The sequence below is a fragment of the Fructilactobacillus sp. X3R5C2 genome (assembly GCF_059901175.1).
Genome location: NZ_JBWXVC010000003.1, coordinates 1 through 192,441, shown reverse-complemented (window position 1 = coordinate 192,441; position 192,441 = coordinate 1). Strand labels below are relative to the sequence as shown.

The 192,441-nt window shown below is 40.8% G+C and carries 175 protein-coding genes and 1 tRNA gene; 117 read left to right on the top strand and 59 right to left on the bottom strand.

The genetic code is table 11. The features are described from left to right. Positions 1 to 174 precede the first annotated feature (174 nt). The 7 genes from AC6UD4_RS04790 to AC6UD4_RS04760 all read left to right on the top strand — a co-directional run bounded on the left by AC6UD4_RS04790 (position 175) and on the right by AC6UD4_RS04760 (position 9,717). Positions 175 to 1,461 (top strand): cation:dicarboxylate symporter family transporter, encoded by a 1,287-nt coding sequence (locus AC6UD4_RS04790; RefSeq protein ID WP_500694135.1) that lies wholly within the window; start codon positions 175 to 177, stop codon positions 1,459 to 1,461. A gap of 377 nt (positions 1,462 to 1,838) precedes the next feature. Then, positions 1,839 to 3,170: an aspartate aminotransferase family protein gene (locus AC6UD4_RS04785; RefSeq protein ID WP_500694134.1), complete on the top strand. Its 1,332-nt coding sequence runs from the start codon at positions 1,839 to 1,841 to the stop codon at positions 3,168 to 3,170. An 18-nt stretch (positions 3,171 to 3,188) separates the two neighbouring features. Beyond that, positions 3,189 to 4,652, top strand: a complete 1,464-nt coding sequence (locus AC6UD4_RS04780) for an APC family permease (protein WP_500694133.1) — start codon at positions 3,189 to 3,191, stop codon at positions 4,650 to 4,652. A 96-nt stretch (positions 4,653 to 4,748) separates the two neighbouring features. Beyond that, positions 4,749 to 5,975: an argininosuccinate synthase gene (locus AC6UD4_RS04775; RefSeq protein WP_500694132.1), complete on the top strand. Its 1,227-nt coding sequence runs from the start codon at positions 4,749 to 4,751 to the stop codon at positions 5,973 to 5,975. Then, on the top strand, positions 5,972 to 7,348 hold the full coding sequence (gene argH / locus AC6UD4_RS04770; protein WP_500694131.1) for an argininosuccinate lyase: 1,377 nt from the start codon (positions 5,972 to 5,974) through the stop codon (positions 7,346 to 7,348). The genes AC6UD4_RS04775 and argH overlap by 4 nt, the downstream gene beginning before the upstream one ends. A gap of 145 nt (positions 7,349 to 7,493) precedes the next feature. After that, positions 7,494 to 8,963 carry an ABC transporter substrate-binding protein/permease gene (locus tag AC6UD4_RS04765; RefSeq protein ID WP_500694130.1) on the top strand — a complete coding sequence of 490 codons (1,470 nt, stop codon included), beginning with the start codon at positions 7,494 to 7,496 and terminating at the stop codon, positions 8,961 to 8,963. Continuing rightward, entirely contained in the window at positions 8,956 to 9,717 is a 762-nt protein-coding gene (locus AC6UD4_RS04760) for an amino acid ABC transporter ATP-binding protein (RefSeq protein ID WP_500694129.1), read from the top strand. Before AC6UD4_RS04765 ends, AC6UD4_RS04760 begins: the two co-directional genes overlap by 8 nt. A 30-nt stretch (positions 9,718 to 9,747) precedes the next feature. Here the strand turns inward: AC6UD4_RS04760 and AC6UD4_RS04755 are convergent, their stop codons facing one another. The 5 genes from AC6UD4_RS04755 to zwf all read right to left on the bottom strand — a co-directional run bounded on the left by AC6UD4_RS04755 (position 9,748) and on the right by zwf (position 17,557). Then, the gene (locus AC6UD4_RS04755; RefSeq protein ID WP_500694128.1) at positions 9,748 to 11,298 is read right to left on the bottom strand and encodes a bifunctional metallophosphatase/5'-nucleotidase; all 1,551 of its coding nucleotides are present in this window, start codon (positions 11,296 to 11,298) and stop codon (positions 9,748 to 9,750) included. Positions 11,299 to 11,302: 4 nt separating this feature from the next. Next, a complete protein-coding gene (locus AC6UD4_RS04750) occupies positions 11,303 to 12,550 on the bottom strand; it encodes an MFS transporter (RefSeq protein WP_500694127.1) in 1,248 nt (415 codons plus the stop codon). Between the two features lie 310 nt (positions 12,551 to 12,860). Further along, a complete protein-coding gene (locus AC6UD4_RS04745; protein WP_500694126.1) occupies positions 12,861 to 14,408 on the bottom strand; it encodes a multicopper oxidase family protein in 1,548 nt (515 codons plus the stop codon). A gap of 136 nt (positions 14,409 to 14,544) precedes the next feature. Beyond that, complete coding sequence (gene gnd / locus AC6UD4_RS04740) at positions 14,545 to 15,975, bottom strand: NADP-dependent phosphogluconate dehydrogenase (RefSeq protein WP_500694125.1); 1,431 nt, start codon at positions 15,973 to 15,975, stop codon at positions 14,545 to 14,547. 106 nt (positions 15,976 to 16,081) lie between these two features. Continuing rightward, complete coding sequence (gene zwf, locus AC6UD4_RS04735; protein ID WP_500694124.1) at positions 16,082 to 17,557, bottom strand: glucose-6-phosphate dehydrogenase; 1,476 nt, start codon at positions 17,555 to 17,557, stop codon at positions 16,082 to 16,084. Positions 17,558 to 18,266: 709 nt separating this feature from the next. Between zwf and apf (AC6UD4_RS04730) the strand changes: the two genes are divergently transcribed. The 8 genes from apf (AC6UD4_RS04730) (at position 18,267) to AC6UD4_RS04695 (ending at position 26,633) form a co-directional block, all read left to right on the top strand. Further along, positions 18,267 to 19,097 (top strand): aggregation-promoting factor, encoded by an 831-nt coding sequence (gene apf / locus AC6UD4_RS04730; RefSeq protein WP_500694123.1) that lies wholly within the window; start codon positions 18,267 to 18,269, stop codon positions 19,095 to 19,097. A 327-nt stretch (positions 19,098 to 19,424) separates the two neighbouring features. Next, on the top strand, positions 19,425 to 20,105 hold the full coding sequence (locus AC6UD4_RS04725; RefSeq protein WP_500694122.1) for a WxL domain-containing protein: 681 nt from the start codon (positions 19,425 to 19,427) through the stop codon (positions 20,103 to 20,105). Between the two features lie 96 nt (positions 20,106 to 20,201). Continuing rightward, the gene (locus AC6UD4_RS04720) at positions 20,202 to 21,290 is read left to right on the top strand and encodes a DUF916 domain-containing protein (RefSeq protein ID WP_500709635.1); all 1,089 of its coding nucleotides are present in this window, start codon (positions 20,202 to 20,204) and stop codon (positions 21,288 to 21,290) included. Between the two features lie 20 nt (positions 21,291 to 21,310). Next, complete coding sequence (locus AC6UD4_RS04715; protein WP_500694120.1) at positions 21,311 to 21,712, top strand: hypothetical protein; 402 nt, start codon at positions 21,311 to 21,313, stop codon at positions 21,710 to 21,712. A gap of 49 nt (positions 21,713 to 21,761) precedes the next feature. Then, on the top strand, positions 21,762 to 22,688 hold the full coding sequence (locus tag AC6UD4_RS04710; protein WP_500709634.1) for a WxL protein host-binding domain-containing protein: 927 nt from the start codon (positions 21,762 to 21,764) through the stop codon (positions 22,686 to 22,688). Positions 22,689 to 22,775: 87 nt separating this feature from the next. Beyond that, positions 22,776 to 25,142: a hypothetical protein gene (locus AC6UD4_RS04705; RefSeq protein ID WP_500709633.1), complete on the top strand. Its 2,367-nt coding sequence runs from the start codon at positions 22,776 to 22,778 to the stop codon at positions 25,140 to 25,142. 191 nt (positions 25,143 to 25,333) lie between these two features. Beyond that, positions 25,334 to 26,119, top strand: a complete 786-nt coding sequence (locus tag AC6UD4_RS04700) for a TMEM175 family protein (RefSeq protein WP_500694117.1) — start codon at positions 25,334 to 25,336, stop codon at positions 26,117 to 26,119. Positions 26,120 to 26,252: 133 nt separating this feature from the next. Next, a complete protein-coding gene (locus AC6UD4_RS04695; protein WP_500694116.1) occupies positions 26,253 to 26,633 on the top strand; it encodes a hypothetical protein in 381 nt (126 codons plus the stop codon). Positions 26,634 to 26,706: 73 nt separating this feature from the next. Here the strand turns inward: AC6UD4_RS04695 and AC6UD4_RS04690 are convergent, their stop codons facing one another. From AC6UD4_RS04690 to AC6UD4_RS04680, 3 genes are all read right to left on the bottom strand, one after another. Next, positions 26,707 to 28,293 (bottom strand): L-lactate permease, encoded by a 1,587-nt coding sequence (locus AC6UD4_RS04690; protein ID WP_500694115.1) that lies wholly within the window; start codon positions 28,291 to 28,293, stop codon positions 26,707 to 26,709. A 142-nt stretch (positions 28,294 to 28,435) separates the two neighbouring features. Then, a complete protein-coding gene (gene yjeM / locus AC6UD4_RS04685) occupies positions 28,436 to 29,920 on the bottom strand; it encodes a glutamate/gamma-aminobutyrate family transporter YjeM (RefSeq protein WP_500694114.1) in 1,485 nt (494 codons plus the stop codon). Between the two features lie 92 nt (positions 29,921 to 30,012). Then, positions 30,013 to 31,758 (bottom strand): ABC transporter ATP-binding protein, encoded by a 1,746-nt coding sequence (locus tag AC6UD4_RS04680; RefSeq protein ID WP_500694113.1) that lies wholly within the window; start codon positions 31,756 to 31,758, stop codon positions 30,013 to 30,015. A gap of 111 nt (positions 31,759 to 31,869) precedes the next feature. Here AC6UD4_RS04680 and AC6UD4_RS04675 point away from each other — a divergent pair, with 111 nt between their 5' ends. Continuing rightward, positions 31,870 to 32,706 carry an aldo/keto reductase gene (locus AC6UD4_RS04675; protein ID WP_500694112.1) on the top strand — a complete coding sequence of 279 codons (837 nt, stop codon included), beginning with the start codon at positions 31,870 to 31,872 and terminating at the stop codon, positions 32,704 to 32,706. A gap of 68 nt (positions 32,707 to 32,774) precedes the next feature. On the opposite strand, the gene AC6UD4_RS04670 is transcribed toward AC6UD4_RS04675, so the two are convergent. From AC6UD4_RS04670 to AC6UD4_RS04655, 4 genes are all read right to left on the bottom strand, one after another. Next, positions 32,775 to 33,278 carry a TetR/AcrR family transcriptional regulator gene (locus AC6UD4_RS04670; protein ID WP_500694111.1) on the bottom strand — a complete coding sequence of 168 codons (504 nt, stop codon included), beginning with the start codon at positions 33,276 to 33,278 and terminating at the stop codon, positions 32,775 to 32,777. Between the two features lie 67 nt (positions 33,279 to 33,345). Then, the gene (locus AC6UD4_RS04665) at positions 33,346 to 33,699 is read right to left on the bottom strand and encodes a fluoride efflux transporter FluC (protein ID WP_500694110.1); all 354 of its coding nucleotides are present in this window, start codon (positions 33,697 to 33,699) and stop codon (positions 33,346 to 33,348) included. Continuing rightward, entirely contained in the window at positions 33,692 to 34,078 is a 387-nt protein-coding gene (locus AC6UD4_RS04660; protein ID WP_500694109.1) for a fluoride efflux transporter FluC, read from the bottom strand. Before AC6UD4_RS04660 ends, AC6UD4_RS04665 begins: the two co-directional genes overlap by 8 nt. A gap of 63 nt (positions 34,079 to 34,141) precedes the next feature. Continuing rightward, positions 34,142 to 34,978, bottom strand: coding sequence for a DegV family protein (locus AC6UD4_RS04655; protein ID WP_500694108.1), 837 nt, complete (start codon positions 34,976 to 34,978; stop codon positions 34,142 to 34,144). Between the two features lie 279 nt (positions 34,979 to 35,257). Between AC6UD4_RS04655 and AC6UD4_RS04650 the strand changes: the two genes are divergently transcribed. The 3 genes from AC6UD4_RS04650 to AC6UD4_RS04640 all read left to right on the top strand — a co-directional run bounded on the left by AC6UD4_RS04650 (position 35,258) and on the right by AC6UD4_RS04640 (position 38,979). Beyond that, positions 35,258 to 35,380, top strand: a complete 123-nt coding sequence (locus AC6UD4_RS04650) for a hypothetical protein (RefSeq protein ID WP_500694107.1) — start codon at positions 35,258 to 35,260, stop codon at positions 35,378 to 35,380. 120 nt (positions 35,381 to 35,500) lie between these two features. Further along, complete coding sequence (locus tag AC6UD4_RS04645) at positions 35,501 to 36,694, top strand: MDR family MFS transporter (protein WP_500694106.1); 1,194 nt, start codon at positions 35,501 to 35,503, stop codon at positions 36,692 to 36,694. 11 nt (positions 36,695 to 36,705) lie between these two features. Continuing rightward, positions 36,706 to 38,979, top strand: a complete 2,274-nt coding sequence (locus AC6UD4_RS04640; protein ID WP_500694105.1) for an ATP-binding cassette domain-containing protein — start codon at positions 36,706 to 36,708, stop codon at positions 38,977 to 38,979. 45 nt (positions 38,980 to 39,024) lie between these two features. Here AC6UD4_RS04640 and AC6UD4_RS04635 read toward each other — a convergent pair whose 3' ends face one another. Then, positions 39,025 to 39,786 (bottom strand): hypothetical protein, encoded by a 762-nt coding sequence (locus tag AC6UD4_RS04635; protein WP_500694104.1) that lies wholly within the window; start codon positions 39,784 to 39,786, stop codon positions 39,025 to 39,027. Between the two features lie 194 nt (positions 39,787 to 39,980). On the opposite strand from AC6UD4_RS04635, the gene AC6UD4_RS04630 reads away from it, so the two are divergent. Both AC6UD4_RS04630 and AC6UD4_RS04625 read left to right on the top strand, forming a co-directional pair. Beyond that, positions 39,981 to 40,397: a hypothetical protein gene (locus AC6UD4_RS04630; RefSeq protein WP_500694103.1), complete on the top strand. Its 417-nt coding sequence runs from the start codon at positions 39,981 to 39,983 to the stop codon at positions 40,395 to 40,397. A gap of 365 nt (positions 40,398 to 40,762) precedes the next feature. Then, positions 40,763 to 41,941: an aminotransferase class I/II-fold pyridoxal phosphate-dependent enzyme gene (locus AC6UD4_RS04625; RefSeq protein ID WP_500694102.1), complete on the top strand. Its 1,179-nt coding sequence runs from the start codon at positions 40,763 to 40,765 to the stop codon at positions 41,939 to 41,941. A 73-nt stretch (positions 41,942 to 42,014) separates the two neighbouring features. On the opposite strand, the gene AC6UD4_RS04620 is transcribed toward AC6UD4_RS04625, so the two are convergent. The 4 genes from AC6UD4_RS04620 to AC6UD4_RS04605 form a co-directional block, all read right to left on the bottom strand. Next, complete coding sequence (locus AC6UD4_RS04620) at positions 42,015 to 43,361, bottom strand: FAD-dependent oxidoreductase (RefSeq protein ID WP_500694101.1); 1,347 nt, start codon at positions 43,359 to 43,361, stop codon at positions 42,015 to 42,017. Positions 43,362 to 43,469: 108 nt separating this feature from the next. Further along, the gene (nrdI, locus tag AC6UD4_RS04615; protein WP_500694139.1) at positions 43,470 to 43,955 is read right to left on the bottom strand and encodes a class Ib ribonucleoside-diphosphate reductase assembly flavoprotein NrdI; all 486 of its coding nucleotides are present in this window, start codon (positions 43,953 to 43,955) and stop codon (positions 43,470 to 43,472) included. Positions 43,956 to 44,084: 129 nt separating this feature from the next. Next, a complete protein-coding gene (locus AC6UD4_RS04610; protein WP_500694100.1) occupies positions 44,085 to 47,120 on the bottom strand; it encodes a YfhO family protein in 3,036 nt (1,011 codons plus the stop codon). Positions 47,121 to 47,182: 62 nt separating this feature from the next. Further along, positions 47,183 to 48,562: a hemolysin family protein gene (locus AC6UD4_RS04605; protein ID WP_500694099.1), complete on the bottom strand. Its 1,380-nt coding sequence runs from the start codon at positions 48,560 to 48,562 to the stop codon at positions 47,183 to 47,185. 335 nt (positions 48,563 to 48,897) lie between these two features. On the opposite strand from AC6UD4_RS04605, the gene AC6UD4_RS04600 reads away from it, so the two are divergent. The 3 genes from AC6UD4_RS04600 (at position 48,898) to adhE (ending at position 54,678) form a co-directional block, all read left to right on the top strand. Continuing rightward, a complete protein-coding gene (locus AC6UD4_RS04600) occupies positions 48,898 to 49,320 on the top strand; it encodes an Hsp20/alpha crystallin family protein (RefSeq protein ID WP_500694098.1) in 423 nt (140 codons plus the stop codon). A gap of 160 nt (positions 49,321 to 49,480) precedes the next feature. Continuing rightward, a complete protein-coding gene (locus AC6UD4_RS04595) occupies positions 49,481 to 51,832 on the top strand; it encodes an HAD-IC family P-type ATPase (protein ID WP_500694097.1) in 2,352 nt (783 codons plus the stop codon). A 227-nt stretch (positions 51,833 to 52,059) separates the two neighbouring features. Continuing rightward, complete coding sequence (adhE, locus tag AC6UD4_RS04590; RefSeq protein ID WP_500694096.1) at positions 52,060 to 54,678, top strand: bifunctional acetaldehyde-CoA/alcohol dehydrogenase; 2,619 nt, start codon at positions 52,060 to 52,062, stop codon at positions 54,676 to 54,678. Positions 54,679 to 54,725: 47 nt separating this feature from the next. Here adhE and AC6UD4_RS04585 read toward each other — a convergent pair whose 3' ends face one another. Next, the gene (locus AC6UD4_RS04585) at positions 54,726 to 55,616 is read right to left on the bottom strand and encodes a LysR family transcriptional regulator (RefSeq protein ID WP_500694095.1); all 891 of its coding nucleotides are present in this window, start codon (positions 55,614 to 55,616) and stop codon (positions 54,726 to 54,728) included. Positions 55,617 to 55,735: 119 nt separating this feature from the next. On the opposite strand from AC6UD4_RS04585, the gene AC6UD4_RS04580 reads away from it, so the two are divergent. From AC6UD4_RS04580 to AC6UD4_RS04565, 4 genes are all read left to right on the top strand, one after another. Beyond that, positions 55,736 to 57,391, top strand: a complete 1,656-nt coding sequence (locus tag AC6UD4_RS04580) for a malolactic enzyme (RefSeq protein WP_500694094.1) — start codon at positions 55,736 to 55,738, stop codon at positions 57,389 to 57,391. A 16-nt stretch (positions 57,392 to 57,407) separates the two neighbouring features. Further along, on the top strand, positions 57,408 to 58,379 hold the full coding sequence (locus AC6UD4_RS04575) for an AEC family transporter (RefSeq protein WP_500694093.1): 972 nt from the start codon (positions 57,408 to 57,410) through the stop codon (positions 58,377 to 58,379). Positions 58,380 to 58,512: 133 nt separating this feature from the next. Further along, positions 58,513 to 59,484 (top strand): AEC family transporter, encoded by a 972-nt coding sequence (locus tag AC6UD4_RS04570; RefSeq protein WP_500694092.1) that lies wholly within the window; start codon positions 58,513 to 58,515, stop codon positions 59,482 to 59,484. A 79-nt stretch (positions 59,485 to 59,563) separates the two neighbouring features. Further along, complete coding sequence (locus AC6UD4_RS04565) at positions 59,564 to 60,205, top strand: HD domain-containing protein (RefSeq protein ID WP_500694091.1); 642 nt, start codon at positions 59,564 to 59,566, stop codon at positions 60,203 to 60,205. A 34-nt stretch (positions 60,206 to 60,239) separates the two neighbouring features. Here AC6UD4_RS04565 and AC6UD4_RS04560 read toward each other — a convergent pair whose 3' ends face one another. After that, positions 60,240 to 60,740, bottom strand: coding sequence for an aminoacyl-tRNA deacylase (locus AC6UD4_RS04560; RefSeq protein ID WP_500694090.1), 501 nt, complete (start codon positions 60,738 to 60,740; stop codon positions 60,240 to 60,242). 112 nt (positions 60,741 to 60,852) lie between these two features. Here AC6UD4_RS04560 and AC6UD4_RS04555 point away from each other — a divergent pair, with 112 nt between their 5' ends. From AC6UD4_RS04555 to AC6UD4_RS04540, 4 genes are all read left to right on the top strand, one after another. Further along, positions 60,853 to 62,457 carry an Nramp family divalent metal transporter gene (locus tag AC6UD4_RS04555; RefSeq protein ID WP_500694089.1) on the top strand — a complete coding sequence of 535 codons (1,605 nt, stop codon included), beginning with the start codon at positions 60,853 to 60,855 and terminating at the stop codon, positions 62,455 to 62,457. 113 nt (positions 62,458 to 62,570) lie between these two features. Next, positions 62,571 to 63,296, top strand: a complete 726-nt coding sequence (locus AC6UD4_RS04550; RefSeq protein WP_500694088.1) for a GntR family transcriptional regulator — start codon at positions 62,571 to 62,573, stop codon at positions 63,294 to 63,296. 150 nt (positions 63,297 to 63,446) lie between these two features. Continuing rightward, entirely contained in the window at positions 63,447 to 64,952 is a 1,506-nt protein-coding gene (gene gltX, locus AC6UD4_RS04545) for a glutamate--tRNA ligase (RefSeq protein ID WP_500694087.1), read from the top strand. A gap of 235 nt (positions 64,953 to 65,187) precedes the next feature. Beyond that, positions 65,188 to 67,596 carry a phosphoketolase family protein gene (locus AC6UD4_RS04540; RefSeq protein WP_500694086.1) on the top strand — a complete coding sequence of 803 codons (2,409 nt, stop codon included), beginning with the start codon at positions 65,188 to 65,190 and terminating at the stop codon, positions 67,594 to 67,596. A 56-nt stretch (positions 67,597 to 67,652) separates the two neighbouring features. On the opposite strand, the gene AC6UD4_RS04535 is transcribed toward AC6UD4_RS04540, so the two are convergent. Continuing rightward, on the bottom strand, positions 67,653 to 68,537 hold the full coding sequence (locus AC6UD4_RS04535) for an RluA family pseudouridine synthase (RefSeq protein ID WP_500694085.1): 885 nt from the start codon (positions 68,535 to 68,537) through the stop codon (positions 67,653 to 67,655). A gap of 52 nt (positions 68,538 to 68,589) precedes the next feature. Further along, positions 68,590 to 69,030: a universal stress protein gene (locus tag AC6UD4_RS04530; protein WP_500694084.1), complete on the bottom strand. Its 441-nt coding sequence runs from the start codon at positions 69,028 to 69,030 to the stop codon at positions 68,590 to 68,592. Positions 69,031 to 69,166: 136 nt separating this feature from the next. On the opposite strand from AC6UD4_RS04530, the gene AC6UD4_RS04525 reads away from it, so the two are divergent. After that, entirely contained in the window at positions 69,167 to 69,586 is a 420-nt protein-coding gene (locus AC6UD4_RS04525; RefSeq protein WP_500694083.1) for a hypothetical protein, read from the top strand. 15 nt (positions 69,587 to 69,601) lie between these two features. After that, positions 69,602 to 70,075, top strand: coding sequence for a hypothetical protein (locus tag AC6UD4_RS04520; protein WP_500694082.1), 474 nt, complete (start codon positions 69,602 to 69,604; stop codon positions 70,073 to 70,075). Positions 70,076 to 70,265: 190 nt separating this feature from the next. On the opposite strand, the gene AC6UD4_RS04515 is transcribed toward AC6UD4_RS04520, so the two are convergent. Together AC6UD4_RS04515 and AC6UD4_RS04510 are read right to left on the bottom strand one after the other, a co-directional pair. Next, complete coding sequence (locus AC6UD4_RS04515) at positions 70,266 to 71,111, bottom strand: SAM-dependent methyltransferase (RefSeq protein WP_500694081.1); 846 nt, start codon at positions 71,109 to 71,111, stop codon at positions 70,266 to 70,268. 9 nt (positions 71,112 to 71,120) lie between these two features. Then, positions 71,121 to 71,528 carry a helix-turn-helix domain-containing protein gene (locus tag AC6UD4_RS04510; protein ID WP_500694080.1) on the bottom strand — a complete coding sequence of 136 codons (408 nt, stop codon included), beginning with the start codon at positions 71,526 to 71,528 and terminating at the stop codon, positions 71,121 to 71,123. Positions 71,529 to 71,658: 130 nt separating this feature from the next. Here AC6UD4_RS04510 and rny point away from each other — a divergent pair, with 130 nt between their 5' ends. Then, positions 71,659 to 73,251, top strand: coding sequence for a ribonuclease Y (gene rny, locus AC6UD4_RS04505; RefSeq protein ID WP_500694079.1), 1,593 nt, complete (start codon positions 71,659 to 71,661; stop codon positions 73,249 to 73,251). Between the two features lie 43 nt (positions 73,252 to 73,294). On the opposite strand, the gene AC6UD4_RS04500 is transcribed toward rny, so the two are convergent. Continuing rightward, the gene (locus tag AC6UD4_RS04500) at positions 73,295 to 74,839 is read right to left on the bottom strand and encodes a bifunctional metallophosphatase/5'-nucleotidase (protein ID WP_500694078.1); all 1,545 of its coding nucleotides are present in this window, start codon (positions 74,837 to 74,839) and stop codon (positions 73,295 to 73,297) included. A gap of 202 nt (positions 74,840 to 75,041) precedes the next feature. On the opposite strand from AC6UD4_RS04500, the gene spx reads away from it, so the two are divergent. Both spx and AC6UD4_RS04490 read left to right on the top strand, forming a co-directional pair. Next, positions 75,042 to 75,440 (top strand): transcriptional regulator Spx, encoded by a 399-nt coding sequence (gene spx / locus AC6UD4_RS04495; RefSeq protein WP_010022968.1) that lies wholly within the window; start codon positions 75,042 to 75,044, stop codon positions 75,438 to 75,440. Positions 75,441 to 75,501: 61 nt separating this feature from the next. Further along, positions 75,502 to 76,311 carry a Cof-type HAD-IIB family hydrolase gene (locus AC6UD4_RS04490; RefSeq protein WP_500694077.1) on the top strand — a complete coding sequence of 270 codons (810 nt, stop codon included), beginning with the start codon at positions 75,502 to 75,504 and terminating at the stop codon, positions 76,309 to 76,311. A 64-nt stretch (positions 76,312 to 76,375) separates the two neighbouring features. Here AC6UD4_RS04490 and AC6UD4_RS04485 read toward each other — a convergent pair whose 3' ends face one another. Then, entirely contained in the window at positions 76,376 to 77,335 is a 960-nt protein-coding gene (locus AC6UD4_RS04485; RefSeq protein WP_500694076.1) for a nucleoside hydrolase, read from the bottom strand. A gap of 150 nt (positions 77,336 to 77,485) precedes the next feature. On the opposite strand from AC6UD4_RS04485, the gene AC6UD4_RS04480 reads away from it, so the two are divergent. Then, positions 77,486 to 78,475, top strand: a complete 990-nt coding sequence (locus AC6UD4_RS04480) for an NAD(P)/FAD-dependent oxidoreductase (protein ID WP_500694075.1) — start codon at positions 77,486 to 77,488, stop codon at positions 78,473 to 78,475. Positions 78,476 to 78,561: 86 nt separating this feature from the next. Continuing rightward, the gene (locus tag AC6UD4_RS04475; protein WP_500694074.1) at positions 78,562 to 79,530 is read left to right on the top strand and encodes a type I phosphomannose isomerase catalytic subunit; all 969 of its coding nucleotides are present in this window, start codon (positions 78,562 to 78,564) and stop codon (positions 79,528 to 79,530) included. Positions 79,531 to 79,570: 40 nt separating this feature from the next. Here AC6UD4_RS04475 and AC6UD4_RS04470 read toward each other — a convergent pair whose 3' ends face one another. Next, on the bottom strand, positions 79,571 to 80,383 hold the full coding sequence (locus AC6UD4_RS04470) for a hypothetical protein (protein ID WP_500694073.1): 813 nt from the start codon (positions 80,381 to 80,383) through the stop codon (positions 79,571 to 79,573). A 104-nt stretch (positions 80,384 to 80,487) separates the two neighbouring features. Further along, positions 80,488 to 82,626: an LTA synthase family protein gene (locus tag AC6UD4_RS04465; RefSeq protein WP_500694072.1), complete on the bottom strand. Its 2,139-nt coding sequence runs from the start codon at positions 82,624 to 82,626 to the stop codon at positions 80,488 to 80,490. Between the two features lie 134 nt (positions 82,627 to 82,760). Here AC6UD4_RS04465 and AC6UD4_RS04460 point away from each other — a divergent pair, with 134 nt between their 5' ends. From AC6UD4_RS04460 to AC6UD4_RS04450, 3 genes are all read left to right on the top strand, one after another. Next, positions 82,761 to 83,417 (top strand): histidine phosphatase family protein, encoded by a 657-nt coding sequence (locus AC6UD4_RS04460; protein WP_500694071.1) that lies wholly within the window; start codon positions 82,761 to 82,763, stop codon positions 83,415 to 83,417. Positions 83,418 to 83,434: 17 nt separating this feature from the next. Continuing rightward, positions 83,435 to 83,872, top strand: a complete 438-nt coding sequence (locus AC6UD4_RS04455; protein ID WP_500694070.1) for a MerR family transcriptional regulator — start codon at positions 83,435 to 83,437, stop codon at positions 83,870 to 83,872. A gap of 533 nt (positions 83,873 to 84,405) precedes the next feature. Next, a complete protein-coding gene (locus AC6UD4_RS04450) occupies positions 84,406 to 85,557 on the top strand; it encodes an MFS transporter (RefSeq protein WP_500694068.1) in 1,152 nt (383 codons plus the stop codon). A 40-nt stretch (positions 85,558 to 85,597) separates the two neighbouring features. Here AC6UD4_RS04450 and AC6UD4_RS04445 read toward each other — a convergent pair whose 3' ends face one another. Further along, the gene (locus AC6UD4_RS04445; protein WP_500694067.1) at positions 85,598 to 88,333 is read right to left on the bottom strand and encodes an MMPL family transporter; all 2,736 of its coding nucleotides are present in this window, start codon (positions 88,331 to 88,333) and stop codon (positions 85,598 to 85,600) included. A 57-nt stretch (positions 88,334 to 88,390) separates the two neighbouring features. Continuing rightward, the gene (locus AC6UD4_RS04440; protein ID WP_500694066.1) at positions 88,391 to 89,314 is read right to left on the bottom strand and encodes a magnesium transporter CorA family protein; all 924 of its coding nucleotides are present in this window, start codon (positions 89,312 to 89,314) and stop codon (positions 88,391 to 88,393) included. Positions 89,315 to 89,510: 196 nt separating this feature from the next. On the opposite strand from AC6UD4_RS04440, the gene AC6UD4_RS04435 reads away from it, so the two are divergent. The 4 genes from AC6UD4_RS04435 (at position 89,511) to apf (AC6UD4_RS04420) (ending at position 92,190) form a co-directional block, all read left to right on the top strand. After that, on the top strand, positions 89,511 to 90,149 hold the full coding sequence (locus tag AC6UD4_RS04435; RefSeq protein ID WP_500694065.1) for a glycoside hydrolase family 73 protein: 639 nt from the start codon (positions 89,511 to 89,513) through the stop codon (positions 90,147 to 90,149). 29 nt (positions 90,150 to 90,178) lie between these two features. Then, positions 90,179 to 90,961 (top strand): TerC family protein, encoded by a 783-nt coding sequence (locus AC6UD4_RS04430; RefSeq protein ID WP_500694064.1) that lies wholly within the window; start codon positions 90,179 to 90,181, stop codon positions 90,959 to 90,961. Further along, the gene (trxA, locus tag AC6UD4_RS04425; RefSeq protein ID WP_500694063.1) at positions 90,936 to 91,256 is read left to right on the top strand and encodes a thioredoxin; all 321 of its coding nucleotides are present in this window, start codon (positions 90,936 to 90,938) and stop codon (positions 91,254 to 91,256) included. The genes AC6UD4_RS04430 and trxA overlap by 26 nt, the downstream gene beginning before the upstream one ends. Positions 91,257 to 91,563: 307 nt before the next feature. Beyond that, positions 91,564 to 92,190, top strand: a complete 627-nt coding sequence (gene apf / locus AC6UD4_RS04420; RefSeq protein WP_500694062.1) for an aggregation-promoting factor — start codon at positions 91,564 to 91,566, stop codon at positions 92,188 to 92,190. Positions 92,191 to 92,316: 126 nt separating this feature from the next. On the opposite strand, the gene tyrS is transcribed toward apf (AC6UD4_RS04420), so the two are convergent. After that, the gene (gene tyrS / locus AC6UD4_RS04415; protein ID WP_500694061.1) at positions 92,317 to 93,570 is read right to left on the bottom strand and encodes a tyrosine--tRNA ligase; all 1,254 of its coding nucleotides are present in this window, start codon (positions 93,568 to 93,570) and stop codon (positions 92,317 to 92,319) included. A gap of 250 nt (positions 93,571 to 93,820) precedes the next feature. Continuing rightward, entirely contained in the window at positions 93,821 to 94,615 is a 795-nt protein-coding gene (locus AC6UD4_RS04410) for a tyrosine-protein phosphatase (RefSeq protein WP_500709632.1), read from the bottom strand. Positions 94,616 to 94,764: 149 nt separating this feature from the next. Here AC6UD4_RS04410 and AC6UD4_RS04405 point away from each other — a divergent pair, with 149 nt between their 5' ends. The 3 genes from AC6UD4_RS04405 to rbsU all read left to right on the top strand — a co-directional run bounded on the left by AC6UD4_RS04405 (position 94,765) and on the right by rbsU (position 97,690). Then, positions 94,765 to 95,016, top strand: coding sequence for a hypothetical protein (locus AC6UD4_RS04405; protein WP_010022943.1), 252 nt, complete (start codon positions 94,765 to 94,767; stop codon positions 95,014 to 95,016). A 114-nt stretch (positions 95,017 to 95,130) separates the two neighbouring features. After that, positions 95,131 to 96,648 (top strand): glycerol kinase GlpK, encoded by a 1,518-nt coding sequence (gene glpK, locus AC6UD4_RS04400; protein WP_500694059.1) that lies wholly within the window; start codon positions 95,131 to 95,133, stop codon positions 96,646 to 96,648. Positions 96,649 to 96,769: 121 nt separating this feature from the next. Beyond that, positions 96,770 to 97,690, top strand: a complete 921-nt coding sequence (rbsU, locus tag AC6UD4_RS04395) for a ribose/proton symporter RbsU (RefSeq protein ID WP_500694058.1) — start codon at positions 96,770 to 96,772, stop codon at positions 97,688 to 97,690. Positions 97,691 to 97,751: 61 nt separating this feature from the next. Here rbsU and AC6UD4_RS04390 read toward each other — a convergent pair whose 3' ends face one another. Next, a complete protein-coding gene (locus AC6UD4_RS04390; RefSeq protein WP_500694057.1) occupies positions 97,752 to 98,165 on the bottom strand; it encodes a hypothetical protein in 414 nt (137 codons plus the stop codon). 10 nt (positions 98,166 to 98,175) lie between these two features. Further along, on the bottom strand, positions 98,176 to 99,588 hold the full coding sequence (gene rlmD, locus AC6UD4_RS04385; protein ID WP_500694056.1) for a 23S rRNA (uracil(1939)-C(5))-methyltransferase RlmD: 1,413 nt from the start codon (positions 99,586 to 99,588) through the stop codon (positions 98,176 to 98,178). Between the two features lie 117 nt (positions 99,589 to 99,705). Between rlmD and AC6UD4_RS04380 the strand changes: the two genes are divergently transcribed. From AC6UD4_RS04380 to spxB, 3 genes are all read left to right on the top strand, one after another. Further along, entirely contained in the window at positions 99,706 to 100,362 is a 657-nt protein-coding gene (locus tag AC6UD4_RS04380) for an ABC transporter ATP-binding protein (RefSeq protein ID WP_500694055.1), read from the top strand. Further along, positions 100,355 to 101,122, top strand: coding sequence for an ABC transporter permease (locus AC6UD4_RS04375; protein ID WP_500694054.1), 768 nt, complete (start codon positions 100,355 to 100,357; stop codon positions 101,120 to 101,122). Before AC6UD4_RS04380 ends, AC6UD4_RS04375 begins: the two co-directional genes overlap by 8 nt. 117 nt (positions 101,123 to 101,239) lie before the next feature. Beyond that, a complete protein-coding gene (spxB, locus tag AC6UD4_RS04370; RefSeq protein WP_500694053.1) occupies positions 101,240 to 102,985 on the top strand; it encodes a pyruvate oxidase in 1,746 nt (581 codons plus the stop codon). A 51-nt stretch (positions 102,986 to 103,036) separates the two neighbouring features. Here spxB and AC6UD4_RS04365 read toward each other — a convergent pair whose 3' ends face one another. After that, positions 103,037 to 103,849 carry a DUF6198 family protein gene (locus AC6UD4_RS04365; protein WP_500694052.1) on the bottom strand — a complete coding sequence of 271 codons (813 nt, stop codon included), beginning with the start codon at positions 103,847 to 103,849 and terminating at the stop codon, positions 103,037 to 103,039. 31 nt (positions 103,850 to 103,880) lie between these two features. Continuing rightward, positions 103,881 to 104,894, bottom strand: coding sequence for a zinc-dependent alcohol dehydrogenase family protein (locus AC6UD4_RS04360; RefSeq protein ID WP_500694138.1), 1,014 nt, complete (start codon positions 104,892 to 104,894; stop codon positions 103,881 to 103,883). 404 nt (positions 104,895 to 105,298) lie between these two features. Between AC6UD4_RS04360 and AC6UD4_RS04355 the strand changes: the two genes are divergently transcribed. Beyond that, positions 105,299 to 107,245, top strand: a complete 1,947-nt coding sequence (locus AC6UD4_RS04355) for an ABC transporter ATP-binding protein/permease (RefSeq protein WP_500694050.1) — start codon at positions 105,299 to 105,301, stop codon at positions 107,243 to 107,245. 140 nt (positions 107,246 to 107,385) lie between these two features. Further along, positions 107,386 to 108,102, top strand: a complete 717-nt coding sequence (locus AC6UD4_RS04350; protein WP_500694049.1) for a gamma-glutamyl-gamma-aminobutyrate hydrolase family protein — start codon at positions 107,386 to 107,388, stop codon at positions 108,100 to 108,102. Between the two features lie 44 nt (positions 108,103 to 108,146). On the opposite strand, the gene phoU is transcribed toward AC6UD4_RS04350, so the two are convergent. From phoU to AC6UD4_RS04315, 7 genes are all read right to left on the bottom strand, one after another. Next, a complete protein-coding gene (gene phoU, locus AC6UD4_RS04345; protein ID WP_500694048.1) occupies positions 108,147 to 108,842 on the bottom strand; it encodes a phosphate signaling complex protein PhoU in 696 nt (231 codons plus the stop codon). An 11-nt stretch (positions 108,843 to 108,853) separates the two neighbouring features. Beyond that, positions 108,854 to 109,627 carry a phosphate ABC transporter ATP-binding protein PstB gene (gene pstB / locus AC6UD4_RS04340; RefSeq protein ID WP_500694047.1) on the bottom strand — a complete coding sequence of 258 codons (774 nt, stop codon included), beginning with the start codon at positions 109,625 to 109,627 and terminating at the stop codon, positions 108,854 to 108,856. A gap of 10 nt (positions 109,628 to 109,637) precedes the next feature. Then, positions 109,638 to 110,438, bottom strand: a complete 801-nt coding sequence (gene pstB / locus AC6UD4_RS04335) for a phosphate ABC transporter ATP-binding protein PstB (protein WP_500694046.1) — start codon at positions 110,436 to 110,438, stop codon at positions 109,638 to 109,640. A gap of 3 nt (positions 110,439 to 110,441) precedes the next feature. Beyond that, positions 110,442 to 111,344, bottom strand: a complete 903-nt coding sequence (gene pstA, locus AC6UD4_RS04330; RefSeq protein WP_500694137.1) for a phosphate ABC transporter permease PstA — start codon at positions 111,342 to 111,344, stop codon at positions 110,442 to 110,444. 2 nt (positions 111,345 to 111,346) lie between these two features. Then, a complete protein-coding gene (gene pstC, locus AC6UD4_RS04325) occupies positions 111,347 to 112,270 on the bottom strand; it encodes a phosphate ABC transporter permease subunit PstC (protein WP_500694045.1) in 924 nt (307 codons plus the stop codon). Between the two features lie 20 nt (positions 112,271 to 112,290). Continuing rightward, positions 112,291 to 113,178: a phosphate ABC transporter substrate-binding protein PstS family protein gene (locus AC6UD4_RS04320; protein WP_500694044.1), complete on the bottom strand. Its 888-nt coding sequence runs from the start codon at positions 113,176 to 113,178 to the stop codon at positions 112,291 to 112,293. 179 nt (positions 113,179 to 113,357) lie between these two features. Next, a complete protein-coding gene (locus AC6UD4_RS04315) occupies positions 113,358 to 113,987 on the bottom strand; it encodes a TetR/AcrR family transcriptional regulator (RefSeq protein WP_500694043.1) in 630 nt (209 codons plus the stop codon). A 118-nt stretch (positions 113,988 to 114,105) separates the two neighbouring features. On the opposite strand from AC6UD4_RS04315, the gene AC6UD4_RS04310 reads away from it, so the two are divergent. After that, positions 114,106 to 115,026 (top strand): metal ABC transporter solute-binding protein, Zn/Mn family, encoded by a 921-nt coding sequence (locus tag AC6UD4_RS04310; protein WP_500694042.1) that lies wholly within the window; start codon positions 114,106 to 114,108, stop codon positions 115,024 to 115,026. 39 nt (positions 115,027 to 115,065) lie between these two features. On the opposite strand, the gene AC6UD4_RS04305 is transcribed toward AC6UD4_RS04310, so the two are convergent. Together AC6UD4_RS04305 and AC6UD4_RS04300 are read right to left on the bottom strand one after the other, a co-directional pair. Next, the gene (locus tag AC6UD4_RS04305; protein ID WP_500694041.1) at positions 115,066 to 115,815 is read right to left on the bottom strand and encodes a response regulator transcription factor; all 750 of its coding nucleotides are present in this window, start codon (positions 115,813 to 115,815) and stop codon (positions 115,066 to 115,068) included. Positions 115,816 to 115,887: 72 nt separating this feature from the next. Further along, entirely contained in the window at positions 115,888 to 116,028 is a 141-nt protein-coding gene (locus tag AC6UD4_RS04300; RefSeq protein ID WP_500695801.1) for a hypothetical protein, read from the bottom strand. Positions 116,029 to 116,149: 121 nt separating this feature from the next. Between AC6UD4_RS04300 and AC6UD4_RS04295 the strand changes: the two genes are divergently transcribed. Next, entirely contained in the window at positions 116,150 to 116,689 is a 540-nt protein-coding gene (locus tag AC6UD4_RS04295) for a GtrA family protein (protein WP_500694039.1), read from the top strand. Between the two features lie 34 nt (positions 116,690 to 116,723). Here the strand turns inward: AC6UD4_RS04295 and AC6UD4_RS04290 are convergent, their stop codons facing one another. Both AC6UD4_RS04290 and AC6UD4_RS04285 read right to left on the bottom strand, forming a co-directional pair. After that, positions 116,724 to 117,389: a type 1 glutamine amidotransferase gene (locus AC6UD4_RS04290; protein ID WP_500694038.1), complete on the bottom strand. Its 666-nt coding sequence runs from the start codon at positions 117,387 to 117,389 to the stop codon at positions 116,724 to 116,726. Between the two features lie 68 nt (positions 117,390 to 117,457). Further along, positions 117,458 to 117,703 carry a hypothetical protein gene (locus AC6UD4_RS04285; RefSeq protein WP_500694037.1) on the bottom strand — a complete coding sequence of 82 codons (246 nt, stop codon included), beginning with the start codon at positions 117,701 to 117,703 and terminating at the stop codon, positions 117,458 to 117,460. Between the two features lie 204 nt (positions 117,704 to 117,907). Here AC6UD4_RS04285 and AC6UD4_RS04280 point away from each other — a divergent pair, with 204 nt between their 5' ends. Further along, positions 117,908 to 118,537, top strand: coding sequence for a YdhK family protein (locus AC6UD4_RS04280; protein WP_500694036.1), 630 nt, complete (start codon positions 117,908 to 117,910; stop codon positions 118,535 to 118,537). Positions 118,538 to 118,586: 49 nt separating this feature from the next. On the opposite strand, the gene AC6UD4_RS04275 is transcribed toward AC6UD4_RS04280, so the two are convergent. Both AC6UD4_RS04275 and AC6UD4_RS04270 read right to left on the bottom strand, forming a co-directional pair. Next, positions 118,587 to 118,814, bottom strand: a complete 228-nt coding sequence (locus AC6UD4_RS04275) for a hypothetical protein (protein ID WP_500694035.1) — start codon at positions 118,812 to 118,814, stop codon at positions 118,587 to 118,589. Between the two features lie 125 nt (positions 118,815 to 118,939). Then, positions 118,940 to 119,197, bottom strand: coding sequence for a hypothetical protein (locus AC6UD4_RS04270; RefSeq protein ID WP_500694034.1), 258 nt, complete (start codon positions 119,195 to 119,197; stop codon positions 118,940 to 118,942). Between the two features lie 253 nt (positions 119,198 to 119,450). Here AC6UD4_RS04270 and AC6UD4_RS04265 point away from each other — a divergent pair, with 253 nt between their 5' ends. The 3 genes from AC6UD4_RS04265 to AC6UD4_RS04255 all read left to right on the top strand — a co-directional run bounded on the left by AC6UD4_RS04265 (position 119,451) and on the right by AC6UD4_RS04255 (position 123,035). Next, positions 119,451 to 120,287, top strand: coding sequence for a DUF6574 domain-containing protein (locus AC6UD4_RS04265; RefSeq protein WP_500694033.1), 837 nt, complete (start codon positions 119,451 to 119,453; stop codon positions 120,285 to 120,287). 11 nt (positions 120,288 to 120,298) lie between these two features. Continuing rightward, positions 120,299 to 121,738, top strand: a complete 1,440-nt coding sequence (locus AC6UD4_RS04260) for a zinc ribbon domain-containing protein (protein ID WP_500694032.1) — start codon at positions 120,299 to 120,301, stop codon at positions 121,736 to 121,738. A gap of 97 nt (positions 121,739 to 121,835) precedes the next feature. Continuing rightward, complete coding sequence (locus AC6UD4_RS04255) at positions 121,836 to 123,035, top strand: zinc ribbon domain-containing protein (RefSeq protein ID WP_500694031.1); 1,200 nt, start codon at positions 121,836 to 121,838, stop codon at positions 123,033 to 123,035. Between the two features lie 25 nt (positions 123,036 to 123,060). Here AC6UD4_RS04255 and AC6UD4_RS04250 read toward each other — a convergent pair whose 3' ends face one another. Then, positions 123,061 to 123,684, bottom strand: coding sequence for an SGNH/GDSL hydrolase family protein (locus AC6UD4_RS04250; RefSeq protein WP_500694030.1), 624 nt, complete (start codon positions 123,682 to 123,684; stop codon positions 123,061 to 123,063). A 124-nt stretch (positions 123,685 to 123,808) separates the two neighbouring features. Between AC6UD4_RS04250 and AC6UD4_RS04245 the strand changes: the two genes are divergently transcribed. The 13 genes from AC6UD4_RS04245 to AC6UD4_RS04185 all read left to right on the top strand — a co-directional run bounded on the left by AC6UD4_RS04245 (position 123,809) and on the right by AC6UD4_RS04185 (position 134,837). Continuing rightward, positions 123,809 to 124,642, top strand: coding sequence for an alkaline phosphatase family protein (locus tag AC6UD4_RS04245; RefSeq protein ID WP_500694029.1), 834 nt, complete (start codon positions 123,809 to 123,811; stop codon positions 124,640 to 124,642). A gap of 99 nt (positions 124,643 to 124,741) precedes the next feature. Further along, entirely contained in the window at positions 124,742 to 125,659 is a 918-nt protein-coding gene (gene rihC / locus AC6UD4_RS04240) for a ribonucleoside hydrolase RihC (protein ID WP_500694028.1), read from the top strand. 176 nt (positions 125,660 to 125,835) lie between these two features. Continuing rightward, positions 125,836 to 126,558 carry a 16S rRNA (guanine(527)-N(7))-methyltransferase RsmG gene (gene rsmG, locus AC6UD4_RS04235; protein WP_500694027.1) on the top strand — a complete coding sequence of 241 codons (723 nt, stop codon included), beginning with the start codon at positions 125,836 to 125,838 and terminating at the stop codon, positions 126,556 to 126,558. A 15-nt stretch (positions 126,559 to 126,573) separates the two neighbouring features. Beyond that, positions 126,574 to 127,347, top strand: a complete 774-nt coding sequence (locus AC6UD4_RS04230; RefSeq protein WP_500694026.1) for a ParA family protein — start codon at positions 126,574 to 126,576, stop codon at positions 127,345 to 127,347. Then, positions 127,331 to 128,215: a ParB/RepB/Spo0J family partition protein gene (locus AC6UD4_RS04225; RefSeq protein WP_500694025.1), complete on the top strand. Its 885-nt coding sequence runs from the start codon at positions 127,331 to 127,333 to the stop codon at positions 128,213 to 128,215. Before AC6UD4_RS04230 ends, AC6UD4_RS04225 begins: the two co-directional genes overlap by 17 nt. 13 nt (positions 128,216 to 128,228) lie before the next feature. Then, complete coding sequence (locus AC6UD4_RS04220) at positions 128,229 to 128,420, top strand: DUF951 domain-containing protein (RefSeq protein ID WP_500694024.1); 192 nt, start codon at positions 128,229 to 128,231, stop codon at positions 128,418 to 128,420. Positions 128,421 to 128,434: 14 nt separating this feature from the next. Next, positions 128,435 to 129,532 (top strand): redox-regulated ATPase YchF, encoded by a 1,098-nt coding sequence (gene ychF, locus AC6UD4_RS04215; RefSeq protein ID WP_500694023.1) that lies wholly within the window; start codon positions 128,435 to 128,437, stop codon positions 129,530 to 129,532. A gap of 9 nt (positions 129,533 to 129,541) precedes the next feature. After that, the gene (locus AC6UD4_RS04210; protein ID WP_500694022.1) at positions 129,542 to 130,282 is read left to right on the top strand and encodes a DUF1129 family protein; all 741 of its coding nucleotides are present in this window, start codon (positions 129,542 to 129,544) and stop codon (positions 130,280 to 130,282) included. Between the two features lie 138 nt (positions 130,283 to 130,420). Then, positions 130,421 to 131,107, top strand: coding sequence for a response regulator transcription factor CroR (gene croR, locus AC6UD4_RS04205; RefSeq protein ID WP_500694021.1), 687 nt, complete (start codon positions 130,421 to 130,423; stop codon positions 131,105 to 131,107). Positions 131,108 to 131,128: 21 nt separating this feature from the next. Continuing rightward, positions 131,129 to 132,316 carry a sensor histidine kinase gene (locus tag AC6UD4_RS04200; protein WP_500694136.1) on the top strand — a complete coding sequence of 396 codons (1,188 nt, stop codon included), beginning with the start codon at positions 131,129 to 131,131 and terminating at the stop codon, positions 132,314 to 132,316. Continuing rightward, complete coding sequence (locus tag AC6UD4_RS04195; protein ID WP_500694020.1) at positions 132,297 to 133,586, top strand: D-alanyl-D-alanine carboxypeptidase family protein; 1,290 nt, start codon at positions 132,297 to 132,299, stop codon at positions 133,584 to 133,586. Before AC6UD4_RS04200 ends, AC6UD4_RS04195 begins: the two co-directional genes overlap by 20 nt. 126 nt (positions 133,587 to 133,712) lie before the next feature. Beyond that, positions 133,713 to 134,489, top strand: coding sequence for an AzlC family ABC transporter permease (locus AC6UD4_RS04190; RefSeq protein WP_500694019.1), 777 nt, complete (start codon positions 133,713 to 133,715; stop codon positions 134,487 to 134,489). 15 nt (positions 134,490 to 134,504) lie between these two features. After that, complete coding sequence (locus AC6UD4_RS04185) at positions 134,505 to 134,837, top strand: AzlD domain-containing protein (protein ID WP_500694018.1); 333 nt, start codon at positions 134,505 to 134,507, stop codon at positions 134,835 to 134,837. A gap of 71 nt (positions 134,838 to 134,908) precedes the next feature. Here the strand turns inward: AC6UD4_RS04185 and AC6UD4_RS04180 are convergent, their stop codons facing one another. Next, positions 134,909 to 136,087, bottom strand: coding sequence for a class I SAM-dependent methyltransferase (locus AC6UD4_RS04180; RefSeq protein ID WP_500694017.1), 1,179 nt, complete (start codon positions 136,085 to 136,087; stop codon positions 134,909 to 134,911). A gap of 197 nt (positions 136,088 to 136,284) precedes the next feature. On the opposite strand from AC6UD4_RS04180, the gene AC6UD4_RS04175 reads away from it, so the two are divergent. Then, on the top strand, positions 136,285 to 137,376 hold the full coding sequence (locus tag AC6UD4_RS04175) for an AI-2E family transporter (RefSeq protein WP_500694016.1): 1,092 nt from the start codon (positions 136,285 to 136,287) through the stop codon (positions 137,374 to 137,376). Between the two features lie 42 nt (positions 137,377 to 137,418). After that, entirely contained in the window at positions 137,419 to 138,117 is a 699-nt protein-coding gene (locus AC6UD4_RS04170; RefSeq protein WP_500694015.1) for a 2,3-diphosphoglycerate-dependent phosphoglycerate mutase, read from the top strand. A 29-nt stretch (positions 138,118 to 138,146) separates the two neighbouring features. Here the strand turns inward: AC6UD4_RS04170 and AC6UD4_RS04165 are convergent, their stop codons facing one another. Further along, positions 138,147 to 138,623, bottom strand: coding sequence for a MerR family transcriptional regulator (locus AC6UD4_RS04165; RefSeq protein WP_500694014.1), 477 nt, complete (start codon positions 138,621 to 138,623; stop codon positions 138,147 to 138,149). A gap of 184 nt (positions 138,624 to 138,807) precedes the next feature. Between AC6UD4_RS04165 and AC6UD4_RS04160 the strand changes: the two genes are divergently transcribed. Then, entirely contained in the window at positions 138,808 to 140,289 is a 1,482-nt protein-coding gene (locus AC6UD4_RS04160; protein ID WP_500694013.1) for an MDR family MFS transporter, read from the top strand. Further along, on the top strand, positions 140,289 to 141,059 hold the full coding sequence (locus AC6UD4_RS04155; protein ID WP_500694012.1) for a DUF4811 domain-containing protein: 771 nt from the start codon (positions 140,289 to 140,291) through the stop codon (positions 141,057 to 141,059). The genes AC6UD4_RS04160 and AC6UD4_RS04155 overlap by 1 nt, the downstream gene beginning before the upstream one ends. Positions 141,060 to 141,094: 35 nt before the next feature. Here AC6UD4_RS04155 and AC6UD4_RS04150 read toward each other — a convergent pair whose 3' ends face one another. After that, positions 141,095 to 141,988 (bottom strand): metal ABC transporter solute-binding protein, Zn/Mn family, encoded by an 894-nt coding sequence (locus tag AC6UD4_RS04150; RefSeq protein WP_500709631.1) that lies wholly within the window; start codon positions 141,986 to 141,988, stop codon positions 141,095 to 141,097. A gap of 70 nt (positions 141,989 to 142,058) precedes the next feature. Here AC6UD4_RS04150 and AC6UD4_RS04145 point away from each other — a divergent pair. Then, positions 142,059 to 142,131 (top strand) — tRNA-Thr (locus AC6UD4_RS04145). Between the two features lie 56 nt (positions 142,132 to 142,187). On the opposite strand, the gene helD is transcribed toward AC6UD4_RS04145, so the two are convergent. Beyond that, complete coding sequence (gene helD, locus AC6UD4_RS04140; RefSeq protein WP_500694010.1) at positions 142,188 to 144,500, bottom strand: RNA polymerase recycling motor HelD; 2,313 nt, start codon at positions 144,498 to 144,500, stop codon at positions 142,188 to 142,190. Positions 144,501 to 144,807: 307 nt separating this feature from the next. Here helD and trpS point away from each other — a divergent pair, with 307 nt between their 5' ends. From trpS to AC6UD4_RS04060, 16 genes are all read left to right on the top strand, one after another. After that, the gene (gene trpS, locus AC6UD4_RS04135; protein ID WP_500709630.1) at positions 144,808 to 145,827 is read left to right on the top strand and encodes a tryptophan--tRNA ligase; all 1,020 of its coding nucleotides are present in this window, start codon (positions 144,808 to 144,810) and stop codon (positions 145,825 to 145,827) included. Between the two features lie 51 nt (positions 145,828 to 145,878). Further along, positions 145,879 to 146,814, top strand: a complete 936-nt coding sequence (locus AC6UD4_RS04130) for a Ppx/GppA phosphatase family protein (protein WP_500694008.1) — start codon at positions 145,879 to 145,881, stop codon at positions 146,812 to 146,814. Positions 146,815 to 146,822: 8 nt separating this feature from the next. Beyond that, positions 146,823 to 148,082 carry a hydroxymethylglutaryl-CoA reductase, degradative gene (locus AC6UD4_RS04125; RefSeq protein WP_500694007.1) on the top strand — a complete coding sequence of 420 codons (1,260 nt, stop codon included), beginning with the start codon at positions 146,823 to 146,825 and terminating at the stop codon, positions 148,080 to 148,082. Continuing rightward, entirely contained in the window at positions 148,075 to 149,046 is a 972-nt protein-coding gene (locus AC6UD4_RS04120; protein ID WP_500694006.1) for an IpaB/EvcA family protein, read from the top strand. Before AC6UD4_RS04125 ends, AC6UD4_RS04120 begins: the two co-directional genes overlap by 8 nt. Positions 149,047 to 149,055: 9 nt before the next feature. Beyond that, positions 149,056 to 149,766, top strand: a complete 711-nt coding sequence (locus AC6UD4_RS04115; protein WP_500694005.1) for an NAD-dependent protein deacylase — start codon at positions 149,056 to 149,058, stop codon at positions 149,764 to 149,766. A gap of 8 nt (positions 149,767 to 149,774) precedes the next feature. Further along, complete coding sequence (locus AC6UD4_RS04110; RefSeq protein ID WP_500694004.1) at positions 149,775 to 150,623, top strand: DUF72 domain-containing protein; 849 nt, start codon at positions 149,775 to 149,777, stop codon at positions 150,621 to 150,623. A gap of 66 nt (positions 150,624 to 150,689) precedes the next feature. After that, positions 150,690 to 152,732 carry a methionine--tRNA ligase gene (metG, locus tag AC6UD4_RS04105; RefSeq protein ID WP_500694003.1) on the top strand — a complete coding sequence of 681 codons (2,043 nt, stop codon included), beginning with the start codon at positions 150,690 to 150,692 and terminating at the stop codon, positions 152,730 to 152,732. A 60-nt stretch (positions 152,733 to 152,792) separates the two neighbouring features. Next, on the top strand, positions 152,793 to 153,566 hold the full coding sequence (locus AC6UD4_RS04100; protein WP_500694002.1) for a TatD family hydrolase: 774 nt from the start codon (positions 152,793 to 152,795) through the stop codon (positions 153,564 to 153,566). 1 nt (position 153,567) lies between these two features. Beyond that, complete coding sequence (gene rnmV / locus AC6UD4_RS04095) at positions 153,568 to 154,137, top strand: ribonuclease M5 (protein WP_500694001.1); 570 nt, start codon at positions 153,568 to 153,570, stop codon at positions 154,135 to 154,137. Then, entirely contained in the window at positions 154,130 to 155,020 is an 891-nt protein-coding gene (gene rsmA, locus AC6UD4_RS04090; protein ID WP_500694000.1) for a 16S rRNA (adenine(1518)-N(6)/adenine(1519)-N(6))-dimethyltransferase RsmA, read from the top strand. Before rnmV ends, rsmA begins: the two co-directional genes overlap by 8 nt. 72 nt (positions 155,021 to 155,092) lie before the next feature. Next, positions 155,093 to 155,323 (top strand): Veg family protein, encoded by a 231-nt coding sequence (locus AC6UD4_RS04085; protein ID WP_500693999.1) that lies wholly within the window; start codon positions 155,093 to 155,095, stop codon positions 155,321 to 155,323. A gap of 209 nt (positions 155,324 to 155,532) precedes the next feature. Next, positions 155,533 to 156,231, top strand: coding sequence for a metal ABC transporter ATP-binding protein (locus AC6UD4_RS04080; RefSeq protein WP_500693998.1), 699 nt, complete (start codon positions 155,533 to 155,535; stop codon positions 156,229 to 156,231). Continuing rightward, a complete protein-coding gene (locus tag AC6UD4_RS04075) occupies positions 156,224 to 157,024 on the top strand; it encodes a metal ABC transporter permease (protein ID WP_500693997.1) in 801 nt (266 codons plus the stop codon). Before AC6UD4_RS04080 ends, AC6UD4_RS04075 begins: the two co-directional genes overlap by 8 nt. A gap of 105 nt (positions 157,025 to 157,129) precedes the next feature. Continuing rightward, the gene (purR, locus tag AC6UD4_RS04070) at positions 157,130 to 157,957 is read left to right on the top strand and encodes a pur operon repressor (protein WP_500693996.1); all 828 of its coding nucleotides are present in this window, start codon (positions 157,130 to 157,132) and stop codon (positions 157,955 to 157,957) included. Between the two features lie 24 nt (positions 157,958 to 157,981). Continuing rightward, positions 157,982 to 159,361: a bifunctional UDP-N-acetylglucosamine diphosphorylase/glucosamine-1-phosphate N-acetyltransferase GlmU gene (gene glmU, locus AC6UD4_RS04065; RefSeq protein WP_500693995.1), complete on the top strand. Its 1,380-nt coding sequence runs from the start codon at positions 157,982 to 157,984 to the stop codon at positions 159,359 to 159,361. A 79-nt stretch (positions 159,362 to 159,440) separates the two neighbouring features. Beyond that, positions 159,441 to 160,433, top strand: coding sequence for a ribose-phosphate diphosphokinase (locus AC6UD4_RS04060; RefSeq protein WP_500693994.1), 993 nt, complete (start codon positions 159,441 to 159,443; stop codon positions 160,431 to 160,433). Between the two features lie 56 nt (positions 160,434 to 160,489). On the opposite strand, the gene yidA is transcribed toward AC6UD4_RS04060, so the two are convergent. Both yidA and AC6UD4_RS04050 read right to left on the bottom strand, forming a co-directional pair. Next, a complete protein-coding gene (yidA, locus tag AC6UD4_RS04055; RefSeq protein WP_500693993.1) occupies positions 160,490 to 161,299 on the bottom strand; it encodes a sugar-phosphatase in 810 nt (269 codons plus the stop codon). A 1-nt stretch (position 161,300) separates the two neighbouring features. Then, the gene (locus AC6UD4_RS04050; protein ID WP_500693992.1) at positions 161,301 to 162,653 is read right to left on the bottom strand and encodes an HD domain-containing protein; all 1,353 of its coding nucleotides are present in this window, start codon (positions 162,651 to 162,653) and stop codon (positions 161,301 to 161,303) included. Between the two features lie 127 nt (positions 162,654 to 162,780). Between AC6UD4_RS04050 and AC6UD4_RS04045 the strand changes: the two genes are divergently transcribed. The 5 genes from AC6UD4_RS04045 to AC6UD4_RS04025 all read left to right on the top strand — a co-directional run bounded on the left by AC6UD4_RS04045 (position 162,781) and on the right by AC6UD4_RS04025 (position 167,347). Next, a complete protein-coding gene (locus tag AC6UD4_RS04045) occupies positions 162,781 to 163,215 on the top strand; it encodes a YwiB family protein (protein WP_500693991.1) in 435 nt (144 codons plus the stop codon). 45 nt (positions 163,216 to 163,260) lie between these two features. Further along, the gene (rpoE, locus tag AC6UD4_RS04040) at positions 163,261 to 163,833 is read left to right on the top strand and encodes a DNA-directed RNA polymerase subunit delta (RefSeq protein ID WP_500693990.1); all 573 of its coding nucleotides are present in this window, start codon (positions 163,261 to 163,263) and stop codon (positions 163,831 to 163,833) included. A gap of 145 nt (positions 163,834 to 163,978) precedes the next feature. After that, positions 163,979 to 165,598: a CTP synthase gene (pyrG, locus tag AC6UD4_RS04035; protein ID WP_500693989.1), complete on the top strand. Its 1,620-nt coding sequence runs from the start codon at positions 163,979 to 163,981 to the stop codon at positions 165,596 to 165,598. 112 nt (positions 165,599 to 165,710) lie between these two features. Next, on the top strand, positions 165,711 to 166,985 hold the full coding sequence (murA, locus tag AC6UD4_RS04030) for a UDP-N-acetylglucosamine 1-carboxyvinyltransferase (RefSeq protein WP_500693988.1): 1,275 nt from the start codon (positions 165,711 to 165,713) through the stop codon (positions 166,983 to 166,985). A 110-nt stretch (positions 166,986 to 167,095) separates the two neighbouring features. Further along, on the top strand, positions 167,096 to 167,347 hold the full coding sequence (locus AC6UD4_RS04025; protein WP_500693987.1) for a type B 50S ribosomal protein L31: 252 nt from the start codon (positions 167,096 to 167,098) through the stop codon (positions 167,345 to 167,347). A 49-nt stretch (positions 167,348 to 167,396) separates the two neighbouring features. Here AC6UD4_RS04025 and AC6UD4_RS04020 read toward each other — a convergent pair whose 3' ends face one another. Further along, positions 167,397 to 168,632, bottom strand: coding sequence for a multidrug efflux MFS transporter (locus AC6UD4_RS04020; protein ID WP_500693986.1), 1,236 nt, complete (start codon positions 168,630 to 168,632; stop codon positions 167,397 to 167,399). Further along, a complete protein-coding gene (locus AC6UD4_RS04015) occupies positions 168,619 to 169,128 on the bottom strand; it encodes a low molecular weight protein-tyrosine-phosphatase (RefSeq protein ID WP_500693985.1) in 510 nt (169 codons plus the stop codon). The genes AC6UD4_RS04020 and AC6UD4_RS04015 overlap by 14 nt, the downstream gene beginning before the upstream one ends. A gap of 172 nt (positions 169,129 to 169,300) precedes the next feature. Here AC6UD4_RS04015 and AC6UD4_RS04010 point away from each other — a divergent pair, with 172 nt between their 5' ends. The 6 genes from AC6UD4_RS04010 (at position 169,301) to AC6UD4_RS03985 (ending at position 175,146) form a co-directional block, all read left to right on the top strand. Continuing rightward, positions 169,301 to 170,089 carry a hypothetical protein gene (locus AC6UD4_RS04010; RefSeq protein WP_500693984.1) on the top strand — a complete coding sequence of 263 codons (789 nt, stop codon included), beginning with the start codon at positions 169,301 to 169,303 and terminating at the stop codon, positions 170,087 to 170,089. Positions 170,090 to 170,169: 80 nt separating this feature from the next. Further along, on the top strand, positions 170,170 to 171,546 hold the full coding sequence (locus AC6UD4_RS04005; protein ID WP_500693983.1) for a UDP-N-acetylmuramoyl-tripeptide--D-alanyl-D-alanine ligase: 1,377 nt from the start codon (positions 170,170 to 170,172) through the stop codon (positions 171,544 to 171,546). Positions 171,547 to 171,715: 169 nt separating this feature from the next. Continuing rightward, on the top strand, positions 171,716 to 173,206 hold the full coding sequence (gene cshA, locus AC6UD4_RS04000; protein WP_500693982.1) for a degradosome RNA helicase CshA: 1,491 nt from the start codon (positions 171,716 to 171,718) through the stop codon (positions 173,204 to 173,206). 112 nt (positions 173,207 to 173,318) lie between these two features. Continuing rightward, the gene (alr, locus tag AC6UD4_RS03995) at positions 173,319 to 174,461 is read left to right on the top strand and encodes an alanine racemase (RefSeq protein ID WP_500693981.1); all 1,143 of its coding nucleotides are present in this window, start codon (positions 173,319 to 173,321) and stop codon (positions 174,459 to 174,461) included. Positions 174,462 to 174,484: 23 nt separating this feature from the next. Next, the gene (locus AC6UD4_RS03990; protein WP_500693980.1) at positions 174,485 to 174,748 is read left to right on the top strand and encodes a hypothetical protein; all 264 of its coding nucleotides are present in this window, start codon (positions 174,485 to 174,487) and stop codon (positions 174,746 to 174,748) included. Positions 174,749 to 174,774: 26 nt separating this feature from the next. Continuing rightward, positions 174,775 to 175,146, top strand: coding sequence for a type II toxin-antitoxin system PemK/MazF family toxin (locus AC6UD4_RS03985; protein WP_010022835.1), 372 nt, complete (start codon positions 174,775 to 174,777; stop codon positions 175,144 to 175,146). Between the two features lie 54 nt (positions 175,147 to 175,200). On the opposite strand, the gene cbpA is transcribed toward AC6UD4_RS03985, so the two are convergent. Together cbpA and AC6UD4_RS03975 are read right to left on the bottom strand one after the other, a co-directional pair. Continuing rightward, the gene (gene cbpA / locus AC6UD4_RS03980; RefSeq protein WP_500693979.1) at positions 175,201 to 175,872 is read right to left on the bottom strand and encodes a cyclic di-AMP binding protein CbpA; all 672 of its coding nucleotides are present in this window, start codon (positions 175,870 to 175,872) and stop codon (positions 175,201 to 175,203) included. 102 nt (positions 175,873 to 175,974) lie between these two features. After that, positions 175,975 to 176,928, bottom strand: a complete 954-nt coding sequence (locus AC6UD4_RS03975; RefSeq protein ID WP_500693978.1) for an L-lactate dehydrogenase — start codon at positions 176,926 to 176,928, stop codon at positions 175,975 to 175,977. 204 nt (positions 176,929 to 177,132) lie between these two features. On the opposite strand from AC6UD4_RS03975, the gene pth reads away from it, so the two are divergent. The 12 genes from pth (at position 177,133) to lysS (ending at position 191,908) form a co-directional block, all read left to right on the top strand. After that, entirely contained in the window at positions 177,133 to 177,690 is a 558-nt protein-coding gene (gene pth / locus AC6UD4_RS03970) for an aminoacyl-tRNA hydrolase (RefSeq protein ID WP_500693977.1), read from the top strand. 32 nt (positions 177,691 to 177,722) lie between these two features. Further along, positions 177,723 to 181,262 carry a transcription-repair coupling factor gene (gene mfd, locus AC6UD4_RS03965; RefSeq protein WP_500693976.1) on the top strand — a complete coding sequence of 1,180 codons (3,540 nt, stop codon included), beginning with the start codon at positions 177,723 to 177,725 and terminating at the stop codon, positions 181,260 to 181,262. Continuing rightward, positions 181,243 to 182,814 carry a putative polysaccharide biosynthesis protein gene (locus tag AC6UD4_RS03960; RefSeq protein ID WP_500693975.1) on the top strand — a complete coding sequence of 524 codons (1,572 nt, stop codon included), beginning with the start codon at positions 181,243 to 181,245 and terminating at the stop codon, positions 182,812 to 182,814. Before mfd ends, AC6UD4_RS03960 begins: the two co-directional genes overlap by 20 nt. Continuing rightward, the gene (locus AC6UD4_RS03955; RefSeq protein ID WP_500693974.1) at positions 182,811 to 183,098 is read left to right on the top strand and encodes an RNA-binding S4 domain-containing protein; all 288 of its coding nucleotides are present in this window, start codon (positions 182,811 to 182,813) and stop codon (positions 183,096 to 183,098) included. The genes AC6UD4_RS03960 and AC6UD4_RS03955 overlap by 4 nt, the downstream gene beginning before the upstream one ends. Before the next feature lie 75 nt (positions 183,099 to 183,173). Then, positions 183,174 to 183,557, top strand: coding sequence for an FtsB family cell division protein (locus AC6UD4_RS03950; RefSeq protein WP_500693973.1), 384 nt, complete (start codon positions 183,174 to 183,176; stop codon positions 183,555 to 183,557). A gap of 89 nt (positions 183,558 to 183,646) precedes the next feature. After that, positions 183,647 to 184,129, top strand: coding sequence for a S1 domain-containing RNA-binding protein (locus tag AC6UD4_RS03945; RefSeq protein ID WP_500693972.1), 483 nt, complete (start codon positions 183,647 to 183,649; stop codon positions 184,127 to 184,129). Positions 184,130 to 184,179: 50 nt separating this feature from the next. Next, the gene (tilS, locus tag AC6UD4_RS03940; protein ID WP_500693971.1) at positions 184,180 to 185,562 is read left to right on the top strand and encodes a tRNA lysidine(34) synthetase TilS; all 1,383 of its coding nucleotides are present in this window, start codon (positions 184,180 to 184,182) and stop codon (positions 185,560 to 185,562) included. Next, positions 185,555 to 186,094 carry a hypoxanthine phosphoribosyltransferase gene (gene hpt, locus AC6UD4_RS03935; RefSeq protein WP_500693970.1) on the top strand — a complete coding sequence of 180 codons (540 nt, stop codon included), beginning with the start codon at positions 185,555 to 185,557 and terminating at the stop codon, positions 186,092 to 186,094. The genes tilS and hpt overlap by 8 nt, the downstream gene beginning before the upstream one ends. A 75-nt stretch (positions 186,095 to 186,169) precedes the next feature. Then, the gene (gene ftsH / locus AC6UD4_RS03930) at positions 186,170 to 188,278 is read left to right on the top strand and encodes an ATP-dependent zinc metalloprotease FtsH (RefSeq protein ID WP_500693969.1); all 2,109 of its coding nucleotides are present in this window, start codon (positions 186,170 to 186,172) and stop codon (positions 188,276 to 188,278) included. Positions 188,279 to 188,336: 58 nt separating this feature from the next. Next, positions 188,337 to 189,230, top strand: coding sequence for an Hsp33 family molecular chaperone HslO (hslO, locus tag AC6UD4_RS03925; RefSeq protein ID WP_500693968.1), 894 nt, complete (start codon positions 188,337 to 188,339; stop codon positions 189,228 to 189,230). 93 nt (positions 189,231 to 189,323) lie between these two features. Beyond that, positions 189,324 to 190,322: a tRNA dihydrouridine synthase DusB gene (dusB, locus tag AC6UD4_RS03920; protein ID WP_500693967.1), complete on the top strand. Its 999-nt coding sequence runs from the start codon at positions 189,324 to 189,326 to the stop codon at positions 190,320 to 190,322. 56 nt (positions 190,323 to 190,378) lie between these two features. Further along, the gene (gene lysS, locus AC6UD4_RS03915) at positions 190,379 to 191,908 is read left to right on the top strand and encodes a lysine--tRNA ligase (RefSeq protein WP_500693966.1); all 1,530 of its coding nucleotides are present in this window, start codon (positions 190,379 to 190,381) and stop codon (positions 191,906 to 191,908) included. The last annotated feature ends 533 nt before the right edge of the window (positions 191,909 to 192,441 follow it).

Below are 192,441 nucleotides of genomic sequence, written 5' to 3'. Positions count from 1 at the left end.
CGAACACAGAAGTTAAGCTTCAGCACGCCAAGAGTAGTTGGGGGATCGCCCCCTGCAAGGGTAGGACGTTGCCACGCAACCCAGAGTTTTTAACCATTTGGTTAGGAACTCTTTTTTTGTGCCGTAAATTAGGTGTATAATTACCAACAATTAAGTCATAAGGGTAGTGATTTTATGAAAAAACAACGCTGGTATCGTTTTTCACTCGGTTGGCAAATTGTATTTGGCTTGTTCTTAGGGATTATCTTAGGTGTTATTTTTTATCAGAATAAAGATGCCATTAATGTAATGCAAAACATTGGGACTATGTTTATTAGCCTAATTCAAATGATTGTTTTACCAATTGTGGTTTCTTGTTTAACGGTTGGGATTGCCGGAATGGGTGACATCAAAAAGGTCGGACGAATTGGGGTAAAGACGCTGGTTTACTTCGAATTAATGACCACGGTTGCTATTATTTTGGGTCTCTTAGTCGCTAACATCACTCATCCCGGAACTTACATTAATGTTCATCAAATGCATGGATCGACGGACATTAGTCAATACATAGCGACTGCCAAGCAATCCAAAAATACAGGAATCTGGTCCATGATCATGAACTTAATTCCTACTAACATCTTTGCGTCATTAAGCAAGGGTGATATGATGCCCATCATTGTTTTTTCGGTCTTCTTTGGTTTAGGAACCGCAGCCATCGGTGAAAAGGGACAAATCATTATTAACTTCATGAGTGCGGTCTCAGAAGTTATGTTTAAAATTACAAATTGGGTCATGCACCTAGCTCCAATTGGAGTTTGTGCCCTAATTGGGGTCACCTTGGCCGAACTAGGAATTAAGGCCCTGTTACCGTTAGGTTATTTTGTTTTCTTAGTTTACCTCACTATGCTTGTTTTCGTTCTGGTAGTAATGGGAGTCGTGGCTCGCCTCTGTCATTTCAAACTCTCGGACCTTTTGGCGGTTATCAAGAATGAAATTGTTTTAGCCTTTTCGACTGCCAGCTCTGAGGCGGTTCTACCTAAGATGATTCAAAAAATGGATCACTTTGGCGTTAGTCCATCAATCGTTTCGTTCGTTATCCCAACTGGGTACACCTTTAATCTTGACGGTTCGGCAATCTATCAGTCACTGGCGGCTCTTTTTCTTGCTCAAGCTTATAACATTCACTTATCGATTGGACAGCAGGTCACCTTACTGATTGTATTGATGATCACTTCAAAAGGAATGGCTGGAGTTCCAGGGGCCTCCTTTGTTGTTCTGCTTGCCACTATTTCAACGATTGGCGTTCCCATGTCTGGTTTGACCTTCATCGCCGGCATCGATCGGTTCATTGATATGGGTCGGACGGCAGTCAACGTGGTCGGCAATTCACTTGCGACGGTTGTAATTGGAAGTTCTGAACATGAATTTAACCGGAAGCAAGCGAATAGTTATGTCAAACAAGTTAAATCAAAAAAAGCATAATCGTTAAAGCTGAAGTTGGACATTTAAGCTGGCTTCAGTTTTTATTTTGTCGTTTGTTAAGAAATTGATAAAAAAGCATTGACAGGATTGGTCGTTTCAATTTACAATCAGTGAAACTAATGAAAGGAAGTTTTAGCGATGACGGCACCCGTAGTTTCCATGATTAGCATTTTATTATTCATTTTAGTCACAGTGATGATTAAAAATTGTGTGGATAATAAGATGCCTTTAAGTCAGAGCTAACTTCTTCTTTAAGTCCTCACAGTTTTGTTGGTAACTGCGGGGGTAAGTAGGTAATGTCCTCCAGTTATGTGAACTGGGGGACTTTTTTATTTTCAAGAAGTTAACTTTAATAAATAGTTTAAGGAGGGTTTGAAATGACAAATAAAGAAACGCTGGATCACGAACAGCGGGCTTATTCAAAGGCGGCACGAATTAAATATTTTGATATTGTAATTAAATCAGGGGCCGGAGCCATTTTAACGGACGAAGATGGACGCAGTTACATTGACCTCTTATCCAGTGCTTCATCAACTAATACTGGACATTGTCATCAGAAAGTTGTCAAAGCCATTTCAGATCAAGCTAGCCGGTTGATTCAATACACTCCAGCCTATTTTGCGACTTCTGAAGAAGCTAAGTTAGCGCCACGATTAGCTGAATTGGCTCCAATTGACGGGCAAACTAAAGTGGCCTTTGGTAATTCTGGGTCTGACGCGAATGATGCGATCATTAAATTTGCGAGAGCATTCACGGGCCGTCAATACATTGTGAGTTTTACCGGTGCTTATCATGGTTCTACGTATGGATCGATTAGTACTTCGGCAGTTAGTCTCAACATGTCACGCAAAATTGGGCCACTCTTACCTGGTGTAGTTAAGGTTCCCTATCCAAGTCCATGGAATCGTCTAAAGGGTGAAAATGATGATGAATTCAGTGATCGGATGTTTGAGGCCTTTAAGTTGCCATTTGAGACTTATTTACCAGCTGAAGAGACGGCGGTCATTGAGATCGAAGCCATTCAAGGTGATGGTGGTTTTATTAAAGCACCAGAACGTTTTTTAAATCGGGTGTATCGATTCGCCAAGGATCATGGCATCCTATTTGCCGTAGATGAGGTTAATCAAGGACTCGGACGAAGTGGGAAGATGTGGTCAATTGATTATTTTAAGGATATTCATCCAGATTTAGTTGCGATTGGAAAGTCAATTGCATCCGGATTGCCGCTCAGTGCCGTTGCGGGTCGAAAAGAAATTATGGATGCCTTGGATGCACCTGGGAATACCTTTACGACGGCTGGTAATCCAGTGTCGGCGGCCGCTGCTAACGCTACTCTAGACGTCATTGAAAACGAACACTTGGTAGAACGAAGCGCAAGATTAGGCAAACAGGCCAATCAATTCTTTAAGCAAATGCAAAACCGGTTTCCCTTTATTGGGGACGTTCGGATGTATGGATTAAACGGTGGAATTGACATTGTTGACCCTCAGACCAAGAAACCAGATGGTAATACTGCCAACAAACTAATTTATCGGATTTTTGAGTTAGGGGCCATCATGATTACCGTCCGTGGCAATGTTTTACGTTTCCAACCACCGTTGGTAATTAAAGAAACCGATTTACAAAAAGCCTTTTCAATGATTGAGCAGGCAATGCAAGAATTAAATGACGGAAAATTAACTAAATCACCCGCAAATATGGGTTGGTAATCAAAAGGAGTTTGAAGCATGAAAAATATTTGGCACAAGATGAATGAAAAAGTTGATTTTCATTTCTATATATCTAAAGATAAACACTTGGAAAAAACCATGACCGTCAAGGACTTCCTCGCCCTTGGCCTTGGAACCATCCTTTCAACGTCAATTTTCACCTTACCTGGGATTGTAGCAGCCAAGTACACCGGTCCGGCCGTTGTCATTTCGTTCATCCTAGCAGCACTAGTAGCTGGCCTCGTAGCAATGAATTACGCTGAAATGGCGTCCGTCTTGCCCTTTGCCGGCTCTGCTTATTCGTGGATCTCAGTCCTGTTTGGTAAATTTTGGGGCTGGATCGTTGGCTGGGCGCTACTAGCGGAATACCTAATCGCCGTGGCCTTTGTTGCCGCTGGACTCTCATCAAACGTCCAAGGACTAATCTCGCCGCTTGGAATTACGCTACCGAAGGCAATTTCTTCCCCACTTGGTACTAACGGAGGGGTAATTGATATTATTGCCGTTTTAGTGTTGGCACTTGTCACTTACATCTTGATGCGTGGTGACCGACAAACAACTCGAATTTCAAACGTGTTGGTAGTGTTGAAACTGCTGGCAATCGTTGCCTTTATCGTGGTTGGGGCGACCGCTATCAAAGCCCAAAACTACGTTCCGTTCTTCCCGAAAAGTCATCCGAATCCTGATGGAACGGTCTTTGGTGGCTGGCAAGGGATCTACGCTGGAATTTCAACGATTTTTCTCTCCTACATTGGGTTTGATTCCATTGCCTCTAACTCTGGTGAAGCTAAGAATCCCCAAAAAACCATGCCACGTGGCATCATCGGTTCGTTAGTAATCGCTACGATTTTCTTTATTTGTGTTTCACTAGTGTTGGTAGGGATGTTTAAGTACACCATGTATACTAACAACGCCGAACCAGTGGGGTGGGCGCTTCGACAAAGTGGTCACACCATCGTTGCCACCGTCGTTCAGGCCGTGGCGGTTGCCGGGATGTTAGTGGCTTTAATTGGAATGATGATGGCTGGTTCCCGTTTAATCTATTCCTTTGGCCGTGACAAAATGTTGCCCAAGGCCGTTGGCAAACTGAATCAAAAAAAGATTCCAAGTAATGCGCTCTGGATCATCACCATCATTGGAATCATTCTGGGGGCCATTTTTCCGTTTACCTTCCTCGCCCAATTGATTTCAGCTGGGACGTTAATTGCCTTCATGGCGGTCTCACTGTCCATGTATCCACTCAGAAGACGCGAAGGGAAAACCCTCCCCAAGGCGGCTTACCGGATTCCTTTTTATCCAATCTTACCCGCATTAGGCTTTTTGGGTTCCCTCGCTGTCTTTATGGGACTCGATATTCAGGCTAAAATTTATGCGGTCGTTTGGTTCCTGTTGGGTGTCATTATTTACTTCGTTTATGGCATGCGTCACGCCGACTCCAAGATTCCCGACAGTGATGATCAAGAGATTGACGAGAACCTTTAAGTGTTGAATATGTGACTTTTATCCCAAAGGTGGTTGAAAAATCAATATTCGCGTAGTACTCTTAGAACAATCTTAAAAGAAAAGGGTGAATTAGTAATGTCAGATAAAAGGAAGAAAGTTGTTCTAGCATATTCTGGTGGTCTTGATACTTCAGTTGCGATCGCTTGGTTGACTGATAAAGGTTATGACGTCATTGCAACCTGCATCAACGTTGGCGAAAACAAGGACCCAGAATTCATTAAAAATAAAGCGCTAAAGGTGGGTGCCGTCCGCTCATACGTCATTGACGCTCAAGATGAATTCGCTGATGAGTATGCTTCAGTCGACTTACAGGCCAACGCCATGTACGAAGGATCGTATCCGCTTGTTTCTGCTTTATCAAGACCTTTGATTGTAAAGAAATTGGTTGAGGTCGCAAAGAACGAAGGCGCCGATGCGATCGCTCATGGTTGTACTGGAAAAGGAAACGATCAGGTCCGATTTGAAGTTGCTATTCATGCCCTTGCTCCCGACATAGACGTGTTAAGTCCAGTTCGTGACTGGCACTGGTCTAGAGAAGACGAGATTGAGTACGCTAAGGATCACAATATTGATATCCCAATTGATTTAGATTCACCATATTCAATTGACAGTAATATCTGGGGTCGTGCTAACGAAGCCGGGGTCTTAGAAGATCCATGGGTTAGCGCTCCAGAAGATGCCTTTGATATGACCAAACCGGTTGAAGAAACGCCCGATGAACCAACCGAACTAGAAATTACGTTTAAAAAAGGTCTTCCAGTTGCGTTGAACGGCAAGCCCATGAAATTCGCTGATATCATCAAGGAGTTAAATACGATTGCCGGTGAAAATGGAATCGGTCGAATTGACCACATTGAGAATCGGTTAGTTGGAATCAAATCCAGAGAAGTCTATGAGACTCCTGGGGCAACGGTGCTCCTTAAAGCTCACAAGGAACTCGAAGATTTGACCTTTGAAAGAGGCTTGGCACACTTCAAGCCCATTGTTGAAAACGAAATCAGTGAGGTCATCTACGACGGACTCTGGTTCTCACCACTAATGGAGTCACTTCAGGCCTTTTTGAAGGATTCGCAGAAACACGTCAGTGGGGTGGTCAGAGTTAAGTTATTTAAGGGTAACGTCACCGTCCTTGGTAGGAAGTCAGAGAACTCGCTGTATGATAAGGATCTTGCTACCTACACCTCATCGGATTCATTCGACCAGGTGGCTTCCAAGGGCTTTATCAAATTGTGGGGTCTTCCAACGAAGGTGAACTCCCAGGTTCAGATTAAAAATCAAAAGCAAAAGGACAAAAGTAAATGAGCGATAAACTATGGGGTGGCCGCTTTACCGAGCAACCTGATGAATCGGTTGATAATTTTGGTTCGTCAATCTCTTTTGACCAGTTAATGGCTGACGAGGATATTGAGGGATCGCTGGCTCACGTAAAAATGCTAGAAAAGACTGGCATTCTTCCCGCTGACGACGTTAAACAGATTGTCAGTGGCTTAGAGGGCATTCAAACCGATTTGCACGCTGGTAAAATTAAGTTCTCCAAAGCAAATGAAGATATTCATATGAATATTGAAAAGATCCTCACCGATCGGATTGGTCCGGTAGCCGGAAAGCTTCACACGGCGCGTTCCAGAAACGATCAGGTGGCAACGGATTTTCATTTATACCTAAAAAAGCGGCTTCCCAAAATCATTGACGAGATTACGATTTTACAGAAGACGTTGGTGAAGATGGCGGATGAAAACGTGGAAACCATCATGCCGGGTTATACGCACCTTCAGCATGCCCAGCCCATCTCGTACGGCCACTACTTGATGGCGTACTACCAGATGTTGAAGCGGGACAAGGAACGTTTTGAGTTTAATGAGAAGCACACGGACATGCTGCCACTGGGAGCGGCGGCTCTTGCTGGGACCACGTTTCCCATTGACCGGCAGTTTACTGCCCAAGAACTTGGCTTTGATGAGGTCTATGCCAATTCGTTAGACGCTGTTTCTGACCGTGACTTTGCCCTGGAATTTCTGAGTAACTGTTCCATCTTGATGATGCATCTGTCCCGTTTCTGTGAAGAGATTAGTATGTGGGTTAGTTATGAGTTTCAGTACTTAGAAATCAGTGACGAGTATTCGACTGGTAGTTCAATCATGCCGCAGAAGAAAAATCCAGACATGGCCGAACTGATTCGGGGAAAGACCGGGCGCGTGTATGGTGACTTGATGGGACTTCTGTCAACCATGAAATCACTGCCATTGGCCTATAATAAAGACTTACAGGAAGACAAAGAAGGGGTCTTTGATGCGGTTAAGACCGTCTTGCCGGCACTCAAGGTGTTCAACGGGATGCTCTCCACCCTAAAGATCAATAAGGACAAGATGCGTGATAGTACCAAGCATGATTTATCAAACGCAACCGAGCTGGCCGACTACTTGGCGGCCAAGGGGGTTCCGTTTCGTGAGGCCCACGGAATTGTTGGTAAATTAGTCTTAAACTGCATTCAGACGCACCGTGACTTACAGGACATGAGTTTAAAAGAGTTACAGAAAGCCTCATCTGTAATCCAGGACGATGTCTATCATGAACTTGATCCAGAAGTGGCCGTAAAGCGCCGTAACTCCGAAGGTGGAACCGGGTTTAAGCAGGTCAGAGCGCAGATTGACAAGGCTAAAGCTGAATTAAAATAAAAAAAGCAAAAAAGACTGAAGCCGCATGGCTTCAGTCTTTTTGTGTTCTCTGGTAGCAAATTTTCTTAAATTAGATTTGCTTTTCATTTCACAGGTGGTACACTTTGAAAAATTAATTAAGAAATTGTTAAGGAGATGAAGTTCAATGAGTAAGTCGAAGTTAAAGACGGTCATGCAGTTGTTGTTAGTCGTTGTCATTGTTGGAATGGGTACCTTGTTAACACGACGACCAGCACACGCGGATGACCAATCATTGAACCGAGTCAAGCAATCAGGCACACTGACGGTTGGAACCGCTCCGGATTACCCTCCGTTTGAGTTTCAGGTTAATAGGAATGGGAAACAGGACGATGTCGGACTTGATATTGACATTGCCAAACAGATTGCGAAAAATTTACACGTTAAGTTAAAGATTAAGAATATGAGTTTTGATTCCCTGTTGGTAGCCGTTCAGTCGGGTAAGATTGACATGGCAATTGGCGGAATTAATCCGACTCCCGAACGGAAGCAGAATGCTGATTTCTCCAAGATTTACTATAGCGGTGGACAGGATTTTCTCATCAACAAAAATGATGCCGGCAAAATTAAAAACAAAAATAGTTTAAAGGGGCAAAGGGTTGGAACCCAGACCGGGACCCTGCAACAAAGTTTAGCTAAAAAGTATATTCCCAACGCGCACGTAGTTGGGATGGACAAGACACCAGATTTAGTTCTGGCACTTAAGACCCACAAGGTTGCTGCCGTCGGGGTTGAAAAGCCGGTGGCTCAAGCCTATGTCGCAAACGATCATGCCCTAAAGGCCGTTGATTCGGGGTACAAATTAAATAAAAACGACGTTGGGACTGCCATTGCGTTTAAGAAGGGTAACACGTCCCTTGTAAGCGCCGTCAATCAAAGTATTGATCAGATTCACCAAAAGAAACTGATTCCACAATACTTAAAGGATGCCGGGAAGCACATGAAGGTTAATACCCACAACACGTCAATGTGGCACTACTGGAAATACTTCGCTACTGGGGTTGAGTATACTTTAATTATTTCAGTCGTTTCCGTCTTCTTCGGCATCATTCTTGGCATCATCTTGGTACTGATGAGACTCTCGAAATACAAGTTCTTGAGCTGGCCGTCAGTCGCCTACACCGAGTTTGTCAGAGGAACACCTATGATGGTACAGGTCCTGTTCGTCTACTTCGGTTTAGGCGTCCTGGTTAACATTCCCGCGTTAACCGCCGGCATTATTGCCGTTTCCTTAAACAGTGGTGCTTATGTCAGTGAGATTATCAGAGGTGGGATTAACGCCGTTGACAAGGGGCAGTCAGAAGCATCGAGAAGTCTGGGGCTTTCTAAAAAAGACATGATGGCATCGGTTATTTTGCCCCAGGCCTTTAAGAACATTTGGCCCGCCCTTGGAAATGAATTTATCACCATTATCAAGGACAGTTCCATCGTTTCAATCATTGGAGTAACAGAAATCGTGTACGAACTAAACATCGTTCGGGCTGACACTTACAGAGGAGTGGCACCAATTGCCGTCGCAATGATTCTCTACTTTATCCTCTCGTTCTCGTTGTCAAGGGTGCTGAACTACTTTGAAAGAAGGATGAACCATGACTAAAACTGATAATGAAGCGTTGATTCAAGTCAACGATTTGAAAAAAGATTTTGGAGCAAATGAGGTCTTAAAAGGCATCGACGGAACCATTAAAACGGGCCAGGTCATCTGTGTGATCGGCCCCTCTGGTTCTGGCAAGAGTACCTTTTTACGGTGTCTGAACATGTTGGAAGAACCCACCAGCGGACAAATTATCTTTGATGGAAAGGATCTTACCAAGTTCAACCACAAAGAGGTTGCTACTTTGGGTGAACGGATTGGCATGGTTTTTCAAAGCTTTAATCTTTTTCCTAACATGACCGTCTTAGAAAATTTAAAGCTGGCTCCTAAAAAAGTGAAACACGTCAAAGATCAGGAGGCCGCTTCAATTGGACTGAGATTACTAGACCGAGTGGGATTAAAGGGGAAGGCCAATGTTTATCCGTCCAGTCTCTCTGGTGGACAGGCCCAAAGGGTTGCCATGGCCAGAGCGCTTGCCATGAATCCGCAAGTTATGTTATTTGATGAACCGACAAGTGCACTTGATCCTGAAATGGTCGGTGAAGTGCTTCATGTCATGCAAGGACTGGCCAACGAGGGCATGACGATGGTGGTTGTGACCCATGAGATGGGTTTTGCGAAAAAGGTAGCCGATGAAGTCTGGTTTATGGCGGACGGTTACATCCAGGAAAAGAATACACCGGATCAGCTCTTTGATCATCCCCAAAATCAGCGAACCAAAGAATTTATCGATAAAATTATTAATGAAGATGAGTAGACTAAAAGAGCTTCCGTTTGGAAGCTCTTTTTATTTTCTGACCGTTAAATTATTCGGGATGGTGGCGACATAGGGGTCGTGTCTTTTTAGATACTGCACAATTAAGTCGGAGGCACTGTCTGGACTTTCGTTGATTACCTTCTGGGCGTTAAACATGTCATAGTCGCCACCACCGATGGCCCGATAGTTATTTAACGCAACCTTTAATTCCTGATTATAAGCAATGGGTTGATCGTGATAGTTGAGTTTAACCACCCGTTTGCCAACCGGTTGGGAGATGTCAAATTCGTAGTCAATTCCACTGTAGATGTCGTAGTTAAATAGTTGCATTTTGGGGGTAATGAATTTGGGGTCAATGACAATCTTACCGTTTTGAATGGCGAAAAATTCGGCACATTTTTCGAGGGCCCGCTTTAAATCCGCTCCGGTAATTTTTTCGGCCATAATGGTGTTGGGGTAACTGTAACCGTTGATGATTTCACGCATTGAAATGTCATGATGAAAACCCTTAATATCATCGTTGAAGAGGGCGGTTCCGGCGATGTCAACGTTCATCGCATCCATCTCCACCCGATTGATAAAGTCGATGTAGGGATGATTGTTCATTCGGACCTTCATGGGATCGTCAATCAGCATGCTTGCTCCCGTGGTCTGGCCGACTGGTTGATCCAGCCATTCTTCCACCTCGCTTTCGATTTGATGATCGGGAATTAGGTCATAGTCTGGTTGGGTGTGAGCCGTTGAAATGAGATGACTGGAACTTCTAACAAGCTGTTTGTTAGAAGTTAAATCCAGGTCAATTTCACCGACATCACTGCCGTGAACTCCAGGCTGAGTGAAGGGAACGCCATTAATTTTTCCCGCCAACTGACGGTGCTGATGACCCGTAATGAGGGCATCAATTCCAGGGACTTCCGTCGCAATGCGGTAGCCTTCGTTTTCTGACGTGTCCTTTTCCGTCGGCTCACCGGTCTTTGGATCGGCTTCAATCCCACCATGGTAGGCGACAATGACCACGTCCGCCCTTTGACGTAATTCAGGAACATACTGCTTAGCCGTTGCTAGTGCTGAATTAAATTTTAATCCTTGAATGTTATTAGGACGCTCCCAATTGGGAATAAAGGCGGTCGTTAGTCCGAGAATGGCAAACTTGACGCCTTTTTTCTTGATAATTACGTACGGTTGATCGGCAATCTTGTTAGAAATGGCACCCTCAATGTTGGCGTTCAAAATGGGGTAATTACGTTTACTTTCAGTGTCTCTAATGTACTGTTGGCCGTAGTTAAATTCATGATTTCCAAGGGTAGCGGCATCGTATCCAACATCAGCCGTTATTTGACTGAGAAGACGACGTTTGTCTGCGCCCTGTTCTGACAAAAAGGTTGAAAATGGTGATCCCTGAATCCAGTCCCCATTTTCAATTGCTACGACAATTTCGTCGTCTTTTTCGTCCTGTTGTGCTTTTTTGATGATGGCACCTGCCTGAAGCATGCCGAGTGAAGCGTGGTTATTGCGGGTTGTATAGTTAGTGGGGTACACGTATCCATGCACGTCACTGGTTGATAAAATTCGGACTTTCAAGTTATTATGCCACCTTTTCCGTGTTTTCTGATGTAGTGATTGGCGTCTTGTTTTCGTGTTTTAATTCCTTGATTGACAGCATGATTACGAAGCTAACGAGGTAAATCCCGCTCAAAAAGAGGATCACCGCCATGAGGTTAAAGCGATCCATCAAGAATCCAATCAGGACGGTGGAAAAGCTGCCGACACTTTTAGCAATACTCATGATGGTGTTGTTGGCCGTTGCCCGAATCTCGGTTGGGTAGAGCTTGCTGACGATGGTTCCATAACCACTATACATCCCGTCGGAACAGAAACCAACGATTCCACCACCGATTAAAAATTCCAACTTATTTTGCGCGATAATCAGTAAAAAGACTGAGGCAGCGGCGGCTAGTAGCCAGATGCCATACGCCAGACGACTGCCGAGGTGATCCTGAACGATCCCAAAACACATGATCCCAAGTGACATGCCGACGATGGTCGCAATCATCCAAAGGGATGAACCGGCCACTGAGATGTGCATTCTTTCTTGAGCAATTGAGGGAAGCCAACTAATTAGACCGTTATAGCCGGCGATGTGAATCATGAACATAATCATGATTCTGACCGTTAGAAAGCATTCTTTCGGGGTGGCGAATAATTCGGTCCAGTGGCTGAAATCACGGTTGGGATCTTTTTCAATGGCGTTCCGGTTCTCGGTAAATTCTTTACTCTCGGGTAAGTGAAATCTGATAAACCAAGCTAAGATAACGGGAACGATCCCAATGAAGAAGAGGACGTGCCAACCGAAGTGGGGAAGGATAAAGGCAGATAGGAGGGAGGCAATAATTGAACCAATTTGACCGCAGACTCCAGCAGCGGCCGACAAGCGACCAAGATATTTCTTGGAGAAGGCCTCACTTAGCATGGTAATCGCAATCCCATACTCACCAGAATTACCGACACCGATGATGATGCGAAAGAGACATAGCATCCAGAACGAGTTGGTAAGTCCCATTCCGGCGGTTCCAATGGCATAGATAATGATGGTCCAGCAGAGGGTTTTGACCCTTCCATAACGGTCGGCGATTGCGCCAAAGCCAATCCCACCGAAAATTGATCCGATGGCGGTAATGGCTGGCAGTAAGCCACCCTGAGCCTTTGAGATGTTTAAGCTAATGATGATTGAAGCCAGTGCCAGTGACATAAACATGGCGTCCATTCGTTCTAGGATGAACCCAATCCCAGTTGACCACGTGATGCGCTTTTGATACTTTGTCAATTTTGGCATAAAAAAATTGTCCTCCCATTTAATTCTGCAGGGTCCAGATTCACTGCACAGAATAGCATGAGAACACAATCGTTCAATCATTATATGGATAACATGTTATGCTTGTGGCTTCTCTGAACCATTTAAAGCTCTATATTGTAATTAATATTATCATAAAGTTGATAAAATGCAACGGACCAAGTTTGTAATTATTAGATGATAATTGGATGAATTTGCATCATGACGCTTGTTTTTAACATTAATAAATTACATAAATGATTTTACCCACAAAAAAACAGCCGCATCACTGCAGCTGTTTTCCAATCTTTAATTAACACATGTGGATTCCCATCTTTTTGTATGAATTCATAGCTGGGATATCTAAGTCCTTCACTGGGATGCCCTCTTCTTTTGAAAGAGCGTTCAGTAGGGTATCCATGTTCATTAACTTGTACTTCTTGTGTGGATCATTCTTGTCATAAGCCTGGATCTGAAGCATCATGCCACCGTCTTCGTGTTCCGTAATGTGACAGTGATACATGTAAACGCCAGGGAAGTCGAACTTAACTTGCAAGCGAACGACTTCGCCGGGGTTAACCCCAATGGTGTCCTTCCAACCGTGTTCGTTTGGATAAGGGTCACCACCGTTTCTGGAAAGTACTCGGAATTGAGTTCCGTGCATGTGGTAAGGATGAACCATCCCGCCATCCATTTCGTTTGAATTAGATACTTCCCAAATTCGTTCTTTACCGACTTCTTGGCGATCATCGATTCGTTGCATATCGAACTTTTTACCGTTGATTTCAACGGATTCGTCCATTCCAGACATAGCTGCCTTATGAACGGGAGCGTCCTTGTCAATTTTGGCAAATGGTGGCATGTCAACGAGGTGATCTGGGAGCTTGGTGTTGTCTGGTGCGAACTCATGAATCTTAAACGTCATGATGGGAACGTCGTCGGAGTAGAGTTGAACTTCATCACCGGGTTTATAACCACTGAAATCAACGATGACTTCATCACGTTCGGCACAAACCATCATGAGGTGTGTAAACTCGACTGGTTCAGGAAGAATTCCGCCATCAGAACCAATCTGGGTGAACTTCAGATCGTCATCAAAGTGAAGGCGCCATTCACGACGGTTGGAGCCGTCCAGGAATCTGAGTCGTACTCGTTGGGTAGTAACATCAAAGTAGGGGTTCACGGTACCATTAATCATGGCAGTTGGACCTTGAACACCGTCTGGATCGTAGTCTTCTCTGTAGTTTAGTTGGTTACCCTTGTGGAAATGACGGTCTTGTAGGACAACGGGAATGTCATCGACTCCGTAATTTCTTGGGAAAGGTAACTTGGATTCAATGTCGTCTTGAACAACCACTGGGGTTGCAAGACCCTTGTAGACTTGTTCAGAAGTTTCTGGACATGGATGAGCGTGCAACCACAATGTGGCAGCAGGCTGATCCACCGTAAACTCAATTTCACTGCTTTCACCAGGGTAAACTGGTGCGTGACAACCACCGTCAACGTATGGACCGGAAACATTTAGTCCGTGCCAATGAAAGGTGGTTAAAACTGGTAAGTCATTTTTTAAGGTCACATGCATGTGTTTACCCTCTTTTAAAATGATGGTCTTACCTAAAATACTAGCGTTGTAACCCCAAGTCTTTGTTTTTTCACCGGGTAAAATCTGAGTTTCACCTGGTTGAGCATCCACCGTGTACCACATGTCGGTATCGGTTTCTTTATCGGGCTTTAAAATTTCGGGGATGTTTAATTTGTGTTCTGGAACATCAGGCACCTTGAGTGGAATGTATCCACCGTCATGGGTGTTAAAAGCTGGTTCATCATAGAAATAATCATTGTATACTTTTCGTTCGGACATTGTCTTGTTCCTCCCTAATTGTTTAACTATCTACTACACCATCATAATACAGCTTTTTAGACTATAATGCTTGTTTGTTAGCTAAAAACATAGAAAAAGATCGACTATTAAAGTCGATCTTTTTAAAACGTTTGTTTTATTGTTCTTTGTACCATGGGTAATGGAAGTTACCTGGACGGTCAGTACGTTCGTAAGTGTGAGCACCGAAGTAATCACGTTGTGCTTGAAGCAAGTTAGCTGGAAGTACTTGAGCTCTGTATGAGTCGAAGTATGAAACGGCAGCTGACAATGATGGAACAGGAATACCTGCTTCAGTAGCTAACGAAACGATTTCTCTAGCTGAGTCTTGGTACTTGTTAGCGATGTCTGAGAAGTATGGGTCCATTAACAAGTTAGTTAACTTAGGATCCTTATCAAAGGCATCAGTGATGTTTTGAAGGAATTGGGCACGGATAATGCATCCAGCACGCCAAATCTTAGCTAATTGGTCGTACTTCAAGTCCCAACCGTAGTGTTCTGAGGCCATTCGCATTTGTTCGAAACCTTGAGCATAACTCATGATTTTACCGAAGTATAATGCTTGGCGAGCCTTTTCAACGATTTCGTCGCTGTTAAACTTAGGTTCTTTGGCAGGACCATGAAGAACCTTTGAAGCGGCCATTCGTTCTTTTTTCATCATTGAGATGAAACGAGCGTAAACTGATTCGGTGATAACTGATTGAGGAGCACCAATGTCTAAAGCATCGATTGAACTCCACTTACCAGTACCCTTGTTAGCACCACGATCTAAGATTGCGTCAACAATTGGCTTGTTCTTGTCGTCGCCTAAGTCATCTTTTCTAGTCAAGATGTCAGCAGTGATTTCGATCAAGTATGAGTTTAATTCACCCTTGTTCCAATCTTTGAAGATTTTAGCAAGGTCATCAACTGAGTAACCAGCAGCATTTCTCAAAAGGTTGAAGGTTTCATCGATTAATTCTTCGTCACCGTATTCGATACCGTTGTGGACCATCTTTACATAGTGACCAGCACCGTTAGGGCCAATGTAAGCAACACATGGTTCGCCATCTTCGGCCTTAGCAGCAATCTTTTCAAGGATTGGAGCAACACGGTCGTAGGCTTCTTTTTGACCACCGGGCATTAGTGAAGGGCCTTTAAGGGCTCCAAGTTCACCACCAGAAACACCCATTCCGATAAAGTTAATACCTGACTTAGCAAGTTTTTCACTTCGAGCCATAGTATCGTGGAAGTTAGTGTTACCACCGTCAATAAGAGTGTCACCCTTATCAAGTAATGGTAATAGTTCAGCAATAACGGCATCAGTTGGCTTTCCAGCTTTAACCATCAATAAGATCGTACGAGGTTTTTGAATTGATTCAACGAAATCCTTAACGTTGTAACTTGGAATCAAGTGTTTGTCACCGTGATCCTTCATTACTTGTTCAGTCTTACTTGCAGTACGGTTATAAATTGCAACTGTGTAACCGCGACTTTCAATGTTGAGGGCAAGGTTCTTACCCATAACAGCCATACCAACAACACCAATGTTTGCTTTTTTATCAGCCATAATATACCTTCCTTTTCGAATATATATGTTAATTCATTACACTAGTAGTTTACCATTTCACATTAGAATTGTGAAATAGAAACTTCAAATTTTGTAAGCACTTTCTTTACTTTTCAGCAGGGAAGTACCAACTGTGACCATCTCGAGCTAATAACTCGTCTGCTGCCTTTGGTCCCATTGAGCCCGGTTCGTAGTTAGGAAAATCAGGTTTGGTTTCGTCCCAGTACTTCTGAATGGGGTCAACGTACTTCCAAGCGGCGGCAACTTCTGGCCAGCTTGCAAAGTTGGTGTGATCACCATTTAAGATGTCATGGAAAAGACGCTCGTATGGTTGAGGAACTTCTGAAGCCCGAGCATCATTTTGTAGGTAACTAAGGTCGATGGTTTCGGTATGGAAACCTTGTTTGGAATCCTTGACGTTGACTCTCAGTGTAATTCCACCACGAGGGTCAATTAAAATTGAGAGGACGTTGGTTTTAAGAGTATCTGGCAAACCGGCTTTACTGAAGATGTTGTTAATGTCTTTTTTGAAGATAATATCAACTCTAGTGGCTTTGGTTTTTAACTTCTTACCAGTTCGAACGTAGAAAGGAGTGCCCTCCCATCTAGAAAGATTGTAAGTTACTTTTCCAGCAACAAAGGTATCATTATTAGAATCGTGTGGAACGTCTGGCTCGTCACGGTAGGCGGCTGAACCACTACCAGCTCCGTATTGACCACGAACAAAGTTCTTTTTGACACCCTCAGTATCATAGAAGTTCATACTTTCAAGGGTTTTGACCTTGGTAGCACGAACGTCAGTATCAACAAATGATTCTGGCTTATCCATTGCAAGGAGGGTCATGATTTGCATGGTATGGTTTTGAATCATATCACGTAAAGCACCAGCTGTGTCGTAATATCCGGCACGGTCTTCTACGCCAAGTTTTTCGGATAGGGTGATCTGGACGTTATCGATGTAGTTGTGGTTCCAAACGGCATCGATGATGGGGTTACCGAATCGAATAACTGGGATACTTTGAACCATTTCTTTGCCTAAATAATGATCGATGCGAAAGATTTGGTCTTCCTTAAACGCAGCGGTTAATTCATCATTTAATTTTTCAGCAGATTCATAGTCTCGACCGAATGGTTTTTCAATTACCAAGCGGTTAAAGCCACCATTGTCTGAAAGAACGTGTTGTTCCTTCAGATTTTTAGCAACGATTCCAAAGAATCTTGGGGCCATTGAAACATAAAAGATCCGATTACCATTAAGTTCGTATTTCTTGTCAAGTTCGTCGGCTAATTTACTTAAGGCCTGATAATGTTCCACGTTGGTAACATCATGAGATCTGAAGTAAAAATGACTAGCAAACTCTTCAGCTTGTTCTTGATTATCTGCTTCTGACGAGATGGAATCCAAAACCATTTTTTGAAATTCCTCATCGGTGTGGGGTCGTCTAGCTAACCCAAGCAGTGCAAAATGATTGTCAATACTGCCCTTTTTGTAAAGTTCAAATAAGGCTGGATATAACTTTCGCAAAGCAAGGTCACCAGTGCCACCGAAAAGCATGAATAATGCACGGTTAGCAGTTGCCATTAATACTCACTCCTTTTAATAATTATAGTTATTCGTATACAAGACCAATTATATAACACTACTGCTACCAAAAAAAGTGGTTTATTCCTTATTGTTCCACATATGAAAGCGCTATCTAAAGTATCCCTAACTTGACGCATTTCTTCATTATAAATAGTTCAAAATAATTTTTTGATTGCCAAATTGGTACAGGTCATAAAGTGGCTGGCCGTAAAAAAGGGCTGATAATTTAAATGACATAAAAAAGTTTTCTACCATATTAATATGGTTTTAGTAATTAAAAATAAGATGGTAGTGAGAAATTCAAAACTGAGGATGAATCTGACAATCGATACATTAATATAGTAGAAACTGGTCAAAAACGGAAAAATTAGGTTGAATTAACCTAAAAATATGGTTGTCAAACTTTTTTTGGAGTAATTTTGCAGAAATTGAAGGGGGTATATGGCAAAAAAAGAGCAAAAATTACAAAATGACACAGAAAACACTCAATAATCCGGTGATTTTTAGGGTTATGTTGCAAAACATGTTACTTATGTTACAAAATAACAAAAATCGGCGATTTTTTTAAACACTGTGTTATTTGTGTGTAATGTTTTCCGTTTAGTATATACATTGTTGATTGATACAGGAGATCAACGAATTTAAAAAACAGAAAACCGGAAAACGAAAATTAGTTAAGAAATTTAGATTAGGAGTGATTATTATTATGAAGTCAAAAAGTATCAAGGCCGTAGTTTTATCAAGTGCCGCAGCATTAGGTTTATTAGCAGTAGGTGCTAACACCACCCATGCTTCAACAAACGTTACAGTTAAATCAGGTGACACTGTTTCAGAAATTGCTCAACAATACAAAGTTTCTACTAACCAAATCGCCAAAGCCAACCATTTACAAAATGTTGACCAAATCTCAGTTGGACAAAGATTAGTAATCCCAACTGGTGTTACTGTTCCAAATGCTGTATCACAACCAGCACAAACTACTGGTTACCAAGCACCAAAGACTACTCCAGCTGTTAAAGCTCCAGTTGCTAAGGTTGCACAACCTGTACAACAACCAGTTGCTGCTCAACCAGCACCAAAGGCTCAAGTACAAGCCCCAGCCCCAGCAGCACCAAAAGCTCAAGCTCCCGTACAACAAGCTCCAGCTGCACAACAACAAGCTAATACTCAACCAACCCAATCACCAAAGGCTAATGTACAAGCATCAGCTCAAAAGAGTACTCCAGCTCCAGCAGCACCACGAACTAACCAAAGAACTTACACTGTACAAACTAACACTGTTAAACCATCTAACGTTAACTACTCAAGCAACGGTGGTGATGATGCAGCCAAAGCTTGGATCACTGCACGTGAATCAGGTGGTTCATACACTGCTTCAAATGGTAACTACTACGGTAAGTACCAATTATCTAAGTCATACTTAAATGGTGACTACTCAGCTGCTAACCAAGATCGAGTTGCTAACCAATACGTAACTTCACGTTATGGTTCATGGTCAGGTGCCCAATCATTCTGGCAATCACACGGTTGGTACTAAGATAAATTTATACTAACTAATTAATAAGAATTAATTGAAGTCACGGTGATCGAAAGGTCACCGTGATTTTTTTAGCTTGAAAAGTAATCAATTTATAAGTTATACTAATAGTAGACTTTTGCATGAAGTCAGGATTCTATTAGGATATTGTGAAAAGAAGTGGGTGTTGTGAAATTTTTCCTATTTTTATTGCACAAGGATTTTATTCTATGGTATAATGTCTTTGTGAAAGATGTTATTAGATTGCGTGTCTGTGGTGCTTTATCACCATTACAAACATACAATTTATTAGCAATAAAATAATATATTTTTTGGAGGTAGTTTTTTATGGAAGCAAATATTGGTAAGAAATTAGTTTTAGGTGTGGCATCATTAGCAGCCGTTTTAGGTTTGTCAATGGCCATTGAGAACATTAATGTAAACGCTGCTCCTGTTCATCTTCCAGCAGACACTAGTGCAACTCCTAATGACACTACTGGTTCAGTACAAGGACAATCAAAAGCTCACGTTCAAGTAAGAACCGGATACTTAACTTTACAAGAAGTTCCAGATTTAAACTTCGGTGAAGCAGCCAACAACAGTAACCCACAATTTGGGATTCCGTTGCATGATAACCAAACAGGTAATGGTAAACCACAATTAGTTGTTGTTGATGGTCGTACCGTCAAAGATCAACCAAATGGTGCTGGTTGGACTGTTTCAGCTGCTTTAGGTCAATTCAATGATCAACCAGGTAATGGTTGGGGTGTTCAATTGAACCAAACCGCTGTTAAAAACAGCATTGGAAGTGCCGCTCAAGTAAATACTCCATTGTTGAATGCTGGAGCTGACAATTCTTCCCAAGTTCTTTCAGCTAATGCTGGTCAAGGTTTAGGAACGACTTCAGTTGACTACTCAAAGAGTACTGACGCTAGTTTGAACATGCCAGCTAACGTTACTCCAGCTGATTACAACGCACCAATTATTTGGACTCTTAACGCACAAGGCCCACAAAACCCAACTAACTAATAGTTCTCTTTACGGGTGTGTATTGTATAACCAAGAAGACAGACCACGTACGGTTTGTCTTCTTTTTAGTAAATTAGAAAATTAATTAAGTAGGACGTGATTGTAATTTTATCAAGGTTGAAGAAATTCTGGTTACCGTTTTTACTTGCCGTTGCAACCATTCTTTTGATGATTCCGATACTTGGAACCTTAAAAACAAATGCAGCCCAAGGTCCATCAATTGCGGTTAAACCGAATTACACTAAGAATCAAATTAAGCAAGATGGAGTGATCTTTGTTCAAACCAAGCCGGGTCAAACCCAACAAATTAGTTTGAGCATCGTTAATTTATCCAAATCACCCCAGTCCTTTAGCATTGAACCAACAACTGCTTTTACTTCCGGTGGTGGTGCCATTGCGCTCAATCCGACTAATAAGTTTCCGACTGATAAAACTTTGAAGTATAAATTCAAGGATTTAGTCCAAGGAGACAAGAAGCAGACGATTAACTTAGCTCCTAATAAGGGAACCAACGTTAACTTTAACGTAAAAGCTCCTGACAAGACCTATCAAGGTGTCATCATGGGTGGACTGTACGTTAGTCCACAATTACCACCTTCTGCAGCTAAATTAAGGGGGGTCAGCGTTAATAATAAGTTTGCTTTAGCAATGCCCGTCTATCTTCGTGACAACACTAATCAAACCATTAAACCAAAGCTTACGGCTCAAGGCATTAAACCGGGGAAGGTATCTAATGAACCGGTGATTTATACTAAGTTAGCGAACGAAAAGCCCACGACAGTTAGTCAAATGCATTTAAAAGACAAGATTTACCGAAAGAGTAATCCAAAGAAAGTCTTGAGTAAGGCCAACCAGAGTGGCTTAAGTATGGCGCCTAATTCCAACTTTAATTTTATGAATAATTTTGGCAAAAATGCGTTGTTACCCGGTAATTATCATTTGAGTTTGCAGGCTTCAGACATTAACGGAAACAAGTGGGATATTGAAAAAGATTTCCATATTTCAATTGCTCAGGCAGCAATTAATAATGCTAATAAAAACTGGTGGTGGATCATCCTATTGATTATCTTGTTAATCTTAATCTTGATCTTATGCTATGTTTTGTACCGTCAACACAAAAAACAAAAGGATTTGATTGCCGCACAGCAAGCAGAACTTGATAAAAGAAACGATCAATCTAAATAACTAGGTTGGGAGATGTACAAATGCGAATACAATGTTCTAAGTTTTTAAGGATGGTACTGTTAACTGGATTAACTATTTTAATAGCCGTTGGGTTAGAAGCGAATGCAGCTTCGTTTGCGAAGAGTGAATCTAATTCAAATACCACAATTCGAATTGGTAGAAATGTAACCCCAGCACCCAATGGACAGGGTGGTCAACCTGAAGATATGTCTAATAAAACCCCAGGTCCCTCTGAATCAGAAGGCACTAAAATTCCGCCAACCATTGCTGTTAGTGGAGAGCAACAAGGTACGTTACCTCAAACAGGACAAATGCTTAAATGGGGCACAATGGTAGCCGGAGTGATTTTTCTCTTTATCGCTTTTCTGATTATATTAAACCGTCATTTCATTAAAAAATTAGAATTGAAGAATTCGAAATAAAATTCAAATGCGAAAACTAATTAAAATTATAATTTTAGTTGGAGTTTTGTTGATTGAACTGTTTGTGCCAATGACTTCCCAGGCCAATTCGGATGATTACCCGTCATTTTCTGCCACGCCAGTTTTGGGTGGACTCCCGCTTCAAAAGGGCAAAGAGTATTTTGCGATTCAAGCTAAACCGAATCGGGAATACCAGCTTCCGCTTCTTTTGAAAAATCATGGAGACCGTCCCATTAAAATTAGGTTAACGCTGAATAATGCAACGACCACGTCGAGTGGCAGTATTTCATACGCTAATCCAAGCGTGCTTAAAAATGATCAGAATTCGGTTTCTAGACAAGTTGTTGGAAAACTTAAAAGAGAAGTGAATTTGGCTCCGGATGCAAGTAAGGTAGTCAATTACCAAATCAGGACAAATTCACGAGTTATGGGAACAGAACTTGCTGGCATCACTGCTACTGGAGTGGTTCCTTCCGTTTCAAACGAGAAGGTTAACAGTTTAGCCAGTTACGTTATTGGAGTTTCGTTAAGTGGACAGGATGGATTGAAATTAGATCGTTTAAAAATTTCAAACATTGAGAGTGGAAATTATGATGGATTAAATGCGTTTAAAGTTACGATTAAGAATAATTACCCACAGCTGATTCAACATGCGAGGGTGCGAGTCAAAGTTTTTCATAACGAAAAAGTGGATACGATAAAGGAATATTCGAATGTCAGTATTGCCCCGAATACTCCTTTGGTGTGGACAATTCCCTATCAAAAATTGCAACCTGGTAGGTATCGAATGGATGTTATGATCCATTCTGACAAGCAAACGGTTCGATTGCACAAGACGTTTACCCCACTAAAGTTATCAAACCAAGTAGAGTCATACGTACCGGTTTTAATTGCGGTATTTTTGACCATCGAAATTTGGATTATTTTTTGGATTTGTCGGATGTTCTATCACAAAAAGAAAAATAAAAAGAATTGAGAAAAAATGAGAATAAAAAGAGAAGTACTTTATAAGCTATTAATAGGAGTGGTTTGTACTGCTGTATTTATGATTTGTGGCGCAATGATGAGTGTTAGGGCGGATCCAGATAATCCGTATAACATTCCTGCACCACCGGAATCAGGTCCGTCAATGGACGAATTTATGTTTGCTGGGATTCAACCGAATGAAAGCGTTCAAAAAAGATATCCCAACGTTCAGGTGGTAACTGATAATACTGGTGATGATCATTCTGCTCAAACCATGTGGTGGAAGAACCAAGTTGATTTACAAAAACCGTTTACAATTAAGTTTTACGTTTATATGAAAAACCCGAAAAAAGTTAAAACATTAGCTGATGGACTGACCTTTACCCTGCAAAATGACAATCCAAATGCCATCGGATCATCGGGTGAATCACTCGGTTCATATGGAAACGTCCGAACCGTTTCAAAGGCAATTGACAATGATCATGTTAATCCTAAAAAAGCATATTTGAGAACCCAATTTATTCACAATGCTTTATCGTTTGAGTTTGATCCATACTACAACGGAGATTATAGTGACCATAAATTGCCGCGAAAGATTCCACATACGGCGTTCATTTACCCAAATGAATTCACTGGTCCATTTGACTGGCACGATAAAGATCATATTGGAATCAATCACCATGATTATAGTCAGACGCCATCTTTAACGGCTAATCAGGGAACATGGATCCCGGTGACTTATAAGTGGATGCCTAATGACTGGCAACCAGATAGTAACGCCAGGTCGGATCATGCCACCGCAACCGTTACGTATAATGATCCCAAGTCTGGTCACTCAATTGACGGAATTGATCAGCATACCACTACTGAAAATGTTCCTTTGAGCCAATTTCAAGGTAACTACGCATGGTGGGGATTTACTGGTGCAACTGGTGCGTTGAACATGGTCAGTGCCATTGCCAATACCGAAATTCCTCAGATTCCTGGAGTTAAAAAATTAGTTTGTGATTTAAGTGCACTTCAACGTGAGGGGAAGTATAAGGACATTAATCCCTACGATAGTGATACCGGTGCCGCAAATGACATGATTAAGGAAATTGATCCGAGCGAATTTAAGGACCTTGTCACTAACGCTAAGGTTGGAGACGTGATGCTTTATAAGGTCGATACCTATAACTACAAAGATAATGGTTTAGGAAATACCTGGGATAACGTTAAGGTCACGGATGACATGACCAATCTAGGGATGCGTGGTCTAGACGATAACGATCAAATCGTGGCAGAATACCCCAACGGAATTGAACCCATCGACGATGACGGGAAACCTGACTCGGTTGGATTTCGAACGATTATTACTGATCCAGATCCTAATACTAAGCAGAATACGGTAACCGCTAAGGGAAGTAACTTTACGGCACCGGATGACGGAGTGGTTAAGTCAAGTCAGGCGACTGTCGAAATGTCGAATAACCCGTACGACAACGTTAAGCCACGGGTTATTTTACAAAACCAGATGTCAAATGACGGTGGTAATACTTGGACCAATAATCTGACCAACGTCAAAGACGGAAGTGAGGTCCAGTACAAGATTTCCCTTCATAACATGATTGAAGGCACGCAGTTTAAAGATGGTTCGTATTCATTTGTGGTTCCAAGTATTAAAGACATCAAGAACATTGATGTTAACGGAGAACCAATTAGTAATAGTGATTATACGGTAAGTGACACCACCGATTATGAGATTAGTGGGAAAGACTCCAACTCTAACTTTAAGAACGCTAAGAAGATTACGATTAAGAATCTTCCAGACATGAATGGTCGAGAGGTAACTAATGTTACCGCTGACCTTCAGCTTGGGGACAATAATCCTGATAATATGAGTTCAATCCCTGAATTGACGGGAACCGATCGCAACCAGGATTCACTTAAGTTTCAAGGACGAAAAGAGACCTATAATTTCTACAATGGATCGGTTGTTTTGAATCAACCGCAGGATTTAGACTACGGCTTTCAAAATGACTACTTCTTTAAGGATCAGTACATGCAACCAAGAAACCTTGGCAAGAAAAAGACCCCGATTGACATCAACAAAGGGTACGAGGTTGCTAGTTTAACCGATGACCGTCGTGTTAAGAGTCCGTACAGTGTCTGGATCTCTCAGGAGAATACTCCTGAAAATCCACATGAGATTGGAAGACCCGGCTCACCATTTTCACTGGCTTACTTTGCCTTAAACAGCAAGCAACCCACCATTTTGAATCCAGGATCTGGCAACGTCCAGGTTTACAACTATCCTGGGAAAAAGGAAGATGGTAAGATTACGACTCCAATTAAATGGAATGCTAATCAAGGACTTGATTTAAGGATGAACCAGAGTGGGAGTGCCGTCGGTAGTACCGGAGGATATGACGCTACGCTTAATTGGAGCATCAAGTATGGTTCAAAAGATAGTGGAACGCCATAAAGACGGTCAATCAGTGATCGTGATTATGAGATATTTTGCCAAACGAAAGGCTATCAAGGACTTGATAGCCTTTTTTGTTGCATGTAAATTAAACATAACGTTGGTAATTGTGAAACGCTTTTCTGATGGGCTTAAAATCTCTATAATGGCGTGCTATAATTAGCGTAAATCTATCAAAGTGAGGAAACGTTATGGGTGAAATCAAGAAAAAAATGAAAGATCGACTTGATGCCTTCAGTGACGCCATTATTGCCATCATTATTACCGTGATGGTGTTGGAACTGCCGATTGAGAAAATGGGTGGAAACGTTGAGTATCTGGTTCTATTTCGTGCCATTGGAATCTATGCCGTTAGTTTCTGTTTTGTTGGGAACTTGTGGTACCAGCATGCACAAGTATTCAATGATACCGAAAAAGTTGCCAACAAGACGGTTGTCATGGACCTGGTGTTCCTCTTTTTCATGTCGTTAATTCCAACTTTTACAAAGCTTATGACCGACGATACATCGCAAATCACGGTGATGCTTTATGGCACTCTTTCACTAATTTTATTGGTGGTCTTTCGCATCATTGTGTCACAAATTGCGGAAGTCAAGTACCGAAAGCACTCCAAGCAACATGAAGTTTTCAACTATATTTTTGCCAGAAACTTTAACTATTCAATTGCGGCGTACGTCATTTTGATTATTTTGGCGTTTTTCTTTCCTAGAATTGCTTTGACTTTATTTATCATTATTCCAATTTGGTCGTTTATTGAAAACAGCCACGAGCACGGGACCTTGAACTTGGCTAATCAAGGAATGGAAGAGGGCCAGGTTAATTTAACCGAGTCGGTGAAGAATTTAACGGCTGATCAGAAAAAATCCTTAAAAGCCAAGTTAGCTTCGACGATTAAGGCGTCAAAAGGTACTGATGATGAGAAAGAAAAGCATGAGATTTGGACCCAGTTTGCCAAGTGGGCCGCTGATCAGAGGTAAAACTTAAAGCATTGCTATAAAATATTTTTAGGGATTGACGTCAATGAACAAATGATGTTAGTCCCTTTTTTTTCAACATTTTTCTTTCAAAGTTAAATATATGTTAAAATTTATCTAAAGGTAGGTGTTAAATATGAAGAAAAACGCATTTACTAGTCGTATCAGTTTACTGTGGACGGCCATGGCCATGATTTTATTTGGAACCAGCGTGGTTGAGGGGATTCAGGAGATTATCTACGGTTTTCCCATTGGTTTCATTGACTGGATTTTGATTATTTTGAGTGCCCTCTGTATCATCATTTGGGCGGTCACCTTATTTATTAAGAATCCAGCGATGGAGATTGCGGGTGAAATTACCTCCAAGCAACGTGTTTGGGGTGGGGTTGTGACCCTGCTGGTGTTTCTTTTGGTAATAATCGGGATCTCTCATCTTTCCGTTATGTGGACTGATTTAATCCTGATTCTAGGATTTATTGGCTTTTTACTTAACGAAGTATGGACGTTTAAAGATTAAAATTTTTGATAATTAAATCTGAAAAAAATCCATTCCAATGTTGAATTGGGATGGATTTTTTGTTTACCTATAATTATTTGAATATGAAGATGGAGATAATGAGAAAAAAGAGATAAGCGGCTGCTGGAATGGCAGTCTTCCGCATTACTGTCCCCTCTTGTCCCTTCAAGCCAACTACGCCACTCACGGAAACAATGTTGTAGACACAAATCATGTTTCCAACGGCGGCGCCGATGACCTGACCGGCGAGAATGAGAAATTTATCTAAACCAGCGTCCACGGCGACATCAGCCTGAATTGATGAGAAAGTCAAGGTGGAGACGGTCGTGCTCCCGGTGACAAATGATCCCACCGCGCCTAGGATTGGTGCGATTGCTAGCCAGACGCCATGCAGGTGAGTAGCCATAAACGATGCCAAGTAACCGGGCATGCTGTCTAATTTGGCGCCGTTAAAATTGGTGTTAGTAAAGACTTGGACCATGATTAAAGTCACAATTAAGGTCAGAAGCGTGGTCTTCATTGATTTCACCACGTCCCACGCTTCGTGTGAAAACGAACGAAATGATTCTTCACGAAGCAGAACCGTTAGTAGGGCAACAATCAAGAGGACGGTTCCCGGTGAAGCTAAAAGGAGCCAGCTCGAGTCAATTGCCTTAAAGCCAAGAATGTTGGTTAATGATAGGTTGACGTGGCTGTTTAACCAGTTATGGACCGGTTTGACGAGTTTAGGGATTACCAGTAAAACGACCACGAGGACGTATGGTAACCACGCTCTAATTAGTGAAATGTCGGTTCGGGGCTCTTTGATAGTTACTTTTTCGGACTGCTGCCATGGATTTTTCTTAACATCCCTTGGTAGTAAGATGTTGAATTTAATACTTAAGATGGCGAAAATCAGGGCAATGATGGGGCTGATAACGGATGTTAGTTCGTACCCCAGTAATAATTGACTGATAATGGTTGAAGTCGAGTAGATTAACCCAATGGCAAGACACCATGGAGTAACCTGTAAAACTGATTTGAAGCGGTGCTTGGTGTATTGATTGGGAAGCAAAAAGACCAGCATAACGATGAGGATCAGCGGAACCAGGGTCCCACTGATTAACTCGAGGTTAGCAATCTTTAACCCGACTTTGCCCATCTCAGCGGGACTAACGGTGTTACTTAGACCAACTGTTATTGGAGTTCCTACGGCTCCAAACGAGGCGGCAGTTGAGTCGGCTACAAGGGCTAAAACGATTGAAGAGAGCGGTTTAAAGCCCAGAGCAATTAGCAGTGGCGCGGTGACCATGGCTGGAGCACCGAAGCCCGAGACTCCCTCAATTAGGGACCCAAACAGAAAGACAATCAGGATGGCTTGCAGGCGCATGTCGGTGGTTAAATTGGTGAAGCCAGCGTTAATCCGGTCCACTGATCCGGTGTATTCCAGTGCTCTTAGTAATAACAGTGCCCCAAGGAGAATCCAGGCAATCGTCAGACTTTTGTGGACTCCCTGAATGGCTGAGGCTGCCAGAGCTTTCATTGGCATCTTCCAAACCAATAAACTAGCTAAAATAACAAGTATTGCCGTTACACTCATTCCCTTTAAAGCTGGCATGTTTAAAAAGCCCAGCAGAATTATTGGGACTAGTATCGGAAACATTGAAACTAATAATTCCATATAATGTTTTCTCCTCTTAGTGCTTTGCGGTAAAGATGTCTTATAACTATTATACATGAGTCACCGAGTTCAAGCTAAGGGAGATCGAACAGTTAAAACGTAAAATGAGACGCCCCTCACCAAAGGGACACCTCATTTTTGCTTATTTACTTAGATATTTTTTTTCGTAGTGGTGGTACAAAAGATAACCCACAATACCAAACAGTACTGGTCCTACGACCATCCAGATACTGCTTACGTAGTTGCCACTCAAAGCGGGAGCGATAATCGTAAAAATAATGGCAAAACCGACCGTTAGCATTACGACACAGACCGCTAATTTAGCGACCAGTGAATTCTTGTAGAAGACAAAGGGCTTCTTGATTTTCTGGTTGGCTTTAAAACCAATGAACGAGAAGGCAATGAACAGGTACGGAATTACCATGGCCACGTTGGTCATCTGAACCAAAATGTTGAAGAAAGCTTTGGCACTTTGTCCTCCAAACGAGATTACGAGGATGAATAAGATGACTAAGAGTCCCTGAATCACCATGGCATTGCCTGGTACGTTGTGTCGGTTGATTTTGGTAAAGAACTTCGGCCAGATTTCTTTGGGTGTTCCTTCCACGATCGTCTTGATTGGCGAAATAACGAGGGTAATGAAGGCCCCACTTAGCGCAAGAAAAATGGAAACCCCGACGTAACGGCTGACCCACATCCCGATTTGAACGGAGACGCCATGAGGAAAGTTCAGGGCGGTCCCCAGTTGATAACCAAAGTTATTCATGATAACGAAAGGGATGTTGACTAAGTTAATGTTGTGTTTTGAATCCAAGATCTGGTTCCAGTTCGTAAAAGCTCCGACCATGAAAATGCCAATCGAATAGACAACGGAAATAGTGATGGCCGAGATGGTGATTCCCTTAGGAAAAGTCTTTTCGGGAGTCTTGGTTTGATCAACGAGCCCCCCAATGGTTTCTAGTCCACCATAGGCAAAGATTGCGTATACGATAAATCCGAGGACATTAATTAATGAATCGTATTGCGGATTGGGTGATACTAAGACGGCTTTCCAGGAAAGTGGCTGAAAGGTATGTCCGTTAATTAAAAGGATGATGGCCCCACCAACAATGAGGATTACGTTGGTTAGCATTGCCGCAAACCCGCCGATGGAAGTGACCTTTTGAATTTGACCGATTCCACGGGTAGCGATGAACGTAATTACGACCATTAAAAGGACGGCTAAAAGTCCGATGGTTTCAACGCTTGAAAGTCCAAAGAGATGAGCATCTGACGTTTTATCAACGCCGAAGATTGCATTTGAAAGTGGGACCCAGATGGCGGAACTGGTGTTGACCATCCAGATGATGGCGGAAGCATACCACATTGAGATTCCCGTGAAGGCGAATTTAGGGTTAACTGATTCGCTCATCCAAGTGTAGATGCCACCGTGTTTTTCTGAAAAAGCCGCACCAAACTCCGCAATCATGAACGCGAACGGGATGAAGAAGCAGAGCGCTGCCAGGATGTACCAGATGATTGAGGCATACCCCATTAGATAGAACGCTCTGGAAATGTTCGCTGATCCGAAGACGGATGTAAAGATCATTAAGACTAACGCAAATAATGATAACTTTTTATTGTCCATCAAATGTAACCTCCAATTTCTTAAATAATTCTTAAAGTATAACAGGAAAATCCCGATTTGTGACACAAAAAAAGAATTCATTGCTGAATTCTTTATTTTTTAAATTGAATTTTAACGTATTCGCGGTACTTGGGCAGGGTCTTGATTAACTCTTCATGAGTCCCATGCCCACTGATTTCACCGTGATCAACAAAGTAAATGTCGTCTGAATCAACGATGGTACTCAATCGGTGAGCAATGATGAGAGTGGTACGACCCTTCATGAGTTGATGAAGCGCCTTTTGAACCATGGCCTCTGATTGTGAATCAAGACTGGCGGTAGCTTCGTCAAGCATCAAAATCTTTGGATCCCGCAAAAAGGCCCGGGCGATCGCCAGTCGTTGTCTTTGACCACCACTGACCTTGATTCCTCGTTCACCAACTTGAGTGGAAAGTCCCTCAGGCATCTCCCTTACAAAGCCCTCCGCGTACGCCAGGCTTAGGACGTGCCAAAGTTGTTCATCGGTGAACTGTTCGTCTAGTCCATAGGTCAAGTTATGGCGAATCGTTCCCGCCATGATGGCTGAATCCTGACTAACCAGTCCGATTTGATGTCGCCAGTTAGAGAGGTTAATGTCCTCGATGTTTTCCTTGCCAATCGTAAGGGTGCCAGACGTTGGCTGGTAGTAACGTTCAATCAAACTGAAGATGGTTGATTTACCACTTCCAGAAGGTCCGACGAAGGCCGTGGTTTGATTGGGCTTGGCGGCAACGTTGACGTTTTTTAGGACCGGTTCGTCGGGGTCGTAGGCAAAACTAACGTCATTGAGACGCAACGTTTTACCTCCAATATCATCCGAGAAGCCTGACGCAAAGTCTTCTTCGGGTTCAATGAGGAGTTCTCGGACGTGTTCGGTAGAACCATTGGCCTTCGAGAGGTCAGTGACAAAACGACCCAGCATGCTAACGGGACCAATGATTTGAAACAGGTACATTAGAAAGGCAAACATGGTTCCGATGGTCATGGCTCCAATGGCAACCCGATGAGCGCCATATGCTAAAATGCCGACGATCATGGCCATCATGACCGTGTTCAGAATTGGTCCCGCGATGGAGTCATAGACCGATTCTTTGAGACCGATTCGATACAGATTGTGAATTAAGTTAGAACCAGCGTTGGTTTCGTACGGTTCGGCATTTGATGATTTAACTAAGCGAATTTCGTTTAAAGTTTCCTGCGCCTTTCCGCTGAAATCAGCCATTTGGTCCTGACGCGACTTCCCAATCTGACTTGACTTGTGAATAATGGGTCGCATCACAGTCATGACGATGGGAATGGCAATAAACATGATTAAGGCCATTCGCCAGTCCATGATTAGCATGATGATTAGAGCCCCGATCAGTTGAAAGATCGACGTAATCGTGTTGGGAAATGAAACTGACAATAAGTCTTTAATCTGATCCGTGTCACTCACGAGCCGCGAAGTCATTTTTCCGGTCTTCACGCTATCAAAATAGTGAACGTTTAACTTCACCATTTTCTCCCATAGTAGTTCTCGAAGGTTAGCCACTACGTCTTCACCGAAGAAACCCAGGAGCGTTCCTGAGCCCGCGTTAATTAGGGCACTTAAGACGAATAAAATAACCATGGCAAAAATCAGGACTAGACTCACGCCCTTGGCGAAGTCGTTCACCATGACCTGGGCAATCTTTGGAACCGTTAGTTGGGCTCCAGTAGCGACTAGTCCCAGGATCAGTCCGACCATTAGTTGCCAGTAGTGGGGTTTAGTTTGTCGAATTAGATGGAAGAATCCCCGAAAGTTAAAGGATCCGTTATTTTTTTGGTTTTTCTTTTTCACGTTATCACTCCTTAAATCGTAACTACTATCCTATCACAAATCGACTTGCTTGAAACGAATATTCATTCCGCCTATCCTAATCGTAGAAACACATTGAGAGGAGTTCTCATCATGGAATATGAGTATTACACGTTAAATAACGGAATGCAGGTTCCAAAGATTGGTTTTGGGACCTATCTTTTAAAGGGTTTTGAAGGTGCAATGGCGATCACTTCTGCCATTCATAAAGGTTATCGGTTAATCGACACTGCCTATAATTATGAAAACGAAGGGGCCGTTGGTCGTGGAATTGAAAACTCGAACGTACGGCGTTCTGATTTGTTGGTAACTTCAAAGTTGCCAGGCCGTTACTACGACCGAAAGAGTGCCATTAATGCCATTCAAGAGTCACTTTATCGGGCTGGTCTAGACTACTTTGATATCTACTTGTTGCACTGGCCTAATCCCAAAGAGGGGAACTACGTTGAAGCATGGCAAGCACTGATTGATGCCCAACAGTATGGTTTGATTCGGACGATCGGAGTCTGTAACTTCCTACCAGACTACTTGGACAAGCTAGTTGATGAAACTGGTGTCATTCCATCAATCAACCAGATTGAACTTCATCCCTACTTTAATCAGGCTGATATGCGTCACTATGATGAAGAACACGGGATTTTAACCGAAGACTGGAGCCCACTTGGTCGTGCCAGTGAGATGTTAAAGAACCCAGTTCTGGTTGATATGGCCGCTAAGTACCATAAAAACGTTGGTCAATTGATTTTACGCTGGGAGATTCAGTTGGGAACGCTGCCAATTCCTAAGTCAGCTCATCCTGGTAGACAGAGTGGTAATTTGAACGTCTTTGACTTTGAGATTACTCCTGAAGATATGGAAACGATTGATTCGTTAACCAAGCCAGATGGTCGAACTCATAATCAAGATCCAGCCACTTACGAAGAATTTTAGATTAATTAATGCTTGAAATCAATTAATAAAGGAGGCCCAGAAGTGGGTCTCCTTTTTGTACGGATTAATTAATAAATAATTTCAAGAACTTTTTGAAGCCGATGAAGTAATTTTTCAGAATCTTTGGGAGATTCCATTGCTTCTTTAATCGTCTGGTGGCACAGAACGGTAATGGCCCACCGTTTGGCTGGCAGCTTAATGATTGCCGAATCATCAATGTTTTTCTGATTATGCAGGATGTCCATCTGAATAAATTCAAAGTATTCACTTTCAGCACTATCTTCTAGAAAGGAACGGGCGGCATCAACGTAGTCGCTTGGTTTCAGTTCATCAAGCTTTTTATTTGTGAAAGGCTGGTGAATGGTTGATAAAACCAGTCTGCGCGTGTAATCATAGCCGCCCTTTAAGGTAATGAAGTATTTGTAGTAGGCTCCACGTGAGATTTTGGCATCCTTGATGATCCTGGCAACTTGGGCGTCAGAGAAGGGATGAGCGGAAAATTCATTTAAAAGGGCACTGTTGATGCGATCCTTTTTTGCCTGGGGGAGATTTACAAAAGTTGATGATGGCATAAAAAATCCTTCCTTCTATGTAATAATTTAATTATACCCACATGTTGACACGGTGTTAACCGCTAATTCACAATAATCGATTGATGAAAAATCCGAAGAGATATGCAAGGATTCCTAACGAATAACTGATCATGGGATAGGTGAGGGCCGCTTTGAATTTATGCTCGAACTTAAAGTTGACAATCTCACTGTTGAAGGTGGAAAAAGTGGTAAAACCACCACAAAATCCTGTCCCAATTAAGAAAGCTAGTCCAGATCCCGCGAATGGAATTAACATGCCCAAGATGAAACTGCCCACGGTGTTAACAGTTAGTGTGGCAAGCACACCACGATTGTGTTTTTTGGATAATTGAGTCATGGTGAATCTCATAACAGCGCCTAACCCCGTTCCAACTGCGACTAAAAGGTATGAACTAATCATTAAATTCACTCCTTTCAACTAATTTGGCGGCAAGATTAGTGCCAAACAATGCTAAGGCGAAACCAAGAAAAATGGAAATTACGAGATAGATGACTAAAAAGAGCCATTTAGACATCAGTGCTAACTTGATGGTGTCGGCCATGATACCAGAAAAGGTGGTAAACGAGCCAATGAAGCCCGTGCCGATGACCCGATTGAAGATTTTGGGAAGACGTAACTTTTTAAAACCGTAGTCCGTCCAGATTGGTAAAAGAAATGTCCCAATTAAATTGATTAAAAGGGTGGCAATGGGAAAAGTGTGGTAGTAGATTAAGTTGGTAATTGCTAATCGGCTAATTCCCCCAAGAGCACCAAAAACAAAAATTAACAGAGATTCCATGATTTCCTCTTTTCATAATAAAAGACCGAACATAAATGTCCGATCTTAATTGTTAGGATTAAGTTATGCGAAGATGTAGCCAAATCCACCGGGACCAACGTGCGTCATAACGATGGGACTTGTCAGACGGCAGGTGACGTCGATGTCAGGTCTAGCTTCCTTGATCTTAGCGGCAATTTTCTTTGGGGCCGTTCCGTCATCAACGTATGAAAGACCAACTTCAGAAATATCCTTATTATTGATGATTTCATCAGTGACTTGGTTGGCAATCTTGGTCATTTTCTTGATGCCACGGCACTTGTACTTCAGTTTTAAAGTTCCCTCAGTCAGTTGAATTACGGGCTTTAGTTGAATTAGTGAGGAGATAAAGCCAACCGCCCGGCTAGCACGCCCACCCTTGACCATGTAATCAAAACTGTTGATGAAAACGTAGGTCATGATGGTTGGTACAAAAGCCTTTAAATTGTCCATAATTTCGTTAACAGACTTGCCTTGATCGGCCAATTTTTTAGCGCGTATGACGGCAAAAGTAAGACCACTATCAGTGGAATCACTGTCTAGGACTGAGATGTCTCCGCCCACTTGTTTGGCAGCGGTCCTAGCCGTCTCAACCGTTCCGCTTAAAACCTTGGTTAAATGAATGGAGATGATTGAAGCGTCTGGATCTTCTTTTTGAATTTTTTCGTAGGCTTGAATGAATTGACCCAGAGAAGGTTGACTGGTCTTCGGAAATTCTTTGTCGTTTGCAAGATGATCGGAGAATTCTTTTCTGGTAATGTCAACACCATCTTCATAAGTTTTACCATCAATGGTAACCTGAAGTGGTACGACCGTGAGATTATTTTTTTGAATTTCATCTGGGGTTAATTGAGCAGTTGAATCAGTAACAATATGAATCATGTGTTTCTCCCTCCAATTAACGTTTCGTTAATTTGCCTTATGGACCTTAATTATAGTAGAAGGATCGGTTTTTTCCCAGTTAAAATTGGATTTAATTTTAGTAGAGAGTTTGGTTAAGCGTGGGACAGGTAACTTCATCTTTGAAAGTGCGGTTACATAGTGTGAATGGTGTAACCGGTCGGCAATCACATTATAAAAATTATAAATTAGAGAAAGAAGTAGCTTTTTTGTCGCAAACAAGATATAACTATATTAGGGAGAAAAGCAGGGAGTTTCATCATGAAAAATAAAATGAAAATCCTGTTAACCAGTGTTGTTTCGGTGCTGGTAGCGGGTTCGATGGTAGCCGGATTGGTTGCCAAAAAGCGTGATAACGAAAAGAAGCATGCGACAAAAAAGTAAGCATTGCTGATTATTAGGGGGATTTCAACTACGGTTGGGTTTCCCCTTTTATTATGGTCGATCGTGTAAGCATTGAAATTAAAGAAAAAATTAAAATGAATAATGAAGTGAGGCAAGCAAATGGTAAAGGGAAGAAAAAAAGAATTAAGGTTGAGTACCGTTTTAATCTATTCGTTACTATTAAATACCGGGTCATCCTTTATGTGGCCGCTAACCACGGTCTACATGCATAATTACCTTCATGAATCTCTGACAACGGCCGGCATCGTGCTGTTTGCCATGTCAATGTTCATGATTATTGGGAACTATCTGGGTGGTTATCTTTTCGATCGCTGGTCACCATACAAGACTGCCATCATCAGTGTCCTAATTACGATGACTTCGATTGTGACTTTGATCTTCTTTCACGGCTGGCCCATCTTTGGAATTATGTTACTGCTGTATGGACTGGGTAACGGGTCCAGCATGACGCTCTTAAATTCGTATGCTTCAATGATCACCTCTAAAAGTACGCGATACGTTTTTAATTCGTTGTACGTTGGACTTAACCTTGGGGTCGTTGTCGGAACCGCGTTGGTTGGTTTCTTGATGAAGTACGGCATTTCGATTGTTTTCATCGTGGCAACGGGTTTTTACATTGTGTTGTTGTTGATGACGATTTTTGAATTCAACATTAAATTACATCGGCCAGAACCGACGGCCGTTAAGCGTTCACAAGATGACGACGATGTTTCTGAGAAAAAGAGTCACGGTTTAAAACTGATTTGGCTAATCTGCATCATGGTTTTTTGTATTTATATGAGTTATACGCTCTGGGAAAGTGTCATGTCAGTCCACATGACTCAACTAGGGATCTCATTTGAAAATTACAGTTTCTTGTGGACGATTAATGGGTTATTGATTGTTTTCATTCAACCGATTATTAATAAAATCGGGGCTCGGTTTAAGATGAGTCGTCAGATTGCCTTTGGGGTAATCATTTTCGCGCTAAGCTTCTTTATGTTAATATTTGCTAGACAGTACGCCGTTTTCGTAATTATCATGGTTATTTTGACCTTTGGTGAGATGAACGGATTGCCGGGAATTCCGGCGTGGATTGATACGTTAGCGGACCCCAGACAAAAAGGAAAGTTTCAGGGACTATTTAATATTTTTATGTCACTTGGAAGGGCTGTGGGCCCACTCTTTGGTGGATTAATGGTTGAATTTTTCAACTATCCCGCTTTATTTATCGTATCCGGCGGACTGATTTTATTCGCATTGTTCTGTGTGATGAGCGAATCAAGAAAGTTAAGTAAAACACGTCAAGATTAGTGAGGTAAACCATGGTCGACACTTATTATAAAGATTCAATTGATGTGTCTGACGCACACCAAAATAATTTAAAGCACGTTAACGTCAAACTCCCTAAACACGAAATCACCGTTTTTGTCGGTGAGTCCGGATCGGGGAAATCGTCGTTAGTATTCGACACGATTGCGGCCATGTCACGTCGTGAACTAAACGAAACGTTTCCTAGTTTTTCACAACAGTATCTCCCAAAGTACGGGCAGCCGCACGTTGGTGACATCAAAAATTTGCCAGTTGCCATTGCAATTGAGCAGAAACAACTAACCGGCAACGCCCGGTCGACGCTTGCTACCTACACGGGAATCTACTCGTTATTACGACTCTTATTCTCAAGGATTGGAAAGCCGTTTGTGGGGTACTCGGAGGTCTTTTCGTTTAACCTACCGCAAGGAATGTGTCCATACTGTCAGGGGTTAGGCTACGTCGATGAAGTTGATGAGTCGAAGTTAATTGACCCAGAGAAGTCACTTAATGGCGGAGCGATTACCTTCGTTAGTTTTGGACCCGGAACCTGGCGTTGGCGGGGATACGGTTACAGCGGCTTGTTTGATAATGACAAACCAATTAAAGATTATACTCCCGAAGAGTATGACTTGTTGATGCACGCGCCACAACAAAAACTGTCCAATGCACCCGCTTACTACAAAACAAGCCAGTACGAGGGGGTGGTTCCCAGAATCAAACGTTCAATCATCAACAGTCGTGAGGGTAAGCACCACAAGGAAGCCATTAGTGAGATTGTGACCCGGGAAGTTTGCCCGGTATGTAAGGGGGCTCGACTTAACCCCAGATCTTTGAGTGTTAAGATTAATGATTTTAACATTAACGACGTTTCTAAGATGGACCTGGTTCAGTTCTTGGACTTTTTGGAGTCCATTAAAGATAACCTTGGAGATGAAATCATCCGGGGTTTAGAGTCTAAGATTAAACCTTTAATCGACATTGGATTAGGGTACTTGACCCTCGATCGGACCACCAGCACCTTATCAGGTGGTGAAGTGCAACGTATTAAGATTGCTAAACACCTGACCAATTCATTATCAGATATTCTGTACGTTTTTGATGAACCAAGTGTGGGGCTCCATCCTCACGACATCGCTTTGATTAAAAAAGCCATGATTAACCTAAAGAAGAAGGGTAACACTATCTTTATCGTTGACCACAACCCTGAGATCATGTCGATTGCCGATCACGTGGTCGAAGTTGGCCCTAAATCTGGGGCTGACGGTGGAAAGATTACCTTTACTGGAAGTTATCCAGAAGTGTTGGATTCTGATACTTTGACCGGAAAATGGTTAAGGGCAACCCATCACTTCGCCAAACCACTTAAACCCAAGGGATTTGTAGACTTAGAGCACGTTCACATGCATAACATTGACGATGTGAGTGTCAAGGTGCCAACCGGGATTATGACCGTTTTGTCAGGAGTGGCTGGATCTGGTAAGAGTTCACTAGCGGAGGCCATGAAGGACCATCTAAATGGCAATTACGTTGATCTGACGCAAAAACAAGCCGGCATCAGTATTCGTTCCACTCCCGTGACCTATCTCAACATTTTAAACCCAATTCGAAGACTTTTTGCGAAGGCTAACAACGTTTCGACCCAACTCTTTAGTTACAACGGCAAGGGTGCTTGTCCGCGTTGTAAGGGGAAAGGGGTCACAATTACCAACATGGCCTTTATGGATCCGGTCGTTCAGACCTGTGAGTTGTGTCACGGAAAACGCTACAGTCAGGAAGCCTTGGGATACAAGTATCACGAACAAGACATCGCTGACGTTTTGTCAATGTCGGTTGCTCACGCGGCTGAATTCTTCAAGGATGTCCCTGAAATCGCTAATCCGTTGAAACAGATGAGCGAAGTTGGACTGGATTATTTAGCGTTAAATCAGGCTTTGACCACGTTATCCGGTGGTGAACTGCAACGATTACGGTTGGCCCAGATGCTAGAAGAGAAGGGCAAGATTTACTTTCTTGATGAACCCACGGCCGGTCTGCACATGAATGATACGCAACGATTGCTGAAGCTATTTAAACGAATGGTTGCTGAGGGTGACAGTTTAATTATCGTCGAACATAACCTTGATGTAATCAGTCAGGCTGATTGGTTGATTGACATGGGACCTGGAGCCGGAACGTACGGTGGAAGCGTCCTGTACAGTGGAATTCCCGAGGGATCGGAAAAAGTTCCCCAATCATTTACCGGAAAAGCCCTTAAAAAGTACATGCTACCCTATAAAGAAAGATAAACAAAAAGAGATCATCACTGATATCAGTGATGATCTCTTTTTGAATTAGAATCCGATGAAAGACTCAATGTTGGCTTTTATCATATTGATACCATCTTGGATGGTCATGATAATTTGTTGAACAGCATTATTATCCCGTTCACTAGCATTTTGTTCGATTTCTTGTTTGGCTTTTTCAATGACATCTTGAGTTTTTTGGTTAGCTTCATTACTGCCATTGTTGCCACCATTATCAGCATTATTCTCAGGTTTATTGTTATAATTTTTAACCACCACGGGCGGATTTTGTTTAACCTGTTGCTGGGCACTCTTTCCTGAACGGTATAAGCCAAAGATTCCCAACAAAATGATAATCAGGAAAATAATTACGATCCAGCGGAACCAGTGGTGTTTCTTCTTTTTAGGAGCACTTTGGTACAGCGTTTGATTGGGTGCTGTTCTATCAACACCAGGGGAAACCACCTGCGCACTTGGTGCGTACACCAAGTTGTAAGTGAGCGTTCCTCTTGCAAAAGTTCCGTTGATATTCTCGTTCGGATTGACGGCCACAACCCGACCCATGTTTGCCGGATAATCAACGTTTCGTTTAAAGGTGACGTTAGTGAGGTAACTGACGGCATTTTGATCACCACTAAGTCCCTGAACGACGTATCCCTTTAGGTCAGGGACTTCGATTGAAAATGCTTCCCCGGGAGTTTGCGAATATTTTAATGGGTTAGTCAAATTTTGACCGTTTTTATCAACAACGTTAATAACTACGTTTCCGACATTGCGGTCCATTCGACTACCAACTGTTTCATTGTTCATTGATTGAGTGCTCCTTTAATCAGTTTATATGCATTATCTTACCATTATTTCTCAATCTCACAAAAAGAATCCAACCCAATTTCCCGCACCTTAATGGGAGATCAGGTGTCGATTAGTCGCTTTAAATGTGATATCATGATTACTGTAAGTGATAGTCATTAACTATCAGACTGAATATTGAGAGGAAGAATGACATGAGCGAAAAAAAGATTATTGAAAAACTCGATGACATTAAAGATTACGAAGACAAAATGGCTGATTTAGTATCAGCAATCTTGACCGACCAACCTTGGGAACAAACTGATGAAGTTCGAAACGTTTACTTCTTGGATGTAACTGATTTTGGGAAAGACCTTCAAGATGTTTTGGACCAAATGAACGTTTTGCGTGACCAATACGATGAAACATTACACTCATACTTGGGTGTTCCATTCATCCCTTACGTTCCACTATCAAAATTAACTGATGCCGCTTTTCAAACTTTAGTTGACGTTGACCCAACTGACAACATCACTAAGACTAAGAAGAACAGTGTCTTTGTTGATTCACGTGTTATTGATAGTAAAGATGGTAAGCACATTAGCTTGGACTTACAATTTAACGAACAATAAGATTAAGTGTAAAGAGAGTTGACACCTCGGTGTTAGCTCTTTTTTTATGGCGTTTTTGAAGTAAATATTTTAAAAATGATTGACAGAAAGTGATTTGAGTTGTTTAATTAGTGGCAATTAAAGAAGAGGAGGAATATTCCATGAATAATCATATTGATCATCAAAACGACCTTTATACTTACTTTACTTGGTACAAGTGCGTATCTAAGTAAGGTTGTTTTGAGGGCCTAATTAGATACCGTAAGGATACTAACTAGGCTAATTACAGATTATCGTTGGATATTTCTAATAACGAATGTGTTTTTAATCCCAGTTAGCATCGAATGTTAACTGGGATTTTTTTGTCTATCGAAAGGAGAATTAGAATGTCAAAAGCATTAATAAGTAAAATGAATCAAGAAATGCTTCAGCTATCACCATCGTCGATTTTAAAATTTAATGATGAGGTGAGCCAGATTCCTGATATTATTCCGTTAACGTTAGGAGAACCAGATTTTAATACTCCCGAACACGTTAAGGACGCGGCAATTAAAAGCATTCAACAAAATGAGAGTCACTACGCTCCTACCAAGGGAACCAAACAACTGCGGGATGCAGCTGCGCACTTTTTACAAAGTAAATACGATTTAAACTACGACCCGGAGACGGAGATCATTATGACTGCTGGAGCTACCGGTGGAATTTATACGGCGTTAACGTCGGTTTTAAATCCTGGGGATGTAGTTTTAATTCCAACGCCGATTTTTCCACTCTACTTTCCGATTATTAAACTGCGGGGAGCCACCCCAATTTTTATGGACACCTCTAAAACTGACTTTGTCCTCACTCCAGAACAATTAGAACAAAATTTAAGGGATCACCCCAAAACCAAGGCGATTGTCTTGAACTTTCCCACTAATCCCACTGGCAAAACTTATCATCCTGACGAACTTCAAAAACTGGCCGATGTGATTAAAAAGCATGATATTTTTGTAATTTCTGACGAAATTTACAGCGAACTGACTTATGACGGTAAACACACCTCAATCGCTAAATATCTTCCCGAACAAACCATTTTATTGAATGGAGTTTCAAAGTCACACGCGATGACCGGTTGGAGAATTGGAATCATGGCAGCGCCTAAAGACATCACCAGCCAACTTGAAAAAATCGATCAATTTACGATCACTTCAACCACCACAAATGCGCAAGCTGCGGCCGCCGAAGCACTTGGAAACGGAATGAATGATACTGATGCCATGAAGAAAGAGTACCGAAAGCGACGTGATTTTGTTTACGAGAAATTGAATGCGATGGGCTTTAAGATGGCCAATCCCGATGGCGCTTTTTACATTTTCGCTAAAATCCCGGCTGGCTTAATTCAAAATAGTATGGACTTTAGTTATGACTTAGCCCGTAAAGCTAAGGTGGCCGTCATTCCCGGAAGTTCGTTTGGCCCAGGCGGCGAGGGATACGTTCGCATTAGTTATGCAACTTCAATGGAAAACTTAAAAGAAGCAATGGACCGAATTAGTCAGTATGTCGAAAAAGAAAGAGAAAAATAATTGCGACACCAAAGCCCTTAACTACTTACGATAGTTAAGGGCTCTTTTGCGGTGCATTTTATTTTATTTACAATTACTTGTTTTGGGCTTCTTTTTCCTGAGCCGCTTGACCCAAGATGTTGAGGTAGTTAAACGGACGGTCAAAGTTTGGTTGAAACAGCATGTCAACCATAGCCAGGTCGTCAATGGTGTTTTCGTTTTGAATGGCAACCGAAAGCACGTTAGCGGATTGTGAAATGTCGTAGAGACTGGTCAATGCGCCACCCAAGATTTTACGGGTGTCAGGACTGTAAACCAGTGACATTAGCACAGGAGTCGTGGTGGGCATGAATTCAGGACGATAGTTGTCTTCGACAATTACTTGGTGAGCGTTAATGCCCTGAGCCTTAGCGGCACTCATGGTTAAGCCGGTTGAGGCGAGGTTTCTGTCGTACAACTTCAGACCAGATGAGGATTGCGTTCCCATGTATTTTTCGGTGTCGTTTTCGATGTTCTTTCCAACCAAGATTCCTTGACGAACCGCATTGGTTGCCAGCGGAATGTAGGCGTTTTTGTGGGTTGGATTGTAGTGAACGGCGGCACTGTCACCAGCGGCGAAGATGTCCTTGTTAGATGAATGCATGTAATCATCGGTGATGATTGCACCGTTTTCAAGCATGTCAACTTGACCCTTGAGTAGACTCGTGTTGGGTTTGAAACCAATGCACAAAATAGCTAGGTCAGCCGTAAATTCGTCACTGCTGGTCTTGATTGAGACCGTGTCACCGTTATCAGTGAACTTTTGCACCATTTGGTTTCCTTCGAATTTAACCCCATGGTCCTTGTAGTCTTTTTCAACGATGTCAGTAAACTTAGGGTCATAGTATTTACTTAAAACCCGGTCAACTCCATCAATCAAAGTGACCTCATGGCCAGTCTTGGAATAGGCTTCGGCTAGTTCGGCCCCGATGTATCCAGCTCCAATGACAGCGATCCGTTTAGCGTCCTTGGCGTCATCGAAAAGTACCTGAGCGTCGGTCCAGTTCTTACAAAGCTTGACGTGATCGCTATGAACGCCCTCGATTGGAGGAACAACCGGAAGGGAACCGCTGGTCATTACAAGCTTGTCGTAATGTTCGGTCTTGCTTTCACTGGATTCTAAATCCTTAACGGTGATTTCCTTGTTATTTGAGTCGATGTTAGTGACTTCGTGCTTCATTTGCACGTCAGCGCCAAGTCCCTTTAATTCCTTTGGATCAGAATAGAACAGGCCCTTTGGATCCTTAACTTCGCCACCTAAATAAAGGGCAATTCCACATGATAGAAATGAGATATTGTCATTTTTTTCATAGACAGTTAAGTCATAATCGGGATGCTCTTTTAAGATTTGTTTAACCGCAAAAGTTCCCGCGTGGGTACAACCAACAACAATAATTTTCATGATGCAACTTACCTCCTAGTGTGAAACAATATTCATGAATTATAGGTTATCCTACCAGATAAAATTGTGAAATGCTAATCAATACACTCATAAAATGGTTCTTATTTATTATTTTTTGAAAGCGACTTCATTACTATACTCTCTGGCTCTTTCACACATGGTTTGATAAATGCGAACGACATCACGATCGGTGCCCCTTAATTCGTATTCTGCAATTTCAGGGACGTTAAAACGTTCCGCATATCTTCTGGCTGTGAGACAAAATTGGACGTTAAAATTGCGATTACCACTGCCGACGATTCCCATGCAGTAGTCGGCGTTATGGTTGTAAGCAACGTATTCGCCCATGGTGTTGGTCATGAGTTCTTTGACCCCGTTATCGATTCCATTTCCACCGTCAAGGTAGGTCGGCACGAAAACAAAGTACGGTGATGTTTCGTCAGCAAAGTCACTTTGATCTGAGATTTCGGTTGGCTCAATTAGTGGGTTACTGGCATCTTTTTGGTGCTGAGCTTCCGCGTAGTCCTCTAAATTTTGCACGAAATTGCGGGTGTTGCCAGCAATTGAGATGTATAAAATGCGAATGGATTTGATGATTACTACCTCCTTAAATATGAAAAATAGTCACTATTAGTGTAACCTCTAACAAGTTTAAATGCACAGAATCTTAGAAGTCAAAGCAGCCAAAAAACGCACGGAATTAGTTATCCGTACGTTTTTAATTTAATTTCGTTTCTTTACGATCCAGATGACGATCCCACTGATAGCGAGGATTAAAATTCCAAAGGCGCTCGCAATTGCTCCTAATAGCAGTCCCGGAGTTTGGTATTTCAGTTCAATCTGGTGTTTCCCAGCTTGAATGGGTGCTCCGACAAAGCCAGTGTTGACCCGACTAGTGGGCACCTGTTTGCCGTCGACGAAGAGTTTCCATCCCGTTGAATAGGGAATGGAAGTGGTCAAGACGGACTTCTTCGGGTTATTACTGATTCCTTTGACTTCGTTCTTTTTAACCTGAAGGTTTTGGAGACGGTTGCGTTGAAGTTTTTGAATCTGTTGTTCATACGAATTGCCAAACGGAACGGCGATAATCTTGGCGTGTTTAAAATTAATCTGGTGGACACCGTCAAACGTTAACTTAATTTGATTACGGCGTTTGGTGGAATACCCTAGGTTAATTAAAGCGTTTTTCTTTTGCGTGTAGTTTGAAAGATTGTCGCGTCCATACTGTGAGTAACCGTTCTTCATTCCTTTCGTTGCAGCATTAAGGGAGTACTGACCGACAAACGGAGTGTGAAGGTTCTTTCGTTTCTCGTTTAGTTTCATCATCTTCGTGTACGGTTGATTTTTGATAGCGTGCTGTCTTTTGGTCATGCTTTCCTTTGAAGCCGACGAGTAATCGTGACTCTGAATACCCTCTAATTGTAAGTAAATTTCGGCATTTTTGGTGCGGTTAGGTTGCTTAATCTTAAGGAAATATGGGACTGATTTACCAAGCGCATCCTTAGTTACCACGTGGAGACCGTCTTGATTTTGCTTCTTGGTGTCATTTTCTAATTGGACGTTTTCGGAAAGGATCTTTAAGGCGGTCTTCTGAGACGTGTGATTAATGGTTGGTTCGTTGTATTCAATACTCTTAGAATTGTTAGTGAATGCCGTTAATTTATCGTAGTTATCAAGGGTCTTTTCGTAGTCCGGTTGCACCTCATAACTAAGTTGTTTTTGGTTCTGTTTTAGCTTGGCTGATTTGATGCCCTTAATTGGCGAATCAACGTGGACCCCACTGATCATTGCTTGTTCACGTGCGGTTGGGGATAGTTTTTGGTACTGCCGGTTTGAGATCGTTTGATCCTGGGTGTAAGCAATTGGAAGTGCGTTCTTGTTTTTTAAAACGTAGGTTCCATCGGGGTCCTTTTGGTTCACGAGCGGGTTGTCAGACGCAAACAGGAGCGGCTTTTTGTCCTTACCCTTGACCATCTTGAAGCCAAAGGGTTGTGATTTGTTTTGTTGGCCCGTGCGAATAAAGAGGTACTTGACGCCCATTAGATTATCAAGGGTGGTGCGGTAGTCATTTTGAGCGACCGGAGCGTTAAAGGTCCGTTGGTTATTTTGAACAGAATTTTCAAGTTGGCCAATGGCCCCATTTTCCACCGTCAGGTATGATGAAATGTCACGGGTCGAAAATAACATCGGAATGTTGGTATTGATGTTAGAGTAGTTTGATAAGTTGACGTCGTTTCGACCAGCATAGTGGTATCGATTACCAAGTGAGGTCCGATATCCACCTAACCGTGGTTCAACGTACTGATCGGCGCCATCATAGAAATTATTGATAAAGTTAGTGGCAACGTGCTTATTAAGCATGCCCTTTGAAAAACCGGCAACGTTAGGACTGTAATAGCCAATTCCAAGTGAGATAAGGTTTACTATCAAAACGGCGGTCACACTTCCAATGGTTGTCACTGGCTTTAAATGGAAGAGCTGACTACATAGGATGACTCCCATTAAAATCAGCAGGAGGACGATTTCGCCGTAGTCATGCGCACTTAACTTCATGATGAATCCACGAGAAGCCCAAATAAACACAATGAGAGCGATGATTGCGACAATCATGACTTCTACGTCACGCTTAGTTAACGTGGTGAGATGATCTGAAAGAATTGTGGCAGCCATCCCAATTGGAAGTAAGCCCAAACACATCCACCGGTTTGATGGGGTCGATATGGCGTTAAAGACCGCTCCAAAAGCCGGAATCAGGGCACCAATGAAAACCACCAACAGGCCGATGTTTAGGTAAAGGTATTTCTTGAAGTGAGTCATCGTGTAAACAATGCCAAAAAATCCGAGTCCACTAATCCCAACAATGAGCCAGAAGCTAATGGTCAGGTAGCCATTTCCGAGAATTTTACTTGGAATGGAAAGGTAATAGTAGAGAGGATAGAAAAGATAGCCGTTCGCAAAGGTCGATGTGGTCCTCGTGGAACTCAGGGCAAATAAGAGCGTCGGAACGAAAATGACGGCACTAATCAAAATTCCCGCTAGAATGGCCGCAACCATTTTTACCAGTGAACTCACAAAATGAAAATCAGGATTTTTACGAATGCTGAAATACCTAATGATGACGTAGATAATACTGCCAAGTCCAATGATGTAGGCAAAGTAGAAGTTACTTAAAAAAGTTAAGGAAACGGCCAGCATCAGTGGGATGAAGGAATGGTTAGAAATGATGCGTTCGACGCCGTAGCAAATCAGTGGGAAGAAAATCATCGGTAGAATAAAAAAGGGATGGTGCATCCCCGAATAAAGAGTGTAACCAGCAAACGTGTAAGTTAAAGTTCCGAGTACGATACTGTATTTTTTAAAATGAAATTGTTTAATAAATAGTAAAAAGGCCAATCCGGCAACGTACAGGCGTAGGATTACCAGGAGTCCGTAACCCAGTTCCAGTAAGTGGTCTGGGAATAAAACAATCAGGTAGTTGAAGAGATCACCGACTACGTAGTACGAAAAACTGGTTAACTGATCAGCACCAAGGCTAATGTTAAACGACCAGTTGGTGAAGCCGTGGCTGGGATGGGCAAGAAATTCAGTTAGCATGTGTTTAAAGTTTACGAGAATGGGATAGTGTTGGGCAATTCCGTCCATTCCCCAAATTAGTGAGTTACCGGTTAAGTAAAACGTCCAGATGTAGGCCATGATAATAATCAGAAAAATTAGACTGTAAAAAAGCCAATCCGGACATTTTTTTAAAACTGTTTTCATTGTTTCTATTACCCCTATGTATTAGTAAAGCCGAGGAGGATCCTCGGCTTTATTGATATTAGTTATTTGTCTTTTTGGTCGTCATCTGCGTCTGATTCATCATCAGTTGGTTCCAATTTATTGACCTCTAGCCAGTTAATGAACGAGTTCTTGTAGTCAAGAACCTTAAACTGAAAGCCATCAATTGTAACAACGTCACCCACTTTAATGTGAGGATTTTGTTCGATGATGAAACCGGCAATCGTAACGATGTCAGAGTCGTCAAAAGCAGGCATCTCAACGTCGAAGTACTTTTCAAAGTCATACGTGTTTAATTTTCCGTTCACCTGGAAGGTGCCATTGGGCTGTTTAAAGATGTATTCGTTAACCTGCGGATCGATTTCGTCTCGAACGGTCCCAAACAACTCTTCGTAGATATCCTTATCGGTAATTAAACCAGACGTTCCACCGTATTCGTCGATGACCACGACAATCGGTTGGTGCATCTTAATCATTTGTTGAAGCACCATCGTAATGGGAGTGGTTTCGGGGGTGGTACTAATCTTTCGGATTAACTTTCCGACCTTAACGTTTGAATCGACCTGCGATTGTCTGACCAAATCGTAACTGTAGACATAGCCAAGGATGTTATCCTTATCGTTGTCTTTGACAACGGGAATTCGACTGAATTTCTTTTGAATGTAAACGTTGATGGCGTCTTGGACCGTATCGTTGATGTCGATCGTTACCAATTGGGTCCGGTCAATCATGATGTCCCTGGCCACTTTGTCGTTTAATTCAAACGAACGCTGCATGTACAAGTAGTCGTTTCGCTCTAGATCACCATTTTTAACGGCATCCTTTGAAAGACTCAAAATTTCTGATTGTGAGAAGGCCTCGTCGTTTTCGTTTGCCACGGGGATTCCCAGTAACTTAACTACGCCAGTTGCTGACACATTTAGTAACCACACAAATGGATAGAATAAAATGTGAAAGAAGTGAAGCGGACCAGCAATCACGCTCAAAACCTTCAGTGGCATGTCAATACTAATATTTTTAGGCACAATTTCGGTAAAGACCACTTCTAAATAGGTAAGTAAAAGTACCCCAACAATCGCACCAACACTGTGAGCGGTAGCAGGATTAACACTGAAATCCTTTAATTCCATGATGGAAACCAGGATTTCAATCACGAATGATTCACCAATCCAACCAAGAATGATTCCCGCAAGTGAAACACCTACTTGGGTTGTCGAAAGATACTCATTAAGGTTGGTTACCATTTTCATTTCACGATTAACTTTTTTCTTCTTTTTGTCACTGATATCTTCATCATCCAGTTTTTCTTGGAGGGCACTTGGCCTTGATTGGACCAGTGAGAACTCACACGCGACAAAGAATGCAGCAAAGAAGAACGTTATTAAAATAATTATTAGATCAAGTATTATCTGACCGGTATTCAAATTTCATTCCTCATTTCAAAATTTTAAACAATAAATATATTATAACGTACTTATCCATTTTTTTAAGTATTTAAGATGAGTGGCATAATTAATTGATTTTATCATAAAGCCGCTTGAATGGAAGCAATTTATTAAAATAAATTCCTTATTATGTTACGAAAAATGTTTGATTTTACGGTTTCTAAGAAAAATTAACGGTTAATACGAAAGTTATTTTGTAAGTAGCACTTTTTACCCCAATTATGAGCTAATTTCTTGTGTGAAAGGGACGATCCATCCTAGTATAGACGGTGCTAAGAGATTAGCAAATAAAATAATAAAAAGGGGTTTTAGTTATGGCAAACGATTTAAGAAAAGCTAGTTATGATCCAATGGATGACTTTTTTGGCGACTTTGGCAAGAGTTTATTAAACTCAGTTGCTGGAAGCAACAGAATGAAAACTGATGTTTTAGACCAAGGCGATGACTACGTCGTAAAGGCAGAATTACCTGGCTTTAGAAAAAATGATATTGACATCAGTTATGATAATGATACCCTATCAATTCATGCTGTTCATGACATTGACAAGGAAAACAAGGGTGACAATGGTCGGATCTTAAGTAGAGAACGTTCATCAAGTGACGTTAACCGTTCGTTTTACATCCCTGATGTTGATGAGACCAAGATTTCAGCTGATTACGATGGCGGTGTTTTAACCATTACTTTACCAAAATCACAAGATGATGAAACCCAAAACCATCACGTTGAAATCGACTAATTTAATTTAGAATAAGTGTTAAGAGATGATCCGGTTGGACCATCTCTTTTTTTAACTATTTTTAAAGCTTTGCGCTTTTCTTTCATTAGTGGTGCAAAATTTAATTCCTTCTTATACAATATTAATTAGAAATGAATTAATTACATAAGGAGGTGTAACTGTGGCAAGTGACCAGATCGATATTAATAACGTGAATTCAAGTGAGGGACTAACGAGTACGGAAGTTAAACAACAGGTGGCAGACGGTTATAAGAATACGGCGCCTAAACCACTAACGAAGTCTGTGAAACAGATCTTGGTGGAAAACATCTTTACGCTGTTTAACGTAATCAACGTAGTTCTTGGTGCGCTAGTATTCTATACCGGTAGCTATATCAACATGTTGTTCTTGGTGATTGCCATAGCGAACACTACCATCGGAATCTTTCAGGAGATTCGTTCTAAGCGCCAGGTTGACAAAATGGCGTTGTTGTCTCAGAGCAAGATCAAAGTTAGACGGAACGGAAAAATTGAACTTATTCAACCGGACCAGATTGTTTTAGGAGACATCGTTGAACTGGATCGTGGGGACCAGGTACCGGTTGACGGAGTCGTAAAACAAACCAAGGGGATTGAGGTGGATGAGTCTCAAATCACCGGTGAATCCAATCCAATTGAGAAAACCACTGGCGATGAACTGACGTCTGGTAGTTTTCTGGTTAGTGGAAAAGCATTCATGCTTGCAACTAAAGTTGGCGATAAGACCTTTGTTAACACGATTACAAACCAGGCTAAGACCGACAAGAGTAAGAACAGTGTCTTAATCTCACTGATTAAAAAAATCATCAAAATTCTGACGTTTATTATCATTCCACTTGGAGTAGCACTTTTTGTTTCCCGTTTGATGCACGGAGTGAGCGTTAATAATGCCATTCTGGGAACCGTGGCGGCCATGATTGGGATGATTCCTGAAGGATTGGTTCTTTTGACGTCAGTGACCCTCGCAATTTCTGCCTATCACCTGGCCAAAAAACGGGTCTTAGTCAGAGACCTTTCTTCCATTGAAACTCTGGCACGGGTGAACACGATCTGCCTGGATAAAACCGGGACGATTACCAGTGGCGAATTGAAATTTAAACAGATGGTGAAAGAAGCCCCTAATTACACTGATCAACAAATTGCTGAAATCATGGGCTCTTTGGTCCATGAAATTGATGACAATAACGAGACCGCTTCAGCGCTTAAAAATGAGTTCAAGCAGCACCCATACGCTGCTAGTATGATCGTGCCGTTCTCTTCAGCGAGAAAGTGGAGTGGGGCTGAGTTAGACGACAAAGGCAAATACGTCTTCGGAGCACCTCAGTTCATTTTGGATCTAACTGACAAGCAACAACAAGAAGTTAAACATTACGCCGAACAGGGTTTTCGGGTCATTGCGCTCGCCAAGGTGGACCAACTAAACGAGGATAGTATCGCGGGTAGTGAACTGATTGCTTTAATCTTGATTACGGATGTCATTCGACCAAACGCTTCTGAAACCCTGCAGTTCTTCTATAACCAGGGGGTCGACTTAAAGGTCATTTCTGGCGATGATCCGGTCACCGTTTCAAGCATTGCCAATCGGGTCGGCATTCACAATGCCTACGATTACATTGACATGACGACGATTGAAGACGACGCCGACTACCGTGATTTGGTCAAGCAGTACTTGGTGTTTGGACGGGTCAAACCCGACCAGAAACAACGGCTAATTAAGGCGCTACAAGAAAACGGTCGGACGGTTGCCATGACTGGTGATGGGGTCAACGACTTACTGGCCTTAAAGCAGTCAGACTGTGGAATCGCAATGGCATCAGGATCTGAGAGTGTCAAGAGTATTGCCGATTTTGTGATTATTGATTCCAACTTCGACGCCCTCATTAAAGTGTTAAACGAAGGTCGGAGGGTTATTAACAACATTGATAGCATCGCCTGCCTGTACCTGATTAAGACCATGTTCTCGGTCATGCTCAGCGTGCTCTTTCTGTTTTTTGCCAGAAACTATCCGTTTCAACCAATTCAACTCACTCCGATTAATGACTTAATGGTCGGAATCCCATCGTTTCTCTTGGCGCTTGAACCGAATTATCGAGCTTTAAAGGACCGCTTTGCTTCTAACATTTATGAAATTTCACTTCCAGCCGCACTAAGTGTCGTTTTCTACATTTTAGTGATTGGTGTGATTGGCGATATTTTTGGACTATTCACCTCAATTACTTCATCACTGAGTGTTTTGATTACTGGTGTCATCTGTTGGTTGGCTTTGACAATGGTTTGTCGACCATTTAACCGCTACAAACTAACCATCGTCGTTTTGAGTATCACACTCTTTTTGTCGGTGTTCATCTTTCTTGGTAAAATTTTCTCGTTGGTCACGATCTTTACGTGGTCAGTCGGAGGAATTGGATTATTATTAGCTCTTACAACTGATTTTACATTTGTTGGGGTGCAAAAGTGTGTCAGATTAGTTAGACATAAACTTTTTAACAAATAAGGATTTAGACAGATAGCGTCATGAGGGCGTTATTTGTCTTTTTAATTAACAGTTAGTGCATTATTTAACAATAGTATTCGTCAAATTAATTAATTATTTTTTAAGAGTTTAATAACCGTCAGAATAATAAGTGATAAAAATAACAATGAACCATTGCTTTTTGAAAAAGATGATGATATGATATTAGTTGTGAAGAAAATAACAAGAAAATATTGGAGGCTGGAAGTATGACAGATGCAAAGCAACAACCCAATGTTGAAGAGATCGATAAGAATATTGATGCCAAAGTTCAAAAAGCACGCATTGCCGTAGATGAGATGAGTAATTTCGACCAGGATAAGGTTGATAAGATTACCCACGCCATGGTACTTGCTGGGGTTAACGCCCACCAAAAATTAGCTAAAATGGCTTATGAAGAAACCGGACGTGGTGTTGAAGAAGACAAGGCCATTAAGAACTTGTTTGCCACCGAAGAAATTTGGCACGATATTCGTAATGATAAAACCGTTGGGATCATCTCAGAAGACTCTGAAAATGACCTGATTAAAGTTGCTGAACCACTTGGTGTTATTGCTGGAATCACTCCAGTTACTAACCCAACCTCAACTACTTTATTCAAGGCAATTATTTCAATGAAGACTAGAAACGCCATCATCTTTAGTTTGCACCCTCAAGCCCTTCAATCGTCAATTGAAGCTGCTCGAATCGTGCGTGATGCTGCGGTGAAAGCTGGTGCACCTAAGGACGCCATTCAATGGATTGAAAAGCCTAGTCGAGAAGCTACGAACGCTTTGATTCAGAACCCTGGCGTTGACATTACTCTTGCAACTGGTGGTCCTGGATTAGTTAAGGCCGCATACTCCGCTGGGAAACCAGCTTTAGGAGTTGGTCCTGGTAATGGTCCCGTTTACGTTGAAAAAACCGCCAATATCCCACGTGCCGTTAACGATATCGTTTTATCAAAGACTTTTGATAACGGGATGATCTGTGCCACTGAAAACAGTGCCGTAATCGATGCTGACATTTACAAGGATGTAAAGGAACAGCTAGAATTAAACCGGGTTTACTTTGTTCCAGAAAAAGAAAAACAAAAATTAACTGACGCCATGTTTGACAGCAAGCGTCTTAGTGTTAAGGGTCCAATTGCTGGTGCCACTGCGCAACAAATTGCTGACATGGCTAAGATCAAGATCCCAGAAGACACTCAAGTGCTTGCCGTTGAGATGACCGGAATTGGTCCTAAGTACCCAATGTCAGGGGAAAAATTATCACCAGTTCTTTCGGTCTACAAGTCAAAAGACCACAAGGATGCTTTCAGAATTTGTGCTGAGCTTCTAAACTACGGTGGATTAGGCCATACCGCAGCAATTCAAACCTCAGATGATCAATTGGCCGTTGACTTTGGGGTGGCCGTTAAGGCTTCGAGAGTGATCGTTAACTCACCATCTGGTCTTGCTGGAGTTGGTAACTTGTACAACAACATGACCCCATCACTTACGCTTGGGACTGGATCATGGGGTAAAAACTCAATCTCCCATAACGTTACTGATTATGACTTGTTGAACATTAAAACTATCGCAAAGAGAAGAAATAATATGCAATGGATTAAACTACCTCGAATCTACTTCGAAAAGAACTCAGTTCGCTACCTCCACGACATGCCTGGTATTAAGAAGGCCTTTATTGTTACTAGTCCTTCCATGGTTAAATATCACTACGTTGACAAAGTCTTAGATGAATTGAACCGAAGAGAAGATGACGTCCAATACTACATCTTCGATGACATTCATGGTGAACCAACAACTGACATGGTTAACGCTGGGGTTACCCAAATGAACGCCTTTAAGCCAGATACCATCATCGCCCTTGGTGGAGGATCACCACTTGATGCCGCTAAGATGATGTGGTTAATTTACGAAAACCCTGAGACTGACTTCTTTGGTGCTAAACAGAAGTTCTTGGATATCAGAAAACGTGCTTACAGGTACAACAAACCAGAAAAATCACAAATGGTTGCCATTCCAAGTACTTCTGGAACTGGTTCAGAAGTAACACCATTCTCAGTTATTACTGATTCAAAGCTTCACGTTAAGTATCCATTAGCTGACTACGCTTTGACACCTGACGTTGCCATTGTTGATCCACAGTTTGTTAAGACGGTACCAAAGGGCACCATTGCTGCCTCAGGACTTGATGCCTTAACTCACGCGATTGAGTCATACGTCTCAACCATGGCTTCAGATTACACTCGTCCGATGTCACTTCAGGCCATCAAGATGATTTTTGATAACTTGACTGACTCGTACAACGGTAACATGGAAGCTCGAGACAAGATGCATACCGCCTCAACGATCGCCGGAATGGCATTTGCGAACGCTTTCCTTGGAATTACCCACTCAATTGCCCATAAGATTGGTGGACAATTCGGGATCACCCATGGGCTTGCCATCGCCATTACTTTGCCACACGTTATCAGATATAACTTCAAGAAACCAAAGAAGATTGCCACATGGCCTAAGTACGAATCATTTAGAGCCGACGACGATTACGCTAACATCGCTCGCTACCTTGGTCTTCCTGGAAACTCCAATGAAGAATTGAAGGAAGCCTTGGTTCACCGCTTCATCGAATTAGCTCACTCGGTTGGAGTTGAACTTGATCTGAAGTCACAAGGTGTAAGCAAACAAGAGTTAGAAGCAGCTGCCGATCATCTTGCCGAACTGGCATATGCGGATCAATGTACAACTGCTAACCCGAAAGAACCACTAATCGCAGATCTCAAGAAGATGATTCTTGACGAATACGAAGGTGTTGGGGTTGAGACTCAAACTGACAAAGAAGTTTAGTTTCTAAGTCATTAAAAAATTAAAAGTAGGAATTCCGTTTGGAATTCCTACTTTTTTTGTGCAATTGATTTGGTTAAAACGTTGATTAATTCTTGCTCTTCGGGTGAAAGAACGTGACTTTTACGAAAGGCCACCGAAACATAAAACGGGGGTAAATCTTCATCGTCAATGGGGATAGAAACGAGGTTGTCAGAAGGTTTAATGGCTTTACTAACCAGAAAGGTGATCCCCACGTCTTCAGAGACTAATTGTTTGGCTAGCTCAATGTCAGACGTTTGATACTTAATTTTGGTGTGAATGGCGTGAAGCTTAGACAGATCCGAAAAGACCTGAGTGTGAACGAAGTCACTGGAGAGGCCCACAAACTCTTCGTTTTTGAGGTCGGCAAATTTAACGGAGTGAGCGTCTGCCAGTGGTGACTGTCGATTAACGACCAGCATGAAGTGGTCTTTGGTTAAAACCGTCGCGTCGATCTCACTACTTTCAAGCGGTTTGGATGATCCTAGAAGTGCTAAGTCGATTCGACCGTCTTTTAATTCCCCTAAAAGCTTTTTGGAACCACTCTCTGAGTTATCAAGATCATTTAGGATTCCAAGTGAAAATAGTTTAGACGCCAGCTTGGGAAAATAGTAGTTCCCAATGATTGGTGGAAGACCAAATCGAATGACATGGTCACTGATGCTGCCCATTTCGTTGTTAATTTTGTCTACTTCCTTCATAATTACCTGGACGTGTTTTTCAAGGTCGACGCCGGCCTTAGTGAGTTTAATTTGGTGGTGGGCCTGATTTCGATTAATTAATTCGACGTTGAAGTTATCCTCTAAACGCTTAATGGCCATGGTAATCGTGGGCTGTTTAACGTGATAATACTTAGAAACGTCGGTGTAATTTTTAAGCTCGGTTAACTTGTTGAAGTACATTAAATCTTTTAGCTTCATGATGACCTCATATAAATTAAATTTATGAATAAATCGTGTTTGACTATCTTTTTGATAGTGAATTAGTATTTAAAAGAATCAATTACAGACTATTTTACTACAAAAAGGAGTCTTAAAATATGGCTAAAGGTGAAGAAATATTGAACAATCCCTTTATCAATAAAGGGACTGCATTTACTGATGATGAACGAAAGACATTAGGACTGGTGGGGATGCTTCCACCGAACGTTCAAACTTTGGGCGAACAGGTTGAAAACGTTTATGACGAATACCAACACAAGGGTAGTGACCTTGAAAAACGCATCTACTTGATGAGTATTTTCAACGAAAATCGGGTTCTATTCTATGCTACCTTCGCTAAACATGTCACTGAATTCATGCCAGTCGTTTACGACCCAACGATTGCTGACTCAATTGAAAACTATTCCAGATTGTACGTTAACCCACAAAACGCGGCGTTTTTATCAATCAATCACGATGACCCTGAAACGATCCGTGAAAGTTTAAAGAACACTGCTTCCGGACGCAATATCAAGTTGATCGTTGTAACCGATGGCGAAGGAATCCTTGGAATTGGTGACTGGGGAACTCAAGGAATTGACATCCCAGTTGGTAAATTAATGGTTTACAGTGCCGCTGCTGGCATTGACCCATCTGAAGTCCTACCAGTGGTCTTAGACGTTGGAACTACTAACAAGAGTTTACTCGACAATCCACTCTACCTTGGTAATCACCAGGACCGCGATTACGGTCAAAAGTACTACGACTTCGTTGACAAGTTTGTAAAAGAAGCAGAAGACTTATTTCCTAATTTATACTTGCACTTTGAAGACTTTGGGCGTGCCAACGCTTCAAACATCCTTGATAAGTACAAGGATGACTACTTGGTCTTTAACGATGACATCCAGGGAACTGGAATTATCGTCCTTGCTGGTGTCTTAGGTGGCCTTAAGATTTCTGGTGAAAAGATGACCGATCAGAAGTACCTGTGCTTTGGTGCCGGAACTGCCGGCGTCGGAATTGCCGAACGGGTTTGTGAAGAGATGGTGCAAGCTGGCTTATCCGAGGAAGAAGCTAAGAAGCATTTCTACATGGTTGATAAGCAAGGACTCTTGTTTGACGACATGTCCGACCTAACTCCTGGACAAAAAGAGTTTGCGAGAAGTCGTTCTGAATTCTCTGACTCAGAAAACCTGACCGACTTACTCTCAATTGTGAAGGCTGTTCATCCATCAATCATGGTTGGAACTTCTACTCAACACGGCGCATTTACTGAAGATGTTATTAAGGAAATGGCCGCTCATACTGACCGTCCAATTATCATGCCAATCTCAAACCCAACTAAGTTGGCTGAAGCAACTGCTTCCGATTTGATCAAATGGACTGATGGTCGTGCCTTAGTCGCTACTGGTGTTCCAAGTGCACCCGTTGAATACAACGGAGTTAAGTACGAGATTGGACAGGCTAACAACGCCTTAGTCTACCCAGGAATTGGTTTGGGTGCCATTGCAGCTACCGCCACTAAACTTAACGACGACATGATTAGTGCTGCTGCTCACTCTCTTGGTGGCATTGTGGATTCAACGGTTCCTGGGGCTGCCATTTTGCCACCAGTTGACCAGTTAACTGAATTCTCTGAGACCGTTGCGATTGCTGTTGCTCAGAGTGCAGTTGATCAAAACATTACTAGAGAAAAGATTACGGACGTTAAGTCAGCCGTTGATGACGAAAAATGGTATCCAAAATACCCAGATTTAACTAATTTAAACAAATAATTGGAGGAATGTTACATTGGCAGCGTTTATTACTTCACTAGAAAGTGTTGCTGAGATTGTCATTGTCATTGCACTTGGATATTTCTTGAGAAAGTCGGGAAAATTCGCCGACAGTTTCAAGGGAAACATCTCATTCTTAATCATGAATGTGGCTTTGCCCATTTCAATCTTCGTATCAGTATTAGATAATTTGACCCGTGGAAAGTTAGTCGGGCTAGCTGGCGGACTGTTATACACCGTAATTAGTTTTGCGTTAGGTTACGTTGTCGCCATTGCCCTAGTCTACATCCTAAAAATTAGAAGGGGTCGTAGGGGAACTTTCATTAACATGGCGGTGAACGCCAACACCATCTTCATTGGGCTGCCTTTGAACTTGGCACTGTTTGGAACTTCTGGGATGACTTACTTCCTGATTTACTATGTAATGAACACCATCTCAACTTGGGCCATCGGAATCTTCTTCATCTCAGGAGATGATCCCACCAAGAAGAAGGGTGAAAGCAAGGGGAACTTTAACTGGAAGAAGTTGCTTCCAGCTCCACTGATTGGTTTCTTGGTTGCGTTAGTTTGGATTCTGATTGTTAACGTTAAGTTGCCAATGTGGATCGACAAGACCTGTAACATGATTGGTGGTCTTGTAACACCATTATCCTTAATCTACATTGGGATTATTTTGGCCGATGCCGGTCTTTCATCAATTCACTTTGATAAGGATTCCATTGCCGCACTACTTGCTCGTTTCGTGATTGCTCCGGCAATTATGATTGGAACCTTACTGGTCTTCATGCACACCGGTGCTGGGATTCCAAACATCGAATTTGGCACCTTAGTAATTCAATCTGCCACCCCTGGTTTGGCTGTGCTTCCAATTCTGGTTAGTCAGTCCCATGGTGACGTTGATTACGCTACTAACCTGGTTGTAACCAGTACGATTCTGTTTGTGATCGTCGTTCCAATCTTGATGGCCATTATCAACTTCATTGTATAAGTAAGTAATTAATAAAGAAGTCAGACGTTCAATCTGGCTTCTTTTTTGTGTGCCATGCCACGGTCCCGGTTTGAAAGTGGTAACGTAGAAGTATGCACAATTTCATTTATTAATTAATTGGAGGGATTAAACAGTGACCGCATTTATTGCCTCACTAGAGAGTGTCGCTGAGATTGTTATTATTATTGCTTTAGGGTATTTTCTTCGTCGTTCCAACAAAATGACGGATGGTTTTAAGGGAAATGTTTCGTTCTTAATTATGAACATTGCCTTACCAGTTTCGATTTTTATTTCCGTTTTGGATAATTTGAATCGGGGAAAATTAGTTGGACTAGTTGGCGGACTACTATACACGTTGATTAGTTTTACCCTGGGTTATGTAATCGCAATCGCATTGGTTTTTGTTTTAAGGATCAGAAGGGGTCGAAGAGGGGCCTTTATCAACATGTCGGTCAACGCCAACACGATTTTTATGGGATTACCCTTAAACATTGCGTTGTTTGGAAACGCCGGGATGACGTATTTCTTGGTCTACTATGTGATGAACACCGTCTCAACCTGGGCGATCGGAATCTTCTTCATTTCAGGAGATGACCCAACGAAACAAAGGGGAAAAAAGAAAAAGAAGGTTACCCTCAAACAGATTTTACCGCCGCCACTGGTTGGATTTATCTTAGGTTTGGCGTGGATTTTGATCGTGAACGTCAAATTGCCAGCTTGGATTGATAAGACCTGCAACATGATTGGTGGATTAGTGACACCGTTGGCATTGATCTACATTGGAATCATTTTAGCCGATGCCGGCTTATCTTCAATTCATTTTGATAAGGATACCATTGCCGGACTGGTAGGAAGATTTGTGATTGCGCCAGCAATCATGATTGGAACCCTCTTAGCGTTTATGCATTTTGGCGTGAACATGGCCTTTCCAGAGTTTGGGACGTTGGTAATTCAGTCGGCAACGCCCGAACTAGCGGTTTTGCCGATTTTAGTTAGTCAATCCCATGGGGACGTGGACTATGCCACTAATTTAGTGGTAACCAGCACCGTGCTGTTCGTTATCGTGGTTCCGATCCTGATGGAAATTATTAATTTTATTATGTAAGTAAAAGAAGCTATTGGATGGCTTCTTTTTTAGTTATATATTTATAATGTGGGAAATTATTTTAGTAGGAGTGAGAGACATGAACGATAAAATTGCAAAGGTAAAAGAGTACGCCAAAGAGAACATGAGTAAGGATAAGAGTGGACACGGATTTGACCACATCCAACGGGTCGCAAACATGGTCTTACAATTGATGGGGACCGAACCAGCTAACGGTGAGATTGCCCTTTCAGCTGCTTACTTACATGACGTTTTTGACGATAAATTGGTGGATGATCCGGACGCTAAAAGGGAGGAAGTCAAAAATAAATTAGCTGAATTTGGCTTTAGTTCTGATGAGATTTTGCAAGTGATGGACATCATTAACCACATGTCTTTTAGTGACAACATTGAACACAAACAACCGTTATCAAAAGAGGGTCAAATCGTTCAAGATGCTGATCGATTAGATGCTTTGGGTGCGATTGGAATTGCGCGGGCCTTTCAGTATGGCGGGGCACATCATCTGACCATTTATGATCCGACAATTAAGCCACGGACATTAACTACTAAAGCAGATTATCGCAACGCAACTGACGATACCACCATTAATCATTTTTACGAAAAGTTGTTTAAGATTGCTTCCGATTTAAATACCGAGGTTGCTAAACGAATTGGAAAGAAGAGAACTCAGTACATGCGTGAATTTGTTGCTGAATTTAAAAACGAATGGGATGGATAAAAAACGCCGATCCAAAGGGATCGACGTTTTTAGTTTATTCGGTAATATCAGCAAAGGTTCCGTTGACTAATCGTTTGACGTCTTCGGCATTTACTTTAACAGAACGACCAATCTGACCGGATGACACAATGATGTCACCCTGTTTTTGGGCTTCTTCATCAATATAGATGGGATAACCCTTTTGTTCATAAATTCCGATGGGGGTATTTGCACCGTGCTCATATCCAGTCGTATTAACTAAGTCTTTTAGGGGAACCATGCCCACTTTTTTGTTGCCAGAAGCCTTGGCTAACTTTTTGTAACTTAAGCGTTCATCTAAGGGAACCACTCCAATGACGGGACCAGTTGTTTTTCCAGTCAGTGCTAACGTTTTGTAGATTAAATGTTGATCAACGTCAGCTTCGTTAGTGGTGATTTGTTGAACGTCTCCCTCTTGATGGGTGGCAAAAATCATCTGTTGAAAAGGAATATTGTGTTTTTCAAGGATTTGTTCGACTAAGGTTTTGTGGACTTGATTCTTTTTTTTCTTTGACAAATGGCTCACCTCTCGGAGGTATTTTATCATATTAATAAAATATAAGTAAAAATTTCATTTACTTTTAATTCTTATTTATGTAGAATCAACGTGGAAGGAGATGCAAAGGAAAATGAGTGAGAAAGATGAAAAAAAAGCACCAAAGAAAAAGCATGCCCTAATTGAGTATGCGAATGGTAAATCCCTCCAAGAAATTAACGGAAGCGTTGATGTCCCTGAAGGATTAGGATTTTGGAAAACATTATTCATGTATTCAGGACCAGGCGCGTTAGTTGCGGTGGGGTACATGGATCCCGGAAATTGGTCAACTTCAATTACCGGTGGTCAGAACTTTGGATACTTGCTGATGTCAATTATCTTGATTTCAAGTTTGATCGCGATGTTACTTCAATACATGGCGGCTAAACTTGGTATCGTGACACAAATGGATTTAGCGCAGGCGATTCGTGCAAGAAGTAGTAAGACATTAGGGGTTATCCTTTGGATAACAACTGAGTTAGCAATTATGGCGACCGATATCGCGGAAGTTATCGGGGCAGCGATTGCGTTGTACTTGCTATTCCATATTCCATTGTTGATTGCCGTTTTAATTACGGTTCTTGATGTTTTGGTACTGTTACTACTTACAAGTATTGGATTTAGAAAGATTGAAGCCATTGTTGTTTGTTTGATTTGTGTTATTTTCTTGGTGTTTGCCTACGAAGTAACCCTTTCAAACCCACAGTGGTCAAAGGTTTTCTTAAACTTAGTTCCAAACATCAAAACCGTTCAAACCCATCCATTTGTAGGTGGTCAAACTCCATTAAGTGGTGCCTTAGGTATCATCGGAGCCACCGTTATGCCGCATAATCTATACTTACATTCTGCCATTTCGCAAACTCGTAAGACTGATAATAACGACGAGGATTCAGTGGCACGCTCAGTTAAATTTTCAGCTTGGGATTCCAACATCCAATTGACAATGGCGTTCTTTGTTAACGCATTGTTATTGATTATGGGGGTTGCGGTCTTCAAGTCTGGTGCCGTTAAAGACCCATCATTCTTTGGTTTGTTTGCTGCCTTAAAGAATCCTGATTTTATGACCAACCCATTACTAGCAAGTGTTGCTAAAACCGGAGTTCTTTCAATCCTGTTTGCCGTGGCTTTGCTTGCTTCTGGTCAAAACTCCACTATCACTGGTACTTTGACTGGTCAGGTTGTTATGGAAGGTTTCATCCATATGAGAATGCCTTTGTGGGCTCGTCGTTTGGTAACCCGTGTCATTTCAATCATCCCAGTTGTTATTTGTGTACTTTTGAGTAGTGGAAAACCAGCCATTGAAGAGCATGAAGCGCTTAATACTCTGATGAACAACTCACAGGTCTTCTTGGCGTTTGCTTTACCATTCTCCATGTTGCCGCTTCTGATCTTTACCGATAGTAAATTTGAAATGCGTGGAAAACGGTTCGTTAATGCCCTTTGGGTTAAAATTGCTGGTTGGGTATCTGTGATTGCTTTGACTTTCTTGAATCTGTATGGTTTGCCAAGTCAGATTGTCAGCTTCTTTGGTGATAATCCAACTCCAGCTCAAACCGATATGGGGAACTGGATTGCCTACATCTTGATTGTTTTAGTTCTGGCCCTCTTGACTTGGGTCGTTTGGGACTTGTACAAGAGTAATAAACGATTCATGGAGGAACATAAGAACGCGAAAAAAGAAGTCGATCAGTACGAATAATTAATTAGAAAAATAGAACTTCGATTTGATCGGAGCTCTATTTTTTTAGCCAAAATTTATTATTTTTAATATGTTAAAATAATGGGTAAGAAACGTCTAATAAGGAGTATTGAATGGCTGATCTAGTTTATAAACGGGTAATGGATGATTTAAAAAAGAAGATTGATTCCAACTATTTCAATAATAATCGTTTACCGGATGAACGGACTTTAAGTTCAAAGTATCACGTCAGTCGGAGCTCGGTTAAGCAAGCTTTAGGTATCCTAGCGGAACAGGGAATTATTTTCAAGAAACGTGGCTCTGGGACCTTTATTAATCCACTTTATTTGAAGAATAAATCTATTTTTAGTTACGAGGGATCTAACCTTGGAATTACCAATAATCTGAAGGTTGAGGGGTACGATCCAAAGATTGATTTACTGGAATTTAAAGTTGTTGCCCCCACCCCTGAGATTTTAGAAGATCTGTTTCTAAATCAAGGTGATGAAGTGTATGAGATTAAACGGCTCCGCTCGGTTGATTCGACACCTATTATTATCGAGTCTGGTTATATTCCGGTTAAAGTGGCGCCCAAGATGAGTAAGCGAGTGGTTAAGGGTTCGATTTTTAACTACTTAGAGGAAAAGCTAAACAAGACGGGAACCAAATCCTACATGTCGATTGAAGCCCAACCGTCCACGATTGATGATCAAAGACTATTGAACTTAAAGCCTGATGAACCAGTCGTGGTCATGGGTGGGATTTTCTTTTTAGACGATGGAACCCCGTTTGAAATTTCCAACATGCGCATTCATTATAAGTACTTTAATTACAACACGTTTGTTGATTTGAATAACTAGAATCGACTTTTACTCAATTTTTTGAGTTAGTTTAAAAGTGATATAATGGAATTGTTGTAAGCACGTACATTGGTTCGGAATTAACGTAATGTAAGAATGTACGAAGAGATTTAAAAGAGTGCCAATGCTGGCAAAAAAGGAAGTATTAAGATGGCGAAAAAGAACGTTAGAGTTAGATATGCACCAAGCCCAACTGGTTTTTTACACATCGGAAATGCACAGTCTGCTTTATTTAATTATCTGTTTGCAAAACATTTCGGCGGAACGATGGTTCTTCGAATCGAAGATACTGATTTAAAGCGTAACGTTGACAGTGGTGAAAAAAGCCAGATGGACAACTTACGCTGGTTAGGGATTGACTGGGATGAAGGCCCTGATAAGCCTAATCCGAAGTATGCTCCCTATCATCAGACGGAGCGAAGAGCTTTGTATGATAAATACATCAGTGAATTAATGGACAAGGGTCTGGCATACAAGGACTTTGCCACTGAAGACGAACTAAAAGAGATGCGGGAAAAGCAACGGGCAAATAAAGAGGCTCCACATTACGATGGACGTTGGTATGGTGCTTCTGAAGCTGATATTCAAGCCGCTGAAGATAAGGGATTACCGTACACAATTCGTTTACATTTACCAAAGGATCATACCTACGAATGGGACGACATTGTGAGAGGTAAGGTTGAATTTAATTCTGACAATTTAGGTGGCGATTTTATCATTCAAAAGAGTGATGGATTACCAACCTATAACTTTGCTGTGGTGGTCGATGATCACTTAATGGACATTACTGATGTTTTAAGGGGTGACGATCACATTGCTAACACCCCTAAGCAAATGGCCGTTTATGATGCATTAGGGTGGCAGCACCCTAACTTTGGTCACATCTCATTGATTTATAATCCGAAGACCGGTAAGAAATTAAGTAAGCGTGACAAGGATACTTTGCAGTTCATCAGTGAGTACAAGCGTGAGGGATACTTACGTGAAGCAATCTTTAACTTCATTGCCTTTCTTGGGTGGTCACCGGTTGGTGAAAAGGAAATCTTTTCAAAGGACGAACTGATTAAGGCGTATGATCCAAAGCGAATGTCAAAATCGCCAGCTTTCTTTGACCAACACAAATTAGACTGGATTAACTCGCAATACGTAAAGAGCATGCCATCAAGTGAACTTGCCGATCGAGTGGTCGAACTCGTTGACGAAGGGCAGACTGACATTGCCAAGAAAATTCAAGAAGATGACATTCCCAACCTGCACGATTACGCTGAACAGGTGATTGATATTTACAAACACAGTGTGTTTAAGTTGACTGAAATCATGGAATACATGGATTTCTATTACAATATTTTGGGTCAAAACATTGATTACTCAAAACTCAGCGACTTTTCACACGATGATCTGGAAAAGTTATTCAATGCTTTAGAAGACAAGATTCATGAGGCCAGTGAAAACGGTCAAAATAAGGGACTTGATTATGGTCCAATTGTTAATGAGGTTGGCAAAGAAACGGGGATGAAAGGGAAACAGCTTTACTTCCCGCTAAACGTCATCTTTACTGGTGACACATCTGCTCCCCAAGTTGCGCAGATTATGGGACTATTTTCACCGTCAGTTATCAGTGCATTAATTAATAAAGCACTTCGTGGAATTGAATAAAATATTTTAAGTCTCCAATTGAAAAATTGGAGACTTTTTTAGTGCTTAAAATTGCTTGAAATTAGGGTTTTTAAGGGCTTAAAATTGGTTCGTATCAATTGTCGAAATGGTTGACATTTCACCAAAAGTCTTTATCATAGTTGTTGTAGGTAAGCCAATAAGTTTGGCGCTTTCAAAAACAGATTAGATCCAGCTCGAAAACGAGCTGCCGATTATTTAAAAGGAGTGTTATAGCATGGCAGTAGATTATGATTCCAAATCATATTTTGAAAAAATGCAACAATACTGGAATACTGCAAATTACTTGTCAGTAGGTCAGCTATTTTTACGTGCTAATCCTTTGCTTAAGAAGCCTTTGACTTCTGAAGATGTAAAGGTTAAGCCAATTGGACATTGGGGAACAATTGCCTCACAAAACTTTGTTTACACCCATTTGAACCGTGTCATCAACAAGTATGACCTTAATATGTTCTATATTGAAGGTTCAGGTCACGGTGGCCAAGTTATGGTTTCAAATTCTTACATGGATGGAAGCTACTCAGAAATCTATCCTAAGATTTCTCAAGATGAAGCCGGAATGGCTCGCCTGTTCAAGCAATTTTCATTCCCTGGTGGAATTGCATCACATGCTGCACCTGAAACTCCAGGTTCAATTCATGAAGGTGGAGAATTAGGTTATTCACTTTCACATGGTGTTGGTGCAATCTTTGATAATCCTGACGTTATCGCTGCCGTTGAAATCGGTGACGGTGAATCAGAAACTGGTCCTTTGGCTGGTTCATGGATGTCAAGTAAGTTCATCAACCCTGTTACTGATGGTGCTGTTTTACCAATCATTAACTTAAACGGATACAAAATTGCTAACCCAACTGTCTTAGCTCGTATGACTGACGAAGACATTACTAAATACTTTGAAGGTATGGGCTGGAAGCCTCGTTTCGTTGAAACCAACATGCCTTACGGTACCGACCAAATGGAAACTCACGAAAAGCTTGCTAAAGTTATGGATGCTTCAATTGAAGAAATTAAAGCCATTCAAAAGAACGCTCGTGAGAACCAAACTGCAGAAACTGCTACAGAACCAAAATGGCCAATGATCATCTTCCGTTCACCTAAGGGATGGACTGGTCCTAAGAAGAACGCTGAAGGTCTTCCAATTGAAGGATCATTTAGAGCTCACCAAGTTCCAATTCCACTATCAGCAGATGACATGGGTACTGCTGATGAATTCGTAGAATGGATGAAGAGTTACAAACCTGAAGAATCATTTGATGAAAATGGTACTTTAAAGCCATACCTTAGAGAATTAGCTCCTAAGGGTGACAAACGGATGTCAACGAACCCAATCACTAACGGTGGTATCGATCCTAAGCCATTAGACTTACCTGACTACCGTGATTACGCTCTTGATATCAAGACTCCAGGTGCTACTGAAAACGAAGACATGGTTGTTTGGTCCGAATGGCTACGTGACGTTACTAAGAGAAATCCTAATAACTTCCGTGGATTCGGCCCTGATGAAACATGGTCTAACAGATTATGGCACTTATTCGATGTTACTCGTCGTCAATGGTTGCCAAATATCAACCCACCATATGATGAGTACATGGCTCACTATGGTCGTTTGATTGATTCACAACTATCAGAACACCAAGACGAAGGTTGGCTTGAAGGATATACCCTTACTGGGCGTCATGGATTCTTCGCAACTTACGAAGCCTTCGGTCGAGTTGTAGATTCAATGCTTACTCAATACTTCAAGTGGTTGAGAAAAGCTTCTGAACTCGAATGGAGAAACAAGTATCCTGCATTGAACTTCATCGATTCATCAACTGTATTCCAACAAGATCACAATGGTTACACTCACCAAGATCCAGGTATGATTACCCACTTGTCTGAAAAGAAACCTGAGTTTATCCGTGAATACTTCCCAGCTGATGCAAACACATTATTGGCTGTAGGTAACGAAGCATTTGATAGTTACGAAAGAATTAACTTGATTACTACTTCAAAGCACCCACGTCCACAATGGTTTAACATTAACGAAGCTTCAAACCTTGTTAAGAACGGTCTTGGCTACATTGACTGGGCTTCAACTGACAATGGTGAAGAACCTGACGTTGTTATGGCATCTGCTGGTGTTGAATCAACTCTTGAAACCCTTGCTGCAATTTCAATCTTGCACAAGCGTTTCCCTGAAATGAAGATTAGATACATCAACGTTGTTGATTTGCTTAAGTTACGTAACCCAGAACTAGACCCTCGTGGTATTAGTGACAAGGAATTCGATCAACTCTTTACTAAAGACAAACCGGTTGTATTCGCATTCCACGGTTTCGAAGATATTATCAGAACCATCTTCTTTGATCGTCACAATAAGAACGTTCACGTTCATGGATACCGTGAAAATGGTGACATTACTACACCATTTGACATGCGTGTCTTGAACCAATTAGACCGATTCAATTTGTCTAAGGAAGTTGTTTCTGATATTCCAGAATACGCCCTTAAGGGTACTGGATTTATCCAAGAAATGAACAACATGCTCGACAAGCACGACCACTACATTAGAGAGTACGGTACTGACTTGCCAGAAGTTGAAAACTGGAAATGGGAACCACTTAAAAAACCAGCTAAGAAATAATTAATGTAACTAATTAATTAGAAAAGAGTGAACTCATATGAGTTCACTCTTTTTGTTTACATATTGAATTCAGGCGGTAGTGGGGCAATAACTTCAAGTGGTTGATGGTAGAACGGTGTCATCATTTGGACCCGCCAAGAATGAAGCAGCATGGGATGATTAGGATAACCGTTCGGGTCGTACAAGGGATCGTCAATAATCGGATGACCAGTGGAAGCCAAGTGCACCCTGATTTGATGGGTTCGACCGGTCTGAAGTTGAAGGGCCACGAGGGTTTTGTCTGGATCCGTTTTTATGACCTTGTAATTTGTGATCGCTGATTTAGAATTTGGTCCGTTAATTTTGCGTTTACGCTGGTCGTAAGGATCAAAACCAATTGGCTGATTGATTACTCCCAATTGATTTTTAAAATGACCATGAACCCAGGCCAAGTAAGTTCGCTTGACTGCTTTAATTTCAATCATTTTGACTAAGATGGGGACCACGGATGGATTCTTGCCGATGATAAGTGCACCACTGGTTTGTTGATCTAAGCGATGAACCATGTAAGCGTCGTTTTGGGGTTGAAGGTAGTTGGCAGCAAAATTAAGGGTGGATCCCATTTCGTGAGGTTGATTGGCATGAGTCTTGTCGCCGCGATTCTTGTTAACAATTAAAAAGTCAGAGTTTTCGTAGACAACGTTTAGTGGTTTCGATGAATCTGATGGAACGTGTGGGAACGGGACTTTAAAATCGGCAGCAATAAACTCGAGTGTGACTCGATCATTTTGCTTAACCAGAAAGTTCATGGGCAGGTACTGACCGTTAATTAACACGCGATGATTTTTTCTTAGTGAGAAAATCAAATGCTTGGGAATTAAAAGATATTCGTGCAGATACTCCCGAACGGTTTGTTGATCAAATGATTTTGGGACGGTTAATTCATATTTCCATTTCTTCATAAAATTCCTCAAAATAAAAAACCCACTCAATAAGTGGGTAGAGATTTTGTGACTATTTGACTACTAAGACGTCTTGAGTAGCAGCACGTGTGACGTAGCTAGTGACCGAGCCAACCATCAAACGTTCAACGGCTGAAAGACCAGTAGCACCGATGATGATCAGGTCATCATGGTGATCGCTTGGAAATTCCTTGGCAATGACTTTCTTGGGATTACCAAAACGCATATGAATTGATACGTCAGTTACCCCAGCGTCAATTGCTTGTTGTTTCAAAGTTTCAAGAATCTTCTTTGTCTTGTCAGTTAACTGGTAAACAGCGTCGGCGGTAATTGCATCCCCGTAGCTACGGTTGAATTGGTTAACTTCAATTACATTTAAAATATCTAAGTGACTGTCATTTTGTTTAGCCATTGTGATTGCACGACTCATAACAGGCATTGTATCTTCAGCACCATCCACCGGTGCTAAAATCCTCTTGTAATTCTTGGCCATTTAGCTCACCTCATTTGTTTTCTTATACACTAACTATACCATGTTTTAAGAATTTACGTAACGAATTTAGCTAAAACAAAAATTGTTGGTATCAAATTGAGAAGTTCGTTATACTGAAGCTAAAAGGATGAGTAAAATGAAAAGAAAACAGACGTTAACGTGGGCGTTTATTTCACTGATATTGTTCTGGATTGTAAACATTGTTATGACGATGCCAATCATGAAATTAACGGTCAAGTCGAGTGTCAGTGGCCTAGTTCGCACGTCAGCCATTGCAGCCATTATGTATTTGATTCCGATGATTCTGGTTGCTTTTAAAAGTCGTTTAGGATATTATTTGTTGGCAGCCGTTCAGGTTATTTACACGATTGGGTTAATCGCAGCGATTATTGCGATGATTACCATTAGTCATACAACATGGCTACTTCGAATTGCCGTTATTGTGCTGGTAATTGGTTCCATTGGTGTAAATATTTACTGGTTCACGATTGCTTATCAGGTCCGAAAGGCAACGACGAAAGAACGTGTGGCTCATTATATGAAGTTTAGAAAATAAAGTTAGGTGAATGAAATGAAAATTGATGAAAAAGAGTTTGTTGAAGCAGCTGGAAATGATGATTTTCAGAAACAGGTGTCGGAAATGTCCCTTAAAAAGTTGCAATCTGACTTAAAGGGAAACTTGAAGAAGATGACTGATTTTATCGCAAGTAATCTGAAAGAAGACAGGATTGCCAGCGCGGAAATCACCGTTTCTGATCATGACATTCAGCTGAAACTGCAGACCTCGGTCATTAATTTACCGCTAGACTACGCTAAAAACATTGCCAAGATAACGGTGGGAGACGGGATAAAATCAGTCAATGTGTACATGATCATTGCTTCTCCCAACGTCAACCGTTCTAAAATGCGAATTGATGAGTTGGCGGATTCAACTAGTTTTGAAAAGGAGCCCGATGGGACTTATTTGGCGCAGTTCGTTGACTGGACTCAGGATAAATTAGATCAGATTGCGGCTAATGAACAGGATGACGCAAGTTCTAAATAGCTTTTAATTACTAATTATGATACAATGAAGGCATGCGACGAGCCGAGCAGACTTTTTAGTCTGATTGTGGGAACCATGTTTATCTGCCGGATTGCAGATGGTTTGATTAGCAGGTGATGTGAACACCTAGTTAGTCCGTCTGACTTGTTCAGATGCCAAAAAGAGCTTCCAACTTTTGTTGGAAGCTCTTTTATTTTGCTAAATAAACGTGATCTTGGATTAAATCGAAGTTTGAATAGTGTTGATTCAGGTTCTTAATGCCCTCGTCATCGTAAAGTTGTGCGTTTTGCCAGAACTCTTTGGAGTCGGTGGCCCCGTTTCTCTCACCAATGACGATTAATTTGATATCACGATTTGACTTTCTGATTGCTTCAAGAAGTTCATTATCGATTGGAATGCCATCTGGAGACCACGACATAATTACGTAGTCAATCTGGTCCTGATACTTGTGAAATGCGTCGAGAGCTGATAACTTTTCCACGTTAGTGACGGGATGTCTGCCAGTTTCGTTCTCGTTTTGCCAATCTAAACTGTCAGTTGCGATGACGTTTGCGTGGTTATCACGGAGTCCCTTTGAGATGTAGCCGTTACCCGCCATTACTTCAAGGGCAGCATTACCATCTAAGTATTTTGCAAGATGGTAGGTAAACGATGAGGAGATGTAGGCCCACATCCCGTATTGATTTTCGAGATAATCACGAAAGTCACGCAAGTGCTTGTCAAGGTTAGAAAGATCGCCTGAAAGCCGGTTCCATTCGGAATCACCGCTACGATCATTCATGGCGTACTTGGAATTGATTTTTTGATAAATCTGGTCCTGAATGTCATCAGGAAGAATCAGCTTGGGCAAATCCTGCGGAAGTCTACCAGCCGTAAGTAATTGATTGGCTGCTAAGACGTTGTTAATTAAGTATTTAATCTCAGGATACTCCCGATACTCGTCACGATACTGTTCCATTTGATGAATGTAAGGTGGAGTCGCCTGTTTCAACTGATGACGTTTTTTGAGTTTTTTTCTGAGTTTACGTTTATCCATTTGATGTCCTTAGTAGTGTAAGTCAAGCGATTCTTGGTGATTTTTGTGGTCATCGTCTCTGTTTTGTTTACCGTGAAGGTAGCCGTTGATAAGTTGAAAAATCTCGTACCGATCGTTGTTATTAATGGCTTCGCCGTTGAAGAAGAGTTGCTTTCCAGAGATAAATAACTTGGAAAGATCGGATTCTTCATGGTCAACTCGGCCACTCAAATAGTCCATTGACACCCCAAAAAATTCAGCTAATTTTTTGACTTCAATGTAAGAAGGATTACGGATTCCACGTTCCCAATTGCCGATCTGTGAGGCGGTATTCTCATGCTCTTTGTCAGTGGGAAACATTGTGTTTAATCCGTTTGCAAGGTCAGTCAATGTGATTTTCTGACCGGTTCGTAAAGCTCTGAGTCTTTCAGGAAACATAGAATCACTCCTTAATACCATTATACTTCATGATATCATCAAAAAGCACGAGTGACTTATTTTAAAATAAAGATTTAAATGTTATTATTTAAATAGATTAAAATGAATTGAAAAGAAAGGAAGTGTCAAATTGATAGCTTCCATTGCAATTATTATTGCACTCTTACTTGGAGCAGCATGTGGCTACTACGTACGAAAAAACCACGTCGACAAGGGACTGACAGCCGCCAGGACTGCTGCTAGTAAGATTAAAGATAATAACCAAGTTAAGATTAATGATACTAAAAGAAAACTTGAAGATAAAAGTAAAGCAGCAGCTGAAAATTATCGTAAAGAAGAAGAAACTGAACTCGATGCCCAAGTTCAAGAAAATGAGAGCCGCAAACTGCGAATTGATCATAGAGAAAAAAGCTTAGAGACTTCCGTTGCCCGCTTGGACAAGTCAGAGGCCGCTCTGACAATTAAAAGGAACAGTAATCACCTTCTAGTTGAAAACCTCAAAAAGGCTCGTAATGACGTCTTAGAACTTGAGAAGCAAAGAAAACAAATCATCCACGATCGGGGTGAATTAACTGAAGGGCAGGCCAAACAGCTCGTTTTGTCCACTCTTGAAGCTGATTTAAAACGTGACTTTGATACTACCGTTAAGGAAAATAATGACTTAATGGCATTTAATGCTGCCAAACAGGCCCGTAATCTTATGATTGAGGCAGTTCAAGATGGGCCAGTTGATGTTCCTCGTGACCACATTGAGCGCTCAGTGATTATTCCGGATGCTGGAATGCGCGCCAAGATTGCTGGCAAAGATGACCAACGATTACGATTGATTGAGACCCTTACCGGAGTTGATTTAATTTTTGATCCAGAACACCCGGAAACGTTAATCATTAATACCAGTGATCCGGTTAGAAGAGAGATTGCGCGCAATTCCATTAACGATCTGTTGGCCATTAAGCAGGTTAATAATGGTGTAATTGAAAATGAAATCAATCAAACCCAACAGGAAGTTTTGGATGAATTAAGAAAGACTGGTGAGATGACCGTGAGTCACTTGCACCTTGGTTGGGTTCATCCGGACCTAATGAAGACGGTGGGACGCTTAAAGTTTCGAACGTCGTATGGTCAAAACGTCTTAGAGCATTCTATCGAAGTTGCCGAACTATCAGCTGTGATGGCTGCTGAACTTGGTTTAGATGTTCGGATGGCTAAACGGACTGGATTATTCCATGATATCGGGAAGGCGATTGACAGAGAAGTTTCCGGAACACACGTTGAACTGGGAGTAAAGTTAGCTGAGGCTTATGGTGAAGATCCAATTGTCATAAACTCAATTGCGTCTCATCATGGGGACGTTGAACCAGATAACCCATACGCTATTTTGGTCGCAGTGGCAGACGGAATGTCAGGAGCTCGACCAGGTGCCAGAAGCGAATCGGTCGAAGAGTACATCAATCGATTAAAGAGTTTGGAAAAAATTGCGAATGAACATCCCGGTGTTAAGGATAGTTACGCCATTCAGGCCGGTCGTGAGATTCGAATCATGGTTGATCCAAAGAAGGTTAACGATACGCAAAGTAGTGAGTTAACCAATGAAGTAAGGGACCAAATTGAAAACGAATTGACCTATCCTGGTAAAATTAAGGTTACTACAATTCGACAGTTACAAGCCGTTCAGTACGTGGGCGGTAAACCGAAAAACAATAAAAAGAAAAAAGCTGGATAAAAAAAGTTCTTCACCATTGGTATTTACGTGGTGAGGAACTTTTTTATTTAATGACTTTGAAGTTTTGTTGGTTGTTAGCGTCGACTACGGGGTGATCTTGAAGGTACTTTGCAATCAAGTTACTCATGGTAATGGTGTTATAGGAAATAATTTTACTTTCATCGTACATGGGGTAGTGGCCACCACCAACGGCACGGTACGCGTTTAAGACGATCTTCAAGGGCTGATGGTCCAGAACTGGGCGACCGTGATAGGTTAAGTTAACGATTCTGGAACCAATCGGTCGGGAGACGTCAATAGTGTAATCAATGCCCGCGTACATGTCATAGTTATAGTCCCGGTGTTTCGGATAAGTATATACGGGGTTGACGATGATTTTATTATCCTTTAAGGCAAAATAATCAGCAGTTTTTTCAAGGGCAGCTTTTAAGTCCGCTCCAGTAATGTTTAAGACTGCTAACGTATTTGGATAGACGTAGTTGGTGATGATATTTCTCATGGTAATTGGATTTTCGAATCCATGGGCTTCGTCGGTAAAGAGCGCGGTTGCCGAAATATCAACCCCCATTGTTTCCATTTGGACCCTTTGAATAAAATTGATAAAGGCCGATCCATGGGTTCGAACTTCGAAGGGATCTTTATATTTGAGATTACCTTTAATCTTTGAGAGTGGTTTTGAGAGCCATTTTTCAACATCTTGGTCGACTGGATCAACGACGTTTTTGGTCGGTTGAAATGGCTTATTTTGAGCCGTTGAGATTAGTTTGGCGTTACTGTTGACCACCGTTTTATCGTTATCATTAATATCAAGGGTAATTTGGCCTACGTAATCACCACGATGTCCGGGTTGAACGTACGGAACGCCAAAGAGATGGTTAGCGAGCTTTCGGTGCTGGTGACCCGTCACTAAAGCGTCAATTCCGGGAACTTCTTTTAAAATTTGATAACTTTCGTTTTCACCAGTGAATTTTTCACTAAGTTTACCTACTTTGTCTCTTTCAAACCCCCCGTGATACAAAATAACCACCACGTCAGCTTTTTGGCGAAGAATTGGGACGTATTTTTGGGCCGTTTCTAAGCCAGATTTAAACTTAAGCCCCTTAACGTTGGCCTTATTCTCCCACTGGTTAATGGCCTGAGTGGTAAGACCTAATACTCCCACCTTTAGATCCCCAAAGTCTTTAATGGCATAGGCCGACCCAAAGGCTGGCTCATCTTTTTCGTTTAGGATGTTGGCGCAGATAAACTGGCGCTTGGTGTTTTTGATGGTATTTTTTAAGTAACTTTGTCCGTAGTTAAATTCGTGATTCCCGAGTGATCCAAAGTCATAGTCAATCGTATCGTATGCTTTATTAATCGCCTTAGCACTTGGAAGCTTTAAAACTTCGGCCGTGTAGTAGGCGAGAGGAGACCCCTCTAAAAAATCACCATTATCTAAAATTAAGGTGTGGTCGAAGCCTTCCTGTTCGTGCTTAATTGTGGTTGCTGCCTTTTCTAAACCAAAGGGCATGTTTTCATTTGGTTTAACGTAATTTGTTGGCGCTAAATAACCGTGAATATCGCTCGTACATAGTATTTTGAGTTTCATAGTTTGGCCTCTCCCTCTTATATAGTACAAATTATAATATTTATTAAGGAAAGTGTAAATAAAAGCTAGAAATCAGGCTTTATTTAAGTTTAAAATAACGTTGACGAAGTAATAATATATGATACAATTTAGTTGTTTAATAAGTACATTCGTACTAATTTAAACAAGTCATGTTAAATGTTAGACATGAGGAGGTTATTACATGTTGAATTTATATGTTGCACCAAGCAGCGCATCAAGTCGTAAAGCCCGTGCTTGGTTGAAAGACCATAATATTCCATTTAAGGAACGAAACATCAATTCAAACCCACTTAACGCTGACGAAGTAAAACAAATTCTTCGTTTAACCGAAAATGGCAGTGAGGATATTATTTCAACAAGATCAAATGTTTTTAAGAAACTGCACTTGAACTTAGATGACTTATCTTTAACCGAGTTAGTTGACCTATTAGTAAAGTACCCTGACCTAATCAAGCGTCCGATCATTTTTGATGACAAACGTCTTGAAGTTGGCTATAACGAAGAAGAAATTAGACGGTTCTTACCGCGAGATGTTCGTGAAGCAGAATTGAGACAATTAGAGTCGAAGTTAACTTCTTAAGATATGAAAACGCCCGGTATGGGCGTTTTTTTATGAATAATTTAAATGATGAGGAATTAATATGATTAAAATGATCGCACTCGATCTTGACAACACACTGCTTACAGGTGATAAGAAGATCAGTAAAGTAAACGAAGACGAGTTAAAAAAGTTACATCGACAGGGGATCAAAGTGGTGCTCTGTACTGGACGACCAATCAATGCCATTTGGAAGTACATTAAGCAACTAGACCTTGATGAGCCAGATGATTATACCATCACCTTTAATGGTGGGCTCGTGGTTCGAAATGCCGATAAGTATGAATTATTTAAGCGTGGGATGAATCGAGATGCGTTCAAATTACTTTATGAATACGCTCAAAGAAACGGCCTCCCGTTAGATATTCTTGATTTTACCCAGGTCTATCCAATCTCCGATTTAAAACCATCGATTTATCAACAAATGTTGAATGCTGACATGCAGTTTGTACCAACTAAGTTTTCTGAGATGCCAGACGAAAGCTACTCTAAGGCGGTTATCGCAGCCGAACCAGACGTTCTTGATAAAGCTGTTAGTGACATGCCCGAAGATGTGAAAAAGCAGTATCACATTGTTCGTTCACAACCCCAAATCCTAGAATTCTTGGCACCCAGTGTTGATAAAGCCTATGGATTAGGAGCATTACTTAGTCACTATGGTGATGATTTTTCTAATCTAATGGCATTTGGTGATGCTGAAAACGATGCCGGAATGATTAAGAAGGCCAAGGTTGGAGTTGCGATGGCAAATGCGCAGGAACCAATCAAGAAAATTGCGACGGATGTGACTAAATCGAATGATGCTGATGGTGTGGCAGTCTTTTTAAAGAAGTATTTTAAAGCAGATCAATAAATATAAACACAACTAATAAAAAATGAGCTAAACAATTATGTTTAGCTCATTTTTATTTGGTTTTTTACATGGTCTCAAACGCATTATTCATATTTTTCATAAATTCTTTTAGGTAACGTTTGGAGTCTACCGCTACAGCCACCTTAACGTTGGTGTTAGGATCATCTAATCGATTCTTGTCACCAATCGTTCTAGCATAGTATGCGTCGGGTTTGGTGGTAACGATCATATTCATATCAATGAATTTTACGAAACTGGGGTCGACCGCTACACCAACGGCGAGTGGGTCATGAAGTGAACAGCCGCCAAGTTCAGGATACATATCAGCATAGATGTTGATGTAGAAATCCACGATGTCAGCCATTTTCTTTCCAGCCATTGTCCCAGAATCGCGCCACTTTTGGGTTTCTTGCTTGGTCAAAAGGGTTCGTAACGTAACGTCAAGGCCGACCATGTTGATGTGAAGGTTACTGGTAAAAACTTCGTTTGCTGAAATGGCATCTTGGTTGATGTTGGCCTCGGCGACGGGGGTGACATTACCCGGAACGGTTAAAGCACCACCCATTAAAGTCACATTGCCAACCTTCTCCATAGCTTTTGGAGCTTGTTTGATTGCTTGGGCTAAGTTAGTAAGAGGACCAGTTGGCACAATCGTTAGATCATTGCCGTACTTTTTAGCGGATTCAATCATGAAATCGACCCCGTTTTTACTTTGGACCGCACCGCTTGGTTCGGGAAGGTCAACGTCACCAATCCCATTTTCACCGTGAATGTCAGCGCTGACTTGCATTCTGACATAATCTTCGCTTAATGGATGAGTTTCACCAATAAAGACCGGAACGTCTGAAGCACCAAGTAAATCTAAAATTTTAAGGGTATTAACGGCTGCCCGTTCGGCTTCGATGTTGCCAAACGAAGCAATAACCCCGATTAAATCAATCTCAGAATTGCCAACCGCGTAGGTTAGTGCCATTGAGTCATCGATTCCAGTATCAAGGTCCAAAATCATTTTTTTGGTACTCATATAAAGTCCTCCTATATAACTTCAGTTACAGTACAACTTTATAATACTTTAATATGTAGGAAATTGCGATAGATATGAAATTGGTTTTTTTATTTTGTCTTTGCATGGTAAACTTTGGTTAAAGATAAAATTAGATAAAGAGTGATAAAAATGGAAAATATGTACGATATAACAATTATTGGCGGCGGTCCCGTTGGGATGTTTGCGGGGTTTTACGCTGGCCTGCGGGATGCTAAAACGCAGATCATTGAGAGCCTTCCTGAACTTGGGGGCCAGGTCAAAGCGCTTTATCCTGAAAAGACCATTTTGGACGTTGCTGGTTTTGCGGGCGTCACGGGTGACGAGCTGATTGCACGACTGCAAAAACAACTTGACACCGTTGATGTTGACCAAAAGGTCGAGAGTAAGGTAGTTGATGTGATTAAAAAAGATGGCTATTTTGAGATTGAAACCAGTAAGAAAACTACTAAGAGTAAAGCCGTCATCATTGCGACCGGAAACGGTGCCTTTAAGCCACGTGAACTACGGGCTGAAAATGCCGAAGAGCTCACTGGGAAGCGCCTTTTTTACAGTATCAATGATTTAAATAAGTTCAGGGGGCGAGACGTTATGGTTGCTGGTGGTGGCGATTCCGCCGTTGACATGGCTTTAATGCTTGAACGGGTTGCAAGTAAGGTATTTTTATTGCACCGGCGGGACGAATTTCGTGGTCTTGAGTACATGGTTGACCGATTGAAAGAGTCATCCGTTGAAGTGGTTACCCCATACTTAATCAAACGACTGGATGAGATTGATAATCGTTTAAGGGTTACCAGTAAAAAGGTTAAGACTGAAGATGACGAGATGGAAATGATGGTGGATGATCTCGTGGTGAACTACGGGTTTATTTCGAATAATCGCCAGTTAAAGGAATGGCAGATTCAACCAGCCCTTGATCATCGCTTGCTTGAGGTTGATCAATCTTTTGAGACCAGTGTGCCAGGGGTCTTTGCGATTGGGGATCAGATTACTTATCCCGGCAAACAAGACTTGATTGCGACTGGATTTGGTGAGGCTCCCACCGCCATTAACGTTTTAATGAAAGAAATTTATCCCGACCGAAGGGGACCCGTTCACAGTACTTCGCTTCACCGCAAGTAGGTTCAAAAAAGGATAAATGTTGTGAAACCATTAACATGATGCTATCATGAAACTAGTTGAAATTTCTTAACTGGAGGATGATGTTCATGACAAATGAAGTATTTCCCTTATTTTTAAAGCCCGTTTTACAGAATAAGATGTGGGGTGGAACCGAACTAAAGCGGTATCACTATCAGTTAAATAGTAATCACGTTGGAGAGGCGTGGATTGCTTCGACTTATGGTGATGACTTGTCAGTGGTTTATAACGGACCCTACGATGAAAAGACTTTAAAAGAAGTTTGGAAGAAACATCCAGCACTATTTGGTGGGCATCCGGCTAACGCCTCCTTTCCACTATTGGTTAAAATTTTGGATGCCAAGGAAAACTTGTCAATCCAGGTTCATCCAAGTGATGAGAACGCGCAAAAGTACTTTAATGAAAAGAATGGAAAAACTGAGTGCTGGTACATTTTAGACACCAAACCAGATTCAAAGGTATATTACGGTCATTCCGCCAAAAGTAAGGATGAAATTCGGCAGGCCATTAAAGACCACCAGTTAGACCAGATTTTAGAAACGAAAACGGTTCAACCAGGTGAGATGGTTTATGTACCAGCTGGGACGCTTCATTCTTTGGGAGCAGGCATTGTCGCTCTTGAGGTGGAACAAAATTCTGACAACACGCTCCGGTTTTATGATTTCGACCGGGTGGATCAAAAGACGGGGAAGAAACGACCACTCCAGGTAGAAGATGCCATTAAAGTAACTAATACTCCGAACGTTCTACCAGACCCTGAGCAAACCCAACTGGTTGTCGATTCAAATAATCCAGCCCGGACACGTCTATTGAAATCAAAGTACTTTAACGTTTATCAAATTGTGGTTCACGGTCAAGCCGAGATTAAAGACATGCAGACTTATTCAGTGAACGTTGTTATTGATGGAACAGGGACACTAATTGTCGATGGCAAATCGTATTCGCTTGAAAAGGGAAGGACGTATGTCTTGCCAGTTCAAGCCAAAACGTATCAGTTAAAGGGAGACCTCCGAATTATTCAGACAACCGCAAACTAAAATATGACAAAAATACCACTACCTCAATGATAGTGGTATTTTAGTATCCAATGACATCCTCTGCCACCGTTTCTAGCGTCTTGGTTTTGATGTCGGCTACGTTAATCCAATACAGGCAATTTTGGCGTGGATAGAATAAGCCTAACTGCTTAACCATTTCAAAATAAGACTTATTTGCTGAATGGAGCCCCATAATGTAGTACATCAGGATCTGGAGGGTGAATTTATTGGTTGGTTTAGCCTTTGATACCTTGAAATCCCACAGCCCATCCTTGGTCAGGTAGTCACCATCGCCGTTTACGACGGTGTCGGTGTACGCACCGGGAAAATCAAAGTCAATTGTAATGGGACCATCTTCTGATGCTTGCTTCAAGAACTGAACGCCCCGGTTAACCATTTGTTTAATGTGCTCAATGGTAACCTCATTCGCTTGGTACTTGGGACGAGGAACGTAGTAACTAGGTCCCATCCGGTAGGCAATGTCATAATTAACGAGTTGAATGGCGCACTGAATGCTGTCATCATCAAGTCCGGAATTGATTTCACTGGTTAATTGTTTAAAACGGTCCATATTACCATCGTAATGGTGACCAGTCTTTTCGGCCGCTAGTAGGTCAACGTTATGGGCACCAATTTCAGGAATACTGAATGCTGCCACGACGTCTCCGGTGACTTCAAACCGTGTTAGATAGTCGACGACCAGTCCCATAAAGCTGGGCGTGATGTTTTCACTAGCAATCGGCAGAAATTCGTCTGGCGTAAACTGCTTGATGTGAAAGGATGAGACGGGAATGAAACCACCACGGGGCTGTTTATACTGCTTGGCTCTTTTTGTAACTGTATATTTAGTCATAATTTATAACCTTCCATCCCTAGATTTACCCGTATTATAGCACAGGTAAAAACTAGTACAGTCATACAAAAGAACCCACATCAACTGATGTGGGTTCTTTATAATTATTCTTTGTTTGAATCAGGGTTGGTAATTTGAATTCGATTAGAGTTAGTTGAACTATGGTAAAGCTCAGGAGCATCGGTATGGTATAAACTGTTCGTACTCTTATCATGTCGTTCTGAGTAGAGACTGGTTGAGGCTTTTCCAAGCTTCTTTTCAATGTTTTCTTCATGGTCCAATCCGTTAGCATAATTGTACTTCTGCGGGTTAACTGGTTTAAATCCCTTAGGATGATAGAAACGAAGTAGGTTTTGTTCATTCAGCGTATCGGATAACGAGAGTTCTAGATTGACTTTATCCTGCGTCTTTTCTAACTTCTGTTTCAACTTTTTATCTGGATGGATTACTTTTTGGGTCTTATTATCGTAGACCGTTCCATTGACCGATGTGTACTCAGGGGAGACCCAGTCCCGATTTCTGAAGGCCACCACTTGATCATGATGCTTTGAGAAGAGATCGGTTCCAAATTGAATGTATTTCTTAGAACTAATTCCCAGGAGATGCATTAAAGTAGGAAGTACATCAATTTCACCACCATAGGTATGATCCACGTGACCATTCTTAATGCCCTGCATGTTAATCATGAACGGAACTCGTTGCAACTGGGCGTTATCAAAGTCATTCCAGTCGTTGGGATCTTTTCCAAGTAGCGGTGCTAAGCTGGTGTTTTCAGAGTTCGATAAGCCATAGTGATCCCCGTATAGGACAATCACGGAGTTCTTTAGTAAGCCGGCTTTGTCAAGGTACTCATAGAGTTCCTGAACTGATTGGTCGAGATAGTGGGCCGTTACAAAGTAGTTGTTAACGGCCTCATCATTAGTATCAGGGGCCTTGAAATCAGAATCCTTCTGATCCTCAGCGTCTAGTTGATACGGGAAGTGATTGGTAACGGTGATGTATTTAGCATAGAACGGTTGCTGGAGGTGCTGAAGATAGTTGGTTGAATCTTTAAATAAGAGCTTATCCTTCAGTCCGTATCCGGTTGACTTATCACCCGAGGTATCGTAGTAACTGGCGTCAAAGAAGTAGTCATATCCTAGGTTTTTGTAAGTGTTGTTTCGGTTCCAGAAGCTAGCAACGTTTCCGTGAAAGACGGCGGACGTGTATCCCTTTTGACCAAGGATGGCAGGAGCACCCTGGAAGGTGTTGTCACTGCCAAGTTGAGCAAATAAGGATCCCTGTGGGAGACCATAAGTACTAGTCTCGAGCATGTTTTCTGCATCGGACGTTTTACCTTGGCCGACCTGATGGAAGAAGTTATCAAAGGAATAAGTTGACTTACTGTGATACAACTTGTTTAAAAATGGAGTGACTTCCTGGCCATTGATCTTTTTATCAATCACGAACTGCTGAAAACTTTCTAGATGAATGATAATGACATTTTTACCCTTGGCAATCCCATACATTTTCTTGTTAGGAGCGGCGTAGTGTTCTTTTTTGAATTTAAGAATCCCCGTTAAGTCAGACTTATTGGCATTGGCTCGCATGTTGTTGGTTTGTTGAGACTTAATTCCGTCATAGACGGTAAAAGAATCCAACCCCAGGTATTTAACGATGTAAGTGCGGTCAAAGGTTCTGGTCAATAATTGGGGACGATCCATGTCGGCCAAAGTAATGTTACCAACTAACATGAGGGCTCCAAGTGAGAAAACCGCAAAACCAACTCGGGCCTGTAGTGGCCGTTTGTCAATCTTAATCACTTTAAACAAAAGTAAGAGGATGACGATCACGATGTCGATCCAGTAAAAAACGTCGTGGGGCGAAGTTAGTGCTAATGAGCTTCCACTTAGTCCCTGGTTGACCTTGGAATAACCGGTCATGGTCGACACCGTCATAAAGTCGGTGAATTCACGAAAGTAAATTACGTTTAAGTATAAAAGAACCGTGTTTAGGAAATCCAGAAATAAAATTGCTGGATAAAAAAGTTTAGCTGGTTTTAGATAAAGCGCCAAACCTAACATAATAACGGTGGTTGCGATTGGATTAATTAGGAGCAAAAACAGTTGAAAGATACTGTCGACACCCAAATTAAAGTCAGTGAAATATGCGTAAATTGTTTTAGCCCAAAAAAGCACTACTAGTAAGACGAAAAAACCGATTCTAGTATTGCATTTAGACAGAATTTTCTTGATCGTTTTCAAGGTATAAAGTCCCCTTTTTAAGTCCAACCCCTATCTTATCAGATTTATTAAATTTGGGTAGGATTGAGGGAGAATCTTAGAGAAAAGTTAAAGCCCACAAGTGATATACTTAGAGTGTGAATGGAGGAGATACAATGGCAAAATTTACCCTATACGTTGTCCGACACGGACAAACTTATTTCAATATTTTTAACAAATTACAAGGCTGGAGTAATTCACCACTAACCGACAAGGGAATTACTGGTGCCAAAAAGACCGCTAAACGTTTATCTAACATCAAATTTGTTCAAGCTTACTGCAGTGATACTACTCGTGCTGAAGATACCGCCAATATTATTCTAAACGATAATTTAGTTTCAGATATTAATGAGCCTGTCGTATCTCCCAATTTTCGTGAACAATTTTATGGTTATTTTGAAGGATTAAACATGGATGAAGCGTGGTACGAGGCCGGAGCACCTCATGGAGTACCAACTTTTAAAGACATTGTAAATAAATATGATATCAATACGGCTAAGGACTATATGAAAGAGGCTGATCCTTTCCATATGGCTGAAAATGCAGCTGATTACTGGAAACGACTTGATAAGGGGTTAGATATGATTACTCACGATGCTAAGGTTCAAGATGGCGACAACGTCCTCTTGATTAGTCACGGAAATACCCTGCTTAGTTTAGTAGAACGTTTTTCTGACGGACAGTATGATATGACAAAACGTCCCGAAAATGGCAGTATTACTAAGATGAGTGTTGATGGTAATCAAATCAAGGTCACTGAATACAATAAGTAGTGGAGGCGAGGCGACAAATGCATGAAGCTAATGACAAGATCATCAATTCATTTAACATGCAGGACTTTATTTTTCGAATTGGTGAAGTTAGTAAGATGACGGGGGTATCACCAAGACAACTCCGATACTGGGAGAAAAAGGGATACGTGAGAAGTACCCGGGTTGAAAAATTAGCGTCACGAGTTTTCAATTTTTCAAATTTTGTACTGATTAAGTTAATGAAAGAATATCTAGATGACGGTTACACCCTGACGTCTGCTTATCAAAAGGCGACGCAGTTTAAATCACGAATTGCTTTTTTGTATTCCTTTTTTAAGCGAGTGGATCATGGTTGTGACGAAGTTAATGGAAAACGAATGGCAGACATGGGATACTTTGATGATGCGCACACGAAGCGTTTGTATGGCTACCTTGATGACGACGGGGAAGTTAAGTATCTCGTAAAAGATAACTAAAATTACTCAAAAAGACACCAAAGCTGATAATTAGTTTTGGCGTTTTTTGACGGAATGACTCATGTACGGTAGCATATTTATTGGCAGTAGAAAAAGTAGAGTGCTAGGAAGGGTCATTTGATAATGGCATTGCTTGAAAAAGTCATTTTGACAGTGCTGGGGTTGGTATCAATTTTGATACTAGTTGCTGTTTTGTTAGTATTTTAGAATTTAACCCAGTGGGGAATCGGCAGAGGTGCCGATTCCCTTTTTGTTAGGAGCCTTGTTTTTAAGGACCAAAAGTATATACTTTTGAATAATCATTAATTATGTCGGAGGTGTGAACGATGGAAAGCGAATTTCAAGAAATTGGCAGTAAGTTTTCAGCACGGCATGTAACGGTATTTATTCAAAGACAGACTGTTTCCCAAATAGTTGTGAAATGAAGTTGAGTCATAATTTCATTCGATTATTTGGGTGAAACATTCATCCTGAATCAATCATTGAATTTCCTCAACTTCATTAGTAATCGTTAAACTGAAATGAGGGAAATTATGAAAAATATCAGGAAAATGTATACGTACGCATTCTTTTCTAACTTAACTTTTGAATTAGTAATTTGGATGCTTTATTTGAAACATATGGGATGGTCAGTTGGCCAAATTGCATTATTACAACTTGTGATTAACGCAACTCAGGTTATTTGTGAACTACCATCCGGAATCATTGCTGACAAAATTGGCTACAAAACCACTTTGATTTTGGGTCAGATAATGTGTGTATTATACGTGGCAACTTTTTTTGTCGCACGTAACCACTTGCTAGTATTTGGTGGGTTCGTTTTGTTTGGAATTGGACTTTCGCTAATTTCGGGAACCGATGAGGCCATCATTTATGAGGCGGATGAAAAACAACACTACCAGAAATTCTGGGGACGCTACAACGCCATCATGATTTGTACGGTTGCTTTCAGTAATATGGTTGGTGGGTATTTGGCAGACGTTTCGTGGCCACTGGTCTTTACCGCCTCAATTATGGCCCACGTTCTTTCAATCATGACGGTATTAGTGATCAAACCCCGACCGGTGGTTAATGAGCCCAATGCTCCAAGTGTCTTAAAGCAATTACGGATTTTCTTGGTTAGTAATAAAAACTACCAGAAGTTAATCCTAGTAGTGGCGATTTCACAGGCTACGGCTTCGATTATGTATCAATACGGGTCGTTGTATCTATCCCACATTACAAGATTTAGCACCGGTAACATTGCGATGATCCTAGCGATTGTTGATATCATTGGAGCTGTTTTTTCGGCAAACGTCTTTAAAGTAGTTGCTAAATATGGCCGAATGAGAGTGATTTCTTTAAGCATGGCAATTGGCTTATTGATGTCACTACTCTTAGGGATTTCGAATTTCATCGTTGCTTTAATTGCATTTGTAATTTTTAGTTCACTTTTTGAAGTGTGGGATACGACACTAAACGCTGAACTGCAGGATACAGTGGTGAAACGACTCCGAGTTACGTTGATGTCTTTTTGCAATCTAATTACGGCTCTTTTGATGGCGCTTGAGTCATTGTTTATCAGTGCCTTTTCAAAGGTTATTAACATTCAGGTGATTTTTGTATTATTTGGTGTTACGGCAATGTCTGGTTCTTTGGTCATCTTGTTTCTTTACTTTAAATCAATTCGTAAAATGAATGTTTAGGGCATAATAAAAGCCATCAGTTTAACTGATGGCTTTTTGATTATTTATTTTTGGCTCGTTTGTTTTTATAAAGGGGCCAATGATGCAAATCGGAACGAGGTAACGTGATTGCTAGTTTGCCAAGTCCAGTCGTGACAAGTGGCAGGATGACATTAAAGATAATAACCGTGATGATGACGGTCAGCCCGATGAAGTCAAGCGAGTGAAGCAGACTAACGAAAAGGCCGAATGTAATGATAATGGTAGCAAACATCACGTAACTAACTGTTTTTGTAAATGCACTTGTCCCACCGGTCAACCATCCTAGTAAGTCCGGATTTTGTTTTCGGTAGGAAATGGCCAAAAAGGTTAATTCAAATATCCCGATTATGGAAAGGGGAACCAGCATGGAAACGGATGCCTGCCAGTTTAATTGACCGTCACTTGCGGCATAGTACATGATAAGTTGGGTAGCCTTCAGTGCGGAAAAGACACTCATCACGTATGTGACCAACCACCAAAATGGTTGGAGAATGGAACGACTAACGATGATGATGGAGGCGAAAACGATTAAGATGATCATCATCATTCCAATAATAAAGTCGTGGTCAAAGTTAGTTTGAACGTTGGCGTTTTCAATTGGCTGGCCGGTATAAGCGACCTTAGCATTTTCAAGGCTGGTGTTTTGTAACTGGTTTCTAACCGTATTTTGCATGTTGTGAACGTTATTTAAGTTCGTGTTGCCAGTGGGATCATTGTTAAATTCTACTTCAAGCTTGGTTACTTTTTGGTTCTCGCTTGCAAAATTATACTTAGTTTGATAAAAATCGGTGTCATTAATCTGTTGCGGTGAGATGTAGAAGGTATTCCCAGCACTTGACTTCTTGACACCATTTAAGTAACCAGTGACGGGCGTTAACTTATCCTTACTTTCCTTTAAAGTTCGGTTAACGGACGCAATTTCACCACGAACCTTAGACGCTTGTTCGTTGTATTGCTGGACCGCTTCCTGCGCTTCCAGTCCAGAATTTTGGGCGTCAGAGATTTGGTTGCTTAACTGAGTCAAACTTTGACTGGTGGTACTCAACTGATCAGATACTTGCGAGAGATTTTGGCGAAGTTTTTTGGACTTCTGGGCTTGATTAGATGACTGAGCCGTTTCAAGCGGAGTGAATGTGCTGAAATTGTTGGTGTCAGCTTGTTCACTCGTATCACTAATCCGATCAAGTTGTCTAATCAGTGAATCGACTGCTTTAGTCTGATTCTTAATGTTTTTCTGCTGAAGCGTCTTGTTCGCCCCTTTAAGGGTTCTTTGTGATCCCTTAAGAGAGTTACTAATGCCATTAAGGGTTGAAGTGGTCTTATTCAATTGATTTCGTAAATAGTATTTATCAATTTCATCCCCACCTGGTTGAGTCACAGAGTACACCTGTGCAACGTTTTTTTGGGACTGAAGCTTCGTTGTAACCTGGTCAATGGCACTAATGGTGTTGTCATTATTAAAGGGTCGGTTATTTTTGATGTAAATAGTGACTGGAGTTGGTTTTCCCTTATTAAAGTGATTTTGAAGGATGTGTCTACCGACTTCAGCCTGATCATTAGCAATTAAATTGTTGTTAGTAAGGTAGGTTACATTAGAACGATAGAATAAAACCAGTGGGACCGTAATCACTAATGCAATTAGTAGGCCTAGGAGAGGTTTTAAAAGCGAGACATGGGCAAGTTTACCCCAGAAGCCCTCGTTTGCTAATTTTAAAGTTTTCTTCTTTGGCCAGAAGAAAGTTGGTCCAAGGAGTTGCATGAACATTGGGGTCACGGTCATCACGGCTAATAAAGTTATTAGTACGACAATGGCGACGCTACCAATGGCCCGAACCGAACTAAACTTGAGCAGGTAAAGTGATCCAAATGCTAATGACGTAATTATTGCGGTTGCCCCAAGTGGATATGTAAGACTTTTAGTGGCTGTTTTACTGGGGTCAACGCTTTCGTTTTTAAGTGCCAATTCAAAACGTCGATACAAAAAGAAACTAGCAAGGGTACCAAATAAAGTTACTACCAAGCCAGTTACTAAAGGAATGTATGGCGAATACGGGAGACTAAGTTGAGTTGACATTAAAGCTGTTGCACTTAATGAGACCAAGTAAGCAATGATCATGGTGATAAAGGTAAAAACCGGTGCTAATAGTGATCTAAATGCAATGGCAATAAAGACTAAGGAAAGAATGAAAATTGCAATGGTCACAATGTTAGTGACGCTTAAAATCTTCTCATTGTTGTCTTGATTAATTAATTGCGGACCAGTGACGTACGTCTTCAGTCCATTATTAACTTTGAATTGCTTTTGAATCGTGTTAGCAAAACTTGCACTTGTGGCATTGCTTTTTGGAACATGAATATTCACAATCTCGGTTGATTGATCGTTGGAGATAAACTTTGAGGCACCATTCGGGCTCGTGTGAGCGGTGGTGATCCGACTAATGCCGTTGTCCCCGTTACTTTTCTGAATCATACCAACCCGATTGTAAATGTCCTTTTGCTCAGAACTGGTAATTTTACCCTTGTTGGCGTGGTAAACGATGTTCATACTTGTGGTTCCATCTAAGCCTTCGCCCCATTGGTCCTGTAAGTTCTGTGCTTTATACATCTGGGACTTTGAGTTCATTTCCGGGTTGCCAGCCTGCATCACAACCTGACTCAGGTTGGGGAGACTGACAATTGCCATAAAAATGACAACTAGCCAAATAATTAAAGAGAAAATCCTATTTTCGTGTAACGTCCTTATAAAATGTTTCATCGAAGAAAATTCCTTTCATTTTATTTCACTACCCCCTCATGCTCATTTTATATTAAATTAGTTCTTAAAGAAATGGTTTGCGCGTAAAAACAGCAACACAATGATGATAAAAATGATCGTGATGATAATGGTTATAATCCACGCTGATGGTTTATCCATAAATGGAAGTTTTACGTTTTCACCATAGAACCCAAATACGATGTTTGGAACACTTAGAATTAACGAAAAAACGGTTAAAAACTTAATCGTGTTGTTCAAGTCACTATCAAGGAGGTTGGAATAAGCGCTTGCCACTTGCTGGGTCGCGGCGTTCGCCATCTCTGCCATTGAAAGTCCCTGTTGAAGTTCGATACTGATATCTTCAACGGCAGCTTTTTGATCCTCAGTGAGGTCCCTTGTAAAACGCCGCTTGAAGTCGTTAATCATATCGTTGTTTGATCCGAGTGACGTTAGGAAATATACTAAGTCAGTCTGTAGATTAAGCAGATGGTTGATGGCACTTTTATTGGCCTTGCCACGTAAGTTACGTTGAATGTTAGTTCTGACACTGTTGATTTGGTTAATATAATCAAAGTATTGGACGGATAGTTGGTACAACGTTTTATTAATTACGTCAATTGGTTGCAATTCTGCGAGTTGTTTTGAACCGGCTTTTTTGATAATGGAAGAAATGAGTTCGTTAACGAAGTTAGTTTTATCAGCCGTGAACGTAAATAACATGTTGTCATGGGTTATGATTCCAATTGGTTCAGCAGAAACATCCCCGTTAAAACGAGTCGGTTCGGCCACATCAAAAATGAAAAGGAGGACTCCTTCTTCATCGTAATATTCAACCCGAGGCCGTTCGTGACGGTCAAGTGCATAATAGAGCATTTCGTTATTTAAATGGTATTCTGTTTTTAAAATTTCCTTATCGGCCGGACGGCAATCGATGGTTTTAATCCAGTTAATATTTTGGTTGATTTTTTCAATTTTAATCAATGCAAAACTACTCCCGTTACTATATTGTCAGATATCTTCATACTACACTAAATGGCTAAGTTAGTCGATTTTAGTGAGTGTTTCTTCTATTATAATGCGTAATTGGAAATGAGTAAGAAACTTTTTTAAGTAATCATAAATACTCAACAAAAAATGGTTGGCTAAGGTATAATAACCACATAGGGAGATGTTGTCCGTGAAACACAGTAAAAAGAAAAACATGTGGATTGCAGTTGTGATTGGAGTAGTCGTCGTCTTACTACTTGTGTTCGCTGCATTTAAGATTAGACACATGTTGATTAATCATTCATATCAAGTTCGACAAGAGCAAATGAATAACGCAACCAAGAAACGTGATAAAGAGATCGAAACTCAGCACAAAGAGTTTATTCAAAAAATTGGTGACCCAGCCGTTAAGATTTACGAGAAAAAACAACAGGTTTTGCCAAGTATCGTGATCGGACAGGCTATTCTCGAATCGAATTGGGGGCAATCCGAACTCTATAAGAAAGCCAATAATCCGTTTGGAATCAAGGGAACGTACAATGGTCAGTCAATCTCGTACGATACGACCGAGTACGTTAATAACAAGAAAACGACCGAAGTGGGTCAGTTTAGAAAATATCCATCGGTTGCTGATGCCATCGAGGATCATAATGAGACTTTAAATACCAAGTTTTTAAAGAAAACGGGCATTACGAGCTTTAGGCAAGAAGCCAACTTGTTGCAAAAAAATGGCTACGCTACCGATCCCGATTACGCTAATAAGCTGATTGGTGTCATCGTGAACCATCAATTAATGAAATACGACGTTAAAGCAATTAACAATTACTAATTACAACTAACTAATGGAGGAGTCTTTGATTGTTCGACCTACTCGCTAAATTATATGGTCCTTTTTTTGATCTACATAACTGGGAAACCGTCATAACGTCTGGAAATGACTGGTTGATTATTTTCTCATTGGTAGTGATTGAATGTCTTTTATCCGTTGATAATGCAGTTGTCCTTGCGGCCCAGACTCAAGTTCTTCCTACTAAAAAGTGGCAGGAAGAATCTTTGTTTTACGGAATGTGGGGAGCATACATCTTTCGCTTTTTGATCATCGGAGTCGGAGTGTACCTAATTAGGTTCTGGATCATTAAGGTCTTAGGTGCAGCTTATTTGTTTTATCTTGCGTTTAGTTTCTTCTATAATATGCACAAGAATAAGCACAAAAAGAGCCGAACTCATCAGGTCAAACCAAATAAGAAAAACCACACTCGCAAGTACTTTTGGTGGGTGGTAGTTCAGATTGAATTCATGGACATTATCTTTTCAATTGACTCAGTGCTAGCGTCGTTAGCCATTTCACCTAATCCAGTGATCGTCTTAATTGGTGGGATGATTGGGATTTTAGCGATGCGTGGGGTAGCTGAAGTCATAATGATGTTGATGAAAAAGATTCCTGAACTACAGCCGATGGCGTACTTCTTGATCATTATCATTGCGTTGAAACTTTTCTTATCGATTCCAATGATTGACATTGAGATTCCAGCGGGATGGTTTGGAATCTTGGTAATTGTCACACTAGTGGCTACTTTAGTTATCCATGTGATTAACGTGAAGAGGGGGAAAGACTATGGCAGTGGATCTAAATCAGAATAATTTTGACTCAGAAATTACGGGACCAATGACCGTGGTTGACTTCTGGGCACCATGGTGTGGTCCATGTAAAATGATGGATCCGTTGATTTTAGAACTGGAACGTGAGTACAAAGGTCGAATCAAGTTTTTAAGGCTTAATGTCGATGATAATCAGGAGATTGCCAGAAAATACCGGGTCATGAGTATTCCAACACTAGTATTATTTCGTAACGGAAAGGGCGTTGAGAAGGTCACCGGAGTGTATCCTAAGAGTAAATTAGAGCACTATTTTAATCGAAAATTAGCTGAAAAATGATGAAATTAAGTAAAGTCTTATGCTTTTAATAACTTTTTTTATGGCAGAAGGCTTTTTCTTTTGCTAAAAATTGGTGTTGTGAATTGTTGATCAATCCTTGAAAACGGGCATTCTTGCGAGTTTTGTTACATTGATGTTACAACGTGACAAAATAATCGGTTTTTTTAACATTGCTGTTTTTGCCATGTAAATAACAGTATTTAGAATGTGAAATTGTTGTTTGAGTATATTTCAGTTTTAAGAAAACGGAAGTAACAAAAATTTATAGGAGTGATTTATCATTTTATTAAAATCTAGAAACGTAAAGGTGCTTTTAGCATCTATTTTCACAGTAGCCGGTGTGTTAATGACTGCAGGCTTCAACGCCAACGCTGCCACTAACACTAATCAAGTTACCGTTAAGAGCGGTGACACAGTCTCAAAAATCGCAAAGCAACACAATACTAGCATCAGCAGCATTGTTAAGGCTAACCACCTTAAGAATGTCAACCTGATTCATGTCGGAGAAAAGTTAACATTACCTACTAACGCAAGCAACATGACTTACCAAAGTAACAATACTCAAACACAACCATCTGCTCAGGTAAGTAGCAATGCACAATACACTGCTGCACCACAGCAAAACGCACAACCTGCTCAAACACAACAACAAGCAACAACTACAACCACTACTCAACCTGCTGCAAGCAGTAACAATAATGCAAGCAATGCCGGTGATAACTCTGGTTTAGCATCAATTGCACAAGTTGAATCTGGTAACTCATACAGTGCTCGAAATGGTCAGTACATTGGTAAATACCAATTGTCTTCATCATATCTAAATGGTGATTACTCTCCAGCTAACCAAGAACGTGTGGCTCGTCAATACGCAGTTTCACGTTACGGTTCAATCGCTGCCGCTGCTCAATTTCGAGCATCACATAACTACTGGTAAGATTTAATTTCAAGTTAACGATTACTCAAACGAAAAACAAGATGCAAAAAGGGACGAAGAATAATTCTTCGCCCCTTTTTTGAATCCAAAAAATCCCAGTACCATATTTATGATACTGGGATTTATTTACTTAACCTTAGCTAAGAAGTAACGTTTCTTGCCGCGTCGTATGATGATAAACTTCCCGTCAAATTGAGCTTGGGGGTTAATTTCAGTATTGACGTCGGTAACCTTTGCTCCATTGATGGTAATAGCGCCATTATTAACGTCTTCTCTAGCCTGCCGTTTGGATTTATCAACTCCAACCGCAATGATTAAATCGACTACGTTTACGGGATTAGAACTAATCGAAGACGTTGGGACACTGTTAAATGCCTGACTAACTTCCTTTACTGATAGGTCTTGAACGTTGCCTTTAAAAAGAATTTTTGAGATATTTTCGGCCTGCTTAACGGCGTCTTCACCGTGTACAAATTTCGTGACCTCACGTGCTAACGTTTTCTGTGCTTCTCTTTTCCAAGGCTCATCTTTAACTTTTTGGGCCAGTTCATCAATTTGATCCTTAGGCAAAAAGGTGAAGTATTTGAGGTATTTGATAACGTCAGCGTCGTTTTGGTTTAGCCAGAACTGGTAAAATTCATACGGTGAGGTCTTTTCTGGATCAAGCCAAACAGCACCACCAGCGGTTTTTCCAAACTTAGTTCCGTCTGATTTAAGCATTAATGGGATGGTTAATCCGTATACCTCGGCGTCTTGACCTTCAACGCGATGAATGAGGTCAATTCCGGCCGTGATGTTTCCCCATTGGTCTCCACCACCAATCTGAAGTTGAACGTCATGGTCACGATAAAGAGTGAGAAAGTCCAATGCTTGTAGGATTTGGTAGGTGAATTCTGTGAATGAAATGCCCTTTTCCAGGCGACTGGCCACCACTTCTTTTGATAACATGGTGTTGACGTTAAAGAGTTTTCCGTAGTCACGAAGAAAATCAAGCAGTGACACGTTAGACGTCCAGTCGTAGTTATTCACGATGTGAATGTTACTGTCACTGCCAAAGAGGTGCTTCATTTGCTTCGTTAGGGCGTTAACGTTGTGTTTGACCATCTGTTTGGTCTGAAGGGGACGTTCGGTGTTTCTCCCACTTGGATCACCGATGGAACCGGTGGCCCCGCCGATTAGGATGTATGGGTGAAAACCAGCCCGTGAAAAACGTTCCATGATCATAAACGGAATTAGGTGACCAATGTGCATACTATCACCAGTTGGATCGACCCCACAGTATAGGGCAATCTTTTTCTCGTTGGTTAATTTTTCTAGTCCGTCTTCGTCGGTTGTTTGGTTAATGGCGCCTCGCCATTTTAAATCTTCAATGATATTCATTGTTGTTTTCCTCCTGTTGTTGATAAATAAAAAGCGTCCTAGTAGTAATTGACTACTGGGACGCTTGTGCGCGGTACCACCCACGTTCAGATACAAAAGTACCTGCACTTATTTTGATGTGTAATTTTAGGTAGTTCATCTAATATCCTGTGTGGCTTGCACCAACCGCCACTTCTCTTATCACTTAAATATTAGACTACTTTTGATAAACTCATCGTATCATTACCTAGCCGAATTAACAATATGCAAATTATTCAAGGTAAATTTGACGTAACTGATGAATGTCGGCATTGGTCAATCCAATACCTTCATGGAGAAATTGGTTTATTCCGCCGTATAATTGATTGATTTCATCCATTGCGGCATTGAAAAAGTCTAATGAGACACTATAAAGGGATCTTAGACTCTTTAGGGCTGCATCATTATATCCTTCTTCTTTGGCTTGCTCTAATCGAGCATCAATCACTGGTTTTGCCACCTGATTGGTTAACAGGTAATCTTCTTCGATGGTTTTACGATCGACTCCTAGGGCAGAGAGGATCATGGTCGCAGACATTCCGGTTCGGTCTTTTCCGGCTGTACAGTGAAATAGGACGGACTCGTCATCTTGCCTGTTATCGAGTAGAACTTCAAATAATTTTTTAAAAGCCAAACGACAGTGTTTCGTTTTAATCATGCTTTTATAGACGTGTTCCATATGATCATGACCATAATTAGGGTGATTGCACAGGACTTTCTTCATTTCAGCTGGACTTTTCGAATTGTCAGTTGCGTCTTCTTTAAAGATCGGATCAAAAATGTAGTCGATAGCAGAAGTTTCCACTTGATCGGCCAGCATGTCGACTTCAGGTTGACTTCTGAGATCAACGTCAAAGCGAACCCCGTAATGCTCAAGGGTTTTTAGATCATTTTCACTGAGCTCACCTAAGTGTCCCGCACGTAGTAACTTGTGCCACTTAGTGGTTTTACCATCAACAGTTTGGTATCCACCTATCTCACGAAAATTTTCACCAGTTGGAATGGCTAGAACTCTTTTATTTTCCATGTTTTCCATGTAACCCACCTTTCAATGTCAGTGTAATATAATTATATCATGAAGCCCGTGTTCCACATGATTTTTTGAAATATGATTTTACAAATATTAGAAAATAGAATAAGCTTAGCGTATGAAGATTATTAAGGAGAGTATGAATTATGGCAATGACTGAAAGACAAATGATTCAAGAAATCTTAAACACGGTTGACGTTGGTTATGATTTTGAAAACGTTGATGAAGATAACAAGCAGTACACGTTATTGATTAAACGTCAGGATAATGATGTTCGTGATTTAAACGAGATTAATGCTGAAATCAAGGAATACTTTAAAGATGCTGATTTTTCTTATGACGAACAGGTTGAGCCAAAAGATATTGATGCTGACATTCGGGTTGAAGTTAAGCGTTAATTAATGATGCCATAAAAGAGAAAGTAGATTTTATTCTACTTTCTCTTTTATTTTCAAGTAGTGAGATGAATTGAATCGTGCTAATATGAGTATCAAAAATACGATGAAACGGAGATGAACCAGTTGTCTGACAATAAAGATTACGTCCTAGCGATTGATCAAGGATCGACTAGTACGAGAGCGATTATTTATGATCATAGTGGTAGAAAAGTCATTGAGAGTTACAAGGAAGTTCCTCAAATTATCAATAGTGACGGATGGGTTGAACAGGATCCAAACGAGATTTGGAACTCCGTGCTTTCTGCCATTGCGAGTGCCTTGATTGACGCCTCCATTCACCCTGAAAACATTGCCTCGGTGGGGATTACCAATCAGCGTGAGACCACGGTAGTGTGGGACAAAGTGACCGGCAAACCCATTTACAATGCCATTGGTTGGCTTTCAAAACAAACTAATTCAATTGCTGAAGACCTAAAAAACAGGGGGTACGAGGACCTAATTCATAAAAAAACGGGCCTAGTTATTGACTCGTATTTCTCCGCTACCAAGGTCAGGTGGATTTTAGACCACGTTAATGGATCACAGAAGCGCGCTTCTGATGGCGAATTGTTATTCGGGACCATTGATACGTGGCTCGTCTGGAAATTGTCTGGTGGGAAATATCACATTACTGATTATACGAACGCCAGTCGAACGATGATGTTTAACATTAATGACTTAAAGTGGGACGACGAAATCTTGAAGATTTTAAACATTCCAAAGATCATGCTTCCGACCGTCCATGCTTCTGATGAAGTTTATGGAACGACCGAAAACTACCAATTTTATGGTGTTAGTGTCCCAATTGCTGGAATTGCTGGCGATCAGCAGGCGGCGTTGATCGGACAAATGGGCTTTTCAAAGGGAATGGTTGAAAACACCTATGGTGATGGTGCTTTCATCATGATGAATACTGGACACCAGCCGCAGTACTCAGACGAGAATTTATTGACGACCATTGCGTATGGAATTAACGGAAAAATTACGTATGCACTTGAGGGTTCAATCTTCGTGGCTGGAAGTGCGTTGACGTGGCTTCGAGACCAAATGAAGATTATCACCAGTGTTCCTGAGTCCAGACAGGCGGCTAAACGATCGACCGACCACAATGAAATCTACGTTGTTCCTGCTTTTAATGGATTAGGGGCCCCATACTGGGACCAAAATGTCAGAGGAGCCGTTTTTGGGATTACCCGAGGAACTAACAGTGATGATTTTGTAAAGGCCACGCTTCAGTCAATTGCGTACGGAACCAAGGATATCGTTAACACGATGGAGTCCGATACCGACCTCGATATTCCACAGATTCGAGCTGATGGGGGAGCTAGTCGCAATAGTTATTTAATGCAGTTTCAGTCTGACATTTTGAATATTCCGGTTCAACGAGCCAGCGATGAAGAAACAACCGGATTTGGGGCTGCCATCTTGAGTGGACTAGCAACCGGGTTCTGGAAAGATTTAGATGAAGTTCAGTCCATTTATGAAGAGGGAAAGATTTTCACTCCTTCAATGAAAGCAGCTGAACGAGATAAATTGTATCAGGGATGGAAGCGAGCGGTTAAGGCCACGCAGGCTTTTAAACCCATTAATTAAGACTTGCTTTGCAAGTTTTTAAATTTTTCTTAATGAAAACGTTTTCTTTTTATTTTTGACGTGTTATAATTAATTTCGTAAATAAGGGTTACAAAAGTATTTTGAAAAGAAGGTATGGGATATGAGTTTTGAAGCAATATTAATTGGATTAATTCCAGTGATTGGTTGGGGGCTATTTCCAACTATTTCATCAAAAATTGGTGGTAAACCAACGAACCAAATCTTTGGTGCCACAGTTGGTACATTGATTTTTGCGATTGTTGTCTTATTATTCACACAAGCTGGCTTCCCAATGGGCTGGAACTTAGTCTACGGAATCTTGTCTGGTATGGGTTGGGGCTTCGGTCAAATCATGGCCTTTAAAGGTTATTCTTTGATTGGTTCTTCAAGAGTTATGCCAATCACGACCGCATTTCAGTTGATTGTAACTGCTTTGTGGGGTGCATTTGCGTTAAGTAGTTGGCCTGGTATTGGTCACAAGATCATTGGAATCCTTGCTTTGATCGTTATCATTATCGGTGCCACTCTTACCACTTGGAGCCAAAACAAAGAAAACGTTAATAAAGGTGCGCTTGAAAAAGCCGTTATCTTACAGTTAATTGGTGTTATTGGTTACTGGTTATACTCAGCCGCTCCACAGGTTAATAACTTGACTTGGGCTAAGGGAATTTTGCCACAGTCCACTTCAGTAATGACCCCAATGGAAGCATTCTTGCCACAGGCAATGGGAATGGTCTTGATGGCTATTATCTACGGTTTGATGAACATGAAGAGTGAAAATGTGTTTGCTGAGGGTGTTTCATACAAACAGATTATTGCTGGTTTCTTCTTTGCAATTGCCGCATTCTCATACTTGATTGCTGCACAACCAAACATGTTAGGTCTTTCAACTGGATTCGTTCTATCACAGGTATCAGTAGTTGTTGCTACCTTGACCGGTGTTTACTTCTTACACCAGAAGAAGACTCCAAAGGAAATGGTTGCTACTTTGATTGGTTTAGCTTTGATCATCGTTGCTGCTGCCGTTACCGTTATGCTATAAAATCATTAATCTCAAACAAAAAAACACTTCACATTATGTGAAGTGTTTTTTGTGTTCCTAATTATTTATAATAATGACTTCGTTTTAAAAGTTCAGCTGAACGTTTATTGATGGGAACAAATCCCTTATTTTGCAAATGCCGGAAAAACATCATATTGTATACAAAACTCCATGCTAATGGCATGATTGCAAAAATCTCATAGGCAGAGGATGCGATGTTTAATCCAGTTAAGACGGTAAGTGCCATTGCTAGGATAAAATCCACCCCTAGCATACAAAGGGTATTATAGAAATCACCACGAAAAATAGAAGGCCAGATTCCAAAAACTAGCGTAGTGAATGAGAAGCCCACCTTTTGGACTTTGACTTCTTGGGTTTCTTTATTTTGCACGACGGCGTAGTTAGGTGGCAAGAACATGTTGTTCATGCCATTATTCCCACTATTATTGCCGTTATCGAATGGATTCATTGACAATTGGACCTTTCTAAGACTTTAAAGTAAATTTGACGACGACTTCGACGTGCGGAGTCTGTGGCATCATATCAACTGGTTGCAGGTAGTCCACGTTATAAGACTTCGTTAGTTGGACCAGATTCTGAGCTAGCGTTGATGGATTACATGAAACATATACAAATTTTTGTGGTTTAGCGGTTAAAATGGCATCAATTAAGTGTTGGTCAAGGCCAACGCGTGGTGGGTCAACCACCAGTGCTGTGGGTTTAAAACCCTCGGTTATCCACTGCGGCATCAAATCCTCGGCACTGCCAAAGTAGTAGGTGGCGTTATCAATATGATTGATTGCTGCATTATGATTGGCGTCGGTGATGGCTTCCTTAATGGTATCCATTCCTCTAACTTCAGAAACTTGGTTTGCTAATGAAAGACCGATGGTTCCTACCCCAGAATATGCATCAATCAAACGATCATCAGAATCAAGATTGAGGGCTGTTCCAGCTAAATCGTAGAGTTTTGGTGTCATGATGCTGTTGAGTTGGAGGAAAGCTCTTGGTGACAACTCAAATGATAAACCATTAATTTTTTCGGTAATACTATCATTTCCAGCTAAATGAACCGTCTTTTCTCCCCAGATCAAAGGTGAGTCACCAGGATTGATGTTTTGCATGACGGAAGTGACTTCTGGAAGGCGATTGGAAATCATTTCTAAGAGTTGATTTTTCTTAATCAACTTGGGCGTGTTAGTGATGAAAACCACCTGCACGTCGTTGGTATTGAGAGCTGCTCGAACTACCAAGGTTTTTAAAATGCCAGAGTGATTGGATTCAACGAACGTTGGGATGTTTAGTTCCTGAACCATTTCGACTAAAGCGTGCATGACCTTCATGGTAAGCGGATACTGAACGGAGCAGGTCTCCATGTCGACCACTTCGTGAGTTCCTTCTTTATATAATCCGGCGATGACTCTTCCGTTTGCTTCAGTTCGAACTTGAAACTGGGCCTTATTACGGTATTCATAGGGATTATCCATCCCGATCGTTTCCCTGACATCATAATGATCATAAGCCCTCGGATGATATCTTCTAAGCGATTGTTTAACTAAATCACGTTTGAATTCCAGTTGCTTAGGGTATGCGAGGTCTTCGAGTTCAAAACCACCAACTTCTCCAGCATATGGATCACGCGGTTTAACCCGAAAGGGACTTTCCTTATCAATTTGAACTAATTTTCCGCGTAGGTATTTAGGTTTAATCTCGGTTACATCAGCTTGAACTAATTCACCAACTAGCGCACCAGGAATAAAAATTAATTTGCGATGAAAATAACCAATTCCCTCACCATTAATTCCGAGACGCTTGATGGTGACCGTAACTCGTTGGTGGAGTTCTACCGAAACATTTGACGATCTTTTTGAACCGTTTCTAACTCTTTTATAACTCATTAGAACTCCTTTTTTCTTCATAACAACGTCTACGTCATTATAGCAGACTCATATATGATACAAAAGTGTTGTATAATCATACTGTTAATTTGTTAAAAAGAAAAGAGAGGTATCAAAATGGCAGTACTAGAAACTAAAAACCTATGCTACGACGCTGATGGACGTGAGATTATCAAGGATATCAGCTGGAGCGTTGATGCCGGAGAGATCGTTACGATCACTGGTCCATCAGGGAGTGGGAAGACAACTTTTGTGAGACTTTTGGCGGATCTTTTGACTCCCAGTTCTGGTGAAGTAATTTTTGAAGGCCAAAACGTCGCTGATTTAAATCCAATTGAGTATCGGAGAAAAGTATCATACGCCGTTCAGCAACCCACCTTGTTTGGCAATACGGTCAAGGATAATCTTGAGTTCCCATATCAGATTCGAAATAAACCGTTTGATAAAGAACATGCGTTAAAAGCACTTCAAACCGTCGATCTAGGTGATGGTGATTTGGATCGGACGGTCGATAATCTTTCTGGTGGGGAACGCCAACGGGTCGCATTAATTCGCAACATCATGTTTGTGCCTGATGTGCTTATTTTAGATGAGGTTACCACTGGCCTTGATGAAAATACCAAGGAAAGTGTGCACAAGATGATTAACTACATTAATCAAAAAGATCACACCACGGTCATCATGATTACTCATGATCAAGGTGAGATTGACCATGCTACCGAGTTAGTCACAATTGTTAACGGACGACTAGTTAAAGGAGATAAAGATGCCTAATTTAATTGTTTCAAATCAAGCGCTCGCATTAACTGGACTCCTGGTCTTAATCGCGTTATTTGTCGGATGGAAAGAAAAGTTGGGCATTGATAAGTCAATTATCATTGCCACCATCCGTTGTGTGGTTCAGTTATTTATAGTTGGGTACGTTTTACGATTCGTTTTTCGGATCAATAACGTTTTTTTAACCCTGATTTTAATCTTAATTATTTTGTTTAACGCCGCTTATAACGCCAAGGGACGTAGTGACGGTATGGAACACGCACTCCCCATTTCCATCATTGCGTTAGGAAGTAGCACGATTGTGGTACTTGCGGTATTAGTCTTTGCGGGAGCAATTAAGTTTATCCCGTCTCAAGTGGTACCAATTACCGGAATGGTTGCCAGTAACTCAATGGTTGCCTTGGGACTTTGTTATCGAAGTATGAATTCCATGTTTAAAGACCGGAGACAGCAGATTATTGAAAAATTAGCTCTGGGAGCCGACGTGAAAACATCCTGTTCTGACATTGTGCGTGACAGCATTAAGACCGGGATGCAGCCCACGATTGATACCGCGATGACCGTTGGACTGGTTAGTTTACCCGGGATGATGGCTGGTTTAATCTTTGCTGGTGTTGATCCGGTTAAGGCCATTAAGTACCAAATTATGGTAACTTTCATGTTGCTTGGGATTACGGCTGTTAGCTCAATCATCGCATGTTACATGGGTTATCATAGTTTTTACACTAAAAATGACCAGCTTAGAAATATGAATTAATAAGTAAGGGCTCTGATTAGGAGTCTTTTTTATTGCTTCTGATAGGATAAATTGATGGAGTGGTTTATAATTCAATTGGGTCAACAGTTAAATTGGAAAAACGAAAAGAGGGATTCTATGAGTAAAATGACAGCAAGTAGAGCACTGGTGAAAGTGCTTGAGAGTTGGGATGTCGACCATTTGTATGGCATCACAGCTGGCTCTTTGAATAACTTATTGAATGCGCTAGATGAGGAAAAAAAGAACATTAAATATATTCAGGTTAGACATGAAGAGGTCGGTTCTTTGGCCGCTTCCGCTGACCATAAGTATACCGGTAAGATTGGGGTTGCCTTTGGTTCGGCGGGTCCTGGTGCGACTCACATGTTTAATGGTTTATACGACGCGAAGGAAGACAATACTCCAATGTTAGCTCTCGTTGGACAAGTTCCCCAACCAATGATGAACACGCGGTTCTTTCAGGAAATGGATGAACTGCCAATGTTTGCTGACGTTTCGGTTTACAACCGCCAGGCGTCAACTGCCGATCAGATACCGAAGATTATTGATGAAGCAATCAGGACGGCCTATCAAAAGAAGGGTCCAGCAGTCGTCATCTTACCGAATGATTTACTTGGAACTGAGATTGACTATGAACCAACTAAGACAGACAACGTTTCAAGTAGCATTAAAACGGTTCACCCTAAACAAGCTGACGTTGATGAAGCCATTAAGATGATTAAGAAAGCCAAACATCCTGTTCTTTGGTACGGAAGGGGTGCTAAGGGTGCCCGAGATGAGATCGTGAAAGTTTCCGATCAGTTTAGCATGCCAGTCTTGTCCACGGCTCCCGCAACTGGGATTATGCCAAACGACAATCTGAGTTACATGGGTGCTCGTGGTAGACTGGGAACGAAACCCGGATTTGAAGTTTCTCAGGCTGCCGATCTGATTATTATGCTTGGAAACGACTTTCCGTTTGCTCGCTTCATGCCTAAAGATAAGAAAATCATTCAGGTTAATAACAATCTGGCTGATTTGGGTCGTCAGTATCAGGCCAACCTCACGATTCACGGTGATGCCAAGGAATTTTTAGAAATGTTAATTGATTCAGATGTAAAGCTTCCTAAGAGTGATTTCTTAAAAGCCGCTCGAATTGATCGCGAGAATTGGTTGAAGTGGCTTGATAGCATTGCGACTGACTACGACGAGGGTCTTAGAGCTGAGACTGTTTTGAAGGCAATTGCTGACCATTCTAAGTCGAATGCGGTTTATGGACTTGACGTTGGAAACAACACCATGCATTCCATTCGTCAACTTCCCTTTAATCAACAGCAGCAGTTTGCCATGTCACCATGGTTTGGAACAATGGGCTTTGGTCTACCAGCTTCCATTGCTGCTAAACTCTCATATCCTGATCGTCAAGTTTGGTCGATTTCAGGTGATGGGGGATTCGCAATGGTCATGCAGGATGTGATCACGCAGGCCAAGTACAACTTGCCGATTATCAATGTCGTTTTGTCAAACGAACGCTTTGGTTACATTGAACACGAAGACGTTCAATCTGGCATTAGTGATTATGGTGTTGACCTCTATCAAGCGGATTTTGCCCAAGTTGCTGAAGGCATGGGTGCTCATGGCTTTAAAGTTTCGGGTCAAGATGAACTTGATAGTGTCATGGTTGAGATTGACCGAATGCAGGCTGAAGGTAACACGAAACCGATTGTGATTGACGCTAAGATTAAAGCGTTTGACCCAATTGATACTAGTTTTGTCCCACTTGATCCAGAGAACTTTGACCAAAAAACGATTGATGCGTACAAGAAACGTTATAACGTTTATGGTCAACCAGCATTGAGCGAGATTTTAAAAAGTTTGAAATAGTGGTTTAAATAAAAATAACCGATCTCGGTTGAGATCGGTTATTTCTTTTGCTTATTTTTTCTTTGTCTTTTCGTCTTCGTCAATATCAACGGCAACCGTTGATTCATCACCAACATCTAACGCTTGATGCTTTAGGTGAGGGAAGATGTATTTATCAGCAAGTCCAGTGATTCCACCTTGGAATAGGAACGCAAAGATCGTTCCTACTCCTAAGTTAGTAAATTGACGAGTAATTGCAAAGGCAACCACTGCCATGACAGTCGGTGGGATGTAGGAAGCCCACATGGCTTTCCCAGCAGCACCATTGAAGTACTTAAATCGCAGGATCTGCATCAAATCATCAGCGGGATGCAAGACTAAGTTGACTCGTTGGTAGATTGAGATGGCGGTTGCAATCAATGCTACCCCGAAGAAATTTAAGAGGACATAGAAAGCGACCATCACCCAACCCTTGGCTTCAGGGAATCCAGCAAAAAATGATACTTTTCCAATTACTGGCAGTGAACCATCCATGAAGAAGTCATCAAAGACCTGGATGAGTGCTGAGAACGGAACCATGAAGATGACGTTTCCAATGGCACGTCCCCAATCCCAGTGACCGACTAAAAAGGCGTTCAAAATGGTAATGGCAACTCCCAAGATTAGAAATGCCCAGAATAAGTTCCAGTGAAATGCATTTCCAAGGTTGGTTTCGGCTGCGGTCCAGTAAGCTGAACCTAGAAAAGATGGATGAATCTTAGCAGTTGTTACTAGAGTCAAAACATTTCCAGCAGAGTTAATTATTAATGAAAGGATAAAGAACATAATTGAAGCTGTCATGGAAATGGTACGTTTGGCTTTTCTATTAGCGGTTTTCTTCGCCATAGTTTCCCTCCACGATCAGATTTTGGTTCAATTATTTAAGATTACCATTAACTTTAACAATTGACTTGCCTTGAACCTTGTCAGTACCAGCTAATACACCAGGTACTTGTTCTAAAGTAAGGATGTTGTGTTGGAAAGGTGTAACCTTAACGGAACCATCTGAAAGTAAAGCAATTGAATCTTCGAAACTGTGGGGGTTAATCATTGAACCCTTGATGGTTAATTGCTTCTTGAAGATTTCGTAAGTGTTCATGTTAAATGTTTGACCTGGTGCACCAACACCAAACATCATAACTTGAGCGCCAGGATTAGTTGCTTCAACAGCTTGTTCTTGGGTTTCAGGCTTTCCAACACATTCGATTACCATGTCGTACTTGTCAGTGATCTTTTCCTTAGTCGTGTTGATAACCTTGTTTAAGTTAAGTTCTTTCTTTTCCCAAGCAAGATTTTCATCATGTCTACCAGTCATGTCAATGTTCTGGATTCCGTAGATTCTAAGTAGTTGAGCAAACAACTTAGCCATGTATCCATCACCAATGATTAAAGCGTGTTGGTAAGGGGTAATGTTTTCGGTGATCTTCATCGTGTGAACGGCACATGAAAGTGGTTCCATTGAGCATGCAGTTTGAAGTGATAGTTCATCAGGAATGTGGTAAACAACCTTTTCTGGGGCAGTGAAGTAGTCTTCAAGACCACCATCTCTAGTTACACCAACGGCCGATAGGTTTTCACACAATTCGTAGCGGCCAGTGTGACAGTAGAAACATTTGTCACAGTAAATGTTAGGGTCAACAACAACACGATCACCCTTCTTGAAGTCTTTAACGTTCTTTCCAACTGCGGAAACAACTCCAGAGTTTTCGTGACCTAATACGATTGGAGGAGTAGCATCAGCTGAACCTGGGAGACCATTGTATAAGGCGTGGTCGGTACCACAGATACCAGCGTAGGCAGTTTCAACTAAGACTTCGTCGTCCTTAGGGGTTGGGACATCTCTGTCTTCAATCTCCATGTGTTGCTTAGCTGTCATAACTAAAGCTTTCATTTTTGACATAAGATAACTTCCTTTCGAAAAGTTGATGAATTAATATCGTTACAATCTGAACATAACTGATCGAAAAAAATGGAAAGATTTCTTTCAGGAATATCAGATTTGTTTCCAAGTAATAATGTAAACCGTTTGAAAACTGTTTGCAAGGGCATTCCAGCTTCTGAAATAGATCCAATAAAAATTGAACAAAGAAGAAATTTGATAAGTGAAATAGATAACGGCATTAGAGTGGGAATTAAGCAATTAATTTTAATTATTGTTATGAAAAAATTACGAAAATATTTCACAAAATTATTTTTTTAATTTTCCGTTAAGGCCGTTCTTACTTTCAGGTTAAAATTTACTTTTGGTTAAATTAGTTTAAAATGGACACTACTAAAAAAGAAGGAGAGAACCAAATGGCTTATTTAGAACTAAGAAACATCAAAAAGTCCTATTATGTGGATAATCAGGATTTTCATGTTTTAAACGGGATCAGTCTCAACTTCGATCGTGGGGAATTTGTTTCCATCCTGGGAGAATCTGGTGGTGGAAAGACGACCCTTATGAATATTATCGCTGGACTAGACAGTGATTATTCCGGTGACGTTTTAATTGACGGGAAATCGTTAAAAAAAGATACCAGTAAACAACTTGATGAGTATCGGCGCAACACAATTGGTTTTATCTTTCAAAACTTTAACCTTGTGAATCATCTGACCATTAAAGAGAACGTGATGGTCTCTTTAGAAATGACAACTTTAACGCATAAAAAACAAGAAGCACGGGCCACTGAACTTTTAAAAAAGGTTGGTTTGTATGACCACCGTAACAAGTACCCCAATCAACTTTCAGGTGGACAAATGCAGCGGGTTTCAATTGCTCGAGCACTTGCTTCTGACCCAGATATCATCATTGCTGATGAGCCAACTGGTGCCTTGGACGCTCAAAATACTGATGACATCTTGGAACTAATGAACGAAATTGCAGAAGACGGAAAACTGGTAATTGCCGTCACCCACTCTCAGGTGGTTGCCAATTATGGAACGAGGATCGTTCATTTAGCCAACGGGAAGATTGATGAAGATAGGATTTTAAAACCCGCTTACCCGGTTAATAAAACGCAGGCGGACTTTCAGGCGCGTCCGGCCAAACTTGCTTCCATCTTTACGATGGCCTTCGAACACTTTCGTTATAACCTGAAGCGCAACCTGTTAATTATTTTTGGGGCGGCCATCGGCATCTTTTCGGTCATTTTCATGTTAGGTCTCGGCAATGGGGTCAAGGGATACATTAACCATGAAATTTATTCGGAGGTTAATCCCACTACCATTCAGGTTAGTCGAAAACAGAAACAAGGAGAGGAACAAAATCCTAAAAATGAACTTCTGACCAACCAGGATAACCAGCAGTTGCAGGACCTAAAGAATGTCAAAAGTTCAACGTTGGGTAAGTTTTTAGCAGGCGGTCAGTTTAAAGCGGCCGATAAAACCGCTTCCGTTCAATACATTCAAACATACTATCAAGGAGCGGTCTTAAAGAAGAACATTAAATCCGGAGCAGTCCCCACTAAAGATAATCAGGTGTTGATTAATAAGAAGACGGCCCAAAGCTTTAATAAGAAGAAGCCGTACGACATGACGGGCCAAAAAATTAAGTTGTTTGCGAATGCCCCCGATGACAACGGGCAGCCCCATGTCCTATCAAAAGAGGTTACTGTGAGTGGGGTGACTAGTGACGTGAACCCAATGGCACTTGTTAGTTCCAACACGATGAAGTCAATGTTTAGTGAGGCTACAATGAAGTACGAACCGAACTTTGCCGCGGTGAACATTGCTGGTGGAGTTCCCAACGTTCAGCCGGTTCAAGATAAGATTAAGGCGTTGAAGGGGCCCAATCAACAAGCCAAGTACCAAATTACTGGTGCGGGTGCGATTGTATCAACACTGAACACTTACATTAACGTCGCTGTTTGGGTTCTAGCAGGAATTGCGGCAATCTCGCTCCTTGTGTCAGCAATTATGATCATCGTGGTGCTCTACATTAGTGTTGCCGAACGAACCAAGGAGATTGGGATTCTAAGGGCACTTGGTTTTACCAAGGGCAACATTCGAAACCTATTCTTCTCCGAAGCCTTTATTCTGGGAGTCTTCTCGTCCATCTTTGCGGTTATCATCGCTTACCTGGCCGAATGGGGAGCGGATACGATTTCTAATGGAGCGATTAAGTACGCAATTGTTCAAATTTCACCGGCCAATTCCATTATTGGGGCACTAGTCTTTGTTATTATTTGTTTACTAGCAGCACTTGCTCCAGCAGCCAAGGCCGCTAAATTAGATCCAATTGTGAGTCTGAGTTCCGAATAAAGATTAAAAAATTAATTAAGCTATTGCAATTATAGGAAAGTTGGACCAAACTAACTTCTAAACCAAATAAGAGCTATCCCGTTAATTCGGGATGGCTCTTATTCATTAGGAATTACTAAATTGTAATGGAGGGGTTCATTTTGAGAATTGGAATTGCGGCAAACGTTAACCGGATTAAGACGCCTAACTATAACCTTGATTACGCCAATTATACTGCTCAAGTTTTTATTGATTTACTGCAAAAACACGGCATTCTGCCTGTTATTATTCCCATGGCTGAGCTTGATATGATTTCCGAATACGTTGACTTAGTTGACGGCCTAATTATTCCTGGTGGTCAAGATGTTCAACCGGAATTATTCCACGAAAAATCAGTCGAACCAGACGATGCGCACTATCGACCCCATGATGAGTGGGAAATGGGACTGATTAAAGAAATGGTGCACCGGAGAAAACCACTTTTAGGGATCTGTCGGGGGCTTCAAGTATTAAACGTAGCTTTTGGTGGTAGTCTTTATCAAGACATTGCCACTGATTTACCCAAGTCTAACGTTCAACACGTGAAACACGACGATCCAAAGCATAATTTTCATGAGGTGCAAGTGAAAGCCAAAAGCCAGTTGGTCCATTCCGTTGGAAACCATCCGGTGGTGAACTCAATTCATCATCAGGGCCTAAAAAAGGTCGGAAAGAGTTTGACCGTCACGGCCAAATCTCCTGACGGTGTCATCGAAGCGGTTGAAAATGATGATGCTAGTATCATGGGAATCCAGTGGCACCCAGAATTATTGTGGCAAAACGATCCAAAAGAGGAACAGTTGTTTTTGGACTTCTTTGAGCGAACCAGTAATCAATAAATAGCGAAAACCACCTTGATAGAAATATCAGGGTGGTTTCTTTGTTACTTGTTGTTTTCAAAGTATTCTTCATCGTGATTGGTGCTGTGACTGAGTTCGACCATCTTGCCGGTTTGATTGTAAACGAGCCACTCGGCGAGGTTTACGACGTGGTCACCGATCCGTTCGAGCAATCGGATGACCATTAAGTAGCTTAGGGCCGCTTGCGCCGTCTTACTGTTCTTTTTCAGGGATTCAGTTACTAACTTTCTGGTGGAATGATAATACTTGTCAATTGATTCATCTTGGTCAGCAATTTTCTTAGCTTCCGAGGCATTCCCCTCAAAGAAGGCCTCTAGTACCTGTTCTAACATTGAACGGACTTGTTCAGTCATTTCACTGATGACTTTTTCGACCGCCGGGATTCGTTCATGGCCCTTGGCGTTAATGGTTTCTCTCGCAATCGTATTGGCGTGATCGCCGATTCGTTCAATGTCGGTACTGGCCTTTAAAATACTGATAATTTGACGAAAATCACTGGCAACGGGTTGCTGGAGTGCGATCAGTTGTAAGGACTGTTTCTCTAAATCCATTTCTTCGTTGTTAATCTTGGGATCCTCTGCAATGATTTTGCGTGCGAGGTCCTTATCATGATCAATGAAAGATTTGGTGGCTTGGTAGATTTGTTCACTACTGTCAAATCCCATTTCCATGAAGTGTCCTTTAAGTTTCTTTAATTCATCATCAAATAATGCTCCCATAGTCATTCTCCTTATCCAAATTTTCCGTTGAGATAGTCACTTGTTTCTTGCTTATCAGGATTCATAAACATTTTTTTGGTTTTGCCTACTTCCACTAGTCGACCGTTCAGCATGAACGCCGTTTTGTCTGAGATTCGAGAAGCTTGTGACATGTTATGAGTCACGATGATGATCGTATACTTGTCCTTGATGTTTAGGAGGGTGTCCTCAATCATCTGACTCGAAATAGGGTCGAGCGCGCTCGTTGGTTCATCCAGTAAAATCACGTCTGGTTGAATGGCCAAGAGTCTAGCAATGCAGATTCGTTGTTGTTGTCCTCCAGAAAATGAAAGCGCACTTTTATGAAGTTTGTCCTTAACTTCATCCCAGATAGCCGCCTGCTTTAGAGATTCTTCAACGCGTTCGTCCAATAGTTGCTTATTCTTAACGCCAGCTAATTTTAAGCCAAAGGTGACATTATCGTACACGGAAAAGGGGAAAGGATTGGGTTGCTGGAAAACCATTCCAACTTCTTTTCGGAGTTCCACGATGTCTTCTTTTGGACCATAAATATTGTGACCATTGAGCGTGAAGCTTCCCGTGATGGTAATGTTTGGAATAAGATCATTCATTCGGTTTAAACAACGGAGGTATGTTGACTTTCCGCATCCAGATGGTCCAATTAGGGCGGTAATCTCATTTTGTTTGAAGTTTAAATTAATGTCGTGCAACGCTTTTCGCTTTCCATAGTACAAATTGACGTTTTCAGTTTTGATAATCTCTTTTGGTTCCGTTTTAGTTGTCATTTACTTCTCCTTAACCGAAGTTGCCGGAAATGTAATCCTCAGTGGCTTTGACCTGTGGTCTGGTGAAAATGTCAGCTGTTTTAGCGTACTCCATGACGTGTCCAAGATGGAAGAAGGCGGTATAGTCACTGACTCTGGCGGCTTGTTGCATGTTATGGGTCACGATGATAATCGTATATTTTTTCTTTAACTCTAGAAGCGTTTCTTCAATCTTAGAGGTTGAAATGGGATCAAGAGCACTCGCTGGTTCGTCTAACAACAAGATGTCAGGTTGCATGGCGATTGAACGAGCGATACAGAGCCTTTGAGCCTGTCCACCAGATAATTCAAGGGCGCTTGTATCCAGCTTATCTTTGACTTCGTCCCATAGTGCAGCGGCTTTTAGACTTTGTTCTACTCGTTGATCAAGTTCCTGTGGATCTTTTACGCCATGTTTTCTAAGCGCAAATTTAATGTTCTCACGAATGGTTTTGGCAAAGGGGTTGGGGTGTTGGAAGACCATGCCAATGTTTTTTCGAAGGACGTAGACGTTTAATTTTTTTTGGTTAATGTCTACGTCTCTGTACATGATTCTACCGGTAACGTTTGCCACACCATCATTCATTCGATTGAGACAGCGAAGGAAGGTTGATTTGCCAGATCCCGAGGCTCCAATGAGGGCGGTGATCTTGAACCTTGAGAATGCCAGCGAAGCATCAAAGGTAGCTTGCTTTTTACCGTAGAAGACGTTCACGTCCTCGGTCTCAAGGGCCATTTCTCCTGGCGGTGTAATAATTTGATGGTGGTCTAAATCGTAATTTTGTTGAGCCATGTTTTAACCTCGCTTTTTTCTAGAAGTCCCAGTCATCTTGCGGTAAGCCCAGTTACCTAAGAACCGAGACGACAGGTTAAAGACTAAGATAACAATGATAAGAACCGCTGAAGCGCCACTTGAAACAACGTGTGCGTCTGGAACAATTCCCTCGGTATTTAGTTTCCAGATATGAACTGCAAGGGTCTCAGCTGGACGCATGGGATTTAGGAAACTGCTGGGACTGAAAGGATTCCAGTTGGTGTAACTTACGATTGGCGCACTTTGACCAGCAGTGTAAATCAAGGCGGCGGCTTCCCCGAAGATTCGACCAGAACTAAGGATGACACCGGTGATTATGCCCGGGATCGCGAGTGGTAGTACAACTCCAGTTATGGTTTTAAACTTGGAGAGTCCAAGCGATAACCCGGCTTCTCTTTGTAACTTTGGCACCTCTTCGATGGAATCTTCGACACTTCTGGTAAGGAGTGGCAGGTTGAAGATGGTTAAAGCAATCGCTCCTGACAGAATGGAGTAGTCAAGTTGAAACTTGATTACTAGCACCAAGTATCCAAACAGACCAACGACAATGGAAGGCAATGAACTTAGAACCTCAATGGCCGTTTTAACGAGCGTTGTGAGCCAGTTGTCCTTGGCGTACTCTGCCAGGTAAATTCCGGCCCCAAGACTGATTGGCAGCGAGATGATGATCGTCAGTATTAGCAGGTAGACGGAATTAAAGAGCTGATCTCTAATTCCACCGCCGGCACTGATTGAACTGGACGTGGTGGTTAAAAACTTCCACGAGATATCGGGTAGACCGGTAATGAGGATGTAACCGAGTAGGAAGATTAAGATCAGAACTACGACTAAGACTAAGGCCCAGATGGTCCCAATGGCGAACTTATTAATTTTTTTGGCATTTATTTTCATTTTTTAAATGCACTCCTCTTTCCAATTAGTTTTACGATGACGTTGAATACTAGTGACATTACTAGTAAAACTAAGGCCAATGTCCATAAGGCGTTGTTAGGCAACGTTCCCATGATGGTATTACCCATTTGGGTCGTCAGTTGACTGGTTAAAGTTGCAGTTGGACTTGTCAAGCTGGTTGGCATGAGGACTGCATTTCCGATGACCATCTGAACGGCTAGTGCTTCACCAAAGGCGCGCGCCATTCCGAAGATCATCGCGGTAAGGATTCCCGGAGTGGCAGCCCGTAAGACCACTTTGTACATCATTTGCCATTTAGTGGCTCCGAGTGAAAGAGCAGCACTCCGGTAGTCTCGTGGGACGGCCTTTAAAGCATCGACTGACATTGAGGTGATGGTCGGAAGAACCATGACGAACAAAACGATGGTAGCTGGTAAAATCCCAGAACCGGTCCCTCCAAACACCGTTCTAACAATGGGAATCAAGACCATTAGGCCGATAAACCCATAGACAACGGATGGAATTCCAACGAGTAATTCGATTACTGGTTGCAGAATCTTTTGCCCTCGTTTGGGAGCAATTTCGGTCATGAAAAGGGCCATGGCAATCGCAAATGGGGTGGCAAGAATGGCGGATAGTAGGGTGACCGCAAATGAGGTGACGATCATTGGAAGTGCCCCAACTTCTGGTTTCCCATTTGGTCCCGTCTGACTTGGATTCCAGTCCCCCTTGGTGAAGAAATCGATGATACTGACGTGATCGGAAGTAAAGGTCGCCAGTCCTTTGGTGGTGATGAAGAAAAGGATGGTAATGACGAGGATGCCGATCAGGCCGATACATATGAGACTGATAAAATGACCAACCTTATCTTGATGAGTTTCTTTTGATGGTTTCAGTAATTTTTCTTTAATGTCATTCATATAAAAAACCACTTTCATAATTATTTAACCGCTTGAACTTGACCTTCAGCATTCTTTTCAAATTTCATGTTTTTAACTTGAATGTATCCGATCTGCTTGACTAATTTCTGTTGAACATGATCTGAAAGCATGTAATCAATAAATTTTTTGGTGGTTCCAGTGGGCTTGCCCTTGGTATACATGTGTTCATACGACCAGATTTTCCAATTGTTATGTTCTACGTTGGGGTCGGTTGGTTGCACCTTATCGATGGAAATACTTTGCGTTTTATTGTTTAAATATGGAAACGAGAGGTAACTAACCGCACCGGGAGTCGATGAGACAATCTGTTGCACCGTTCCGTTTGAGTCTTGTTGCTGAGCGTTGATGGCTTTTTTGCCCTTTAAAACGGATTGTTCAAAGGTCATCCGGGTTCCACTTCCTTCGACCCGGTTAATCACCACGATCTTGACGTTATTTCCGCCAACCTGTTTCCAGTTGGTGACTTTACCAGTGAAGATTTGTTCAAGTTGTTTCATTGAGAGATTTTTCACTCCCACTTTTTTATTGGCGACCGGGGCAATTCCAACAACGGCAACCTTATGATCAACTAAATCTTTAGCAGTAACACCTGGTTGTTGGGAAGCAAAGACATCTGAATTACCAACATTGACGGCTCCCTGTTGGATTTGGCTTAGGCCAGTTCCAGATCCACCACCCTGGACGTTAATGTTAACTTTCGGGTTACTAACCTGATACTCTCGACTCGCTTGCTCGACCAGTGGTTGAAGTGCCGTGGAGCCAACGGCGGTAATCTTATTACCGTTTTTGGCCTTGGTGGAAGATGATGATCCGCACGCGGCGAGTCCCAGCGCCAGCAGTCCACACGTTAATATCAATGCAACCTTTTTCTTTTTGCCTAATGACATGGACGAAATCTCCTTTGGTTTAAATGGACATTATTTTGTTTACGAACCAAGTATATAAGGTGAATGTAAATGTTAAGTAAATTTTACGGGCTTTTTATGTAAATGTTTGGTAAAGCCAAAAAGACCCCCTTCAAGTACTATTGAAGGGGGTCTTAAATAACGGTGTTATTAAAAACAAACTAAATGGACAGCCATGCCATCCATCCCGGGTAGAAGAAGTCGTAGAGGTTGTTACACAGCATGATGGCCTCTTGCTCGTTATACCGATGTTTCAAAATGTCACAAAAAGTAGCATAAAACGAGAACACGTGAAAATGCAGTTCCTGGTAGTTAAACTTAAAGCTAACAGTGATGATGTTACGTTCTTGCATGATCCCAATGGCGTTAGCAATTTTTTGGGTAAAGTATTTCGTTAGCATTTCGGCTAGATTGTCGTACTTCGACCCCTCTGATTTAAAAAGAATTAATTCCTTATACTTCGGATTAGCGTAAAGGGTGTGGATGATTGGATTCATATTCAAAATGTTTTGTTTCCACACCGTTTGAACGCTGGCTGGACTGATTTTAGCCATTCCCTGATTAAACTGATTCTCATATTCGTCTTTTAATTGCTTGATAAAGGGATTAAGAATTTCATCTAGAATCGCATTCTTTGATTCAAAGTGTTTGTAAAAGGAACCGGTTGTCCGGTTAGCGTTTCGGCAAATTTCACGAATCTTTGTCTTATCAAACCCGTTTTTTAGAAAGGCCTTAAACCCGGCCTCTAGTAATAGGGAATGGGTTTTATCCTGGTTACGAACGTTTGCCATGAAAATTCCTCCAGTGGATTGATTGCTCAATTTAAGATAACAGTGTTATATTAAGTGAGTATTATTTGTTTAATGATGGTCAACTTAACTTCGGATGATGTTTCAAAGGAGAAAAACAATGATAAAAAAGTTTAAGTTAAGTATAACAGCAATTTTAATCTTATTTTGTGTCATCGTGCTAGTTGGTTGTGGCAAAAAATCAGGAGATGAACGGGCCAACCATAAGCTGAGAGTGGTTACCTCAACTAATTTTTATGGTCAAATTGCGAAAAATGTTTTGGGAAATCAGGGGAGCGTTCAGCCGATTATTAAGGGAAGCGGTGACCCACACGATTTTGATCCTTCAACGAGTGATGCGAATCAAGTTGCAAGAGCAGACGTGGTCGTTGAAAATGGCATTGGATACGACGATTGGATGAAAAAGCTGGTAAAGAATGGAAGTGATCAGACGTCGGTTGTCAACGTTTCAAAGGTGATGAACCGAAAAGATGGAGATAACGAGCACATTTGGTATGATCCTGACACCGTTAATAAGCTCGTCTACCGACTGGCAGACGTCTACAGCAAAAAACAACCGAATCACAAACGTTATTTTCATGATAATGCCAAGCGGTATTTAAAAGAATATGAACCAGTTAAGCAGCAGGCGGAAAAGGCACGAGATAATCTGAACGATCACCAGTTAAATCGCAAGGTCGACGTCAGTGAACCGGTTTTCGATGATGCCCTTCAGTACATGGGATACAAGGTAAATGACTCTGATTTTGCCAATGCGACCGAGAAAGAGGTTGATCCGTCACCTAAGAGTATTCAGAGCATCAGGGATGATATCACTCACCATCGGATTGCTTTCTTTGTTGATAACACGCAGGCTGACAGTAAAATGGTCAAGAGCCTCGTCAAGTTAGCTAAGGATCATGATGTGCCGGTTGTAAAATTGACCGAAACGATTCCTGAAGATAAAAACTACTTGGAGTGGATGGATGATGCCTATCAGCAGGTGGTCAAAATTCAAAATAATGAAATAAAAAACAAATAAAATGACATCCAAGCCCGTTAATGGTTTGGATGTCATTTATTATTGTTTATTTAATTTCGCTTCAAATTCATAACCAAAGCCACGGATCGTTTTGATTAAGACGGGCTCTTTGGGATTAGGTTCAATCTTATCCCTTAGATGACTGATGTGCATTTCAAGCATGCGGGAAGATTGGTCAATGTAAAGATCGTTCCAAACGCCGTTTAGGATTTGTTCACGACTCAGGATCCGTTTAGGGTGAGTCAGAAAGTACTCTAAAAGCTTGAATTCCTTAGGCGTTAGTCGGAGCGAAGTACCGTTTTTGGTGGCAACCTTCTGATCTAAGTCAACGTCGATGTCAGAAAAGTGAAATCGTGGTTTGACCTTCTTATTTTTTTCCTGCTTTAGACTATTATTTTCGTCTTGGTAGAAACGGGCGCGATGTTTCATCCGGAGCATGACTTCGTCAGCGTTGTATGGTTTGATGATGTAGTCATCGATGCCAACTTTAAATAATTGATCAACGATGCCCTCGTCCTTTTTTTCTCCCAGAGCGAGAATTGGAAGTGAGGCCGTTTGGCGGATTTTAGGGATAAGCTCGATCAACTTTTGAGCTGCAACGGTACTTAGGTCCCAAATAATGGCCTGTTCTTTGTACTTTTGAATGGATGATAGAAGGCTTGAAACATCGTATAAATCGTCGACAAAGTACCCATTGTCATTAAAGGTTTGGTTGAAACTAAGTGCTAATGATAATTTTTCAGTCACTAAAACAATGTGATTCATGGCACCATCCCGATTAAAAATCACGCTTTTCTTTCTTCACTCATTATACAGTTTTATGGCTGATAATCGTAACTTTAACGTTTTCACGTAACTAAGCTACTTGGAATCAGAATGTCGGTTCTCTTTTTCCTGTCGTTTTTTGGCGCGATGAAGACTCACTAAGACGGTAATGATGGTTACCACTACGAAAACGACCACCATCATTATGACGAGCCAGATAAACGTGCTTAAATCCATGACGTCCATTCCCTTCGTTAATGATTGGTTTTATTTTAACACGACCGAAAAGATTAAGTTTTAAGGAAATCACAAATTTATAACTTAATTGATTGTGATAAAATGACTAAGAAGGGGTTTGATGCATATCATGAATGATACAAACGACGCTAATACTACTAACTACTTAGATATCGTAAAAAGATTAGTTTTTGATGAAAAAATTGAATACTTGTTTTGGGGAGCCATGACCACCCTGGTTTACTTTGTCAGTCGATTCGTTTCGATGAAGATTTTTACCAGTGATTTTACCCCGGTCTTAATTGCCCAAGTTCTGTCGATTGCGTTTGCTTTTGTGGTGAACAAATACTTTGTTTTTAACAGTGGAACGCAGTCCAAGACACTTCAGGCTCAGATCGTTAACTTTGTTTCGGGACGATTGTTTGTTTTAGTCCTCGACTTTTTGATGACTTACGTAATGATCGATAAGTTTCCGCAATTTTTCATTAAGATTTTATTTTTAGATCACTTAAACTATTCGGCTTGGCTATTCCAACTTCCCGTTGTTCACGGGTTGATTGGGAGTCCCACGTTGTTTAACAGTTTTATCTGTGTGGTTGGAACACAAATCATGGCCATTGTGATTAATTACTTTGTTTCTAAGTACTTTGCTTTTAAATAAAATCAAAAAAGCATCCACTTTTTCTAGGTGGGTGCTATTTGTTTGCGATGTAATCCAAAATCTTGAATAAATCGAGATGGTTCTGTTTTGAAATTGGGTGGTTAATGATGGTGTTTTTAGACTGACTTAAAACGGACCCAGTAAGGTAAGGGTAGTCGTTAATTGCCATTTCGGTGACGTTGTCGTGGTTGGGTTCAAGGTGAAACTGGAGGCCAACGAGGTTATCCTTTACAAATCCCTGATTAACGAGTTGATCACTTGAGTACAATAACGAGGCACCATCTGGAATCTGAAACGTTTCCTCATGCCAGTGGAGCACTTCTAGTTGGTTGGATAATCCGGAGATGAGTTTTGTTTTTAAGTAGACGGGAGCAAACCCAACTTCCTTAGTGTGCGAGTCAAAGACGGAAGCTCCTAGAACTTTGGCCATTTGTTGGGCACCAAAGCAGGCGCCAAAGACTGGTTTTCTTTGGCTAATCACCCGTTTGATTAGTTCTCGTTCGGATTTGATCCAGTTTGTGTCGTCGTTGACGCTCATTGGGCCGCCTAAGATTACTAACATGTCGGTTGTAGCAGCGTCTGGTAGCACCTTAAACTGGGAAGGATGATAAACGAACATCTGGTGATGGTTGTGATGAATCCAGTCGGAGATTGCTCCAGGTCCTTCATCAGAAGTGTGTTGCAAAATACTTACTCTCATTATTGTTGTTCCTCTTGAATTGACCGTGATAATAAAAAAATAATGCCAAGTGGCATTATTTTAGTAAATTACATCATTCCGCCTTGCATACCGATCATGGCTGCAATGGCTGCGACGATCATCTTGAACAATCCCATTACGATGAATGCAACGATGATTCCAAAGGCAATTGTGAATGCCATTTGCATTGATGATTTCCAGGCTGCCTTGTCTCTACCACCGAGGAACTTGTAGAACAACCATGCTAGAGCGATTAGAATGATCAAAATCACAACTAATGCAACAATTGAAATGATTAAACTTTCTGTACCCATTAATTTTCACCTCACAAACATAAGATTATATATATTTAGCATGAACTTTTAGGGTTAAATGTGCAAACATATTACTTAATTTTGAAGGAATCTATAAGAATCTTAAAATATACTTACGGTAAGTCATTTTAGTAACTTTTTGGTGTCGACGGTGCTATCTTAGCAGTTGAAACATCATAAAAATATCAAGGGAGCTCTTCAAAGATGAAAATGAAGAAAACATTATTTACGTTAGCTGCCGTAGCTAGTGTGGGATTGGTACTTACTGGTTGTGGAGAAAGCAAGAGTAGTTCTAAGTCCAGTTCGTCATCAAATATGTCGAGTAGCAGTAGCGAAAAAACAATGAGTAAAAAAGACATGAAGGAAACCAAGGGCGATAAGTCAATGGACATGAATATGCAAATGAAGCATAAGATGAACCTACCAACTGACTTAGCTGCCGCTAAAAATCCTAAGTTTAAGGTTGGTTCTGAAGTTAAACTATCAGCTAACCACATGAAAGGAATGAAAGGTGCTAAGGCTAAAGTTACCGGAGCATATGATTCACCACTTTATGTCATCGATTACAAGCCAACCGATGGTAAGGCTGAAGTTAAAAATCATGAGTTTGTTACTAAAGACCAACTTAAGGCTGATAAACAAGGTGCTACCTTGAAAAAGGGCGAAAAAGTCACCGTTGAAGCTGATCACATGCCCGGCATGAAGGGCGCTAAGGGGAAGATTGTTAAAGTTTGTGACGGTCCTGCCTATGCTGTAACATTCAAACCAACTAATGGTGGCAAAGAATACGTTAACCATCAGTGGGTCAGCCAAACTGAAATGAAAAAATGCTAATTTAAATTAGTTCAAAAATACTAGGACATTGTCCTAGTATTTTTTTATTTTAGATGAAGTTGTAACCGATGGCACCAATTAAACCAATAATCGCGGCAATTAAATACCACGTAGTCTTCTTGTTTTTGCCGAACATGCCCCATAAGAGTTCATCAATAAAAACGATTAAGACCGTGATTAGTAAAATATTGAAGTGGGCGAACATGATGGCAATTACCAGGGCAATGCCACAGATGAGATCGTTAATGTTTCGTAGAACGTTGCGTTTGTTTTTCATTTTTTCTCCATTAATAGTAGTTTGAAGTTTAATCAGTGATACTAATCATATTACTTCAAATGAGTTTTAGATAACATCACCTGAAACCAAAAAAATTCCTTAGCCCATCCAAGCTAAGGAATTTCTTATAGGTACTGTGATTTTTTGAGTGCTTCTTGAAGAGCTTTAGGACAAACGTTAATGGTTTCGGTGACCTTTAAGTGGTTGTTACTAGCGGCCTCCACGATTTTGGCAATGTCATTAACAGCCATTTTACCCTCTAGGGCATAAGCAATGTGGACAGCAAATTCGTAAAAGTTATGAGAATCCTGCATCTCCATTTGCACGGTATTGTATAATTTTTGGTCATTTATAAAAACATCGTTTCCAGTACAATGAATCATAAGCACGCCTCCTTTATTATCTTATAATAATTATAATTAAATAAGTTGAATAATCAAATAATGGGATTATAGTTCATCAAAATTCACGAACACTGAGGGAATTGGTGAACGGGAATTGTTGAGTGACCGATATCCCGTGCCGCAATTAATTGATTTTTTTATTTATGTGCCTTAGCCCTTTGATTGAGCTAATCAGTATGTGATAATGTAAACGTAAGAAAATCTTAATATTTATTTAATTGGAGGAACTAGTATGAATGAATGTCCTAATTGTCATTTTAATAACAAGCCGGGCGCAAAGTTTTGTGTCAAGTGTGGAACTAAGTTGACTGGCAACAGTCAAACAAGCAGTAACAAGGTACATAATGAAGCAAAAAAGCAGCAACATCCCCGTAATTCACAGGCTGACGTTTCTAACGGATTAACCAGCATGTTTAATTATTTCATTGAATCGATTAAACATCCAGTCAAATATGAGGCTGCTAGTGAGAAGTATCTGGGATATATCTCGCTTGGAATCTTCGCCGTTTTGACCTGGCTAGTTTCGTTTATTTTAGCAATGAGAATGAAGAGTGGCCTGGCCTCTGAATCAGTTCCATACTCACTGATTCATAAGATGGATGGCGTCATTAACACGAGTGTTATGGGACTAGGACTGATTATTGCCGTAATCGGTCTGTTAGCTTGGATTTTAGGCTATGTCGGTGTTCACTTTGTTATGAACAACAATATGAGTCTCAGTGATTATACGAATGAGTACGGTAAATTTTTAAACGTTGGAATTATTTTACTGTTGGTGGGCCTGCTCCTATCCGCCGTCATGCCCGCTGGGATTTTATTTTTAATTAGTCTCTACGTGGTTGACTTGGCCATCACCATTTCTGGTTGGGCGTTAATTTATGAAATGCTCTTTTCTAAGAATTTTGGGTCAATTGATAGTTTCTATGTCTTACTGATTGTAACGGTTATCGTGGCAATCATTTCCGCTGTCCTAGTAGCTATTTTGGGTAATAGCCTGGGCTCTCAACTTCAAACGCTGACTCAAGAGATCATTAACAACTTTGCTGCTAACTTTGGTCAGGGATACTAGGAGGAGTCAAAATGAGTGAAGAAGCGTCTTTTTGTCCCAATTGTGGACACCGAATTAATGCAAATGATGAGTTCTGCCCCAATTGTGGGTATAAACTAACTCCTAATGGATCACCAAAAGGTCAAGCAGGACCAAGTCGCAAGACATCAGGGAGTCGGCCCCTGCGTCAGACAAGTAACGTTAATCGTCCGCGAAAGCAAAAGAAGATGAAACCACTTACTAAAGTGATTTGGGTAATTGTGGTTGTCTTGGTAGTGGTACTTATCGGTGGTTACTTCTTTGGAAAGAATTACTATTCAAAAGCTAATCAAGTCGACCGAGTCATCTCAGCAATTAAGAATGATCAGGAAAAGAATTTAGCCAATGTGTCGGAAACAAACGACCCGAACTTTAAGATTAGTGGGAAAGCGATGAAGCCAACCATTAATTATTATGCTAGTAATAAGGACCAGTTATCAAAGCTTAGGAGTCAGTTCATGCGCGATAACGATAATCCGGTGACCGACAGCCTGCAATTTAAGCAGGAGGGTAACACCTGGTTATTTTTCCCTAAGTATAAACTGATGGTCAAACCCGTTTATTCTAGTATTTCCACTAACCTGAATGGCGTCTCGTTGAGTGTGAACGGCAAGCAAATTACCAGCAACATGGGCAGTCAAAAGGCTAAGAAGATTGGGCCACTTGCACCGGGTCTTTATAACATCACCACTGCCGGAAAAGTCAATGGCCGTGAATTGCACAATAATGGTCAATTCGACTGGATTGATGGTGCCAGTTCAGCGTCCTTACCACTTCGAATTATCACCTTTACAGTGAAGGGGCAACCAGGATCAGACGTGTTGATTCAAAACAAGAAGGTTGGAACGATTGGTGACAATGGGAGCTTTAAGCTTTCTGACTACCCATTTAGTACGAACATGAACGTTCAAGTTCAGATGAAGGGCAAGTCCGGTAAATTAATTCAGAGTAAACCCTATAATTTAAAAGACAGTGATAATAACAACACGATTGAACCGAAGTTTGATGGGATTGCCACGAAAGATCAGGCTGATCAGGTCTTGAATCCGCTCTGGACTCAGGTGAGTGGTGCCGGTAACGACGTTGATATTTCCCATTTCTTTGACGGTGGAAATGGTAGTCCCGCTTGTCAGGATATGCTTAAGATGGTCAAAAGTTATAATGACAACGATAAAATTGAGTCATTTGAAACTAGTGAAAGGACCGAATCGGTAGCACCTTATGATAGTGGGGAGACGCAAGTCACTTATCAGGTTGATTATACTTTCGATAACAATGACGACGATGACAATAGTTCGGTTCGTCATCAGACGTTTGAATACAATGCCATCTTGGTCAAAAATCCTGGCAGTGATGATTCTGATGATCTTCCGTTTATCATCAAGAGTAACCAGTCAGTTAAGAAAGTGTCAGATAGTACCGATAACGATTAATAGTAATTTAGAAAAGAAACGAGCATTCTGTGCTACGTTTCTTTTTGTTTGGTGTATGTTATGATTTCCTCAATATTATAAAAGGATGGAAATTAGTTTGGCAGAAAAACGTAAATCACATAAATTCTTGGCCTTTTTACTCGTGTTGGAAATTATCATCGTGATTGTGGTCGGAGTTTCCGGGACAAAGTATTATTCAAAAAAAGCTAGTGGTGACCGCTTGGTGAATGCCCTGCGTAATCACGAACAAAAGCAGGTGATTGCTGGAATCAAAATTGACGGGCAAACGGGTACTCCAAGTGAAGAGGCCCTTCAACCCCTTGTTAACGATTTCGATCAAAATTCCGAAGCAGTTAATCGGCTCAAGATGCAGATTAACGGTGAGAAAGTGGCTGAAAACAACTTGGTTTATAAACAAACGGGGAAGAATTTCCTGGTATTTCCACGTTATCAACTGGTAGTTAAACCAATTGATCCTAAAATTAAGACCAATCTTTCAGAAGCCAACGTGACAATTGATGGAAACAAGGCAGGTAAAACGGATGGTAATGGGGAGCTGAACGTGAAATCACTCATCCCGGGAGTTCATCAGATTGAGGCGACTGCCACGGCTGGTGGTAAACAGCTTAAGACTTCCGGTCAGTTTAGTCTGATGAAGTCATCTGATACGGCGCACCTGACGTTTAACGTGGTTTCGTTTGGGCTTGAAAGTGTCCCAAACGCCATCGTCTACGTTGACAATCATCCGGTTGCTCAAATTGGTGAAAACGGCAAGGCGAAGGTCAATAATTTACCCATTGGTGATGATTCATCAATCTGGGCCACTCTGAGTGCTGACGGCAAACCAATGAAAAGTGATGTTCAGTACCTCGGGATGAAGAATAATCACTCTGAGATCAAACTCCCGTTTAAAAAGCTCGTTGATAAAAAGGCAGCAACTGGTCTGCTTAAAGCCGTGTGGGAGCCGCTGAACCATGACGTTTTTGACGAAAAGTCAGCTGGTCAAGTTCAGTACGACCAAAACTTTGTTGGAGGAAAAAGTAACCCAGCCTATAATCAGATGATTACGATTGCGAAAAAGGATCATGAACCAGATGTTAAAAATCTTCAAATTAAGGTAAACGTTAAAAAGGTTACAAGTACTGGTGAGGGGAAAGCCGCCGTTGACTTTGCGGTTCAAACTGATTCAACTAACGATCAGGGCCAAAAAGCGTCAAAAACGACTAACTATCGGGCTGATGTTAAACAAGATGTTAATAATCAGCTCAAACTTAAGGGTCTGGATGAGGTTAAATAAAAAAGGAAACCAATTATGGCTCCTTTTAGTTGACGTTTGCTTTAATAAATTTGGCAATGATTTCGGCCATCATTTTGTAAGTAGTCGAATTAGGGTGAAGACGATGGTCATGCAGTCTTGTTCTATAATTATCGTCGTCGACAATGGTCGGTGCCACCTTGCGCCAGTTTAGGTATGGAATGTTATTTTGGCGGTAGACGGTGGTTAAGCCGCAAAGGAGCTGCCCAAACGTGTAGTGGGCAAGTCCCTCAATGTTGTAGTTATCGGTGCCACCATCGAAGCGGTTAAATGGAAGGATTCCCAGAATTTGAATGGACGGATTTTCGATCTTGATTTGCTGGATGTTTTCATTTAACATCCTTTTAACGACTTCTAAAGTATCGTAGCGGTGGGCAAAATCGTTGGTACCATAAAAGATCGTGGCGATGTCGTAGTCACCAAAATTGTTGTGGTTAACCTGATAGGTTAAGTCCAGCTCACAATTGCCGGTAATGGTCCCAGCGTTCTGACCCGCGTTTTTGATGAAGTTAAATGGTAAAATTTGACCTAAATAATAGGGCCAATTGTGCACTAAATCTTTTTCTCCGTCAAAACCACGAGTTAACGAGTCACCTAATAATATGATGTTGTCTTCATTAATTGATTTCATTTTTTAAACCTCGGTTGTGAATTGTGATACTATCATTTTACTGCTAAGTCAATTGACATGGGCATTTTATTATTGCATTATAGAATATAATTAAATTTTATTAAGTCGCATGGGAGATGAAAACGTGAGTTATAAAAGGGTAATTGTTGTGGATTTAGCATCACTCGGATTACGCTCGGACAATGAAGCAGAACAACTTAACGCTTCAAGCGATAACATCCTTTCACACGTTTTGAATCAATCCTCAAAGTCAGATTTACCATCGCTTCGGCGGTTGGGCCTTTTTAACATCTTTTTTGATGGGGAGCGTTCTTCATCAGATGAAGTCAATCCCGAGGGCGCTTACGGATTAGTTCGAACTAATTCCGTGGTTAACCGGCCCGCTTCTGGATTGCGAGAAATGTTTGATTGTGCCGTTAATTCACGTGTGTCAAGCGTCTTTGAAGAGGTTTATAAAGCGGAAAAGAGTTCCGTGATCATTTCCAGATTTGTGGAATATCTTCAGGTTCAAGACTTTTCCAGACGGATTCAGGTTCCCGATAATACCTCTGCTTTTGTTGAATTAAATCATCAGCTGGAAAAGGTACGGAGCGGTTTTATTTACGTTCAAGTTCCAGATCTTCAGACCTCCGCTATGGAGGGTGACTTGGATCAATTCTCATCGGAACTGAAGAAAGTTGATGTCATGTTATCAGAGCTGATGGATTCTTTAGAGGATGATGACTTGTTGATTGTTACCTCAAGTCGAGTTGGTGATTCACAAACTCAGGATGGATTATCGACTTACAAGATTTTACCAGTAATGTTGTATGATAACCAATCAACTGATCGCCACATTGAAGATGTTAATAAAGTAAGTGTGATTGGCGGAACGGTTCTAGATGGATTAGGAATCCTTGATCGAGTAAAACGACCATCAATAAGTTTACTTCCATACTTAAAAAAAGAGACAGCTTAGGCCGTCTCTTTTTTGATTGCTTTTAAGCTGAAGCAGCTAATTCAATTATGCGTGTGGTAAACTTGACTAATAACGACGGATTTAAAACGGAGGGATATTATGCAAAAAATTATTATGGACATGGACCCAGGAATTGATGATGCAGCAGCTTTGTCAGTGGCACTCAATGAGCCAAAACTGGATGTGGACTTGGTGACCACCGTCGCTGGAAACGTAACGGTTGATAAAACGACGACTAATGCCCTTAAAATTATTAATTTTTTTCATGATGGTGAGCGGATCAAAGTCGCTAGTGGGGCCGCAAATCCCTTAATAAAGCCGTTTGAAGATGCAGCTCGGATTCACGGTGAGTCTGGGATGCGTGGTTATGATTTTACGGGTGAACTGCCAGAGCCATTGAAAATGACCGCGGTGAAAGCCCTTCATGACCACATTATGGACAGTGAAGAACCAGTCACGTTGGTCGCAACGGGATCTTATACTAACGTTGCCATCCTACTGTCTGAATATCCAGAAGTAAAAGCCAAGTTAGAACGGATCGTTGCCATGGGCGGAGCACTTGGACGTGGTAACATGACCAGTGCCGCTGAATTTAACGTCTTTACTGACCCAGATGCGGCCAAAATAATGTATCAAAGTGGTGTTAAAATCGTGATGATTGGACTTGATGTGACCAAAAAAGCTCTCCTTACTAACGAAACTTTAGCTGAAATTAAGAAAATGAATCGAGCGGGAGAGATGCTCTCTGCCATTATCACTAGTGATGGGGATCAAAGTGATGCAGGCGTGGCCATGCACGATGTTAATACGATTTTCTACCTGTTACACCCAGAATTACTTACTACTGAAGAGATGTGGATTGATATTCAAACTAGTGGACCCGCCAATGGCGCCACCGTTGGTGATATTCGTGGTGCTTATCATCATGGTCAAACCAATGCTAAGGTTGCCGTTGACATTGACGCCCAAGCGTTTAATGACTGGTTTAAGTCTGAAGTTCAAAAGATGCCAGATTAAACAGAACGGGGTAAATTTCTCGGTGACTTTTTTCCTTTTTTTGGTAACGAAATCTTTAAATTTTCGTTATAATGAATAAAGGGTCTAATTTAAATTGGTTTAACTTTAATTAGTTTAACTTTAATTAGTTTAACTTTAATTAGTTTCCAATTGTTTGTTTTACATAGGAGAAGTAAATGAATCCAGAACAATTTAAAGCGGCATTGTTAAAACACAATGTCTCACTATCGGACTTTCAAGTAGAACAGTTTAAAAAGTACTACGAACTTCTAGTGTCCTATAATCAAAAGGTGAATTTGACGACCATCGTTGAACGTGACGACGTGTATTTAAAGCACTTTTACGATTCACTTACTCCCGTTTTTTACATACCAGAGCTTAAAAAGCCAAGGTCAATTGTAGACGTTGGTGCGGGGGCAGGGTTTCCGTCAATCCCACTTAAGATTATTAATCCCGATTTAGAGGTCACCATCGTGGACTCACTTAATAAGCGGATTGTTTTTTTGAAACAACTAGTTAGTGAACTGGGATTGACTGACGTGCGCCTTGTTCATGCTCGTGCCGAGGAATTTGGTGGAAAGCGGTCAAATGATCGCGAACAATTTGATTTTGCAACCGCACGGGCACTGGCGCGGTTGAGTGTGATGTCTGAGTTGTGCCTCCCACTGGTTAAGATCGGCGGCAAGTTAATTGCGTTAAAGGCCGCTAGGGCTCCTGAAGAACTGAAGGGAGCTCAGAAGGCAATTACAACTTTAGGTGGTAAAGTCGAAAGTGACTTTGAGTTTAAATTACCGGAAAATGATGAAGTAAGAAATATAATTGTCATTGATAAAGTCACCAAGACACCAAAGAAGTATCCAAGAAAAGCTGGAACTCCAAATAAGGATCCGATCAAGTAAGAAGGAGGGAACAACATGGGAACCGTTATATCGCTTGCAAATCAAAAGGGTGGTGTTGGTAAGACCACGACTGCTGTTAATCTGGGGGCTGACCTAGCCACAAAGGGCAAGAAAGTCCTGCTGGTTGATGCCGATGCCCAAGGAAATGCCACTAGTGGCGTTGGTCTTAGTAAGCAAAAAATTAATAAAGATATTTATGATGTTTTAGTTAATGAAGAGCCGATTGAAGACGTTATTCTACATTCAGCTCATCAAAATCTAGATATTGTTCCTGCTACCATTCAATTATCTGGAGCAGAGATTGAGTTGACCCCCATGATGGCGCGTGAGACTCGATTGAAAACGGCACTTGAGAGTGTCTCTGACAAGTACGATTACATTTTAATTGATTGCCCACCTTCTTTAGGATTAATCACGATTAACGCTTTTACTGCCAGTGATTCGATTTTGATCCCGGTTCAGTCTGAGTATTACGCCTTAGAGGGACTGAGCCAATTGCTTAATACCATTGGTTTGGTACAGAAACACTTTAATCCCAACCTCAAGATTGAGGGAGTGTTATTGACTATGTTTGATTCCCGTACTAATCTTGGAGCACAAGTCAATGGTGAGGTTAGAAAGTTTTTTAAGGATAAGGTGTACACCACCGTCATCCCCAGAAACGTTCGTTTATCGGAAGCTCCCAGTCATGGACTGCCGATCATTGACTATGATGCCAAATCAAAAGGTGCCAAAGTATACATGGAATTGACAAAGGAAGTGTTAGCTGCCCATGACCAACAAAAATAGTAAGGGATTAGGACGTGGAATTGAAGCATTGTTTAAGGACAATGACGTTAATAGTAATGACGAAGCAGTTGTTGATCTTGACCTAACCGAAATTTCGCCTAATCCTTATCAACCAAGAAAGAAATTTGATCAGAAGGCTCTTGACGATTTAACCCAGTCCATTAAAGAATCAGGAGTTTTTCAGCCAATTATTGTGCGCCACGATGTTGATAATCATAATTACCAGATTATTGCTGGTGAACGTCGATTTCGGGCATCTAAAGCTGCTGGGAAGGCCAAAATTCCAGCAATCATTCGTGATGCTACCGAAGAGCAAATGATGGAAATCGCTGTAATGGAAAACTTACAGCGTGAGGACCTTAATCCACTAGAAGAAGCTCAAGCGTACGATACTTTAATGACGAAACTGAATTTAACGCAAGCACAAGTTTCAGAACGCTTAGGCAAGAGCCGCCCTTACATTGCCAATTATCTTCGTTTGCTGGGGTTGCCACAATCCGTTAAGGATATGCTGCAAAAGAAGCAACTTTCAATGGGGCAGGCCCGTTCCCTTTTATCAGTCAAAGAAAAATCACAACTTTTGAATTTAGCTGCTAAGGCTAAGGATGAAACCCTCACGGTTAGACAGTTAGAAAAGTTAATTGCCAAGGCTAATAAGGCTCACTCAACCAAGAGTAAACGAACAGTGAAAAAGTCCAAGTCTCCCTACATTAAGGAGAGCGAGGACCAGCTTCAAGATAAATTTGGAACTAAAGTTTTGATTAATGAGACCAATTCTAAGCTTGGTAAGGGACAAATCCAGATTGATTACATGTCAAACGAAGATTTGAACCGAATTTTAGACCTATTGGATATTCATCTCGACTAGGGAGGATATTTTTATGTATGGAATGCATGATATCGTTGAAATGAAGAAACAGCATCCCTGTGGCACCAATCGATGGGAAATCATTCGAATGGGAGCTGACATTAAGGTTCAGTGCATGGGATGTGGTCACATTGTGATGATCAGTCGACGACAATTTGAGAAACGTTTAAAGAAAATACTAGAAAAACACGAAGAAATTAATTAAAAGAGGTAAGCAGGATGTCTTTAACAGCGGGAATCGTTGGGTTGCCGAACGTTGGTAAGTCAACACTTTTTAATGCCATTACAAAAGCTGGTGCTGAAATGGCTAACTATCCTTTCGCAACGATTGATCCAAACGTAGGAATGGTAGAAGTGCCAGATAAACGGCTGGACCGGATTCAGGAGTTAATCCCGGCTAAAAAGGTGGTACCAACTACTTTTGAATTTACCGATATTGCGGGGATTGTAAAGGGTGCTAGTAAAGGTGAAGGGCTTGGAAACAAGTTTCTTGAAAACATTCGTCAAGTGGACGCAATTGTCCACGTTGTTCGGGCTTTTGATGATGACAATATTACCTCAGTTACGGGAACCGTTGACCCCATTGGCGATATTGAAACGATCAACGTCGAACTTGGAATTGCTGATTTAGATGCCGTTGATAAACGAATTGGAAAAGTTCAAAGAGCAGCAAAGGGCTCAGATGAAGCCAAGGAAGAACTGAATGTTTTAAACAAGATTAAACCGGTGCTTGAAGATGGCGGAGCTGTCCGCGATATTGATTTTGATGAAGACGAGCAGAAGATCGTTAAGGGATTGTTTCTTTTGACTTCTAAACCCGTCTTGTATGTCGCTAACATCAGCGAAGAATCGATGGCGGATCCAGAAAGTGACAAGTACTTTAAAATGGTTAAAGACTATGCTCAAAAACACGGTGCGCAGGCAATTGGAATTGCGGCAGAAACCGAGCAGGAAATCGCTGAACTAGGTGATGATGATAAAGCTGACTTTCTTGAGGCTGAGGGGGTTAGTGAGCCTGGTCTAAATAAGTTGATTCGGGCTTCATACAAATTGCTTGGACTGGAAACCTTCTTTACTGCAGGTGGCAAAGAAACGAAGGCGTGGACCTTTAAAAAGGGTACTAAGGCACCTCAAGCCGCTGGAATTATCCATTCTGATTTTGAACGGGGCTTTATTCGAGCTGAGATTATGTCCTTTGAAGACCTGGATAAATACGGAAGTGAAAATGCCGTTAAAGAGGCCGGAAAATTGCGGGTTGAAGGTAAGGATTACGTCATGCATGATGGAGACATTGCAGAATTTAGGTTCAACGTCTAGGAGGAAATTATGAGCGAGGAAGATAATCGAAAACGAAATGCTAAAGCAAAACAGCATCAACATCACTCAAACACTAAGATTGCTGAACGAGAACAATTTGATCACGTTGGTTTGACCAAGAGAAATGCTGAATACATGTATAAATTTAAGCAGGAACTTTCGGAAACCAAATTGGAACCAGAAAAGCAGGCTGCTCAAATCAGTACGATGGTAAATGAACTAAAAAGGGCCCAAAAGAGTGGGGTGACCGCAAAGAATCTGTATGGAACGGTTGCTCAAAAAGTGCAGGTTACGGTTCATCCACCAAAGAAACCCCAAAAGATGACGCCCATCACCTACGTGATTGATGCCACGTACAACTTTTTGTGGTTTTTGGTCCTGTTCTGTTTCTTGTACGCAGCCATGTTCTTCATTAATTCCTCGCAAGCATCAAAAGGTGGTGTAATGGGAATTACTGGAATCTTTGTTTCCTCGATTGTTGCTGGTGCGGGGATGCCACTTATGACCAACTTGTTTGCTCCGGGAGTAAAACATAAATATAATGGCCTCATTCGAGCTTTGATGATGGTTCTATTGTTCGCAATTTGGATGCTAGTCTTCTTTGGTGGAACGTATATTCCAAGAGTGATTAACCCGATTACCAGTCCGATTGTTGATGCAGTGATTGGTGTGATTGGAATTGCGGGAATTTTGTACATGCGTCATCGTTTCCCAATTACCAATGGACTATTTACCGGGAACCGAAATTAATTAATGAATCGTGGATCAACTGGTCTACGATTTTTTTGATGTGAAAGTTTAAATGTTTATAATATTAAAACAATTTTGGTTAATCTCTGTTTTCAATCTGATAAACTGAAAGAAAACAGTGAATTCGAGGTAATTAAAATGAAAATTTTAGTTGTTGATGACGATAAAGAAATCGCACAATTATTAGAAATCTACATTAAAAACGAAGGATACGAACCAATCTCAGCCTATAACGGTAGTGATGCATTATCACTTTTGCGCACTGAGCCAGACATTGGCTTGGTAATTTTAGACATCATGATGCCGGAAATGAGTGGGATTGATGTTATTAAAGAAATCCGTAAAGACTCCCAGATTCCGATCATTGTGTTGTCCGCCAAAACGGCTGATATGGATAAAATTCAGGGATTGGTTTCTGGAGCTGATGATTACGTCACCAAGCCATTTAACCCATTGGAAATCATGGCACGGGTTCGTTCCCTGCTTAGAAGAAGTCAAAACGATGTCACTAAGGACAAGCCTGACATTTTAAACGTGGGTCCACTGACTATCAATAAGGATTCACACGAAGTTAAGACGGAAGACGGCAAAGAAATCCAGTTAACCGCTCTGGAGTTTGGTATTTTGTACCTTCTTGCCAGCCATCCTAACCGGGTCTTTTCAGCTGATGAGATTTTTGAGCGCGTTTGGAAACAAGAAAGTATCATTTCAGCTAAAACCGTCATGGTCCACGTCAGTCATTTACGTGACAAGATTGAAGAAGCTACTGGCGGTGAAAAAGTGATTCAAACCGTTTGGGGCGTCGGCTACAAAGTGGAAGCATAAATAATAAGAGGAATCTTGAGTTTGAAATTAACGACGAAAGAAAAAACTGAATTATTTGTTGAAGGAGTAGTTACTTTAATATTATTACTCCTTTTAAACTTGGCGATTACCGTGATTATCACTGAATCAATCGAGAGTAACCCGGGTCTAAGGGACGGAATCTTCATCATTAAGCAATCGGTAACCTTTGGCCCGATGCATTTTCGACTACTTAGCTGGGAGAATCTCTTCATCATTGCTATGGGCGTAATCGATATCATTATTATTTACTGGCGGTTGATTCGGCGCTATCATCAAATGCAACTCCGCCACATTATTTCGGAATTGCATTACATTGCGAACGGGCATTTTGACCATCGAATCCCCTTTGAATTAAAGGGAGATACCGAGCGGGTCATTCAAAGTATTAACGCGCTTGTTGATAGTGTTATTGAATCCATGAATGATGAGCGAGAGGTGGAAGCTTCAAAGGACAAATTGGTCACTAGCGTTAGTCATGATTTAAGAACGCCACTAACTTCAATTCTGGGATACCTTGGTCTCATTGAAGACGGTCAGTATCAAAATGAAGACGACATTTTAAAGTATTCACATATTGCTTATTTAAAGGCGCAACAAATGAAACAATTAGTGGATCGGCTTTTTGAGTATGCTAAGGCGGGCGACAAGTCTAAGCCTTCGCAAAAAATTGATAACATTGATGTGAATGCGCTATTAGAGCAGCTTCAGACCTCATTTAAACTTGATGCATCTAAGCACAAGATGACGATTGAAATGAAGCCACTCAAGCACGATATTTCGATCAAAGCCAATGCGGAGTCGTTAGGTCGGGTATTTAATAATCTGATTTCGAATGCTTTTAAGTATGGAAAGGGTGGACGTCACATCTATCTTTCTGCTAAGCCATTTAGTAGTGAAGGAGTTGAAATTATCGTTTCAAACGATGGCGAACAGATCCCTAAAGGGTCACTAGATCACATCTTTGATCGTTTTTACCGGGTTGAGGAGTCACGAAACACCAAAACTGGTGGAACTGGCCTAGGACTTGCCATTGTTCGTGAGATTGTCACCAATCAGGGAGGTTATATCAACGTTTCTTCAACGAAAAAATTAACCGCGTTTAAGATTTACCTTCCGTTAGATGTTAAACATCCATTACGGAAAAATAAACATGTGATAGGAGAGAAAAATGCAAACCAAGAAAAGTAATCATAGTGGTCATCAATTTCTCGTTTCATTTTTAATCATGACGTTAGCACTCGTTTTAATGATTCCAGAAACTTTGGCAAAGGCCAACTCGAACGAAATCGATAGTAAAGCTGCCATTGCAGTGGACGCTAAATCAGGACAGATTATTTATCAAAAAAACGCTGCTAGAAACTTACCGGCAGCCTCGATGAGTAAGTTACTCACCGCATACATAGTTCAAAAACGAGTTCATGATCATCAATTGAAATGGGACACTAAGGTGGATATTTCACCTGCAGTTGCCAAATTAAGTACCAAAAAAGGGTTTACCAACGTTAAATTAGAGGCCCATAAGAAATACACGGTAAGGGCGCTCTATTCAACGGCCCTGATTGGTTCAGCTAACGCGAGTGCGATGGCGCTTGGTGATAAAATCTCTGGTAACAGTGAGAATTTTGCCAAAACCATGCGAATAACTGCCAAAGAATTGGGAATTAAAGACGCCAAATTCTATAATGCCTGTGGTCTGACTAACAAACAGGTTGCACCGATGAATTTGCCAAGGGTGACTGGTGATTCTGAAAATGAGATGTCAGCAAAAGACACGGCAATCATCTCTTCCAAAATTATTTCGCAGTATCCTGATGTTCTAAAAACCACTAAGAAAACGCAGTATACCTTTGGTGATACCGACCAAAAACCGCAAGAAGTTGTCAAGACCTCTAACGAAATGTTGAAGGGACAACGATATTACGATCCAGCCTTAAACGTTGATGGTCTAAAAACTGGAACTTCTAAGAAAGCGGGCGAAAACTTCGCGGGGACTTTAGATAATCACCATGGTCATCGCATTATCACGGTAGTTATGGGTGCTAAGCCTAATCAACGGTTTATCGTTACTAAGAACTTAATGGAACACGTAATCAAGAATTATCGCCCCATGGAGTACGATAACGATCAATTTACCGAGAATCATCTAAGGGTGATTAACGGGAAAAAACGGTCGGTTAAAGTCAAGATGAGCAAACCAGTTACCCTGTGGGGCAAGGTTTCTCAACCAAATGAATTTAGCGACCAAATTATACTTGATTCAAAGCATGCTAAAGACAATGCGGTATCAGCTCCTGTGCTTAAAAATCAGGAAGTTGGAACGAATCAGGTTGGATTTAAAAATCAGAAGGTGGAATTTTTAAATCATGATGGTGGAAAAGCACCAATCGTTACCTGCCAAAGCGTTGATAAGGTTGGCTTCTTTTCGAGATTGTTTCGTGAAATTGTGGAATTTTTCTGATAATTACCATTAGAACAAAATTATGGTTTGTTATTTTGCCATTTTTTCTTATAATGAACAATGTACGCAAAAAGTTAATTAATTTTTTTAGGTTATTTATTCAAGAAATCAAGTGGAGGATTTCAATTGACAAAATTAGTACCGAATCCTAATGAACCTACTTGGAAAGCCAATTTCAAGGTCTCGTTTCCCTTAGACTTGAGTTACATTCCAATTGGTTTGGCGTGTGGGATTTTGCTACACGCCGCGGGATTTAACACGTTTAACACGATTTTGGTATCACTACTGGTTTTTTCCGGTGGTGCCCAATTTTTGATCGCATCCATGTTAACCATTAATTCACCACTTCTAACGATTGTGTTGATGCTGTTTTTCCTAGAGCTGAGATACGCATTATTAGGATCGAGTCTTTCTAAGTATCTTCACGGGCAGAACACGCTCTTTACGTTCTTTTTTGCCTGTTCTTTAAATGACGAAAATTACGCTGTGAACTATTTAAAGTTTTCAACTGACAAGAAATGGACCCCGAAGGATGCGTTGCAAGTAGAACATTTTACGTTATTTTTCTGGACCATTAGTAACTTAGTGGGGAGTTTAATTGGGTCAGCTCTTACAATTGATCTAACCGTGGTGCATTTCGCACTCACAGCGCTCTTCTTGTATATGATTGTGATGCAGTTAAAGGATTTGCTAAAAGTGTTTATTGCACTTTTTGCTGCTGGCCTTGCGATCTTCTTCTTAGTGTTAACTAAATCAACACTCGGATTAGTTGCGGCGACGTTAGTTGCATCGTTCGTCGGTTTCTTGCTTGATAAATACTTTCGGAGTCGAAAACGGAAGACCAACAAGAAAAGTATTTTTCTTAAGACGTTTAAAAACCCTGCGGGGACACCGAAGGAATAAGTTGGGAGAATTGTTATGAAATGGGATGCGATGCAACACTTTCTGTTAATATTGCTGTGTTTTTTAGTTGCTTTAGCTCCAAGATTTATACCATTAGCATTTTTTAGAAAGCGCAAAATTCCAAAGTGGTTTACCGAATGGATGGAATTTGTACCAATTTGTCTGTTTACTTCACTGGTAGTAAAGGATATTTTTATTAATCAGTCATATGCCTTTTCGATTAGTGGTCAGGGACCAGAGTTAATCGCTGCCGTGTTGGTAATTGGGATTGCTTACTGGACCCGATCTATGCTAGTTTCAGTGATGGCAGGACTAGCGGCGGTGTTTCTGTTAACGTTTGTCCTTTAATGAATATTTGATAACAAAAAGACGTAACTTTAATTGATGAAGTTACGTCTTTTACTATCTATTATATTAAGTTATTTGTACATGTAGTCACGGGTCATTGGAAGTGATGCACCAGCCGGTCCCTTTGAAATGAGGTACTGCATGACATCGATATTTCCAACCTTAAATGAAGCGGCACAGGCTTGAAGGTACAAGTCCCACATGCGGCAGAAACGTTCGTCAAACATATTTTCAATTTCTTTTCGGTGCGCATTGAAGTTTTTGTCCCATGTTTCCGTAGTCTTCTGGTAGTGTCTTCTTAGTGATTCAAGATCGTAGATTTGCATGCCATTATCAATAATATGGTCTAAGTTTTCGGTCAAACCAGGGATGTAACCCCCAGGGAAGATCCACTTATTTAACCAACCATTGATCGCACCACCCTGTTGTCTGGTAATTCCATGGATGAGGGCGTTTCCGTTTTTCGCTAAGTGGTCTGAAACGACCTTGAAGTATTCATCAAGATTTTCTTTCCCAACGTGTTCAAACATTCCAACAGACGTGATGTAATCCCACTTTTCTGACTTTGGTAGTTCACGGTAATCTTGAAGGCGGACTTCAGCGACGTCTTCAAGACCGTATTTTTTGATCTGTTCGTTAACGTAGTCGCATTGTTCCTGACTAAGGGTCACACCAGTAACCTTTAGGTCGTATTCTTTAGCGGCAACTAACATTAAAGTACCCCAACCACAACCGATATCTAAAAGAGTACCACCAGGCTGTGGGTTTAGTTTCTTGATGATGTGATGAACTTTATTCATCTGAGCATCGTACAGGCTATCTTCTGGACTTTCCCAGTAACCACATGAATAGGTCATGGTCTTATCAAGCCAAATTTTGTAGAATTCATTTCCGATGTCATAATGCTTTTGCACATCTTTTTTACTTGCTGCTTCTGAATGAGAAGACTTTGGTAGCCACTTAATGAATTTCTTGTTGTGTAAGAAACTGCTGCTATCCAGGTAAGCTGCTGCAACTAAATCTTCTAAAGAAATCCCTTCAACAGTGATTACACCATCCATGTATGCTTCACCTAAAGCGATTGAAGCATTACTGGTAATATCTTTAATTGGAATTGCTTTGTGGATAGTAATGTGAGCTTTAGGCTCACCCTTACCATAAGTCTTGGTAGAACCATCCCAGTATGTTACCTTTAATGGAATATTAAAACTGTGTTTGATAAATTCACTGTAAAACGTCTTTTCAAGCATATAAAAACCTCTCTTTAATTCAATAGTTATATGGCCATTATAACCTTTTTTTGTGAAACTCGTAAAATAGACTGACATGAATTTTAACAAATTACATTAGATGCTATAATAAAAATATTACGTACTACTATTAAAATTGATTTGAGTAAAGTGTTAAATACGAATTATGAATGGAGAGGGGATGGATTAAAACCAAAATGGAGAATTTAACCAATTGGTGGCAAAAATTTTTAAATAACACAAAATTAAGACGGGCAGTGGTCTTGTTGCTAATTGTCGTTGTTCTGTATCTCTGTCGCTCAATGATGACCACCATTCTTTTGACCTTTATCTTTACGTTATTAATAACCAAGCTAGTACTTTGGATTCGGGCCCGGATTAAGATTCCGATTCCAATCTTGGTCATTGTGATTTACTTATTAATTGTGGGAGCCATTGTACTGGTAAGTGTCCTGTACCTCCCCCAGATTGCTGAGCAGGGAGTTGAAATAACCAAGACGCTAATTACCTTTTATGAAAGTCCCCATTCGATTAAAAACCCAGAATTACGTTCGTGGGTTTTATGGTTACTAAAGAACTTTAATGTACCAAACCAGATTAAGGGAAGTATGAACCTGATTTGGAGTTACATTACAAGCATTGGTTCAACTGGGATTGCTATGTTCCTGTCACTACTTTTGAGTTTCTTTTTTACCTTGGAACTTAAGCAGGTGAAGCGCTTTTCTAAGAAGTTTTTAACCAGTACCTTTGGGTGGTTCTTCTCGGATATCCTGTTTTTCGCGAAGACTTTCGTCAAAACCTTTGGGGTCGTGATTGAAGCCCAATTCTTTATCGCAATCTGTAACACGACGATTACCACGATTTGTTTATGGATCATGCAAATTCCACAGCTTTTGATCTTAGCTGTCATGATTTTCTTCTTGAGCCTCATTCCGGTGGCTGGGGTTATCATTTCGTTAATCCCTCTAACCTTGATTGGTTATACTGTAGGTGGATTTAGATACGTGGTATACATCTTCATTATCATTATGTTGGTTCATCTACTTGAAGCATACGTGTTAAACCCCAAGTTCATGTCGGCTAAGACCGAGCTGCCCATCTTCTTTACGTTCGTAGTCCTCTTGGTTGGTGAACACATCTTTGGGACGTGGGGATTAATCGTTTCGGTTCCTGTTTTCACCTTTTTACTGGACGTCTTGGGAGTCCAAAACGTTGATGAAGTGGCGAGAAATCGAAAACCAGGTTGGTTTAGTAAGATCAGTAAGTTAGTGAAAAAAAGTTTTAAATGATGTAAAATGAGTTAGTATAAAAACAAAAGAGGGGTAATTACAATGGCTAAATTAGTATTTGTTAGACACGGCCAAAGTGAATGGAACTTATCGAACCAATTCACTGGTTGGGTTGACGTTGATTTAAGTGAAGAAGGAGTTAAGCAGGCTAAAAATGCAGGTAAATTAATTGCTGAAGCAGGCATTCAATTTGACCAAGCTTACACTTCAGTTTTAAAGCGTGCTATCAAGACTTTAAATTATGTGTTGGATGAAAGTGACCAATTATGGATTCCAGTTTTGAAGTCTTGGCGTTTAAACGAACGTCACTATGGTGCACTTCAAGGCCAAAATAAGGCGGAAGCTGCTGAAAAATTTGGTAAGGAACAAGTTCACATCTGGCGTCGTTCATACGATGTTTTGCCTCCACTTTTGGACGCAAATGATGAGGGATCAGCTGCTAAAGATCGTCGTTATGCTGACTTAGATCCAAAGGCGATCCCTGGTGGTGAGAACTTAAAGGTTACTTTGGAACGAGTTATTCCATTCTGGCAAGATCACATTGCTCCTAAATTGTTAGACAACAAGAATGTGATCGTTGCTGCCCATGGTAACTCTCTTCGTGCTTTAACTAAGTACATTGAAGGAATCTCTGATGAAGACATCATGAACGTTGAGATTGCTACTGGTCAACCAATTGTTTATGATATTGACTCTGACTTAAACATTTTAGACAAGGTTAAATTAGGCGAAAATAAATAATTTAATCTAAACCAAAAGACACCTCCTAATTAATTAGGAAGTGTCTTTTTTGTATCCATTAGTGTGATTTTACTACCACGATCGCTTACTTTGATAATGACCGATTTACTGGGGTCGTCTGAAAGAGGTCCCATATTAATGCAGTAGTCGTCATTTTTAGTTTTAACGTATTGAACCCGATCAAGGATTAATTTTTTAAAAACTTTACTGATTTCTTCGTGACGTTTTGCCTTATCTACTGCCGTGGCTAAAGTAAAGCCGGACTCTAGATAGGATTTGATTAATAAAACGGTTACTAGAGTATAGATGCTATATCGCTTGTTTTGATTTTTATGAACTGGTAAAGAAGTAATGTATCCTCGCTGCTCCCAGTAGCGAATCTTACTTTGGGAAAGACCGGAGCATTTGGAAATATCACCAATGCCAACCGAAATGTTATTTTTTTTGATGATTTTTCCGAGTCGTCCGTTGAGGTCAGCTACTTCTTGATCATTCTCATTTTCCAAGGGTTTACCTACTTTCTATGCTTAATCAAACTCGATGAATTCATTAAATAATACAATACTAATTATATGTAAAATAATGCACGTGTCAATTAAATTGACATAAACATCGGATGGTTGTATAGTAGTTGGTGTTGTAATTTTGAGCAAATATTAATTAATTAAGCTTTTGAAAGGGGCATATATAATGCATAATATTCCTGCTGTTGATGCGAATGGCAAAAAGTATAATCGAACCATGTTTGTCATTATTCTTTTGGTTGGAACTTTTTGTACGGTTTTAAACCAAACCATTTTGTCAACGGCTTTTCCAACATTAATGCGTGCCTTTAATGTTAATACCTCGACCGTTCAGTGGTTAACCACCGGATTTATGATGGTTAACGGAATTTTGATTCCAGTTAGTGCCTGGTTGAGTGGACGTTTTAACACTAAATGGCTGTACTTATCAGCAATGATCATCTTTGAGATTGGAACGGTGGGGTCATGGATAGCTCCAAGCTTCTGGTTTTTATTTGGATCCCGTTTGATTCAAGGAGTTGGTGTTGGTATTGCCATGCCATTACTTCAGACCATCATGTTATCAATTTTTCCAGCAGAAAAACGGGGCACTGCCATGGGACTGGCCGGAATCGTCGTTGGTTTAGCGCCTGCCATTGGACCAACTTTGTCTGGATGGGTGATTGATACTTCATCTTGGCGAAATTTGTTTGGGATTATTGCTCCCATTGTTGCCATAGTCATTGTTTTAGGACTGTTTTTTGTTAAACCAGTTCTTCCAACTAAGAAAAGTAAGCTAGATTATCTCTCATTAGTTTTGTCTACCATTGGTTTTGGTAGTTTACTTTATGGATTCTCGTCAGTTGGAAATGACGGTTGGGGCAGTCCAACTGTCATTTGGGGATTAATTATTGGAATCATTTTTATTATTCTCTTTGGATGGCGTCAACTGGTCATGAAGAACCCGTTCTTGAATTTAAATGTTTTCAAATCACGTGAATTTCGACTTGGAACCATTGTCAGTGCGGTGGTCTTCATGGGAATGGTCGGAGTTGAAATGGTCTTACCTCTTTACTTACAAATTGTTAGAGGGATGAGTGCTTTTCATTCCGGATTGACTCTATTACCCGGAGCACTTTTAACCGGATTTATGAGCCCAATTACTGGAAGACTATTCGATAAGTTTGGGGCCCGTCGTTTAGCAATGGGTGGATTGTTCTTATTGACGGTTGGGACTTTTCCATTTTTGTTTTTAACAAAGGATACTCCAACCATTTACGTTGTTATTTTGTATGCGATTAGAATGTTTGGGGTGGCAATGTCCATGATGCCAGTAACGACATCTGGAATGAATGCTCTTCCAGTTTCTGAAATGGGACATGGAACTGCTGCTAACAATACCTTTAGACAGGTTTGTGGATCAATTTCAACGGCCGTTATGATTTCAATTTTAGCCAATGTTACTACCAATAATATGCCAGCAAAACACTTACTTAAAATTAATCCGTTGGCATATCGAGCTGGAGCAATTAACGCTAATTTGAAAGGATACATGGCAGCCTTTGGAGTCGCATTCTTAATCTCATTAATTGCCTTTCTTTTGACGTTTGCGTTGAAAAAGGGTCATGTTACTGAAGATCCTGTTTTTGAAAAGGGAGGTAAAAAATAATGATATTTATCTTACTAATTATTTTTGTAATTGCCTTTTTCTTAACGTGGAATTTGATTGCTAATAAAAAAGTGGCAACCTCTTTAGGCCTTATATTTGCTACTTTGATTATCATTACGATTGGTCTAATGATTGCCAATTACCACAATCACTTTGGGATGGAAAAGAAGACCACGGTTAAGACCACTTCGTTTACATCAGTGAACAATCAAGCCAACATGATATTGTATAAGAAGATTGGTCAGACTAATGATAAAGTTGTGATCTACAAAAAGAATGTAAGTCAAAAGAAGCCAACCGTAACACCTGCGATTGACACTACGAATGAAATCAAACCAGGTGGCGATTCAAACAAACTAGTTTTAAAGCAACAAGATTGGGTCTACAAAAATAAATTTTACAAAGTCTTCTTCATGTTTGCTCAAAAAGAAGCCTTTATTAAACGTACGAATACTTTCCACGTAAAATCAGGTTACATGGTATTCACACCTGAACAAGCTAAAGCATTTGGGAAGGCCATGAAACAAGAGGCTGCTCAAATGAAGCAGCCACAACAAAATCCTGAAGCTCAGCAACAGATGGCTGCTTCTGGGAAACAGTTTGTAGCAGCTAAGATACAACAAGCTATGGCCGAAAATCCAAAGATGTCACCAAAGGACCAAGCTAAGCTGCAAAAACAAGCTGAGAATGAATTTAAGGCGCAAATGCAGAACAAAGCTAAAAATCAGATGGAACAAAAGGCAATGGAACAAGCTTTAAAAGTTAACTAGATAAAAAATGATGCTCAAATTTTGAGCATCATTTTTTATTGCTGTTTTTGGATTTTTTCAAGTTCTTGGTATTGATTGTTCATCCACTGCATGTAATTCTGGCCCTTTGGAGCAGTCTCTGAGACGTTTAAAATAGGAACATGATGTGTTTTAGCGTACTTAACCATTTGCGTTACCACCGGGCTATCGGATTGAGTGTTATTAACAAAGAAAGCAATCTTATGGTTGCGCATGTCACTTTGCAGGTTAGAAATGTCACTGACTGAAGGATCGACGCCCTTTTCAATCGCATTTGAGAACCCGTAGTCCTTAAGTTTGTAACCAAGGGCTGAAAGTGAGTAGTCAAAGACGGGCTCGCTGGTAGCAACTGATTGACCGTGCGAATTCTTTGATAACTGCTTGATTAACCGTTGCGTTTGGCCCCATTCATTTTTGTATGTTTGCGCATTTTCCTCAAAATATCCATGGTGATCTGGATCAATCTTACTGTAGACGGTAACTAGATGATCAACCAAATGGTCCATGGTAGTTGGTTTATACCAAATGTGTTCGTTGTCGCCATCTTTTTTATGCATCAATTTGCCAACGTTCACGTCTTGTTGATGATCGTTTCCAGCGTTGTGAATTAATTCGTTCATCCAATCGTCATAACCAATTCCATTTGAGATGACCACGTTTGCCTTGGCAACTTCTTTCGCGTTGTTAGTTGTTGGTTCAAAGTCGTGTGGATCAACGTCTGAATTGATGATGGACGTGTTGTGACCATACTTTCCGACGACTTGTTGGGCAGCATCACCATAGAAGTTCACCGAACTCACAATCTGAATTTTCTTTGGGTCATGGGCTGCCGATTTGTGACAGGCTGTGAGTGGAATCATCAGTAGTACGAGACAAGTGACTAGGAGGGAAAGTTTAAAATGTCGTTTCATATTATCGTCCTTTTCTAATCTTTATGAATTCTATCCTAGTGTACCATTTTTGGTGTGGTAAAATAGGAATGCCATTCTAGCTCAGTAGGTAGAGCATTTCCATGGTAAGGAAAAGGTGCCGGGTTCGACTCCCGGGAATGGCTTATCGGTTATTTTCATAGTTTAAAACTCTCACTACGTAATCGTAATGAGAGTTTTTTTATTCAGCTGTTGAATTTTTGCTGACTTTAATTAAATTATCACTGATGGCTTGTTTGGGGATCAACGGGGAAACTTCGCCTTTACACAACAGGGTTAACGAATGCATGGCTCGCGTCAGAATTGTGTAAAGGACTCCAAGTGAGTGCTGATCAGGGTAATTCTTTTTTGAGACGTCCCAGGCAATGACCGAATCAAATTCGAGTCCCTTGGCCAAGTAGACGGGAAGTACGACAACTGGTGAGGTCATATCTCGGTCACTATCTTTTAATAATGTAGCATCAAAGTGAGCGTTGACCTTTTGATAAACTTGTTTGGCCGATGTGGCATCTCTAGTAATGACCGCAACGGTTTCATGTTTTTGAAGTTGGTTGTTGATAACGTCAAATAAAGAACTTGTTAGTTCATTAAAATTGTCCTTCACGATTAGCTCAGGCTTTTCCCCATTTCGGTTGAAGGCCTCGATGTTATTTCCATCTGGTAATAATGACTTGGCAAAGGACGTGATGGGATAGGTTGAGCGGTATGAACGATTCAGCTGAATTAGTCGCGAATGTTTACTAGGGATGGCATCATTAAGCTTGTCCAGTAACGTTTGGGCTGATTCGACATCCTTGAAAATGGCCTGTTCACTATCACCAATTAGGTTGAACTTAGCTCTCGGAAAAATGAGCTTGAGATACATAATCTGGGCAATTGAGTAGTCCTGAATCTCGTCGACGAAGAGGTATTTAATGTTAACGTTTTTATTTTCCCCACTGAAACGATCCCTCAGATACAGTAATGGGGCAGTGTCATCCAAACCAATTTGGTGGAATTCAATGTGATTTAGGAAATCATTTTTGCTTTGTTTAAAAGCATCTGGTTCAACATTTTCAGGCAACTTAACGTGGTCAAGAAAATCGGCGTATTGAACGTACGGATCGAAAAACTCATCGTTGTAGATAGCATCGTACACGGTACTAAGTCGATCTTTAACTAGTCGCGTGGCAATGTAGTTTCGTTCATCGTCTAGTTCCTCAAAGTCATTTAAGTGTTTTTCACCCAGAAGATTGTGGTACTGTTCTTCGCTCATGGTGTCGATAATGTCAGCGACCCATTTTTTCTTAGTTTCATCGTGAATACGGTTCTTCAGTCTCTTGATTAAGCGGTTCTTCGTTTGCAGAAGTTTTTCACTACTGGTCATCCCACTGGGTAGACTAGCGTAAATTTCACGAATTTCCTTTTTAGAAAAGTAAACCTCACCATTAAAGTGAATATCATCGAACTTGATTTGATCAGAGGTGAGATTTTGGACGTAGTTTTCAATCTGATCAATGAAGTTCTGACTATTTTTGAATTCGCGAAGTTTAGAATCAGAATCATGATCAGAAGCTTCGTAACGTTGAAAAAGGGTCTGAACCTTCATGCCCTCAAGTCGGTGGGCAAAAAATTCAGCTAGTGTAACCTGACGCATATTGCGTTCCCCTAAACTTGGTAGTACGTCCTTGATGTAGTTACTAAAAAGAAGATTCGGAGAAAAGAGTAGGATTTGGTCAGCATTTAAAGAGTCCCGACTGTGATATAACAGAAAAGCAATCCGTTGTAAGAGTGCTGAGGTCTTTCCTGATCCGGCCACTCCCTGAACGACCAGCAGATTACTGGTGGTATCTCTAATAATGTCATTTTGTTCGTGCTGAATGGTGGCCACGATGTTTTGCATCTTTTCGTTGTTTTCATCACTTAAAGCACTCTGTAAGAGTTCGTCACCAACCGTTTCGTTGGTATCAAACATGTTGATGATCTTGCCGTCTTTAATCTGGAATTGACGTTTCTTTAGAAGGTCAGTGGCTTGTTTTCCATTGGGAGTGTCATAAGCAACTTTTCCAAGCGTACCATTATAGTAGACACTTGAAATGGGAGCCCGCCAATCATAGATTAAGAATTCACCGTTTTTGTCGATGAAAGACGCCTTCCCAATGTATAGGTGATCAACGTCAGAAAAGCCCTCGTCTGAGATGTCAATTCGACCAAAGTAGGGTGATTTTTTAAGATCCTGGTAAGTGGCTAGTTGGCCCTCAACAATGGCTTGATCCTCAACCACTTTGTTAGTTAAGCTTCGCTGTTGTTGCAGGTCAGCGCTGGTTTCAATCCGGTCATCAGCTTCTAAATAGTTTGCAGATGTATTGGTCCCGTAATCTTTTTGAACTCGTTGAGTTTCTGCCTTGGCTTTTTGGTATTCAGTTTGGGTGTCTTGGATTTTTTCGTCCAACTGGAAACCAACCCAGGTGACCCGCTCTTGCTCTTTGTTTTTTTCATCCTTATTCAAGTGCATACTCCTCCCTTTAATTCGTGAATAATTCTAATTTGAAAAGCCGGTACTGTCAATTTTTTCGTGCTTTGACAACCCGTCATAAATCGCATAAAATGAAGTTAATATGTATTTAGTTTAGTAAGTAGTGGAGTCAAATAACAGAGAGGCTATGTTTACTGAGATTAGTCAGACGACACGAACTGGATAATGGGTAACAACCTTATAGTTTAAGTGGCAGAGAAATCTCTGCAATTTAGGTGGTACCACGTGCAAGGCGTCCTATTGATTATTCAATAGGACGTTTTTTATTAAAGAAAGGAAAATTACGATGGCAAAAAAAGAAATTGTATTAACTGGTGATCGTCCGACCGGAAAACTTCACATTGGACACTACGTTGGTTCGTTAATGAGCCGTTTAGAGTTGCAGAATTCGGGTAACTACGATCCATTCATCATGATTGCTGACATGCAGGCCTTGACCGATAACGCTCGTGATCCAAAGAAGATTCAAAACAGTCTATTGCAGGTAGCCTTGGACTATCTAGCGGTCGGACTTGATCCAAATCAATCAACGATCTTTGTCCAATCCCAGATCCCAGCCTTAAATGAACTAACCATGATTTATCTTAATTTAGTAACGGTTTCCCGACTGAAACGAAATCCGACCGTTAAAACTGAGATTAAACAGAAAAACTTTGGTGAAAGTGTACCAGCTGGTTTCTTCATTTATCCGGTCAGTCAAGCTGCTGATATCACTGCCTTTAAGGCAACCGTGGTTCCGGTCGGAGAAGATCAAGAGCCAATGATCGAACAGACTAGGGAGATTGTTAGAAGCTTTAATAGTGCCTATCACAAGAACGTATTGGTTGAACCACAAGGTTTCTTTCCACCGAAAGGCATGGGGCGCATTCCCGGCCTCGACGGAAATGCCAAAATGAGTAAGTCGCTTAATAATGCCATTTACCTTGCTGACGATGCCGATACCATTAAGAAAAAAGTGATGTCCATGTACACGGATCCAAAGCACGTCCACGTTGATGACCCAGGTCAAGTTGAAGGAAACACGGTCTTTACGTATCTGGATATTTTCGCTCACGACAAGCAAAAAGTTAGTGAACTTAAAAAGCAATATCAACACGGTTGTCTTGGAGATGTTAAAATTAAGTTGTATTTAAACGAAGTTTTGCAAGATGAACTCAAGCCAATTCGACAACGTCGAGAAAAGTTAGCTAAGGATCCTGAGTATGTATACAGGGTCTTAAAAGACGGAAGCGACGCGGCTAACATTGTTGCAGAAAACACCCTTGAAGAAGTTCGCGATGCCATGGGGATTAATTATTTTAAGTAGATAAATTGTCATAGCACTAAATATGAATAAATACTTGAGGAGGAGAATCGAATGGAGAACTTTGTTATCATTGATATCGGTTCAAACTCAGTCAGAATGGCAATTTATTGCATCGATTCCGATGGAAGTTATCATGAGATTAAACGCGTTAAGAACGATACGAGATTGTCTGAGGGAATCGGACAAAATAACATTTTACAGATAACTGCAATGAATCGTACGATCTCGGCGCTTCGATCCTTTAAGTCAGAGTATTCAAAGTATAAAAACGTTGTGGTTCGTGCCATTGCTACGGCAGCGGTGCGCCAAGCTCAAAATCAAAAGGATTTTTTACACAATGTTTATAAGCAGCTTCACATTAAGATTCGCGTGTTAACCGGAAAGGAAGAAGCTTACTATGATTATCTAGGAATCTCTGATCGATTGGCGGTTAAAGATTATCTCTTGATGGATGTTGGTGGTGCTAGTGTTGAAATTATTCAGGTTAGAAACCAAAAAGATATCCATTGTATCAGCGTTCCCATTGGGGCAGTAAAAATTTCGGAACAATTTCATTTGATTAACCAGGTGACTCCAGCTGATTTATTTGCGGCTGAGTCTTACGTTATCGAAGTGTATAGTCGGATTCCTTGGATTAAGAAGCCCCTTCATTATCCGATTGTTTTGATTGGTGGAGCTGCCCGCGCAATTGCAAGAATTAATCGGCAGTACCAACATTTAAGCCATGTTGATCACATCCAAAATTTTCAGTTAACCAGAAAACAGGTCAACAGTACGATGGAAATGTTTCTGAGTAAGACTTTGGCTGAGCGTCAAAAGATTAATGGGCTTGAAAACGACCGTGCCGACGTCATCATTGGTGGTTCCCTTTGTTTAACTGTCATGATGCATTTTATTGATTCCAAGCGGGTCATTTTCTCAAACGGTGGCGTGCGTGAGGGACTGATTAATGAATACATTGAGAATAGTCCTCATTTTAGAAAATAGGTGTCATTTTGAACGATTTTAATGGATTTTATAAAAAATCATATCAAAAACGGTTACAGCAGGTTGCCGAATTTGCCGATCTTGATCGAACACAACTTGATGTGATTGAAAGTCACTTCGTAGACGCTAGTAGCCACATGATTGAAAACTACCTTACTGACTACGGATTGCCAGAGGGGGTTGCAACTAACTTTGTAATTAACGGAGTCGAACATTTAATTCCGATGGTGATTGAAGAACCCTCGGTCATTGCGGCCGCTAGTAACGGCGCCAACATGCTCCGTGTTGGTGGCGGCATTCAGGCAAAGTCTCAGAGTCGCATCTTGACTGGTGAAGTCATTTTAGGAGTCTCGGATCCAGTTCAATTTACCGAATGGGTTGAAAATCAGCGAGTTAAATTAATGCAGGTTGCACACGATGCTCATCCCACAATTGATAAATACGGTGGTATACACGATTTGACCGTCTCACCTCTTTACGATCATTATCTGGTGATTGAACTGTTCGTTGATGTCGGTGATGCGATGGGGGCTAACATCATGAATTCGATGCTCGAGGCTCTTTCGACATACATTGAAATCAACACTAGTCAATCATCTTTAATGAGTATTTTATCGAATTATGGGGATAAAAATTTGGTTACAGCATCAGGAACCGTTCCGTTTCGGGCCCTAAAGCGAGGTCAATTGGACGGAAAAAACGTTGCTGAAAAAATCGCAGAAGCCTCATTAATTGCAAATAAGTACCCAAAACGGGCGGCAACTCACAATAAGGGGATCATGAATGGGATTGATGCGGTTCTCGTTGCCACTGGTAATGACTGGCGTGCCGTTGAAAGTGCGGTTCATTCCTATGCCGCAAGGGATGGTCAGTATCGTGGGGTTAGTCAATGGCGAGTTACTCCTGACGGATTAAAGGGAGAAATTACCATTCCGGTACCCTCAGGAATCATTGGTGGTGCAACTCGGCTCTTTTCAATGAGTAGGATTAACTATCAAATTTTAAACGTTAGCTCTGCCATGCAGTTCATGGAGGTGATTGCTTCTGTGGGATTAGCACAAAACCTGGCAGCCTTAAAGGCGCTTGTAACCGATGGGATTCAAAGAGGTCACATGAACCTTCAGATGAAATCACTCGCCATGTCTGCTGGAGCTTCCAGTAAGAACTTGGACATGGTGATTAACGCATTAAAGAAATTACCAACAAATCAAAGAAACTTAGAAAACGCAAAACAAATTATAGAAGGGAAGTTTGGATCAGATGGCTGAAAATAATGATAATGTGCAATTAAGTAAGACGACGCAAGGCTTAATTAACGAAGTCAGTCACTTTTTTCCAGGGGATGTTGAGGTTCAATTTATTGGCAACTTAAAGTCCGGTTATGTGCGACATGACCAAGCGCAAGTCGTGCAAGATGGTGATCGACTTTACGTGCAGATTAGAGATCTAACTGAACCTGATTTTACTGCCACTCATGAGTTGTTACACTTGTTAATGACCTTGCGCGGGTTCCCACAAATTTATTTCCCACTCACTAGTGGTGACAAGCAACTTGATGAACAGTTAATGTACATGGGAACTGAGTTGTACGATGATGTATGTCACTTTGTCGTGTATGCTGAACAGCGAAAGCACGGTTTAGTTGATGAAGCGATTGAAAAAGAATATGTTAAAGGTGTTAGACAGACGATTACCCCTGAATCTGGGAAGGTCGACGATGAAATGCCGTTACGATTGGTGACCATTCTGGATGCCATGATTTTTCTTGGCGACCACTTTGATCAGTACGAAGACGTATTTCAAACGAGTTTTCCCATTTCTTTAAAGGCCGCTAAGGAACTTTACACAATGCTTACTGAGAAGCCAGTTGATTCCCCGTTTACTCTCAGACGCGATGTGGTCAAACTATACCGTGATTTTGATAAACAGATGAAGAACTGGGGACTACCAGCCTTACAATTAAATGATTTTGTGATGCTAACGGCGGTCTTCTCAAAGCGCCAACTCGGTTTGCAAGTGAAACAGGTTTTTAACCTTTATCACTCAGAATTAAAGGAGACCAAGACTAACAAAAGAGCGTACGTGGGCTTTACCAAATCGGATGACCAAAATTCGTTTGTGACAAGTGGTCCAGCTGGTAAAAAGGCAAGTGAATACTATTTCAAAGAACTATATTCAAAGACGGTTAAAGAGTTGTATCAAGACTTACGGATTCCATATTTATTGAGATAAGGTGACAATATGAATCAAGATAATATTCAAGAAAAGTTTGATAATGCTAAAAACATCGTATTTTTAACGGGAGCCGGAATTTCTACCCCTTCTGGAATTCCCGATTATCGTTCTAAGGGCGGATTGTATACGAATGACAAGAGCAGTAAACCAGCGGAATATTACTTGAGTCACGACTGCTTAGTAAGTGAACCTGAGGTATTCTACGAGTACGTCAAAAAGAACATGTACTATCCAGATGCTCAACCCAACGTTATCCACAAAAAGCAAGCGGAATTAACCCGTCAAAATCGGGCTAGTATTATCACTCAGAACGTTGATAATCTGTACGAAAAAGCTGACGCAAAGAACCTGAATGAGTTTCACGGCAACCTCTATGATATTTACTGCCAAAAGTGCGGCAAACACATTGATTATCAGGAATATATGAAGAGTATGTACCATCAAAACTGTGGTGGAATTTTGCGCCCTAACATTGTTTTATATGGTGAGGGAATTAATCCTCAAACAATTGAAAATAGTGTTCGATTGATGAGTCAAAGTGATCTAATTGTGATCGTCGGGACTTCAATGCGAGTTTATCCGTTTGCCGGATTACTTGATTACCGTAATCCCAGTGCCGATGTGATTGCGATTAACCAAGAGGCACTTAATTTTCCGTTTCCATTCACCATGGTTCAAGAAGATGCCGTTGATTTCTTTGATAAACTGAAAGTATAGGTGGTAACGTGATTTTAATTGGACTGACAACCTGGTCTGATCATCCATCACTGATTAATGGGGAAGATCGCAAAGTTACTTTATCAGAATATGCGGAACATTTTCCCGTTGTTGAGGTTGATAATCCGTTTTACGGCATCCCTAAAATTAAGACGGTGGAGAATTGGCAAAAGCAGGTTCCAAATAATTTTCAATTCATCTTAAAGGCCAATTATTTGATGACCAAACATCATTTGCCACAGTTTGGTGAAGATAATGAGCAGGTTAGAAGAGAGCAATTTATTCGGTATAGTGAGATGGTTGCTTCACTGGTTGATAGTAACCAGTTGGCATCCGTTTTATTTCAATTTCCGCCGTACTTCCATTTAAACAACGATAACATTAGGTACCTTCGACTAGTTCGTGAGTGGATGGGAAGTTTACCCATCTCAGTTGAGTTTCGAAATCCTAGCTGGTATGGTGATGAAATCTCAAATGATGTCCACGATTATCTAAAGAGCCTCAAAATGAGTGAAGTGATCGCTGACGAGCCTCATAACCTGTCAGATGGCGTGCCTTTTGAACCCGTTGTTACGGATAAGAATTTCGTCATGCTTCGACTGCACGGTCAAAACCAAAAGGGCTGGTTTGAAAAGAGCTCCCAGTGGCGTAAGAAACGGACTCTGTACCGTTATAACGAAGAGGAATTAAAGCATTTTGCCGAAGTTGTTGATGATCTACGCCAAAAAGCTAAGGTAGTTTGCGTCATTTTTAACAACAACTCTGGTCATGATGCGGCTGACAATGCCCTTCAGTTAAAAAAGATTTTAGGATTGAACTTTGGTGGGTTAGCTCCCATGCAACTCGATCTGTTTTAAGGGACAAAAGTAGTATAATATTGGTACGATTTAGTTTGTACGATAGGAATAAAGGAGCGAATTGGGATGGCTGAAAAACCAACATATTACATTACAACACCAATTTATTATCCATCAGGAAGGTTACACATCGGGAACGCTTATACGACGGTTGCCTGTGACGCACTGGCTCGTTTTAAGCGGGAATCTGGCTACGACGTGTTTTATTTAACCGGAACCGATGAACACGGACTAAAAATTGAACAAAAAGCAGAAAAGTTGGGTGTTGATCCTAAAAGTTACGTTGATAAGATGGCCACTCAAATATCTGACTTGTGGGCTAATTTAGATATTTCTAACGACGATTTCATCAGAACCACTGATGATAAGCACGTAAAAGCCGTGCAAAAAATATTTCAAACGTTACAAGACCAAGGCGACATCTATCTTGGACAGTATTCGGGGTGGTACTCGGTTTCAGACGAAGAATACTTTACCGAATCACAATTAGCAGAGGTTTATCGTGATGCTGAAGGCAACGTGATTGGCGGAAAAGCCCCATCTGGACACGAAGTTCAACTTGTTAACGAAGAGTGTTACTTTTTTAAGATGAGTAAATATTCTGATTGGTTAATGAATTACTACAAAGAGCATCCTGACTTCATTGAGCCGCATTCTAGAATGAACGAAATGGTTAACAACTTCTTAAAACCAGGTTTGGATGACTTAGCGGTTTCGAGAACCACCTTTAAGTGGGGAGTTCCCGTTAAGTCAAATCCTAAGCACGTGGTTTACGTATGGATTGATGCTTTGTCAAACTATATCACTGCCCTTGGTTATGACAGTGATAATGACGAGTTGTTTAAGAAATTTTGGCCAGCTGATCTACAGATGGTTGGAAAAGAAATCGTTCGTTTCCATACCATTTATTGGCCAATTATTCTTCACGCCCTTGGTCTCCCACTGCCAAAGAAAATTTATGGCCACGGCTGGCTGACCATGAAAGACGGAAAGATGTCCAAGTCAAAGGGCAACGTAATTTATCCTGAGACGTTAATCGATCGTTATGGATTAGACGCTACCAGATACTATCTGATTAGAGCAATTCCGTTTGCAAGTGACGGGATTTTTACTCCTGAAGACTTTGTTGATCGGGTTAACTATGACCTAGCTAACGACCTTGGTAACTTGTTGAACCGAACGATTGCAATGGTCAATAAATACGAAGATGGCGTAACACCTTCATATCACGATTCTGATGATCAACCGAGTGTTGATTTACAAAAAATTGCTAAAACAACCGTTTCAGAATTTAAACGGTTAATGAATGACACTCATTTATCTGATGCCTTGGCTGAGATTTGGAAATTAGTTTCTCAAACCAACAAGTACATCGATCAGACCGAGCCATGGACCTTGGCTAAGAACAAGGATGACGCAGATGACCAAGCTAAATTAGCAAACGTCATGAGTCATTTGGTTGCCAGTCTGCGCTTGATTGCAATCTTAGTAAGTCCAATCATGCCAAATGCGGCGAATGAAATGTATCGTCAATTAGGTCTTGATCAGATGGATGGGTTTGATATCAAGAATGCCGCTCTTTCTGGACTTCCTGAAAAACAAAAGGTAATTGAGAATGGTGAACCAATTTTCCCTCGTTTAGATCGCGACGTTGAAGTTAGATTCATTAAGGATCAGATGACTCAATCTGACAAAACAAAGGGTCGTTCAGCAATGAAACGTGCTGACCAAAAGAAAGCTTTTGACCCAGAAAAAACGATTTTGAAGTCAGAGAAGAAGACCTTGGACTTTAGTGATTTTGAAAAAGTTGAATTAAAGGTCGCAGAAATTAAAAACGTTGCTAAAGTTGAAAACGCAGACAAATTATTGAAGTTTCAACTTGATGCTGGCGATGACGGTGACCGTCAGATTGTTTCTGGAATTGCCAAGTGGTATCCAGATTTTAAACAGTTAATTGGTAAAAAAGTGATCATTGTTTCTAACTTAAAGCCAAAGAAACTTCGTGGTGAGTTAAGTCAGGGAATGATTTTGTCCGTTGAACAAAAGGACGGTTCAATTAAAGTAGCAACTGTTGACCAAACTTTAGATAATGGCAGTACTTTAGAGTAGTAAAAAAGTTTCACTAGTCAATGATTAGTGAAACTTTTTCGATTATGAAAGGAATAGTCAATGAAAATATTTGATTCCCACACTCATTTAAACGATCAACCATTCCAAAATGATATTGATGGCTACGTTCGACACGCCAAAAGACTTGGTGTTGTTAGAATGGCCAACGTCGGGTCCAATACTGAGCTAAATGAGCGTTCCTTGGAGCTTTCAGCTCAGTACGACAATCTGTATTCAATTATTGGATGGCATCCAGAAGACGCTATGAATTACAATCACGAGCAGGAAGAACTGCTAGAAAAGCAACTAGAAAATCCGCAAGTTGTCGCTGTGGGTGAGATTGGAATGGATTATTTTCAAGATGTCACACCGAAAGACGTGCAAGAACGAGTCTTTCGGCGACAAACTGAAATTGCCAAAAACATGCATTTACCAATCTCAGTTCATAACCGGGATGCCTTTGAGGATGTTTATCGGATTTTAAAAGATGAAAATATTGGTGAAGTCGGTGGCATTATCCACAGTTTTAACGGAGATAGTGAATGGATGAAGAAATTCGTTGATTTAGGGATGGTGGTTTCATACAGTGGGGTCGTGAGCTTCAAGAAAACCAAAGAGGTTCATGAAGCCGCTCGTTTAACTCCGCTGGATAAGATTCTAGTGGAGACGGATGCCCCATATTTGACACCTGAGCCGTTTCGCGGACGACAAAATGAACCGGCTTATTCTTTGTATACCCTAGAAGCAGTTGCCAGATTTAAAGACATTGATCCTGATGTGGTCGCAAAGGCGACGTACGAAAATACGAATCGAATATTTGGATTGGATAATTAAAATGAAAAGAATTAAAGAAGTAATTGTGGTGGAAGGAAAAGATGATACCAAACAAATTCAACGAGCCGTTGATGCTGATACGATTGAAACCCGGGGCTCTGCGATTTCGGATGAGACCCTCGATCTAATTGATCGGTTGGCACAAACCCGTGGAATCATCGTTTTTACTGATCCAGATTTTTCTGGGGAAAAAATCAGAAAAATAATTTCAGATGAGATTCCAGAAGCAAAGCATGCCTTTTTGAAAAAGTCGGAAGCAGTTCCTGATACACAGAAGGGATCCCTTGGAGTTGAGCATGCTAGTCCAAAAGCAATTCGGAATGCCTTGTCTGAAGTGTACACCGAAAGCGATGAGAATCCAGAAGTCATTAGCAAGCGGGATTTGATTCAAGCTGGTTTAGTAGGAACGAAAGAAGCCAAGGAACGCCGACTGGAACTTGGTGAATTGCTTCATTTGGGGTATGTTAACGCTAAACAAATGCAAAAAAGATTACGAATGTTTGGCATCACGAAAAAACAGTTTAACAATGCATTAAAGCAACTTGATGATAAGGAGGGATTAGATGAGTAAAGTTCCTGCAATCGGCAGTCCAGCTCGGACCCAGGCCATCTTGAACCGATACCGTTTAAATGCGAAGAAAAGCTTGGGGCAAAATTTCTTGAACGATCTTGGAGTTTTAAAAGAAATCGTTGCAGTTGCCCAAATATCAGAAGCCGATGATGTAATTGAAATTGGACCTGGCATTGGGGCATTAACTGAACAAATTGCTCAATCAGCTCACGCCGTAATGGCCTTTGAAATTGACGAGAATCTTCTCCCAATCTTAGATGAAACTCTCAGTCCCTATGACAACATTAAAATTATTAATGAAGACTTCTTGAAGGCTAATCTGCCAAAATTAATTAAAGAAAACTTTGATGGAAAACACCACCTAAAAGTTGTGGCTAATTTGCCTTACTATGTCACCAAACCAATCTTGATGGATATTTTAAAGGGCAACGTTAAATTTGATTCAACGGTGTTGATGATGCAAAAAGAAGTGGCAAAACGAATTAGCGCAAAGCCGGGCAATCGCGACTATGGGGCTTTGACGGTTATCACTCAGTATCTTAAAAACGTTGAGATTGCAATTAATGTATCGGCCAAGTCCTTTATTCCCTCACCAAAAGTTGATTCTGCGGTGGTCAAGTTAACCCCGAAAACAGATAAAAAGATGATTGCTTACGATGAAAAAGCTTTCTTTGGCTTTGCGCATGGATGTTTCATGCATCGAAGAAAGACACTCTGGAATAATTTGCAGGGTATTTTTGGGAAGAAACCTGAGGTAAAAGAACAAATTGAACAGGATTTAAAACAGTTAGGCATTAATAAGTCAGACCGTCCCGAACAGTTATCGGTTGATCAATTTGTGAAAATGGCAAATCAGTTTCACATAAGCGGATTGCTGGCATAACAGGCTATTTATCCATTACCTTTACATTATATTGATTTTAATGTATAATAGTACCACGCGAGGTGATTGATGATGCCAACTAGTCTATCTAAGATTAAATTATTTCTAGATAATCACATTGGACAGGAAATCCATGTAACTGCACAAGCCGGAAGAAAACGAACTAACGAATATGATGGAGTTCTGGCTGAGACATTTCCCGCTGTATTTTTAATTACACTTGATCCAGACGAGAAGTTAGGACAAGTATCATACAGTTATACTGATATTTTAACCAAGAACATCGAGATTAACTTTGTTTAATGAATTGACCGAAAGGTCTTTTTTTTTGCTTTATATTATTAGTAGTTAGTAAGATAATGTGGGCATTTAAATTAGTCAAGATAATCCATGATTTCCCCGAGCTGTTAGTTGCATGTCTTAAGATAACAGTGTTATATTAGTTGAGAATTATTGATTAGTTAGTAAGCTTCGTTAGTACTATTGAAGCCCGAAATGGTAGGAGTTTAAATATGGATGACTTAGTTTTAAAGGTAGAAAATTTAACCGTTAATTTTGCGGATAAACACGTTTTAAGTGATTTGAGCTTTAACGTGAAACGTGGTAGTTTTTTAAGTATTGTAGGCCAAAATGGAGTAGGGAAGACCACTTTGATCAAAGTGATTCTCGGTCAATTGAAGCCCACCAGTGGAAAGGTTCAGTTTATCCCGGATCGTTCTCAGGTCAAGATTGGGTACGTGCCCCAGTTTAGAAATATTGATACCGAATATCCGTTGTCGGTAAAAGATTTTGTTGCTCTAGCTTTTAGTGGTTTTAAACTACCATGGCTTTCAAGAAAAGATCGTGAAACGTTAAATCAGGTCCTAACTGAGACTAACCTAACTGATATTGCCAAAGAACCATTGGGAAGAACTTCCGGTGGGGAAAAACAGCGAGCTTATCTGGCACAGGCGCTGGTAGTGAAACCCGATCTTTTGATTTTGGATGAATCGACGGCAAGTCTTGACCCAGAGGCCAAGGAGAACCTGCTTAATGTGGTTTCCGACCTAAACGTCAAAAGGGACTTAACCGTAATCTTTGTTACGCATGACATTCCGCTAGCAAAGAAGTTCGCTAACGAATACTTGTTTTTGCGTCCTGATAATTATGAATTTGGACCAATTAAGAACTTAAATGTTGAAGAATTTTGGAAGGGGCAAGCCGATGTTTAGTTTTGAATTTATGCGTAATGCCTTTTTAGCCAGTACCATCATTGCGGTGGTCTGTGGGGTCATCGGGGTGTTTGTCGTTTCAAGAAACATGCCGTTTCTGACCCACACTTTATCTGAGATTGGGTTTGCTGGAGCTTCCTTTGGAATGTTTGTTGGGATTAGTCCGTTAAACGGGATGCTACTCTTTACCACCATTAGTTCGGTTCTAGTTGGGAGAATGAGTGCTGGTTCCGTTGCCGAAAGACGAGAAGATACCATCAGTGCTGTTTCGGCCCTCTTTATTGGACTAGGAGTCTTATTTCTAGCCCTTTCAAACAGTAGTGCTAGTTACGCCACTAATATCCTATTCGGAAGTATTGTTGGAATCAGTGCTTCTGAAGTCCATCAGATGATTTGGTTATCGGTGATTGTGTTAATCGTGACCCTATGTATTTATCGGGACTTAAAGTTTGATTCGTTTGATGCAGTGGGAGCCAGAGCCCAGAAAATTCCAAGTGGAATCCTCTCATTGATTTTCCTAGTGATGCTGGCCTTAAGCGTCTCCGTGGCTGCTCAAATTGTCGGGGCACTTTTGATTTTTATCCTTTTGACTTTGCCAGCTGCGAGTGCTAAATACTTTGCCCATTCAGTCGGAAAAATGATTGGACTGGCCATTGTTTTTGGTTTGATCGGAGTTTGGGCCGGATTAACGCTTGGATATTACACGAACTGGCCGGTCAGTTTCTTTATTGCTGTTATTGAGGTTGCCATTTACTTTGGATCACTGATTTATAATCACTTTAGGGAGGGATAATTTGATTTAGTCCCTTTTTTTTACTCTTTTTTCGATAAAGTGAAGTAAAACACGAACATTTATGCTAAAATTTCCTTGTGTGCCAATTTATGACGAGGTGAAAGCATGAAATTTAAAAGAAGTGAACGATTAGTAGATATGACAAACTATCTATTAAACCGTCCTCATACATTAGTACCATTAACTTTTTTCGCTAAGCGCTACAATTCTGCTAAATCTTCCATTAGTGAGGACTTAGCCATTGTGAAGCAAGCATTTCAACAACGTGGGATTGGTCTGGTTGAGACCGTTCCCGGAGCTTCTGGGGGCGCCAAATTTACGCCATACATTTTAAAAGAGGCGGCTGATCAGTTTATTAAAGAGGTCTCTGACATCTTAAACGATAACGATCGTTATCTTCCTGGTGGTTATGTTTATATGTCCGATATTTTAGGCCAACCGGAGAAGTTGAAAACCATTGGGCGGATCATTGCCACCCAATACCTGTTTCAGAAAGTTGACGCAGTACTAACGGTGGCAACGAGAGGAATTCCAGTTGCCGAAGCTTCTGCCACGTATTTAAATGTGCCACTGGTAATTGCTAGGCACGACTCTCAAATTACTGAGGGGTCGACCGTGAGTGTTAACTACGTTTCCGCATCTAGTCAAGAAGTTAAACGAATGACAATCTCAAAAAGAAGCCTGAAGCCAGGTTCTAACGTTTTGATTGTTGATGATTTTTTGCGTGGTGGTGGAACGATTTCTGGTCTGACGTCCCTGATTGATGAGTTCGATTGTCATCTGGTGGGCAGTACGGTTTTTGTTGAAACCGATGACCCAGGTCACAGAAAGGTTACTGATTTTACTTCATTACTTAAAATGGATATTAAAGATGATCAGATTGAGATTAAACCTGGCAATTATGCCCAAAAAATTTTTGGGAGTACAAATTAAAAATTAATTACAAGGGGAACAAAAATGAGTTCAAAGAATACGATTATTTTAGCGGCTGGTAAGGGCACCCGGATGAAGTCCAAGTTATATAAAGTTCTCCACCGAATTTGTGGGAAATCAATGGTTGACCATGTTTTGACGCAGGTATCCAAGTTAGATATGGATAACATCATCACGATTGTTGGTTACGGTGCTGAAGATGTGGAAAACGAACTGGGCAATCGTTGTGAGTACGTCATCCAAGATAAACAACTTGGGACTGGCGATGCCGTTGCACGAGCTGAAGGACTTTTAAAGAACTCAGATGGTGAGACGTTAGTTATTAGTGGTGATACTCCATTGTTTACCTCCTCTACTCTTAAGCAACTCTTTGAGTATCACGAACAAAAAAAGGCCACCGCGACCATTTTGACGTCTAAAGCTCCTGATCCGACTGGTTATGGCCGGATTGTTAGAAATGACATTGGGATTGTTGAAAAGATTGTGGAGCAAAAGGATGCTACGCCGGAAGAGCAAGCCATTCATGAGATTAACACTGGGGTTTACGTGTTTGATAATCATTCGTTATTTGAGGCTTTGCACAAGATTAATAACGATAACGCTCAGGGTGAATATTATTTAACTGATGCCATTGAAGTCTTAAAAAATGAGGGTCACACAATTGCTGCCTACAAGATGGCAAACTTTAATGAATCGATGGGTGTAAACGATCGGGTCGCTCAGGCCCGCGCCACCCAAATTATGCAAGCCCGGATTAATCGTCAACACATGCAAAATGGCGTTACGATTGTTAATCCCGATGATACCTATATTGATAGTGACATTAAAATTGGTCAGGATACCATTATTGAACCAGGAGTTCAACTTCAAAATGGGACGGAAATCGGTAGTAACTGTATCATTGGTGCCCACTCTAAAATTTCTGGTAGTAAAATTCATGATAACGTTAAGGTCTTCTCTTCGGTAATTGAAGATTCTGAGATGATGTCCGGCTCTGATATCGGACCCGATAGTCATTTAAGACCAGGCGCTAAGATTGAAAAGAATGTTCACATTGGTAACTTCTGTGAGGTTAAAAGTTCCACCATTGGTGAGGGAACCAAGATGGGTCATCTGACTTATGTTGGCAATGCTAAACTTGGTAAACACATTAATATTGGTTGCGGAGTGATTTTTGCGAATTACGATGGAGCTCATAAGCACACTACGACAGTTGGTGATGATTCTTTTATTGGAAGTAATTCCAACTTGATCGCCCCAGTCCACATCGCTGATCATACCTTTATTGCGGCTGGTTCGACCATTACCGACGACATGGATCAGTATGACATGGGAATTGCTAGAGAGCGCCAGACTAACAAGCCAGGTTATTATAAAAAGTTACCCTTTAAAGGTGCTAATTAATTTGAGCTAAATAGTGAAATTGTTTTCTGAAAATAATATAATGGAATTGATTAGGTAGGAAAAAAATGTGGGGGTTATAATGGCTGAAAAGTATGCTGATCCAAAATTAAAGATTTTTTCTTTAAATTCAAATCGTCCGCTTGCAGAAAAGATTGCTAAACGAGTGGGAGTTCCCTTGGGAAAAGCTTCCGTCAGTCGCTTTAGCGATGGTGAGATTCAAATTAATATTGAAGAAAGCATTCGTGGCGATAACGTTTATATTATCCAATCAACTTCTGATCCCGTTAATGATAATTTAATGGAATTATTAATCATGATCGATGCTTTAAGAAGAGCAAGTGCCAAAACCATTAACGTGGTTATTCCGTACTATGGTTACGCTAGACAAGATCGAAAAGCACGAAGTCGTGAACCAATTACCGCTAAGTTAGTGGCAGACATGCTGGAAAAGGATGGAATCACACGTTTGGTAGCCCTTGATTTACATGCTGCTCAAATTCAAGGATTCTTTGATGTTCCCGTTGATCATTTGATGGGGGCACCGCTCCTTGCTGACTACTTCATCAAGAACGGACTCGCAAAAGACGCGGTAGTTGTTTCGCCTGATCATGGTGGGGTGAGTCGAGCTCGTGCCATGGCTGAGTTTTTAAAGGCTCCAATTGCTATTATTGATAAGCGTCGCCCAAAAGCCAACGTTGCTCAAGTTATGAACATCATTGGGGATGTAAAGGGGAAGCGTTGTATTATGATTGACGATATGATTGATACAGCTGGAACCATTACGAAAGGTGCGCAAGCCTTAATGGATGCTGGTGCTTCAGAAGTTTATGCATGTTGTACCCATCCCGTCTTATCAGGGCCAGCAACCGAAAGAATCGAAGCTTCGCCAATTAAGAAACTGGTTGTGACTGATTCCATTCAGTTACCCGATTATAAAAAAATTGACAAGATCAAACAAATTTCAGTTGCACCATTAATTGGAGACGCAATTACTAGAATTAACGAAAATCGTCCCGTTAGTCCGCTGTTTAGTCATCGGTTTGACTATGGTAAGGATGATGAAAAAAAGTAATGGATAAAAAATAATCTTAGCTTAAAATGCTAAGATTATTTTTTTGCGCTCGTTTGTTATTGATTAACGTACTTATTGATGGCGTATGCTACCCCATCTTCTGAATTAGGTTTAGTAACAAATTGGGCGTTCTTTTTAACTTCATCGATTCCGTTACCCATGGACACTCCCAGTCCCGCAAACTTGATCATCGAAATATCATTCCCCTGATCGCCAATGGCCATGACGTTATCTGGCTTTAAACCAAGCTTTTCGGAAAGATCCCGTAAGGCATTGCCTTTACTTGAATTTGAGTTCATAAACTCAAGAAAGACCGGTGAACTCTGAACGACACTCATTCGGTCGTAGATTGATTTTGGTAGATTGCCCTTTGCTTTGGTGATCTTGTCCGGATAATCAACGTACATCAGTTTGTAAATGTTGACGTCACGAGTGATTTCACCAGGAGTTCGATATTTGATGGGCATCGAAACAAGATGGCTTTCTTCAACGGAAAAGGGACTAATATCACGATCGGTAGTGGTAATGGAATCAACCGTTTCGATTTGGAAGTGAACTCCCATTTCTCGTGACATCATTTCAATTTCTAAAAAGTCATCATATTTAACCGTTTCTTTGATTAACACTTTGCCACTAACCGTTTCGACTAGGGCACCATTATAAGTGATGGCGTATTCATCGTCTCCGTCAATTCCGAGCTTATCAAGGTATGGCTTTACGCCAGTAATGGGGCGACCAGTACAAAGAACCACTTTTATGCCTTGATTGCAGGCTTTAGTAATAGCTTCGATGGTTGCTTTTGCTAATTGATTTTTTTCGTTTAATAAGGTGCCGTCGATATCGATGGCAATTAATTTGATATCCATGTTAGTTCTCCTTTGGAATTATAAGGTTGTCATTATCAATGTATTTTTGAAATTCATCGTATAAAGGTTGAAAAAGTTCAACGTTTTTTGTTGGCTTAAGCATTTCACGTGGAAAGAAAAAACGCTTGTCACCAATTAGTTTTCCGGTAATGGCACGAACTAGGTCACTAGTTTGAGAGAGTTCTACCAAATTACCATCATTTTCCATCAGTTCAATCTGGGCGTTTTGATGTTTACTTTTGGGATCGTAGACATCATAGGGCTGATCAAAACTGTTGTCAGTGGCAGTGTAGTACTTTGGATTAAATCCGGCTTTTTCAATGATCTTTTGTAGCTTAGGGATTAAAAATTCCGTCTGATCGTTGTATTTAGCGGATTTAAAGGGACGCCGATTTAAGAAACGTTTGGCGAGGTCAGAGAGAATCGGATCTTCCGACTTTCGCCACATGACGAAGTAGGTGTTAAGCACCCCATCGTCAATTTGTAAATAATCATCTAGGGAGTAGTTATTAGAAAAGATTGGCATTAAAAGACTAGGTTTAAAGGTGCTCTTAGGTTGTAACGCTAATTCTTTCGCCCGCATCAGTAGGTGACTTAAAATAACCTCCATCGAACGTGAGACGGGATGGAAGTATACTTGTTGATACATTTGAAAACGACAAACAATGTAGTACTCAATCGCGTGTAAACCACTTGCCCGAAAACAAATCCCGCCAGAGTACGGACGCATCACCTGAAGAATCCGATCCAAATCAAAATTACCGTATTGTGCTCCGGTGTAATATGAATCACTTAGAAGGTAGTCCATCCGATCGGCATCAACTTGACTTGAAATCATTTGGACGACTTGCGGATTGTCATAGGTCTTGTTAATGACACTGGCGACGCGTTCGGGAAAATCAGGACCGACCTCACTTAAAACGTGGTTAATTTCCGTTTCGTTTGAAGTGATGATTTGCTGGGTAATCTGTTCGTGATTGGTGTGAAAAATGTGTTCAAACGTATGTGAATAAGCTCCATGACCAACGTCGTGAAGTAGAGCGGCACACAGGGCCACAATTCGTTCTGAATCGTCCCATAAGCCATCACCCGCTTTTTTAGACGGATAATTTCGCTTAAAATTATCACAAATTCGTCTAGTAATTTCATACACTCCTAAAGAGTGGCTAAATCGGGTGTGTTCTGCTCCGTGAAAGGTTAATGAAGTAGTTCCTAACTGCTTGATTCGTCTTAGACGTTGAAATTCAGGCGTATTAATGAGATCGAGAATCACTTGGTGTTCAACGTAAACGTGACCCAGAACTGGGTCACGAAAAACTTTGTCATATTTCAATGGTTGATTGTAATACTTCAATAAAAGACCTCCACTTATACTAATCTCTCTTCATTATAACTGAAATAAAAATAAACGTCATGACAAACTCAAAGTTAGTGCATTTCCATTGCTAACGGCGTAAAATCAAATTTGTGAGGTGATATTTTTGACAGAAAACGAAAAGATCGAAAAAGTTCAAGTTGAGATTGCAATCGAAATAAAACAGGACGAAAACGTCGAACACCATCATTTTAAAGAAAATGGGCAACTAGTTATGCTCAACGGCTATCGTTATTTACGTTACGTTGAACACGTTGACGGACAACCGGACGTTCCTGTTACCTACCGGATTGGAAAAGATGCGATTCGGTTAACTCGTGCTGGCAAAAATCATCTTGAACTTCATTTTAAACCGAACGAAACAATCGAAGACTTGTACCGAACGCCATTTGGTAATCTAAAAATTGGGGCACATACCACTAGCATTAAGCAATCTAGAGATGATAAAAACGGATGGCAAATGATTGAGATTAACTATGAATTGTACACCGACGGACAGAAAGTCGGCGACTATCGAGTCAAATTGCAATTTAAATGTTAAACTAGTATTATTAGTCTGTTAGGAATCTAGAAAGGCGTGGTCGAATTGGAACTTAAAGAATTAGACAAGCAAGATAAAAGCGAATTATCAATGGTTGAAGTGGCTCATGCAATTTTAGCTGATGCTGGTAAAACCATGTCATTCGTTGATTTAACCAACGAAGTACAAAAATACTTGGGGGACAGCAACCAAGTAATTCGTGATCGTTTACCTCAATTCTACACAGACCTTAATGTTGATGGGAGTTTTATTTCCCTTGGCAATAACGTTTGGGGTCTTCGTACTTGGTACCCATATGAGTCAATTAATGAAGCCACCATCAATGAAGGTGAAGAAGACAACGGTAATACTCCCAAAAAGCATCGTAAAGTGAATGCTTTTATGGCTGATGCAGCTGACGATGATGATGTGATCGACTATGATAACGATGATCCAGAAGATCAGGATGATTTTGATGATACCCCTGACGATAAGGATAAGTATCATAAGGATCTTGATGAAGAAAATCCTGATACTGATGATGACGCCATTGACGATGATGATGGTGTTGAAGGCGACCTCTCAGAGGTCAATCCAGATGACGATGATGATAAAAAAGATGATGACGACAATGATTAAACTTGACTAATTATGTAGAATCCCTTAACATACTATTTGGGCACTTTACAAACATGTGAAGTATTTCGAATAAGTAACCGCTCCCTATTCAATGAATGGGGAGCTTTTTTTATGTTGTAACCTAAATTTGATGGAGGAGTTAAGCATGACTAAGTATATTTTTGTAACCGGTGGAGTAGTTTCTTCCTTAGGAAAGGGAATTGTTTCCGCTTCAATCGGAAGATTATTGAAGAATCGTGGTTTTAACGTTACGATCCAAAAATTTGATCCATATATCAACATTGATCCGGGAACAATGAATCCTTATCAACACGGAGAAGTCTTTGTTACCGATGATGGTGCTGAAACTGATCTTGATTTAGGTCATTACGAACGTTTTATTGATAACAATTTAAACAAGTACTCTAACTTTACGACCGGTAAAATCTATGAAGAAGTTTTAAGAAAAGAACGTCACGGAGATTATCTTGGGAGAACCGTTCAGGTCATCCCTCACATTACTGGAATGATTAAACAAAAGATTATGAGTGCCGCTCAAAGTACGGACGCTGATATCGTTATTTCAGAAATTGGTGGAACGGTTGGAGACATCGAGTCCCTACCGTTTTTGGAAGCTATCCGTCAGATGAAACATGAAGTCGGTGACGAGAATACTTTTTATATTCACGTTACGCTTGTTCCGTACTTGCACGCCGCAAAGGAAATGAAAACCAAACCAACCCAGCACAGTGTTAAAGAATTAAGGGGAATTGGCATTCAACCCGATATGTTGGTTCTTCGTGCTGAGAAACCAGTTAGTGATGAGATGAAGAAAAAAATTGCCATGTTCTGTGATGTTCCGGTTAAGGATATCATCGAATCCATCGATGCTCCTAACTTGTACCAAATCCCGCTTAGTTTTCAAAAACAGGACATGGACGATGAGATTTTAAAGCACTTTAACGTTAAAGCTCCAGAGGCTGACATGAAAGACTGGAAGAAGATGGAGAAGCACATCAGAAATCTCAAGGGTGAGGTTAACATTGCCATTGTTGGTAAGTATGTTGATCTAAACGATGCTTATTTGTCCGTCAATGAAGCTTTAAAACATGCTGGTTATGCTTCTGACGATAAGGTTAACATTCACATGGTTGATGCGGGTACGATTAACAGAGACAACGTTTCTAAGAAGTTAAAGGGAATGGACGGAATCTTAGTTCCTGGTGGATTTGGTAATCGAGGGGTCGAAGGAATGATTCAAGCCGCTCGATATGCTAGAGAAAATGATGTTCCTTATTTAGGTGTTTGCCTTGGGATGCAGATTGCTACCATCGAATATGCTAGAGACGTTGTTGGTTATAAAGATGCCAACTCAACTGAATTTGATCCGCAAACTAAGCACAATGTGATTGATCTCATGGCCGATCAAAATGATGTTACTGATGCTGGTGGAACCCAACGCTTGGGTGCTTATAAGACTAAGCTAAAAGCAGGGAGTAAAGCCGCCGCCGCATACGATAACAAAAAGGAAATCTCAGAGCGTCATCGTCATCGTTATGAATTCAATAATAAATTTAGAAAAGACCTGGAAGATGCTGGCTTAGTTATTTCTGGAACCTCACCAGATGATCACTTGGTTGAAGTAGTCGAAGTTCCAGCCAATAAATTTTATGTTGCAGCACAATACCATCCCGAATTTTTATCACGTCCAAATCGTCCCGAGGGATTATTCAAGGCGTTTGTCGCCGCTGCCGACAAAGAACACATGCATAATCACAAGAAGTAACCAGGCTTCTTTATAATCTTAATAAAATAATTTCTGATTTTGTATTGTGTTTTGATGAAAACTTTCCTATGATTATTATTAAAAGATATGATATAAGTGAGGATTACCAATTATGACGATACTAAAAATATCAGGAGGACATCCTCTATATGGCGACGTCACCGTTGGCGGAGCTAAGAATAGTACGGTCGCTTTGATACCGGCCGCTATTTTGGCGGATAGTCCAGTGGAACTTGACATGGTTCCCGATATCTTGGATGTGCATAATCTCATGCTAATCCTCCAGTCGATGAACGTAACATCTGATTTTTCAGATGGTGTCTTAAACATTGATCCAACTAATATACTTGAGGGTGAGTTGCCTGGTAAGGCAATTAAAAGTCTACGTGCTTCCTATTATTTTATGGGAGCGCTTCTTGGCAAGTTTCATCGTGCCACGATTAGTTTCCCTGGTGGAGACAATATCGGACCACGGCCAATTGACCAGCACATTCGCGCCTTTAAGGCCTTGGGTGCAGAAGTCAATGAAAGTGATGATTCGGTTGATATTAATGCAACGGAAAATGGACTTCATGGGGCTTCAATTTTCTTTGACATGGTCTCGGTTGGAGCGACGATCAACACGATTCTAGCAGCGGTAAAGGCTGATGGGGTTACTACCATTAGTAATGCCGCTAAGGAACCGGAAATCATTGATATTGCATCGTTTTTGAATAGTATGGGAGCTAAGATCAGAGGAGCTGGGACCGACGTCATCAGGATTCAAGGCGTTGATCATCTCCAGGCCAAGGCGACGCATACGATTATCCCTGATCGAATTGAAGCGGGGACATACTTGACGTTAGCCGCCGCTGTTGGGAAGGGAATTAACGTTAAGAACGTAATTCCTGAGCATTTACAAGCCTACACGGCTAAGTTGATTGAAGCCGGCGTTCAATTAGAAGTTGGCGAAGACAGTATTTATGTTCCAAAGACTGGGAAATTAAATGGTATCGAGATTAAAACGGCACCATTTCCAGGATTTGCAACGGATTTACAACAACCAATTACCCCCATGCTGTTTAAAGCGGACGAGGATAGTGTGATTCACGATACGATTTATCCGGAACGTCAGAATCACATTGCCCAGCTCCAGAAGATGGGGGCTAATATCAAGGTCAATCCAACTGATAATTCAATTATTATCAGTAAGAGTGAGAACCTCCATGGGACAACCGTTCAAGCCGGAGAGATCCGCGCTGGGGCATCCTTGGTCATTGCTGGGCTGATGGCTAGTGGTAAGACCGTCATTGAAAATGCAGACAATATTTTACGCGGATATGATAATATTACTAATAAATTAACCAATCTACACGCTAACGTCCAGATGATTGACCAGGACGACTAACTCCTGGGTCCTATTGCGTACGTCAAAAAATAATGTTAAGCTATTATGGTTGATGTTATATTTGATAATCAATCTCTGAACTGTGTTTAGGGCAAAAGGAGCGAAATATTATGAAAAAAGGAATTCATCCAGATTTTCATCAAGTTGTTTTTCAAGATTCAAGTACTGGATTTAAGTTCATTACTGGTTCAACTGCAACCTCTGATGAAACCGTCAAAATGGACGACGGCAACACTTACCCATTAATCCGAGTTGAAATTTCATCTGATTCACATCCATTCTACACTGGTAAGCAAAAGTTCAACCAAGCAGATGGTGCGGTCGATCGTTTCAACAAGAAATATGGTCTTGCCGACAAATAATAATAAATAAAAAGAGCCAACTTCTAGTTGGCTCTTTTTTTGTCTAAATTTAGTTTACGGTCTTCTGTTCGTTTCTGGTTTCGTTTAATACTAACAAAAAGTTAATGAAGACAAGGATTGCGGTTGAAATGAACACACTTGAGTAATCAAACAAAGAAGAAACAATGGATCCGATGATGGGTCCGATACAGTTTCCAGCTGCTTGCATGGACTGGTTCCAGCTAAAAATCCGACCAGTAACGTTAGATGGGGTGTTTTTAGCTAAAATGGTTTGAACGGCAGGTAACATACAGGCGTTGGAGATTCCAATCAGAAATCTGAGTCCCATTAATTCCCAGACGTTGGTTACAAACGCCATGGGGATGTAGACCAAGATGGCAAAGATGAAACCGCCTAGCATAATCTTGGAGGTCCCGATTCGATCGCCTAATGCTCCCAGTTTGGGGGCGGCAAAAAGCGTGGCAATTCCCGGAACTGCGGCAACAATTCCACTGTAAAAGGTGACTTGAGGACTATTGTGCATGATTTCTTTTACGTACAGTGACAGAATGGGTGAAATGGAGAAATTAGAGGCTTGAATAATCAGGGTGGTCAAGAACATTCCAAAAATCAGTTTGACGTTTGAAAGTTCGAAAATAACCTGTTTGGTAGATAGGTTATCTTCTTTTGCAACCGGTTTAAAGTGTTCTTTAACGAAAAATAGCGTGACAAAAAAGACGGAAATGAGTAAACCACCAGTAATGAAGAAGGTAAGACGATAACTAAAGACAGAAGCTAAAATTCCGCCAATGAAGGGACCAAAAAGGGTTCCTGAGACGTTACCGGTGGTTAAAATTCCAAGGGCTTTCCCACTTTCTCGCTTTGGTACCTGAGTCGCAAGTAAGGCGTTGGCATTGCTCATGTATCCAGAGAAGATTCCTTGAATAAATCGAAGGGCAATTAACTGCCAAACAGCAGTAACAAAGCCCATCAATATTAGACAGATTGCCATTCCAAGTGATGCTCGTAAAAGCATCACTTTTCGTCCGTATCTGTCAGCCAAAGATCCCCAAATGGGGGAGACGACGGCGGTAACAATGAAAGAGGCTGAGAAAGCAAGCCCACTATAGATACTTAGTTGACTAGAATTATAGTGGCCTAGGGTAGCGATGAACAGGGAGAGAAAAGGCATGACTTCACTAAAACCTAATCCATTCATGAACATCCCAAACCATAGTGCTACTAGGTTTTTGTGCCATATTTCTGAAGGAACCGGATCAGAGATTTGGGCTTTATTCTGATTCAAATGATTCGCTTCCTTCCTGTTTGCTGTTATGATGTTCTTGCATGTACTTTAGCCACAAGGGCAAAGATTGATCCAGCATTTGATAGGTATCCTCAAATCGATGGGTATACCAAGGATCAACGATGTTGACTCCCTTTTTACCGGGAACAATGTCCATGCATAAATGAAGCTTATTCCATTGACTTTTGGGAATCATCTTTTTAAGATCACTGATATTGTAGTCATCCATGGTAATAATGTAATCAGCATTATCGATGTCGTAAGCGGTGATTGGATGGGATTGTTTCCCACTATAATCCAAGTGATGAGCGTCCATGGTTTTTTGAGCACCAGGATGAGGACGACTACCTGCCTCATCGTTTTCGGTGGCAGCTGAACTTACTGAATAATGATTTGAAAGTCCTTTATTTATAAGCATTTTTTTAAACATTGCTTCTGCCATGGGAGATCGACATATGTTCCCCAAGCAGACAAATAAAACGTTAGTTTTTTTCATAATCCACACTCCCGAAATTTAAATCGTTATTACTATACTAACAGTAATTGAACTTCATATATATAAAAATGAATGCTAATTATAACGTAAGAAAATGACGTGAGTTGGAAAAATGGTTATTAAAATCTTATTTTATGGTGAAAGGGGTAATAAGGATTGGAGCAAGACAAATATGTTAATTAACACAGTGTATTTTCAGGTTAATCCAGTTAAGAATTTTGCCTACAGTTGGGGAATTCTTCCGTCGGATTTTTTAAACGGAATTAAGAACGATCCCCAAAATATTATTTTATTAAATGATGATTATCGTTACGCAAATGATTTCAATATGTCCACTAAATTTGATTTAATTACCGGTCAAAATGAAATTAGAGAGTACATGATTAACAATAAAATTAGTACCAAGAAATGGGTTGATTTTAGAAACCGGGAGGATCTGGATTCTTTAAATGAGGATGAAATCGCAGATTTATTGTACTTGAGTCACATGGGTATCCCACTCAATCAAACGAGTCCATTTTCGGTTAAATTGAAGAATCAATTTGTGTTTTTGGGTGAATCCACTGGCTTTACAAAGGTATACATGCGTCATTTTAGTGTCATTAATCAAATTTTAGCTGTCTGCATTAAACGGCATCTAAAAAAGCAGTGGAACAGTAGACGAATGTTCGTAAAGTCAGTGCCGTTTAGGGATATCGACGAACGTACCATGACCAAGTTGTTAAAACTGGGAATTACGGGAGTTATTATTCCGTATGATATGATAGTTGTGAAGAGACCGAAGCTTGAGATTCCCTTAATGAGACACAAAAAACGATCTCCAAAGGTAATTTGGAACTCTTATGACCAGTTGAAAAGTGGAGCCTTTAAAGTTGGTCAAATTACTTATGATATTTCCACTAAAACGTGGGAACTTCAAAGAGACGTTGATGATGAGGGAGAATTAAACGATTTGGTTTAAACCAGCTGAGTCGCTTTTTTATTGATTTTTTTCTGATATACTTTAAATGCATTTACATCGAATTAAGAGGAGTTTTTGTTATGAAAATGAACCTTTTAGAGGTTGCAAAATCCGTTAATGGTGACTTGAATTCAAAAAAATACGAAAACGTTGAAATAACGGGAGTTTCGTTTGATAGTCGGAAGTTAAAACCGCATGATCTTTTTGTTCCACTCACTGGGAATCACGATGGGCACAATTTCATTGCTAGTGCCATCAAAAACGGGGCTAACGCAACGTTTTGGAATCAAAGTCGAATTAGTGATGTTCCGAAGGATTTTCCGGTTATTTTAGTCGATGACACACTAAAAGCCCTACAGGATCTCAGTCGACACTATTTAAATAAGATTAATCCTAAAGTAGTGGCAATTACCGGAAGTAATGGCAAGACCACTACGAAGGACATGATTGCTTCAATTCTTGCCACTCAGTTTAATGTTACTAAGACGCACGCTAACTTTAATAATGAGATTGGAGTCCCAATTACGATCCTTTCCATGGAATCTAACACAGAATATTTGGTGGTAGAGATGGGGATGGATCGACCCGGCCAACTTGACTTTTTAAGTAAGCTAGTTAAACCAGATATCGCCGTCATTACCATGATTGGGGAAGCTCACATTGAATTCTTCGGAACCCGTGCTAAGATTGCAGATGCCAAAATGGAGATTACCCATGGACTTAGGCCAGATGGGGTGTTTGTCTATGACGGGGATGAACCCTTATTAAACGAACGGGCTAAATCACTTGACGTTGAAAAGTTGACCTTTGGAAGAAAAGACACTAACGATATTTACCCAAAGGATGTCTATGACGGCGACCACGAAACGACGTTTAAGACCAATCGGTTTGGAAACATGAAATTCACCATTCCGCTAATTGGTGACTACAACGTCAACAATGCCCTTGCTTCCATTGAAGTTGGTGAACTAGCGGAAATCCTGCCGGCCAACATGAAATCAGCACTAGACCATGCCAGTTTTACTAATAATCGAACTGAATGGGTTAAGGGTCAAAATGGTGAAATGATTTTAAGTGACGTATATAATTCGAACCCATCAGCTCTAAAAGCCGTTTTAAAGGCGTTTCAATCCACTCATTTACAAGGGAAGCGAGTTGCAGTTTTAGGTGACATGCTGGAACTTGGTGATAAGGGAGTTGAGATGCATGAGGATATTTCTGATGCAATTGATCCGCAATTGATTAACCAGGTTTACCTAGTTGGACCACTTATGAAGTCTTTATATCAAATGTTGCAAAAAAAATATCCCAATCAAAATGCCCTTCATTATTATCCAATTGATCAGCTTGATCAATTAGCTAAAAGCCTAGACTCCCAGTTATCTACTGGGGATGAAGTCTTGTTAAAAGGGAGTCACGGAATTCACTTAGAACGAGTTTTAAAAGCGTTAGAATAGGTTCTTTGGTTTGTGAAATTAGGCCAGATGGTGTAATATGTTTTAGACACGTAAACGCTGAAGAATATAGAAATAAATGTGAATCAGACGATTTGCGCATTATGGAAAACGGATTTTTTCCAAGCAAATCATTGAATTCACAATTGTAGTTTCAATAGGAGGAACACATTTGAAGTTTAAAGATTTAGGACTATCTGATAGTCTATTAAAAGCCGTTGAAAAATCAGGCTTTGACGAACCCACTCCAATTCAGGCTCAGACAATTCCATTATTGTTAAAAGGTCAGGATGTTATTGGACAGGCTCAAACTGGAACTGGGAAAACAGCTGCGTTTGCCCTTCCAATCCTGCAAGAAATCGATCTGAATAATCCAGATGTGCAGGCACTTGTAATTTCACCAACTAGAGAACTTGCCATTCAAACACAAAAAGAGATGCAACGTCTTGGTGGCGTTGAAGGAGCTCGAGTTCAAGTAGTTTATGGTGGTTCAGATATTCGCCAGCAAATTAGAGATTTGAAGAAGAAGCCACAGATTGTGGTGGGGACTCCAGGACGAATTCTTGATCACATTAATCGTCGCACCTTAAAACTAGGACACGTTAAGTACTTAGTGTTAGATGAAGCCGACGAAATGCTTAACATGGGATTCTTAGATGATATTGAAAGCATCATTAAGAACATTCCAGAAGATCGGCAAACTTTGCTTTTCTCAGCAACCATGCCAGCACCCATCAAACGAGTTGGGGTTCAGTTCATGAGAGATCCAAAGCAGATCACGGTTAAGTCGAAGGAATTAACCACTGACCTAGTCGATCAGTACTACGTTAAGGTTAAAGATAACGAAAAGTTTGATACCATGACCCGTTTGTTTGACGTTCAAACACCCAAGGTTACCATCGTATTTTGTCGAACTAAACGACGAGTCGACGAAGTTTCTAAGGGACTGATTGCGCGTGGTTATCGGGCAGCTGGTCTTCACGGTGATTTAACCCAAAAACGGCGAACTCAGATTATGAACGAATTTAAGAACGACAAGATTAATTATTTAGTGGCTACTGATGTGGCTGCTAGAGGAATTGATGTTTCGGGTGTCACTTACGTTTATAACTTTGATATTCCCCAGGATCCAGAAAGTTATGTCCATCGAATTGGACGAACTGGTCGTGCCGGCCATCATGGTACCTCAGTAACGTTTGTCACTCCAAATGAGATGAGTTATTTAAGAGGAATTGAACGACTTACCAAGGTAAGGATGCTTCCTTTAAAGCCACCTTCAGAAGACGAAGCCCTTGCTGGTCAGTTAAAATTTGCTGAAGATGATATTGAAAAGTTAGTAAAGAAGACGGATACTGCCAAGTTTGAGCGGGTCGCAAAAAAGCTCCTTGAAAAGTATGACAGTGTCGATTTGGTTTCTGCTCTTTTGAATGACATGACAAGAGATCAGGTTAAGGTTCACATTACGGCCGAAAAACCACTTAAAAATCATGGTGGCTTTGGTGGTCATCGTGGTGGCGGTTATCGCGGTAAGAAAAATGACCGGAACAGTCACAAACGCTTTGGTAGTCATCGTGGTGGTCACGACTCAAGACGTCGTGATTCAAGAGGTCATAATGGTGGTAACCACGGTAAATCAAAGAATTTTGTCATTAAGAATAAGTAGCAAAGAGAGAGCCTTCTTGGTTCTCTCTTTTATTTAGAAAATTAATTTATTAAGTGTTATAATAATTATCAAAGAATAATTAGATAGTACTTTATTCGAGGAAGTATACGTTATGGCAGTGGGAAGAAATCGAAATGCACAACTAGTTATTGATGAAGATGCCATTTTTCATAACATTAGTGAGGAACGAAAACGATTGGATGCCAAGTCGGATCTATTCATGGTCGTCAAGGCTAATGCTTATGGACACGGTGCGGTTCAAGTGGCGAGGATTGCTAAACAAGCAGGAGCTACTGGTTTTTGTGTTGCCATTTTAGACGAAGCAATTCAGCTTCGAGAAGCTGGATTTGTGTCTGAACCCATTCTTGTTTTGGGTCTTTGTGACCTTTCAAATGTTCCATTAATTGCAAAGTACAATGTTTCGGTTACGGTGAGCTCGATTGATTGGATTAAGCAGGCAGCTAATTTAGCTGAACAACTGAAATTAAAGAACAAGATTAGGGTTCATTTGGCTTTGGATACTGGAATGGGAAGGATCGGACTCCAAACTGTTTCAGAAGTTAGAGATGCAATAGTTGAGTTGAACCGAACTAGCGAGTATATTGACTTTGAGGGAGTATTTACTCATTTTTCTACCGCAGATAGCGCTAATGATGATTATTTTAAGTATCAATTGGATAATTTTAACGAATTGATGACTGCGATTCCCGATAAACCTCGTTATGTTCACGTGGCAAATTCAGCTACTAGTATGTGGCATAAAGCAGCGGGTGGAAACATGGTCCGCTTTGGAGTGGCTGGCTATGGTTTGAATCCATCGGGGGTTGAGATTGCTTCACCATTTAAGTTGAAACCAGCACTGAGCTTTACCAGTGAGTTAGTTTACGTTAAAGAGGTTAATGCTGGTCGTTCAATTGGATACGGTGCAACTTATACATCCAACTCAAAGGAGTGGATTGGAACGGTTCCTGTTGGATATGCAGACGGAGTTCGTCGCTCGATGCAGGGATTTTCACTTCTAGTAGATGGACAGTATTGTCCAATTGTCGGAAGAGTATGTATGGATCAACTGATGGTGAAGTTACCACATCAGTTACCAATTGGAACGAAGGTGACCTTGGTGGGAACTGATCATGGTCATACTATTACTCTCCAAGACGTTGCCGACTATTGTCATACCATTCACTATGAGATTGCATGTGGGTATTCGGATCGATTACCACGGGTGTATAAATCAAGTAATCATTTGAAGTAACTATTTGTAAGGAGGAGTTCTCCATGACATACAAATACACGATTGATGCTATTTGGTCTCAGAAAAATGAAGAATATTTCACCAAACTAGGACTTTCTTTTGACAACCACAAAGTTGCCATGGACTGTGACTCGTTTGATAAAGACCCTCTAATTAATTCTTTAATTTATGGCTACTCAATCATGGCCAATCTAAATTCAATAATTGTTGATGAATATTCTCCATGTGAGGATGAGATTGCAAGACGGCTCTTTGACAATTATGAAGACGAGAAGTCACGGTTGTAAGTTTATTTATGCGGAAGGAATAGTCTATGGAAAACGTTGAAATTAAACGTGGCGATATTTTCTATGCAGACTTATCTCCAGTCGTTGGTTCTGAACAGGGTGGAATGCGACCAGTTTTGGTAGTCCAAAATAACGTTGGAAATCATTATAGTCCCACTGTGATTGTAGCCGCAATTACGGCTCGGATTACTAAGCCAAAGATGCCTACTCACGTGGGTATTACACCTCAGAATGCCGGAATTGAGAAGAGTTCGGTGATTCTGTTAGAACAAATTAGGACGATTGATAAGCAGCGTCTTAAAGATCATGTCACTCATTTAAGTAAAGATATCATGAGAAAAGTTGATGCTGGTCTTAGTTTAAGTCTAGGGCTCAGTCAGAGCACGCACGAAGTCTGATGATACATAAGATACAAAAAAGAACGTGGAATTATTCCACGTTCTTTTTTGTATCTAATTTTCTTCGATTGGAGTTTCTTTTGATTCTTGTTTTAGATCTTCAACTTCTGGAACTTTGAATCCCTTTCGTTCTAGAGCTGCAATGATGCGGTCCAGACGATCCTTAGTCACCTTAGACGGGAGGGTAAACATGGTTCGATAGACCGTTTTACCAGAACGATCAACTGAATCCAAGCTGATCACACTTGAAATGGCGGTATATCTAGTAATAATGTGAGCCATCTCTTCTAAGTCCCCACGTTCACCAGGTGAGACAACTGAAATCACGTAGCTACCAAATTTCACGTTCCATGATTGTGACAAGCTTTCCATCAATTTCGTGTGAGTTAAAATGCCATAAAAATTGTTGAACTCGTCAAGAACGGCAATGTATGGAAGATCCTTAATCGTAAAGAAGACCTTGAAAAAAGCTGAATTCAGGTTAACAAATTTAGTTTCGTTTCTAATCAGGGTCATAACCGAGTCGGACATCTTGCCGCCATCGGCTTCGTGTTTGTAGATGTGCATGCGATAAATGTTACCCTTGAAGGCTTTATGAGTGGCATCTAAAACGGGAATGCAACGAAAATGATTCTTTTCCATTAATTTTAATGCGGTGTCGAGATCAGTGTTTTCATCAACAGTAATCAGGTCACTTTTAGGTTTAACTAAAGATTGCAAAATCATGGCTAAGGCTCCTCACATAAGTAATTTCTAATTAATATTAACACAAAATAACTGGGAGCATAAAAAAACAGACATAAATGTCTGTTCTTTTTAAACTTATTTTTAAAGGTTGATGGTCTTCATACCTTTAGCAATGGTTTCTTTTAAAGTTTTAGCTGAAGCACTCATCTTGTCTTTTTCATCATCACTTAATGGAACTTCAAGGACTTTGGCAACTCCTGAAGCATTAACAATGGCAGGAGTTCCAATGTAAATATCGGACAAACCGTATTCACCATTCATTGGGGCACCGATTGGTAAAACGGTGTTTTCGTCTCTTAAAATGGCCTTTGAAATTCTCATCAAAGCAGTTCCAACTCCGTAGAAAGTAGCACCCTTCTTGTTAATGATGTCGTAGGCCTTGTTTCTAGTTTCGTCTTCCATTTTCAATAAGTCGTCCTTGCTAACACCATTTTGTTTAGCAAATTCAACCAACGGAACGTTTCCGATTGAAGCTTCATCAATATCAGCAAATTCTGAATCACCGTGTTCACCCATAACGTAAGCATTAACGCTTTGTGGGTTAACGTTTAACTTCTTACCAACGGCAACTTGGAAACGTGAGGTATCAAGTGATGTACCTGAACCAAAGACACGGTTTTTAGGAAAGCCAGAAATCTTTTGGGTTGCGTAGGTTAAAATGTCAACTGGGTTAGCAGCAATTAAGAAGATTCCATCAAAACCAGAATCAACAACTGGCTTAACGATGGTAGTCAAAATCTTCAAGTTTTTGTTAACCAGGTCAAGTCTAGTTTCACCGGGCTTTTGTGGAGCTCCAGCAGTGATCACAACTAAATCAGCGTCTTTACAGTCACTGTAGTCACCAGAGTAGATCTTTTTTGGAGAAGTGAAAGGTTGGGCATCTTCAAGGTCCAATGCGTCTCCTTCAGTTCTGTTTTTGTCGATATCAACAACGACAAATTCTTCGGCGATCCCTTGTTGCATCATTGCGAATGCGTATGATGAACCAACGGCACCATCACCAACTAAAACAACTTTTTCGTGTTTTTCAGCCATAATATTTCTCCCTTTTGAAATTAGTTTGTTCACAAACTGATTATATCATGAACGAATTTATTTATACAGAACCATATTCTTAATGGTACGGGATCAGCTCAAATCGTTAATCTATTATGATACAATAAACATGATTAAGCCGAGTGAGTAATTATTCATTTCGGCCATTTTGGGTTAATTAGAAGTAAATGGGAGACAATAGTAATGAAAATGATTGTGGGATTAGGCAACGTTGGTGCTGAATTTGATGGTACTAGGCATAACACGGGGTTTATGGTGGTTGATAAGTTTGCTGATCAAAACCAGATTACGATTAATAAACAAAAGATGGATGCCATGTATGGTACGGGAATAGTCAATGGTGAAAAGGTAATGGTAGTCAAACCAATGACGATGATGAATGATTCAGGGCGCGCAGTTCATCCCTTGATGCAATTTTTCAAATTAGATCTTGATGATTTAGTGATTGTTTACGATGACATGGATTTACCAGTGGGACGAATTCGGCTAAGAAACCACGGTTCGGCTGGTGGTCATAATGGAATTAAAAGTATCATTGCCCACCTTGGGACCGATCAGTTTAATCGGATTAAGATTGGAACCAGTCATCCCAAACGTGAAAGTGTTGTGAACTATGTCTTGAGTAAATTTAGTTTGGAACAACGGGCACCGTTTGCTGAAGCGGAGGATCATGCGGTTAAAGCATTAGACGAGTGGGTTTCTGGTACTCCATTCAGTAAGTTAGAAAATCAGTTTAATTAATTCGTATAATTAATAAAAGAGGAGATGAGTTTTTGAAGCTAGATGAAACGTTAAAAGAAATGCCACAGTATGAAAAAATCAGTTCAAACCTTGATCCTGATACCAAGCAACTGATCACTGGGACTAGTGGATCCGCTCGTACTCTATTATTAAAACAATTAATTAATGATAAGCAAAAACCTACGATATACGTAACCGATACGATGAACCATGCGGATCAAATTACCGAGTCTTTTAATGAAGTAATGGATTCAGATCAGGTCTTTGAGTTCCCGGCTGAAGAACTCGTCGCGGCAGAGATTGCAACCAGCTCTCCGCAGTATCGAGCTCAAAGAGTGCGGGCCCTAAACGCGCTTGAGTCAGGGAAACCAGTGGTGGTGATTGTTTCAACGGCTGGTCTTAAACGATATCTACCAGAGCCAGCTAGTTTTAATCAAGCCCAATTACACGTCAAGGTTGGAGACGACTTGGACCTTATAAAACTTCAACAACAGTTGGTTCAAATGGGTTACGAGAAGAAGAACATGGTTTCCGCTCCCGGTGAATTTGCTAATCGTGGGTCAATTTTGGATATCTACCCACTTAATTCGGACTATCCAATTCGGATTGATTTTTTTGATACGGAAGTGGATTCCATGCGTTACTTTGATGCTGCTACCCAACGAAGTGTGGCAAATATTGATGAGATTAGTGTGCTACCGGCTTCTGATTTTTTACCCAGCGAAAGCGATCGCAAGCATGGAATCAAGGAACTTTCCAAACGATTGAATCAAACCATCAAAGACGACGGAAATGACGTTTTAGTTGATAACATTCAACAGGTGATTGACGGGCTCAAAGGCCAATTGATTGACCAAAAATGGAGTGAGTATAGTCAGTTTATTTTTGAAAAGGAAACCTCAATTTTAGATTATTTACCTGAAAATGGGATGGTAGTCTATGATGACTACAGTCGCATAAGGGATGCCAATAAGCAACTTGAAAGTGACGAACAGAACTGGCGTGATTCAGTTGAAGATAATCATGAACTGTTTTCTGACCAGAAACTGTCGCTTAATTTTAGAACGGTTACTAGCAGTGACCATCATGCGACCCTTTTATTTTCTCTGTTTCAAAAGGGACTAGGGCGAATGAAGCTTTCTGACATCATCGACATCAAGGTTCACCCAATGCAGCGTTTTTTTGGACAAATGCCGATGTTTAAAGCAGAAATGCAACGTTATCAAGCTGAGAAACGAACCGTGGTCATTGCCGTTAGTGATGAAAAACGAGTGGAAAAGGTTTCGTCAACGTTGAGTGATTTTGGTGTTGATGCCATTCAATCAACCACTGATAACATTATTAAGGGAAAGACTCAGATTGTTTCAGCTAACCTAAAAAATGGCTTTGATTTGCCGGCCGCTAACCTAGCGATTGTTTCTGAATCAGATATGTTTAAACGGGTGAATGAACAAGGGAAAAAGAAACGAGTTAGAAGACAGACCTTTTCTAACGCAGAGCGAATCAAAAGCTATACTGATTTAAAACCCGGTGACTACGTTGTTCACGTTAATCACGGAATTGGACGATACGATGGGATGAAGACCATGGAAGTCGATGGCAGACATCAGGACTATATGACCTTGACCTACCAAAAAGGGGCCAAGATCTACGTCCCTGTTGATCAACTGAATTTGGTACAAAAATACGTTTCGTCAGAGGACAAACATCCAAAGATTAATAAACTTGGTGGAACGGAATGGGCCAAAACTAAGCGTTCGGTGGCTTCTAAAGTGGAAGACATTGCTGATGATCTGGTTGACTTATATGCCAAACGGGAGGCCGAGTCGGGTTATGCCTTTCCGGTTGATGATCAATATCAGGCTGAGTTTGAGCAGGCGTTTCCATACACGGAGACACCCGATCAGCTTCGAAGTACTGATGAAATTAAAAAAGACATGGAGAGTCCCCATCCGATGGACCGTTTACTGGTTGGAGACGTGGGCTACGGGAAAACTGAGGTAGCCTTGAGAGCGGCCTTTAAAGCCGTTGAAGCCGGGAAACAGGTGGCTTTTCTAGTGCCGACAACGGTACTAGCTCAACAACATTATGAGACCATGGTTGAACGATTTAATGGTTTTCCGGTTAAAATCGGAGTTCTCTCGCGTTTTGACACGCCCAAACAGACCCGCCAAACCATTCAAGACCTAAAGGACGGAAAAATTGATATCGTGGTTGGCACCCACCGTTTGCTGTCTAAAGACGTGAAGTTCAATGACTTAGGTCTTTTAATCGTCGATGAGGAACAACGATTTGGGGTTAAACACAAAGAAAAAATCAAGGAATTGAGGTCGGATGTTGACGTGTTGACGCTAACTGCCACACCAATTCCACGGACTTTGAACATGTCAATGATGGGCGTTCGTGACCTATCAGTCATTGAAACGCCTCCGGCTAATCGCTATCCGATTCAAACCTACGTGATGGAACAAAATGAGGGTTCGATTGTGGACGGAATCAGACGGGAGATGCAACGCGGGGGACAGGTCTTTTATTTGCATAATCGGGTTAAAGATATTGATCAGACGGTCGACAAGTTGCAGACCCTTTTGCCTGATGCGCGGATTGCTTCCATCAACGGCCAGATGTCCGAAAATCAAATGGAAGGTATCCTGTACGACTTTGTTAACGGAGATTATGATGTGTTGGTTACGACGACCATCATCGAAACGGGAGTTGACATTCCTAATGCGAATACCCTGTTCGTTGAGGATGCGGATCGGATGGGACTCTCCCAGCTTTATCAGATTCGGGGAAGAATTGGTCGAAGTAATCGAGTAGGACAAGCTTACTTTATGTACCAGCCAAATAAAGTGTTGACCGAAGTTTCTGAGAATCGACTAGAAGCCATCAAGGATTTCACTGAATTGGGTTCAGGATTTAAGGTGGCCATGCGTGATCTTTCGATTCGTGGGGCTGGGAACGTGCTCGGAAAGCAGCAGCACGGTTTTATTAATTCAGTTGGTTATGATATGTATACTAAGATGTTGTCTGATGCTGTCTCCAAGAAGAAGGGCCAGCATCGCGTGGTTGAAAAGTCTGATTCAAAGGTTGAACTCGGGATTGAAGCTTATCTTCCGGCGACTTACATTGAGGATCAGCAACAAAAGATTGAATTATACAAGCGAATCCGACAGATGGATAGTGAGGAACAATTTACCGAACTACAAAGTGATTTAATTGATCGGTTTGGTGAATATCCTGATGAAGTAGCTAATCTGCTTGAAATTGACCGCATTAAGATGCTTGCCGATTATGATCTGATTGATAAAATTCGCAAAGATCAAAATAATTTAACCGTTACCATGAGTAAGGTAGGAACCCAAAGATTCACTAGTAAGGAAATTTTGAAAGCCATTGCTGATACGGATTTTCGTTCCTCAGTGAAAGTGGTTAACGGGTGTTTTCAAATTAAGTTAGTTGTTCAACCAACGATGAAAGATGCCGATTGGTTGAAACAGCTTTATCAATTTGTCAAAAGCTTGAGTAAAATAAGATTGGATCAAGAAGAACATGAATCAAAAGACAAGTAAAAAGATTGTTAGTGGAACCTTGATCCTTTCGGTAGCTGCCATTATTTCAAAGGTACTAAGTGCTGTTTATCGGATTCCACTGGAAAATTTTGTTGGAAACGTTGGATTTTACATCTATCAGCAGGTTTATCCTATTTATGGGATTGGGGTTGCGTTTGCCTTGACCGGTCTTCCAGCGTTTGTTTCCAAGATGATTGTGGAACGGGAGACTGAAGAGGAGAAACAAACGTTGTTTTTCCAAATCATGGTGATCTTAATGATCATTTCGGTGGTTATTTTTGGCGGATTACAGTTATTTTCATCAGAAATTGCTGCTTTAATGGGAGACTTTGAATTAAAACCCGTAATTCAAGCGGTAAGCTGGATGTTTTTGTTGATGCCACTCTTAGCGGATGTGAGGGGGTACTTTCAATCTAGCATGCAGATGATTCCAACGGCGACTTCTCAAGTGGTAGAGCAGTTTGTGCGGGTTTCAATGATCATTGTGGTAGCCTATTTAGCATCCGTCCAGCATTGGAACTTATATAAGATGGGGACGTTAGCAATGTTATCGGCTCCATTAGCAGCGATTTTTTCAGCACTTATCTTGGGATATTATGCACGTGACATACTTGCTCATTTTCACTTTCAAGATTTGAAATTTAACTACCTGAAATTAGCGAAGCAAATCATCTTACAGGGTGGTGTGCTTAGTGTTTTAGCTGCTCTAATGGTGTTAATGCAGTTGGTCGATTCATTTACGGTAAAAAATGGGCTGGTAGTAAGTGGTGTAAGTAATCTAATGGCTCAGACCCAAAAGGGGATTTATGATCGCGCTCAGCCCATTGTTCAACTAGGATTAGTGATTGGAACGGCCATTTCTTCAACCGTCTTGCCACAGATGGCGTATTATCATCATGCTGGAAAAGAAAGGTCATTTAAGACCCTTGTAAACCACAGTATGCGCATTACACTGGTAGTGACGATGGCAGTTACCTTCGGACTGATTAGTATTATGCCTCAATTAAATCATCTCTTGTTTGGGAGTTATGATTTAGACATCACGCTTTCGGTATACTGTTTGAGCATCCTCTTCGCTACGATGGTGACAGCCCTTAACTCGGTTTTACAGAGTATTGATGACTTTAAAAGTACGGTGACCGCTATTTTGTTAGGTCTAATTTGTAAAATAATGATCACTAAGTGGTGCGTGATTCATTTCGGAATCATTGGTGCATCATTATCAACTATCATTGCTCTGTTAATCGTGTTATTAGTTAACTGGTATACTAGTCCAAAGCGGGTTCATGAGCACATTTTTAGTTGGAAGTTCCTATTAGAGGTATCATTAATCAGTATGGTAATGGTGATTGTCGTTGTTTTAACTGAATTCGGCTTGAACCACGTCCTTGGAGATACCAGTCGACTGGTGGATGTTATTAAATTAATGATTGTTATTCCGATGGGGGCATTCGTGTTTTTAGGAATGTGTCTGAAAGGAAAAGTTTTGACTGCTTCGGAGTTAGCGATGGTTCCAATTATGAAACGGTTTGTAGGAGATAAGCAAAAATGAGAATTGATAAATTTTTAAAAATTTCACGGATTATAAAACGTCGTCCAGTTGCCAAAAAGATTGCCGATCAAGGGCGAGTCTTTGTAAACGGCGAGCCAGCCAAATCATCAAGTAAGGTTTCGGTTGGCGATCAAATTCTGATTAAGTTTGGAAATAAAAATTTAACCGTAGAGGTGCTACAACTGTTAGATACCACCAAAAAGTCTGATTCAGACACGATGTATAAGACCATCAGTGAAACCTATGATCGTGACTATCGGGCTGAAAATGATGAATTAGAATAATTATTGTTGAATTAATATTATATTCTGGCTTTACATGTGGTACTATGTTCATATAAATTCGTGGAGGCATTCCTGATGAACAGAAATAACAACGTTGAATACTTGAATTCTGCTTCAAGGAAAAGTAAAGCAAACCAACATCAAAGAGATAATAAGAAGTTAAGTAAAAGAAGCAAGCGACTGGTTGCTCTCGTGGCAATATTTGCCGTGGCTTTTTTGGCGCTCGGGTGGCAAATTGTTAGTGGAATGAATCAAATTCACGGTGTGAATGCCCAAATTACCAGAAAAAAACAGGATTATCAGGTTGAAAAACAAAAAGAAAATGATCTTAATGAACAAATTAAGCTTTTAAATAACAAGAATTATCTTCAAGAATTGATGCGAGCTAAATATTATTATACAAAACCAGGCGAAACTGTTTACAGTTTCCCACAGAATAGTAAGATTGGTAATGAATAGAGGATTACTAGGATGTAATCTTCTTTTATTTTACTTTAAAGGATTATGTTATAATTAACACAACATTTATTAGGAGGAATGGCTTTTTTATGACAATTAAGGTTGGAGAGAAGGTCACTGGGAAAGTTTCAGGAATTACTAATTTTGGAGCTTTCATTGATCTAGGCGATCATAAGACTGGACTAGTTCATATCAGTGAGGTTTCTGATGGTTACGTAAAAGATATTCATGATATTCTGTCGGTTGGCGATGAAGTGACCGTTAAGGTTTTGAGCATTGGGGATGATGGTAAGATTGGTCTATCAATTCGCAAAGCTTCCGATCATCCAGAAAAAGAATCACATCAACATCATGGTGAACATAATCATGATGAGCATTCACACTACGGGCACTCAAATAACGGGAATCATGGACATCGCAGTGGCCGCGACAATCGTAATGGCCATAAGGGTAAGAATGAAAGCTTTGATGATTTGCTTTCAGACTTCATGAAAGAAAGCGAAAGTCGGATGTCCGTCATTAAGAAAAACACAGAAGGAAAACGCGGTGGTCGTGGTGGTCGTCGTAGTTAATGAACGAATAACTGGGCAGATTGCTCGGCTTTTTTGTTTTGGAGGTTAATTTGAATTTACGTAATCAAATTAATTCGTTGGTTAAGAAGAAACAGTGGTGGAAAAAAGACGAAAATGTTGTGATTGGGGTCTCAACTGGAGTTGATTCCATGGCTTTGTTAGATTTACTCCAACACTTAAAAAATTTTAAACCTCATATTATTGTTGCTCATGTTAACCACCATTTACGAAAACAAAGTGAGGTTGAAGAACGGTTTCTGATTGATTACTGTAAGAAACACCACCTTGATTTGCGGGTTGGCAATTGGAATCACGACCAGATTAGTAGTGGGGTGGAGAATCAAGCTCGTAAGTTTCGCTATCATTTTTTTGCGGAAGTCATGAATGATTTTAATGCTTCAGTCTTGTTAACGGCTCATCAAGAAAATGATCAAGCCGAGACCATCCTTATGAAACTCATTCGCAGTGGGAATTTGTTTGAGGTTCAAGGAATTAAAGAGAGTCATCCCTTTAATGGAGGAACGATGGTTCGACCATTACTACAGTTTTCGAAAAAATCCATCCGTTTGTATGCTAAAAATCATTCGTTAACATGGTATGATGATAAAACTAACTTTGAAAATACGGTCCTCCGTAATCGGATTCGCAACCAGGTTTTACCAGAATTAATTAAAGAAAATCCTAATGTTATCTCTCATTTTGCTAAGTTTGCTAGTAATTTGCAATCGGAACTCGACGGATCAAGTGGTTTCGCTCAAGCTGATCTTTTGAGACATGACTTAAAGATTAAAAGAGATTGCGTAAGTGCCGAGTACGATACAACGTCAATTAATCAACTTTCCATTTTACTTCGCACATTGTTAAAACAGTTGACGTCAACGGTTACTCTTTCTGATAATCAAATTACTGAAATTTTGACTTTAGTTAAAGATTTTGGAAAACCACAGGGGAAATTGCGAATTTCAAATGCTTATTTTTTTGAAAAAAGTTATAATAAAATCATGTTTTTTAAACAATCTCCTAACAATTACGATGATCACCGTGATGAAAGTTCGTTTGTGGTAGAATTAAACCAGTGGAACCGCAACGTTAACGGATTTAATTTTGGTATTTTTGATGAAAATCATGTTCCAAAGGGAAACTTTTGGCGTCGAAGTCATTTTGATTTGGCGGACTCTCAGTTTCCATTGTCCAAAAGAGCCTTTAAACCGGATGATACCGTTGAACTCAAGAATGGCGGTCATCAGAGTTTAAGAAGATTGTTAATTAATCAGAAAGTTCCAAGTGCCAAGCGACGTCACGTGCAAGTACTGGTGGACAGTAAGGAGAGTGTGTTGGCCGTCATTGGTTATAAGGAAAGCAAGTGGTTGCCTAAGGGTGCAACTCACGGGTATGAACTTTTAATTACGCGAAAGGATATAACAAATGAATGACGATATTGAGCGGGTCTTATATAGTCAAAAAGACATTGCTTCTGCAGTAAAAAGGCTAGGGAAGCAGTTAAGTAATGATTATCGAGACAAAAAGCCACTAGTAGTTTGTGTGCTGACTGGGGCAGTGCTATTTATGAGCGATATTATTCGCCAGATGGACATATACCTAGATCTTGATTTTGTCGATGTTTCAAGCTATAAGGGTGGGACTGCTTCAACCGGAAAAGTTGAGCTCATCCGTGATCTTGATGGTGATGTTAGTGGCCGTGATATCATTTTTGTTGAAGATATTATTGATACAGGACGCACCCTTCAATTTCTTGAGGATTTGGTTTCAGATCGAGGAGCTAATTCAATTAAAGTTTGTACCATTTTTGATAAACCTGAGGGAAGAGTTGTCCCTGCCAAGGCAGATTATGTGGGTTTTAACGTTCCAAATGAATTTATTGTCGGTTATGGACTTGATTACAAGGGTTTTTATCGTAACTTACCGTACATTGGAATTTTAAAACCTTCAATTTATTCGGCCTAAACGGTCGTCCATTTAAAGTAAAAGTGATAACATTCTATTTGTTATCTTTTCGAGAAATTAGATTGGGAGGCACAAATGAAAAATAATAAAAATGGGCTTTTTAAGAGTAGCCTATTTTATATCATCATCTTTGTGGTTGTCATGGGTGTGATTATGCTTGTCACTGGTGGTGGCAGCGGATCACAAAGCACTCAAACTCAGGGAATTCGTTCAAGTCAATTTACAAATGATTTGCAGACGAACAAGGTTAAAAACTTCTCTGTTCAACCTTCTGGCGGTGTATATAAAATAACTGGTCAGTACAAGAAGCCCCAAAATGTTAAGCAGAAAAATAACGGAATTCCGCTTAATTTTAGTAATGGAAAACTTACCAAGTCGAGCAACAATACTTACACTAAGGTAAATGGATTCACTACTAGCATTTTAAAGAATGACTCATCGGTTAGTCAGATTACCAAGTTAGCTAATAAGAATAAGGTGCCGATGAGTACTAAAGAAACACAATCGAATAGCTTTTGGTTAAACTTAGCAATCTCAGTTCTACCATTATTAATCTTCATTTACTTGTTCTACATTATGATGAAGCAAGCTGGTGGAGCAGGTGGTGGCGCTGGTGGTGTCATGAAAGTCGGAAAGAGCCAGGCTAAACCAGTTAAGAGTAATGTTAAGTTTAGTGACGTTGCTGGTGAAGATGAAGAAAAACAAGAACTGGTCGAAGTTGTTGAATTTTTAAAGGATCCAAAGAAGTTTACTAAGCTGGGTGCCGTTATACCAAAGGGTGTCTTGCTTGAAGGACCTCCGGGTACTGGTAAGACGCTGTTAGCCAAGGCGGTTGCCGGTGAAGCAAACGTTCCATTCTACTCATTATCAGGGTCTGATTTCGTTGAGATGTTCGTTGGGGTTGGTGCGAGTCGTGTTAGAGACTTGTTTGCTCAAGCTAAGAAGAATTCACCGGCCATCATCTTTATTGATGAAATTGATGCCGTTGGACGAAAACGTGGATCCGGAATGGGTGGCGGTCACGATGAACGTGAACAAACCCTTAACCAGTTGTTGGTTGAAATGGATGGTTTTACTGGTAATGAAGGTGTTATTGTCATTGCCGCCACGAACCGTTCTGATGTTTTAGACCCAGCCTTAACTCGTCCAGGTCGTTTTGATCGGAAGATCTTAGTTGGTCAGCCTGATGTTCGTGGACGAGAAGCAATTTTAAAAGTTCATGCCAAAGACAAACCACTTGCTTCTGATGTTGATCTTCATGAAATTGCTAAACAGACTCCCGGATTTGTTGGTGCTGATTTAGCGAACTTGCTAAATGAAGCTGCTTTACTGGCCGCGAGAAATGGTGATAATGAGATTAATGCGGCTGATATGGATGAAGCTGAGGATCGTGTTATTGCTGGACCGGCTAAACGTAATAAGGTTATTAACGAACACGAACGTCAAATTGTGGCTAACCATGAAGCTGGTCATACCATCGTTGGTTTAGTATTAAATGACGCTCGAGTTGTTCATAAGGTTACCATTGTTCCAAGAGGTCGTGCTGGTGGATATGCCATCATGCTGCCTAAGGAAGACCAACAATTGATCTCAAAGAAGAACGCTCAAGAACAATTAGCTGGGTTAATGGGTGGTAGAACTGCTGAAGAAGTCGTTTTCCATTCTGAATCATCTGGTGCTTCAAATGACTTTGAGCAAGCCACTAATCTTGCTCGTGCCATGGTTACTCAATATGGAATGAGTGACAAGATTGGAACCGTGGAACTCGAAAGTCCTAACCAAGATCCATACGCTGCTCCTAAGTACTCACAGGAAACCGCAGCTAAGATTGATGATGAAGTGAAGTACTTTATTGATGAAGCTCATGGTGAAGCTAAGGAGATTATTGAGGGTCATCGTGATCAGCACAAGGCAATTGCGGATGCGTTGCTTAAATACGAGACGTTGGATGAAAAGGAAATTTTGAGTCTCTACAAGACCGGTAAAATGCCTGAACATTCAACTAATAGTGATGAGTACCCTAGTGAAAATGAAACCTTTGAACAAGCTAAGAAAGCCATTGACGCTAAGGAGCACGAGCACGAAAAGAAACTTGAACAAGAAATTGATCATTCTGAAGAAAAACACGATGAAAATCATGATAGTAATTCAGATCACCAAGATTCTGATAATCAAGATCAATAAACGAAAAGAACGTTGGGATCAAAGCCCACGTTCTTTTTTAATCTAAGGAGGGAATAAAATGAATGATAAAAATGATGTATTAGTTAAGGCACTTACTAAAGATGGGATGTTTCGGGTTTACGGCTTAAACGCGACTGGAATTGTCAGTTATGTTCAAAAAATTCATGATACCTGGAGTACATCAACGGCAGCACTTGGAAGAACGATTGCTGCAACCTTGATGCTGTCGGCCTCAGTGTTAAAGGGAAAAGAAAGCATGACCGTTCGCTTAAATGGACGTGGTCCAGTCGGCGGAATGGTTATTGATGCTGATGCTAAGGGACACATTAAGGGATACATTCAGAATCCTCACGTTAACTTGCCACTCACAAAGGATGGGAAAGTTGATGTTTCTAAGGGTGTAGGAACGAATGGTTTTTTAGAAGTTGTTAAAAATCAGGGAACAAGTGAGCCTTACACTAGTGATGTTCCACTCGCAAGCGGTAAAATTGGTGATGATTTTACCTTTTATTTAGCAAAGTCAGAACAGATTCCATCAGCCGTTGGAGTTTCAGTTGACATTGACGGAGAAAACAACGTCCAAAGTGCCGGGGGATATTTGATTCAAGTCATGCCTGGTGCTTCTGACGAGGCAATTGATAAGTTGGAGCAGACTTTAAAGAATGCGCCCAGTATTTCGTCTATGTTAGAAAAGGATCCTAATCCTGATCACATTTTGGATGAGTTATTTGGTACGGATAATCTGGACGTTATTGATCATATGCCAGTCGAATTTGTCTGCAATTGTTCCAAAGAAAAATTTGCCAAAGACATTGCGGGAATTGGTAAGAAGGATCTGCAGCAATTGATTGATGAAGATCATGGGGCACAGGTTGTATGTAATTTTTGTGGTAAAAAGTATAACTTTTCGGAAGATGAATTAGTTGATTTACTGAATGAGAAGGATAAGTAGTATCAAAGAGCGTGCTGTCATACGGTTCGCTCTTTTTTGTACTGGTATGGTATTATATAAAATGTTTGGAAACAATTTAGATGAGGTGAAAAAATGGAGTGGAAAATTGGAAACGTAACGATTCCAAATCAATTAGTAGTAGCTCCAATGGCTGGAGTTACGAACTCAGCCTTTAGAATCATTTGTAAAAAGTTTGGTGCGGGATTAGTTGTCTGTGAAATGATTTCCGATCGTGGAATTATGTATAACAACAAAAAAACGTTAAGCATGGTTAACGTTGATCCTAATGAACACCCAATGAGTATTCAGATTTTTGGTGGAACCAAAGAAACTTTGGTGGAGGCTGCTAAGTTTATTGATCAGAAGACGGCTGCTGATATTATCGATATCAACATGGGTTGTCCCGTAAATAAGGTCGTTAAGACCGATGCCGGGGCTAAGTGGCTCCTTGATCCTGATAAGGTTTATGAAATGGTGTCATATGTAACTGCTGCCGTTAAAAAGCCAGTAACGGTTAAGATGCGAACTGGTTGGGATGAGGATCATGTTTATGCGGTGCAAAATGCGCTTGCTGCTGAGGCGGCTGGGGCTTCTGCTGTTGCGATGCACGGTCGAACTAGAAAACAAATGTATACCGGTCATGCTAACTGGGAAATTTTAAAAGAAGTTGCCGATGCATTGACGATTCCGTTCATTGGAAATGGTGACGTGACTACTCCACAACAGGCTAAACAAATGATTGATGAAGTAGGTTGTGATGCAGTAATGATGGGCCGTGCCGTTGAAGGAAATCCCTGGATTTTGAGGCAAACTGAGCACTATCTAGCAACTGGCGAATTAATCTCGGAACCAAGTGTTGAGGAAAAAATCAACACTGCTAAGGAACATTTGCATGGGCTGGTTCGAATTAAGGGTGAATACGTTGGACCAAGACAATTCAGAGGTCAGGCAGCTTATTACTTGAAAGGAATTTCTCATTCGGCTCGAACCAAAGTGAAGTTAAACAATGCTGAGTCTGAAGCAGAGATGGACCAGATCTTCGATGATTTTCTAGAAAAAGATGCGATGAGAAACGCACGGAAAAATGCATAATTACGGTGCTTAACTATGTTATTATGAATGTAAGTTACTAGTTTGGGGGATTTGAATTGGCACAAGAGAAGAAAATGAATGACCAATTAAAAGTTCGTAGAGAAAAGATGCAAGAGCTACGAGATGAGGGAATTGATCCTTTTGGTCATGCCTTTAAGCCAACTTATTTGGCAAAAGATTTAGACAAAGAGTTTGATAAGTACGATAAGGAAGAATTAGAACAAAAAGATGTCAAGGCTACAATTGCTGGGCGAATGGTAGCTAAACGGGGCAAAGGTAAAGTTGGATTTGCCGATATCCTTGATCGTTCGGGTAAAATCCAGGTTTACGTTCGAAAAGACGTTGTTGGAGAAGAACAGTATCATATCTTTAAACGTGCTGACATCGGGGACTTTCTTGGCTTTACTGGTGAAGTAATTAAGACAGACATGGGGCAACTAACCGTTCGTGCGACGTCCATCACTTTCCTATCAAAGGCACTTCGTCCACTTCCTGATAAGTATCACGGATTACAAAATAAAGAACAAAAGTATCGTCAGCGATACCTTGATTTAATCTCAAATCGTGATAGTTTTGAGCGTTTCCAGAAGCGCAGTAAAATTATTAAGGCAGTTCGAAACTTCTTGGATAATAAGATGGACTTTACTGAGGTTGAGACCCCAGTATTACACACTACTGCTGGTGGAGCATCCGCTCGTCCATTTATAACTCATCATAATGCTTTAAATATTGATTTATATTTGCGAATTGCACTGGAACTTCATTTGAAGCGTTTGATTGTAGGTGGCATGGGACGTGTCTACGAGATTGGCCGTGTGTTTAGAAATGAAGGGATGGATAAGGAACACAATCCTGAATTTACTGAACTTGAGACCTATGCTGCATACTTTGATTTTCATGATGTAATGGATGAAACCGAAGGAATTTTTAGAGCCGCTGCCAAAGCCGTTAGTGATAATGGTAAGGTTACGTATCAGGGTGAAGAAGTTGATTTGAACCAAGAATTCGATCGAATTCATATGGTTGATGCCGTGAAAAAATATACGGGAGTTGATTTTTGGCCTAAGATGTCGGATGATGACGCTAAGAAGTTGGCTGATAAACACGGTGTGCACTATGAATCATACTGGAAAGTTGGTCATATCATTAATGCTTTCTTTGAACAGTTCGTTCAACCAAAGCTAAAGAAGCCAACGTTTGTCTATGGTCATCCAATTGAAATTTCTCCTTTGGCAAAGAAAAATGCTGATGACCCAAGATTTACGGACCGTTTTGAATTATATATTCTTGGTAATGAATATGCTAATGCTTTTTCTGAATTAAATGATCCAATTGATCAACGTCAACGTTTTGAAGCTCAAGCTAAGGAACGTGAAGAGGGGAATGATGAAGCTCAGGGTATCGATGAAGACTTTATCGAAGCACTTGAGTATGGCATGCCTCCTACAGGTGGATTAGGAATTGGAATTGATCGCTTGGTAATGCTTTTAACTGACGCACCATCCATTCGTGATGTTCTCTTGTTCCCAACTATGAGACCAGAAGATAATTCTGATAATCCACAGGATAAAGATAATAAAAAATAGATTTGTTTGATAGAAAAAGAGATGATTTTAATCATCTCTTTTTATTTGTACAAAAATGATTTGAAACATTGTTAGAGTAGCTTTTGTAAAGATTGATCACTTGTACGATTACGTTCATTTATTAGATGGAAAATGAAAGTTGAAAAAAGTTTGACCTTTTTTGACCAAAAGTGTTGACAAAGTATTTGAGCGCATGTATAGTAGTAAATGCTCAGTGAGGGAGAAAAATGATTTTATAATAATTAATAAGTCACTGATTATGAACTAAGTTAATTATCATAAATATTGCTCTTGCACTAAAGTGCAAAATACTGTATTATATTTGATGTTGCAGTAATGATTTTGCCGATTGCTAACAAATAAATTTAAAATAATTGAGTTTATCTGTTGACATTGAAAACACAACGTAGTATAGTTATACATGTTGCGTTAAGGAAGAATCAAACAGCAACAATTAAGAGTAGATCTTTGAAAACTGAACAAGATTTTGATTACAAGTGTAAGGTAATTTTAAGTTGTAGAACTTAAAATTA

What these genes read in the sequence shown, in the direction of transcription:
- AC6UD4_RS04790 (WP_500694135.1), top strand. Translation starts at nt 175, where the DNA reads ATGAAAAAACAACGCTGGTATCGTTTTTCACTCGGTTGGCAAATTGTA.
- AC6UD4_RS04785 (WP_500694134.1), top strand. Translation starts at nt 1,839, where the DNA reads ATGACAAATAAAGAAACGCTGGATCACGAACAGCGGGCTTATTCAAAG.
- AC6UD4_RS04780 (WP_500694133.1), top strand. Translation starts at nt 3,189, where the DNA reads ATGAAAAATATTTGGCACAAGATGAATGAAAAAGTTGATTTTCATTTC.
- AC6UD4_RS04775 (WP_500694132.1), top strand. Translation starts at nt 4,749, where the DNA reads ATGTCAGATAAAAGGAAGAAAGTTGTTCTAGCATATTCTGGTGGTCTT.
- argH (WP_500694131.1), top strand. Translation starts at nt 5,972, where the DNA reads ATGAGCGATAAACTATGGGGTGGCCGCTTTACCGAGCAACCTGATGAA.
- AC6UD4_RS04765 (WP_500694130.1), top strand. Translation starts at nt 7,494, where the DNA reads ATGAGTAAGTCGAAGTTAAAGACGGTCATGCAGTTGTTGTTAGTCGTT.
- AC6UD4_RS04760 (WP_500694129.1), top strand. Translation starts at nt 8,956, where the DNA reads ATGACTAAAACTGATAATGAAGCGTTGATTCAAGTCAACGATTTGAAA.
- AC6UD4_RS04750 (WP_500694127.1), bottom strand. Translation starts at nt 12,550, where the DNA reads ATGCCAAAATTGACAAAGTATCAAAAGCGCATCACGTGGTCAACTGGG.
- AC6UD4_RS04745 (WP_500694126.1), bottom strand. Translation starts at nt 14,408, where the DNA reads ATGTCCGAACGAAAAGTATACAATGATTATTTCTATGATGAACCAGCT.
- gnd (WP_500694125.1), bottom strand. Translation starts at nt 15,975, where the DNA reads ATGGCTGATAAAAAAGCAAACATTGGTGTTGTTGGTATGGCTGTTATG.
- zwf (WP_500694124.1), bottom strand. Translation starts at nt 17,557, where the DNA reads ATGGCAACTGCTAACCGTGCATTATTCATGCTTTTCGGTGGCACTGGT.
- apf (WP_500694123.1), top strand. Translation starts at nt 18,267, where the DNA reads ATGAAGTCAAAAAGTATCAAGGCCGTAGTTTTATCAAGTGCCGCAGCA.
- AC6UD4_RS04725 (WP_500694122.1), top strand. Translation starts at nt 19,425, where the DNA reads ATGGAAGCAAATATTGGTAAGAAATTAGTTTTAGGTGTGGCATCATTA.
- AC6UD4_RS04715 (WP_500694120.1), top strand. Translation starts at nt 21,311, where the DNA reads ATGCGAATACAATGTTCTAAGTTTTTAAGGATGGTACTGTTAACTGGA.
- AC6UD4_RS04705 (WP_500709633.1), top strand. Translation starts at nt 22,776, where the DNA reads ATGAGTGTTAGGGCGGATCCAGATAATCCGTATAACATTCCTGCACCA.
- AC6UD4_RS04700 (WP_500694117.1), top strand. Translation starts at nt 25,334, where the DNA reads ATGGGTGAAATCAAGAAAAAAATGAAAGATCGACTTGATGCCTTCAGT.
- AC6UD4_RS04695 (WP_500694116.1), top strand. Translation starts at nt 26,253, where the DNA reads ATGAAGAAAAACGCATTTACTAGTCGTATCAGTTTACTGTGGACGGCC.
- AC6UD4_RS04690 (WP_500694115.1), bottom strand. Translation starts at nt 28,293, where the DNA reads ATGGAATTATTAGTTTCAATGTTTCCGATACTAGTCCCAATAATTCTG.
- yjeM (WP_500694114.1), bottom strand. Translation starts at nt 29,920, where the DNA reads ATGGACAATAAAAAGTTATCATTATTTGCGTTAGTCTTAATGATCTTT.
- AC6UD4_RS04675 (WP_500694112.1), top strand. Translation starts at nt 31,870, where the DNA reads ATGGAATATGAGTATTACACGTTAAATAACGGAATGCAGGTTCCAAAG.
- AC6UD4_RS04670 (WP_500694111.1), bottom strand. Translation starts at nt 33,278, where the DNA reads ATGCCATCATCAACTTTTGTAAATCTCCCCCAGGCAAAAAAGGATCGC.
- AC6UD4_RS04665 (WP_500694110.1), bottom strand. Translation starts at nt 33,699, where the DNA reads ATGATTAGTTCATACCTTTTAGTCGCAGTTGGAACGGGGTTAGGCGCT.
- AC6UD4_RS04660 (WP_500694109.1), bottom strand. Translation starts at nt 34,078, where the DNA reads ATGGAATCTCTGTTAATTTTTGTTTTTGGTGCTCTTGGGGGAATTAGC.
- AC6UD4_RS04655 (WP_500694108.1), bottom strand. Translation starts at nt 34,978, where the DNA reads ATGATTCATATTGTTACTGATTCAACTGCTCAATTAACCCCAGATGAA.
- AC6UD4_RS04650 (WP_500694107.1), top strand. Translation starts at nt 35,258, where the DNA reads ATGAAAAATAAAATGAAAATCCTGTTAACCAGTGTTGTTTCGGTGCTG.
- AC6UD4_RS04645 (WP_500694106.1), top strand. Translation starts at nt 35,501, where the DNA reads ATGGTAAAGGGAAGAAAAAAAGAATTAAGGTTGAGTACCGTTTTAATC.
- AC6UD4_RS04640 (WP_500694105.1), top strand. Translation starts at nt 36,706, where the DNA reads ATGGTCGACACTTATTATAAAGATTCAATTGATGTGTCTGACGCACAC.
- AC6UD4_RS04635 (WP_500694104.1), bottom strand. Translation starts at nt 39,786, where the DNA reads ATGAACAATGAAACAGTTGGTAGTCGAATGGACCGCAATGTCGGAAAC.
- AC6UD4_RS04630 (WP_500694103.1), top strand. Translation starts at nt 39,981, where the DNA reads ATGAGCGAAAAAAAGATTATTGAAAAACTCGATGACATTAAAGATTAC.
- AC6UD4_RS04625 (WP_500694102.1), top strand. Translation starts at nt 40,763, where the DNA reads ATGTCAAAAGCATTAATAAGTAAAATGAATCAAGAAATGCTTCAGCTA.
- AC6UD4_RS04620 (WP_500694101.1), bottom strand. Translation starts at nt 43,361, where the DNA reads ATGAAAATTATTGTTGTTGGTTGTACCCACGCGGGAACTTTTGCGGTT.
- AC6UD4_RS04610 (WP_500694100.1), bottom strand. Translation starts at nt 47,120, where the DNA reads ATGAAAACAGTTTTAAAAAAATGTCCGGATTGGCTTTTTTACAGTCTA.
- AC6UD4_RS04600 (WP_500694098.1), top strand. Translation starts at nt 48,898, where the DNA reads ATGGCAAACGATTTAAGAAAAGCTAGTTATGATCCAATGGATGACTTT.
- adhE (WP_500694096.1), top strand. Translation starts at nt 52,060, where the DNA reads ATGACAGATGCAAAGCAACAACCCAATGTTGAAGAGATCGATAAGAAT.
- AC6UD4_RS04585 (WP_500694095.1), bottom strand. Translation starts at nt 55,616, where the DNA reads ATGAAGCTAAAAGATTTAATGTACTTCAACAAGTTAACCGAGCTTAAA.
- AC6UD4_RS04580 (WP_500694094.1), top strand. Translation starts at nt 55,736, where the DNA reads ATGGCTAAAGGTGAAGAAATATTGAACAATCCCTTTATCAATAAAGGG.
- AC6UD4_RS04565 (WP_500694091.1), top strand. Translation starts at nt 59,564, where the DNA reads ATGAACGATAAAATTGCAAAGGTAAAAGAGTACGCCAAAGAGAACATG.
- AC6UD4_RS04555 (WP_500694089.1), top strand. Translation starts at nt 60,853, where the DNA reads ATGAGTGAGAAAGATGAAAAAAAAGCACCAAAGAAAAAGCATGCCCTA.
- AC6UD4_RS04550 (WP_500694088.1), top strand. Translation starts at nt 62,571, where the DNA reads ATGGCTGATCTAGTTTATAAACGGGTAATGGATGATTTAAAAAAGAAG.
- gltX (WP_500694087.1), top strand. Translation starts at nt 63,447, where the DNA reads ATGGCGAAAAAGAACGTTAGAGTTAGATATGCACCAAGCCCAACTGGT.
- AC6UD4_RS04540 (WP_500694086.1), top strand. Translation starts at nt 65,188, where the DNA reads ATGGCAGTAGATTATGATTCCAAATCATATTTTGAAAAAATGCAACAA.
- AC6UD4_RS04535 (WP_500694085.1), bottom strand. Translation starts at nt 68,537, where the DNA reads ATGAAGAAATGGAAATATGAATTAACCGTCCCAAAATCATTTGATCAA.
- AC6UD4_RS04530 (WP_500694084.1), bottom strand. Translation starts at nt 69,030, where the DNA reads ATGGCCAAGAATTACAAGAGGATTTTAGCACCGGTGGATGGTGCTGAA.
- AC6UD4_RS04525 (WP_500694083.1), top strand. Translation starts at nt 69,167, where the DNA reads ATGAAAAGAAAACAGACGTTAACGTGGGCGTTTATTTCACTGATATTG.
- AC6UD4_RS04520 (WP_500694082.1), top strand. Translation starts at nt 69,602, where the DNA reads ATGAAAATTGATGAAAAAGAGTTTGTTGAAGCAGCTGGAAATGATGAT.
- AC6UD4_RS04515 (WP_500694081.1), bottom strand. Translation starts at nt 71,111, where the DNA reads ATGGATAAACGTAAACTCAGAAAAAAACTCAAAAAACGTCATCAGTTG.
- AC6UD4_RS04510 (WP_500694080.1), bottom strand. Translation starts at nt 71,528, where the DNA reads ATGTTTCCTGAAAGACTCAGAGCTTTACGAACCGGTCAGAAAATCACA.
- AC6UD4_RS04500 (WP_500694078.1), bottom strand. Translation starts at nt 74,839, where the DNA reads ATGAAACTCAAAATACTATGTACGAGCGATATTCACGGTTATTTAGCG.
- spx (WP_010022968.1), top strand. Translation starts at nt 75,042, where the DNA reads ATGTTGAATTTATATGTTGCACCAAGCAGCGCATCAAGTCGTAAAGCC.
- AC6UD4_RS04490 (WP_500694077.1), top strand. Translation starts at nt 75,502, where the DNA reads ATGATTAAAATGATCGCACTCGATCTTGACAACACACTGCTTACAGGT.
- AC6UD4_RS04485 (WP_500694076.1), bottom strand. Translation starts at nt 77,335, where the DNA reads ATGAGTACCAAAAAAATGATTTTGGACCTTGATACTGGAATCGATGAC.
- AC6UD4_RS04480 (WP_500694075.1), top strand. Translation starts at nt 77,486, where the DNA reads ATGGAAAATATGTACGATATAACAATTATTGGCGGCGGTCCCGTTGGG.
- AC6UD4_RS04475 (WP_500694074.1), top strand. Translation starts at nt 78,562, where the DNA reads ATGACAAATGAAGTATTTCCCTTATTTTTAAAGCCCGTTTTACAGAAT.
- AC6UD4_RS04470 (WP_500694073.1), bottom strand. Translation starts at nt 80,383, where the DNA reads ATGACTAAATATACAGTTACAAAAAGAGCCAAGCAGTATAAACAGCCC.
- AC6UD4_RS04460 (WP_500694071.1), top strand. Translation starts at nt 82,761, where the DNA reads ATGGCAAAATTTACCCTATACGTTGTCCGACACGGACAAACTTATTTC.
- AC6UD4_RS04455 (WP_500694070.1), top strand. Translation starts at nt 83,435, where the DNA reads ATGCATGAAGCTAATGACAAGATCATCAATTCATTTAACATGCAGGAC.
- AC6UD4_RS04450 (WP_500694068.1), top strand. Translation starts at nt 84,406, where the DNA reads ATGAAAAATATCAGGAAAATGTATACGTACGCATTCTTTTCTAACTTA.
- AC6UD4_RS04445 (WP_500694067.1), bottom strand. Translation starts at nt 88,333, where the DNA reads ATGAAACATTTTATAAGGACGTTACACGAAAATAGGATTTTCTCTTTA.
- trxA (WP_500694063.1), top strand. Translation starts at nt 90,936, where the DNA reads ATGGCAGTGGATCTAAATCAGAATAATTTTGACTCAGAAATTACGGGA.
- tyrS (WP_500694061.1), bottom strand. Translation starts at nt 93,570, where the DNA reads ATGAATATCATTGAAGATTTAAAATGGCGAGGCGCCATTAACCAAACA.
- AC6UD4_RS04410 (WP_500709632.1), bottom strand. Translation starts at nt 94,615, where the DNA reads ATGGAAAATAAAAGAGTTCTAGCCATTCCAACTGGTGAAAATTTTCGT.
- AC6UD4_RS04405 (WP_010022943.1), top strand. Translation starts at nt 94,765, where the DNA reads ATGGCAATGACTGAAAGACAAATGATTCAAGAAATCTTAAACACGGTT.
- glpK (WP_500694059.1), top strand. Translation starts at nt 95,131, where the DNA reads ATGAACCAGTTGTCTGACAATAAAGATTACGTCCTAGCGATTGATCAA.
- rbsU (WP_500694058.1), top strand. Translation starts at nt 96,770, where the DNA reads ATGAGTTTTGAAGCAATATTAATTGGATTAATTCCAGTGATTGGTTGG.
- rlmD (WP_500694056.1), bottom strand. Translation starts at nt 99,588, where the DNA reads ATGAGTTATAAAAGAGTTAGAAACGGTTCAAAAAGATCGTCAAATGTT.
- AC6UD4_RS04380 (WP_500694055.1), top strand. Translation starts at nt 99,706, where the DNA reads ATGGCAGTACTAGAAACTAAAAACCTATGCTACGACGCTGATGGACGT.
- AC6UD4_RS04375 (WP_500694054.1), top strand. Translation starts at nt 100,355, where the DNA reads ATGCCTAATTTAATTGTTTCAAATCAAGCGCTCGCATTAACTGGACTC.
- spxB (WP_500694053.1), top strand. Translation starts at nt 101,240, where the DNA reads ATGAGTAAAATGACAGCAAGTAGAGCACTGGTGAAAGTGCTTGAGAGT.
- AC6UD4_RS04365 (WP_500694052.1), bottom strand. Translation starts at nt 103,849, where the DNA reads ATGGCGAAGAAAACCGCTAATAGAAAAGCCAAACGTACCATTTCCATG.
- AC6UD4_RS04360 (WP_500694138.1), bottom strand. Translation starts at nt 104,894, where the DNA reads ATGAAAGCTTTAGTTATGACAGCTAAGCAACACATGGAGATTGAAGAC.
- AC6UD4_RS04355 (WP_500694050.1), top strand. Translation starts at nt 105,299, where the DNA reads ATGGCTTATTTAGAACTAAGAAACATCAAAAAGTCCTATTATGTGGAT.
- phoU (WP_500694048.1), bottom strand. Translation starts at nt 108,842, where the DNA reads ATGGGAGCATTATTTGATGATGAATTAAAGAAACTTAAAGGACACTTC.
- pstB (WP_500694047.1), bottom strand. Translation starts at nt 109,627, where the DNA reads ATGACAACTAAAACGGAACCAAAAGAGATTATCAAAACTGAAAACGTC.
- pstB (WP_500694046.1), bottom strand. Translation starts at nt 110,438, where the DNA reads ATGGCTCAACAAAATTACGATTTAGACCACCATCAAATTATTACACCG.
- pstC (WP_500694045.1), bottom strand. Translation starts at nt 112,270, where the DNA reads ATGAATGACATTAAAGAAAAATTACTGAAACCATCAAAAGAAACTCAT.
- AC6UD4_RS04320 (WP_500694044.1), bottom strand. Translation starts at nt 113,178, where the DNA reads ATGTCATTAGGCAAAAAGAAAAAGGTTGCATTGATATTAACGTGTGGA.
- AC6UD4_RS04315 (WP_500694043.1), bottom strand. Translation starts at nt 113,987, where the DNA reads ATGGCAAACGTTCGTAACCAGGATAAAACCCATTCCCTATTACTAGAG.
- AC6UD4_RS04310 (WP_500694042.1), top strand. Translation starts at nt 114,106, where the DNA reads ATGATAAAAAAGTTTAAGTTAAGTATAACAGCAATTTTAATCTTATTT.
- AC6UD4_RS04300 (WP_500695801.1), bottom strand. Translation starts at nt 116,028, where the DNA reads ATGGATTTAAGCACGTTTATCTGGCTCGTCATAATGATGGTGGTCGTT.
- AC6UD4_RS04295 (WP_500694039.1), top strand. Translation starts at nt 116,150, where the DNA reads ATGCATATCATGAATGATACAAACGACGCTAATACTACTAACTACTTA.
- AC6UD4_RS04290 (WP_500694038.1), bottom strand. Translation starts at nt 117,389, where the DNA reads ATGAGAGTAAGTATTTTGCAACACACTTCTGATGAAGGACCTGGAGCA.
- AC6UD4_RS04285 (WP_500694037.1), bottom strand. Translation starts at nt 117,703, where the DNA reads ATGGGTACAGAAAGTTTAATCATTTCAATTGTTGCATTAGTTGTGATT.
- AC6UD4_RS04280 (WP_500694036.1), top strand. Translation starts at nt 117,908, where the DNA reads ATGAAAATGAAGAAAACATTATTTACGTTAGCTGCCGTAGCTAGTGTG.
- AC6UD4_RS04275 (WP_500694035.1), bottom strand. Translation starts at nt 118,814, where the DNA reads ATGAAAAACAAACGCAACGTTCTACGAAACATTAACGATCTCATCTGT.
- AC6UD4_RS04270 (WP_500694034.1), bottom strand. Translation starts at nt 119,197, where the DNA reads ATGATTCATTGTACTGGAAACGATGTTTTTATAAATGACCAAAAATTA.
- AC6UD4_RS04265 (WP_500694033.1), top strand. Translation starts at nt 119,451, where the DNA reads ATGAATGAATGTCCTAATTGTCATTTTAATAACAAGCCGGGCGCAAAG.
- AC6UD4_RS04260 (WP_500694032.1), top strand. Translation starts at nt 120,299, where the DNA reads ATGAGTGAAGAAGCGTCTTTTTGTCCCAATTGTGGACACCGAATTAAT.
- AC6UD4_RS04250 (WP_500694030.1), bottom strand. Translation starts at nt 123,684, where the DNA reads ATGAAATCAATTAATGAAGACAACATCATATTATTAGGTGACTCGTTA.
- rihC (WP_500694028.1), top strand. Translation starts at nt 124,742, where the DNA reads ATGCAAAAAATTATTATGGACATGGACCCAGGAATTGATGATGCAGCA.
- rsmG (WP_500694027.1), top strand. Translation starts at nt 125,836, where the DNA reads ATGAATCCAGAACAATTTAAAGCGGCATTGTTAAAACACAATGTCTCA.
- AC6UD4_RS04230 (WP_500694026.1), top strand. Translation starts at nt 126,574, where the DNA reads ATGGGAACCGTTATATCGCTTGCAAATCAAAAGGGTGGTGTTGGTAAG.
- AC6UD4_RS04225 (WP_500694025.1), top strand. Translation starts at nt 127,331, where the DNA reads ATGACCAACAAAAATAGTAAGGGATTAGGACGTGGAATTGAAGCATTG.
- AC6UD4_RS04220 (WP_500694024.1), top strand. Translation starts at nt 128,229, where the DNA reads ATGTATGGAATGCATGATATCGTTGAAATGAAGAAACAGCATCCCTGT.
- ychF (WP_500694023.1), top strand. Translation starts at nt 128,435, where the DNA reads ATGTCTTTAACAGCGGGAATCGTTGGGTTGCCGAACGTTGGTAAGTCA.
- AC6UD4_RS04210 (WP_500694022.1), top strand. Translation starts at nt 129,542, where the DNA reads ATGAGCGAGGAAGATAATCGAAAACGAAATGCTAAAGCAAAACAGCAT.
- croR (WP_500694021.1), top strand. Translation starts at nt 130,421, where the DNA reads ATGAAAATTTTAGTTGTTGATGACGATAAAGAAATCGCACAATTATTA.
- AC6UD4_RS04195 (WP_500694020.1), top strand. Translation starts at nt 132,297, where the DNA reads ATGCAAACCAAGAAAAGTAATCATAGTGGTCATCAATTTCTCGTTTCA.
- AC6UD4_RS04185 (WP_500694018.1), top strand. Translation starts at nt 134,505, where the DNA reads ATGAAATGGGATGCGATGCAACACTTTCTGTTAATATTGCTGTGTTTT.
- AC6UD4_RS04180 (WP_500694017.1), bottom strand. Translation starts at nt 136,087, where the DNA reads ATGCTTGAAAAGACGTTTTACAGTGAATTTATCAAACACAGTTTTAAT.
- AC6UD4_RS04175 (WP_500694016.1), top strand. Translation starts at nt 136,285, where the DNA reads ATGGAGAATTTAACCAATTGGTGGCAAAAATTTTTAAATAACACAAAA.
- AC6UD4_RS04170 (WP_500694015.1), top strand. Translation starts at nt 137,419, where the DNA reads ATGGCTAAATTAGTATTTGTTAGACACGGCCAAAGTGAATGGAACTTA.
- AC6UD4_RS04160 (WP_500694013.1), top strand. Translation starts at nt 138,808, where the DNA reads ATGCATAATATTCCTGCTGTTGATGCGAATGGCAAAAAGTATAATCGA.
- AC6UD4_RS04155 (WP_500694012.1), top strand. Translation starts at nt 140,289, where the DNA reads ATGATATTTATCTTACTAATTATTTTTGTAATTGCCTTTTTCTTAACG.
- AC6UD4_RS04150 (WP_500709631.1), bottom strand. Translation starts at nt 141,988, where the DNA reads ATGAAACGACATTTTAAACTTTCCCTCCTAGTCACTTGTCTCGTACTA.
- helD (WP_500694010.1), bottom strand. Translation starts at nt 144,500, where the DNA reads ATGCACTTGAATAAGGATGAAAAAAACAAAGAGCAAGAGCGGGTCACC.
- trpS (WP_500709630.1), top strand. Translation starts at nt 144,808, where the DNA reads ATGGCAAAAAAAGAAATTGTATTAACTGGTGATCGTCCGACCGGAAAA.
- AC6UD4_RS04130 (WP_500694008.1), top strand. Translation starts at nt 145,879, where the DNA reads ATGGAGAACTTTGTTATCATTGATATCGGTTCAAACTCAGTCAGAATG.
- AC6UD4_RS04120 (WP_500694006.1), top strand. Translation starts at nt 148,075, where the DNA reads ATGGCTGAAAATAATGATAATGTGCAATTAAGTAAGACGACGCAAGGC.
- AC6UD4_RS04115 (WP_500694005.1), top strand. Translation starts at nt 149,056, where the DNA reads ATGAATCAAGATAATATTCAAGAAAAGTTTGATAATGCTAAAAACATC.
- metG (WP_500694003.1), top strand. Translation starts at nt 150,690, where the DNA reads ATGGCTGAAAAACCAACATATTACATTACAACACCAATTTATTATCCA.
- AC6UD4_RS04100 (WP_500694002.1), top strand. Translation starts at nt 152,793, where the DNA reads ATGAAAATATTTGATTCCCACACTCATTTAAACGATCAACCATTCCAA.
- rnmV (WP_500694001.1), top strand. Translation starts at nt 153,568, where the DNA reads ATGAAAAGAATTAAAGAAGTAATTGTGGTGGAAGGAAAAGATGATACC.
- rsmA (WP_500694000.1), top strand. Translation starts at nt 154,130, where the DNA reads ATGAGTAAAGTTCCTGCAATCGGCAGTCCAGCTCGGACCCAGGCCATC.
- AC6UD4_RS04085 (WP_500693999.1), top strand. Translation starts at nt 155,093, where the DNA reads ATGCCAACTAGTCTATCTAAGATTAAATTATTTCTAGATAATCACATT.
- AC6UD4_RS04080 (WP_500693998.1), top strand. Translation starts at nt 155,533, where the DNA reads ATGGATGACTTAGTTTTAAAGGTAGAAAATTTAACCGTTAATTTTGCG.
- AC6UD4_RS04075 (WP_500693997.1), top strand. Translation starts at nt 156,224, where the DNA reads ATGTTTAGTTTTGAATTTATGCGTAATGCCTTTTTAGCCAGTACCATC.
- purR (WP_500693996.1), top strand. Translation starts at nt 157,130, where the DNA reads ATGAAATTTAAAAGAAGTGAACGATTAGTAGATATGACAAACTATCTA.
- glmU (WP_500693995.1), top strand. Translation starts at nt 157,982, where the DNA reads ATGAGTTCAAAGAATACGATTATTTTAGCGGCTGGTAAGGGCACCCGG.
- AC6UD4_RS04060 (WP_500693994.1), top strand. Translation starts at nt 159,441, where the DNA reads ATGGCTGAAAAGTATGCTGATCCAAAATTAAAGATTTTTTCTTTAAAT.
- yidA (WP_500693993.1), bottom strand. Translation starts at nt 161,299, where the DNA reads ATGGATATCAAATTAATTGCCATCGATATCGACGGCACCTTATTAAAC.
- pyrG (WP_500693989.1), top strand. Translation starts at nt 163,979, where the DNA reads ATGACTAAGTATATTTTTGTAACCGGTGGAGTAGTTTCTTCCTTAGGA.
- murA (WP_500693988.1), top strand. Translation starts at nt 165,711, where the DNA reads ATGACGATACTAAAAATATCAGGAGGACATCCTCTATATGGCGACGTC.
- AC6UD4_RS04025 (WP_500693987.1), top strand. Translation starts at nt 167,096, where the DNA reads ATGAAAAAAGGAATTCATCCAGATTTTCATCAAGTTGTTTTTCAAGAT.
- AC6UD4_RS04015 (WP_500693985.1), bottom strand. Translation starts at nt 169,128, where the DNA reads ATGAAAAAAACTAACGTTTTATTTGTCTGCTTGGGGAACATATGTCGA.
- AC6UD4_RS04010 (WP_500693984.1), top strand. Translation starts at nt 169,301, where the DNA reads ATGTTAATTAACACAGTGTATTTTCAGGTTAATCCAGTTAAGAATTTT.
- AC6UD4_RS04005 (WP_500693983.1), top strand. Translation starts at nt 170,170, where the DNA reads ATGAAAATGAACCTTTTAGAGGTTGCAAAATCCGTTAATGGTGACTTG.
- alr (WP_500693981.1), top strand. Translation starts at nt 173,319, where the DNA reads ATGGCAGTGGGAAGAAATCGAAATGCACAACTAGTTATTGATGAAGAT.
- AC6UD4_RS03990 (WP_500693980.1), top strand. Translation starts at nt 174,485, where the DNA reads ATGACATACAAATACACGATTGATGCTATTTGGTCTCAGAAAAATGAA.
- AC6UD4_RS03985 (WP_010022835.1), top strand. Translation starts at nt 174,775, where the DNA reads ATGGAAAACGTTGAAATTAAACGTGGCGATATTTTCTATGCAGACTTA.
- cbpA (WP_500693979.1), bottom strand. Translation starts at nt 175,872, where the DNA reads ATGATTTTGCAATCTTTAGTTAAACCTAAAAGTGACCTGATTACTGTT.
- AC6UD4_RS03975 (WP_500693978.1), bottom strand. Translation starts at nt 176,928, where the DNA reads ATGGCTGAAAAACACGAAAAAGTTGTTTTAGTTGGTGATGGTGCCGTT.
- pth (WP_500693977.1), top strand. Translation starts at nt 177,133, where the DNA reads ATGAAAATGATTGTGGGATTAGGCAACGTTGGTGCTGAATTTGATGGT.
- AC6UD4_RS03960 (WP_500693975.1), top strand. Translation starts at nt 181,243, where the DNA reads ATGAATCAAAAGACAAGTAAAAAGATTGTTAGTGGAACCTTGATCCTT.
- AC6UD4_RS03955 (WP_500693974.1), top strand. Translation starts at nt 182,811, where the DNA reads ATGAGAATTGATAAATTTTTAAAAATTTCACGGATTATAAAACGTCGT.
- AC6UD4_RS03950 (WP_500693973.1), top strand. Translation starts at nt 183,174, where the DNA reads ATGAACAGAAATAACAACGTTGAATACTTGAATTCTGCTTCAAGGAAA.
- AC6UD4_RS03945 (WP_500693972.1), top strand. Translation starts at nt 183,647, where the DNA reads ATGACAATTAAGGTTGGAGAGAAGGTCACTGGGAAAGTTTCAGGAATT.
- hpt (WP_500693970.1), top strand. Translation starts at nt 185,555, where the DNA reads ATGAATGACGATATTGAGCGGGTCTTATATAGTCAAAAAGACATTGCT.
- ftsH (WP_500693969.1), top strand. Translation starts at nt 186,170, where the DNA reads ATGAAAAATAATAAAAATGGGCTTTTTAAGAGTAGCCTATTTTATATC.
- hslO (WP_500693968.1), top strand. Translation starts at nt 188,337, where the DNA reads ATGAATGATAAAAATGATGTATTAGTTAAGGCACTTACTAAAGATGGG.
- dusB (WP_500693967.1), top strand. Translation starts at nt 189,324, where the DNA reads ATGGAGTGGAAAATTGGAAACGTAACGATTCCAAATCAATTAGTAGTA.